Genomic DNA, 227,323 nt, shown 5'->3' on the forward strand with positions numbered 1-227,323 from the left:
TCGCCAAATAGTAATAACCGTTGTAATACTGCATCCACGGATCCGGACCACGCATCTTGATCGGGTTGGTGAACGTGGTGCGCGGCGGCCCGGTCGTCGGCGGCGCCGTGGTGGGTGGTGCCGTGGTGGGTGGCGCGGTGGTGGGCACGGACGTCGTGGGCGGCGGTGTGGTCGGGCCCGTCGAGCCGTCGCAGGCGACGCCGTTGAGCGCGAAGCTCGTGGGCGCCGGGTTGCTCGAGTTGTTCCACGAGCCGTTGAAGCCGAGGCTGACCACGGCGCCGGTGCCCAGGCCGGCGTTCCAGGTCTGGTTGCGGGCGGTGACCTGGGCACCGCTCTGGCTGAAGACGGCGCTCCAGCCCTGGGTGACCTGCTGCCCCGCGGTGAACGACCAGGTCAGGGTCCAGCCGTTGAGCGGGTCGCCGAGGTTGGTGAGGTCGACGGCACCGGTGAACCCGCCGGGCCACTGCGACCCGACGCGGTAGGTGACCGAGCAGCCGGCGGCCGCCGAGGCCGAGGTCACGGCCGTGACGGCACCGACCGCGCCGAGGGCGCAGACGGCCAAGGCGGCGATGATGGAACGCGGACGCGCGAGGCGCATGGTGGCTCCCGAGGACAGGCGATCATGACGGAGGCGGTCGCCCGGGAGCCGCTCCGGCCTCAAGATAGCCAGTCAGATACATCGATGCAACTCGCCGCAAAGGATTGAGATCAATCGCTTGACAGGCCCGCATGGCGCATCCACGATGTGTTGGCTGGGCCGCGTGCGCATCCTTTCCGGGCAGGGATCAAGGAGGCCTATCCCGTAACCCTGTCCCGACACGTTTGGATGCCAACGATGAAACCTCGGCCCACTTGGCGCCGCTGGCTGGCCGTCTTCGCCCTCGCCGTCCTCGGCACGGCGCCGCTGGTCGTGCCGCAGCTCACCCCGGCGGCGGAGGCCGCCGCGAAGACGGTCTGGATACCTGAGCGCTGGGTCAGCACCGGCGAGGTGCCCTGGGCGCAGAACCGGACCAAGGAGTCGGCCAACTTCATCCTGCTGTGGGGTGAGAAGTCCGGCACCAACCCGCTGACGGCGCCCGGCGAGTTTCGCTTCGACCCGGACAACATCCTCAGCCAGCTGGAGAGCCTCTACTCCTACTACGTGAACACGATGCGGTTCACGCCGGAGACCGGCCTGCTGGCGCAACACAAGATTATTGTGATTGTCACCCGGACCTGGAACCGGACCGCGCTGGACGCGTGGGCGACCGGCGGCTCGACCGACGGCCGGGTCGGCGTCATCAACATCGCGCCCGGCGCGGCCCAGCCCGGCTCCTGGGGCCTGGCGCACGAGCTCGGCCACGTCTTCCAGAACTACACGTTCCTGGGACGCTCCGGCATGGGCTTCACGCACGCGTCGGCCGGCACGTTCTGGGAGGCGAGCGCCGAGTTCATGGCGATGCAGGTGTACCCGCGCACCGCCGCCGGTGACCTGACCCGCTGGCTGCGCACGGAAAACCTGTACTACTCCTCGTCCCGCCACCACTACGGCGCCTGGATGCTGCCGCAGTACATCAAGGACCGCGACGGCATCGAGATGTTCAACCGGATTTGGAACGAGGCCCGCAACACCGAGCACCCGCTCGAGGTGTACCGGCGGATCACCGGCATCAACCAGGCCGAGCTCAACCGGCGGATCGGCGAGTACGCCCAGCGCAACGTCACGTGGGACTATTCCAACCGGGCCGACTTCATGCCGTTCATCAACAGCGTGTACGGCGCCGGGTTCCTCAACGCGTACAAAGGCGTGCCGGTGGAGGCGGTCAACGCGAGCGCCCGCCACTACCGCATCTCCGACGCGATGGCGCCGTCCGACTACGGGTACAACAAGATCCAGCTGGTGCCGGACAGCGACGGCGCGCTCGTCCGCCTGCACCTGAAGGGCCACGCGGAGACCGGCGCGACCGGCTGGACGTTCGGCTTCGTGGCGACCCGCAACGGCGCCAGCCCGCGGTACGGGCCGCTGACCCAGGGCACGTCCGGGCAGATCAGCTTCCAGCTCCAGCCCGGTGAGAACCAGGTCTTCCTCGTCGTCACCGGTACGCCGGCGAGCGCGGTGCCGAAGTACGCGTTCCTCGACGGGTGGCCGAAGAACCGCCGTTACCCGTACGAGTTCCGTATCTCGGGTGCGATCCCGTCCGGCCACGAGCCCGGGTACTCCAAGCCCGCGGCGACCAACGGCGGGCGCTGGCACTCCAACGGCGGCGGCTGGGTCGGCGGCGGCGCGAACGTCGCCTCGACCGCCTACGTCGGGCCGCGCGCGGCCGTCTACAGTGGATCGGTGACGGGCAACGCCCGCATCGAGGACCTCGCCTGGGTCAACGGCGGCACGGTCACCGGCAACGCGGTCGTGAAGGGCAACGCGATCGTCCAAGGTGGAGTGACGATCGGCGGCACGGCGGTCGTCGGCGGCGACGCCGAGCCACCACACGGCCCGACCGGCGGCAGCTGCAACTCCGGCACGTACCTGATGTTCAACCCGAGCCGGGGCTGCGACGGCGGCGGCCCGGAGGCGGATGTCAACCCGGCGCACGGCACGTTCACGTCCGAGGAGCTGGCGATCACCGGCACCAACCCGACCACCGCGCCGCCCACGACCGCACCGCCCACCACCGCACCGCCCACGACGGCTCCCCCGACGACGGCTCCGCCCACCACGGCGCCGCCGACCACCGGGCCGCCGACCGGTGGGCCGGCCGCGTGCCGGGTGGCGTACACGGCGAACTCGTGGAGCAACGGCTTCACCGGCGACGTGACTATCACGAACACCGGCGGCGCCGCGATCAACGGGTGGACGCTGACGTTCTCGTTCGCGAACGGCCAGCAGGTCACCAACAGCTGGAACGCGACGGTGACGCAGAGCGGGTCGGCGGTGACCGCGCGGAACGCGGGCCACAACGGCTCGATCGCCGCGGGTGGCACCGCGTCGTTCGGCTTCCAGGGCACCCACGGCGGCACCAACCAGCCGCCGTCGGCCTGGTCGCTGAACGGCTCCGCCTGCACCACCTGACCACTCAGTCAACCGGGGCGGGCTGCCGCGCGGTCCCGCCCCGGTCACCCCCTGACGTGAACGCGCCAACCTCTCCGGGCGACCAGTGACACATAGATGAACGAACGGTGTCGCCAATCCTGCCAAAACGTGGACCATGGACTGATGGCATGGCGAACGCGGGAGTCCGGGCCCATCTCGGTCCACGGGTACGTGCGCAAGGGCTTCGAGTCCGTCCGGGACGCGTTCGTGGAAAATCTGGTCCGCCGCGGCGAGCTCGGCGCGGCGTGCTGCGTCTACCAGGACGGCGAGCCGGTGGTCGACCTGTGGGGCGGCGTGCGCGACGCGACGACCGGCGCGCCCTGGTCGCGCGACACGATGGTGCTGGTCTTCTCCACCACGAAAGGGCTGGCCGCGATGACCCTCGCTCTGGCCCACTCGCGCGGCTGGCTCGACTTCGACGAGCGGGTCAGCGCGTACTGGCCGGAGTTCGCCCAGCGCGGCAAGGACCGGGTGACCGTCCGCCAGCTGCTCGCCCACCAGGCCGGGCTCTTCGCGCTCGACCGGCCGATCGGCCGCGGCACGGTCCGCGACCTCGACCGCCTCGCCGGGGTGCTCGCCGCGCAGGCACCCGCGTGGGAGCCGGGCAGCCGGCAGGCGTACCACGCGCTCACCCTCGGCTTCTACCAGGGCGAGCTGATCCGCCGCGTCGACCCGGCCGGCCGTTCGCTGGGCCGGTTCTTCCACGAGGAGATCGCCGCGCCGCTCGGCCTCGACTTCTACCTCCGCCTGCCCGGCACCGTGCCGAACGTGCGCCTGGCCCGGATCCAGCGGCCCAACCCGCTCAAGGTGATGGTCAGCGTGTCGCCGGGCCTGCTGCTCGGCGCGCTCAACCCGCGGTCGAGCATCTTCCGCTCGGTGGTGAGCGGCCCGCCATGGCTGCCGATGCACCGGCAGCGGATCTACGCCCGCGACCTCGAGGTGCCCTCGGCGCTCGGCGTGGGCACGGCCCGCGCGATCGCCAAGGCGTACGGCGTGTTCGCCACCGGCGGCCGCGAGCTGGGGATCGCCCCGTCGACGCTGGCGGAGCTGGCCGCGCCCGCGGTGCCGCCGCGCAACGGCCTCCGCGACGCGTACCTGGACGGCGAGATCCCGCACTCGCTCGGCTTCATGAAGTCGAGCGCGGCCTGGAGCTTCGGCGGGTCGGCCGCCTACGGCACGGCGGGCATCGGCGGGTCGCTCGGCTTCGCCGACCCGGAGACCGGCATCGGGTACGCCTACGTCACCAACCGCATGGGCGCGGCCCTGACCTCGGACCCCCGCGAACGCGCCCTGCGCGCCGCCGTCCCGGTCCTGAGCGTCGCCGGCGTGCCGCGCTGAGCGCTCAGGCGGCCCAGGCGCCGACCCGGCGGCCGAGCGACGGGTAGTCGACGACAAGTCCGTCCGCGTCGACGTGCAGGGCGGCCTCGAAGTCGCCGCTCACGAAGTCGATCACCGCGCCGCCGTCCGGGGCGGGGCCGCGACTTGTGTAAGTCTGTGGCGAAAGGTGCACGGCCAGGTCGGGCACGGATATCCAGGCCATCCGAAAGTCCACAGTGACCTCTTCGCCCCGCCGCCCGGCGGCGACGAGGTCGTGGCGGAGCACCGGCATGGTGTTGGTCAGCGGGCAGAGGCCGAGGTCGCAGTCGAGCGCCCCGCGCAGCGCGGCCGGGTCGGCGACGCCGGCCGGGCCCAGGTGCCCGTCGCCCTCGCCGGCGACCGAGGCGGCCCACACCCCCTCGCGCGCCGACAGGTCGAGTGCCCGCCACCACCCGGTGCCCGCGGTGTGCACCCGGACCCGCTCGGTGACCCAGCCGGGCCCGGTGGTCAGGACGAAGTTCAACGCGTACGAGCCTGTGGTGCTGGCGCCCCGCGCGCTCAGCGAGTCGCCGGACAGGGCGACCGCCGCCGTGTCCGCCCGCTCCGGGTCCTCGCCGCGCCAGATGACGAACCGCTCCACCATGATCCCCTCCTCGTAACCGCCTATTCGATTAGACGGTTACATCCTGCGCCGCGCGGGCGTAACCGGTCAAGGGTTACGATGGTGAACATGACCGAGGCGCTGGACCAGGTGCGGGACTTCCTCAACACGTGGGAGGTCCCCAACGACACGCGGGTGCCGGTCGACCACCTGGAGGCGCTTGTGTCCACACCGGAGCGCTGGGCACGCGCCTTTCCGGACCTGCCCCGAGCCGCACGCGCCGACCTGGCCGACCTGCGGGCGCTCCGGGCCGACCTGCGCGCCGTCCTCGGCCACACCCACCCGGTCGGGCTCGGCGACCGGCTGGCCCGGCACGACCTGGTGGTCACGCTGCGGGAGCCTCCGCACGAGCCGGCGGTGCTCATCCGGCCGGCACGGCCGAGCGCGGCGGGCGACCTGCTGGCGGCGGCGGTCAACGCGGTCGCGGCCGGGCGGTGGCACCGGCTGAAGGCCTGCCCCGACTGCCAGTGGGTCTTCTACGACACCAGCCGAAACGCCAGCCGGACCTGGTGCGCGATGACCCCCGGCGGGCCGGCCGGCCGGGGCTGCGGCGGCATCGCCAAGACGCGTGCCTACCGGGCCCGCTCGCGGACCCGGTAGCAGAACCGGCTGACCGGGTGGTGTGCGCGTTGACGTGCATCGCTACGGTGGCGGCGTGCTCGGACTAGAACCCTCCCGGCTGGGCGTCGACCTCGGCACGACGCACACCGTCGCCGCTCTCGCGGTGCATGGTGCGCGCGTGCAGCAGTTGCTCTTCGATTCCAGCCCACTTCTTTCCTCCGCGGTCTACGCCGAGGCCGGCCGGTCGCCGGTCGCCGGGCGGGACGCGGAGCGCGCGGCCCGCATCGACCCGACCCGCTTCGAGCCCAACCCGAAGCGTCGGATCGACGACGGCAGCGTGCTGCTCGGCGACCAGGAGTACAAGGTCGCCGACCTGTTGGCCGCGATCCTGCGCCGGGTGGCCGACGAGGCCGGCCGGGTCGGGGGCGGTTCGCCCGGCGCGACCGTCCTCACGTACCCGGCGAACTGGGCGACGACCCGCCGCGGGCTGCTCGCGGACGCCGCGCAACGCGCCGGCCTGCGGTCCTTGACCCTCGTGCCGGAGCCGATCGCGGCGGCGGCCTACTTCACGACGGTGCTCGGCCGCCCGGTGCCGCCCGGCGCCGGGCTGGTCGTCTACGACCTGGGCGCCGGCACGTTCGACACGAGCGTGCTGCGCCGCCGCCCCGACCAGGGCTGGGAGGTGCTGGCCAGCGAGGGCGTCGACGTCGGCGGCCTCGACCTCGACGCCGAGATCGTCGAGCTGGTGGGCGAGGCGATGTCCGCGCGCGACGCGGCGCAGTGGGCCCGCCTGCGCGACTCCGGCGAGGAGGGGGTACGCCGGATGCGGCGCGCCCTCTGGGACGACGCGCGGGCCGCCAAGGAGCAGCTGTCCCGGGCGCCGTCCGCGGCGGTGCAGGTGCCGCTGTTCGACACCCACGCGCACGTGACGCGGGAGCAGTTCGAGGCGCGGGCCCGGCCGTGGCTGGCCCGCACGGTCGAGCTGACCGCCGTCGCGCTGGGCCGCGCGGGGCTGGCGCCCGGGCAGATCGCCGGGCTGTTCCTGGTCGGCGGGTCGAGCCGGATCCCGCTGGTCGGCACGATGCTGCACCAGCGTCTCGGCGTGGCGCCGACGGTGATCGAGCAGCCCGAGCTGGTGGTGGCGCTCGGCAGCCTCGCGGCCGCGCCGGCGGGCCAGCGGGCGGCCGCGCCGATACCCGCCCCGCCGCCGTACGCCGTCCCGCCGCCGGTCGCGCCGGCATCCGGTGCCCCGGCCCCGACGCCGATGTCGCCGGCCGCGGCGGCCCCGGTGTCCGGCACACCGCTGGCCGGCACGCCGGTTTCGGGGGTGCCGGTGTCCGGCAGCCCGACGTCCGCGCCGCCCGGCGGCCCCTCGCCCACCTCCGGGCCGCCGATGCCGCTGTGGCCCGACCCGGTCGCCGCCGCGCAAGCCCCGGCCACCCCGCGCCCGCGCAAGCGCACCGGCCTGGTGCTGGCGGCCGCCGCCGCGGCCGTCCTGCTGGTGTCGGTGGGTGGGGTCACGAGCTACAACCTGCTGTCCGACGACTCAGGCCGCGACAGGTCCGCAGGAAACTCCAACGGCGGAAACCCCAGCGGCGGAAACCCCAGCATCGCCGTGGGCGGCAAGCCGCAGGAGGCCGCCGAGCCCGGCGCGGACCAGCAGACCGCGAAAATCGACAAGACCATCTGGTACGGCGGCCGCAAGGTCAGCTTCGGCGAGGCGACGTACGACTCCACAAAGGACCCGCCACTCACGGTCACGGCCGCGATGGAAAACCTGACCGACCGCTCGGTGTACGCCGGCATCGACATGGCCCTGAGCCTGGACGGGCAGAGCTACCAGGGCACCGTCGAGTCGTCGGGGCCCGTGCCGGCGAACGCGAAGAGCAACGTGGTCTTCGGCTTCGGGCTCGAGCAGGCGCCCTCGCGTCTGGCCGACAGCGTGCTGACGGTCGGCGGCGGGGGTGAGCTGAAGGCGGTGGTCCCGTTCCGCGAGGGCGGCGCGTTCGAGCCGCTGGAGCCCAAGGCGGTGGTGACCAACAAGCCCGTGAAGGCCGGCGCGCTGTCGATGACGGCCAAGACCTGCGAGGTCCGCGGGGACAACCTGAAGACCGGCTACCAGGTCAAGGAGGACCAGCGCTTCCTGGCCTGCGTCGTGGACATCAAGTACCACGGCGCCAGCGGACGCCCCGGCGGGCAGAACATCGACGACACGAACTTCCGGCTCCGGCTCCCCGACAAGTCGACCGTGGAGGCGCCGACCGACGCGCCGATCGACCTGCTCAACCCGAACGAGGTGGGCAAGGACCAGTACCTGGTGTTCACGCTGACCTGGCCGGCTCCCGGCGACTACGCGGTGCAGCTGCTCGACCTGGGCTGGCTCAACAACGACAGTCCGTCGCCGGCCAGGACCGGAAACATCGCCTTCACGATCCCGGAGTCCTGACCGGCGGCTCAGACCTCTACGCGCGGCGGGTGAACGTGGCGACCCAGTTGACCTCCCACGTTTCCCCGCCGTCCGTCGAGAACGCCTGCTCCCACCGCGGGTGCGCGGTGTCCACTGAGGACCAGCGGTAGCGCACGCGGATCGGTGTGCCCTCCCAGGTGTCGTCGCACTCGAAGACACCCACCCCGTCCTCGAACCGCCCGACGACCGGCACGTCGAGCTGGCCGCCGCTGCCCTTGGAGGCCCACCAGATCCGCCAGACCTTCTCGTCCGGGCTGTACAGCCGCAGGGTGAGCCCCTCGATGTCGCGCTCCGGCGCCCGGAGCACGTCGAAGACGCCGTTGCCGTCGAGCAGCACCTGGCAGTCGAGCGTCGCGTCGAACTCGTACCAGTCGTCGCTGCCGACGAGGACCTTGGTGAGCCGGCGCTGGCGGCTGTCCCAGCTGCCGGCGAGGAAGTCGAAATCCGTGTTCGTCATGGCGGGCACGCTAGGCCGCCCTACCTGACATCTGGTGTCAGGTAGGGCGGGCCCTTTCACGGCGGGTTCAGCCGGCGGTGCGGGGCAGCGTGGTCATGGAGCGCGTGTCCGCGAGGATGCGGGCCAGCGTGCGGCGGCCCATCCCGCTCATGGTCGGGTTGCTTTCGCGGTAGTACCAGACGGTGCCCATCGCCTGCTGGAAGGCCCACGCCTGCCCGCGCCGCCACTCCAGGTCGCCGCAGCCGAGGTCGGCGCGGAGCACCTCCCGCGGCCCGGCTTCGAGCAGGTGCCAGGCACCCACGAGGTCCAGCGCGGGGTCCGCCGGCCCGAAGCCGCCCGCGTCCAGTACGCCGGCCAGCCGGCCGCCGGCGACCAGGATGTTGCCGGGGATGAGGTCGCCGTGGTTCATCAGGTCGGGCGCGTCGCCGCGCGGGAGGGCGCGCAGGGCCGACCAGGTCCGCCGCAGCAGGGGCACGTCGAGCAGGCTCTCGCTGTGCCGGAAGCAGGTCTCCATCCACTCGTCGTGCGCGGTCAGGTCACCGCCGCGACCGCTGCCCCGAAACGTGCGCCCGCGCGTGCCGATCGCGCGGACGTCGCCGATGAACGCGGCCAGGTCGTGCGCGAACGGCACCGACTCCCCCGGGTCCTCGTCGGTCGCGACCACGCCGGGCAGCCAGGTCTGCACCGACCATGGCAGCGGATAGCCACGGCCGGGCTCACCCAGCGCGACCGGCTCCGGCGTCGGGAAACGCGTGCGGCCGGCCAGCTCCGCGGCCGCCTCCGCCTCGGCGGTCAGCCAGCGCCGGGTGGCCTCGACGTCGCCCGGCTGGAGCGGGAAACGGGCGGCCAGGTCGTCACCGATCCGGAAGATCGCGTTGACCGTGCCGGCCGACGCGACCTCCTGGACCGGCCGGCCGCGCCACCGCGGAAACTGCTCTTCGACCAGCTCACGCACGGTCTCCGGGGACACTCTCAGCTGATCGGCATGCATCCGCACACCCCAACCGTCGCCGGTCCCGGTCGCCCGCGGCAACCGACTTTCACCGGGGCCCGCACGGGCTTTTCCAGGCGACCTGCCCGCGGACACGGGCGAATCGGCCTCTGAACGGATCGTCAGAGCAGCGACGGGGCGCGCTCGGGGACCTCGATGTCGTCGGTCTCGCCGTGGGCGCACACGCACACGCCGAGCTCGGCGACGAGGTGGGCGCGGACCGGGGTGTACTCGTTCTTGTGCAGCGCCGGGAGCGGGCGGTCGCACTGGTCACAGCGACGGACGCCACTGGCGGTGCCGGCGCGGATGTCGGTCATTCGGAAAGCCTCCTCGTGGGACGGACGTGCCGCGCGCCTCAGGGGTCGGGCCTCGCGCGCAGACCATCCACGATTACCCTCTGCACGCCCATCATGCCAATCGGTGGATCACACGTGAGGCACTTCACGAACAAACGCCGAGGGTTCGCCCGATGAGCGGATTCTCACAAAAGCGCACATCGCTACGGGCTGGAGCGTTTGCGGCGTGCGGGTGGGCGGCCCCAGGCGACGGCCTCGGTGGGGCTGCCGGTGGCGACGTACGAGAGGGTGAGCGCCCACATCTGCTCCGGCGTGATGCGGGTCTGCGCCGGGTGGAAGGGCGTCGGGGTGCCGTCGAAGCCGAACATGATGTCGCGGTGCCACAGCCGCACGCCGCGGTGCACCGCGTACCCGGTCGTGGGTCGCCCGAACGGGAACGCGAAGCCGCGCTTCTGGTGCCCGACGCCGAGGTGGAGTCCCCGGGTGACGCGCAGGCCACGCGCGTCGACCCGGGCTTCCAGCGTGACGACCACCGGCTTGTGGCTTTCGTGGATCGACACCAGGAGCGGAACGACGTCCTCTGTGCGGTCGAGGTCGTAGCGGTGGCCGTCGGCCCAGGTGGCCAGGTACTGCACAGACATCTGCCGGACGCCCTTTCCGAACAGCACTCACATTTTGTCGAGCACAGTCAGTAAAGACGAGGACGCTCCGGGGTCACAACGGCCTGATACCACTCCGGCCCGGCGATACCGCCACCTCTGCCCTAAGGACTTACCAGGCCCCCGCGCGCGACCTGGTCGAGGCGGGCGCGCACCTCCTGGGCGGTCGCGTGCCCGAGCACCTCCAGCAGCCGGAGGGCGCGGCGCCAGGCATCGCGCGCCGCGGCGGCGTCACCCAGCTCGCGGTGGCAGTCGCCCAGGTGGACCAGCGCGTCGGCCTCGTTGTAGCGGTCGCCGAGGTCCTGGAACATCTCCACCGCGCGGGTGTACGCGGCCACCGCCTCGCGGCGCTCGCCCAGCCCGGCGTGGATGAAGCCGAGGCTGTCCCAGGTGCTGGCCACCGCGTTCGCGATGCCGAGCGCGCTGAGCGCGTCGAGCGCCTGCCGGCAGTGGGTCAGCGCCTCGCCGAAGTGGCCGAGCATCGCGTGGCACCAGCCGGTGTCGTTGAGCGCGCTGGCCACGCCGGCCGGGTCCTCGGCCGTCCGGTACAGCTCCAGCGCCCGCTGGCTGGACGCGAGCGCCAGGTCGTAGCGGCCCTGCTGGCCGTGCAGGTAGGCCAGGCCGCGGTGGCTGCGGCCCTGGTTGGCCCGGTCGCCGACCGCCTCGAAGAGGCCGAGCGCCGCGGTCAGGTGCTCCTCCGCCTCGTCGAGCTGGTTGAGCCGGGCGTACGCGCTGCCGAGGCTGCGGTGCGCGGCCGCCTTCACGCTGACGTCGCCGAGGCGGCGGCCGGCCGCCAGCGCGAGGGTCTGCATGGCGACCTGGTCGCGCCAGTGGCCGTGCCGCTGGAAGATGTCGGAGAGCGTGAGTGCGAGGCGGCACAGGTGGGTGTCGAGCGAGTAGCGGGCGGCCAGCTCGACCGCGGCCACCGCCGAGTGGTGCTCGACGGTCAGCCAGGTGCGGGCGGCCGCCGCGTCGTCGATGTCGGCCGGGGCCGCACCCTCCACAGTGGTCGGATCCGGCTCGAGCTCCCACTGCGGGTCGAGCAGCTGCACGGCGGCGCGGGCGGAACGCGTGTAGTGGTCGAGCATCCGGGCCACCGCGGCGCGGCGTTCCGGCTCGGGGTCGGTGTGCTGCGACCGCTCGGCGGCGTACGCGCGCAGGAGGTCGTGCAGCAGGTAGCGCCCCGGCGACGGCTCGCGGACCAGGCTGGCGTGCACGAGCTCGTCGAGGCCGGCACGCGCGTCGCGGGCCGGCACGCCGGCGAGGCTGGCGACCGTGGCCGCGGCGGCGTCCGGGCCGGGGTGCAGGGCGAGCAGCCGCAGCAGGCGCGCCGCGAACGGGCTGAGCCGCTCGTACGACCACGAGAGGATGGTCTTCAGGTCGATCGCCGGGTCGGTGTCCACAAAGGAGTCGAGCGTGCCGTGGTCGGCCGAGAGCTGTGCGGCGATCGCGGCGACCGTAGTGTGCGGGTTGAGCACGCCGCGCGCGGCGACGAGGCTCAGTGCGAGCGGCAGGCCGCCACAGAGCCGGACAACGTTGTCCACCTCGGCGTCGTCGTCCGCGCCGACCAGGTGGCCCAGGCGGCTGAGCAGGTACGCGCGGGCGTCGTCGTCGGGCAGCACGCACAGCTTCGTCGGCCGGGCCTGCTCGATCGCGACGAGGCTGGGCAGCTGCGGCCGGCTGGTGACGACCACGAGGCAGCCCGGCGAACCGGGCAGCAGTGGCCGCACCTGCTCGGCGTCGCGCGCGTTGTCGAGCAGCAGCAGCATCCGGCGGCCGGCCATCAGGCTGCGGTAGAGCGCCGCCTGCGCGTCGAGCCCGTCCGGCAGCTGCCGCGGGTCGACGCCGATCGCGTCGAAGACCGCCCGGAGCGCCTCCAAGGGGCCCATCACCACGCCGGACGGGTGGAACCCGCGCAGGTTGACGTAGATCTGCCCGTCCGGGAAACGGGCCGCGATCCGGTGTCCCCAGTGGACGGCCAGGGCGGTCTTGCCGGTGCCGGCCATGCCGTGGATCGTGGCGATCAGCATCACCGGTGGCGGCGCGCCGCCGGCCGGCAGCAGCCCGTCGAGCGCGACGAGCTCGGCCACCCGCCCGGTGAAGTCGGGCAGGTCGGCGGGGAGCTGCGCCGGCGTGGCCAGGGTGGTGCGCTGCTTCGGCTGGAGCGGTGACGCGGGGCGGGGCTGCGGCTCGGGCGGGTCGGCGCGGAGGATCCGCAGGTGCAGGTCCTGGAGCTCCGGGCCCGGGTCGACGCCGAGCTCCGCGGCGAGCGCGTCGCGGGCGTCCTGGTAGACGGCGAGCGCCTCGGCCTGCTGGCCGGAGCGCCACAGGGCGAGCATCAGCAGGCGGCGGAAGCGCTCGTCGAGCGGGTGCTCGGCCACCAGCGAGGCGAGCTGGTCGCCGGCCGACACGTATGCCCCGAGGTCGATCTCGGCGGCGAGCAGGGACTCCAGCGCGTTGAGCCGGAGCTTGGCCAGGTGGGCCCGGTAGCGCTCCATCGGCTGGCCGGGCAGACCGGCCAGCGGCTCACCCGCCCACAGCGCCAGCCCGCGACGCAGCAGGTCGGCCGCGCCCGCCGTGTCGGACCGCCGCCGGGCCAGCTCGGCCTCGCCGACCAGCTGCCGGAACGTGGCCAGGTCGAGCTCGTCCGGCCGGACGTCGACGAGGTATCCCGCGCCGGCCGACCTGATCACCGGCGCGGCCGCGCCGTCGGGCGTGAGCACGCGGCGCAACCGGTACACGTACGTCCGGATGGTGGCCTCCGCCGACCGGGGCGCGTCGTCGTCCCACAGGGTCTCCATCAGCTGCTGGATCGAGACCGGCACGCCGGCCTGGAGCAGCATGGCGGCGAGCACGGTCCGCTGCTGCGGCGAGCCGAGCTCCAGCTCCGTCGGTCCACGCCGGGCCCCCACCGGCCCGAGCAGGGTGAACCACAAACGGTCATCCACGCATTCCCCCCGAATGCATCCTGCCGTTGATCTCCGGGTGGGAACGACGCCCCCCGCGCGTCCAGTGCCCGGAGGCACGCCATGCTACCGGGCCACGCGCCTCCCGTGGGTACCCCGCTGCCCTCGCGACCGTCGATGGCTGCCCCGGCGCACACTGTGGACGGTCAGAGCGCTCCCGTCCGGATCGCGTACGCGACCGCGTGGGTGCGGTTGCGCAGGCCGAAACGGTTCATCACGCCGTAGATGATGTTCTTGACGGTGCGCTGCGAGTAGTTGAGCTTCAGCGCCACCTCGCCGGTGTCCAGGCCGTCCGCGAGCAGGCGCAGCACCTCCAGCTCACGCTCGGTGAACCCGCTGACGGTCAGGCCGCGCGGGCCGAGCACGTCCCGCTGTACCGTGCGCAGCTGCTCCAGGAGGCGGCGGGTGACCGCCGCGGGCAGCTCGGCCCGGCCGGACGCCGCGGCCACGACGGCGCGCGCGATCTGGTCGAAGCCGGCCTCCCGGCGCGGCAGCAGGGCGGCGAGCCCGAGCTCGACCGCGCGCAGCAGGTGGTGCTCGCGGATCTCCTGGGCGACCAGCACGACCGCGGGGTCGCGGTGCCGGGCGGCCCGGCCGAAGCGCTCGATCCCCCCGAGCACCTCCTCCGTGACCTGGTCCACGACGGCGAGCAGCACCCGCGCCGAGCGCTGGCGCTCGCCGAGGTACACCTCGACGGCGGCCTGGGTGGCCAGGCCGGCGACGACCCCGTCCCGGGTGAGCTGGTCGCCGGCGAGCACCGCGACCCCGACGACATCCACCGATCCATCAAGCACGCGGCGCGTCGACAGCCGATCGCCACCCGATAGACGAGGCCGGGTGTTCAGCGCCGGGCGCACACCGGCTCGCGGGTGAGGTCGTGCACCGCGAGGGCGGCGCGTACTCCCGACTCGATCGCGCCCTCGACGGACGACCGCTTGAGCGAGGTGTGCTCGCCGGCGAAGTGCAGCGGCCCGACCGGCGCCGCGCCGGCGAGGTGGTGCGCGGTCAGCTGGCCGGGCGCGAGCACCGCCTCGCCGGTGGCCCAGCCGCCGGTGGCGCCGTGGCCGGTGTAGAAGGCCTCGATCCGGTTGCCGTACACCTCCTGGAGGCCGCGCAACGCCCGCGCGTACCGGTCGTCGGGCTCCATCGCGTCCCACCGCACCGCGCCGCCGCCCCGCGCGTGGCTGGCCAGCACGACGCCGCCGTCGGTGCCCGGCACCGGCCCGCCGGGAAACGACGCGAGCCGGTTGGTGGCGCCCGACCTCGCCACCCGCCCGCCGCGCGCCGCCGCGTACCGGTCGTAGAGGCCCGGCGCGAGCGCGTCGAGCTCGCGCCGCCACTCGTCCTCGGTGAACTCCCACCACCGCCGGTCGAACTCCAGCCGCACCGTGGTCACCGGCTCGTACCGTAGCGCCATGACCGCGCGCCGCTTGGCGGCCGGTAGGGACGGCTCGATCCGCACCTGGCGCAGCGCCGCGAAAGGCAGCGTCACGACCGCGGCGTCGGCCGGGAACCCCTCCCGCCGGCCCCGGCTGGACAGCGTCTCCACCCACACGCGCGGGCCCTCCGTGGCCACGTGGGTGTACGGCGCGGCGGGACGGGCCGGGTCGTAGTACTCGATCCGGGTCACCCGCCGGTCGAGGCTGACCATGTCGTCGAGCACCGGGCCGAACGCGTACGGCAGCCGCCAGCTCCCGCCCTCGATCTCCCAGCGGGCCGCGCGCCGGCCGGCGTGCAGGTGGTGCAGATAGAAGTCCACAAAGGACATCGACATCCGGTACCCGACGTGCTCCAGCCGCCCGATCGCGGATACCGCCGTGGTGTCGAGGCCGGCCCACTCGGTGAGGAACCGTCCCAGCGACAGGCGGTCGAGGTCGTGCACGAGCCGCGCCCACCCGACCACGCGGCCGTCCGGGCTGTCCGCCGTGTGGTAGTCCGCCACGGCGTCCAGTACCTCGTCGAGCAGGTCGACCGCGGTGTAGCCGGCGGGCACGACCGCGGGCGCGGCCGGGCGGCGGCGCAGCCCGAGACCGTCCACGAGGGACAGGGCCAGCGTGTGGGTGTCCGGGATGGACACTCCGCCCGGTTCCGCGTACGGCAGCGGGTCCGTCGCCGCCAGGCGTCCACCGATGCGGGCCGGGTCGGCCTCCAGGATGTGCACGTCGTGGCCGGCCCGCCGCAACGCGGAGGCCGCGCAGAGCCCGGCGATGCCGGCGCCGAGCACCAGCACCCGCAGCGGGCGCTCAGACGGTGACGGACCGTCACCGAGAAGCGCCTCCCGGTGCCGGCGGCGCCGCTCCGCGCCGTCCGGTCCCATGGCGGCCAGCTCATCGCCCAACCGCAGGCAGTCCTGCCATTTGTCCTCGGCGTGGCCGTCCCCACGGCGCACACCGTCCCCCCACGAACGCATTTCCGACGCCTCCCCCTGGCCGTCCCCTGTGGACGACCGTCACCCAGCGTGTGCGGGAGGCATAAACACCGGATAGACGTCCGCTAGCCGACCCGGGTCGGGCGGTGCGGCGGGCGGCCTCGGTCGTCAGTGCAGGTCGAAGGTGTCCGGGTGCGGGCCGACCCGCCCGGCCTCGCCCTGGCTCAGGCCGTCGATCGCGGCGACCTCGTCGGCGGAGAGCGCGAAGTCGAACAGGGCGAGGTTTTCCGCCATCCGCTCGCGGTGCGTCGACTTGGGGAAGACGATGTCGCCGCGCTGGATGTGCCAGCGCAGGATGACCTGCGAGTTGGCCCGGCTCCGCGCTTCGGCGATCTTGGTGATCACCGGGTCGTCGAGGACCGCGCCCTGCCCCAGCGGGCCCCACGCCTCCACGGCGATGCCGTGCGCGTGCGACGCGGCGCGCGCGGTGTCGTTGGGGAAGTACGGGTGTGCCTCGATCTGGTTGACCGCCGGGACCACGCCGGTCTCGCCGACGACGCGGTCGAGGTGCGCCGGCTCGAAGTTCGACACGCCGACCGACGTCAGCCGCCCGCCCTCGACGAGCTCCGCCATCGCCTTCCAGGTCGAGACGTAGTCGCCGTCGTACAGCATCGGCACCGGCCAGTGGATCAGGAAGAGGTCGAGGCGCTCGACGCCGAGCTTGCGCAGGGTCTCGTCGAACGAGCGGCGCACGTCGTCCGGGCGGTGGTTGCCGTTGTCGAGCTTGCTGGTGACGTACACCTCGTCGCGGGGGATCCCGGACTCGGCGATGGCCCGCCCGACGCCCTCCTCGTTGGCGTAGCCCTGTGCGGTGTCGATGTGCCGGTAGCCGAGCCGGAGCGCCTCCCCGACCGTCTGCGCGGTCTGCTCCGGCGGGACGAGGAACGTGCCGAACCCGAGCTGTGGGATGGCCGTACCGTCGTTGAGCTGGACGTTCGGAATCATGGCACCACCCTAGTGCGGTCCGGCCGCGGCAGCCGGTCGATCGGCGGCCGCCCGGGGTGACCGGGGCTGGCAGCGAGACGGCAGCGATCCCGCGGCGCACGGCAGCGGCACCGCAGGCCGGTCTGCTCGGATGGATCGGCAGATGTCCGGCCACGGGGGCTCGGACGGAAAGGATCGATGTGCGAGCACGTATTGCCACGCTCGGGGTGCTGCTGGTCGCGGCGGTGCTGGCGCCGGCCCCGCCCGCGAGCGCGGCGCCGTCCAGCCCGCAGGCGACGGTGGTGTGCGACACCGCCACCAACACGATCACAGCGCGGATCTCCGGCGGCGGGTTCACCGGCGGCAGCCTCCCGGTCACCGTCCACTTCGACGTGATCGCCGGCAGCTACGTCACCGCGACGGCGCAGGGCACGATCCCCCAGGTCGGCACGCGGGTCACCAAGCAGGCGGCGACGTCCGACAACACCATCGACGTCGTCGGCTACCAGCGGGCCTGGCCCTCGGCCGGCTACCGGTTCTACACCGAGACGGTCCGGGTGACGGTCGTCAACGACAACACCGGCGGGACCATCGCGCAGCGCGACGGGTACTGCGCGTACGACACCCGCACGACCTACACGTTCACCTGCGACCAGGCCACCCGCACCATCCGCCTGGACGTCGCCGGACGCGGATACCCGCCCAACCTGGCGATCCGCGTCGTGTACACGCACCGGTACGTGTACCAGATCCGCCCCGATGAGCCCGGCTTCGGCACGATCTTCCCGGACCGCTACCAGCCCGTGCGGGTGGGCCCCGACGGCACCTGGACCCAGGTCGGCTTCGAGGGCGTGGCCGGCGAGACCCCGCCGGTGTACCTGTACCACCACTTCACGATCCGGGTGGAGGAGGTGCGCAACGGCTGGCCCCTGGTCGTCGGCCGCGGCGAGGCCACCTGCCTGTACAGCGACAACCGCCGCTGAGCGCCGGCGACCAGACGATCAGGATTCGAGAAGCGAAGGCGCACCCGCCGCGAATAGCGTGACTGGCGTCCACCGGAGAAGGAGAAGGATCGTGGCGGTGAAGGCCAGCGTCATCATGCTCGGCGTCAAGGACGTGGAGCGGGCCAAGAAGTTCTACGTCGAGGGCCTGGGTTGCGAGGTCGTGCAGGACTATCCCGGCTTTGTCCGGTGCCGCATGGGCGACGGGTCCTCGGACTTGGCGCTCTACGAGTGGGAGGCGGTGGCGCGGGAGGCCGGCGTCCCCGCGGAGGGATCCGGGTTTCGCGGGGTCTCGTTCCACTTCCTCACCGAGGCCCGGGACGAGGTCGACGAGACCTTGCGGGCCGCGGAGGCCGCCGGCGGCGCCGTCGTCCGGGCGGCGGCCGCCGAGCAGTGGGGCGGGTACGTCGGCTACTTCAGCGACCCGGACGGCTACCTGTGGAAGGTGGCCACCGCCACCTGACGTCAGGACCCGGCGGTGAGGTCGTCCGACCGTCCGGCCTCGATGCGCGACCACTGGGCGATGGGGCGCCCGTCGACCCGCGTATGGGTGCCCCAGTCCTGTGGCCAGCCGGGCGGCGAGTCCTCCCACGGCTCCTGGCGTCCGTACGCGGTGAGGTCCATGAGCGCGTAGTTGTAGTCCATCGCCTCCGCGCCGCGGCCGGTCGTCCAGTACGTCTCGAAGACGCGGTCGCCGTCGCGCAGGTAGCACACGAGATGGAACAGGCCGATCTGGCGCCCGACCAGGAGCGTGTCGACGGACTCCTCCGCCGAGTACCACGGCATGCGCCAGCCCATGAAGTCGCGGTAGCGGGCGCTTTCGGCGTACGGGCCCTGGCAGAGGACCGCGAACGTGATGTCACGGGAGTGCAGGTAGGACAGCTCACCGACCTGGCCGGCGACCCAGGTGCAGCCCTCGCACTGCTCGGCGGCGGGGTGCCCGTGGTGCCACATGAAGTAGTAGGCGACGAGCTGGCGGCGCCCTTCGAACGCGTCGATCAGGGTGAGCGGTCCCCGCGGCCCGGTCAGCGCGGTGCCCGGGTCCACCTCGACCATCGGTAGGCGCCGCCGGGCCGCGGCGATCGCGTCGCCTTCGCGGGTATGCGCCTTCTCGCGGACCCGCAGCGCGTCCAGCGCGGCTTGGAAGGCCGCGCGGTCGACGACCGCGGGCTGTGATCGATCCTGCATGACCGCGTCCTCCTTAAATAGCAACCACTTGGTTGCCACTCAATCTATAGCAATCAGCTGGTTGCGTCAACCGGTCGTACGCGCGCTGACGTAGGGCAAGACGGTGCCGTCGACGTACGTGCCGGCGCCGGCCGCCGCCGATACTTCGCGACATGTCGATCCGTGCCCTCGCCCGGTCCCTGACCGCGGCCGCCGCGCTCGCGGCCACGTCCCTCGTCGCCTCCCCGGCGCCGGCCGGCCCGCACCCGCCCGAACCAGGGGTGGTCCGGGTCGACTCGGGGTGGCTGCGCGGAAGCGTCGCCGTCGACCACGTGACGTACTCGGCCATCCCGTACGCCGCGCCTCCGGTCGGCCAGCGCCGGTGGCGACCGCCCGCCCGGCCGCGGCCCTGGTCCGGGGTCCGCGACGCCACGGCGCCGGGCCCGGTCTGCCCGCAGCGGAGCGTGGCCGGGCTCGTGGGCGCGGAGGACTGCCTGCACCTCGACGTCACCGTGCCGCGGGACGTCCGGCCCGGCGAGCGGCTGCCGGTGCTGGTGTGGCTGCACGGCGGCGGCTTCGTCTCCGGCGCGGCCCAGGAGTACGGCGGCGCGCGGCTGGCCACCGCCGGCCGGCTGATGGTCGTCGCGGTGAACTACCGCCTCGGCGCGCTCGGCTTCATGTCCACGCCGGCGCTCGACGGAGGCGGCGGAAACTACGGGCTGATGGACCAGGCGGCGGCGCTGGGCTGGGTGCGCCGCAACGCGGCGAGGTTCGGCGGGGATCCGGGCAACGTGACGCTGGCCGGCCAGTCCGCCGGCGCCCGCGCGGTGTGCGCCCAGCTCGCCTCGCCGCTCGCCCGCGGCCTGTTCCACCGGGCGATCGTCCAGAGCGGCGCCTGCGACAACCCGGTGCCGACGCCGGCCGCCGCCCAGGCGGTCGGTGCCCGCGCCGTCGCGGAGGTCGGCTGCGCCGCGGCCGCCGACGTCGCCGCCTGCCTGCGCGGGCGCACGCCGGGCGAGCTGCTGGCGACGTTGCGCGGCGTGGGGACGGCGGTGAACGCCCGCGCCGCGGACAAACCCTGGGGCCCGGTCGCCGGCACGGCGGTGCTGCCGCGGCAGCCGGGCGACGCGTTGCGGGACGGGACCGCCGCGCGGGTCCCCCTGCTGGTCGGTGGCACCCACGACGAGATGCGGGCGTTCGCCTCCGGTGCGGCCGCGCTGACCGCGCCGGAGTATGACGCGATGATCACGGCGACGTTCGGCGACCGGGCCGGGACCGTGCTCGCGGCGTACCCGGTGACCGGCTACGCCAGCCCGGCGCTCGCGCTGGCGACGGTGCTCGGCGACTGGGGCGGCTTCGTCGGCGCCTGCCCCGTGCTGCGCACCGCCGAGGCCGCCGCCGCCCGCCAGCCGGTCTACGCGTACGAGTTCGGCGAGGACAGCGGCCAGGTCACCGCCGACGGGTTCCCGATGGGCTCCTACCACGGGCTGGACCTGCCGTACACCTGGACGGTGAACGCCGCCTGGAACCAGTACCCGCCGCTCACGACCGGGCAGCGGCGGCTGTCGGAGACGATCATCGGCTACTGGTCGGCGTTCGCGCGCACCGGCGACCCGAACGGTCCCGGCCGGCCGCGGTGGCCCGACTTCCGCTCCGGCGGCACGGTGATCGGCCTGTCGACCGCCGGTGTCGCCCCGGTGCCGTACGCCGCCGACCACCACTGCGACCTCTGGGCAGCGCTCCCCCGGTGACCGGGGTCAGGCGAGCGGCTCGCCCGGCCGCCGCAGCGGCGTGCGCATCCGCACGGCGGTGCCGGACGGGCCGCTCTCGATCCGCATGCCGCCGGTCATCCGCTGGGCGATCCACAGGCCCATCCCGCCGTTGGGGGACGGCGCCGGGCGCTCGCGCGGCGCCAGGTAGGGGCCGACGGCGAAGCCCTGGCCCTTGTCGCGCACCTCGCACCACAGGTCGCCGTCGCGCCAGACGAGCAGCTCGCCGGCGCCGCCGCCGTGGCGGATCGCGTTGGCCATCAGCTCGTTGACCGCGATCACCCAGTCGTACGCCTCGTCGGGGGTGAGGCCGCATTCGCGGGCCACCTCTTCGAGCCGACGGCGGACGGCGGGCAGCTCACCCTCGGCGAACGTGGTCTCCAGCAGGGAGTCGGCGGGACGGGGCAACCGGTCGTCCGGATGCCGCCCGACCACCATGCTCTCTCCCATCCCCCGCGCCAACCGCGTGCAACGGGAAATGTACCCGGCTGGGACACGGCAAACCCGCAACGTGGCGGTCAGGTGTCGCGGCGCGGCGTCACGCCCGCGTCGTACGCGTGGATGATGGCGGCGGCCCGGTCGCGGACGCCGAGCTTGAGGAAGATGGCCGAGACGTGGCCCTTGACTGTGCGCTCACTCAGGTGGAGGGCGCCGGCTATCTCGGCGTTGTTGGCGCCGGACGCGATGAGGCCGAGCACGTCACGCTCACGCTCGGTGAGCGCGTCGAGCGACGCGAGTGGCCGCGTCGCGCGGCGGCGCACCGCGTCGAGGACGCGGCCGGCCACCCGCGGGTCGAGCCAGGAGCCGCCGCGTGCGGTGACCCGGATGGCGCCGACCAGGTCCGCGGCGGGTGCGTCCTTGAGCACGAACCCGGCCGCGCCAGCCTCGATCGCGCCCCAGAGCACCTCGTCGTCCTCGAACGTGGTGAGCGCCAGCACCCGCGGCGGCTCCGGGTCGGCGAGCAGCTGCCGGGTCGCCTCCACGCCGTCGAGGACGGGCATGCGGATGTCCATGAGGACGACGTCCGGGCGGTGCGCGCGGGCGGCCGCGAGGCCGGCCCGCCCGTCGGACGCCTCGCCGGCGATGGCGAGGTCGTCGTGCGGCGACAGGATCAGGCGCAGACCGGCCCGCACCAGTTCCTGGTCGTCGACGAGCACGACCCGGATCATCCGTCCACCGCCACGGTCTTCAGCGGGAGTACCGCCTCGACCACCCAGCCGTCACCGTCCGGGCCGGCCGACACGGTGCCGCCGAGCCCGGTGACCCGCTGGCGCATCCCGGCGAGGCCGGTGCCGCCGCCCGCGCCGGGGCGTCCGGGTCGGCGGGCGGGGCCGTTGCGCACCGCGACGACGAGCCGGTCCGCCTCCCGGCCCAGGCTCACCACCGTCTCCGCGCCCGGTGCGTGATGCTCCACATTGGATATCGCCTCCTGGACGACACGGTACGCGGCGAGCCCGGTATAGCTGTCCACGGTGGACAGGTCGGCGGGCAGCTCGGCGCGCACCGCCATGCCGGAGGCCGCGGCGGTCTCCAGCAGCCGGGCGATGTCCGGCGCCCCCGGTGGCGGCGGCTGCGCGGCGGGCCGGTCGCCGCCCGGGTCGCGGAGCAGCCCCACGATGCCGCGCACCGACTCCAGGCTCTCCCGCCCCACCCGCTCGGCCCGCTCCAGGGCCTCGGCGGCGGCCGCCGGGTCGCGGTCGAGGACCTGGCGCGCGCCGACCAGGTTGAGGAGCACGACGCTGAGCCCGTGCCCGATCGCGTCGTGCACGTCGAGCGCGATCCGTCGCCGCTCGGCCGCGGCCGCGGCGGCGTCGAGCCGGCCCTGCGCCTCGGTGAGCGCGGCGACGAGCTGGCGCTCGCGGCGCAGGATCCGCCCGATCAGCCAGGAGAAGCAGGCACCGGTGCCGAAGAAGATGGCCGCGGGGTAGTCCTCGCGCCACTCGCCGTACCGCCACACGTGCGCCATCGGGATCAGCACCGCCGCCGCGAACCCGGTCCCCTCCGCCGCGGGTGACTCCCCCGTCGCGGCGAGCCAGGCCACCGCCAGCAACGCCAGGAAGATGGCGCCCGGCGCCGGGTAGGCGACGCTGACGAACCCGGCGGTGCCGATGCCGGCCACCACCATCACCCACGGCCCGACCCGGACCTGGCCGGCCAGCAGCGCCCACGGGACGAGCGCGGCGACGAGCGCCGCCACCAGGCCGGCCGAGACGCCGGCGGTGGCGAAGACCAGCAGCGCCGCGGCGAGCGCCGCGAGCGGGAAGGCCAGGCCCGTGGTGAACGCGCCACCCCACGCCCGCAGCCCTCGACCGTCCACGACCGCAGGGTACCGCCGGGCGGATGCCGCCCGCCCCGTACCGTGGTACGTCCCGGACCGGACCGGGGTACGCCGTACGACCGGCCGCGGTCCGATGTGGCGGGTGGGGTCCGGGCCGCAGATTCAAGGCATGTTCGCGAGAATCGGTCACCTCACCGTCCGGCGGCGCCGCCTCGTGCTGGCGCTGACCGTCCTCTTCGTACTCGGCGCGGGCGCCGCGGGCTCCGCCCTCTTCGGCAGGTTGGGCGACGGCGGGCTCACCGACCCGGGCGCCGAGTCGTCCCGCGCGGCCGCGTTCGTCGCCGCGGCGGGCGTGCCGGCGCCCGAGCTGGTGCTGCTCGTCGAGGCCGGCGCCGGGGTCGACGACCCGGGCGTGGCCGCCGCCGGCCGCGCGCTCACCGCCGCGATCCAGGCCGAGCCCGGCGTCACGACCGCCCTGTCGTACTGGTCGGCGGGGGGCGGGCCGGCGCTGCGGTCGACCGACGGCCGCTCCGCCCTCGTGGTGGTCGACCTGCCGGAGGAGGCGGCCGAGCGGGTCGCCGACACCTACGCGGGCCGGCACGGGCCGCTCACCGTGCGGGTGGGCGGGGCGTACGCGATCGACACCGCGATCGGCGAGCAGCTCGAACGCGACCTGATCCGCGCCGAGGCCATCGCGGTGCCGGCCACGCTGCTCCTGCTGCTGCTCGTCTTCCGCGGCCTTGTCGCGGCGGCGCTGCCCTTGGCGGTGGCGGCGGTCGCGGTCGCCGGCGCGCTGCTCGCCCTCGCCGGAGTCGCCCGGCTCACCGACGTCTCGGTGTACTCGATCAACCTGATGACCGGTCTCGGCTTCGGCCTCGCGATCGACTACTCCCTGTTCATCCTGACCCGCTTCCGGGAGGAGCTGGCGGCCGGCCGGGAGACCGGCGAGGCGGTGGTGCGGACCGTGGCGACGGCCGGGCGTTCGGTGGCGTTCTCCGCGCTGACCGTGGCCGTCTCGCTCTCCGCGCTGCTGGTGTTCCCGCTGTCGTTCCTGCGGTCGTTCGCCTACGCCGGCGCGGCGGTCGTGCTGGCCGCGGCGGCCGCCTCGCTGCTCACGCTGCCCGCGCTGCTGGCGGTCCTCGGCCCGCGCGTGGGCCGCGCGCGCCGCACCGGAAACCTGTGGGGCCGCCTCGCCCGCGCGGTGATGCGCCGGCCGGTGCCGGTCGCGGTCGGCACGATCGCGGTGCTGCTCGCGCTGGCCAGCCCGTTCCTCCGGGTCGACCCGGGGCTGCCGTCGTACCGGTCGCTGCCGGCCTCCAGCGAGGCGCGCCAGGTGGCCGAGTTGCTGGACGGCCGGTTCGCCGGCGACCGGACCGGCGAGTTCGCGATCGTGCTCCCGGGCGTGCGCGACGGCGCGGCGGTGGCGGCGTTCGCGGAACGGGTGCGCGGGGTCGGCGGCGTCGCCGAGGTCACCGTGCGCGCGGCGGCGGCCGGCGCGTGGCTGAGCGTCGTGCCCTCGGTGGTGCCGCGCTCGCCGGACGGGGAACGGCTGGTCCGGGACATCCGGGCGCTCGGCGCGCCGTTCGGGTACGCGGTCGGCGGCGACGCGGCCGCGCTCGTCGACGCCAAGGCGGCCATCGCGGGCCGGCTGCCGCTCGCGCTCTCGGTCATCGCGCTCACCACGGCGGTGCTGCTGTTCGCCGCGTTCGGCAGCGTGCTCGTGCCGGTCAAGGCGATCCTGCTCAACCTGCTGTCGCTCACCGCCACGTTCGGCGCGATGGTGTGGATCTTCCAGGAGGGGCACCTGTCCGGGTTGCTCGGCTTCACGGCCACCGGGCAGCTGGACGTGACGATGCCGATCCTCATGTTCTGCGTGGCGTTCGGGCTGTCGATGGACTACGAGGTCTTCCTGCTCTCCCGGATCAAGGAGGAGTACGACCGCACCGGCGACAACACGCACGCGGTCGCGACCGGGCTCGCCCGTACCGGCGGGCTCGTCACGGCCGCCGCGCTGCTCCTGGCGATCTCGTTCGCGGCGTTCGGTGCCAGCGGGATGAGCTTCCTCAAGCTGATGGGGATCGGCCTCGCCCTCGCCGTGCTGATGGACGCGACGGTGATCCGCGGGCTGCTCGTGCCGGCGTTCATGCGGCTGGCCGGTGACGCGAACTGGTGGGCGCCGGGAGGGCTCAGGGCCCTCCCGGCGCGGATGGGGCTAAGGGCTGGTGCAGGTGAATGACGCGGGTACCGCGTTCGCGCCGGTCCAGCTGGCCAGGAAGCCGAACGTCGTGCTGCCGTTCGCGGGCAGGTTGCCGTTGTACGCGACGTTCCGGACGGTCACGTTGGCGCCGCTGGTGGTGGCCGTGCCGTTCCAGGCCTGGTTGACCCGCTGGCCGTTGGCGAACGACCAGCCGACCGTCCAGCCGGTGATCGCCCGGGTGGCGCGGACGGTGACCTCACCCTGGAAGCCGCCCGGCCACTGGCTGACGATCCGGTACGTGACGCCGCACGCGCCCGGCGGCACCGTCGTGGGCGGCGCGCTCGTGGGCGGCGTCGTCGGGGGCGTGGTGGGTGGCGTGGTCGGCGGGGTCGTCGGCGTGCCGGGCAGCCCGAACGAGTAGAACGTCGTGCTCGTCGTGCCGCCCCGCGAGTAGCCGTTGCCCCAGTACAACCGGCCGCCGACGATCGCCGGGCCGGCGTTGGACGAGCCGGCGCCCTGGAACCGCCACAGCACCTGGCCGGTGTCCGCGTTCAGCGCGTACATCCAGTTGTTCATCGAGCCGACGTAGACGACGCCGTTGGCGTACGTGACCGGGCCGATCGCGCGCCCGCCGTTGGGTTCCGGGATCTGCCAGAGGATGCGCCCGGTCGCCGCGTCCAGCGCGCCGAACGAGCTGTAGTTGATCGTCTGGCCGTCCGGCAGCGTGTGCTGCGCCCCGCCCATGTTGCTGGAGGTGAAGAAGATCCGCCGCCCGTCGTTGGCGGTGCCCCACTCGATGCCGCCCTGGGTCGAGCCGGGCCCGATCGAGGCGCTCCAGATGATCGCGCCGGTGGCCGCGTCGAGCATCCAGACCTCGCCGCTCTTCTGCCCCGCCATCACCGCGCGGCGGGTGGTGCCGTTCGGGGCGGGCAGATCGAACAGGTGGGTGCCGTCGCCGGTGTCGTGGTCCGGGCCGGGGTTCGGGCAGTTGTTCGGCGGGAAGCCGGGCAGGCAGCCGAAGTTCCACTCGTCGAAGCGGGCCGGCCCGGTGTTCCACTTGATGGCGCCGGTGGTCGCGTCGAGCGCGACGATCGAGTCCATGGCGTTCCACGACGGCAGGCACTGCTGCGGCGTGCCGCCGTTGGCCTGGCACTGCGCGGCGCTCTGCGGCACCGAGTAGTTCTGCCCGGTACCCACGAAGATCGTGTTGCTGGCCGGGTCGATCGTCGGCGTGCTGCCCCACACCGAGGCGCCGCTGAAGATGTCCGCGCCCGGCCCCTGGTCCGGCAGCATGTACGACTTCCACCGCCGCTCGCCGGTGCTCGCGTCGAACGCCACGAGGCTGCCCCGGAACGTGCAGCAGTCGTAGCCGGCCTCGCCCGCGTGGGTGAACTCCAGGGAGGAGACGCCCTGGTACAGCACGCCGTCGTAGTAGAGGGCACCGCCGGTGAGCACCGCGTCGGGGTGCGGGTCGGTCGCCACGTTCCAGCGGAGGTCGCCGTTGGCCGTGTCGACGGCCAGCAGCCGCGCGCCGGTCTGGGTGCCGATGTAGACGGTGTTCCCGACGACCACGGGGTGGGTGCGGGAGACGATCGTGTCGGTGGAGCCCACGTACGACCCGACCGAGCGGGACCAGATCACCGCGCCGGTGTTCGCGTCGACCTTGTGGAACCAGCCGCCCCAGTCCGGGATGTAGACCGCGCCGTCGACCACCGCGGGCGTCGCCGAGACCGGCCCGCGCGTGGTGTACGTCCAGGCCTGCCGCAGACCGCCCACCGTCGACGGGCTCAGGATGGTCTCCGTCGGGTTCGAGCGGGTGTTGCTGATGTCGTGCCCGCCCATCGCCCACTGTGGATCGTCCGCCGCGTCCGCGGGTGTGGCGACCACCACCGCGAGAGCCACCGCCGCGGACACCACGGCCACCGCGGACGCGGCCACCGCCCTACCGATAACAGATCTCACACCGCCCCCTAATCCTGATCGAATCGATGGAGGTAAATATACATGAGTGTCGAAAAGCTTCCGGAAATCGACCGTCGCTTCGGTCCGATGCCCGACATTCCCGCGACTTCACCGCCGCCGGGGCGCACCATCGGGCCGACACCAAGATTTTTTCACCTGGAGTGCATATGAACGGTGGCCTCGTACTGGGCGTCGCGGGTGGACTCGTCTGCCTGCTGGGCGTGGTCGTCATCGGTTGGGCGCTGGCCGCGTACAACCGGCTGATCCGGCAGCGCAACCAGGTACAGGCGTCGTGGGCGCAGATCGACGTGCAGCTCAAGCGCCGCTACGACCTGGTACCCAACCTTGTCGAGACGGTGAAGGGTTACGCCGCGCACGAGCGGAGCACGCTCGACGCGGTGGTCGCGGCCCGCAACAACGCGGTCGCGGTGGCGGCGCACGACCCGGGCGTGGGCGGACGGGCGGCGGCGGAGAACATGCTGACCCAGACCCTCGGCCGGCTGTTCGCGCTCGCCGAGGCCTACCCGGACCTCAAGGCCAACCAGAACTTCGCCGCGCTGCAAGGCGAGCTGGCCAACACCGAGGACAAGATCGCGTACGCGCGGCAGTTCTTCAACAGCGCCGTGCAGACCTACAACACGAGCGTGCAGTCGGTGCCGACCAACATCGTCGCCGGCGTCGGGGGCTTCCGCGTGTGGGAGTACTTCGAGGCCGAGGGCGGCGAGCGCGGCCCGGTCCAGGTCCGCTTCTAGGCCGCCGATGGACGACCGAGCGGCACTGGACCTGGTGGTCGGCGGCGTCGCCGTCGTCGGGTGGTTCACCGCGTACGGGCTGGCCCGGCTCTTCACCCGGCCGGCCAGCCCGCCGCCCGAGCCGGCCACGCCGGACCTCGGCCCCGAGCCTCCCGCCGTGGTGAGCCTGCTGGTCAACCGGTGGGCGGTCACCGAGGACGCGGCCGAGTCGACGCTGCTCGACCTGGCCGCGCGGCGCTTCGTCGAGCTGCGCCAGCCGGGCGGCGACCCGATGCAGACCACCGCGCACCTGCCCGCCACGGTGCCGGACGAGAGCGGGTTGCGGCCGTACGAGCGGCGCGTGCTCAGCCGAGTCCGCGGCCTCGCGGTGGGCGGCGTCGTGCCGCTGACCGCGCTCACCTTCCGCGACGAGTCACAGGCCAAGACGTGGAACAAGCGGCTGCGCGCCGAGGTCGTCGCCGACGCCCGCGCGGCCGGCCTGTCCCAGCGCCGCTTCGGGTCCGGCCTGGTCGCCGCGCTGATGGGCCTCGCCGTGCTGGCCGCGATCGTCACCGGCGCCGCGTCGTTCCACTATGGAGTGTGGAGCGGCTCCGAGGACAACGGCGGGTTCGCGACCGGGTTCGTCACGTTCCTCGTGCTCGCCGGCATCGTCACCATCTCACCCGGCGAGCGGGACACCCCGCTCGGCCGGCAGGCCGCCGCGCGCTGGCTCGGGGTACGCGACTGGCTGCGCGGGCACGAGCAGTTCGCCGACCTGCCGCCGGCCGCGGTGACGGTCTGGGACCGCTACCTCGGCTACGGCGCGGCGGTCGGCGCCACCCACCTGGCCAGCGCCGTCCTCGACCTGGGCATGGGCAACCGCGAGCTGGTGTGGTCGTCGTTCGGCGGCACGTGGCACCGAGTACGGGTCCGCTACCCGCGCCTGTCGACCCGCTACGGCCGCACCTCGGGGAAGCTGATCACCCGCGCGGTATTCGCGGTCGTCGCCGGCCTCGGCCCGCTGGTGTTCGCCGCCAACGTGCTGGAGCGGCTGCCGGAGCGCGTCGCCGACGGGGTCGTCGTAGCCTGCTTCCTGATCCTGCTCTACGGCGCCTACCGGCTCGCCCGCGCCCTCGTCGACCTCGCGACCGAGCGCACGATCACCGGCGAGGTGCTCTGGACGGAGGTGTGGCTCTCCGAGTCGCAGGGCGAGGACCGGCCGTCCCGGCCCTGGCTGCACTACCTGGCCGTGGACGACGGCACCGACGACCGCACCACCGCGTGGGGCCTGCCCAGCGAGTGGGCCGGCCGCTGCCACGACGGCGACACCGTCACCATCCGGGTACGGCCGTGGAGCCGCCGCGTCCTCGACCTCGACGTCGTCGGGCACGGCCGTTCCCGGGAGCTCTACGAGCCGCCCACCGGTGACATCGCCACCCCCACACCGGCCGCCGCGCCGCGCGCGGACGCCGGCGACCTGCTGACCGTCGAGGAGGTCGAACGGGCGCTGGGCCGGCCGGTGCGGGCCGGCGACACGACGGCACTGGGCGGGGTACACAGCGGCGCGCAGTTCCTCTCCGTCGACCGGGGCCGGCCGCTGCTGCTCGTGCAGACCCTCGGCGGCACCCCGGCCCGGTGGGCCTGGCGGGCCAACTCGCGCGGCCAGGCGCTGCCCGGCATCGGTGACGGCGCGTTCGCGGCGGGCGAGCGGGCGGCGCTCCGGGTCGGCGAGACCACCGTCGTGCTCACGCTGATCGGCGAGGCCCGCGACCGCCAGGCGTACCTGCCGTGGCTGGCCGCCCAGTGCGCGGCCCGCGTCCGCTCCTGACCGGGCCCGCCCCGGTGGCGGCGGCCAGGACGGCTGCGGCGAGACCGGTCGTGGCGGCCAGGGCGGCCGCGGCGAGGAACGTGGCGGGCGTGGAGGTGGCCGCGGCCAAGGGACCGAACGCGAGCGGGGCGGCGAACTGCCCGGCGAACCCGGCGGTCGCCAGCAGCGCGGTCGCCTGCCCGCGCCGGCCGGGTGGGGCGTGGTCCCCGGTCAGCACGGTGAGCGCGGGCACGGCCACGCCCATGCCGGCGCCGAAGAGGGCCGCCGCGGCGAGCGGCAGCAGCGGGCCGGCACCGGCGGCGAGCGCGAGCGACGCGAGGGCCCAGGCCGCGAACGCGAGCCGCAACAGTCCACTGTGGCCCAACCGGGCCCGCAGGCGCGGGTACGCGAGGCCGGCCCCGCTCATCGCCACCGACAGGCCGGCGGTGTAGCACGCGACAGCGACCGTGCTGGTGACGCCGAGCTCGGCGAGCCGCACCGGCAGGAAGACCAGGACGGCGTAGAGCAGCGCGGTGGCCACGCACTGGAGGGCGTAGGTGCCCACCAGCGCGGGGTTCCTCAGCAGCGCCCGCGCCGGCGGCTCCGCGTTCGCGGGCGGCTCCGCGTTCGCGGGCGGCTTTGGGTTCGCGGGCGGCTTTGGGTTTTCGGGGAGGTGCCAGGTGAGGGCGGCCAGCGGGAGGGCGAGGAGGTAGACGGCGAAGGGCGCGTGCCAGGAGAGCGCGCCGAGCGCGCCGCCGGCGAGCGGCCACGCCACGCCGCCGAGGCTGATCGCCGTGGAGCGCCAGCCCATCACCCGGTCGCGGCGGGCGCCGTCGTAGCGGTCGAGCAGCGCGACGGTCGTCCCGGTGAATACGAATGCGGCACCGACGCCGAACAACAGCCGGGTCGCGATCAGCACCGGGTACGCCTCGACGACCAGGCCAGCGCCGCCGGAGAGGCCGTAGAGCAGCAGTCCGGCGGCGAGCGGGCGGCGCGTACCCCACCGGTCGACGACCCGGCCCACGAAGGGCCCGGCGACCGCCAGCGACGCGCCGTGGACGGTGACGACGAGGCCCGCGGCGGTGGCGCTGATCCCCCGCTCGGCGCGGAGCAGCTCGACGACCGGCGACAGCACCGCCCCCGCCATCACGGTGAGGGTGGAGCCGAGCAGCAGTACCGCGAGCGCCCCCGAACGCCGTCCTGCCACCCGGCAAGCGTCTGACCTCAAGCGGGGTTGAGGTCAAGGCTGTTGCCGGTTCGCCCGGATTAGTCCTGAAATCGGGCTACGGTGGTCGGGACAGCGTGGGGGAAGCGCATGACCGACCTCGACACCAAGGCCGCCGCTCCACCGACCGCGAAGCTGACGTTCTGGACGATGACCGCGATGGTCGTCGGCTCGATGGTCGGCGCGGGCGTGTTCTCGCTGCCGCGACGGTTCGCGCAGGAGACCGGCGTGGCCGGCGCCCTGATCGCGTGGGTGGTGGCCGGGACCGGCATGCTGATGCTCGCGTTCGTCTTCCAGATGCTCGCGCTGCGCCGCCCGCACCTCGACGCCGGCGTGTACGCGTACGCCAAGGCCGGCTTCGGCGAGTACCCCGGCTTCTTCTCCGCCTTCGGCTACTGGGCCAGCGCCTGCGTGGGCAACGTGACGTACTGGGTGCTCATCATGTCGACCATCGGCGCGATCGCGCCGGCGCTGGGCGAAGGTGACACGGTGCTCGCGGTGGTGCTCTCCTCGGTCGGTTTGTGGGCGTTCTTCGTCCTCATCAGCCGCGGCATCAAGGAGGCCACGGCGATCAACCGGATCGTCACCGTGGCCAAGCTCGTGCCGATCGTCGTCTTCGTCCTGATCGCGGCCTTTTACCTCGACCCGGGCGTGTTCGCCGACAACTTCGCCGGCGCCGACTACGCCGGCTCGCTCTTCGACCAGGTGCGCGGCACGATGCTCGCCACCGTCTTCGTGTTCCTCGGCGTGGAAGGCGCCAGCGTGTACTCCCGGCACGCCCGGCGCCGCGCGGACGTCGGGCGCGCGACGGTGCTGGGGTTCCTCAGCGTCTTCGCCGTCTTCGCGTCGGTGACGATCGTGTCCTACGGCATCATGCCGATGTCGGAGATCGCGGAGCTGCGGCAGCCGTCGATGGCCGGCGTGCTCGAGGAGGCGGTGGGCACCTGGGGCAAGGTGTTCGTGAGCATCGGGCTGATCGTGTCCGTGCTCGGCGCGTACCTGGCGTGGACGCTGATGGCCGCCGAGGTGCTCTTCGTCGCGGCCAAGGACGAGGACATGCCGCGCTTCCTGCGCCGGCAGACCGCCACGGACGTGCCGATCGCCGCGCTGGTCCTCACCACGGTGCTCGTGCAGGTCTTCCTCGTCGTGACGCTCTTCTCCGACGACGCGTTCAACTTCGCGCTCGACATGACCAGCGCGCTCACCCTGATCCCGTTCCTGCTCGCGGCCGGCTACGCGGTGAAGGTCGCCCGGGGCCACCGCCGCGACCTTGCCGTCGCGGTGCTCGCCACCGCCTACACGGCGTTCCTGCTGTTCGCGGCCGGCCTCAAGTACGTGCTCGTGTCGTTCATCGTGTACGCGCCGGCGACCGTCCTGTTCGTGATGGCCCGGCGCGAGCAGGGCCGCCGCCTCTTCTCCCCCGGCGAGGCCGTGCTGCTCGCCGTCTCGATCGCCGGCGCGGTGCTGGGTGTCGTCGCGCTGGCCGCTGGCTGGATCAGCCTCTAGGCACAGGGGGTTTCCGATGACGGGTTCCGGCTACGGCGTCCACTCCGAGGTCGGCCGGCTGCGCAAGGTGCTGGTCTGCGCGCCCGGCCTGGCCCACCGCCGCCTTACCCCGACCAACGCCGACGACCTGCTCTTCGACGACGTGATGTGGGTCGAGAACGCCCAGCGGGACCACGCCGGCTTCGTCGACGAGCTGCGGCGGCGCGGCGTCGAGGTGGTCGAGCTGCACGACCTGCTCACCGAGACGGTCACGCTGCCGGAGGCCCGCTCGTGGCTGCTCGACCGCAAGATCGTCCCGAACGAGGTGGGCGTCGGGCTCGTCGACGACACCCGCGCCTTCCTCGACGAGCTCGCGCCGCGCCAGCTCGCCGAGTACCTCATCGGCGGGCTCGCCACCACGGACCTACCGGACGAGTTCCGCCCGGACTACGTCGCGCTGGCCCGCGAGTCGACCGGCGTCCGCCAGTACCTGATGCCGCCGCTGCCGAACACGCTCTACACCCGGGACACCACCTGCTGGCTGTACGGCGGGGTCACGCTCAACCCGCTCTACTGGCCGGCCCGCCACGACGAGACCACGCTGATGAAGGCCATCTACCAGTTCCACCCCGACTTCGTGGGTGCCACGGTGTGGTGGGGTGACCCGGACCGGGACTGGGGGCAGGCCACGTTCGAGGGCGGCGACATCATGCCGGTCGGCAACGGCGTCGTGCTGATGGGCATGAGCGAACGCACCTCCCGCCAGGCGATCGGGCAGGTCGCGCAGGCCCTCTTCGAAAACGGCGCGGCCGAGCACGTGGTCGTCGCCGGCATGCCCAAGCTCCGCTCCGCGATGCACCTGGACACGGTCTTCACGTTCGCCGACCGCGACGTGGTGACGCTCTACCCGTCCATCATGGACACCGTGCACGCCTTCTCCATCCACCCCACCGAGCGCGCGCCCGGCATCGCGGTCACCGACCACGGTGGACGGTCCTTCGTGGACGTGGTGGCGGAGGCGCTGGGCCTGCCCGGCCTTCAGGTGATCGAGACCGGCGGCGACGTCTACGCCTCGGAACGCCAGCAGTGGGACAGCGGCAACAACGCGGTCGCCTTGGAGCCCGGCGTCGTCTTCACCTACGACCGCAACACCCAGACCAACAAGCTCCTCCGCGCCGCCGGCATCGAGGTGATCACCATCGTCGGCGCGGAACTGGGCCGCGGCCGCGGCGGCGGTCACTGCATGACCTGCCCCATCATCCGCGACCCGGTCCCCTACTGACCCGCGTTCCGCGATCCAGGCGCCATAGGTGGTCCGGAGCTTCCGGAGTATGGGTCGGCCGCCGAAGCCGATTTTCCAGGAGAATTGGGCTACCGCGACGTCCGTCGTGGTCCAGACCGCCGCTCCCGCGGCCTCACCCGTCCGCCGCTGGTCGCGCTAACCCCGTCGGGTCGCGCGACGGTCGCCGTTTGTCCACAATGTCGCCCTCCGCAGCGCAAAGACTCCGGATCTAGGAGAGTTAGGCCGCCATACCCTCGACCTTCGCGGTTTGGCCGGGCTTGAGGCCCGACCAAGCAAGGCTCCGCAAGCCCCGGTGTCCCCCGCGCTCCATGATCCTTAGCCCAACACCCGGAGTCTCTCCGGCGTGTTGTCCGGTTTCCGGGCTAACGATCACCACGCCTTCCAAAAGCGTCGGGGATTTCGGCGCGCGCCAGCTCGCCGCCGACCGGAGCGGTGCCCCCGGGAGCTAGCCCGCGGGGGCGAGGGGGTCGGGGCGGGGTTGGGTGACGACGCCGAGGGGTTCGGGGCCCACCGGGATCCAGTTGACGTGGCGGCCGCGCAGGGCCTGCTGCCAGCCGGCCACTTCGAAGAACTCCAGGTGGGTGCGGATCAGCCAGATCCGGGCGCCGGGGGTGAGCAGGCGTTCGGCGCGGGCCACCGCGTCCTCCAGCGCGGGCTGTTCGCGGGCGGCGGCCACGACGACGTGGGTCCGCGGGGCGTAGTCGGCGGCCCAGCCGTTGCCGAAGTCGGGGTCGGGGACGAAGGTCGGCGGGTCCGGGCGCCAGTAGTAGGCGAAGCCGAAGTTGCCCCAGGAGTTGACCAGGACGACGTCGCCGGGGCGGCGGTTGGCTTCCACGTAGCGGATCTGGTCGCGGATGTCGTAGCGCACGTAGCCGGCGGCGAAGTGCTCGGGCTGGCGCGGGTAGATGCCGGGCGGGGCGTAGTAGCGCAGCCAGCCGGCGTTGGCCAGCGCGAACGCCGCCACCGCGGCCGTGGCCACCACGGCGGTGAGCGGCAGCCGCCACCGGCGGGCGAGGCTCGCGATCCCGACCACCCCGATGCCGGCGCTGACCGCCGTCGACACCAGGAGGAAGTGCGAGGTGCGCAGGTCGAGCACCGGGTAGGCGTGCAGGTAGCCGGCCACGATCATGCCGGCCGGCAGGGCGACCGTCGACGCCGCCGCCACCGGACGTCCGGTCTTCGCCATCGTGACCACGCCGGCCAGCGCCAGCAGCGCGAACACCGGCCACGGCAGGCCGAGCAAGTCGCCCAGGCCGTCCAGCCGCGACGACAGGTAGCCGGGCAGGCTGGGGCCCTCGGTGAGGCTGAGGAAGTAGCCGTTCCAGTAGGTCTCCAGGCTGTCGATCTGCCCGCGCCGGGAGACGGTGAGGTAGACGGCGGCCATGGCCAGCCAGCCGGCGACCGCCACCACGGCGGCCCGGCGCAGGCCGGCGCGGTCGCGGCGGAGGAACGCCACGAGCACGAAGGCGCCCAGCGCGGCGCCGCCCACCAGCAGGGCCGGATGGCTGACGAACATGGCCAGCGCCGCGCAGCCGGCGAAGACGCCCAGCCGGCGGTAGCTCCACCGGGACTCGGCCCACGCGGCCAGCGCCAGCAGCGCGACCGCGACGGCGCCGTCGGCCGTGTACTGCTTGAGGTCGTGCCGCACCTGCTGCGCCGGGAGCAGAAGGGCGCCGGCGGCGCCGGTCAGGCCGGCCAGCACCGCGTACGCGCGCCGCTCCCAGCCGAGCAGGCGGCCCAGCGCGTAGCCGGCGGGGACCGAGGCGGCCAGGAAGAGGAACGGGAGCAGGCGCAGGCGTTCCGGGTCGTCGCCGGGGATCGCCCGCATCAGCAGCGTCCACCCCACGGGGGTGGGGCCGGTCAGGTCGAGCGCCTGCCGCAACGACGCCCGCGCGGACATCGCCACCCACGACTCGTCCAGCCAGAACGGCGCGCGCAGCATCGGGCCGAGACTGTGCACGGCCGGCACGAGGGCCAGCAGCAGCAGGACCGCGCCGGCGTCGACGAGCCGCGCCGTGCGCGCGCGGACGGCGGTGACCGCGGCGCGCGCGGGGCGGTACAGCACACGGCCATGCTAGGGAGTGCTTTCGGCGATCTGGTCCGTGGGTGGCCGGGCCGCGCCGAGAATGCGGCATATGCGAGGTAAGCCGTTGGTAGTCGGCTTGGCGCTGGTCCTGGTGGTACCGGGATGCCGCGAGGGCGATCCGGAGGCCGCCGCCCCGGCGCCCTCCCCCACGCCGCCCCGGCCGATGACGCTGACCGTGGCGGCCGCGGGTGACCTCTTCGTGCAGCCGGCGCTGGTCGCCCAGGCCAAGGCCGACGCGGAGGCGGCGGGCGAGGGCGGGTACGACTTCGGCCAGATCATGGCGGCGATCGTGCCCACCGTACGGGCGGCCGACATCGCGGTGTGCCACGTCGAGCAGCCGCTCGGGCCGGAGGGCGGGCCGTTCACCGGGTTTCCGATCTTCAACGCGCCGGTGGAGCTCGCCGACGACGCGGCCGCGGCCGGGTTCGACACCTGCTCCACGGCCTCCAACCACACGCTGGACTACGGGCCCGAGGGGGTCGACCGCACCCTGGATCACCTCGACAGGGTGGGGCTGCGGCACACCGGGTCGGCCCGGTCGGCGCGGGAGGCGGCCACGCCGAACGTCTTCGACGTGCACGGGGTCGCGGTCGCCCAGCTGTCGTACACGTTCAGTTTCAACGGCATCGACCGCCCACCCGGCCGGCCCTGGATCGCCAACCTGATCGACCCGGACGCCATCCTGGCCGAGGCCCACCGCGCCCGGAAGGCGGGCGCCGAGATCGTCATCCTGTCGATGCACTGGGGCACCGAGTACCAGAACGAGGCCGACGCGGGCCAGGTCGGGCTCGCCAACCAGCTGCTCGCCAGCCCGGACGTCGACTTGATCGTCGGGATGCACGCGCACGTGGTGCAGCCGTTCGAGAAGATCGGCGACAAGTGGGTGGCCTACGGCCTGGGCAACCTGCTCGTCCGCTTCCAGGACGGCTCGCCGGAGAACACCGCCGACTCGGTCCTGCCCACCTTCACGTTCACCGAGGTGGCGCCCCGCAGGTGGGAGGTCACCGGGGTCGAGGTACGGCCGGTCTTCATGGAGTACCACCCGAAGGCCCGGCTGGTCGACCTCGCCGCGGCCAAGAGCGGCGGCGGTGCCCGCGCGGGCGACTACGCCCGGATCCACGAACGGATCGCCGGGTACGTGACCATGCGGGGCGCCGCCGCGGCCGGCCTCCAGGTCACCGACGGCCCGCCGAGGTAGACACGACCGCCTAACGTGTTCGCCGTGACGGACGGGAGCGCGTTCTCGGACTGGTTGATGTCCGACAACTGGCAGGACTACCGGCAGCAGCGGGCCATCCGCGAGCTGGGCGACGAGGTCACCTCGCTGAGCTCCTCGCTCTACACGCAGCAGCGGGAGAGCAGCCGCCTCCGCTCCGAGCTGAGCAAGCTCCAGGGCTCGGTGGAGATGCGGCTCGACCGGCTGACGCGGGCGTTCGACGCGTTCGTGGAGCTGAGCGACCTGCGGATGACGCTGGCCATGTTCGACCCGCCGGCGCTGGTGCGGCACCGGGCCCGCCAGGTTGTCGCCGCGGCGAGCCAGGGCCAGGCGCCGCCGGCCGCGGACGTCGCGGACGTGCCCGGCTACTGGCTCGCGCCGGCGACGGTCGCGCTGGTGGCGCTGCTGCGCGGGGAGGACGCCGCCGCGCCACTCGCCCTCGCCGCCGAGCGGGACGCGGAGCGGACCGCGCTGCTCGTCACGCTGACCGGCGCCGTCACCGGCCGCGCCGAGCTGTACGCGAAGTGGCTGCCCGAGGCGTTCGGCCCGCTGCCCGCCACCGGGCCGGTCAGCCGCGCCGTCCGGACACTGTGGACCGAGGCGGCGGCGGGGCGGTTCGGCCCGGAGGGGCGGGCGCTGCTGGGCGAGCGGCTGGTCGCGCTCGTCGAGGGGCTCGACCCGGAGCCGGAGCAGGTGGCGGCGCGGGCGTGGCGCGCGCGGGTCGACGCGCTGCCGGCGATCGTCCACCGGCCACAGTCCATCGTGGAACCCGTCGCGGACGCCGAGGAGGCGTTGGCCGCCGGCGCCCGGCTCGCCGCGCTGCGCGAGCTGTGTACGAGCACCGCCGGCGGGACGGACGCGCCGACCTCGCTGCCCGGCGTGCTGCGTGCGCTCGTCGACGAGGGTTCGGCCGAGGAGGTGCCGCTGCTGCGCCGGTCGGCCGAGCTGCGCGCGGTCATCGAGGGCGAGGAGCACGCGCCGGACGAGCCGTGGAACGCCCCGGCCGGCACCGCCCTGGAGCTGTTGCTCGCCGACGCGTTCGCGCCGGACGGCACGCCGCTGGCCCGCGCCGCCCGCGCGGCCGGTGCCCGGTGGCTGCTGGCGGACGCGGAGCGGCTGGCCGCCGACGCCGCCACCGACCCGCCGCGCGAGGCGACCACCGCGGTCGAGCACCTGCCGGTACGCGTGCGCACCGGCGCGCCGCCGGACGGGCTCGACGCGGTGCGGGCGAAGATCGACTCCCGGTACCCCGAGGAAGCCGTGCCCACCAAGGCGACCATCGCCACGCTCGCCGGCGGCGCGCTGCTCTGCCTGTCGCTCGTCGCCTGGCCCGACGGCCTGGCCGTGTTCGGCACGCTCGCCGGCGCGGTCCTGCTGGTCGCCGCCGGCGTCCGGTGGCGGCAGGAGCGGCGGCGGCGCGCCGACCGCCACGAGCGGCACGCCACCGACCTCGCGAACGCGCGGCAGCGGGCCGAACGCGCCACCACCGAGCTCGGCGAGCTCCGCGACCGCCTCGCCGTTACGGCACAGCGCGCCGCCGACGACCTCGCGGCGGTGAAGGCTAGCGTCGCGGCATGACGACCTTGCACGGCGAGCGGGTGACGCTCCGGCCGGCCGCGGAGGGCGACGTGGACGCGCTCGTCGCGATCCGCGCGACGCCCGAGGTGCGCCGGTGGTGGGACATGGCGGCCGAGGAGGACTACGCGGCCGCCGTCGTGGAGGAGCTGGACCACACCTACGCGATCCTCGCCGAGGGCGAGATCGTCGGCGCCATCCAGTGGTACGAGGAGGAGGATCCGCAGTACCGCCACGCGGGCCTGGACATCTACCTGGACCCGGGCCGGTCCGGGCGGGGGCTCGGCACCGACGCGGTGCGCACGCTCGCCCGGCACCTCGTCGACGACCTCGGCCACCACCGGCTCGTCATCGACCCGGCGGCGGACAACGTCGCGGCCATCCGGGCGTACGAGAAGGCGGGCTTCAAGCCGGTCGGTGTGATGCGGCGGTACGAGCAGGGCCAGGACGGCACCTTCCACGACGGACTCCTGATGGACCTCCTCGCCGGCGAGCTCACCTGATCGGTCACCGCGATCCAGGCGGCGACGGCCGCGGCGAGCACGATCACGCCGGGTACCAGGAAAGGGGTCTGATGGGTCATGGGGCTCAGGGTGTGCGCGGCGCGCCCCCACCCGGTAGCCGGCGGTCCCGAGTCCTGGAGTAGGGCTGGCCGGGTAGTGCGGCCGCCGGCCGGGAGGCACGCTGTGGTGCATGTTGCGGCGTGCGTGGCGGGCCACCTTCGGCCCCGAGACCTGGCGGCGCCTGCTGTACGCGACGATCTCGGCGCTGCTGGCGGTGCCCGGCGGTGTGTACGCGCTGTTCGTGCTCGGCGAGGCGTTCTCGGTCATCGGGGTGCTGCTGCTCGCCGCCGGCCTGCGTGGCGCGCGGGCGTGGGGCCGGCTGCACCGCGCGCTGATCGCCCGCCTCCTGGACACGCGGATACCGGAGCCGCCGCCACGGTCCTGGCCGACGGGCGTGTTCGACTGGGTGCGGAGCAGCCTCACCGACACGACCGCCTGGCGGGCGCTGCTCTTCCTCGGGCTCAAGCTGCCGCTCGGCATGGTCCAGCTGGGCATCGTGCTCGGCGTGTGGGCGACCGGCGCCTTCTCCCTGCTCTATCCACTGTGGTGGTGGATGGCTCCGGGCGGCGCCCTCACCGGGTTCGACACCTGGCCGCGGGCGCTGGCGCTGGCCGCGGGCGGCGCCGCGCTGCTGGCGGCCGCGCCGTGGGTCACCCGCGGTCTGGTCGGGGTGGACGCCGCGCTCGCCCGCGCCCTGCTCGGCCCGACCGAGAAGAGCCTGCTCCGGGAGGGGCGGGCGGCCGCCGTCGACCAGTCCGCGGCCCGGCTGCGGCGGATCGAGCGCGACCTGCACGACGGCGCCCAGGCCCAGCTGGTGGCCCTGGCCATGCAGCTCGGGCTGGCCCGGGAGGAGCTGCGCGACGGCGAGGTCACCGCCGCGCTCGCGCTCGTCGACACGGCGCACGCCCGCGCCAAGCAGGCCATCGTCGACCTGCGCGACCTTGCCCGCGGCATCCACCCGCCGGTGCTCGACGGCGGGCTGCCGGCCGCGTTCCAGAGCCTGCGCACCCGCAGCGTGATCCCGGTCGACGTGATCGTGGAGCTGCCGGAGCGGCCCTCGCCGGCGGTCGAGGCGATCGTCTACTTCACCGCGGCGGAGCTGCTCACCAACGCCGGCAAGCACAGCGGCGCGCAGCGCGTGACGCTCGGGGTGGCGCCCGCCGGGCCGGGCTGGCTGCGGCTGACCGTGACCGACGACGGCGTGGGCGGAGCCCGGCCGCACCCGGACGGCACCGGCGGCCTCACCGGGCTCGGCGAGCGGCTCAAGGCGGTCGGCGGCCGCCTCGACCTGGCCAGCCCGCTGGCCGGGCCTACGGTGGTGACCGTCGAGCTGCCGCTGCGCGCGTGAGGAGGTGACATTGTCGTGCGGGTCGCCATCGCCGAAGACTCCGCGCTCCTGCGGGACGGCCTGCTGCACCTGCTGCACCGCCGGGGGCACCAGGTCACCGCCGCGGTCGGTGACGCCACCGGCCTGCTCGCCGCCGTCGCCGCGGAGCCACCCGACGTGGTGGTCGTCGACGTGCGCATGCCACCGACGTTCACCACCGAGGGGCTGCGCGCCGCGCTCGCCCTGCGCGCCACCCACCCGTCGGTCGGCGTGCTCGTGCTCTCCCAGTACGTGGAGACGCGGTACGCGGCCGAGCTGCTCGCCGGCCGCTGCGACGGGCTCGGCTACCTGCTCAAGGACCGGGTCGCGGACGTCGGCGACTTTCTCGAGGCGGTGCACCGGATCGCCGGTGGCGGCACCGTCCTGGACCCCGAGGTGGTCAGCCAGATCATGGCGGCCAGCCGCCGCACCGCGACGCTCGACACGCTCTCCGCCCGGGAACGTGAGGTCCTCGCGCTGATGGCCGAGGGGCGCACCAACAGCGCGATCGCCGAGGCGCTGTTTCTCAGCACGGCCTCGGTCGAGAAGTACGTGACCGCCATCTTCCTCAAGCTCGACCTGTCCCCTTCGGACACCGACCACCGGCGGGTGCTCGCCGTGCTGCGGTTCCTCAACGCCTGACCCGCCGCCCCGCCTCCGCGACGAGCTGGACGCGTGGGGCATCACCGCCGCGATCGGCGAGGACCGGATCTTCCCCACCCTCCCGACAGCGCGTCCGCCGCTGGTAACGGTCGAACAAACGCGGCGATGTGGCTCGCGGCCCACGCCGACCCGCGCCAATGGGAAACACCCGGGGACCGCGCACAACATCAACCACGACGTCGGTCAGCCGGTCATCTGCTTGCGGTGGACGCCCTGCGGAATGCCGCCCAGATATGACGTGAATTCGCGACGGCTAAAAACGAAGGGAGCGGCGCCCGATTGACAGTGGCACCGGTAGAGCGAACCAGGCCCAGTCACACAGCCGTGGTCCCTTCGCGCCACGGCCCGCTCGCCGCCGCCACGCCGCGAAGACCCAGGTCGCGACGAAGCGGGGCGGGTCTACCGCACGTGCTGCCCGGGCATGGCCCATCCTGACGTCATGAACGGACCAGACAAGCCAGGCCGGCCCTGGACGCCTTCGGACCGGACCGGTGGCCCACTCGATGGCGTGTTCGACCAGGTACCACCGTTCCTGGCATGACTCCCGAGGTGGAGCAGCTTCGGGCCACGCTCGACGGGCTGCGTGCCGGCGTCCTCAAGAAGCTGGCCGGCCTGAGCGACGACGACGCGCGGCGCAGCACGGTCGGCTCGGGCACAAACATCGCCGGCCTGGTGCAGCACCTGACGTTCGTCGAGTCGATGTGGTTCGAGGAGATCGTCGCCGGCCGGAAGCCCACCAGAGGCGATCGGTCGATGCGGGTCGACCCTTCGGTTCCGCTCCGGACGCTGCGGGCCGAGTACCGCGCCGCGTGCGCGGCGAGCAACGAGATCATCGCCGCGGTGGGCGAGGGTGACGCGCCGGTGGTCCGCAACGGGAAGACCCGCGATCTTCGGTGGGTGCTGCTCGCCGTCATCGAGGAGACGGCCCGGCACGCCGGCCACGCCGACATCATCCGCGAGCAGATCGACGGCCAGACCGGCCGCTGACTTCCGTATCCGATTCAGGCCCGCGACCGGGAGGTGGCGTGCCCCGTGGGACACCGGCGCCGCCGCCCGCGCGATCGTCGGATTGCTGACCGTCCTGGGCGCCACGACGCGGGTACGAGATGCGAGGCTGTCCCCCATGAGACCCGCCGCCGACGCCCGGGCCCGATGGGCGCCGGTGTGGATCGTCACGGTGGTGGCCGCGGGTTACGGGTTGGGCTCGGGATGCGCGTGGCTGCTGTTCCGCGCGTCCGACGTGGGCGCGGTGTTCTTCCCGCCGGCGGGCGTGACGCTCGGCGCGTTGCTGCTCGCGCGGCGGCGGCACTGGGTGTGGGTGCTCGGCGCGGCCGGCGCGGTCGAGCTGGCGGTCAACCTCTGGCAGAGGCTGCCGCCCGGAGCGGCCTGCGGTTTCGTGCTCACCAACACCCTCGAACCGCTGGTCGGCGCGGCGCTCGTGCGGCGCTTCCGGCCCGGACCGATCGACCTCACCCGGGTGCGCGACGCCGCGGTGTTCCTGGTCTGCGCGGTGGGTTTGGGGCCGCTGGCCGGCGCGCTCGTCGGGGCGACCACCAGCGCGTGGACGTCCGGTGCGGGGTGGTGGACGGCGCTGGGCCAGTTCTGGGCCGGCGACGGGCTCGCGGTGCTCACGCTGGGGTCGGCGGTCGTCGGGCTGGCCACGCTGCGCGCGCGGCCGCGGCTGCGCCGGCTGTGGCGGGCCGCGCTGATGCTGGCCGCCACCGCGGCGCTCACCGCGATCGGGTTCTGGCCGCGGGACGTGCCGCTGATCTACCTGCCGGTGCCGCTGCTGCTGGCGGCAGCGTTCGGCGGGCGGGTCGCGACGGTCGGCGCGGCCGGCTTCGTGATGGCGTTCGTGGCCAACCTACAGAGCGCGGCCGGGCGCGGGCCGTGGGCTGTGCTCGCCGACCAGCCCGACCTCGAGGCGGCCACGCTCCAGGTGTACCTGGCGTTCGTGGTGGTGGGCGCGTGGGTCCTCGCCATCGCGGTGGCCGAGCGCGACCGGGCGCGGGCCCAGTCGCGCCGCGAGGAGCAGGCCCGCCGCCGGCTGGAGACGCTCCAGGCGGTGACCGCGGGGCTGGCCGGCGCGGCGACCGGCGAGCAGGTGGTCCGCGTGCTCGTCGAGAAGGGCGTGGCGGTGGTCGCCGACCACGGCTACGTGACGCTGCTCGACCGCGACGGCGTCCACCTGCGGATCTGGCCGACCAGCACGGTGCCGCGCACGGTCGTGGCGCGGTTCGCCGAGGTGCGGCTCGGTGACATCCGCCGCCTGCCGGTGGTCGACGTCGTGCGGGAGGGGCGGCCGGTGGTGCTCGCCTCGCAGGCCGAGATCGCCGAGCGGTACCCGGCGATCATGGAGGTGAACGCGGAGGTCGCCACCCGCAGCCTGCTCGTGGTGCCGGTCCGGGTGGCCGAGCGCACGCTCGGCGCGCTGGCGTTCGCGTTCCACCGGGACGCCGCGGTGGGCCCGGAGGTCGCCGCGCTCGCGCAGAGCATCGCCGACCTGGCCGGGCAGGCGGTCGACCGGGCCGAGCGGTACGAGGCCGAGTACAGCGCCGCCCACGAGCTCCAGCGCTCGCTGCTGCCGCGGATCTCCGGCCACCTGCCGGGGGTGCGGGCGTGGGCCGCGTACCACCCGGCCGAGCGAGGCAACGACGTCGGCGGCGACTGGTACGACGTCTTCGAGCTGCCGGGCAGCAAGGTGGCGATCGCGGTCGGCGACGTCGTCGGCCACGGGCTGGGCGCCGCGGCCGCGATGGGCCGGCTCCAGCAGGTGCTGCGCTCGACCGCGCTCGCCGGCGCGTCGCCCGCCGAGGTGCTGGAGAGCCTCGACGCCGCCTCGCTCGCGATCGACGGCGCCGCGTACACCACCGTCGGCTACGCCGAGTACGACCCGATCGACCAGACCCTCACGTACGCCACGGCCGGCCACCTGCCGCCGCTGCTGGCCACCGGCGACGGCGCGCGCTACCTCGACGGCGGCCGCTCGCAGCCGCTCCAGCTCGCCAACCGGCCGCGCGCCGAGGCGACGATCGCGGTGCCGGAGGGCGCGATGCTCGTCTGGTACTCGGACGGGCTCCTCGAACGCCGCCACGAGATCATCGACGTGGGCCTCGACCGGCTCGCCAGGACCGCCGAGACGCTGCGCGACGCCGACCCGCAGGCCTGGTGCGACCGCGTGGTGACCGCGATGACCGAGGGGTCGGCGACCACCGACGACGTGGTCGTGATGTGCCTGCTGCTGGGCGGGATCACCGCGCCGGCGGACGTGGCCGGCGTCCTGCGACTCACGCTGCACTCGGTCCGGGACCTGCCGACGACCCGCCGCGCGCTGCGGACCTGGTCGGCGGCGCACGACCTCTCCGCCGACCAGACCGACGCGCTGCTCATGACCGCCAACGAGGCGCTGATCAACTCGCTGGAGCACGCCTACCACGGGCGCCCGGTCGGCCCGGTGACGCTGACCGCGGCGCGGGGCGAGCGGCGGGAGATCCGCGTTGAGGTCGACGACCGCGGCCGGTGGCGGCCCAGCTCCACGGATGGCGAACGCGGCCGCGGGCTCGACCTGATCAACCAGATGGCCCGCCGCGTGGTGGTCAACCTCAGCCGCCACGGCACCCGGGTGACCATCACCGTCCCTGAGTCGTGAACCAGTCGTGCGGCAGGTCGAGAGACGGGTAGCGGCCGACCAGCGCCCGCCAGGTCCGCCATTCGTCGCCGCCGACCGACTTCCGCAGCGAGGCCCGGTCCGTCACGCCCACCTCGCGGGCAAGCTCGGCCACGACCGCCGGATCCGGGCGCCCCGCGGCGTACACGAGAAGCAGCCCCAACGAGAGGAAGGGCCGCGCCTCGGCGTCGTAGCGCCAGGTGCCCGGCACCTGCTGCCGGCACCAGGCGAGGAAGCGGACGGCGGCGTCGGTCGCGTCCGGACCCAGCGCCAGTGCCGACTCCACGAGCGCGGCCAGCTGGTCGGCCGGCGCGGGCGTGTCGTCGGCCCGGACCAGCACCATGCAGGCGAACAGCCGCGCGATGTGCCCGCGCGGCTCGTCCGGGCGCCAGGAGCTGGTCAACGCGAGGACCTCGCGGGGGTTCCAGTCCAGCTCGGCCGGCAGGTGGCGGACGACGAGCAGCTCCTCGATCTCCCGCCGGTACTCCTCGACCCGCATGCCGTAGTCCATCTTGGCGATCTCGCACACGATCGCCGCGTCCATCCAGGGCCGCAGCCAGTCCCGCAACGCCATCTCGTCCGGCCGCGGCTCGGGCGTCCACTGTGTCGCCACGCCTCAGACCGTACCTACCGCGGCACAGGGGTGACGGTGACGCAGCACCTGCCGGGCGCGGGCGCGAGCCTGGCGCGGAGGTCGGCGGCGGGCAGGGCGTCGAGCACGCCGGCGATCAGGTGCAGGTTGATGCCGCAGACAAGCGCGGTGTAGCTCTCCGCGAGCTGGTGGAACGGGCAGTTGCTCAGCGTCACGCCGTCGCCTTCGACGCGCGGCTCGTAGCCGGTGCCGGCCAGCACCTGGCTGACCGCGGCGAGGTGGTCGCCCGGCGGCGCGCCGTCCCTGGCCCGCCGCGCCAGCTCCGCGCCGGTGGCCCGGGCCGCGTCGGCCAGTGCCTCGTCGAGCGGGACGCCGGTCTCCTGCGCGGTGGTGATCGCCCGCGCCATGACGTGGCCGGCCAGGTCGTACCGCCGCTCGGGCACGCTGACCGCGATGCTGCCGGCGGCCCGGCGGTAGAGCTTGGCGGGGCGTCCGGCGCCCGGCCCGCCACGGCCCGGCGGCCGGCTGTACTCCGCCTCCAGCAGGCCGTCGTCGACGAGCTTGTCGAGGTGGAACTTGGCCAGGTGGTGGGCCACTCCGACGCCGGCCGCGGCCTGCTCGCGGCCGACCGGCTCGGGCTGGCCGGCGACGTACTGGTAGAGCGCGCGGCGGACCGGCTCGGCGAGGGCCGCGAGCTTGGTCACGCTGGCGTCGAAGTCATCCGGCACGTTCCATATTCTAACGGACACTCTCCTTGACGAAAGAGATTCCGGCGTTCTAACGTCAACTTTGATGTCCGTTACAGGAGGGGCCTGTCGCATGACCGTCGACGTGACCATCGCGCGCGAGGATCGGAGGCCGTCCGTCGACCTCGTGGCGGCGGAGCTGGCGGCCGAGCGGTTCCTCGCCGCGCTGGGCGTCGACCTCGACGGCGACGGGCTCGGTGAGACACCGGCCCGGATGGCCCGCGCCTACGCCGAGCTGTTCGAGCCCCGGCCGTTCCGGATGACGACATTTCCCAACGACGAGGGCTACGACGAGCTCGTGGTGGCGCGGGAGATCCCGTTTCGCACCGTCTGCGAGCACCACCTGCTGCCCTTCGCGGGCGTGGCCCACGTCGGATACCTGCCCGGCGAGCGGATCGTCGGGCTGTCCAAGCTGGCCCGCGTGGTGGAGCACTTCGCGGCCCGGCCGCAGGTGCAGGAGCGGCTGACCAAGCAGGTCGCCGACCACCTCGCCGCCGAACTCCAGCCGCGCGGCGTGGGCGTGGTGCTCCAGGCCGAGCACGCCTGCATGACGCTGCGCGGCGTCCGGGCCGCCGGTGCCACCACGGTGACCTCCACCCTGCTGGGCACGCTTCGCACGGACCCGCGCTCGCGCGCCGAGTTCTTCGCGCTGGCCGGCGTCTCCGGCTGATCGAGCGCCGCGGCGACGCGGCGGGAAACGAGGATCGCCATGACGAGTCCACTGGACGCGCTCACCGGCGCCGGTGTGTCGATCTGGCTCGACGACCTGAGCCGCGAGCGGCTGACGTCGGGCAGCCTGGCCGGCCTGGTCGCCAGCCACCACGTGGTGGGCGTGACCACCAACCCCACCATCTTCGCGAAGGCGATCGGCGACGGTGCGGCGTACGAGCCGCAGCTGCGCGACCTGGCCGCGCGCGGCGCCGGCGTCGAGGAGGCGTTGCGCGAGCTGACCACCCTCGACGTGCGGTGGGCGTGCGACGTGCTCCGGCCGGTGCACGAGGCCACCGGCGGCGTCGACGGCCGGGTGTCGATCGAGGTCGACCCGCGCCTGTCCGGCGACACCGAGGCCACCGTCGCCGAGGCGCGTTCGCTGTGGTGGGCGGTCGACCGGCCCAACCTGTTCATCAAGATCCCCGCGACCCGGCCGGGGCTGGCGGCGATCTCCACCTGCCTCGCCGAGGGGATCAGCGTCAACGTCACGCTGATCTTCTCCCGGTCGCGCTACGCCGAGGTGGTGGAGGCGTTCCTCGACGGCATGCGGCGGGCCCAGCTGGCCGGCCTCGACCTGTCCCGGATCGCGTCGGTGGCCTCGTTCTTCGTGTCCAGAGTGGACACCGAGGTCGACGCCAGGCTCGACAAGATGGCGACACCCGAGGCGGCCGCGCTGCGGGGCCGGGCCGCCGTGGCGAACGCCCGCCTCGCCTTCCAGCACCACGAGGCGTTGCTCTCCTCGGCCCGGTGGGCCACGCTCGCCGCGGCCGGCGCCCGCCCGCAGCGTCCACTGTGGGCGTCGACGTCCACGAAGGACCCGGCGTACCCGGACACCCGGTACGTGGTCGAGCTGGTCACCTCCGGCGTCGTCAACACCATGCCGGAGAACACGCTGCGGGCCGTCGCCGACCACGGGCGGGTGCCGGCCGACTCGGTCCGCGCGCACTACACCGAGGCGCGGCGGGTCATCGAGGACCTGGCCCGCGCCGGCGTCGACTACGACGACGTGATGGAGCACCTGGAGCGCGAGGGGGTCGCGACGTTCCAGGCCAGTTGGGACAAGGTGGGCGAGCGGCTCGCCGCCGTCCTGAGCGACCACGAGGACCGCCGGGAAGGGAGTCGGGCATGACCGCCGACGAGACGTTCGTGATCGTGGGTGCCGGCCAGGCCGGCGCGATGGCCGCGCAGACCCTGCGCGAGGAGGGGTTCGACGGCCGCGTCGTGCTGATCGGGCAGGAGCACGACCGGCCGTACGAACGGCCGCCGCTGTCCAAGGACTACCTGATGGACAAGGCCGAGCGGGAGAAGATCTACGTACACCCCGAGAGCTGGTACGCCGAGCACGACGTCGACCTGCGCCTCGCCACGACCGTGACGGAGATCCATCCCGCCACGCACCGGGTCACGCTCGCCACCGGCGAGGCCATCGGGTACACCAAGCTGCTGCTGACCACCGGCTCCACGCCGCGCCGCCTGCCGGTGCCCGGCGCCAACCGCGACGGGGTCCTCTACCTGCGCCGCGTCGGCGACAGCGACCGCGTCAAGGAGACGCTTCGGTCCGCGTCGCACGTCGCGGTCGTCGGCGGCGGATGGATCGGACTGGAGGTCGCGGCGGCCGCCCGCACCGCCGGCGTGGCGGTTACCCTGCTGGAGGCGGCCGACCTGCCGCTGCTCCAGGTGCTCGGCCCCGAGGCCGCCGCGGTCTTCGCCGGCCTCCACCGCGGCAACGGCGTGGAGCTGCGCTGCGGCGTCCAGGTCGCCGAGGTGACCGGGTCCGGCGTCCGCCTCACCGGCGGCGACCAGATCGACGTCGACGCGGTGGTCGTCGGCGTGGGCATCACCCCCAACACCCAGCTCGCCGAGGAGGCCGGCCTCACCGTCGACAACGGCGTGCGGGTCGACGCGCGGCTGCGGACCTCGGACCCGGACGTGTACGCGGCCGGCGACGTCGCCAACGCCATGCATCCCCACCTGGGCAAGCACATCCGCGTCGAGCACTGGGCCAACGCGCGGCACCAGCCGCGGACCGCCGCCCGGGCCATGCTCGGCCAGGACGTGGCGTACGACCGGCTGCCGTACTTCTACACCGACCAGTACGACCTCGGGATGGAGTACACCGGCTACGCCGAGCCGGGCGGCTACGACCAGGTGGTCTTCCGGGGCGACCTGGAGCGCCGCGAGTTCATCGCCTTCTGGCTGTCCGGCGGGCGGGTGCTGGCCGGCATGAACGTCAACGTCTGGGACGTCACCGAGCCCATCCAGGCCCTCATCCGGTCCGGAAAGCCGGTCGACGTCGAGCGGCTCGCCAACCCGGGCGAGCCGCTCGAAAACCTCGTCGAGGGTTGACCTCAGTCGTTGCGCTCGACGTGCAACGACCAGCTGTCCAGCGTGCCGGTCAGCATGTTGTTGGCCCCGACGTCGACCAGCCGCCACTCCACCTCCACGGTGTGCGGACCCGGTCCGGTCACGATCGCGCACACCTCGAGGGCGTCGGACTGGCCGGCGTCGGTGGTGAAGTTGACGGCGCCCGGTGGCTGCACCGCACCGTCGACCAGGACGCGCACCTGCATGGCGTCGACCGCGGCGGCCAGGAGGTTGGGCTGGCCGGTCAGGTCGGCCTCGCCGGTGAACGTCACGACCAGCTGGTCGGTGTCGGCCGCCCCCGCCGGGCCGTCGACGTCGACGGTCGCGAACGTCAGCGGGTTCCACATGACGCCGGTCTCGCCGATGGTGGTGACCCCGGTCTCGGTCAGGACGACGGCGCTCAGCTGCGCCTTGCCCTCGCACACCAGGGGCGGCACGGGATCGAGCTGTGCCTGGTTGACCGCGGTCGCCACCGGCTCGGCGGCGGCGGTCGCGTGGCCCGTGGCGATGGCGCCGAACACCACCGCGGCCACCGCCGGGATCACGAACAGTTTGCGTTTTGCCCATACACCCATGACGTCCTACTCCCTCTCCCCCGTGCCGCGGTCTGCGGCACCCGGCGACCGTCGCACCCGGGGGTCAGCGTGGCGTCAGCGCCGGGTCAGCGCGGGATACCCCAGCGGAGGTACCCGGACCGTCCCCGGCGGGGTGACGATCGCGGCGCCGGGCGGACCTAACGTCCCGGAGCATGAACGCGCTTCTCCGGCAGGCATGGCTGGCGGTCCGTCCACTGACGGCGCAGCAACGGTTTCTGGCCCGGTGTGGCACGCTGCTGCTGGCCTCCGGCGTGCTGCACGTGGCGGTGGCCATTGTGGACTGGTCGCCGTGGTGGGGCCCGGTGACGTGGCGCAAGCCGGTGGTGTTCGCGCTCTCGTTCGGCATCCTGGCCTGGTCGGCGGTGTGGGTGCTGCGCCAGCTCCCGGCGAGCCGCTTCGGCTGGGTGCCAGCCGGCCTGCTCGGCGGCGGCGCGGTCGCGGAGATCGCGATGATCACGACGCAGCGGTGGCGGGGCGAGCCGTCGCACTTCAACCCGGAGCCCGGCCTCGACTCGGCGATCTGGTCCGCGATGGCTCAGGTGGTGATCCTCGTGGCGGTCGCCCTCGCGATCCTGCTCGGCTGGGCGCTGCTGCGCTTCGAGGGCACGCCGGCCGCCCGCGTCGCGGTGATCGTCGGCCTGGCCGGCATCCAGGTGGCCGGGTACATCGGCTTCGACATGGCGGCCACCGGCGAGGCGGTCGTCGACGCCACCGGGCGGGTGCCGGAGTCGGTGCGGTTCGGCGCGGAGGGCAGCGCCAAGCTCGCGCACGCGCTCGGGCTGCACGGGCTACAGACCCTCGGTGTGCTGGCGGTCGTTTTCGGGCTGCGTCCACTTCCCGGGCGTACCCAGGTGTGGTTGATGGTCGTGGCCTCCGCCGGCTACGCGGGCGTCTTCGCCTCGGTGGCCCTCACCGCCTACGCCGGGCGGCCCTGGACCTCGCCCACGGCGGCGATGGCGCTGCTCGGGCTGGCCGGCGCGGCCGCGGTGGCGGCGGTGTACGCGTTCGCGGCGCGACGCCTGCTGCCGGTGCTTGGGCGGCGGCCGGCCGGCGTGGTGAGGTAAGGCGTGCACCGGCTGGCCGCGCTCGTCTCGTGGATCAACGGCCTGCCCCCGCGGGCCGTCGACACCGCCCTGGCCGCCCTCGCGGTGGCGCTGCTGGCCGGCGAGCGGCTCACCAGCACGCCGCCGCTGGGCGCGCGGCTGCCGGCGGCGCTCGCGCTCGCGCTGGTGATGGGCGGCAGCCTCGCCTTCCGGCGGGTGGCGCCGGTGGCGTCGTTCGCGGTCGGCACGGCCGCGCTCGCCGGCGACGCCCTCTGGCTGGAGCCGGCGGCGCTCTCCCCGGCGGTCAACCTGGTGGGCCTCTACTCCGTCGGCCGCGAGGCCAGCCCGCGCCGGTCGCCGTGGGGGCCGGTGATCATGCTGCCCGGCATCGCGGCGTACTTCTACAGCGAGCCCGCATCGCAGGCGATCGTGCCGCCCACCACGGTGTTCGTGTGGCTGCTCGTCTGGGCGGCCGGCTACGCCGGGGCCCGCCGCCGGGAGCGCCAGGAGAGCGACCGGCGGCTGATGCGCCGGGCGGCGGTCACCGACGAGCGCGCCCGCATCGCCCGCGAGCTGCACGACCTGCTCGGCCACACGATGAGCGTGATGCTGGTCCGGACCGGCGCCGCCCGCGTGGTCCTCGACGGCGACCCGGCGAAGGCCCGCGAGATCCTCGCCGGCGTCGAGCGCACCGGGCGGGAGGCGCTCGACGAGCTCGACCGCGTGCTCGGCGTGCTGCGCCGCGACGAGGGCGCCGACCTGCGCCCCGGCCTCGACGCGCTGCCCCGGCTGGTGCGGCGCACCGAGGAGGCGGGCATGCGGGTGCGTGTCCGGGTCGAGCCGGAGCGGCCCGAGCTGCCCGGCAGCCTCGACCTGTCGGCGTACCGGATCGTGCAGGAGGCGCTGACCAACGCGTTCCGCCACGGCCGCGCCGCCTCGGCCACCGTCACGGTGCGGTGCGACGGGCGGCGCGTCGAGGTGGAGGTCGAAGACGACGGGCGCGGCCCGCGCCCCGGCTACGAGCCGGGCCGCGGGTTGCTCGGCATCGGGGAACGGGTGGCGGTCTTCGGCGGCACCGTCGAGCATGGCCGCGGCGAGGCGGGCGGCTTCCGGGTGCGGGCGGTGCTCCCGGTGCCCACCGCGACCGCGGAGGTGGCGTGAGCGGGGCGAGTTGGCGCCCCGCCGACGAAGTCGGGGTTTCGGGGCGGCGGAGGAAGACGTCGCCGCCAGTGCCGCACGAGCGAGCGAACCGGGAGGCGGCGTGACCATCCGGGTGGTGCTGGCCGACGACGACGCGCTCATGCGTGCCGGCCTCACGGTCGTGCTCGACAACGCGACCGGCGTCGAGGTGGTCGGCGAGGCCGGCGACGGGCTCCAGGCCGTCGAGGTGTGCCGCGCCCGGACGCCCGACGTGGTGCTCATGGACGTGCGCATGCCCGGCATCGACGGCATCGAGGCCACCCGGCGCGTCGTCGCGGCCGGGCTGCCGTGCCGGGTGCTGGTCCTGACCACGTTCCGCCACGACGAGTACGTGTGGGGAGCGCTCCGGGCCGGCGCCAGCGGCTTCCTGCTCAAGCGGGCCTCGCCGGAGCGCCTCGTCGACGCGGTGCGGACCGTGGCGGAGGGCGACACGCTCCTCGACCCGGCGGTCACCCGCGAGCTCGTCGAGCACTTCGTGCTCTCGTCAGGAGCCTCGGGTGTGCCCAGCGGTGACGACGCGCGCCGGGTCGCGATGCTCACCCAGCGGGAGATCCAGGTGCTGCGCCTGGTCGCCGAAGGGCTGTCCAACGCGGAGATCGCCGACCTGCTGGTCATCGCCGAGTCCACCGCCAAGACCCACGTCAAACGCATCCTCGCGAAGATCGACGCCCGCGACCGCGCCCAGGCGGTGGTGCTCGCCTACCGCGCCGGCCTGATGCTCCCCGGCGCCACCCGGACCCGGGAGTAGCGCGCCGCTCAGGTGGCCGTCCGCCGCGGGGCGTGGCCGGTCTCGTAGGCGTAGATGACGAGGTGGACGCGGGTGGTCGCGTCGAGCTTCGTCAGCAGCCGGCTGATGTAGGTCTTCACGGTCGCCGGGCCGATACCCAGCCGGGCGGAGATGTCCGCATTGGACAGTCCCTGGGCGACGAGGGTGAGCACATCGCTTTCGCGGTCGGTGAGCTCGGCCGCGGCGGCGCGGTCGGCGGGTGCCGGGGTGTGCGGCGTGGTGGCGAAGACCTCGACGAGCTTGCGGGTGATGGACGGGGACAGCAGCGACTCGCCGGCCGCGGCGACCCGTACCGCGCGCAGCAGCTCTTCCGGCGGCGTGTCCTTGAGGAGGAAGCCGACCGCGCCGGCGCGGAGGGCGCCGAAGACGTACTCGTCGAGGCCGAAGGTAGTGAGCATGACGACGCTGGTGCCGGCGCAGGCCGGGTCGGTGGTGATGCGGCGGGTGGCCTCGATGCCGTCGAGGACCGGCATGCGCACGTCCATCAGGATGACGTCGGGGCGGGTGGCGCGGGCCAGCCGGACCCCTTCTTCGCCCTGGCCGGCCTGGCCGGTGACGGTGATCCCCGGCGCGCCGGACAGCAGGGCGACAAAGCCGGCGCGGACCAGCTCCTGGTCGTCGACCACCACGACGCGCAACCCGGTCACGTCGCCACCCTACGGTCGGCGTTCAGGCGCAGTGCCGCCTCCACCCGAAATCCCCCGCCGGGCAAGGGGCCGGTCTCCAGGCGGCCGTCGAAGAGCGCGACCCGCTCGCGCATGCCGGTCAGGCCGTAGCCGGCGCCCGGCGACGCGGCCGGGCCGGGGCCGTCGTCGTCGACGCGGACGACCACCTCGTCGCCGGCGAGGTCCAGCACCACGGTGGCGGTCGCGCGGGGCGCGTGCTTGCGGATGTTGGTCAACGCCTCCTGCACCAGCCGGTACGCGGTGATCTGGACGCTCGCCGGCGTGCCGCGCACGGCGTCGGCCACGGTCAGCGACACCGGCCCGTGCGCGGCACGGTGGGCGGAGGCGAGCAGCGGCAGCTCGTCGATGCCCGGACTCGGCGACAGCGGCGCGTCGGCGTGCAGGACGCCGAGCATCCGGCGCAGGTCGTCCAGGGCGCTACGGCTTGCCTGTTCGATCGCGGCCAGCGCGGGCGCGGCCGGGTCGCCGTCGCCGGTCTGGTGCCGGGCGACCGCCGACTGCACGGCGATCCCGGAAAGGGTGTGCGCGACAACGTCCTGGAGTTCGGCGGCCAGCCGGAGCCGCTCGGCCAGGACCGCGCGTTCGGCGTCGACGGCGGCCCGGCGCAGCGCCTCGGCGGCCCGCGCGGCGGCGGCGTCACGGTCCCGCCGCCAGCGCCGCACGATCAGGCCAAGGCCCCACGGGACCAGCGCGGCCGGGGCGGTCGAGTCCTGCAAACCGCCGCCGGTGGCGGGCAGGTCGAGCAGGACGACCAGGAGGTCGAGGGCGGCTATCACGCCCAGGCAGGCGGCCGAGACCGCGAACGGGCGCCACGCGGCGACGGTGTAGAGGGCGACGAACATAGCCAGACCGGGTATGTCGGTACGGGCGTCGACGAGCGTCAGCAGCAGGGCGGCGCCGGCCGAGACGGCGAAGACCCGCACCGGCGCGGTGCGGCGCAAGGCCACCGACAGGCAGCCGAGCAGCACCAGCCCCACCACCGCGACCGACGGATCGGCGTAGTCGTGCGCGACGGACGGATCGGCCACGAACACGTTCGTCAGCCCCAGGACGGCCAGCGCGGCCGCGAGCGCCGCGTCGACGACCCGATCGTCGACCTGCTTGCGGGCCGGCTCCGGCGGCGGTGTGACCGGCTCGGCCACCGCGGCGTCCGCGCGCAGCAGGCCCAGCATCCGGCGCAGGTCGTCCAGGGCCGCCCGGCTCGCCCGCTCGATCGTGGACAGCGGCCCGTCGCCGGCGCGCAGCAGGTACCGCGCCGAACCGGCCTGTACCGCGATCACGGTCAGCGTGTGCGACACGACGTCGTGCAGCTCCCGTGCGATGCGCAGGCGGTCGGCGAAGACCGCCCGCTCCGCGGCGACGGCCCGCGACCGCTCCGCCGCCAGCGCCCGGGCCCGGGCCGCGTCGCGGTCGGCCCGCCACCGGCGGGTGAACCGCCCGATCGTCCACGCCGTCGTCACCGCGAGGAAGTCGAAGACGGCCAGCGGATGCTCGAAGTACGGGACGCGCAGCACGACCAGCAGGCCGAACCCGGTGTACGCGGCGGCGAGCGCGACCGACGCCGGCCGCCGGCCGCGGTGCGCGGCGACCGCGTACAGGCCGAGCATCAGGCAGAAGGCCGCCTCGCCGACCCGGTACGACAGTGCGCCGAGCGCCGTTATGGCGACGGTGACGGTCAGCGAGACGGCCAGCGGCCACCGGCGCCGCACCACGAGTGGCAGCCCGGCCGCTACCGCGAGCAGCACGCTGACGGCGCCGGGATCGCGGAACTCGTACGCCACCGCCGGGTCGTCGGTCACCACGCTCGCCACGGCCACCGCGGTGACGGCCAGGCCGAAGGCCGCGTCGAGCAGCTGCTCGCGACGGCTCAAGCCTCGCGCGGCGTCCATACCCGGCAGCGTAGGCGTGCCGCGGCGGCACCGGTTCCACCGTGCGGCGCCCCCCGCGTTCCGCCCTGAGGGGGAACCGCGGGCGCCGATCCGACCGCGAGCGGAGCCGGCCGGCCCGCCCGGTGGCGGCTGCGCCGGGGCGGGTGTGTGGGCGAGGGTTCGAGGCGCCAACGTCCGGGTTGGCCGTCCGCACCCTATGGAGGAACCGATGTCCACATCCACCCTGGCACCCGACACCGGGACCGCCGGTGCCACCAACCGCACCGCCGTCATCGCCGCCGCCCTCGTGGGCGCGGTCGCGTCCGCCGGGTACGTCTCCGGTGTCGTGTTCTCCAGCGGCATGAGTGACGCGGAGGCCCAACGTGCCCCGCTGACCGTGGTGGAGTCCCTGCTGACCGGCGGCGCGTACGTGGTGCTCGCCATCACCCTGACGGGCCTGGCCGCCGGCAGCCGCCTGCCCCGCTGGCCGCTGGCGCTGTCGGCGGCGGCGTGCGCGTTCGTCGCCATCCAAGCCTGGACCGTCGGCACCGTCTTCGCCTGGCTCGCGACCGAACTGCCCGAAGCCCAGCTGGACGCGGTCGGCCAGGACACGTTCCTGTTCGGCCTCTTCATCTACCCCATGGGCGTGCTCTGCCTGGCCGGTTACACCGCGCTGGCGATCGTCGGCTGGCGCCGCGGCGCGTTCTCCCGGGGCGCGAGCGTCGTGCTGGTCCTGGCCGGCCTCGCCGCCCTGCTCGGCCCCTTCCCACCCACCGGTCTGCTCGGCGCGATCGGCATCGCCTGGCTCGCCCGCACCCTGAAGAGTCGGTGACTCAGGCGATGCCGGTCAGGGTGGCGAAGACGATGACGTTGTCGGGGTACTCGCCGCGGACCGGGTCCCAGCGCCCGCCGCAGGTGACCAGCCGCAGCTGCGGAGTGTCCGGGTCGGCGTAGACCCGGGCGGTCGGAAACGCGGTCTTGGCGAACTCCTCGATCGACGTGACCGTGAACAGCGCGGTGCGCCGGTCCTCCCGCGTCACCTGGATCTCGTCGCCGGGCGCGATCCTGGTCAGGTACCAGAAGACGGCGACAGCCTTCTTGGAGTCGACGTGGCCGACGAGGACGGACGCGCCCCGTTCGCCCGGCGCGGGACCGAGGCGGTACCAGGCGGCGCGGTGGGCGCGCTCGTACGGCGGTGTCTCGATCGTGCCGTCCGGCCGCAGGCCGACGGTGTCCAGCGCGGCGCGCAGGTTGATCGACGGGATGACGATCTTCGTGGGGGCCGACCGGTCGAGGGCGGGTGACCGCCGTGCCAGCACCGCGCGCAGCGGCTGGCCGGTCGGCGACGGCGACGGCGGCGCGACGACGAGTGGCGGCGGGCCGTCGGGCACGAGGCTCGCGGACCGGATCTGCCAGATGCCGGCGGCGGCCACCAGGACGGTGGCGGCGCACCCCGCCCACCAGGCGATCCGGTGGGCGGGGTGCGGTGCGGGCCGGTCAGGCGCCACGGCGGCGCCGGCGGGCCAAGACGAGGCCGAGAGCGCCCGCCCCGGCGAGGGTCAGGGCACCGATGCCGAGGGCCATGCCGCCGGTGGTCGCGACGCCGCCACCGCCGCCGGTCTCCGGCGCGCCGCTCGGTACGACCACCGGGCCGGTCGTCGTGTCCGCGCTCGGCACCGGGCCGGGCGTGGTCGGCGTCGGCCCGGGTGACTCGGACTCGCTCGGCGACGGGCTGGGCGACTTGCTCGGCGACGGGCTGGGGCTGCTGGACGCCGGGCAGGTGTGCGTCAGGTTGAAGGACTTGCCTTCGCCGGTGATCTCCGCCGTCGCGGCGGTCAGCGTCCAGCCGGCGGGCGTGGTGATCCACGCCTTGCTGGTGCCCTTGTCGTCCACGATCGCGCCGCCGTCGGTCGGGATCGTCAGCGAGCCGTTCGCGCCGAACGTGGCCGTCACCGAGACGAACTCGCCCTTGTTTCCGGGCAGGACGAAGACCCACACGTCCTTGTCCGGGAACGGGCCGCCGCCGAAGTCACAGCCGTGGTCTTCGTGGTCCTCGGCGGTGGTGGGCACGTTGCCCGGGTTGATGCTGATGGTGGCGGCCCACGCGGCGGTCGACGGCCCGAGGGCCAGGAGTCCGGCGGCAGCCAGTACGGCCAACCGCGCCACCCAGAAGCGAAACACAATAATACCCCCGTATACGGACAAGCTCGACAGAGCTTACGTCTACGGGGCCGGAGTCCCAGGTCAGCGGGCGGCGTGTCGCATGTGGAAGGTCACCCGACAGCGCCACCGGCCTTCGCGGGTGCGGAAGGCCGGTGGCGCCCGAGCCCTACACCTCGGAGTCGAAGACGTGCGCCTCCTTGCGCCGGCGCAGCGCGAGCAGTGCCGCGCCACCGGCCACCAGCGCGACACCCAGCACCGCCGTCGCCAGCACCGCGCCGCCGGTGACCGGGAGGCTGCCGCCGCCGGCACCGGCGCCGGGCGTGCCGGACACCGAGCCGCCCGGCGTCGCCGGCGACGTCGTGCTCGGCGACTCCGACTGGGACGGCGTGGGCGTCGGCGTTTCGCCGCCGTTGCCGCCGCCGGCCGGGCAGGTGTGGGTGAGGTTGAACTTGTCCGCGGTGCCGCTGATGACGGCCGTCGCACCGGTCAGCGTCCAGCCGGCGGGCGTGGTGATCCACGCCTTGCTGGTGCCCTTGTCGTCCACGATCGCGCCGCCGTCGGTCGGGATCGTCAGCGAGCCGTTCGCGCCGAACACGGCCGTCACCGAGACGAACTCGCCCTTGTTTCCGGGCAGGACGAAGACCCACACGTCCTTGTCCGCGAACGGGCCGCCGCCGAAGTCACAGCCGTGGTCTTCGTGGTCCTCGGCGGTGGCGGGCACGTTGCCCGGGTTGATGTCGACCGTCGTGTCGGCCCAGGCGGGTGACGCCGCCGCCAGTCCGACCACCGCCGCCGTCCCGGCCACCGCAGCCAGCCGCCCCCACCAACGTGTACCCATCGCGAGATCCCCTCCGAGCATGAATGTCGCGACGATGTCAGCAGACCGGCGACAGCCGGCGCGACCCGCGATCGGACCGACACCGCGGCGCGATGGGACGCCCGCCGCCGACGTCCGGACAGACTTCGCGGGAACGCCCGATTTCCGGTAACGCGGCTCCGCCGTTCTTGCGTCGACCAGGCTCAAGTACGGCCGTGTCTGCCCTGCTCAGGGACGTTGTAGCCTGCTCCGTCGGCACTTCCGATGATGCGACGGGACCGGGCTTTTGCAAGACCAGGACGACGAACTCGCCGTGGCGCTCGACGCCGCGCTGCGCGGAGACCCCGCCGCGTTCGCCGTCCTGTGGCGGGCGCACCAGCCGCCCCTGCTGCGGTACCTGCGCGTGATCGTCGGCGAGAGCGCGGAGGACGTGGCCTCGGAGACCTGGCTACAGGCCGCCCGCGGCCTGCGCGGCTTCACCGGCTCGCCGGCCGGGTTCCGGGTGTGGCTTTTCACGGTCGCGCGCAACCGCGCGATCGACGAGCGCCGGCGCGCCCGCCGGCGTCCGGAGGAACCCCGCGACCTGGCCGAGCGGGACCTGCCCGGCAGCCGGCCGGACGTCGCCGACGAGGTGCTCGAACGGTCCGATGTCGACTGGGCGCTGCGGGTGATCGCCACGCTGCCCAAGGACCAGGCCGAGGCCGTGATGCTGCGGGTCGTGGCCGGGCTCGACGTGGCGCAGACCGCGCAGGTGCTGGGCAAGCGGCCGGGCGCGGTGCGGATCGCCGCGATGCGCGGGCTGCGCCGCCTCGCCCAGCACGACGAGGTACGCCGGCGCCGGGGCGATCCGGGTCACACGGACGGGGTGTAACGCGATGCGAGGCCGGGACGCATTTTCCAACGCCATGGGTACACCACGCGGGCCCCGGATCGGGCCGGACGACGCCGAGCGCCTGCTCACCACCGGGCGCGATGCGGCGCACCCGGGCCTGAGCCGGCTGCTCACGGCCGCTGCCGCCGCGCCGCGGCCGGGCGAGCTGGCCGGGCTCCGCGCCGCCGTCGCCGCGTTCGAGCAGGCCGGTCCGGCGGCCCGGCCGACGGTCGTGCCCCGCCGGCGCCGCGCGGTGCGCCCGCTCGCGGCCGCGGCCGCGCTGGCCGCGATGCTCGCCGGTGGCGTCGCCGTGGCCGCCGAGACGGGAAACCTGCCGGGAGGTCCCGTCACGGAACGCAGCACCCCGGCGACCGGCGCGCCGCCGGAGAGCACCCGCCCGGCACCCGAGCGCGGCCCGAGCGGCACCCCCACCGCCCCGTCGCCGCCGGCCGAGCGCGGCAGGACGGTCAGTCCGACCCGGCCGGCGCCGACCGTCCACGGGCTCTGCCAGGCGTGGGAAGCCCAGCGCCGCAACCCGAACGGCGCGCCGATGGCGGCCGAGGCGATGCGCGACCTGGCCGCGGCGGCCGGCGGCGAGAACCGGATCCCGGCGTTCTGCGCCACGGTGCTCGCGAGGCCGGGCACGCACCCGCCGACGCCGAGCCACCCCGGCGGGAAGGCACCGGGCAAGCCGACACCGAGCCCGGCCAAGAAGGGGTAGGCCGGTGAAGCCGGTCTTCGTGGACCGCACCGGACAGCGCCGCCGCCTCGTCCGGGTCGCCGGGGCGGCCGCCGGTCTGCTGCTGGCGCTCGCCTCGCTGTTGCTGGTCGCGGGCTTCACCGGCGCCGGGCCGGGCCACCTGCCGCTGTTGCCGCAGCCGGCGGGTGGCGCGCCGACGGCCCCGCGCTCCCCCGCCGCGACGAGGCCGGCACCCGCGCCCGCGCGGGCCACCGTCCCGGCGCCGGCCGACCGGCCGTCCACCGTGCCACCGCCGACCGCCACCGCGCGGGTCACGCCCACGCCGACGCCGAGCCGGACCAACCACCGCCGGGTGCCGACGCACACGCCCGGCAACAACAGACCGTCGAAGCCGAGCTGAGATGTCCCGGCACGTACGGCGGCGCGAGCCGCGCGCCCACTGGGTGCTGCTGGCGCTCTTCATGGTGGTGCTGCTGGCCGGCCTGTCCTTCAACGGGTACGTCTCGCACGCCGGCGCCGAGGGCAGCGGCCCCGACCTGACCGGCGACGCCAGCGGCCCGGCACCGGCGGAGGTGACCGGAGCCGGCCCGGTCCTGCGCGTCGCACCGGACGGCACCGTCACCAGCCGCACGATGCCGCGCCGGACGATCGCGCTGACCTTCGACGACGGCCCCGATCCACAGTGGACGCCGAAGATCCTGGACGTGCTCGCCGAGCACCGCGCGCACGCCACGTTCTTCCAGATCGGCTCCCAGGTCAACGCCCACCCCGAGCTGGCCCGCCGGGTGGTCGCCGAGGGGCACGAGATCGGGGCGCACACGTTCAGCCACCCGTGGCTCGCGGACACCCCGGCGTGGCGCCGGGGGCTGGAGCTGACCCTCACCCGCAACGCCATCGCCGCCGCGACCGGCCGCGCGCCGGTGCTGGTCCGGCCGCCGTACTCGTCCGAACCGGCCGCGGTGACGGCGGCCGACTTCGCCGCGATGCGGCAGGCCGGCGGCGCCGGCTACCTCACCGTGCTCACCGACCTGGACACCGAGGACTGGCGCCGCCCCGGCGTCGCGGAGATCGTGGCGAAGGCCCAGCCGGCCAAGGACCGCGGCGCGGTGGTGATGATGCACGACTCCGGCGGCGACCGCACGCAGACCGTCGCCGCGCTCGACGCGCTGATCCCGAAGCTCCAGGCGCGCGGGTACCGCTTCACCACCGTCTCGGAAGCGCTCGCCCTCCCGCCGGCCGCCGAGGCCTCCACCGGGCAGCGGATGCGCGGGCACGCCCTGGGCTGGGCGCAGACCGGCGGCGCGTGGCTGAGCCGCGCGCTGACCGTGCTGATGGTCGCCGCGGTGGTGCTCGCGGCGGTACGCCTCGCCGTCCAGTTGGTCTGCGCCCGCGTCCACGTGCGCCGGGTACGCCGCCGGGCCCGCGAGCCGCTGCGCTACCTGGGTCCGGTGTCGGTGGTCGTCCCGGCGTACAACGAGTCGGCCAACATCGCCGCCACCGTCAAGTCGCTCGTGGCCAGCGACTACCCGTGGGTGGAGGTGATCGTCGTCGACGACGGCTCGACCGACGGCACCGCGGACATCGTCGAGCGGCTGCGCCTGCGCGGCGTCCGGGTGGTCCGCCAGGCCAACGCCGGCAAGCCGGCCGCGCTCAACACCGGCATCGCGCACGCGCGCGGCGACATCCTGGTGCTCGTCGACGGCGACACGGTCTTCGCGCCGGACGCCGTCGGCCGCCTCGTGCGGCCGCTGTCCCACCCGGACGTCGGCGCCGTCTCCGGCAACACCAAGGTGGCCAACCGCCGCGGCCTGCTCGGCCGGTGGCAGCACCTGGAGTACGTGATCGGCTTCAACCTCGACCGCCGGATGTTCGAGGTGCTGCGCTGCATGCCGACCGTGCCCGGCGCGATCGGGGCGTTCCGCCGCGCGGCCGTGGTGGACGTCGGCGGCGTGTCCGGGCAGACCCTCGCCGAGGACACCGACTTCACGATGGCGCTCATCCGGGCCGGCTGGCGCGTGGTGTACGCCCCGGACGCGATCGCCTGGACCGAGGCGCCCGCCTCCCTCAAGCAGCTGTGGCGCCAGCGGTACCGCTGGTGCTACGGCACGATGCAGGCGATGTGGAAGCACCGCCGGGCGCTCGTCGAGCGGGGCGCGGCCGGGCGGCTGGGCCGGCGCGGCCTGGGCTACCTGCTGCTCTTCCAGGTCGCGCTGCCGCTGTGCGCCTGCATGGTCGACGTGTACGGCGTCTACGGCCTGCTCTTCCTCCCCCCGGCCAAGGTGGCCGCCGTGTGGGCCGGGTTCACGCTGCTCCAGGTGGCCACCGCCGCGTACGCGCTGCGCCTGGACCGGGAACGCTACGGACCACTGTGGACGCTGCCGTTCCAGCAGGTGGTGTACCGCCAGCTGATGTACCTGGTCGTCATCCAGTCGACGGTCATGGCACTGGTCGGCGACCGCCTGCGGTGGCACCGCATGGTCCGGATCGGAGCGGTCGCGCAGCCGGATGCCGTGCGGATACGATCACGCTCATGACCGACACGCCCACCGATCCCGTCGCCCACAACCGCCGCGCCTGGGATCGCGAGGTGGAGCAGGACAACGAATGGTCGCGGCCCGTGTCACCCGAGGTCGTCGCGAAGGCGCGGGCCGGCCAGTGGTCCATCGTCATCATCGGGTACGAGCCGGTGGACCCCACCTGGTTCCCACCGGACATCGCCGTGTGTGACGTGCTCTGCCTCGCTTCGGGCGGCGGGCAGCAGGGCCCGGTGCTCGCCGCGGCCGGCGCCCGGGTGACCGTCTTCGACAACTCGCCCCGCCAGCTCGCCCAGGACGAGATGGTCGCCGAGCGCGAGGGGCTCGACCTGCGCACGGTGGTCGGCGACGCCCGCGACCTCGGCGCGTTCCCGGACGCCTCGTTCGACCTTGTCGTCCACCCGGTCTCCAACCTCTTCATCCCCGAGCTGGCGCCGGTGTGGCGCGAGTGCCACCGCGTGCTGCGCCCCGGCGGCACGCTGCTGTCCGGCTTCCTCAACCCGGACGTCTACCTATTCGACGCGCACGCGCTGGACACCCGCGGCGAGCTCGTCGTCCGCCACCGCCTGCCGTACAGCGACCTCACCCACCTGGAGCCCGGCGAGCGCGAGCGGCTGTGGGGCGCGGAGGCTCCGCTGGAGTACAGCCACACGCTCACCGAGCAGATCGGCGGCCAGATCGCCGCCGGCTTCACCATCACCGGCTTCGCCGAAGCCCCGCACCACTCGGACGCGACGGCCGGCTGGCTGTCCGGCTACTTCGCGACGAAGGCGGTAAAGCCCGCCGCCTAGACATCACCCATCTGCCAACCGATCGTGGTATCTAACTGTCCCTCCAGCGACGGATACGTACCACGATCTGCTGGCGTGACAGGCTGTGCGCGAGCTTGGCCCGCTTGCCGCGGCCGTCGTCGCCGGCCGCGCGCGGTGCGATTTTGAAACCGCGGCTTCGACGCGGCGGCGACCCTGGTCCGAAGCGTTCCCGGTCACGTCGGGAGTGGGCCGCCGGCGAGGGCGACCACGACACCGACCGCCGCCGCGCAGAGCAGGGTGGTCACCACGCCGCGGCGGGCGGCGAGGAGCAGGACGGCGGCGCCAACCGTGACCGCGTACTGCCAGGGCTCGGTGAGGGCCAGGGTGAGCGGGATCGCCGAGCCGAGGATCGAGCCGATCGCGGCCGGGCCGGCACCGTCCAGGAAGGCGCGTACCCCCGGGTTGCCGCGCAGCCGGTCGAAGCGGTGCGCGCCCAGCAGGATGAACGCGAACGACGGGCTGAACGCGACCGCCGCCGCGAGCAGGCCGCCGCCGACGCCGGCGGCGGCGTAGCCGACCGCGGCGACCGTGTGCACGACCGGGCCGGGCGTGATCTGGCCGAGCGCGACGGCGTTGAGAAACTGGCCGTCGGTCATCCAGCCGTAGCGGTGCACGGCGTCCGACTGCATGAGCGGGATGATGACGAAGCCGCCGCCGTACGACAGGGCGCCGACCTTGAGCGCCACCCAGGCCAGCGGCAGCAGCGCCCCGCCGCCGATCACGGCCGCGGCCAGCAGCGGGGTCAGGTGTGCGCCGGCGGTCGTGCCGGTGCGCCGGCTGGCCTGCCGCACGCCGACCTCGGCCGCGCCGCAGGCCAGCAGCAGGAGCACCAGCCACGGGCCGAGCAGGGCCGCGCCGGCCAGCCCGAGCGCCGCGTAGGCGACCCAGCGCGCGCGGCCGTCGGCGCGTCGCCAGCTCGGTGGGATCAGGCCGATGCCCGCGTGGACGGCCACGGCCGCGACCGCCGCACCCGCGCCGGCTCCAGCGCCGGCCACCCACAGTGGTGGCTTGCCGGCCAGGAACAGCGCCGACAGGGCGAGGATCGCCGCCAGGCCCGGCCCGATGAACGCGATCCCGCCCACCACCGCGCCGAGCCGGCCGCGCACGTGCCAGGCGCAGAAGATGGCCAGCTGGGTCGAGGCCGGGCCGGGCAGCAGGTTGCAGGCGGCCACCGCGTCCTCGAACGCCTTGTCGTCCAGCCACTTCCGCCGCTCGACGCAGAGCTGCCGCAGGAGCGCGATGTGCGCCGGCGGCCCGCCGAACCCGATGCACCCGATCCGCCCCCACTCCTTGAGGACGGTGGCCAGCCCCACGGCCTTGCTCAACGTGCCTCCACGCGGTGCAGCAGGTAGTGGATGCGGACGGTCAGCTCGTCCGCCGTGCGGGCGAAGCCCGGGAGGCCCTCGCGGGCCGGGTCGGGGATGCTCCAGTGCACGACCTCCGGCTCGCCCGGGAAGTCGGGCGCCACCAGACGGACCTTGTCGCACAGCGTGACCACGTGCCCGAAGCGCTTGCCGGCGAACTCGTCCAGATGCTTGCTCCGCCGCCCCGACATGTCGATCCCCCGCTCGGCCATCACCCGTACCGCGTCCGGGTGGACCGGCTTGGGGTGGCTGCCGGCGCTGAACACGGGCACCCCCGGCCGGGCCCGCTGGAGCAGCGCCTCGGCCATCTGCGAGCGCGCGCTGTTGCCGGTACACAGGAAAAGGACCGCCCCCGGCGGCGCGCCGTGGCCGGGTGGCGGCGGGACCAGCGCGAGCGCCGGGTGCAGCGCGGCGCCCGCCGCGGAGAGCAACGCGCCGCACCGGGCCAGGTCGGCGGTGTAGAACGCGACGCGGGCGTCGGCGGCGCTGCGCCGCGCGGACACCAGGCCCGCGGCCCGCAGGCGCCCCAGATGGTAGGAGACGAGGCTCTGCGGCTCGCCCACCAGCACGGTCAGCTCGTCGACCCGCCGGTCGCCGCGGGCCAGGGCGGACAGCAGCCGCCACCGCACCGGGTGCCCCGCCAACGCGAGGAAGATCGGCGGCTCACCCATGGGCCAGACGATACGTCAAGCTGGTTTTATAGATCTTGCTAGGTCATGCGGGCGATGGCGCCGCGCAGGCGGCGGAGGTCGCGCAGGCGCCGCTCGTAGGTCATCGCGACCGCGATCAGCACGAGGCCGCCGACCGCCAGGTAGGCCCAGCGGGGCAGCAGGTCCCACACGAGGACCTCGTGCAGCGCGACCGCGACAAGCGTGCCCCCGCCGACCACGAGCGGCGCCTGCCGCTTCTCGTAAGCGCCGGCCAGCACGGCGAGCAGCGCGCCGAGCCCCAGCAGCAGGCGGCGCACGCCCTGGCCGTCCGCGACGAGGATCGAGGCGAGGCTGGGCAGCAGCGCCACGGCGAGCCCCGGCGCGTAGCCGACCCAGCTGCCGATCGCCGGCCGGGCGCGGAGCGCGACGTGCCCGGCGACGAGCGCGAAGGCGGCGGCCGGCAGCGTGTACGCCTCGGTGAGCGCGACCGACTCCGCGGTCAGCAGCAGCCACCATGCCAGCAGCACGCTCCCGCCGGAGACCAGGGCCAGCGCGCGGCGGGCGGTCTCCCCGGGCGCGACGGCCCGCGCCGCGACGGCGGCCGCCCACAGCGTGCAGACGGCGGCCGCGTGCCGCGCCTCCCCGATCGTCAACACCAGCGCCACGGCGGCCGACGCGTGCGCCGCAGCGTCCAGCGCGACACGTTCCATCCTTCGGCCCCGCAACCGCGGCAGCACGACGAGGCCCAGCGCCAGCGCGGCCACCCCGAGCAACGGGTACGCGCCGCGCGCCAAGGGCTGCCCGCCCGCCAGCGTCGCCGCGATCGCGAACGCGCCACCCGCGGTCACGGCCGCGAGCCAGCCCCCGGTCCGCACCGCCTCGGTCGCGCCGGCCGCTCCCACGACCGCCGCGGCCACCACCACGAAGCCCAGGCCGGAGAGCGTCGCGGCCTCCGTCGGCAGCAGGCCAGCCAGTCCGGGCGCGGCCATCAGGCATCCGATGGGTACGCCGTACGACCGGCCGCCACGCCGGAGCGTGAACGCCAGGACGACGGCCGTGCCCAGCGCGAGCGACGCGCCAGGCACCACGGGCCACGGTGCTTCGGCGGCGGCGACGACCGCGACGACCCCGACCAGTCCGGCGAGCACGGCCGCCGCACGCCACCCGACCAGCGCCAGCGCGGCGGCGAGGAGCAGCACGGCGGCCGGCCCGCCCGACGGCAGCCCTGGATCGGCATCGGCCGGCGCACCGTTCCAGATGTCGCCGAGCCACCGGAACGGCTCCAGGAAGAGCACATAGGACAGTGGAACGAGGACGGCCAGCAGCACGAGGCCATGCGGGACGGCCGCGGCGACCAGCGACTCCCGGCCGTTCGTCGGGCCGCGACCCGCGCCACGGCCGCCGGCCCGGGACCCGCCGTCCGCGGGCCGGACCGCACGGTAAGCGGTGGCCAGCACCAGCAGCCCGAGCGCCGGGTAGAGCCCGGTCGGGTCGCCCGCGCCGGCCAGGTCCGGCCAGAGCGCGGCTCCCGTGACGGCGACCGCCAGGGCGGCGACCGCGTAGGGCCGGGCCGCCCGGCCACCCAGCACCGCGACCGGCAGCAGCAGGAGCGTGGCGGCGACAAGACCGGCCCGCGCGGGCCAGGGCTCCGCCGCACCGCCCGCGAAGACGCCGCACGCCGCGGCCGCCGGCCACGCCACGAGCCCGACCCCGAAGGCCACCCGCCGCACGATGTCCACCCCGTTCGCCCGGCCGCGCGCGCCGGGCGCCGGCGGGATCACGCCGGCCCGGTCGCCGAACGCCGGCGGGATCACGCCGGTCGGGTTGCCGAGCGACGGCACGCGCGCGCCGGTCCGTTCGGCGAGCGCCAGCGCGGCGACGCCGATCGCGACGAGTGTGCCCAGCGCGGCGGTGGCCGACCACGGCCGGATGAGGCTGACCAGGATCGCGTGGCCGGCAAGGACCGCGGCCACCGGACCGGCGACGGCGGCCACCCGCCAGTCCGTGCGCCGCGCCGCGGCTCTCGCCGCCGGCGCCACATCGGGCCGCCCCACTGGGGCCACGTCGGGCCGGGCCGCCGGCGCCACATCAGGCCGCGCCGCCGGGACCACATCAGGCCGCCCCGCGGGGGCCACGTCGGGCCTTGCCGCCAGCGCCGCCTCGGGGGTCGCCGCCGGGGAGGCGGGCCTCGCCGGCAGCAGCCCGAGCGCGAGCACCGCGGCGGCTGCCAGCTCCAATGGCACCAGGGCCCACCACGGCACCGGCAGCGCGAGCAGCGCCACGGCCGCACCCGCCACCGCGATCCCCCGGCGCCAGCCGGCCGGCGCGGCGAGCGCGAGCGCCGCCGTGGCGAGCGCGACCGCGGCCGGCACCTGCCAGTCGAACGGCGGGCCCGTGCCGGAGCCGCCCTCCCAGGCCGGCAGCGACGCCGCCACGGTGCCGAGCGCGTTGGCCGCGGCCATGCCGGCGGCCACCGGCGCCAGCAGGGCGACCGCGACCACCGCACCGATCCGGGCACCGAGCGCGTCCGGGTAGGTCAGCGGGCGCCGCGCGAGATGGGCGGCCAGCGCGAGCCCCAGCACCGTCGCCGCGGCGGCCACCAGGAGCACCGACGGGGCCAGCTGCGCGAGCGGCCGGACGACCGCGCCGCCCAGCGCGAGCACGGCCACCGCCGCCGCGACCGTCCGCAGTGGAGCGGAGCGGGCCAGCCGGCCGGCGGCGACCAGCGCGGCGGCGGACAGCAGCGCCGCCCCGCCGACCAGTGCCGGCACGGCTACCGGGCCCGGCTGGAGGAGCGCGACGAGGGCGGACACCCCTGAGAGCACCTGTCCGCACCCGTACAGCGCCCATGCCACCACCCGCAGCTCGCGGCCGGCCAGGCGGGCTACCGCGAGGCTCGCGACCGCCGTCACGGTGAAGGCGAGGGACCAGCCGCGCACACCCGCCTCCCACTCGGCGGCGAGCAGCGGCGCCACCGGCTGGATCGCCGCGAGCGCGGCGAACCGGGGCGCGGCCAGGCAGGTCGCCAGCCCGTACCCGACGCCGACCGCGGCGGTGACCGCGCACACGCCGGCCGCGTAGCCGGCGCCGGGCACCCCGCCGAGCCCGAACAGGTCGACGTACCAGGCGCCGTACCCGTCGAGCACGACCAGCAGCATCGCGATCGCCGCGAACGTCTCCCCCGTGCCGCGCAGCCCGCGCCGCGCGGCGAGCGGCGGCACGGCGAGCGCCAGGAGCGTGACCACGCCGAGCGCGACCGAGCGGCCGACCGCCCCGTACGTCGCCCACGCCACGCCGGTGAACACCACGGCCGCCGCGCCGACGAGCAGGCCGCCGAGCACGAAGAGCAGGTTCTGCACGGTGACCGGCCGCGTCTCGGGCCGCACGGCCGGCGCGGGAGCGTGGACCGGAGTCGGCGCCGTAGCGGAGACCGCGGCCGGCGCGGGAGAGAGGACCGCGGCCGGCGCCGCCGTCCCGGCCCGCACGTCGACCCTCGACTGCCGTACCCCGATCGCCAGGCCGTCCCGGCGCTCCCGGAGCGCGCGGAACTCCCCCGCGAGCGCCGTGTACGCGTCCAGCGCCTCCTGGACCCGGGGCGCGAGCGCGGCGAGCTCCGCGTTGAGCCGCACCACCTCGGCGGCCCGCGGGTCGGGCGCGCGGCCGCAGCCACCGCACCCCGCGGTGAGGTCCGCGGGCGCTCCGCACACCGGACATGGGTACGTCGTCATAGCCGCATCCTGCCAACCCGCCCCCACTCGGCACAGAGTGCGCGTACTCAAGCCCTACGGATTGACAGCCATCTAATCCCGAGGGAAGATCGGCCCTGGTCGCCTCGCGTCACCGGGCGGGACGTGACGGCACTCTGCCGTGCCGGCGGGCATCCGCCGGCCATTCCCCCCGGAGGACACATGCACCGACGACCAGCCCGCACCAGGCTGTTCACCGCCGCCCTCGCCGCCCTCGTCGTCGGATCGGCCGGCGCCGCGGTCGCCACCGCGACCACCGCGTTCGCCGCCACCGGCTGCCGGGTCGCCTACACGGTCGCCTCGCAGTGGGCGGGCGGCTTCACCGCCAACGTCAGCGTCACGAACCTCGGCGACCCGCTCTCCGGCTGGACGCTGCGGTGGTCGTACGCGGCCGGTCAGACCGTGACCCAGGCCTGGAACGCCACCGTGACGCAGAGCGGCAGCGCGGTCACCGCCGTCAACGCCAGCTACAACGGGAGCCTGGCCACCAACGGCAGCACCTCGTTCGGTTTCAACGGCGGGTGGAACAACTCGACCAACCCGGTGCCCACCAGCTTCACGCTGAACGGCACCACCTGCACCGGCAGCACCACGCCGACCACCGGCCCCACCACCGGCGGGCCGACGACGAGGCCGCCGACCACCGCGCCCACGACCCGGCCGCCGGGCAGCACACCGCCGGAGAAGACGATCCGGGTGTACTGGCTCAAGCCCACCGACGTCGCGTACGACCAGCGCTACCCGGACGGCATCGCCAACGTGATGCGCGAGGCGCAGCGCTACTACCGGCAGGAGCTGGGCAAGACGTTCACGCTCAACAACCCGGTCGTCGAGGTCGTCGACGGCGACCACCCGCGCTCCTGGTACGAGAACACCCCCAACGGCAACGAGTGCTACTGGTGGGTGGTCTTCAACATGCAGCAGGAGCTGATGCGCAAGCTCAACCTGCGCGCGCCGGACAGCCGCTGGATCAACGTCGGCGAGATCAGCGCCGAGGCCTCGTGCTCCGGCGGCGGTGGCGGCAGCGGCTGGGTGATCCTCAGCGGTCACGACGCCGACGGCGCGGCCGGCATCGGCGGCAACATGAACCGCTGGTACGGCGGCATGGTGCACGAGCTGGGCCACGCGTTCGGCCTGCCCGACTCCACGTCGACCGACGGCACGCCGATGTCCGCGTCGTTCTACAACTACCCCAACACCCATTTCAGCCAGGCGCAGAAGAACAACATCCTGAACGGCCCGTACGGCAGCTTCCTGTCCTAAATGGTCCTTGGTTATTCCGGTGCCCGCGTGCCGGGCACCGGAGTAGCCTGGCGCGGTGCGGTTGAACCATCTCGGGCTGCCGGTCCGCGACGCCGAGCGCAGCGTGCGCTTCTACGCGGCCTACTTCGGGTTCGATCCCGCGACCGCCCAGGTGTACGACGACGGCACCGTCATCGTCCGCGACGCCGCCGGCTTCGACCTCGCGCTGCACACCGTCGACGAGGTCGAGCCCTCGCCCGCGTTCCTCCACTTTGGATTCCGCTGGCCCGCTCCGGACGGGGTGCGCGCCCTGCTCGTCCACCTCGAGGCCGGCGGCGTCGAGATCCTCGAGCGCTACGACGAGCCGGCGTACGTGGCCGTCAAGGTCCTCGACCCGGACGGCCACCGCGTGGAGGCCTACTGGGAGCCGCCCGGGTAGGTGGCGGCGGCGGAATACGGCGCCGCCGCCGGGGCGTTGTCCCACTTCGTGAACATGTTCGACGAGTATCGGCGGGGCCTGCTGTTCATGCGGATGGGAGAGCCGGCCAGCGCCGCGCGCATCCTCGCACCCATCGTGTCGGCCGAGCCCGCGAACGCCGAGGCGCGCCTCCAGCTCGCGCTCGCCTACTTCGCCACCGCCCAGCTCAACCGGGCCCGCGACGAGCTGAGCGTGCTGGTCGAGCGCGACCCCAGCGACCACTACAGCCACCACGTGCTCGGGCGCACCCTGGAGCGGCTGGGCCGGCCGGCCGAGGCGCTGCCGCACCTGCGCCTGGCCGCCGCGATGTCACCGGTCCCCGAGTACCGGGACGCGGTGGACCGGGTGTCCCGTCAGCGCGGGTAGAGCAGGTAGGGGCGGCGGCGCGCGGTGAACGCGGACAGCTCCGCGCGCCACGCGCCGACCGCCTCGTCGACGCTCGCTCCGGCGTCGAGCATCGTGCGGAGCCGGGGCGAGCCGGTGAGCTTGTCGATCCAGTACGGCCGCTGCGGATCCCACGCGTCCGCCCGCCACGCGAACGACGGGTATCGCCTCGCCTCGGCGAGCATCGCCACGCCGGTGCGGACCGGGTCGTACGCGCGCCGGTCGGTGACCTTCACCTCGACGCCGGCGCAGAGCACACCGGTGAACTTGTTGAACGTGGGCGTGAAGTACGCCTCGCGGAACTCCACGCCGGGCAGCCGCAGCGCGTTGAGCCGGTCGCCCCAGTGGTGGTCGAGCTCGGGGCCGCCGACCAGCTCGAACGGGCGGGTGGTGCCGCGACCCTCCGAAATGGACGCCACCCCCTCGAACATGCACGTGCCCGGGTAGACCAGCGCGGTGTCCGGGGTGGGCATGTTGGGGCTGGGCAGCACCCACGGCAGGTCGGTGTCGGCGGCCATGAGGCGGCCGTGCCAGCCCCGGCAGGCGACCACCTCCAGCTCGACCCGGGCGCCGGCCTCCGCGGGCAGGAACTCGCCGTTGTAGAAGCGGGCCAGCTCACCCACCGTCATGCCGTGCTGCTGGACGATCTCCTTCTTGCCGACTCCCGACGTGTACCCGGCGGTCATCATCGGCCCGTACGCCGTACCCCCGGCGGGGTTGGGCCGGTCGAGCACCACGAAGCGGAGCCCGGCGCGGGCGGCGGCGACCATGGCGTCGTAGAGGGTCCAGATGTACGTGTAGAAGCGGGCGCCCACGTCCTGGATGTCGAAGACCACGGTGTCGACGCCGGCGGTGGCGTAGAGCTGCTCCCACTTGGCCTGGCTCGCCCCGTACGCGTCGTAGACGGTCAGGCCGGTGCGCGCGTCGACGCCGGTGCCCTCGCTGCCGCCGGCCTGCGCCGAGCCGCGAAAGCCGTGCTCCGGCCCGAACACGCCGGCGATGTCGACCCGCCCGCTGGCGTGCATGAGGTCGACGAGGTGCCGGTAGCGCCGGTCGACGCCGGTGGGATTGGAGATCACGCCGACCCGCTGCCCGGCGAGCGTGGCCCAGCGGCTCTCGACGAGGCGGTCGAGCCCGGTGCGCACCGGGTGGCGATCACCGGCCGCCGCGGGTGAACTGGTGACGAGCACGCCGGCCGCGCCGACCGAGCCCGCGAGAACGTGACGGCGTCGCATCCTCGTAACGTAGTCCCATCGCTCGATAGGTGGCAAGAATCTCCTGAATACTTGAATCGTCCGAAAATTAGTTCCATCCTGGGGCGCATGTGGAAAGAGCTGCTGCTCGCGTCCGTCACCACCCTGGCTCCGAGCGTGACCCCCGGCGACGTCCACTTCGCGCACGACACGCTGCGCCGGGGCACGCCGGCCCAGGTCGGCCTCGACGCGGCGCCGATCGCCCGGATGGTCACCGACGCCGCCGCCTACCTCGTGCCGACGCCCGACCATCCGAACTGGCCCACGTACGCCGGGGCGGTCGTGCTCGCCGCGAAGGACGGCGTGATCGTGCAGCACGCCGCGGTTGGCGACGCGGTGCGGTACACGGCGGTGGGCCCGCCGCCCGGCCGGGTCGGCGAGGAGCTGCCGCCCGCGGAGCGCATCCCCATGCGCAAGGACACGATCTTCGACCTCGCGTCGATCTCCAAGCTCTTCACGACCGTCGTGGTGCTGCGCCAGGTCGAGGCCGGCCGGGTCGACCTCGACGCGCCGGTGGCCCGCTACCTGCCGGAGTTCGCGGCCGGCGGCAAGGCCGATGTGACCGTTCGCATGCTGCTCACCCACACCTCGGGGCTGCCCGCGTTCCTTCCACTGTGGAGCAGCCACCCCACGCCCGAGGCCCGCCTGGCCGCCGCCGTCGCCACGCCGCTCGCCACCGGCGCCCGGCCCGGCGGCCAGTACGTCTACTCCGACCTCGGCCTCATCGCGCTCGGCGAGCTGGCGCACCGGGTGACCGGTCACACCCTCGACGTGCTGGTCCGCGACCAGATCACCCGGCCGCTCAGCATGGTCGACACCGCCTACAACCCGCCCGCGTCGCTGCGCTCCCGCATCGCCGCGACCGAGTACCAGCCGTACGCCGGCCGGGGCATGGTGTGGGGCGAGGTGCACGACGAGAACGCCTGGAGCCTCGGCGGCGTCGCGGGCCACGCCGGCCTCTTCTCCACCGCGGCCGACCTCGCCGTCTTCTGCCAGATGCTGCTCAACGGCGGCCAGTACAAGGGCCGGCGCGTCCTGCGCGGCTCGACTGTGCGGGCCATGCTGGTCAACTACAACGCCGCCCTCGAGCCGTCCTACCCGGAGAGCGACCGCGGCCTCGGCCTGGAGCTCAACAAGCACTGGTACATGGGCCCGCTCGCGTCGCCGGTCTCCTTCGGCCACACCGGCTTCACCGGAACGTCCATCGTGGTCGACCCGCTCTCGCACTCGTTCGTGATCCTGCTCAGCAACCGCGTGCACCCGGACCGCGGCTGGGGCGGCAACAACCCGGCCCGGCGCGCGGTCGTCCGCGACTTCGGCGAGGCGACGCCGGTGCGCCCCCCGTCCCGCGCCGCCTGGCGCGCCACCCCCGGCGACGCGGCCACCGCGACGATGACCGCGCCGCTGCGCCGGCCGGCCACGTCGGGCACCCTCTCCTTCGACCTGTGGTACGACACGGAACCCCGCGTCGACACCGTCCGCGTCGAGTCGACAGTGGACGGTACACAGTGGTCCCCGCTCCCGCTCACCCTGCGCCGCGGCGGTGACCGCTGGTCGGCCGACGGCATGGTCACCGGCTACGGCGGCCGCACCTGGTGGCGCGCGACGGCCGCCATCCCCGACGGCACGACCGCGGTCCGCTGGACCTACACGACGGACGTCAACTCCCAGGGCCGCGGCGTGTACGTCGACCGCGTCCTAGCCCTCGGCCGCGGCGCCCCGCTCTTCACCGGCGAGGGCGCCGACGCCAGCCGCCTCGTCCTCGACCGCTGGGTCGAGGCCCGCCGCTGACCGACGCGATCAGTCCGGTCCGACGCTGGGGTCCGGCGGCCCGGTGGGGATCACGCTGCCGTCCTCGCCGGCACGCGCGCCGCTCGGGTTGCCGGATCCGGCCACTCCGGGCAGCGGCCCGATCGGCTCGCGGTCGGCACTCTCGTCCGGCTGATCGGTGTCCTGCCCGCGATCCGCCGGCGCGTCGGGAAACCTGTCCCGCTCGTCCTCCGCCGCCACCACGACCACCTCCGCTCCGCGCTCTGGTACCCCGCGGCAGCGGACGGAAACGACCAAGCCTCCTGGACGCGTTGACGTGCTCGACGTCCTCGATCGAGCCGGTGCGGCTGTGCGCCGGGATGGCGAGCGCCTTGTCGAGGCCGGCCGGCAGCGCCGCGTCGACCGCGGGTGCCCCGACCATCTTCAGAAACTGACGGCGATCCAGCGCGTCCATACCGCGGCCCTCCCCCACCTGTGGAACCCAGTTCCCGGAAGCTAACCGCGCGGGGTGGACGGCACGTGTCCGGTTTGCGGCCTCTTCGTGTCCTGTGACACACGTCCGTCCCCATTGCATACCCCTACCCCGTACCGGTATCTTGACAGTGACAAGGGAGGTGCTGGGAGATGCCGACCGCGACATACACCGTCGAGGGCATGGTCTGTCCTCACTGCGCCGCCGCCGTCGGCGCCGAGCTCGAGCGGGTTCCGGGCGTGACGGAGGTACACGTCGACCTGGCCGCCGGCACCGCGACGGTGACCAGCGAACAGCCCCTGGACCGCGACGCTGTCCGCGCCGCCGTCGCGGAGGCCGGGTTCCGGCTGAGGCCGTGACCAGCGGCGAAGCGCCCGTGAAACAGGGATGAAGTCGCGTCCTGGTTACGTCGTGGCCAGGCGCTCCGGAAAGCCAACGCAGGCAGAGGAGCCAGGGGGACGACATGCGTGCCACGGGGGTACGGGGACCCGCCGACGTGAGCGTCACGCTGCACGTCGGTGTGCTGGGCCCATTGGATGTTCGACTCGACGGGCGGCTGGTGCGGGTGGCGACCGGCCGCCTCCAGGCGCTGCTCGCGGTGCTGGCGATGTCGGCCGGGCGGGCGGTCCCGCCGGACCGGCTGGCCACCGCGGTGTGGGGTGAGGAGCAGCCCGACCACGCCCGCCGGAGCGTGCAGCTGTACGTCACCCGGCTCCGCCGCACGCTCGGCACCGCCGCGATCCGCACCCGCGCCGACGGCTACGTGCTGGTCGCCGACCAGGTGGACGCCCTGCGGTTCCAGGGACTGCTGGACGCCGCGGCCGCCGCGCCGGACGACGCCGGGGAGCGGGCCAGCCTGGTGGCGGCGCTGGCGCTGTGGCGGGGCGCGCCGTTCGACGGCATCCGCGCCGCCTGGCTCGACCGGGTGGAGGGGCCCCGGCTGCTCGACCGCTACCTGGCCGCCGTGGAGCGCCGCATCGACCTCGACCTCGCCGCCGGCGCGGAGGGCGAGGTGGTCGGCCAGCTGTGGGAGCTGACCGCGCGGCACCCGCTGCGCGAGCGGTTCTGGGAGCAGCTCATGACCGCCCTGTACCGCGCCGGGCGGCAGGCCGACGCGCTGGAGGCGTACCGGCGGCTGTACCGCGCCCTCGCCGACGAGCTGGGCGTCGCGCCCGGCGCCGGCGTGCGCGACCTGCACCGGCGGATCCTGGCCGGCGACCCCGGGCTGCGCGGGCCGGCCGGTCGGGGCGTCGCGAGCGCACCTGTGCCGCGCCAGCTGCCCGCCGCGATCCGGGGCTTCTCCGGCCGCGCCACCAGCCTCGCCGGCCTCGACGCGGTCGCGCGCCGCGCCGACGAGGCGACGGCGATCGCGGTCATCTCCGGCGGCGGTGGCGTCGGCAAGACCACGCTCGCGGTGCACTGGGCACATCGGACGGCCGGCCAGTTCCCGGACGGGCAGCTGTACGTCGACCTGTGCGGGTTCGGGCCGTCGGGGCACGCGCTGCGGCCGGTCGAGGCGGTCCGCGGGTTCCTGGAGGCGCTCGGCACCCCGCCGACCGCGGTGCCCACCGACCTGCCGGCCCAGGTCGGCCTCTACCGCAGCCTGGTCGCCGGCAAGCGGGTGCTCGTGCTGCTGGACAACGCCGCCGACGCCGAGCAGGTGCGCCCGCTGCTGCCCGGCGCGCCCGGCAGCGTCGCCGTAGTCACCACCCGCCACCAGCTGCCCGGCCTCGTCGCCGAGGGGGCGTACCCGGTAACGCTCGACGTGCTCACCGACGGCGAGGCCCGCGAGTTGCTCGCCGGCCGGCTGGGCCGGGACCGGGTGGCCGCCGAGCCGGAGGCGACCGAGCGGATCCTCGCGATCTGCGCCGGCCTCCCGCTCGCCCTCGCGATCGTGGCGGCCCGCGCCACCACCTCGCCGCGGCACGGCCTCGCCGCGCTCGCCGCCGAGCTGGGCGAGTTTCGCACCTGCCTGGACGCGCTGGCCAGCGCCGACGCGGCCACCGACCCGCGGGCCGTGTTCTCCTGGTCGTACTGCCGGCTCGGCCCCGCCGCGCAGCGGCTCTTCCGGCTGCTCAGCATCCATCCCGGGCGGGAGGTCGGCGCGCTCGCCGCGGCCAGCCTCGCCGGCGTCCCCGGCGCGAGCGTGCGGCCGGTCCTGGCCGAGCTGTGCCGGGCCCACCTGCTCACCGAGCACGCGCCCGGCCGCTACTCCTTCCACGACCTGCTCCGCGCGTACGCGGCCGAGCTCCTCGACGACCACGACACCGCGGCCGACCGGCGGGCCGCGCTGCGCCGCCTCCTCGACCACTTCCTGGGTACCGCCGCCGCGGCCGCCCTGCTCATCGAACCGCTGCGCGACCCGATCGCGGTCGTGCCGCCGGCGCCCGGGGTCACGGCCGAGCCGTTCGGCAAGCGCGAGGACGCGCTCGCGTGGCTGGACGCCGAGCGGCCCGCGCTGCTCGGCGCGGTGCGGCTGGCCGGCGAGGGCGGCTTCGACGCGCACGCCTGGCAGCTGGCCTGGTCGCTGGCCGACTTCCTGCACTGGCAGGGCCGCTGGCACGACCGGGTCGCCACGCTGCGCACCGCGCTCGCGGCGGCGGGCCGGCTGGGCGACCACGCCGAGGAGGCGCGGGCCCACCGCTGCCTGGGGCTGACCTACACCCGCCTGGAACGCTACGACGAGGCGCACGCCCACCTCCGGCAAGCCCTCAAGCTCTACCTCAGGTTGAACGACCAGGTCGGCCAGGTGCGCACCCACCAGAGCCTCTCCACCGTGCTGGAACGGCAGGGCGACCACCACTCCGCCCTGCGGCACGCCGAGCGGGCCATGGAGCTGTACGCGCCGGCCGGTTCGAAGGCCGGGCTGGGCCGGCTGCTCAACTCCGCCGGCTGGTGCCACGCCCAGGTCGGCGACCTGCGGCAGGCCCTGGCGCACTGCGAGCGGGCGGCCGCGCTGGCCCGCGAGGCCGGCGACTGGGTGGCGGAGGCGGCCACCTGGGACAGCCTCGGCTACATCCGGCACCGGCTCGGCGAGCACGGGCCGGCCCTGGCCGCGTACCGGCACGCCCTCGACCTGCGCCGCATGATCGGCCACCGGTGCGGCGAGGCCAACACGCTCGCCCGGATCGGCGACACCCAGGACGCGATCGGCGACCGCGCGGGCGCCCGCGCCTCGTGGCGGGACGCGCTCGCGATCCTCGACGACATGGGCGAGCCGGCCGCGAACGCGGTACGCGCCAAGCTGGGCGTCGGCTGATACTTGCCGCATGCCCCTGCCCCACGAGCTCGCGATCGCCCACGTCACGTCGCTCGCGACCGGTGCGGCGACCGACCCGTCCCACCGGGTGACCCTGCACTTCCACCCGGACCGGCTCGTGGGCGGCCCCGACGGCGTGCCGATCCTGGAGGCGATGGCGCGTGACGGGCGCTACCGGTCGCAGTTCGAGACCGGCACCAGCAACGGCGGTCTGACCGCGTACGAGGGCGGCGACCGGTGGCTGTGGGAGAGCCGCATCTTCGCCCGGGTCTACAACACCGGTCCGGCCGCCGACCGCCCGAAGTACGGCTCGCTCAACTTCCGCCGCCGCGCGGTGGGCGGCTCACCCCGCTTCGGCTCGGCGCACCTGCGCCTGGCCGCCGCCACGCTGGCCCGCACCACCTTCTGCTACCCGGACAGCCACCTCCAGCCGGCGCACTTCGGCGTCGCGTCGCGGGTGTCGACGCTGGTCGCCATGGCCGAGGCGGACGACCGGGAGCCGCTGGACGACTACGTCGAGGCGCACGTGCACGGCCCGCTCGACCTCGCCCGCGACGTGGAGGCGCTGGTGCTCGACCCCTGCTACCGGGGCACCCGGGTCGAGGAGCTCGCCGGCAAGCTGGGCTGCCCGGTCGAGTGGCACGGCGGATTCGCGCTCACCGTCGACGAGCTGCGCAGGCATCCGGACTACCGAGGTCCGGAATTCGTGCGGCTGGGCGAGCGGATCGCCCGCGACGGCCGCCTCGACCCGGCCGCGGTCGGCGACGCCTCGCGCACCGGCCGGTACGACGAGCAGGCCCTGAAACGCGTCTGGCACTACGTGGCGAGGTTCGGCAGCCCGGAGATGAGCCCTACAGCGCGCCCTTGACCGCGAACGTCATCGCCGACCGGGCCGCGCCGCTCGCCCTGGCGATGTAGAGCCGTGAGCGCTCGTGGTACAGGTACCGGTCCGGGTAGTTGTACGACCGCAGTGACATGTCCCGGCCGGCCAGCCCCGCCCCGGCGCAGAAGGTCGCGTCCGCGGCGAAGATCGCGCTGCTGTCGCGCCGGTGCAGGTGGATCGCGAAGTCCTGGTGCCGCAGGTAGAACCCCGGATAGTTGACCGCCTCCAGCGACACGCACCGCGCGTCGGCCAGGCCGGCCCGCACGGCGAACGTCGAGTCGGCCCGGTCCAGCGACGGGCTGCCCGCGCCGATGCGGTCGATCCGGCCGACGAAGTCGCGGTGCCGCACCCGGAAGCCGGGGGCGGTGACCGGCTCCAGCCCGACCCGGGTACCCGGGCTCAGCGCCGGCGCGCTCGGGGTGGTGGTGGGCGGCACCGGCGTCACCCGCGCCGGCACGCTCACCGGCGGCCGGGCCGGCGCGGTCCGCCCGCCGTCCGGGCTCGTGGACGGCGCGGTCGGCGGCGACGGACGGGGAGTCAGCGGCGCGGGTGCCGTGGGCCAGTAGCCGGCGTCCTCCGATACCGGCGGCGTCTGCGCCAGCGCGGCCGGAGGGAGGTCGTCGCCGCTGGTCATGCTGGCGCCCAACACGACGAGCCCGACCATCGCCAGGGCCACCAGCGCGGCGCGACCCTGCCACGGAAGCGTGCGGGCGTGCCGGCGCACTGCCGTCCTCATGGGTGTAGACCTCCCCAACACTCGGCATACTCTGTCATTACCGACGCTTTGTGACCAGTATTTGTTACACGCAAGCTCAAGTCGCCTTGAGATCAAGCTGGTAGCGTCGGTTCACGTGTCGAAGGAGCCGGATGACGCGCTCGCCATCGGCGAGGTGGTGCGGCGCACCGGGGTCGCCGCCTCCGCGCTGCACTACTACGAGCAGATGGGCCTGATCGCCGCCCACCGCACGTCCGGCAACCAGCGCCGCTACGCCCGCCACATGATCCGGCGGATCTCACTGATCCTGGTCGCCAAGCGGCTCGGCATCGGCCTGGCCGACGTGCGCGAGGTCTTCGCCACCCTGCCGATGGAGACGGTCCCGACCGTCCGCGACTGGCAGCGCGTCTCCCGCCGCTGGCGCACCCAGCTGGAGGAGCGCAAGCGCGAGATCGAGCAGCTGGAGCGGGAGCTGACCGGTTGCATCGGCTGCGGCTGCCTGTCGATGACCGTCTGCCAGCTCCTCAACCCCGAAGACGAGCTCGGCGCGCGCGGTCCGGGACCGCACCGGCTGGGGCCGTCCGCCGACCCGCCGGCACACCCGCGACGCGAGCTGAAGGTGATCCAGTGACCCGCGTCCTGGCCGCGCTCCGCTCGTGGACGACCTCGGTGCCGCTGGCCGCCGCCGTGCTGCTCGCCGCCGTGTGGGGGCGCCACCCGGGCGTGTTCCTCGCCGTGGTGATCGCCATCGCGCTGGCCGGCGCGGTGCTCGCGGCCGTGCACCACGCGGAGGTGGTCGCGCACCGGGTCGGCGAGCCGTTCGGTTCGCTGGTGCTCGCGGTCGCGGTCACCGTCATCGAGGTCGGGCTGATCGTGACCCTGATGGTCTCCGGCGGACCGGAGACCGCGTCGCTGGCCCGCGACACCGTGTTCGCCGCCGCGATGATCACGATGAACGGCATCCTCGGCCTCTGCCTTTTCGTCGGCGCGGTACGCACCGGGCTCGCGGTGTTCAACGCCGAGGGCACCGGCGCGGCCCTGGCCACCGTGGCGACGCTCGCCACGATGTGCCTGGTGCTGCCGACGTTCACGACGAGCAAGCCGGGCCCGGAGTTCTCCTCGGCGCAGCTGACCTTCGCGGCGGTGGTCTCGCTGCTGCTGTACGGCCTCTTCGTCGTGACACAGACCGTGCGGCACCGCGACTTCTTCCTGCCGGTGGAGACCGACGAGCCGCGACCCGACGCGCACGCCGCGCCGCCGTCCACGCGCAAGGCCGGGGCGAGCCTGGCGCTGCTGCTCGTCGCGCTGGTCGGCGTGGTCGGCCTGGCCAAGGTCGAGTCCAAGTCGATCGAGGACGGGCTCGCGGCCATCGGTCTGCCGCACGCGTTCGTCGGCGTGGTGATCGCGCTGCTGGTGCTGCTGCCGGAGACCATCGCCGCGGTACGCGCCGCGCTGCGCAACCAGGTCCAGATCAGCATCAACCTCGCGCTCGGCTCGGCGATGGCCAGCATCGGCCTGACCATCCCGACGATCGCGGTGGCGTCGATCTGGCTGGACGGCCCGCTGCTGCTCGGCCTCGGCCCGACCCAGATGGTGCTGCTGGCCCTGACGGTGGTGGTCGGCGTGCTCACGGTCGTGCCCGGCCGCGCCACCCGCCTCCAAGGCGGCGTACACCTGGTGCTGCTCGCCGCCTTCATCTTCCTGGCGATCAACCCCTAGCGAGACGACGCGCCGCCGCGACGCGCGAGCAACCGCGGACGCGGGCAGACAGAGGATCAGCGCGCGAAGCGCCAGCGGGTCGCGCCGTGGGGTTCGGCACCGGCGACGCCGACGACCGTGTGGAAGGTGAAGCGGTAGACGTGCCACGGGGGCGGGCCGGCGCTGGGCGCGCTGAACGGCGCGGTCAGCGCGTCGCCCTCGACCTGGCACGGCCAGCCGCCCGCGCGGTAGCCGGCGGCGACCCGTTCGAGCGTCTCCGGGTCGGTGACCCGGGCGGCGCTGCCGTCCAGGACGAGGTCGATCCCGGGCAGGCGGGCGGAGATCGTGCAGAGCGGGTTGACGGCGAGGTCGCGGGCCTTGCGGGCGGCCGGGCTACTGGTGAAGTAGAGGTCGCCGTCGAGCCACTGCGCGCCCACGCCGGCGGCGTGCGGGGTGCCGTCGGGGCGGCACGTGCCGAGGAAGTGGGTGACATCGGCGGTGGGGTCGCCGGCGAGCGCGTCGCGGGCGCGGCTCCACTCCAGCGGGGCGTTGCCGTAGCGGTCGAGGTTGGTGGTCTCGGTGGGCTCGATGTCGGTCATGGTTGTCAGACTGCCCGAGGCCGGCCGACTCATCGGTCGTACGCGGCGAAAAGTGCCTGCCGGAGCCGCTCGTACTCGGCCGGCGTGCCGATCGCCGCGCGGTGCTCCGGGTGGAGCAGGTAGTGGTTGACCGCGTCGGCGAGGAACACCGGGTTGACCGCCACCAGCTGCGGCACCGGCGCGCTCTCCACCTTCCGCCACAGGCGGGCCACGCCGCGCCTGCGCACCAGGCCGGGCCGGGAGAGGCGGATCCGGTTGGGAGTCCAGCGTGACACCCGTGGCGTCGGCCCCACCGCGACCGCCTCCCAGGGCACCACGTACCCGCTGTTGACGTCGAACAGTCCCAACCCGTCCGGCCGCAGCTCGACGCGGGAAAGGTCGAGGAACGACGCCAGCACCCACGGCACGGAGAGCAGGAGCAAGAAGGTCACGAGCACGACTATCAGCACGGCGAGCCCGGTGAGGACCGAGTCCTCGCCGTCCGTGAAGTCGCGCAGCTGCGAACCGAGGAGGAACAGCGGAAGGGCGATCCCCGCCGAGGTCTGCGCGGCGACCTGGAGGTGTGCGGGCGGTGCGACGAACGCGCCGTCGCGGACGTCGAAGACCGCGGGGAACGTGGCCCGGCGCGTCCACAACATCACCGCGATCGTCCCGAACAGCACCACGATCGGCAGGGCCACGCCGACGACGAACGTCCGCACCGTCCCGCCGCGGTCGAACCGCCACCCGCCGGCGACCAGCCAGGACACCGCCACGAGTACGGTGGCCGCGATCAGCAGCCGGGCGCGCGTCCTCATGGCGTGCATTGTGGAGCCCGCGCGCCACTCCGGGCAAGATCGCACCTCAGGCCTTCGCGGCCCAGACCTCCGCCTCGAACTCCTTGCCCTGTTGGCGGGTCGCCTCGGGAAAGACCGTCCGATATGGATGCTCGTCGGACGGTATGACCCGTACCATCGTGTCGATCATCTCCTGTGGATCGTACTGATTGTCCAGATAGGAGCTGAAGTCCGGGCTGTCGAGCAGCGCGGTCTCCGGCCGCCACCACTCGTACATCGCCTCCACGCCGGTGTCGTTGAAGCCGGTGTGGAACGGGCCGGGGTTGATGGTCGCGACGCGGATGCCGCGCGGGCCCAGCTCGCCCCGCATCGCCCAGGCCAGCGCCTCGATGGCGTGCTTGGTCGCGGCGTAGACGCCGATCCACGGCCGGGTGCGGATACCCGCCACCGACGACACCCACACCACCTTGCCGCTGCCCCGCTCGACCATCCGCGGGGCGACCGCCCGGACCAGCTCCAGATGACCGAACACGTTCACCTCGAACGAGCGGCGGATCCGCGCCATCGGGATCTCGACGACCGCGCCCGCCTCCTGTACACCGGCGTTGAGCACGAGGATGTCGACGTCGCGGCGGGCGGCGTGCGCGCGGTCGGTCGGGTCGGTGACGTCGAGCTTGACGACCTCGAGCCGGGCCCGTCGCCGCCACGCGTCGGCGCGCAGGTCGCGTACCTGTGGCCACACCTCGGCGCCGGCGACCACGTCGTGGCCGGCGCGGGCCAGGCCGAGCGCGGCGCCCCGGCCGAGGCCGCTGCCCGCGCCGGTGATGAGGATCCGGCTCATGCGGGCGTCACCTCGACGACGAGGTGCTTGGTCACCGGCTGGCCGCTGTCCGGGCTGACGTCGGCGAGTCCACACAGGACGTTCAGCTCGGGCATGTAGCCGGCGGCGCAGCCGCGCGCGATCTCGTACCGGACGGCGCGGTACCCGTACGCGTGGCGGCGGGTGCCGTCCTTGGAGAAGCTCGTGACGTCGACGAGGTCGAACTCGCCGATCCCCCGCTCGCGCATGTCCTCCTCGTTCATGAAGACGACCGTGCGCAGTCCCTTGAGGCCGCGGTACCGGTCGTCGTTGGAGTAGATGCTGGTGTTGAACTGGTCGTGCGACCGCACGGTCGCGAGCACGAGCCGCCCCGCGCCGGGGTCGACGCCATCCGGCAGCGGCGCATGGGAGAACTCGGCCCGCCCCGACGGGGTCAGGAAGACGCGCTCGCGGGCGGGCTGGCGGATGCGGAAGCCGTGCGGGTGGCGGGCGCGCCGGTTGAAGTCCTCGAAGCCGTCGAGCACGCGCGCCATCGTGTCGCGGACGCGGTCGTAGTCGTCCACGTAGGACAGCCACGGCGTGCGGCTGTCCGGCAGCGTGGCCCGCGCCATGCCGGCGAGGATCGCGCACTCCGAGCGCTGGTGCGGCGAGCCGGGCTCCTTCATCCCGTACGAGATGTGCACCATCGACATCGCGTCCTCGACCGTGACGCCCTGCGGGCCGCCGGCCTGGACGTCCCGGTCGCTGCGGGCCAGGCACGGCAGGATCAGCGCGCGCTTGCCGTGTACCAGGTGGCTGCGGTTGAGCTTGGTGCTCACCTGCACGGTCAGGTCGCAGCCGCGCAGCGCCTCGGCGGTGGCGACGAGGTCGGGCGCGGCGAGCGCGAAGTTGCCGCCCAGCGAGACGAAGACTTTGACGTCGCCGCGGCGCATCGCGTCGACCGTCTCCACCACGCCGAAGCCGGGCTCGCGCGGCGGGTCGATGCCGCAGACCTCGGCGAGCCGGTCGAGAAACGCCTTCTCCGGGCGGTGGTTGACCCCGCAGGTGCGGTTGCCCTGCACGTTGCTGTGCCCGCGCACCGGGCAGGGGCCGGCTCCCTCGCGGCCGATGTTGCCGCGCAGCAGCAGCACGTTGACGATCTCGCGCACGGTGTCCATGCCGTGCTCGTGCTGGGTGATCCCGAGGCACCACGCGATGATCACGCGGTCCGACCGCCGGTACGAGTCGGCGAGCGCGCGGATCCCGGCCTCGTCGATCCCGCTGTCGTGCGTGAGCCGCGACCAGGGCGTGGCCGCCACGAGCTCGCGGTACCCGTCGAAACCGTGCGTGTAGCGGTCGATGAAGTCCCGGTCGAGCGCTTCCGGCGTCTCCAGGAGCGCCTTCGCCACGCCGCGTAGCAGCGCGAGGTCGCCGCCGATCCGCACCTGCACGTTCATCGTGCCGATCCGCGTGGTGCGGAACCTTGCCATGTCGGCGTACTCGTGCGGCACGATCGTGCGCCGCGACGCCGCCTCGATCAGCGGGTTGATGTGCACCAGCCGCGCGCCGCGGCGGTCGGCCTCGGCGAGCCAGGTGAGCATCCGCGGCGCGTTCGAGGCGGCATTGTCGCCCATCAGCCAGATCGCGTCGGCCTGCTCCCAGTCGTCGAGGTCGACCGTGCCCTTACCGGTGCCGATCGCCGGCGTCAGCGCCCGCCCGCTCGCCTCGTGGCACATGTTCGAGCAGTCCGGCAGGTTGTTCGTGCCGAACTCGCGGACCCACAGCTGGTACAGGAAGGTGGCCTCGTTGCTCAGCCGCCCGGACGTGTAGAACGCCGCCTGGTTGGGGCTGTCCAACCCGCGCAGCGTCTCCCCCACCAGCGCGAACGCGTCGTCCCACGAGATCGGCCGGTACGAGTCGGTGGCCGGGTCGTAGCTCATCGGCTCGAACAGCCGACCCACCGCCTCGAGGTCGTGGTCGTTCCATCCGGCCAGCTCGCCGACCGTGTGCGAGCCGAAGAACTCGGCGTCGGCACCGGCCGGCTCCAGCTCCCAGGCGGCGTGCTTGACGCCGTTTTCGCAGACGTCCAGCTTCAGCCCGTTCGGGTCGTCCGGCCACGCGCAGCCCGGGCAGTCGAAGCCGCCGTCCTCGTGGTTCATCACCAGCAGCGCGCGGAACCCTTCGACCGGCTCACCCGCGCGGGCCAGCACGCTCCCGACGCTGCGCGCCGCGCCCCAGCCGGCGGCCGGATGATGGTACTCGTGGCGCGAGTGGTGCCCGGTCGGCGCCGGGCCGCGGCCCAGCGCCGGCGTGCCGGGTGCGGCGGCGAGCATCCGGTCTTCCGTTGACGTCATCGTCCCCCCTCGTGTGGCCCGACCGTAGCCCCGGCGCGGGCGAGCCCGGGCGGTTTCCACGCCAGGCCGGGCCGGCCTCACCCACAGCGGGCGCCGAGGGGCTCACCTGGATGGCGCGGCTGCTCGTCGCGCTCGGCTTCCCGGTGAACGAGCGGCGCGGCTAGGCCCTCCACGAGGCCGCCGCTTTGCACGATCCTCCCGCGCGTGGGAATGTCGGAGCATGTACCTCGACGCGCTCCGCACCCTGCTGGCCCGGCACGTGCGGCCCGACTCGACCACCGCCGTCGAGGGCGTGCTCATCTCCAAAGTGGAGCGGCCCGCCCCGCCCTCGGCGTCGATGACCGGCACGGTGTTCGCGCTCATCGTCCAGGGTGCCAAGCGCCTCGCCCTGGGCGACCGCGTCTACGAGTACCGCGCCGGCCAGTACCTCGTCGCCTCCGTCGACCTGCCGGTCACCGGCCACTTCACCGAGGCGCCGGCGCTCGGCTTCGGGCTGACGCTGCGGCCGGAGACCATCGCCGAGCTGCTGCTGCGAGCCGGCCCGGCAGACCTCCCCCGCGCCGGCGGCCCCCCATCCGGCATCGCGGTGAGCGACGCGCCGGACGAGCTGCTCGACGCCGTCATCCGGCTGGTGCGCCTGCTCGACCAGCCACGCGACCGCGCCGTGCTCGCCCCGCTCGCCATCCGCGAGATCCTGTGGCGCCTGGTCACCGGCCCGCAGGGCGCGGTAGTCCGCCAGCTCGGCCTCGCCGACAGCAGCCTCACCCACGTCGCCCGCGCGGTGCGGTGGATCCGCGACAACTACCGCGAGCCGTTCCGCGTGGAGGACGTGGCGCAGCTGTCCGGCATGAGCGTGTCCGCCTTCTACCGCAACTTCCAGGCGGTGACCGCGATGAGCCCGATCCAGTTCCAGAAGCAGATCCGCCTCCAGGAGGCCCGGCTGCTGCTGGCCACCAACCCCAACGACGTCGCCCGGGTCGGCCACCACGTCGGCTACGACAGCGCGTCCCAGTTCAGCCGCGAGTACCGCCGCCAGTTCGGCGTACCACCCAGCCAGGACGCCGCCCGCCTCCGCGCCCCCGCGGCGCTCACCCTCCCCTAGACGATCTACCCCTGAGCTACCGCGACGTCCGCCGTGGTCCAGACCGCTGCTCCCGCGGCCTCACCCGTCCGCCGCTGCCCGCGGGAGCAAACGGTCCGCGACTGGCGCGGACGGGGGCAAATCTGCTTGAAGGCGTTGGCGCACCCTGGACTGGCGATCACGGTTCAGGCGCGGCGTCCCTGACCGTGAACCGCTCTAGGACGCGAAGGCGAAGGTGGCGTCGTCGATCTCGCGCAGTGTGCCCTCCGCGACCAGGTCGCCGCAGGTGGCCGCGATCTCGTCCAGGGAGACGTCGGTGTCCTCAAGGTAGGAGCGGATGTCCCAGGTCTTGAAGCACGAGGAGTCGCCGCCACAGCCGTCGAGGTGCACCGGCGCGCCCGCGCGTGTGGTGACCGTGTAGCCGATGCCGTGCACGAAGTACTCCTCGCCGCCGGGCAGGGTGCCGCGGCGTGGGGCCGCTCCGCGGATCACGCGGCTGACGAGCTCCTTTGTGGACGTGACGCCCAGGTGGTGCTCGACGGCGGCCTTGAGCTCGTGGAAGACGGCGACCGCGGCGCGGACCTCGGCTGCCGCGTCGGCCATCGCTCGCGCTGCCTGTCGCTCCTCCACGGCACCCCCAACGACCACGCGAAGCATAGCCGTTTCACCGATAGGCGGCCCAGGGCGCGACGCCCACCTTGACGGTATTGCCCAGGTCGACGCCGCCGTCCAGCGCGATCACCTGGGGCCGGTCGCCACCGGAGACGGTGACTTCCAGAAACTCGCCGAGCGTGGCCCGCACCGACGGGTCGGTGACGAGGTTGCGCCACAGCAGCGCGGTCGTCGCGCGTTCCCCCGGCTTGAGCGTGACCGTGGCCGGCGCCGCGTCGAAGCGGGGCACCGTGGCGATCCCCGACGAGCCTTCGCTCACCAGCACGTCGAGCGGGCGCCGGTCGCCGTCCAGGAGGCGCACCGCCGGGTGGCCGCGCACGGTACGCGTCGCGGCGCCGCAGTTGACCACCACGATCTGGAGCACCCGCAGCCCCATCGCGGCTTCCTGCTCGCCCTGCCGCACCGAGAGCCCGGACTCCGGGCAGGCCGCCGGGGTGGGCGAAGGCGGCGGCGCGGACGGCGGGGCCGTGCCAACCCCGGGCAGCGCCCCGCTGCCGCTCCACGAGACGGGTGACCTCGCGCCGTCACCCCGGGCCGCGTCCACCGCGACGATGGCGGCGACGACCAGGGCCGGCACGACGAGTGTCACCAGCGGCGCGAGCCGCCGGATCCGCGGCGAAAACCTCACGCGCAGAGCATAGAGTTCGATCATGCGTGCCGCGCCCGGCCCCACCCGCGCCGATGCCGCGACCACCGGCCTTGGGCTTGCACCGCGGGGCTGGCAGCGGAGGCCGGGGGTTTCGGCGAGCGCTGCGAGCCGCCGGCCGCCGCGGTCTCCGGCCGGAAATGCACCCCAAAAAACGCTCCGCTGCGCTCCACGTTTCCCCGGGGGCCCCGCGCGGCGGTCCGCAGGTGACGCGGGCCCGGGCAATCCGGCCTGTGAACGTCACGGTCCCGGCGTCGGGGACGTCCTGGTGAGCAGGCCGCGGGCGGCCGTCGTCACGGAGGGGCCGCCGGCCAGGCACCACAGGGCGATGACCGGGTCGCAGATCGCGCAGCCGAGCGACGAGTCGTGGGCGAACGGCAGGATGGGCTCGCCGCGCAGGTGGTGGACCACGTCCCAGGCGGTGTGCAGCAGCCAGCCGATCCCGATGAACGTCCACGACCCGAGGCCGCGGAAGGCGACGTAGACCATCACCGCCGTGAAGGCGATCTCGGCCACGCCCAGGCCGCCGCCGCTGAGGTAGGCGGCACCGGCGCCGGCGACCATCAGCGCGTTGAACGTGCGGCGGTGCGGCTCCCTGATCAGCGACATCAGGGTGACGTACAGGACACCGACGAAGAGTGGGACGACCACGGTCATGCCGCGAATCTACGAAGCCCGCGCGCCGCCGGGCAGTGGCCGAAGTGACAAGCACCAACGGGTACTGGCCAACATCGTGTTTGACTTCGGGGGTGGATCGACAACGACTCAGCAGCATCGCGCACGCGCACCACCCGATCGCGGCACCGGTCTCCGGGGTGAACGCGAACCGGCTCCTGCGCCGGGCCGACCGGCGGGCGGCCGCGCGGATCCTCGACCTGGGGTGCGGTGCGGGCGCGTGGGCGTTGCAGGCGCTCGCCCACTACCCCGACGGGCACGCCGACGGGGTCGACACAAGCCCCTACGCGCTGGAGCGGGCCGCCGAGGCCGCCGCCGCGCGGGGGCTGGCCGAGCGGCTGGCGCTGCACGAGCGGGACGCCCGCGCGTACGTGCCGGACGGTGACTACGACCTGGTGCTGTGCGTGGGCGCGACGCATGTGTTCGGCGGGTTCGGCGGCACGCTGCGGGAGGCCGGGCGGCACGTCAACGCGGACGGCATCCTGCTGGTCGGCGAGGGTTTCTGGCAGGTGCCGCCGACCGCCGCGGCGCTGGCCGCGCTCTCCGCCAAGCCGGAGGACTACAGCGACCTGGCCGGCCTGCTCGACCGGGCGGAGGAGGCCGGCTGGACGGCGCTGTACGCGCACGTGAGCGACGCCGCCGAGTGGGACGACTACGAGTGGTCCTGGATCGGGTCGCTGACCGAGTGGGCGCTCGACAACCCCGGCCACCCCGACTCCGCGGCCGCCCTCGCCCTCGCCCGCGAGCACCGCGAACAGTGGTTGCGGGGCTACCGCGACGTGCTGGGTTTCGTCACGCTCGTGCTGCGCCGCGCCTGATCACGGCCGGGTGCGGGGCCGGCGGCGGTGGCGCAGCCGCAGGCGGTGCGCGGTCCGGGCGGCCGCCGCCGGCCCGGCCACCGCCAGGTCGTGTACGAGCACGGCGCGGTGGGCGGCCCGCAGCTCCGGTCCGGGTATGACGCCGAGCTGCTCGGCCAGCAGCTCGCGCACGCACCGGAACGCGTCCAGCGCCTCCGCCTGCCGCCCGGACCGGTAGAGCGCCACCATCAGCCGGCACCACAGCGACTCGCGCAGCGGCTGCCGGGCGGTCAGGTCGCGCAGTTGCGGCACGAGGTCCGCGTGCACGCCGGCGGCCAGCAGCAGGTCGATGCGTCGCTCGGTCGCGGCGTACCACTCCTCGGCCAGCGCCGGCGCGTGCTCGGCGACGAGCGCGTCCGAGCCGACGTCCTGAAGCGGCTCGCCGTGCGCGCGCCAGCAGTCCAGGGCGCGTTCGAGCAGATCCAGCTCGGCCCCGCCCTCGGCGGTGCGGGCGGCGCGCAGGAGAGCGCGGAACCGGTACACGTCGACCGCGTCGGCCGGGACGGCGAGGGCATACCCGCCGGCGGTGCCGCTGATCACGTCCATGCCGAGGTCCTGCCGGAGCCGGGTCACCACAGTGGACAGTGCGCGGCGGGCCGGCGACGGGACGCCCTCGCCCCAGAGGTAGCGGGCCAGCGCGGCGGTGCCGACCGTGCGGCCGGGCGCGAGCGCGAGCGCGGTGAGGATCACCTGCCGGCGCGGGGCGGCGAGCGCGACCGGCCGCCCGTACGCGAGCACCCGCACCGGGCCGAGCAGGCCGACCTCCAGGGCACCATTCACTGCGGCGCGCATACCTACCAGCACCCGCCGCACGCCGGGCTGCTCTCCACACCCGGGTTGTAGCTCAACCTGACGTCCACCAGGGGGTCGTCGGTGGGGAGGGGCCGCACCGCGACGGCCGCGTTCGACACCGGGTCGCGCTCCACCTTCACGCAGACGACCCGCACCTTGTAGTCGGTGACCGCGCAGATGGCCGCGACGTCGGTGGGCAGGTAGGCCGCGCCGGCGTACAGCGTCGGCGCGGTCGGCGCGTACTCCTGGAGGCTCCGTACCTCGCCGCCGAGCTTCTCGACGTAGCGGCCGTACCCGTACGTCGGCCGCGAGTCCGCGGGGGCGGCGCAGTCGAGGTGCCAATCCAGCGTGAGGAACTGGTCCCCCGCCCTCAGCTCCGCCCGGTCGATGCCGCCGGTCGTACACGTCATGGGCGTCCAGCCGCCGAAGAGCCCTCCGCCACCGGCGGGGCCGCCGGCCCGCGCCGGGCCGGCGGTGGCCACCACCGCCACGGCGGCGGCCAGGAATGCCACTACTCGTCTCAACGCTCACTCCCTTCCGCCATCTCCCCGCCGGCCGGGCCGGGCGGCATGATCGCCCGCATCGCGCCGAGGGCCAGACCCAGCTGGAACCGGTTTTCCACACCGAACCGATCCATCAACCCCCGCAGCGTGTACGTCAGCGTGCGGGTGGACATCCCGAGATGCTTCGCCGCGGTGGCGTCCGTGTGCCCGTCGGCAAGCAACGCGACCACCGCCTTCTCCCGTTGGGTGAGCACGACCGTTGGTACTCCGTTTCGCCGTGGATCTGTCGCGCCACTCCATTGGCGGACAAACAAGGTGAGCAGGGACTCGACGGCGGCCGGGTCGGTGAACTCCCACGTGCCGCGGTCGAGGGCGAGCGGGTCGACGGCCACGAGGGCCACCCGCCGGTCGAAGATCATCATCTTGTACGGCAGCCGTTCGGCCAGTCGGTGTTCGCCGCCGAGCCGGACGAACTCCGCCGTGTACGCCGACGACCGGTCGCCGTCGGCGGGTGGCCGGCCGAGCGAGCGCACGCGCACCCGCCGGCGCAGCAGGTCGGCGTCGATGGCCGAGCCGATCGTCAGGGCGTCGGTGGTGAAGACCTGCTCCGGGTTCATCGCGAGGTGCTCGCCGCGCTCGACCGCCACGAGCTGGGCGATGCGCCGGCGGGTCGCACCAAGGTCCGGCAGCAGCCGCCCCTTCGCCGGCCCGGGCCGCGGTCCGCCCGGCTCGGCGCCGGCCATCGGGGCCAGCCGGCGCAGCGCGCGCCGCCGGACCGCCTCGACCGCCGCGTCCGGGGCGACCGCGCGCCAGCTGCCGGCGTCGACGCCGTGCGACGGCCCCGGACCGCCGCCTTGGACGAGGCCCGCGTCGACGAGCTCGTCGAGCGCGACCCGCACCCGGCGCGCGGCCAGGCCCAGGTCCGCCGCGACCTCGGCCGCGCGCTGGTCACCGAAGCTGACCAGGCACCGGTACACAAGGTCGGCGTCCGCGCTGAGACCCCAGCGGACCAGCGACGGAACGGCCTGGCCGAGCGTCAGCACCCCCGTGTTGCTGCCAGCCACCTACACCCTCCCCGTTGGATGGCGGTACGGACGCATACAAACACAGGGCGGCGGGGTTGTCTTTAATCACAAGATCGACTAAGGAGATCCGTTGCCAAATTCCGCAACGCGCGGGCCGGTAGGGTGAGGTGAGGTACTCAGGCTCTTCTCAGAGCCCGCGGGGGAGCATGGGGGGCATGGCGGCAACGCGATCACGGTGGCGCCGGTGGCGGCTGCCACTCGTCGCGGCGGTGGCCGTGGTGGCCCTCGCGGTCGTGGGGCTGCACGGGCGCCTGCCCGACCCGGGCGAGGTCCTCCGCGACATGGCCGGCGCCGACTACGGCTGGCTCGCGCTCGCCGCGTTCCTCCAGGCGGTGTCGCTCGTCGCGTTCGCGTACCAACAGCGGCGCATCCTCTCCGCCATGGGCGTGCGGCTGGGCCGCCGCGACGCGGTGGGGATCACCCTGGCCAGCACCGCCATCTCCATCGCGCTGCCCGCGGGCGCCGTCGCCTCCACCGGCTACACCATCCGGGAGTACGAGCGGGCCGGCGCCACCCGCCAGCTCAGCACCGCCGCCGCGGTCGTGTCCGGGCTCACCGCGATCGGCGGCCTCGGCCTGCTCTACGTCACCTGGGCGGCCGCGATCGTGGCGCAGAAGTCGACGGCGTTCGAAGACTGGCGGCCGCTCGCGGTCGTGGCCGTGCTCGCCGCGCTGACCGCCGTGGCCGTCACGGCCGGGCGCCGGCTGGCCCGCCCCGGCCGGGCCCGCCGCGGCCGCGACGTCGAGGGCCGCGTGTTCCGCGCGGTGCGGCGGCTGATGGTGCTCGCGCGGGACGCCTGGCGGGCCGGCGCCGACCTGCGCGCCCGCGACTGGGCGGCCGGGCTGGCCTACGCCACCGTCAACTGGCTGGCCGACATCGCCTGCTTCGCCGCCACCGCCCGCGCGTTCGACCTGCGGATCAGCATCGGCACGCTGGCCGCTATCTACCTCGCCGTGCAGATCGTGCGGCAGGTGCCGCTCACGCCCGGTGGCGCCGGCATCGTCGACACCGCGTTCATCGCCGGGCTCACCGCCGCGGGGGCGACGGCGGTGAGCGCGACCGCGGCGGTCCTGGCCTACCGCCTGCTCTCCACCTGGCTCGTCATCCCCGCGGGCGGCGTAGCGGCACTCCTGCGCCGCTACGCGATCGCCCGCGCGGCCGCCTCAGCTGAACGAGACCGAGTAGCTGTTGGTGGTGAAGTCGAGGCCACCGGCGGACGAGGTGATCTCGTACCCCAGCTGCACGTCACCGACGGTGATGTCGCCGAACCAGCCACGGCTCCGGATCCAGTTCATGACGGCGAGAACGTCCACGCTGCCCGCGTTGGTGTTACCGCTCCGGATGAACGAGAAGACCTGGTTCGCACCGTTCGATCCCGAGTAGACCTGCCACGTGTGGCCACCGACGGTGGCGGTGGTCTGAAGTGAGCCGAGCGGGCCGACCGGGCCCACCTTGTTCAGCCACAGCATGATCTCGTAGGCGTGGTTGTTGTCCCAGATGTCGTACGCCGTGGCGTACGCGCCACTGTTGGGCACCGTGACGTTGAAGCTGCTGGTGAGCGTGCGCAGCGAGCTCAGCGTGCGGTTCACGTTGCGGGTCGCGTTGGGGTAGGACTTGACGCCGCCCGTGTTCGGGTGGTTGGCCGTCACGCCCCAGTTGCTGAACGAGTTGGCCCAGATCGTCTGCGTGCCCGCCCCGCTGCCCCAGATGTTGTTGTAAAGCGTGTAACCGCCGTTGGTCCACGTCCCCCACTGCTCGGACGAGGTCCACGCCACCCCACCCGGCGGCCGCGTCGTGGGCGGCGCGGCGGTCGTGGGGTTGGGGCTGCCCGGCGTGGTCGCGCCCGTGCAGGTCACCCCGTTCAGCGTGAACGACGTGGGCGTGGAGTTCGTGCCGTTCCAGGTGCCGTTGAAGCCGGGCGTGACCGTCGCGTTGGTGGCGAGGCTCGCGTTGTAGGTCTGGTTGCTGACCGTGACGTGCGCGCCGCTCTGGCTGAACACGCCGTTCCACCCCTGGGTGACGGTCTGCCCGTTGGCGAAGTTCCACTCCAGCCGCCAGCCGTTCAGCGGGTCGCCCAGGTTGGTGACGGCGGCGTTGGCGGTGAAGCCGCCCGGCCACTGGTTCACCGTGTACGCGACCCGGCAGCCGGTGGCCGCGCTCGCCTGGGCGGCGGCCACGACCGCCAGCCCGGTCGCCAACGTCAGCACGGCCGCCAGGGCCATGCCGGTACGTGGTCTCATGCCGATACCCTTCTATATAGTTGGACGTCCATACAAACTGTGCCAGCCCACAAGGACGACGACAACCATCAATATTGTGGAATCGTCGGCGTGCCCTTCACCGGAAGCCACCCCGCCGCCGTACTCCCCCTGATCCGGTGGGGCCTGCCACCCTCCGCCCTGGTGATCGGCAGCATGGCGCCCGACCTGCCCTACTACCTACCGGCGCCGGTGGACGGCGCCACCACGCACAGCCTCGCCGGCGTCTTCGGCGCCGACCTGGTGCTCGGCCTCGTCATGCTGGGCGTGTGGCAGGCCCTGCTCGCCCCGTTCGCGGCAGCGATCGGCCCGGCGGCGCTGCGCGACCGCCTCCACCCACCGGCACCCGGCCGCCCGCGCCCCGCCGCCCGCGCCGTGCTGGTGGTGGTCGCGCTGACGCTGGGCGCGGCCACGCACGTGGTGTGGGACTCGTTCACCCACGTAGGACGGTGGGGCCCGGCGCACATCGACTGGCTCGCCGAGTCGCACGCCGGCCTGCCCGGCTACCGGTGGGCCCAGTACGCCAGCGGCGTCGCGGGCGCGGCCGCGATCGCGCTCTGGCTGGCCCGCTGGTGGCGCGCGACTTCCCCGACCGCTCGCCGCCCGGCGGCACCGCGCGCGGTCGCCGCGGCGAGCTGGACGCTCATCGCGCTGGCCACCGCGACCGGCGCCCTTTTCGCCGCACTCCCCGCCCTACGCGACGCCGACCACCGCGACGCCGCCTTCCTGGCCATCACCCGCGGCGGCGGCGCCGGCCTGCTGACCGCCGCCCTCTGCGCGACACTCGTCCTGCCCGCCCGCGTCCGCGGCACCTTCTAGCGCGCTCTCCATCTCCGATCCCGCGGCCTCACCCTTCGCTGTTGGTCTCGGTCACCCCTCTGGACGGGTGAGGCCGCGGGAGCAGCGGTCCGGACCACGACGGACATCGCGGTAGCTCAAATCTCTTTCTGGATGAACGCCACCCGACTCCGGCGCTAGAGCGCGGGCTTGACGAGGATCTTGCCGGTGGCGCGGCGTTCGTCAAGCTCGGCCACCGCCTCCGCGGCCCGCTCCAAGGGGTAGGTGCGGCCCAGCGGCGGGTCGAGGCGACCCGCCTCCAGCAGGGGCAGCAGGTCGGCCCACTGCTCACGCAGGTAGCCCGGCCGGGACTGCCAGAAGGCGCCCCAGCCGACGCCGACGACGGAGATGTTGTTGAGCAGCAGGCGGTTGACCTTCACGGTCGGGATCTCGCCGCCGGTGAAGCCGACGACCAGCAGCCGGCCCTCGGGCGCGAGGCTGCGCATCGAGTCGGTGAAGCGGTCGCCGCCGACCGGGTCGACGACGAGGTCGACGCCGCGGCCGCCGGTGCGTTCCTTCACCGCGGCGCGGAAGCCGTCCGCCAGCACCGCGTCGTCGGCGCCCGCGGCGCGGGCCACCGCCGCCTTGTCCTCAGTGGACACCACGGCGATCACCGTGGCGCCCGAGGCCTTGGCGAGCTGGATCGCGGCCGTGCCGACGCCGCCCGCCGCGCCGTGCACGAGGACCGTCTCGCCGGCGCGGAGGGCACCGCGGCGAAGCAGTCCGAAGTGGACGGTGAGGTAGTTCATCGGGAGCGCCGCGCCCACCTCGAACGGCACGGTGCCGGGCAGCGGGAAGACCATGTCGGGCTCGACCGCCACCACCTCGGCGAAGCCGCCGAAGCCGGGGAACGCGGCCACCCGGTCGCCCGCCGCCAGGCCCGACCCCTCGGGCGCCGCGCGGACCACGCCGGCCACCTCGCAGCCGAGGATGAACGGGGGCGGCGGCTTGATCTGGTACTGCCCGCGGGTGAGCAGCGTGTCGGGGAAGGTGACCCCCGCCGCGACCACGTCCACCAACACCCGGCCGTCGCCGGAGGGCTCCGGGACGTCACCGACCTCGATCGACCCCGGCCCGTCGAGCCTCGTCACCCGTGCCGCACGCATCCCCGCACTCTAGCCGCGCGCGGGCGGCTCGGGGCGCGACTGGACCTCAAGGATGCTTGAGGTCATAAGGTCATGGTCATGGGCGACATCCGCGGGGACCGTAAGACCTTCTTCAACCTGCTGGTCAGCACGCTGCTGGTCTCGGTGATCAACTTCACGGTCTGGTTCGCGATCACCTTCTACGTGTACCTCCAGACCCGCTCGGTGTTCGCCACCGGCCTGATCTCCGGCATCTTCCTGGCGCTGACCGCGTCGACCGGCATCTGGTTCGGCAGCCTCGTCGACCACCACCGCAAGAAGACGATGATGCAGGTGTCGACGGTCGCGTCGCTGGCGCTGTACACGGTGGCGTTCGCGGTCTACCAGCTCACCCCGAAGCAGTCCTTCACCGACCCGGCCAGCGTCGCGCTGTGGGTGGTGGTGCTGCTGCTGATGTTCGGCGTGATCGCCGGCAACATCCGCACGATCGCGCTGCCGACCCTGGTCACCGTGCTCATCGAGGAGGAGAGCCGGGGCCGGGCGAACGGCTTGGTCGGCACCACCACCGGCGTGACGTTCCTGGTCACGTCCGTCATCAGCGGCGTCCTCGTGGCGGTCGGCGACATGTTCTGGGTGCTCGTCCTCGCCCTCGCGGTGCTCACCCTCGCGGTCGGCCACCTCTCGCTCGTGGCGGTGCGGGAGCCGGCGCCCGCTGACTCCTCGGTCAGGCGTACGGTCGACCTGCGCGGCACCGTCGGGGTGGTGCGCGGCGTACCGGGGCTGATGGCGCTGATCATCTTCTCCGCGTTCAACAACCTGCTCGGTGGCGTCTTCATGGCGCTGATGGACGCGTACGGCCTGTCGCTGGTCTCCGTGCAGGCGTGGGGGCTGCTCTGGGGCGTCCTGAGCACCGGCTTCATCGTGGGCGGCCTGCTCGTCTCCCGCACCGGCGTGGGCGCCAACCCGGTGCGCCTGCTGCTGGGCGTCAACCTTCTGCTGTGGACGGTCACCCTCCTCTTCCCGGTGCGCTCGTCGATCGTGCTGCTCTCCGCCGGCATGTACCTGTACATGCTGTTCGTTCCGTACGCCGAGGCGGCCGAGCAGACGATCCTCCAGAAGGTGGTGCCGTACGAGCGGCAGGGCCGGGTGTTCGGCTTCGCGCAGAGCGTCGAGCAGGCGGCCTCCCCACTGACCGCCTTCCTCATCTCGCCGGTGGCCCAGTTCGTGTTCATCCCGTTCATGACGGACGGTGCCGGCGCCGACGCGATCGGCGGCTGGTTCGGCACGGGCCCTGAGCGGGGGCTGGCGCTCGTCTTCATGCTGACCGGCGCGATCGGCATCGTGGCGACGGCGGTCGCGTTGGGCAGCAGCCCGTACCGCCGGCTGGCCGACCGCTACGCGGAAGCTCCAGCCCCCGTACCCGTGTCAGGGCTGTAGCCACCAGGGGCTGGTGTACGCCACGCCGAAGTCGTTGCACGGGTGGCCGGCCGGACCGGGCGTGCCGTTGGCCGCCGCCGGGTCGGAGACCCGCAGCACGACCCAGTTGCCGTCCGCGGCGTTCAGCGGCACGGTGAAGTCGGCGACCGTGCCGTTGACGGTGTCGACGACGTCGACCACGGTCGGCGCCGACGTGCCGGGCCGCAACACCTGGATCCGCAGCGGCTTGCCGTCCCACGCCGCGCCCCGGTCCACGTCCACCAGGAAGCGCACGTCGGCCGACGCGGTGCCGAGCACGCCGCCCATCCGCACCCCGTTGGCGGTGGCGTCCACCCGCAGGCCGGAGACCCGGGTGGCGAACACGCGCCGGGCGGTCATCGCCGCGAACACCGCGTCGCGGGTGTTCTCGGTGACCCACATGCCGCTGCGGCCCAGGCCCTCGTGGAAGCCCCACGAGGTGCCGTGCTCGTCGGTGACGCCGGTCAAACCCGGCCGCCACCCCGCGTTGAGGCAGGCGACCAGCGGCGAGGTCATCCCGGACGACCAGCCCTCGAAGAGGTAATCGTCGCCACGGTTGAACATCTCCAGCCCCACAAGCTGGGCGCGGGCCGAGGCATTCAAAGAGAAGTTGTCGAACCGGCCCACCTCGCGCCCCGGGTGGTTGAAGCTCGCCAGCCCGCCTGAGCGACCGGTCAGCCAGCTGTACAGGTTGCCGGGACTGCTCGCCCGCAGCAGGTCCGCGAACTCGCTGGTGTTCCAGACGTTGATGTGCCCCTGCAACGGGTGCGACCACTCGAAGCCGCGGATCGCCGTGAACTGCCCCGGGTCGTTGGCGGCGTTGGCCAGCTCGCCCGTGGTCCGCCACTCGCCCGAGCTGAGCCCCTCGATGGCGAAAAGCGTGGCGTGGTCGGTCAGCGCGGCGACGTCGAGGCCCGCCTCCCGCATCGAGGCGAAGGCCGCGGCGGCGCTGCCGTCGCCGTCGGACATGACCGTGTGGTTGTGCATGTCGGCGTGTACCAGCGTTGTGCCTTGGGTGATGGCCGACGCCCGCGCGGCGCCGGCGGCCGCCGCGGCGGCCATCTTCGTGTTCGCGCGGGCCGCGCCCGGCAGGGCGGCCAGCATCAGCGCGCCGCCGGCGCCGGCCAGCAGCGCGCGGCGGCCCAGGGCCGTGATGTCGACGTGGCCGTACGGCACGCCCTCGCGGGGTGCGTGATCGTGGTGGCAGTGATGGGGGTCGCGTCCACTCATAGAGAAACATCAGCAAATCGCGATACGACGGCGCCACCGCGCCGAGTCGTCCGCAAAGCGAACATTGCGGTACCGGTAAGGTCGCGTCGTGCAGCAGACACCCGCTGACCTGGACACCGTCCGGCGGCTCGCCGCCCAGGTCGACACCACCGCGTTGTGCGACGTCACCCCGGACATCCGGGTGATGTCGCCCGCCCTGCGCTGCCGCTCGGCCAACCCGGCGCTGTGCGGGCCCGCGATCACGGTGCGCTGCCGCCACGACTTCCTCGGCGTCATCCAGGCCATCGAGCGGGCCGCGCCCGGCGACGTCGTCGTGGTCGACGGCGGCGGCCACGAGACCGCCCTGGCCGGCGAGCTGTTCGCCCGCGCCGCGCTCGCCAAGGGGCTGGCCGGCATCGTCGTGGACGGCGGATACCGCGACCTCCGCTTCGTCGCCGCGTGCCCGCTGCCGGTCTACAGCCGGCACGTCACGCCGGCCGCCGGCACGACCGTCCGCCCGGCCACCGTCGGCGGCCCGGTCAGCTGCGGCGGCGTCCGCGTCGGCGCTGGCGACATCGTGATCGCCGACCACGACGGCATCGTGGTGCTCGACCCGGCCACCGCGGTCGCGTCACTGACCGCCGCGGCCGCCGTCATGGAGACCGAGGCCCGCGTGGCGGCGCGGCTGTCGGACGGCGCCACCCTCACCGACTGCCTCGACGTGGCGGCACACCTCGAGCGGCTCACCCGGGGCGAGCCGTCGAAGCTCCGCTTCACCGTCTGACCAGCCGCCGGCAGAGTCGCCTTCACCGTCTGACCGACCGCTCCGGCACGTACCAGCTGCCGGCCTCGCCGGGCCGGGCGCCGGGCGCGTCGCCGAAGTAGACCGGCCCGCGGATCCGCACCGCGACGGCGATCATGTAGACGTCACCAATCGCGGCGACGGCGTTGACGAACAGGCCCAGCAAGGCGAACATCGACAGCCCCACCGAGCCGAACGCGACCAGCGGCAGGGCGAGCGCCGGCAGCGCCACGAGCGGCGCCGCGAGCACCACCACCATCGACGCCCGCGGCAGGAACCAACCGGGCGCGTCGGCGTAGGCGTACCAGCCCTTGAACCCGAACACCGGGCGCGTCCCGGTGAAGGCCCACAGCAGCACTCCATGTATCGCCTCGTGCGCGACGAGGGTGAGCACGGGCGTGGCGACGAGGCCGCCGACCAGAACGGCGAGGAACACGGCGGGCGCGGTGTCACGGGCGTCGACCGTCCACCCCTCCGGGCGCACCAGCCCCGCGGCGAACCCGAGCGCGACGACCGATGCCAGGCCCCACGGCAGGGACAGCCACGACAGCGTGCGCCGCAGGCGCGGGTTGCCGTGCAGGCGCAGCGTCCCGCCCAGCACGAACCCATCCGGCAACGACCGACGCGCGCGCATACGGCACGGTACCCGCGCGCCATCCACCGCGGTGGGCCCGTCGCCGGGTGCGCGCGCGTCGCCGTCGACCGGCTTCGCCGGCCCGGGTGGCGTTGGTGTGGCTACCGCATCAGCCGCTGGTGGATGCGGCGACCGCCGGCGGTGGCACGCCGGCGGGCTGGGCCGCCTCGGCGGCGAGCCGCCGGATCCCGCGTTCGGCGAAGATCAGGGGAACCAGGCCGAAGACGCCGAACGATATGTCGACGATCTGCCATCCCCACGGGATCCCGCGGATCGGACCGGCGATCAGGGCGAGCGGCACGACCGCCACGCAGGCGATCATCCCGAAGTGCACCACCCAGATGTTTCGCACGGGATCCCGCAACGGCCCCCAGAACGCGACCGCGATGACGAGATGCGCGAACGCCAGCCAGTCCGTGCCGTACGCCATGAACGGGTAGTCCCGGTTGGTCGCGACGATGCCCTCGTGCGCGCGGTCGACCCAGTCGACGAGCCCGGGCAGGTGGTCGGGCGCGGGCGACCAGTCGGCGTGGATCAGCCGCACCAGCAGACGGGTCTCGGTCTCGAGCGGAAACGCGGTGACGCCGCTGACGACGAGGCCGACCACGAACACCACGAGCCACACACGGACGCGGGTCAGGGTGCGCATGGGCGGAGCGTAACCCGACCGCCGGTGCCACCCGCCGCGCCGCGGTCGATCTCCACAAAGTCTTCACGGTTCGGCCCCGCCCGCGGCTCAGCGCGCCAGGAACTCGCGTGCCCCCCGGAGCCGGCCGGCCAGCCGCGACTGAGTCATGGCACAGTCCAGCCGCACGTCGAGGCCGCCCGCCAAGCCGCTCCCGGCCCGCAACCCGGTCGGCAGCGCGGCCTCGTCGAGCCCGTCGCGGCGGGCGATGAGCACCCCCAGCTCGTGCCGGCTGACCGCGTCGGCGCCGGCCACGTGGTGGATTCCCGGGTACGGCGAGGCGGCCAGCTCCAGCAACGCCGACGCCAGATCCTCGACGTGGATCGGGCACCGCACGTCGTCGGTGAACAGCACACCGCCCGAGGCGCCCGACGCCAGCGCCCGCACGTGCGCCTCGTGCGGCGAGTCGCCGTTTCCGACGATGAGCGAGGTGCGGGCGACGACGGCGCCGGGATCGAGGCCCATGACCGCGGTCTCGGCCGCCGCCTTGGCGGCACCGTAGGGTGTGGTCGGATCGGGTGGGCACGCCTCGTCGTAGCGGTCCGCGAGCCCGGAAAACACCGCGTCGCTGGAGACGTGCACAAGCCGCGCCCCCACCGCCACGGCCGCCGCCGCGACATGCGTGGCACCGTCCGCCGTGGTCGCCCAGTCGGCCTGCCGGTAGGCCGCGTTGACGACGGCGGCGGGCCGGAGCCGCTCGACAAGAGCGGTCACGTCGTCGCGACGCCTGATGTCCAGCGCCCGCCAGCCGACGCCCGCGAGGTCCGGTCGGTGGCGGTGAAACGTCGCCGCGACCCGCGCACCCGCACCCAGCGCCTGCCGCACGACCTCCCGCCCGAGCAACCCGCTGCCACCGACCACGAGAAGATCCATCGCCGCCACGGTAGCGGGCCGCCTATCCGGCCAACTAGATCCTCTCCTGGAGCCTCCGGCCCCAGACCCCCTCAGAGACGGGGAAGAGCTCGCGGGGATGACCCTTGACCGGCGGGCCGCCTCGTAAATCGTGACCCCAAGCGAAGCGCTCCGTGGCGAATTTTGGCCCCTATAGGGGCCATTTCTCGCCACGGACGCGCTCGGGCTGGCTTGTCGCGCGGAGGTCGGGGGATCTCGGCGAGCCGCCGGGCGCCGCGGGAGCGGCGGTCCGCGGTCTAGACGCGGCGGGCGTCGGCGAGGAGGGCGCTGTCGGCCGCAGGGGCTGAAGCCAAGCTCGACCGCTTCGCCGACCGGGAGTGGCTCGCTCTCGCGGCCGAGCAGGTGGACGCAGCCGGCCAGGTGGTAGCGCGGGCGGCCGTCGATCACCAGGACGTCGGCCGTCGTGCGGGCGATACGGGCGGCGTCGGCGGGCGAGACGTACTGCGCGGCGGGCTCGGCCGGCGGGTAGTCGAGCGGCTGGCGCGTGTCGAGCGGCTGGTGGGCCTGGTACTCGACGTCGGGCTCGGCCACCGCGACCCACATCCAGAGCCATTTCGAAATAGGTGAGAGGTGGGTGGTCGCGACGGCCACTCCGCACGAATGGTCGGCGATCTCGGCGCGTTACCCGTTAGCGGATAACGCAGGGGTGACCGGGACCAACGGCGGACGGGTGCGGCCGCGGGAGCAGCGGTCCGGACCACGACGGACATCGCGGTAGCTCAAGTCTCTGTCTTATATAGGGGTTTCAGGGCCTCCGGTACGTGAACAAGACGCCAGCCCCCGACGAATAGGCGAAAAGCGCGGTGTCACTGAAGAACGGGTCGCCGCCGATGCTGCCGCACGTATGTCCATACCGATGTCGCGACCAGCAGCAGGGTGGTGGTGACGGTGACCCATCCGACCCGGATCGGTCCGTGGTGGAACGTGCCCAACAGGCCGATCGCCCAGCCGCCGGCCGCGACCATGAGCAGGCCGTTCGCGCCCGAGATGCTGGCGGTGCGCCCGGCCGAGCGGACCGCCGGCAGGACGGGAAGGCGACATAGCGCAATCCATGTGACGTGCAGGGCCGCGGCGGTCAGTGCCCCCGCGCCGAGGAGCGCGAACAATCCCGGCAGGGATCCTTCGGTCAGATAGGTCGTCGTGTTCCGCGCGAATTGCAGGGCGCCCCAGCCGGCCGTCGCGAGCGCGGCCACGGGCACCAGCACCACGCGCGTGGCGAGGAGGGTCGCGGCCAGGGTCGCGCGGGCGGCGCCGGCCACGATGACGGTCATCGCACGCGCCCAGCACCACGTCCAGTTCACCGCCCAGACGAAGCCCACCTTGCACCAGTACCAGGCGCGCAGCAGCGCGTTGCCGGCCATGACCGTGGCGGCGTGGGCCGCGAACGCGACCGTCTCGGCGAGGGCCAACACCGCCCGACCGATCCGATCAGGCAGCTGCTGGGCACCGGTCAGTCGCCGTGGTGGGCGGCGCCGCGGCGTCGCGATCCTTCTCGGCGGATCGGGGCGCGAGAAAGGCCCTTCACGGTACGGCAGCGTCCAGTCGGCCGTACGCGCGATGGCACCGCAGGTGGCGATCAGCAGCGCCAGCGCGGCGGCGGCGCAGGCGAGGACGAGCACCGCGTTCGACACCCCGGTGGGCAGGTCGACCAGGTGGCGAGCACCGGGTACCACGGCCGCGGCCGACACCGCGAGCGCGGCGGGCGCGACGGCGAAGACGCTGGCGACGAGCGCGGCCGCGGACCCGACGTCCGCGCGTTCGAGCGCGTCCTGCGCGAACTGGAGCAGCCAGGCGACGGCGGTCGCCACGACGAGCGCGGTCCAGATGAGCTGAAGCCGGCCGCGGTCGGACGCTTGAAGGAGCAGCGCGCCGCCGCCGGCGAGGACCCAGCCGGCCAGGGCGTACGCGGCGAGGGCGCCGAAGCGGCGCAGCGGAAGTGCCACGACCGCACCGCCCAGCGCGACCGCGGCGAGAAACACCGGCAACGCGTCGTCGACTGCGGCGGTGAGCAGGAAGGCGAGGCAGACGGCGGCCCGCCACGCGAAGGCCAGCACCGGCCTGAGCCGCCTCGGCTCCGCTCCGGCGAGGGGAAGGAACCGGTCGTGGCTGTGGCAGTAGACGTCGACGTCGTCGATCAGCTCGGCGTCACAGCCTTCTTCGCCACAGCCGGCGGCGGAACGGAAATCACGAGCGCTCGTGATCGGAGCGGTGAGGGTGGTCATGATGGGCCTCCGGACGGGACGTCTCGGGCCTGTCTCGGCTCGTGCCGAACATGGTTCTCCGCCATTTCCGCCCCCGGAACATCTGTGTGCGTGGACCTCGATAACGAAACGCAACGCCGCGTCAGCCGGGTGGAATACACGAATGCCATATCGGTTCGGGTCGCACCGCCAAATGGGTTACCGCAATCAAGCACCTCACGATTTCCCGCTGTCGATCTGTCGGTGTTCAGACAATGCAGCCCGACAGAGATCAATGATCGTGGGGCCGTCGGAATTTCACATGGCGAAGTGGCGCGTGACGACGGCGCCCTCCATCCACGTCTCAGGCCGAGAGGGGCACCCACGTCCCGTGTTCGACGGACCGGAGGGTCGATGACAGGCCGGCCTCTTCGAAGGCTTGCTCCAGGTCGGCGCGGCCCTCCGAAAAATGCGCCCAGCCGTCGTAGTGCGCCGGAACCACGATTGCCGCGTCGAGGACCGCCGCCGCCGCGGCGGCTCGGCGGCTGTCCAGCGTGAGGGGGCGGCCGGCGAACCTCGCCGGCACTCTGGCCGCCCCGGCGAAGAGCACGGCCACGTCGATCCGCGGCGCGCGGCGGGCGATCTCGGCCACCGTCCGGATCGAGGCGTTGTCGCCGCTGACGTACACCGTGGGCAGGTCCTGTCCGGACAGGACGAAGCCGGTGACCTCGCAGATGACGTTGCCGTCGCTGTCTCGCTCGGCGTCCTCCGGGCCGTGGACGGCGGGCACCGCGAGCACCGTCAGCTCGCCGCCACCGTCCGGGCGGGGCAGGGCGTGGGTGGCCCAGGGGGCCAGACCGACCGCCGGCGGGCCCAGCCGGCCGGCGGTCACCGGACCGGTGAGCAGCGCCGGCGCGGCCAGCGCGAAGGCGCGGCCGCGCTCGTCGAGGTTGTCGAGGTGGACGTCGTGGCTGACCAGCACGAGATCGACCGGTCCGAGCCCGCCCTCGGCCACGACCGGCCCGGCGGTCTTGGTCAGGTAGCCGCGCGGTCCGGCGTCGTCGAAGGTCGGGTCGGCGACGATCCGCAGACCGCCGAGGTCTACGACCGTGGTCGGTCCGCCCAGGACCACCGCGGCGCACTCCTGCCGTGCCAGCTGCGTGTCCGTCACAGGCCCTAACCTATCGGCATGAGTGACGCGGACGACGTGCGACGGCTGGCGCTCGCGCTGCCGCACGTGGTCGAGATCGACAGCGACGGCTTCGACTTCCGGGTAGGCGACAAAGGGTTCGTCTGGTCCTACCCGGAGCGCAAGCCCGGCCAGCCGCGCGTCATCCGCACCGACATCGCCGTGCTGTACGTGGGCGACGAGGCGGAGAAGCAGGCCCTGCTGCTCGGCGAGCCGGACCTCTTCTTCACCACGCCCGGCTACGACGGCCTGCCCCTGGTCATGCTGTGGCTGGAGCGGGTCGGCGTCGACCGCCTCACCGAGCTGGTCACCGACGCCTGGCGGATGCGCGCGCCGCGGGAGCTGGCCGGCGACCTGGACGGCGGCCCGCATGTCTCTGCGTGACCGGCTCACGCACCCGGACGACGAGGTGCGCCTCGACGCCGCCCACCTGGCCGGCGCCTCCGGCGACCTGGGGCTGGTGGACACGCTGCTCGACATGGCCTTGCACGACAGCGCCGAGGTCCGCACGGTCGGCGGGCTCGCCGAGGTGTACGAGCACGTGGGCGACGCGGCCGCCGGGGCGCTGGGCGGCATACTCGGGCGGCGGTCGGAGCACGACCCGCGGATCCGCGCGGCCGCCGTCGACCTCGCCCACGACGACGAGCGGGTGGCCACCCTCCTCTACTACCTCGGGCGCCGCTACGAGCCGCTGCGGCGGGAGCTGGAGACGCATCCGGAGGATCGCGTGCGGCTGCGGGCGGTCAACGCCGTGCTGTCGACGCACCGCACGCGGGAGTTCAGCGCGCGTTTCCTCGCCGACAGCTCGCCGGCGGTCCGGATCGAGGCGCTCAACGTGCCGAAGAACGTCCTCGACCGGGACGCCTGCCTGCGCCTCATGCGCCACGACCCCGAGCCGCGGGTACGGGCGGCGGCGGCCGAGACGCTGAGCTACACCTCGGTCCCCGCCGCGCCGTTCGTCGAGGCGGCGAAGGTGGAGACAGCCCCAGGACCGCGGGCCGCGCTGCTGTCCTGCTTCGCCTACCGCCTCGGCGAGCCGGGCGTCGTGCGGGCCGTCGTCGGCTTCCTCGCCGAGGACGCGCCGCCCGTCCGGCGCAGGGCGGCCGAGCTGCTGCGCGGCGTCGCGGACCCGGTGGTGGCCGCCGCGATCGCATTGCGCGTGCTTGTCGAGCCGGACGGCTGGGTGCTGAGCAACCTGCTGGCGTACAAGCACCTGCTCGCCCTCGCGCCGGAGCTGCGCGGCCTGCTCGAGCGCATGCTCGCCGAGGCACGCGGCGACGGGGACCGGTGGCGGCTGTCCACCGCCCTCGCGGCGCCGTCCGCGCCTTCCCCGCCCGGCCCGGCCGGCGAGCTGGACGAGCGGCAGCGGGCCGCCGTCGAGGCGGAGCGGCGGGGTCCACGGTGGACGGCCGATCTGGCGGGGCTCTTCGCCGCGCGCATGGCCGGTGCGGGCGCCGACCCGCTCTCCGTGCTCAAACCCTAGGCGTGCGGGCGCAGCACGCCCGAGACGCCGCGCGGATGGCCGGTGCGGGCGCCGACCCGCTCTCCGTGCTCAAACCCTAGGCGTGCAGGCGCAGCACACCCATGACGCCGTGCGCACCGACCACAATGGAACCGTCGCCGGCCAGCGCGACCGCGTAGACCGGGTGTTCGACGGGGATCCGGTGCAGCTCCCGCCCGGCCGCCAGGTCCCACACCCGCACGGTGCCGTCCCAGCCGCCGGAGACCGCGATCGCCCGGCCGTCCGGGTGCCGTCCACACGCGACGGTGCGGGCGTCGCGGTGGTGACCGGGCAGCGGCTCACCCACCGGCGCCCCGTGGGCCAGCCGGTAGCGGTGCAGCCGCCCGGCGTCGTCGAGTGCCACGACGAGGTCGCCGGCGACGTCGAGCGTCGACAGTGGATCCGGGCCGGCCCGGGGAAAGACGGCCACCGCACGGGCGGACGCCAGGTCGTACACCCGCAGGTCGTCGCCGGTCGTGGCGACGACGACCCGGCGGTCGCCGGTGACGGCCCGCCCCCAGTGGCTCAGGCGCGCGGCGCCGAGCGCCTCCCCGCTGGACAGGCACCACCAGCGCAACCAACCGAGGTTGCCGACCGACACGGCGACCGGGCGCCCGTCCGGCAGGACCGCCGCGGTCACGTCCCGCACGGGCTCCGGTCCGGGTGGCTCGTCGGGTACGCCGGTCGGCCGGTAGCGCCCCGCGCCGGCAAGCTCGCCGCCGGGCGGCACGACGATCGTGCGCAGCAGGGCGCCGGAGTCCACGTCGAACACGCACACCCGCCCGTCGAGGCCACCCGTGACCGCGAGCGGCGGCCCGCCCGGTGCGCGCACGCACGCCACCGCCGCCGCGTCGTGGGAGTCGTGCAGCACCGACTCGGGCGGTGCCCCCTCGGCCAGGTCCCAGGCGCCGATCCGTCCATTGTGGTGGGCGGTGACCGCCACCCACCGCCCGTCCGAGCGGGCGGCGCAGGCGACCGCCGCCGGCGACGCGAGCGGCACGGGCGGCTCCCCCTCCCCGGCGTCGAGCGGCCACGCGCGGACGATCCCGTCGCGGCCGCCGGTCAGCAGGCATTCGCGGCCCCGGACCGCCACCGAGACCTTCGGGTACAGCGGGTCGACCGGCACCGGGTCGGCCGGCGGCGGCGAGGGATGCGGGCGCAGGCGGGGTGGGTCGCCGGCGACCGCCCAGCCGCGCACCGCGCCGCCGGTCGTCGCCGTGTCGAGCATGCTCCAGTCGCCGGACGGCACGGTCACCTCGACGCCGACGAGCACCGGGACCCCGTCGGGCGGCTGGACCGCGGCCAGCGAGCGGAGCGGGATGGGCAGCGTGACCCGGTCGAGCTCCACCGGCGCTCCCCCGGCCGCCTCCCACAGGCACAGCAGCGCGCCTTCGGCGCCGGCCAGCACGTGCCGGCCCGCCGCGGTCGTGGCACCCACCACCGGCCCGGTGCCGCGCCCGCGGACGAGCGGCCCGCCGCCGGTGGACCACACGCCGTACTCGCCGGACCCGGCCACCGCGCCCACCACCTCGCGCACCGTCCACAGTGCCACGATCGGCCCGCGCAGCGCGGCGACCGTGCGGTGCGGCACCTCCTCCACGGGCAGCAGCCACCGGGCCGACCAGGCCAGGCCGCCCTCGTACACGAGCCGGTCGGCGAGCTGGTCCGCGCCGGTCCGGCGGGCGGCGAGCTGGAGGTGGGCGCGCTCGTCCGCGTCGCCGAGGTACGCGCCGGCGCGGTCGCGAGCGGCCAGCTCCACGGCCGGCCGCTCGCGGTCCCGCGGCTCAGCCGAGCCAGGCGCCATCGCGGTCCTGGGCGGGGCTTGCCGCCGTGCGGGCGGCCGCGGCCCGCAGCGGGATGGTGGAGGTGTCGTACGCGAACGTGGCCACCGCCGTCGCGACCGCGTCCGCGTTGGTGTCGAATGCGAACAGGTTCACGTTGCCGAACAGCCGGTACTCGCGGCGCAGCTGCCGGTAGAGCTCGGCGTCGGCGCCGTTCCGCTCGGGGGTGAGGCTGTCGCACGGCGCGTGGTAGCACGGGTCGTACGGCGCGCCCGCGACACCGCCCCACAGCGCGACCTCCGCCGCCGTCTTCGACAGCTCGGCACCGGTGAACAGGCCGCCGGCCGGGATGCCGACGCCGGCCGCGATGAACGGGCCGTAGTCGGAGCGGCCGGTGAAGTCGGACGCGGCCGTGGGTTCGCCGCGGGACGCGAAGAAAGCCTCGAAGACGTCCTCGATCTGCGCGGAGCCGGGCGGGCCGGCGGGTGAGCCGGCGGCGGCCGAGTCGTCGCCGTCGTACACGCCGAACGTGTAGTTGGGCGACCCGATCATGTCGAAGTTGAGGTAGAGCGCGACCCTGTCCCGCTCCGCCTGCGGCAGGTTGGCGACGTAGAACGTGGAACCGGCGAGGTTCGACTCCTCGGCGCCCCACCACGCGAAGCGCACCTTGTTCTTCGTCTTGAACTTCGCCATCCGCAGTGCCACCTCGAGGATGCCGGCGCTGCCGGTGCCGTTGTCGTTGATGCCGGCCGTGTCCGGCTCGGAGTCGAGGTGGGCGCCGACCATCACGACCTCGTCCGGGTCGCCCCACCGGGACTCGGCGAACACGTTGACCGTTTCCCGGACCTCGGAGGTGGCGTCGACCGAGATCCGCACGTTCAGCGTGCCGGCCAGCGCCGCCGCGACGAGGGCCGCGCCGAGGTCGTACGAGATGGAGACGGCGGGGATGCCGACCGGGACGCCGAGCGTGCCGGTGAAGAGCCCGAACCGGTCCGGGTTGGCCTCCGGCGTGCCGTTGCCCTGGTTGAAGATGATCGCGCCGATCGCGCCGGCGGCCTGCGCGTTCCGCACCTTGAGGCCGAACCCGCAGGAGGTGCCGGGCGCGGCGCCGCGCTGCATGATGGCGATCTTCCCGGCGACCTCGGGGCCGAAGTCGCCGGGCTCGCAGCCGGAGGTGCTGGCCCGCGGCGGCGTCAGGTTGACGTCCACGGGTACGACCGCGCCGCTCGCGCTGCCACCACCCGAGCAGTCCAGCACGTCGTAGTCGGTCCCGGCGACGTAGGTCGTGGGTGTGGGTGCGAGCTGCGCGAACGACGAGCCGGTGTCCTCGCAGAACGTGAACGAGAACGGCTGGCGCGTCACCTTGTAGCCGGCGTGCCCGGCGAGCGCCGCAACATAGTCGGCACTGCGGTCGTAGCCTGGCATACCGGACGCCCGGTTGCCGCCGCTGACCGCCGCGATCCCCTGGAACGCCACGAGGTGGCGCAGGAGGCCGGAAAGCGTGACGTCCTTCGTAAGCTTTCGGACGGGATCGTCGGTGGAGTGCGCCCGCGCCGGTGCGGCGACGGTGAAGGCGCCCAGCAGCACGGCGGCGGCGGCCGCACCACACAGGCGTCTGAGCGATCGAGACACCACGGTGTGTTCTCCCTTTCGCGAACACGGAACGGTAGCTCCGATATCCAGCAATCTAGATTCGGCACCGAACGTGTGGAAGGGGTCACTCCCACCCGCGTCTGTCGTGGGTCCCGCGAAAGCCAGGTCAGGGAGGGCACCCCTGCCACGGAGTGCCCTCCCTGAGCGCTGGGTCAGGCGGCCTTGACGCTGAAGGTCGCCATCATGGCCATGTCCTCGTGCTCCAGCATGTGGCAGTGGAGCATGTACGGACCGACGTGGTCGGTGAACGTGGTGACGACCGAGAACCCCGTGTTGGCCGGGACGAAGAAGGTCTCCTTCAGCGCGGCCTCGTGCGCCGCGACCGGCAGGTCCGCCCCCGGTATCGGGTTTCCGCCGGCGTCGAAGGCGAGCTGGAACCGGCGCACCAGCCGCCAGTCGACGTCGTGGAGATGGATGGCGTGTGGCTGCGGTGAGTCGTTGAAGAACGTCCACCGCTCCGTGGTGTTCAACACCGGGTCGGCGTCGATCCGGCCGGCCTGGAACGGCTGGTTGTTGATCGTCCACTGTGTTGGGACGCCGGCGGCGTCGAGGGTCGCCCGGAGCACGAACGACCGGTCCTCCACCGGCTCGGGGAAGGCCGGCACCGGGCGCAGCGCGGCCGGCACCGAGCTCGTCTCGGTGAGGTCGCGGTTGACCCGGAACTGCATGAGCTCCCTCGGCGGGTTGCCCGGCGTCGCCGGTGTGTTGGTGTCCAGCAGTACGAGGTTCTGCCCCAGCAGGCCGGCGAAGTCGAGCACGATCTCCACGCGTTCCGCCGGTTGCAGGATGATCGACGTGCGCTGGACCGGGGCCGGCAGCAGGCCGGCGTCGGTGCCGATCTGCGTCATCGGGGCACCGTTGCTGAGTCCCAGCACGAGCGGGCGCCGGTTGGCCGCGTTGAGGATGCGGACCCGGTACTTGCGGTCACCGACGTCGAAGTACGGCTGCGGCCGGCCGTTGACCAGCCACGTGTCGCCCAGCGTGCCGACGATGCTGAAGTTGTAGGGAATCTGGTTGTTGGCGTCGAAGGTGCGGTCGGTGATGACCAGGGGTACGTCGAACTCGCCCCGGGGCAGCGGCAGGGCGCTGTCGAACCTGTCGTCGAGGATGAACATGCCGGCCAGGCCGTTCCACACGTTGCGGCCGGTCACGTCCATCCGGTGGTCGTGGTACCACTGCGTGACGGCCCACTCGGGCTCGCCGCGCTCCATGTGCTCGTACACGTACGTGCGCTGGCGCCCCCGGGGGATGAGGAAGTCGTTCGGCTGACCGTCCTCACTGGGCCGCGAGTGGCTGCCGTGGTGGTGGATGGTCGCCTGGCCGAAGTTCGCCGGCAGGTCGTTGCGGAAGGTGATCCGGCTGGTCTGGCCGCTGGGCCGCCGGATCGTCGGGCCGGGGAATATCCCGTTGTACGTCCACATGCGCGTTGGTGGGCCGGTCGGCATGACCTGCACGTCGGCCTCGCGCATCTGGATGGTGACCTCGGAGCCCCGGAGGACGGGTGGGATGCGCAGCGGCACGCTGTACGGCACGACGGCCGCCTGCGCGGTGGTGGAGGAGAGGACGAAGTTGCCGACGACTGCCATCAGGACGGTGGCGCCGGCGGCCGCCCAGCGCGAGCGCACCCGCGACAGGCCGGTTCGACGACGTCGCGCCGGCACCACGGCGGAGGGTGCCATGCGGACGGTGAGGCGCAGCCCGCCGGCGGCGAGCGGCAGTGCCGCCAGGGCCACCACGAAGGCGTCCTGGACGGCGTAGGCGGCCGTGTCCGGGCCGAGTCCGGCCTTCTCCGTGCCGTCGAAGGGTGCGGTCATGGCCGCGTGCTCCGCGGGCGAGTGGCCGGTCTCCCGCATCATCGCGTGGTGCACCCGGGCCAGGCCCGCCGCGTCGAGGTTGCCGTAGTCCGCCGCGTACTCGCGGCACTCGGCGGCGGTGAACATCGCCGGGCACGAGGTGTCGTACCCGACGGCGGCGAGGTTCGGCGCGATGGCCGGCGGCGCCAGCCGTGCCGAGACCACCGACTGGAGCGGCGCGGTGGCCAGCAGGAGCGCCGTGAATACGCCGGCGGCGGCGCCGGCCTGTACCAGCAGCCCGCGCGGGCCGCGGTCGTGCCAGCCGCGCCGGCGGGCCAGCCAGGCCATCGCGCCCGCGGCCAGCAGCGCCAGCGGCAGGACCAAGAGCGCGGCGGCGCCGATCTCCCGTGGACCCGACGGGTCACCGCCTCCGAGCACGGTTGGTGGCATGGCCAGCCACGCGGCGACCGTACCCCCGGTCAGCAGGAGTGCGACCAGCAGCACACGTCTGCCGCCGACCGCGGGTCTCTGCCCGACCGTCCTTTGTGGTGGTTGCATCTTCCGCCCGCCTTTCTCGGCTCCCTAGGCGGAGCCTCTCGTCCATCTTGGACCCACCAGTTCACAGATCCAGCCGTGGCGAAACGGACTGCTTCCCCTTGGGGGTAGGCGCTGTGTCCAAACTGGAGACATGGTGGACTGCCCGGCGATTTCGCCAGGCAGTCCACAATGGTCGGACGGGCTTATCGCTACCGGACGAACACCTCCCGCTGGAAGTAGTCCTGCCGGCCGCTGTCGTCGAGGAACTCGTTGAACATCACGAAAGGCAGGATCCCGATGTTGAACCGGGCCTGCATGTGCACCCGCATGAACCCGTGGTCGAACGTGGCGTACAGCGCCGGCCCGCCGTCGGTGGCGGACACGTCGGCGAAGTGCGGCGTGGTCCGCCCGTCGACCACCGGCTCGGCGGCGGCGCGCCCGCCGCCGGTCACGCTGATGTCGGTGTAGAGGCTCACCGGCACGTCGCCCCAGTCGATCGGACCGTCCGGCCCGGCCGCGGTGACGCGCAGGTACGTGCGCCCGTCCCGCGCCGACAGGCTCACCTCCGATACCCCTTTGGTGCCCGCGTCGGTGTTGCGCCACCGGGTGTGCAGCCGGTCCGGGACGATCGGCGCGCGGAGCATCGGCAGCCGGTCCTCACCGCGGGCGTACCCCCGCTCCGGAACGGCGCCCAGCGGGTCGGCGGCCTCCGTCAGGGCCTGCGGCCCGCACCGGTGCAGAAACTCGCGCGAGAAGTAGTCCGTGCGGCCGCTGCCGTCGGTGAAGGTGGTGAACGCGCCGCACACCATCACGTTGTGCAGCATGTTCGCCTGGATCTGCGTGCGGGCGTGGCCCAGCTCGAACGTGGCCCGGTACGCGCACACGTCGCCCGACGCCGGCGAGAGCGCGTACACGCCGTCGACCGGCACCTCGCCCCAGTCGCGCAGCCGGTCGGCGTGCGGGTCGGTGGCCCAGGCGTGCGCCCACACCTGGCCGTCGCGGTCGGTCAGCTCCACGGCGGTGATCCCCCACGTCTGGTGGTTGGCGTTGCGCCACAACCCGACCAGCGGTCCGGTGTCGATCGGCGCGGCCCGCGCCGGCCCACCGTCGGGGAGGCGGTCGATCTCGCGGAGATACTGGGCGGTCGTGGGCATGGTGGCCATGCGGCACCCCCGGATAAATTGTTTGGTTTCGATGCCAATGCTATGTGGACGGGCGCGGCGACCCGACGGGTGAGAACCCCCCGGGGCCCTGCCCGGAGAGTGCGTGCGGCGCCCGGCGATACCAGATCACCGGCTCGATGTCCGGGTCACCGGCGTGCCACCGCGGCGACCCGAGGACCAGCACGTGGTCGGCGACGGCGATCGTCTCCCGCACCACGCAGACCGCGCCCGCGGCCGTGCCGTGCAGGAGCGGCACGCCGAGCGTCCACCGGTACGGCACGCCGGCGAACCGGGCGGTCGGGTCGCCGGCGGCGAAGGCGCGGGCCAGGTGCCGCTGCGCCGCCGACAGCACGCAGAGCCCGAACCGCCCGGCCCGCTCGGCCGCGGCCAGCGTGCGGCTGTGCGCGGCCAGCGAGACCAGCAGCAGCGGCGGGTCGGCCGACACGGAGGCGAGGGCGGTGACCGTGCAGCCGAGCGGGCGCGCGCCGTCCGCGCCGGTCACCACCGCCACGCCCGTGGGCCAGCCGGCCATCAGGTCCCGGAACCTGTCGGCCGGCGGGGCGTCCACCTCAGGGCTTGAAGAACGAGGCGTCATGTTCGCGTCCCAGGACGGCGCGGCCGATGGTGGCGAGGAGGTGGTCGTCGTTGTCGTGCCGCACGTAGAAGGTCAGGTCGCGCAGGATCCGCTCGACCGGGCTGGGCCGCACCAGCGAACGCGCACCGCAGGCCCGGATGCAGTGGTCCACAGTGGACAACGCGAGGTGCTCGACGACGTGCCGGGCGCGGCTGCCGGCGATCCGCGCCTCGTCGACGCGGCCGCCGTCCCACAGCCGGGCCACGTGCGCCAGCCAGAGCCGGGCGGTGTCCAGGTCGACCGCCATGCCGCCGACCCGCTGCTGCACGTACGGGTCGCCGCCCTTGTCCTGCTTCTCGATGTAGGTGATCGCGTAGTCGTAGGCGCCCTCGGCCGCGCCGAGGAAGCTCGCCGCGTAGTGCGGGATGAACGTCGACTGCCACCCCTGGCGCACGTAGTCGCCCGGCTCGCCGAGCTGCCAGGCCGCCCGCACCGGCGTCCGGTCGAAGTGGACGAGGTGGCTGGCGGTGGCCCGCATGCCCACCGGGTCCCACCACGAGGTGTCCACGGTGATCGACGGGTGCCGCAGGTCGCAGCCGAGCAGCAGCACGCTCTCCGGCGCGGCCGCGTGCCGCGCGCCGCCCGGCCCGGCGAGGCTCACCAGCAGGATCGCCCAGTCCGCGCCGGTCGCGCTGGTCGCGAACGCCTTGGTGCCGTCGACGGTCCAGCCGTCCGCGGTACGCGTCACCGTGGTCCCGAAGCGGCGCGTCTCGCCGGGCTTGGGCGCCTGCGGCTCCCCGCTCCAGGCGACCCACTTCTCGCCCCGGCGCACCACGCCCTCGAACCACCGCTCGCGCTGGTCGCCGGTGGCGAAGGCGTCGAGGAGCACCAGCGCGTTCGCGTGCCCCTCCCAGCAGCGGGCCAGCGACAGGTCGACCCGGGCCAGCTCGCGGGTCATCTCCCACAGCGTGTGGGTGTCGCGGCGCAGCGGCCCGAGGCCGAGCCCGCCGTGCTCGGTCGGCACGGTCGGCGCGAGCAGCCCGGCGGCGAATAGGTCGTCCAGGTCGGCGGCGGGAAACTCCGCCCCGCGGTCGTATCCGGCGGCCCGGGCGGCGAACCGGTCGCGGGCCAGGTCGGCGACGCGCCGTACGGCGGCGGCGCCGGTCGCGCGTGTCTCGATTTCGACGCTCATGGTCCCCTCAGCTCGGATAGAAGTGTTCGCGGACATAGAAGGGATAGCGGTGGCCGCCGTCCCCGAACGTGCTCGCGGTCTCGATCGTGAGCAGCCGCCGGTCGAGGTAGCCGACCATCTCCACCCGCCCGGCGGCGAGCTCGAAGAAGGCGGTGAACGCGACCGCCGCGGCGCTGCGCACGTCGCCGGCGTAGGCGCTGCCGACGGTCTCGTGCCAGTCGTGGCGGCGCGGCGTCCACACACCGTGCGGGCGCACGGCCAGGTAGCCGTCGCGCTCCCGGATCCGCACCCAGGCGAGCCGGGTCGCGGCCGGGTCGACGTTGCGCCACAGCCCGACCAGCGCGGTGGGATCGAGCTGCCACGGCCCGAGCGGCGCCGACGTGGGCGCCGGGTGGCCGTACCGGCCGGCCGGTTCGCCCACGGCGGGACCGGCCGGGCCGTCGCGGTGGAAGAACTCCCGGGTCCAGTACGGCGCCGGCCAGCCCGGCCCGCTGAAGGCCTGGTAGGTGTTGACGACCAGCAGCCCGCCCCGGGTGTATGCGGCCAGCCGCAGTCCGCGCAGCTCGGTGTCGTGCACCGCCGTGAACGCCACGGCGACCGGTGAGTTGGGTGTCGCCGCGTACGCCCACGCCTGGATCTCGCCCCAGTCGTACGGCTCCCGCCGCCCCGCGCCGAGCAGGCGCAGCCGCGGCCCGCCGGCGCTCTCGGTCAGCACCAGTCGGCGCACTCCCCCGGCGGCACCGTCGGTGTTGCGCCAGGCGCCGAGCAGCGCGGCGTGGTCGAGCACCGACCATCCATCATGGAGGACCGAGGACCGCATGCGTCATCACCTCCCGGATCGTCGGCTCCGGCGGCATCGGCCGGCCGGTCATCAGCCGGAACTGGTGCGCCGCCTCCACCGCCAGCACCCGCCGCCCGTCGATCGCGCGCAGCCCCCGGCTCCGGACCTCCTCGACGAGCGCGCTCGACCCGCCCGGCGGACACACCATGTCGAGCACGGCCGCACCGGCGGTCAGCCCGTCCACCGGAAACGGCAGTCCGGTGTGTACGGAGGTGGCGTGCACCACGACCATCGGTCCGCTGGGCCGGAACGCGCGCAGCGGCGTGTACGGCAGCCCCAGCAGGTCGGCGGCGAGGCGGCCGCGAGTCCCGCCGCGGTTGACCATCGTCACGGCGGCGCCGGCGTCGCGCAGTGCCACGGCCGCCGCCCGGCCGGCACCGCCGCAGCCGACGACCGCGGCCGAGCGGCCGGCGAGCGGCACCCCGGCCCACCGCAGGGCCACCGCGACCGCGGACACGTCGGTGGTCGTCGCCCGCCAGCGTCCGCCGCGCCGGGTCAGCGCGTTCGCCGCGCCGGCCGCCTGGGCGACCGGGCTGACCACGTCCGCGACGTGCAGGGCCACCTCCTTCAACGGGCCGCTGACCGTGAGGCCGCGCAACGGCAGGCCGAGCGCGCGCAGCCCGTCCGGCACCTGCGGCCAGAACCCGGTCAGGAAGTCGCCCAGCCCGGCAAGGTGGAACGGCAGGTACAGGGCGCAGATGCCGCGTTCCCGGTACGCGCGGTTGTGCAGGCCCGGGAAGCCGGAGGTCAGCGCGAGCGGACCGGCCAGGCCGTACAGGTCGCGCACCGGTGGCAGGTCCGGAAACGGGTAGTCGGCGCAGATCCGCGCCACGTCGAGCGGGTCGCCCTCCAGCGGGCCGGCGACCGCGGGCGCCCCGAGGTACGGCGCGAGCAGCCGGCTCCAGGCGCCGAGCGGTCCGCTCCCGTACGCGGTGACGTCGCGGCGGCCCAGCTCGGCCAGCAGCCGCAGCGGGGTCAGCGCGGCCGCGGCCGACGGCGCCCGCGGCGCGAGCAGGTAGCCGGCCGCCGGTACGGCCGCCATCGCCGCGAACCGCTCGCGCAGCGCGGGCAGCGGCACGGCCGGCCCGTGCCAGGAGATCCGGCGCCGCGCCGGGGGCACCGCCGCCAGCACCGCCGGGGTGAGGTCGCGGTCGGCGTCGAGGTCCACGACGTCGTACCCGGTAGCCGCCGACGCGACCCTCGCCCGCCGGACGGACGGCGGGTCGGCGCGGCCACCCAGCGTGTAGAGCAGCCGCCGGCCGGGGAGCGCCCGGCGCAACGCGGCCGGGTCGAGGTCGCCCACCAGGTCGGCGCGGACCTCCAGCAGCGTGACGGCGTCGGGCACTGTGGACAGATCCGCCGGCCAGCGGGTCAGCGTCGCGGTCACCTGCGTCATGCCGTCACCCACCCGGGGGTATTTGCCGTCTGTACGGCCGGCCGGCGGGAGCGCAGACTTGTCGCCCTGTGGAGGAGAACTGGCCCGGGTTCGCCGCGATAGCCACCGCGCGGCACTGCAAACGCGCCTTCCTCGACCGGCCGGTGCCGCGCGAGGTGCTCGAACGGGTCCTCACCGCCGCCGCGCACGCACCGTCCACCCGCAACATCCAGCCGTGGCGGGTCGCCGTGGTGAGCGGCGCGGCCCGTCTGGCGCTGGGCCGGCGGCTGCGCGCCGAGTTCGACCGGGACGTCCCGCCGCACCCCGACTACCCCAACCTGCCGGCCGCGCTCGACGAGGCGACCCGCGAGCGCGCGCGGGCCTTCGGCGCCGGCCTGCTGGGCGCGATGGGGATCGCCCGCGACGACGCGCGGGGCCGTCGCGCGCACCTGCGGGCCAACCTCGACTTTCACGGCGCGCCGGCGACGCTCGTCTTCCACCTGCCCGCGGACGCCGCGCCGGGCACGTTTCTGGAGCTCGGCTTCTTCCTCCAGAACACGATGCTCGGGCTGGTCGCCTGCGGCCTGGGCAGCTGTCCGCAGTACAGCGTCGCCGGCTACCCGGACGTGCTGCGCGACGCGCTCGGCCTGCCCGACCGGCTGATCGTGTGCGGCCTCGCCACGGGCTATCCGGACCCGGACGCGAGCGTCAACGGCTTCGTGCCCGAGCGGGCCCCGCTGGGTCGGTACGTGACCTGGCATGATCAGCCACCCGCCTGCGGCTGAAGCACCGGCAGGTGCTCGCGCAGCCGCGTGCGCACGTTCTCGCGCAGGGCCTGGGCCGTGCGCAGGTACGCCACCGCGGGGTCGGGCGCGCCGGCCGGATCGGCGATGTCGCGCGCCGGGTCGAGGCAGAACGTGCGCCCCCGGGCCTCCGGCGCGAGCTGCTCGACGGCCGTGCGCTGGGCCCGCGTCATGCAGAACACCGCGTCGGCGTCCCGGCACATCTGGCGGGTGAGCTGGCGGGTGCGGTGCCTCCGGGGCGGTACCCCGATCCCGCGGAGCGCGGCGACCGCGGGCTCGGCCATCGGCGCCCCGGCCACCCGCGGCGCCAGCCCGGCGCTCCGCGGGCTCCAGGTGCCGTCGCCGTCGGCGCGGGCGATCGCCTCGGCCATCGCGGACCGGGCGGTGTTTCCCCCGCAGACGAAGAGCACCCGCCGCCGCCGCGCCCACGTCCACCGCCGGGCGGCGGACGCGCGCAGCGCCGGATAGCCGAGCGCCAGCAGGGCCAGCCCGATGAGCGCGGTGCCGAGGAGCTGGCCGGTGCCGGGCACCGCGATGCCGGTCAGCCAGGCGAGGCCGAACGAGGCGACGAACCCGGAGAGCAGGCTGGCGCAGCGGTTGGCCGGCACGCACCAGGTGTACTCGCGCGGGTCGAGGTAGATGAGCGTGCCGTAGATGAACAGCGCCTCGTACAGCAGGCCGACCGCGAACGCGGGAAGCACGGCCGGCGTCAGCAGGAACGAGGTGAACCCCTCGCGCAGCGCGCCGAGGATCGGACCGATGCCGACCAGCGCCAGCACGGCGCAGAGGCCGACCTGCCACAGCGCCGCCGAGATCTGCTCCTCCACCAGGTATCCCCGGTCGATCGCCTGGTCGCCAGTCTTCGCCACCCGGCTCATGATCTGGAACCGTCCGATGTAGCCGAACAGGTAGACGCCCAGGCTCGCCACCGCGCCGGCGGTCAGCAGGTAGCTGTCCACATCGGCCAGTGCGGCGAAGACCGCGAGCAGGCTGAGCCCGAGGGCCAGCCACGAGTACACCCGCACCGGGCGGCGGCGCGCGGCGTCGACGAGGGGCGAGAGGATCAGCACGCCGCCGCGCATCATCAGCAGCATGAACAGGATCGAGACCCCGGCGAAGGTGTAGTTCAGCGTGGTGGTCGCGATGATCAGGGCCATGAAGAAGCCGGCGGTCACGCCGGTCCGGCCCGGCCAGGCCACCTCCCGCCCGGCCACCCGCCGCCGGCCGGCGTACCGCCACCAGCCGGAGACGGTCAGGAAGACGAGCGAGCCGGCGAGCGTGCCGAGCGCGGCCGCCGGCAGCAACACCAGGCCGCCGACGTGGGCGTCCATGCCGGGCAGCAACCCGCTGGAGAGCGCCTTGGTCAGCGCCGCGTACGGCGTGTACCAGACGAAGTAGCCGATCGCCAGCCCCAGCATCCCGAAGCCGACGGTGCCTCTGCGGGTCGTCACCACGACCGTTCCTCCCTCGCATTAATAGGCGGAAGTAATTGCACGACTGGGCGCTCGACGCGCGCCGCCGCGATGGTCCACCCTGTCTGAAATACCGGAGTATCACGCCCGACAATTGGTCGCAAGTTGAGCACCGAATATTTCTCCCTGGCACCACAGCAATGCGCTCGACTAACCACCCCCGGGGGGTTCTGTACAGGGTATGACCCCCGGGGGATTGGCAAACAAAGGCGACCTCATCTAGGCTCCGACCGCCCCATTTTCCATTTCCGCGAGCCCGTGGAATTGGCGACAGCCGATACGTGTTTGGGCCACCCGTATCTGTACGTGTGCCATTGGAGGACTCATCGTGACGAGCGTCGAACAGCTCTGGAAGTTCTACCTCTGCGACGAGGAGCTGAGTCTCTTCGACATCTGGGAGGGCGGTGCGCCCAACGGCGACTCGGTCACCCCGTCCACGTACAGCGCGCCGTACCGCGCCTGGATGATCGATTTCCTGCGCGGCGTGCTCGACCGCACCAGCCCGCCGACGCTGCTCAGCATCGGCTGCGGCAACGCCTCGGTGGAGGCCGAGGTGGCCCGCGCCGGATACGACGTGCTCGCGGTCGACGTGCTGGAGCGCGCGGTGCGGATCGCCCGGCGCAAGGGCCTGGCCGCCGAGGTGGCGGACATCAGCTCCTGGTCGCCGCCGGAGGGCCGCTGGGGCGTCGTGTACGCGGACGGCCTCATGGCCCACCTGTACGACCCGGACGACGGGCTCTTCACGATCCTCAAGCACCTGCACGGGTGGCTGGTCCCGGGCCCCGGCGTGCTGGTCATCTCCAACGACGGCACCCGTGAGGGGCAGGACGCGCAGCCGGCGCCGGGCGTGCCCGCGCACTGGCTCTCCGCCGGCTACCTCGTCGAGCAGTGCCGCGAGGCGGGCTTCGACGAGGTCTCGTGCACCACGTTCACGTACACGCGCCCGCTCTCCGGGCCGCGCGACCGGGTCGTGGTGACCGCGCGCACCGCCGGCTGACCGCTACCTGACCAGCTGGACGCTCCCGTCGGCGGGCTGGAGCAGACCGAGCGTGTACGCCTTGGCGAGCGCCGCCGCGCGGTTGTGCACGCCCAGCTTGCTGAACAGGTGGCCCTGCGCGTTCTCCACCGTCTTCATGGCGATGCCGAGCGCGCGGGCGGTCTGCCGCACCGTCTGGTTGCGTCCGATCGAGCGCAGGATGTCGTGCTCCCGCGCGGTCAGCCGCGGCACCACCGGCGGGAGGTCGGCCGACCAGTTCCACATCGAGTCGGTGAACAGGCCGGACGAGGCCGGATCCATCACCATGTAGCCGCCGGCCGCCAGGTGCATCGCCGGCATGAGTCGGGCCTCGACGTGGTCGCCGTGCACCAGCGCGAGCACGCCGTTGGTGAGGGCCTCCCCCATCGTGCGCCGGTCGACCCGGCCGTCGTGCACCATGACGGCGGCCCAGCCGAGCGTCGCGCCGACCCGCCACTGATCGGCCGCCGGGTCGACCAGCACGCGCACCACCGGCCCGCGGTGCGAACGGTGCCAGTGGATCTGGGGCGTCGCCTGTGGACAGTGCTCGCGCACGACCGCGACCCGGTGCCCGATCAGCGTGGTGACGACCCGATCGAGCACCGGCCCGGCGAAGCCGACCACGACGGCCAGCGGCGTCTGCCCGCCGTCGCCGCGCGGCCCGTCCGCCGGCGGTGCGGGCTGGGCGGCCGGCGTGCTGCCGATGATCCCGAGCGTCGCGGCCCGGGCCACGGCGTGCGCCGCGCTCGTCGCGTTCAGCTTCGCGTACACCCGGCGCTTGTGGTTCTCCACCGTGCCCGGACTGATGTCGAGCATCTCGGCGATCTCGCTGACCTGGTGGCCGGAGGCGACCAGCAGCAGGATCTCGCGCTGGCGGCCGGTCAGCCCGACACCGTTGGCGTCCGGGTCGACGCCGCTGGCGAGGCCGCGCAGCACCGACACCAGCCCGCCGAGGCCGTGCGCGTACGGCACGACAGCCGCGACACCCGCCTCCCGCGCGGCGGCGAAGTCCTCCGCGGACAGCCGCTCGTACGCCAGCACGAGGCGGGCCGACGGGTGCCGCCCGTGCAGCAGCTGGAGGGTCGGCACGGTGTCGCCCGGCCGCTGCCCGCCGTCGATCAGCACGATGTGCGGCCGCTCAAGCTCGACGAGCGGGACGAGGTGGGTGCCGTCGACGACCCGGCCGACGACGGTGAAGTCGGGCAGGCCGCTCAGATAGGCCGCGAGCGCGTCGCGCCGCAGCTGGTCACCGGAGCACACGGCGATCCGGCTCGTACCTTGCCCGCTTCCCCTGCCCATGAGGGCCCCCAACCGAGGATGCATACGCAACAATCTAAATACATGAATTTATTGCGCGTAGGCCTTACCCCCGGTTGGAAATTCCTAAACCTGTCCCCCTGGGTCTTTTCACGCGAACCTGTCTGAGTCGTCAGCCAGCCCGGCCGAGGCGCGTCGAGCTCGGTGGCGCGTCAGTAGCCGTACCCGGGTCCGGTCTCCTCGCCGCCCGGCATCGAGTCGCCCTCGCCGACGACCACGCTGGTAGAGGCCTCCACGCCGGCCGCCGAGTGGTTGGCGTGGCGCAGCGAGACGTGCATGACGTGCGCGCCGGTCGGCGCCGCGGAGATCCGCGCGGTGTCCGACTCGACCATCACGTAGTTGTCCTCGTCGCCGTCGAACCAGACGTGTACGTGGTGCCGCCCCGACTCGGTCGGGCCGAGCGGCACGCTCGAGTCCACCTTCAGGGTGAACGGCACCGTGACGTCGGCCCCGGCGGCCGGCTCGAGCACGGTCAGGGCGAGGCCGCCGCCGGAACCGCCGCCGTAGCCGCCCGCGCCGTCGTCGCCGCCGCAGGCCACGAGGCCGCCTGCGACCAGCGACAGCACGGCCGCGGCGACGGCGTTCCTGGTAAGCATCATTATCGATCCCATACCGGTACTACCGCCCCGCCGGCGCCCCCGGATTCATCGGCGCCCGATGGATCCCGTGGCGGCCGTTCCCGCGTAGTACCTGATGTGGGGGTCAGTGACGAGGCGCTGGTGGCCGGCATGGCCGCCGGTGACGCGCAGGCCGCGGCCGGCTTCGTGCGCCGCTTCCAGGCCCGCGTGTACGGCCTCGCGCTCGGCGTCGTCGGCGTGCCGGCGACCGCGGAAGACGTGGCCCAGGAGGCGTTCGTGCGGGCGTGGCGGTTCGCCGGCGGTTACGACCCGCGGCGCGGCGGGGTGGTGCCGTGGCTGCTGACCATCGCCCGCAACGCGGCCATCGACGTCGTGCGGATGCGGCGCGACCAGCCGTACCAGCCGGATGTGCTGGTGGCGCTGCTCGGCGCGGGCGAGGCGGCGGCCGGCGAGGAGTGGGCGGCCGACGAGGTCGCCGAGGCGGACCGCATCCGGGTGGCGCTGGCCGAGCTTTCCCGCGAGCAGGCCACCGCCGTGGTGCTGGCCGTCTTCTACGGCCTGACCGCCAAGGAGATCGCCGAACGGGAACGGGTGCCGCTGGGCACCGCCAAGACCAGGATCAGGCTCGGGATGGCCCGGCTGCGCGAACACTTCGAGGTGCGTGATGAGTGAGCCACCCGGCTGCCCCGAAGCGCGCGAGCTGCTGCCCGAGCTGGCCACCGGCGCGCTCGCCGGCGACGAGCGCGCGTCCGCCCTGGCGCACGTGGAGGGTTGCGCGGCCTGCCGGCGGGAGCTGGCCGCGCTGTCCCGTGCCGCCGACGCGCTGCTGCTGCTGGCGCCCCCGGTGGAACCGCCGCCCGGTTTCGAGGGCGGCGTACTGGCCCGGCTGGACGCGGACGCCGGGCGTGCCCTCGGGCCGCCGGCGAGCGACGCGAACCCGGCCGGGCCAGCCCCGGCCAGGAGGCAACGGCGGAGCCTCCTGGCCGGGGTGCCACGGCCACGCCCCCGGCCGGCGATCGCGTTCGCGGTGGCGGTCGTGCTGGCGGCGGGCGCGGGTGCGCAGGCGGTGCGGTGGCGGTCGGCGGCCGACCTCGAGCTGGCCCGCCAGTACCGGCAGACGCTCGACGTGGCGGACGGCCGCTACCTCAAGGCGATCCGGATGACCACAATGGACGGCCAGCCGGCCGGCACCGCCTTCCTGTACCAGGGCAACCCGTCCTGGCTGCTCGTCACCGTCCGCGCGGCCCCGGTCGACGGCGCCTACGACGCGCTCGCGATCGACCGCGACGGCGCCGCACACCCGGCCGGCACCTGCGAGATCGCCGGCCGCGGCGGCACCGCCGGCTACCGGCTGGACATCCCGGTCTCGGCGGTCGCCCAGATCCAGCTCCGCTCCCGCACGGTCCCCGGCGCGGTGCTCACCGGGCCGGCACGCTGACCGCGGTGACCGCGAGGTGCCACGGCACGACGCGGCCGTCGCCGGCGTCCGGGCGCCACGGCCGCAGGCCCGTGTCCAGCTCCTCCACCGAGGAGAGCCGCAGCCTTTCCTCGGCCAGGAACGCGCCGAGGAACGTGGCCAGCGTCAGGTTGCGCGAACCCACCCGGCCGCGCGTCGGGAAGCGGCCGGTCGGGTCGTGCTGGAGCCGCTCGTCGCCGTACCCCGGCACGAGCTGGAGGCGGCGGTCACCGGCCTCGGCGCTCCGGTCGGCGAACGCGCCCACGTACGCCGGGTGCGTGCCGAGGTAGACCAGGCGGCCGCCGGGGCGCAGCACCCGCGCGGCCTCGGCGACGGCGGCCGGGAAGTCGTCGATGTCGGTGTGCGTGAACGTCATGACCACCGCCGGCACCGAGCCGCTGGCCAGCGGGAGCCGCCGCGCGTCGCCGCGCACCACCCGCGGCTCGCGGGCGGCGGCCCGGCGCAGCTGGTCGCCGGAGAAGTCGACGCCGACGACCGTGTAGCCGCTGGCCCGCACGGCCGCGAAGTGCAGCCCGGTGCCGCAGCCGACGTCGACGCAGACCGGCCCGCCGGGCCCGGCCGGGCCGAGCAGCCGGGCGAGCACGCCGCCCGAGCCGTCCGCCGAGCCGTAGCCGCGGAACTTCTCGTCGTACCAGTCGGCGTGCCCGTCGTACCGCGCGGTCTCCACGGTCGCCATCCTCAGGGTTTGTCGGTCACGGGAAGCGCTCCCTCTCCGGTCCGGGCGGGTGGGCACGCGAAGGCTAGCGGACCGGCCCGCCCCGGCGCGCCCCCAGCAGCGCCTCGACCAGCGGCCGGGCCACCTCGCCCGCGCCCCGCCCCGGATGCCAGGTGCAGGCGACCGTCAACGCCGCCACCCGCCCGGTGGCGAGCAGGCGCAGCGCCGCCACCCGGACCGCGTCGACGGCCGGCCCCGGCGTGACCGGGAAACGCAGGCCCGGCAGGGCCGCCGCGTCCACGACGTCGAGGTCGATGTGCAGGTAGATCGGTCCGTCCACATCGGGCACCGCGTCCACCGCCACCCGCCGCACCGCGCTCCCGCCGAGAAACTCCGCCTCCGCGGGATCCAGGTCGCGCCCGTCCACGAGGACCACCTTCTCCGCGGGTACGGGCCGCAGGCCGGTCCGGTCGGCGACGGCGGGGTCGCCGTCGCCCAGGAGCATCCGCAGCGGCATGCCGCCCGGGTACCCCGAAGTGCTGGTCCGCGGCGTGTGCAGGTCGCCGTGCGCGTCGAACCACACGACGGCCGGCTCGATCCCCCGCCGCTGGAGGCCGGCGACGACGCCGAGCGCGATCCCGCAATCGCCGGTCACGACCGCGGGCGCCCCGTCATCGGCCGCGACCGCGTCCGCCACCGCGGCGTGGAGCCCGGCCGTGCGCGCCCAGAAGCCGTCACCCGACAGCTCCGCGGTCACCACGACATCCGCCGTCACCGGCATGTCCACTTCGGACAACCGCTCGTCGAGGTGGTACGGCACGAGGATGGTACGCATAGGTTGATCTTAACGGCTCCCAGGTGAGCGCCACCGCCGCGAAGTCGCGCCGGCCGGGGCGTGGCTGGCCTACGCTCAGGTCGCCGGCCCGTTGCCGGTCACGGCGGGGCACGGCGGCTACGCCGAAACCGACCCACCGGAGGTGGAGACATGGGTACCTACGTCCAGCTGGGCGACGTCCGGACCTGGTACGACGAACGCGGCACCGGCGACCCGCTCGTGCTGATGCACGGCGGCCTCGTCGACGCGCGCTGGTTCGCGCCGAATATCGACGTGCTCGCCGAACGGTTCCACGTGTACACGCCGGAGCGCCGCGGCCACGGCCACACGCCGGACGTCGAGGGGCCGATCACGTACCAGCTGATGGCCGACGACACGATCGCGTTCCTCGAGACGGTGGTGGGCGAGCCGGCCGACCTGGTCGGGCACAGCAACGGCGCGTTCACGGCGCTGCTCGTCGCGATGCGGCGGCCCGAGCTGGTCAAGCGGCTGGTACTGATGAGCTGCGGCTTCAGCAAGAAGGGCGAGGTGGTGCAGGACGCCGAGTGGGACGTGGACACGATCGCCGCGTTCCTCGGCCCGGCGTACGGTGAGGTCTCGCCGGACGGCATCGACCACTTCAAGGTGGTGGCGACGAAGATCGGCGAGATGTCCGCGGTCGAGCCGCACCTGGAGGCCGCCGAGCTGGCCGCGGTGCCGCACCGCACGCTGCTGCTGGTCGCCGACGACGACCTGATCACGATGTCGCACGTCGTGGAGATGTACGAGGCGCTGCCGCGGGCCGAGCTTGCGGTCGTACCCGGGACGTCACACTTCGTGACCCAGGAGAAGCCGGCGCTCGTCAACGCGCTGCTCGTGGATTTCCTTGCCACCGAACCGGTTCAGCTCGTCGCGCCCATCCGCCGCGCCCCGTCGACGCGGGACACCTAGGGCACGAGCCGTTACACATCAGCAACCTCTGATCGCCTTGACGGAGGTGTGACGCGCGCCATACGTTTCCCCTCGCGCAATTTGGTCGCAACATTCTCGATAGTTCAACGTTTGTCGATTTGTCCCCAGGGCACGGGAAGGGTCGACCGTTCTATGCGTCGCCGCGCGAAGGTGTTCCACACGGGCGTGTCACTGCTCGCCATGGCCGCACTGGTCCTGGCGGGCGGCTGCGGCACCGCCGGTCCCGGCGCGTCCCGCGACCGGATCCAGGTCTGGGCGCTCCAGGATCCGCAGAACGAGCCGGTGATCGAGGCCGGGCTCGGCGAGTTCAACCGGGGCTCCCCGGTGCGGGCCGAGCTCGTCACGTACGTCAACGACGCGTACAAGCAGAAACTGCACGTGTCGATGGGGTCACCGAACGCGCCGGACATCTTCTTCAACTGGGGCGGCGGCAACCTCGCCGAGTTCGTCAACGCCAACCAGGTCGTCGACCTCTCCCACGCGCTCGCCGCACGGCCCGACGTGCGGGACGCCTTCCTGCCGAGCGTGCTGGCGGTCGGGCGCATCTCCAACGGGCAGTACGGCCTGCCGATGAACGGCATCCAGCCGGTCGTGCTCTTCTACCACAAGGGAGTGTTCCAGAAGGCCGGCCTGGAGCCGCCGAAGACGTGGACCGACCTTCTGTCCCTTGTGGACGCGTTCAAGTCGCGCAAGATAACGCCGATCGCGCTGCCCGGCTCGCAGGGCTGGACCGAGCTGATGTACCTGGAGTACCTGCTCGACCGGATCGGCGGGCCGGACCGCTTCTCCGCCATCGCCGCGCGGCGCGCCGGCGCCTGGCGCGACCCGTCTGTGCTGCGCGCGCTCCAGATGTGCCAGGAGCTGGCCGAACGGGGCGGGTTCGGCTCCAACTTCGCGTCCATCAACTACGACAACACCGGCGCGTCGAAGCTCTTCGCCACCGGCAAGGCCGCGATGTTCCTGATGGGCAGCTGGGAGTACACCAGCCAGCTGAGCAACAACCCCGACTTCGTCAAGCGCGGCGACCTCGGCTGGACCACGTTCCCCACAGTGGACGGCGGCCTCGGCGACCCGGCCAACGTGGTCGGCAACCCGGCCAACTACTTCTCGGTCGCGGCCAGCAGCCCGCACGTGCGCGACGCCACCACGCTGCTGATCGAGACGCTCTCCTCCGACGCGTACGTGCGCGACCTGGTCAACTCCGGCCAGGTGCCCGCGGTCGCCGGCGTGGAGGCGAAGCTGGCCGGCACGCCGAACGCCGAGTTCGCCACCTTCACCTACGAGATGGTGGCGAAGGCGCCCAGCTTCACCCAGTCGTGGGACCAGGCGCTGAGCCCGGCGGTCGGCACCGAGATGCTCACCAACCTCCAGAAGCTCTTCCTCTCCAAGATCACACCCGACGAGTTCGTGGCCGCGATGGAGAAGCTGTCGTGAGCGATCGCGGCATCCTGGCCCCGCGGCGCGAGGTGCGCACCGTCGTGCTGGTGCAGGCGTCCCAGCTCCGCCCCGCCCGCCGCGAGCGGCCCGGCTTCCTGTGGGCCGCGCCCGCCGCCGTCTTCTTCACCATCTTCGGCATCGTGCCGATCGCCGTCGTGCTCTACCTGAGCTTCACCACCTGGAACGGCCTCGGCACGCCGGAGTGGGCCGGGCTCACCAACTGGAAGGCCCTGCCGGGCGACACGGACGCGCTGCACTCGATCCGGATCACCGCACAGCTCATGGTCTTCTGCTGGCTCATCCAGACGCCGACCTCGCTGCTGCTCGGCGTGTGGGCGGCCGGGCCGCAGCGCAACCGCGCCATACTGTCCACGTTGTTCTTCCTGCCGCTGCTGCTGTCCACGGCGGCGATCGCGCTCACCTGGCTCTCCCTTCTGGACCCCAACTTCGGCCTCGCCGCCAGCCTCGGCTCCTACGTGGGCGTGTCCGACGGAAACTTCCTGGGCGACGACAGCCGCGCGCTGTACGCGGTGGCCGCCGTGATCTCCTGGCAGTTCGTGCCCTTCCACACGCTGCTCTACCAGGCGGCCGCGCGGCAGATCCCGGCCGCGATGTACGAGGTGGCCGAGATCGACGGCGCCCGCACCATGCGGCAGTTCTTCTCCATCACGCTGCCCCAGCTGCGCAACACCGTCATCGCCTCGTCGGTGCTGGTCGTGGTGGGCTCGTTGACCTACTTCGAGTCGATCCTGTTGCTCACCAACGGGGGGCCGGGCACGGCCACGCGCGTGCTGCCGCTGCACATGTACGTCAAGGGTTTCGTCGGCTTCGACATGGGCTACGCCAGCGTGCTCGCGGTGCTGCTGGTCGCGGTGGGCACCGCGCTGTCGGTGCTGATCGTGCGGTCGACCGGATACCACCGCATGAGCAGCGACCGGGAGGGGATGTAGGCGTGACCATCTACACGGCAGCGCGCCACCGCGCGGCGGAGACCCGGCCGCGCGTCACGTACACGCGGGTGCGCCCGCCGCGCGGCACCGCCGGCCGCCGCCGACCGGTCAACGTGGCCGCGGGCATCGCCGCCGGCGTCTGGCTGGTCATCGTCGCCGTGCCGCTCTACTACATCGCGCTGACCAGCCTGCGCACGTCCGACTCGTACCTCACCGACGGCGCGCTGCGCCCACCCTCCGGGCTGACGCTGGAAAACTACCGCCAGGTGCTCGACCTCGGCTTCGACAAGTTCATCGTCAACAGCACGATCGTCACGGTCATCACGATGGCGCTCGTGCTGGTGATGGCGCTGCCCGCCGCGTACGCCATGGTCTTCGGCGGCACCCGCGCGGTGCGGGCCACGTTCAACACGTTCCTGCTGGGCCTCGCCATCCCCGCCCAGGCCGTGATCATCCCGATCTACCTGCTGATCACCCGCCTGCACCTGTACGACTCGCTCACCGCGATCATCCTGCCCACCGCGGCGTTCTCGCTGCCGATGGCGATCGTCGTGCTCACCAGCACGCTCCGCGACATCCCGCGCGACCTCTTCGACGCGATGACCGTCGACGGCGCCGGCACGGTCGAGCTCTTCCGCCGGCTCGTGCTGCCGCTCTCCCGCCCCGGCCTGGTCAGCGTCGGCATCTTCAGCGGCCTCAACGCCTGGAACGGCTTCATCTTCCCGCTCGTGCTGACCCAGAGCGAGGCGCGCCGGGTGATCCCGCTCGGCCTCTGGAACTTCCAGAGCCGCTTCGGCACCGACGTGCCCGGCCTGCTGGCCGCGGTCGTGCTCTCGACCGTGCCGGTGCTCGCCCTGTACCTCTTCGGCCGGCGCCAACTGCTGCGCAGCCTGTCGGCCGGCTACAGCCGCTAGCGGCGGCTAGTGTCGTCCGCGTGGACGACCCCACCGAGATCGTGCGGCGCGGCTACGACCCTGACCACGAGCGGCCTCACATCGATATATTGCGATGCATGAAGTGCTACCCCACGCTCGCGTGCGCCGCCACCGCCGTCGCGGCCGCCGCCACCGCACTCGCCGCGCTCGCCGCCCCAGCGACCGCCGCCGGCCCGATCGGGACGCAGAAGTTCTACGCCGACTCCGGTGACCGCTGCACGTACGGCCACACCGAGGGCATCCTCGACTGGCGCGTACTCAACCCTTCCATCTACCCCGCCGTGCTCGTCGACGGCGCCGTCACCGACCTGCCGGCCCGCAACTCGCCCGGCGTCTGCGCCGACGACGGGATGTACACGGTGGCCAGCTACATCGCCTACGCCGGCCGGACCGTCGTCGACTCCAGCCAGGCCCGCGCCGACAACGGCACCACCGCCGTGCGCGACGTGCTCGGCGGCCCGAGCGCCCCGGCCGTGTTCGACCGGGTCGTGGTCCAGGTGTGCCGGTTCTCGAGCACACCGATCGGCATCTCGTACTGCGGCGCGGCACAGACCTACCCGGTACCGCGCGCGTAGTCACCCTCGCGGGGGCCAGCACCTATCGTTCTCGTCATGCACACCGTGGCCGTGCTGGCCCTCGACGGGGTGATCCCGTTCGACCTGGCCACCCCCATCGAGGTCTTCTCCCGCACCCGCCTGCCCACCGGCGGCGCCCCCTACCGGGTGCGGATCTGCGGCACCGGCGAGACGGTCCACGCGGGCGGCTTCACGCTGAGCCCGCCGTGGGGACTGGACGCGCTCGCCACCGCCGACACGATCGTCCTGCCCGGCCGGGACGAGCTCCGGCCGATACCCGACGAGGTCCTGGAGGCCCTGCGGCGGGCCGCGGCCGCCGGCACCCGGATCGCGTCGATCTGCTCGGGCGCGTTCGTCCTCGCGGCGACCGGCCTGCTCGACGGCATGCGCGCCACCACACACTGGGCCGCCGCCGCCGAGCTCGCCGCCCGCCACCCCCGCGTCCAGGTCGACCCCGACGTGCTCTACGTGGACAACGGCCAGCTGCTCACCTCGGCGGGCGCCGCGGCCGGCCTCGACCTGTGCCTGCACCTGATCCGCCGCGACCACGGCTCGGCCGTCGCCGCGCACGCCGCCCGCCTGTCGGTGATGCCGCTGGAGCGGGAGGGCGGGCAGGCCCAGTTCATCGTGCACGACCAGCCGCCGGCCCCGCGCGGGTCCATATTGGAGCCGTTGCTGTCCTGGATGGAGGAGCACTGCGCGGACGACCTCACCCTCCGCGACATCGCCGCGCGCGCCGGCATGAGCACGCGCACGCTCAACCGGCGCTTCCGCGAGCAGACCGGCACCACGCCGCTCCAGTGGCTGCTGCGCACCCGCGTCCGCCGTGCCCAGCACCTGCTGGAGGCGACCAGCCACCCGGTCGACCGGATCGCGCGCCAGGTGGGCTTCGGCTCACCCACCGCGTTTCGGGAGCGCTTCCGCCGTGTGGTCGGCACCAGCCCGCACGGATACCGCACGGCGTTCCGCACGCCGTGAGGCCGGGCCCCGTACGGGCCGCTGGGCCGGAGTCCTCCCGGGTGCGACCCGCCGGGGCACCACCCGCGCCGTCGTGCGGCGCTGCCGCACCCTGGGCGAAACCCCTGGCGGCCGGGCCGCACACTGGGTGTCCACGCGGGACGGGAGGACGGCCATGGTGGAGTACGCGGCGGGCGACACCTGGGGCATCGGCAGCGCCACGTTCGCGGTGGCGTACGCGCTGCTCGCGGCCGCGGCGGTGGCCGGCGCCCTGCTGCACCGGCATCGCGCCTTGGCCGGCTCGGACCGGATGCCGGCGGCCGACCCGCACCCGCAACAGGTCGCCTACCTCCAGGGCGGCCCCGAGCTGGCGACCTACTCGGCCCTCGCCGCCCTGCGCTGCGCCGGCGCGGTGGGCGTCGCCACCGACCCGGCCGAAACGGGCGAGCGGCCGCGGCGGCGCCTCGTGGCGACCGGGCCACCGCCGGACGGCGCGACCGCCCTGGAGCGTGCGGTCCACGACGCCGCGGCCCGGTCCGCCGATCCCGGCGCCGTCGCGGCCGACCCGGCCGTGGCGACCGAGCTGGCCCGCGTCGAACGCGAGATGGAGAGCGCCGGCCTCGTGCCCGACGCGGACACCCACGGCGCGCTCACCACGGCCCGGCATCTGCTCACCGCCGTGCTGGTCCTCGGCGTGGCCCGGCTCCTCGCCGGCATCGCCAACGAGAAGTCGATCATCTTCCTGATGCTGGTCCTGCTGGCGCTCGGCGCGACGATCGCCGTGCTGTGGCGCAAGCGGCCGCGGCGGACCCGCGCCGGCGACCGCGTCCTCGCGGCGCTGCGCGAAGACCACTCGCACCTCGCGCCCCCCAACAACCCCGCCTGGCAGGTGTACGGGCCGGCGGCGGCCGCGCTCGCGGTCGGGCTCTACGGGAGCAACGCGCTGTGGGTGGCCGACCCGGGGTTCGCCGCGGAGGCCGCCGTCCGGAAGGACCTGGCGACCGCGTACGCCAACTCCACCTCGTCCACCGGCTCAGGCACCGCGCAGACCTGCTCCGGGTCGAGCTGCGGCTGCGGCAGCGGCAGCGGCGGCGGGAGCGACAGCGGCGGCGGCACGGGCGGCAGCGGCGGCGGTGGGGGCGGCGGCTGCGGCGGCTGACCCGAGCGGTACATCATGGACGGTGTGAGCCACCTTTCCTCGATCGTCATCCACTGCCGCGACCCGTACGTGGCGGCCCCATTCTGGTCGCTGGCGTTCGGGCTACCGCCCGTGGAAGAAGACCGCGCCGCGCTGGCCGCGCACACGCTGGAGCCGGACGAGTCGGTGCTGCTGCGCGACCCGAGCGGCCGGGCACCCGACGTGTGGGTCAGCCCCACCGAAGACGACACCGACGCGCGCGGCCGCGGCCTCGTCCACATCGACCTCCAGCTCGACGACCTGAGCGAGCTCGACGCGCTCGTCGCCGCCGGCGCGGTCAGGCGGTGGGAGGTCACCGAGCCACACCGCTGGACCGTCCTGGCCGCCCCCGACGGCGTTCTCTTCTGCGCCATCCACCCGCGCGGCGCGACCGCCTAGAGACCTGAGCTACCGCGACGTCCGTCGTGGTAGCCCTATCGGGTCAGAAACGCCGCGAGGGTGTCCACCAGCCACTGTGGATCGTCGAGCCACGGGAAGTGTCCGGCGCCGGGCGCCACCACGAGCTCCGCGGCCGGAATCAGGGCGGCGAACTCGGCCGCGCGCTTCGGCGGCAGGCCCACGTCGTACTCGCCGGCGACGAGCAGCACCGGCGCGGGCAGGTCGGCGACCGCGGTGCGCACGGCGTCCGGGTCGATGGCGCCGGCCGAGTAGTAGAGGGCGGCCGCGTCGCCGTTGGTCTGTGCCGGCATGCGGGCGGCGGCGGCCCGGCTGGCGGCGTCCCACCGGCCGTAGCTGAACGGTGTGATCGCGCCCCACTCGGTGGCGGTGGCCTGGCCGGCCCAGATCCGCTCGAACGCGGCGAACGCTTCCGGGAACCAGTCTTCGCCGCGGCGGAGCTCGGCCACCTCGCGGCGGTCGGCGTCGGCGATGTCCAGGCCGACGACGCGGGGGCTGGGGTTGAGCAGGGCCAGGCGGCCGACGCGCCGCGGATGGCGGGCGGCGTAGAGCACCGCGAGCGTGCCGCCGGCCGAGTGTCCCAACAGGTCGATCCGCTCCAGCCCGAGGTGGGCGCGGAGCGCCTCGACATCCTCGACCTGCCGGTCGCACCGGTATGTCGCCTGGTCCGCGGGCGCGGCCGAGTCGCCGGTGCCGCGCAGGTCGAGCCGCACCAGCGTGCGGTGCGCGGAGAGCCCGCCGAGGTCGTCGAGGTAGACCGACGCCTGCATCGGGCCGCCGGGCAGGCAGATCAGCGGATCGCCCTCCCCCGCCTCGTGGTACGCGAGCTGTGTGCCGTCAGGAGCGGTGAAGGTAGCCACCCCCGGATCCTAGACTCAGCGCGCGAGACCCAGTAGGAACTCGGCGTTGCTGCCCGTCTCCGTCAGGCGCTCCAACAGGTGCTGGAGCGCCTGCGGTGGAGACTGGCCGTGCAGGGCGCGGCGGAGGCGGCCGAGGATCGCGGCCTCGTCGGCGCCGAGCAGGAGGTCCTCCTTGCGGGTGCCGGAGCCGAGCACGTCGACGGCCGGGTAGAGACGCCGCTCGGCGCTGGCGCGGTCGAGCCGCAGCTCGGCGTTGCCGGTCCCCTTGTACTCCTCGTAGATGACCGTGTCGCCGACCGAGCCGGTCTCGACGAGCGTGCTCGCCAAGATGGTGAGCGAGCCGCCGTCCTCGATGTTGCGGGCGGCGCCGAGGAGCCGCTTGGGCGGGTGGAGGGCGTTCACGCTGATGCCGCCGGACAGGACGCGGGCGGACGAGGGCGCCGTGTGGTTGTACGCGCGGCCCAGCCGGGTCAGCGAGTCGAGCAGCAGCACCACGTCGTGGCCGAGCTCGACGAGGCGCTTGGCGCGTTCGACGGCGAGCTCGGCGGTGGCGGCGTGCTCGTGCGGCGGCCGGTCGAACGGCGATGCGATGACCTCACCCTTGACCTCACGCCGCATGTCGGTGACCTCCTCAGGGCGCTCGTCGACGAGCAGGACCATCAGGTGGCACTCGGGATGGTTGCGGGTGACGGCCGCGGCGATCGCCTGGAGCACCATGGTCTTGCCGGCCTTCGGCGGGGAGACGACCAGCGCCCGCTGGCCCTTGCCGATCGGCATCACCAGGTCGATGACGCGCGTAGTGAGGATGTGTGGCTCGGTCTCGAGCCGCAGCCGCTCGCGCGGGTGCAGCGGCGTGAGGTCGTAGAAGTCCGGCCGCGACCGGGCCTCGCCGGGCGGCATGCCGTTGACGGTGTCCAGCCGCACGAGCGGCGCGGTCCGGCGTCCCCGCTGCTCGGTGCCGCCCGCGCCGGTGACCAGGTCGCCGGGGCGCAGCCCGTGCTGACGGATCAGCGCGCCGGGCAGGTACAGGTCGGCGGGCCCGGCCGTGTAGCCGCCGGTACGCAGGAAGCCGTGGTCACCGGCGATGTCGACGATGCCGGTGACGGGAGTCGGCGGGCGTGCGCCAGCCGCGTTTTTGTTGTCGTTCAACGGGTTTCTCCTGAGCGTGAGGGAGCGACGCGTGGGTGCGTGCAAACGGCCCGTATGTCGCGTGAATCCCCTTAGGACGATGGCGTCCCGTTTGGGGTGATAGAACCCGAGGGGCGGCGTATGCGCCGGCGTCCACTGCGGGTGCTGCCAACCAAGCTAGCCGCTCGCGCGCCGAAAAGCAACGATTCCGCGGCGCTGTCCACATCGGACGCCTGCCGCACCACCTCTAGGGCGTCCTAGGAGGCTGGGCTGTTGGGTGGACGCCCTCGCGTATTGCGGATGCGCACAGGGGTGCCGTTCCCGCACCATGGTCGTCGTGCATTCCGCCATCACCGTGACGCCGGGCCAGCTGCCGGACGTGCTCCTGCACGTCGCGGTGGTGCGGCCGGTGTTCGTGTGGGGCGCGCCCGGCATCGGCAAGAGCTCGCTCGTCCGCGACTTCGCCGCCTCGCTCGGTCTCGAATGCGTCACGCTCGTCGGCACCCAGCTCGCCGCCGAAGACCTCATCGGCGTGCCGGAGCTGCGCGACGGCCGGAGCCGCTTCGCGCCGCCCGAGTCGATCGCGCGCGACGAGCCGTACTGCCTCTTCCTCGACGAGCTCAACGCCTCCACGCCCGAGGTGCAGAAGGCGTTCTACTCGCTGATCCTGGACCGGCGGATCGGCGCGTACGAGCTGCCGCCCGGCTCGATCGTGATCGGCGCCGGCAACCGTTCCACCGACAACGCGCTCGCCCGGCCCATGGCCTCGGCGCTCGTCAACCGCCTCGTCCACGTGCACCTGCGGGCCAGCGTCGACGACTGGCTGGCCTGGGCCGGCGGCGCCGGCATCCACCGGTGGATCGTCGACTACCTCACCGAGCGCCCCGACCAGCTCTGGTCCGCACCGCCCAAAGTGGAGGAAGTGTTCTCCACCCCGCGCAGCTGGCACATGCTCTCCGACGCCCTCCGCTCGTACGGGGAGGACATCCCCGAGCAGACGCTGCGGTTGCTCACCGCCGGCACGCTCACCCCCGCGCACGCGTCGGCGTTCTGCGGGTACGTGAAGATCGTGCGCCACCGCTACGGGCTCGACGCCGTCGTGCGGGGCGACGTGGCGTGGCCCGCCGCGCCGGCCGACCGCGACCTGCTCTACTTCCTGGCCGAGTCGTTCCGGGCGCGGCTCGTCAAGGACCTGCCGGCGGGCAAGCAGCACGCCTCGCCGGCGCTGCGCCAGTTCGCCCACCGGGCCAAGGCGCTGCTGGTCGAGCTGGCCGAGATCTCGCTCGAGTGCGCCCAGCTGGTCATCGCCACGGACGAGGACGGCACCCCGGCGCTGCCGGCCTGGTTTCTCGTCGAGGTGAGCCGCGACCTGCCCCGCCTCGTCGCCGCACGGGCCTAGGACCGGGCGATGCCGAAGAAGCGCAAGGCACCGGTCGACCCGAACGTGGCGGCGTTCCAGGCAGCGTGGCGGGCGCTCGGCGTCCACCCGATGTTCGCGCCGATGCTCGACATCCCGATGGTGGGGTGGCGGCGGCGGGGAGCCGAGGCGATTCTCGTCGACGACCCGCGGCTGCGCGACGCGAAGACGATCGCCCGCGTCGACCGGAGCGGACGGATCACGGCCGGCAAGGCGCACCGGCTCGACGAGGGCGGGTGGACCTGGGTGCTCGCGCACTGCCTGCTGCACCTCGGGTTCGGGCATCTGGCGCCGGACCGCTACGCCGCCGACCCGACCTACGCCGACGTGGCCTGCCTCGCGGTCACCCGGTTCCAGCGGGCGGTGAAGCTCGGCACCGAGCCGCTCCCCCTCCCCGCCGAGCTGCCCACCGCCGACGAGACCGTCCTGTTGCGACAGTGGCGGGAGGCCGGGGTGCCGCCGCACCTCGCCGGCTGCGGGCCCGGCGGCACCGGATCCGACCTCGTGCCCGAGGTGCCGCCGGACACGAGCCGGGAGCTGTCCACAGTGGACTGGCCGGAGCACTTCGCGCTCGGGCTCGCGGCGGCGGCCACCGCCGCCGTCGAGGTGGCCGGCGGGGTGCGGTCGACGCTGACCGGCGAGGCCGCCCGGCGCAAGCCGTGGGACCTGGCCCGGTCGTGGTTCCTGTCGTCGTTCCCGCTGCTGGGCGCGCTCGCGTCCCGGTTCACGCTGGTGGCGGACGCCGACCTGGCCCGCCGCTGGGACATCGCGGTCGCGGCGGTCTCGCCCGCCGCGGGCGAGATCTACCTCAACCCGCTGCGCCAGCTGAGCGGTCCGGAGTGGAGGTTCGTGCTCGCCCACGAGATGCTGCACGCCGCGCTCCGCCACGGCGACCGCGCCGGCCCCCGCGACCCCTATCTGTGGAACGTCGCCGCCGACTACGTCATCAACGGCTGGCTCGTCGAGATGGGCGTCGGCGAGCCGCCGGACGGGCTGCTCCACGACCCCGACCTCGCCGGCCTGTCCGCCGAGGCGGTCTACGACCGGATCGCCACCGACCTGCGCCGGCTGCGCAAGCTCGGCACGCTGCGCGGCACCGGCCTCGGCGACGTGCTCGGCGAGCCGCTCCCCTGGTCCGGTTGCGCCGGCCGCGGCGTAGACCTTGACGACTTCTACCGACGGGCGCTGCTCGACGGGTACACGTACCACCAGCGGGCCGGGCGCGGACTGCTGCCGGCCGGGCTGGAGGAGGAGATCCGGGTCCTCGACCACCCGCCGCTGCCCTGGGACGCGCGGCTGGCCCGCTGGTTCGACGAGTACGTGCCGTCGCCGCTGCGGGTCCGCTCGTACGCCCGGCCGTCGCGGCGGCAGGCGAGCACACCCGGCATCCCGCGCCCCGGCTGGCGGTGGCCGGACGAGGCGGTCCCGCGGTGCACGTTCGGCGTCGTGCTGGACACCTCCGGCTCGATGGACCGCGAGCTGCTCGGCAAGGCGCTCGGCGCGATCGCCTCGTACGCCACCGCGCGCGACGTGCCCGCCGCCCGCGTGGTCTTCTGCGACGCGTACCCGTACGACGCCGGCTACCTGCCGCCGGAGCAGATCGCCGGCCGCGTCCGGGTCCGCGGCCGCGGCGGCACCGTGCTCCAGCCGGGCGTGCACCTGCTCGAACGGGCCGCCGACTTCCCACCCACCGCGCCGATCCTGCTCATCACCGACGGGTACTGCGACGCGGTGCGGATCCGGCGCGAGCACGCGTTTCTCGTGCCGGAAGCCGCCCGCCTCCCGTTCACCCCGCGCGGCCCGGTCTTCCGGCTCCGCTAGTTCTCGTACCCCCACTGGGGCAGTGACTTGTCGAGGGCGCGCTCGACGGCGGCGACCTGGGCGGCGGTGAGCTCGTGCCGGTAGGCCGCGTCGCGCTCGGTGTGGAAGTGGTGCCGCGCGAAGCCGGCCTCGAACCGCGGTGTCCACTCCAGACCGAGGAAGCGGAGCATCCGCGCGGTCTGCTCGTTGGGCGCGCGCACCAGGTCTTCGTATCGCACGTCGAGCCACTGTGCCGCCGGGTGGACGGTGCGGGCCTGCGCGTACGCGTCCATCAGCATCCGCCAGCCGAGCGCGGCGAGCACCGGGAACGACCGGCCGGAGTCCTCCCACTCCTGGCGCAGCGGGGCGGGCAGCGGGCCGTACAGCCAGTTGTCCGGGCCGCGCCAGCCGTCCCACCAGCCCATCTGTAGCCACGAGTTGGCCACCGCGCGGCCGTCCCGGACGACGTGGATGACCCGCAGCTCCGGGTACGCGGCGTGCAGGAACCCGGTGCGCGGCCAGCCGGTCAGGTGCTGGAGCAGCACCTCGCAGCCCTGCCGCTCGATCCGCCGGTCGAAGAACGCGCGCAGCCGGGCCGACATGCGCGGCGTCAGGTCTTCGGCGAGCAGGTCGCGGCAGGGGCGGGAGAAGCCGCCGAAGACGTGCCGGTCGATCAGCCGGTACGCCTCCGAGGGCGCGACCCGCATCCGGCCCCGCTCCAGCAGCCGGGTGCTGTGCCTGAGCGACGTCATGCCGGGCGGGCGGGGCGCCATCCGCCGGTAGAGCCGGCCGTTGAACCGCCCGTCGAGGTTGAGCCGGGAGAGCTTGTCGTCGACGCCGGAGATGAACCCGACCGCCGGATGGCGGGCGAGCAGCTCCTGCACCAGAGTCGACCCGCACCGCCCGGTGCCCACGACGACGGCTAACACGGGCCTCATCCTCCCTTGGCGGCGAAACGGTGCGGCGGGCGGCGCAGGGGGTAGCGCCAGCGCCACAATAAGGGCGCGGTGATGGCCGTGACCAGAGCGTAGGCCGGCCGGGAGAGGCCGCCGACCCATTCGTCGTCGGCGACCACGGCCACGTCGCCGGTCCGGTGGCGGGAGGGATTGCCCGCCACCGCGTGTGTGGGTGCCAAGTGGACGGTGCTCTCGTCGATGTGCGGCGCGGGCACGCCGGCGAAGGACGCGATCCGGCGGGTCACGTCCCCCGGGTCGGCGACGAAGTCCTCGTACCGCACCCGCAGGTAGCGCCCGGAGCGGCGCCACAGCAGTGCCGTCGTGGCGTTCCACACCAGCCAGAGCAGCGCGGCCTTGGCGACCGGCGGGCGGCTCATCAGAGCCGGGTCGCCCGGCCCGTCCAGCCCCTTGCGCCGGCGCCAGGAGAAGGCGGTGGCCCGGGGATCGCGTACCAGGTGCAGCACGCGCGTCTCGACGCCGGGCAGGCCGTCCACGAGCAGCCCGTACGGCGGGAGCTTGGACGAGTCGACCACGAGACCGTCGCCGCCGAGCGCGGCGTAGAGCGCGGGGATCGCCGGGTGGGCCTCGACGCGGCGCCGCCACAGCAGGGCCGGCAGCCGCCGCATCCGCAGCCGCGCGCGCAGGAACCCGGCCACGGCCGCCGGGTCGGCGTCGACCTCCTTCATCACCCGCGTCCACACCGGACACTCCGCGAAGGACTGTCCACAGCCGCACGGCCGGCCGTCGATCGCCCCGCGCTGCCACAGGTAGCGCAGCTCGCCGGCCGCGAAGACGCCGCCGGCCTGCCCCAGCACGTTGGTGACCAGCGTGGAGCCGCTGCGGCCGCTGCCGGCCACGAAGAGCACGCGGGTCACCCGGGCGCTCCACTGTAGACGTCCTTCAGCAGGGCGAGGTGGACGTCCGGTGCGAAGTCGCGCTCCACCTTCGCGCGGCCCGCCGCGCCCATGGCGAAGGCCCGTGACGGGTCGGCCAGCAGGTCGGCCAGCGCGGCGGCCAGCGCCGGCGGGTCGTCGGCCGGCACGATCGCGCCGTCGACGCCCGGCTCGACCAGCTCGGGCAGGCCGCCCAGCCCGGTGGTGACGACGGGCAGCCCGCACGCGAACGCCTCCAGCACCGCCATCGGCTGGTTTTCGTGCCACCGGGACGGCACCGCCGCCACCCGGGCCCGCCGCATCAGGTCGTGCAGGTCGTCCCTGGCGAGCCGGCCGTGGAACGTGACCAGCCCGGGTGCCGACTGCGCGGCCAGCCGCTCCAGCTCCGGCCGGGCCGGCCCCTCCCCCGCGACGTCGACCCGGAAACCACCGAGCCCGGCGGCGGTGACGAGCGTGTCGACGCCCTTCTCCGGCACCAGCCGCCCGGCGAACACCACACCCTCGCCCGGCTCCCGCTTGCGGTCGATCGTCGAGCCGTCGACGAAGTGGCTGACCACGCGGAGCCGCTCGGGGTAGACGCCCGCCTTCGCCATCACGCCGGCCAGAAACCGGCTCGGGCTGACGAACGTGCTCACCGGTCCGTACGCGCCGGTGACCCGATGTAGCCACGTCTCGGCGGCCAGCACCGCGCTCCGCCCGAGCGAGCCGTCTTTGCAGCGCGTGCGCACCGCCTGCCATGGACCGCCGGTGACGCAGGCGTCACAGACCGCACGCCCGGCGAGCAGCTGGTAGCTGGGGCAGGCGAGCTTGTAGTCGTGCATCGTCAGCACGCACGGCACGCCCGCGTCGGCCGCCGCGCGCAGCACGGCCGGTGACAGCTGGTGGTACACGTTGTGCGCGTGCACCACGTCGGGGCGGAAGTCGGCTATCACCTTCGCCAGCCCGCGCCGGCTGACCGGCGAATGGAGCATCCGGCCGACCGCGGCGGCCCGCTTGGCGAGACCGGGCGGCGGTGGCTCCAACTGCACGTACGGCGGGAAGAAATGACCGTATCGCTGAGGCGCTTCGTTGTCCGGATGCGCCATGCCGAAATACGCCACCTCGTCGCCCCGGGCACGCTGAAGCGCGGCGAGGTCGAAGAGGTAACCCTCGGCGCCACCCCGCCGGTAGAGGAACTTGTTGACGTGCAACACGCGCATCGACGGTCAGGCTACAGCCATGCGAAGATGCTGTGCGTGCCAGCAGCCGACCAATCGTCCGCGGTCGCCTACACCGCCCGCCGCATCGCGCGGCACGTGCGGTGGGCGCGCACCGAGGGGCTGCGCCGGCTCGTCGAGGAAGACCGCCTCAACCCGGTCGAGCGCGCCACCACCGCGTGGGCCAAGCGCCGCTGGCGACGCGCGCACGGCGTCATGCCCGGCCAGGCCACGCCGGTGTACGTGGTGGGTCTGCAACGCTCCGGCACCAACATGCTGATGCGCGGCCTCGACGCGGCACCACAATTCCAGGTGCACAACGAAAACGACCGCCGGGTCTTCCACCGCTTCCAGCTGCGCTCCGACGCGGTGCTCGGCGAGGCGATCCGGTCCAGCCGCCACGCGTACGTCATCGTGAAGCCGCTCTGCGAGACACACCGGGTCGACGAGCTGCTCGCGCTGCCCGGCCTGCCACCCGGCCGGGCGGTGTGGGTGTGGCGCGACGTCGACGACCGGGCCCGCTCGGAGGTGGCGAAGTTCGGCACCGCCAACCTCGACGCGCTGCGCGCGATCGCCGGCGACACGATCGGCACGCGGTGGCAGGGGCAGCGCCTCGACGCGGAGAGCCGGGCCCTCGTCCGGAGCTTCGACTACGCGGCGATGAGCCCGCACGCGGCGGCCGCGCTCTTCTGGTACATACGCAACGATCTTTTCTTTCGGCTCGGCCTGCACCGCCGCGACGACGTGCTGTTGTGCTCCTACGACGCGCTGGTCGCCGACCCGGAGGCGGCCACGAGACGGCTCTGCGCCTTCCTCGGCCTGCCGTTCGACCCGCGCCTGTGCGCGCACGTCGAGCGGCGTACGCCGGAGCGCCGGCCGCTCGACCTCGACCCGCGCGTGCGGGCGCTCTGCGACGAGCTGACCGAGCGGCTGGCCGCGCATGGCTGACGCGCCCATCTTCCTGCTCGGCTGCCAGCGTTCCGGCACCACGATGCTGCGCCTGGTGCTCGACTCGCACTCGCGGATCAGCTGCGGCCCGGAGACCCGTTTCCTCACCGACATGGAGCGCATCGTCGGGCGCGACTGGGAGCGGCTGGCCCGGTTCGGCTTCCCCCGCGAAGACTGGCTGCGCCGCATCCGCGAGTTCTTCGGCGGCGTACACACCGACTACGCGGCCGGCCGCGGCAAGGCCCGCTGGGCCGACAAGACCCCGCTGTACGCGCTCGCCATCCCGTTCCTCACCGAGGTCTTCCCCGACGCGCAGATCGTGCACGTCATCCGCGACGGCCGCGACGTGGTCGTCTCGCACCGCAAGCGGTTCGGCTACTGGTCCGCGGTCAAGTGCGTGGTGAAATGGCCGCGCTACATCCGGGTCGCCCGCGCCGCCGGCCGCGCGCTCCCGCCCGAGCGCTACCACGAGCTGCGGTACGAGGACGCGGTGCGCGAGCCGGAGAAGGCGCTGCGGTCGCTCTTCGAGTTTCTCGGCGAGCCGTGGGAGCCGGGCGTGCTCGACTACGGCGACAAGGAGCACGACGTCGCCGACAAGTACACCACCGAGGCCGACCGGCGCCGCGCCGCCGCCCGCACCGACGCGCAGATCTACGGCTCCCGCGTCGGCACGTACAAGCGCGAGCTCGACCCGTTCCTGCGCCTGCTGGTCCGGGTCTTCTCCGGCCGCACGCTGCGCGAGCTGGGCTACCGATGAGGCGCTGGCTCGTCGCGGTCGTGGCGGTCCTCGGGGTGGCCGCCTGCACCTCCGACCCCCGGCCGGCGCCGACGACACCGCCGCCCGCCACCGCCACCCCGGCCGGCACGACGCCCTTCGGCGCGCACTGGGACTGGAACAGGTACGAGCAGTTCACCCCGTACCTGCGGAAGATCACCGGCTCGTCGACCTACCACGAGCTGAGCTGGTGCGACGTCGAGCGCGAGGAGGGCAAGCCGGACTGGAGCGCGGTCGACCAGGTGGCCGAGCGCACCCGTTCGCTGGGCATCACGCTCCACCTGAAGATCCGCACGGGGGTCTGCTGGGCCACCGGCGGCACCCCCCAGCACGTGCGCGGGCAGGCGAACAAGACCGAGTCGGCGATGCCCCGCGACATCGCGAAATACAAGTCCTTTGTAGATAGTCTGGTGCGCCGCTACGCGCCGTACGGCGTGCGCGAGTACGCGGTGGAAAACGAGGTCAACGCGCCGCAGTACTGGGCCGGCAGCGCCACCGACTACGCCACGCTCGTCACCGCCGCCGGCGAGGCGATCCGGGCCGCCGACCCGCGGGCGCGCGTGGTCGACTCGGGGATCAGCAGCGTCGCCTACGGCTGGGGTGTCGCCGACCGGCTGCTGAAATCCGGGCAGGACGCCGAGGCGGTGCGCGCGTACAACGCGTACTTCCAGCGGCGGATCGGCACCCGCGGCAAGCAGATCCCGGCCGTCTCCACGCCGGACGACCTGCGTGCCGCCCTCGCCGTGCCGCAGAACGCGCGCAACCTCGAGTACCTCGCGGCCACCGAGAAACTGCTCGACGGCAAGGCGGTCGACGTCCGGCAGGTGCACTTCTACGAGCACTGGAGCGCCGTCCCGGACCTGCTGGCCTACCTGTCCGCGGAGACCCCGGCCGGCACGCCGGTCGAGGCGTGGGAGGTGGGCCAGTTCTGGCGCGACGGCGACGCCGGCGACGAGGCCCGCTCCGCCGAGATGGTCAAGGTCGCCACCCAGCTCGCGGCCGGCGGGCTACGCGAGGTGATCTGGCTGCCGCTGGCCTACAACCCGGGCAACCGCCAGGGCAGCGAGGTCCGCTACGGCCTGCTCGACCCGGACGGCAAGGAGCGCGTGGCGGGCCAGATGCTGGCCGGCCTGGCCGCGCTCGCCCAGGGCGCCACCGCCGAGCCGGTCCGCGACAAGGGCCTGGCCGGTGCCGCCTTCCGCCGCGGCGCCGAGACCGCGCTGGTGGTGTGGGCCACGGACGGCCTCGTCACGGTGCCGCCCGCGGCCGGTCTGTCCAGAGGGCCGGTCGGCGCGCCACAGACCCGCGAGGGCGAGGCCCTGGTGACCGCCGACGAGCCGGTGGTGCTGCGCGGTCGGGGCGCCCCGGCCGACATTCTCAAGAAACTTGGATAAGCCGCTCGAAGAAGAACTCGTGCTTGAGGTACGACGTGTCGTACTCGTGGCCCGGGTAGGGCGGGATGAGCTGCGCGGCCTGGAAGAGGCGCCAGCCGTCCAGCAGCGCGGCCAGGCCGGTCGGGTAGGGCGGCTCGTCGCTGTCGCCCGTGGTCGGGCTGGTGCGGCCGGTGCCGTCGTAGCGGGCCCAACCCACCACCGCCGAGTCGAGCGCCGACGTGCTCAGGTAGAGCACCAGCACCTGCTGCCTCATGCGGCGCTCCGCACGGTCGGGCGGTTGCTGACCCGGGTCACCCAGTGCTCGATGTCGAAGCCGCCGTCGCCGGTCAGCGCCCGCCACAGCCGGACCCGGTTGTAGATCTCCAGGCGCGCGGTCGCGTGCTCGTACCAGGGGAACGTCCGGCTCAGCTCGGCGACCACGCGCGGGTCGGCGAGGTCGGCGGTGTCCCACAGCCGCACCTGGGGCACCGTCGGGTTGAACCGGATCTTGAACATGTACCGCCGGGTGCCGCTGTCGTTGCGCCGCCCGCCGTGCCAGAGGCCGTGGTGCAGCAGCATGACCGTGCCGGCGGGGCAGGTCAGGCGGATCTGGCCGAGCAGGTTCTGGTAGCGGCCGGTGTCGCTCTCGTTGGTGCGCCGCAGGTGGCTGCCGGGCACGGCGAGCGTGCCGCCCATGTCCGCGGTCACCTCCCGCGGGTAGTACATGAGCTGGACGTCGAAGGCGTCCTCGCGCACGTCGATGATGGCGTCGCCGTGCAGCGGCTGCGCGTTGCCCTCGCGCGGCTCGCGGACGTGCACCGCGTGATGGTCCACAGTGGGCTCCGGCCCCACCAGGCTGCGCAGCGCGCCGGCGACCGCCGGCACCTCCACCAGGCGGCGGGCGAACGAGCCGGCGGGAAAGGCCTCGGACAGCGGCGTGCCGTACGGCACGGCCGGAACGCCGGCGGAGAGCACGTCGACGGCCTGGCGGTTGAGCTCGTCCGGGACGGCGGCGTCCATGCGCAGGTAGCCCTGCGCCACGAAGCGCGCCGTCTGCACCGAGGTGAGCAGATGGCTACTGGTCAACATGCGTCGACCCTACGAACGGTCGGCGGCCACGTCGTGGGTCTCAGTCAACCACCGCTGGTACATTTTCACCATCGATCGCGTGCTGCTCCAGCTCGACGACCCGCCCACGGTGGCGGCCGTCGGCGTCGGCGTGCACGGCACGACGGGCCCGCGCGACGTGTTCGAGCTGCCCGACCTGTGGCAGCTGCACGTCTACGGCTACACCGCCGAGCTGACCGTCGGGGGCACCACGCACGCGATCCGGCCGGGCCGGGTGAGCTTGATCCCGCCCGGCGCCCGCGTCGAGTACCGCTACCGCGGGCGGTCCGAGCACCTCTACGCGCACTTCGCGACCCGCCGGCGGGGCGTGCGGCACGGCGTGCCCGCGATGCAGGACGCCGGCGCGGAGGCGCGGCCGATCTCCGCCCTGCTGCGCCAGGCCATCGCGGCCAGGCCCGGCTCACCGGCCCGGGTGGTGGCCTCGGTGTGGACCGTGCTGTGGCAGGTGGCCCAGCTCGCACCGCACGACGGGCAGCCGCGCGGGCACGCCACGGTGTCGGCTGCCGTCGCGCACATCGAGTCCCACCTGGCCGCCCCGCTCACGGTGCCCGCCGTCGCGCGCGCCGTCGGCGTCTCGCACAACCACCTCACCCGCCTGTTTCGCGCCGAGACCGGTCACACCGTGGTCGGCTACATCCGGCGGCGCCGCCTGGAGCACGCCCGGCACATGCTGCGCGAGTCCACGCTCTCCATCCCGGCGATCGCGGCGTCCGTCGGCATCCCCGACCTCCAGGCGTTCAACAAGGCGTGCCGCCGCGAGCTCGGCGCCTCCCCCCGCGCGGTCCGCGCGTAGGAACCCCGGCTAGTGCGGTGGCCACAAACCTTCACCGGGTGAGCGGCGGCCTTCGGCCGCGGATCACCCGGGCCGGCGAAGCCGGCCCACGTTTGTGGCCACCGCACTAGGCGGGCCAGGTCTCGGACCAGCCGAGCAGGTCGGCGAGCGCGGCGTTGTGTGGAGCGAAGTGCTCGCGCAGCCCGCGCGCCACCTCCGCCGGTGGGCCGGAACGGTCGGCGCGCCTGGTGTGCACCGCGAACTCGGCCGGCGTGAACGGCTCCAGGCCGAGAAACTCCAGGACCCCCGCGTAGACCGCGGCCGGGTCGGCGTAGAGGTCTTCGCTGCGCACGACGTGCAGCCGTTCCCGGGGCACGTGGGCCAGCCACCGCGAGAGCTGTTCCGCGTAGCGGCCGCGGGCGGCGTACGAGTAGCGGCGCCACCCGTCCGGCGACGACAGCCGCGACTGCTCCGCCGCGAGCGCCGACGCGAAGTCGAGCGGCTCGTGGCCGTACGAGCGGGTGTGCAGGTAGTGCGACCAGGCGCGCTCGACCGGGTCGCGGAGCAGCGCGACGAACCGGCCGGAGGGCAGCGTCGCCGCGACCCGCGACGGGGCGTCGGGGTGGAAGAGGTAGAGCGGGCTGGCCTCGAAGGACACGGCGCCCGGCGCGGCAGGCGGGAAGTGGCCCCGGTACCAGCGCTCGCCACGTCCATAGTGGAGGCTGAAGTACTGGAGCTCCTTGCCCGTCGCGGCCCGCACCTGGGGATGGGCGGCGAGGTAGCTGTGCAGGGAGGTGGTGCCGCAGCGCTGGGCGCCGATGACGAGGAAGTCGGGCAGCGCGCCGGGGGTCGAGGCCCAGGCCCGCGCGCCCCGGACGGCGCGGCGCAGCGCGTCGACGGCGGGACGTCGGCTCACGGATCACCCGCCCGAGCGGCGGCATCGCCGGCACCGCCGGCCGCGCCCGCACGCCGCCGGCGGGCGAGGGCACGCAGCACCATGGTGTCCTCTTTGGAGAGTCCTAATAGGAGCACCGCGCCGAGGTAGACGAGCGCGGTCACGAAGAGACCGAGGAGCACGCGGGCGGGGTCGTCGGGCACCAACCACCGGACGCCGAGCGCGGCGGCGAGGGCGGCACCGCCGGCGGCGAGGCCCTTCGCCAGGCCGGCCGTCAGTGGCACCACGCGGACCAGCCACCACACCTGGACGACGCGAGCCAGGTTGACCGCGACCAGCGAGGCGCTCCAGGCGACCGCGGCGCCGACGATGCCGTGGGCGGGGATGAGCCACAGGTTGAGGCCGACGTTGAGCACGAGCGCGCCGATGTTGTCGAACATGTTCAACGACACCCGGCCGGACATGTTGAGCAGCGTGCCGCACGGGCCGGTGGCGGCGTTGACGAGCTGACCCACCGCGAGCACCACGGTGACCGTGGCACCCGAGGCGAAGTCGGAACCGAAGAGCGGCAGCAGCGACGACGGGAATACGAGCAGCGCCACGAACGCGGGCAGCGACAGCCGCACCACCCAGCCGGTCGCCGCCTTGTACACCCGACGGACCTCGGGCAGCGCGTCGCGGTGGTAGAGGTAGGCGATGTACGGGCCGAACGCCGCGTTGATCGGTGCCAGCACGAAGATGGCGACGGTGACCAGACGGGTGGCGACCGTGTAGACGCCGATGTCGTCGTTGGCGAACGCGCCGAGCAGCAGCGTGTCGATCCAGATCAGGCCGGTCGACGCCAGCGACGAGGCCCAGCTGACCGTGGAGAAGCCGAAGAGCTGCCGCGGCCGGTACTCCGCCGGGGCGGGCGCCACCGTGCGCATCAACCGCACCAGCGCGCCGAGCGCCAGGAGGGCCGCCGTCCACGCGGCGACCACCACCGCCCACAGGGCGGCGGTGACCCCCATGCCGGCCAGCAGCACCGCGCCGGTGAGCGCGAGCCGCGCGAAGGGCTCGTAGATCTGACCCACCAGCGTGAACGGCCGCTGCGTGCGCCACCCCCGGGTCGCCGCCAGCGCCGCCTCGCACACCACGGACGCCGGCAGCGCCAGCGCGACGAGGCGGAGGCCACCGGTCAGCTCCGGGTCGTGCAAGGCGTCGGCCAAAGCGGGGGCGACCACCACCAGAACAAGACCGATCAGCACCGCCCCCGCCCCGGAGATCGCCAGCCCGAGGCGTACCGTGCCGCGGATGCTCGCCGGGTCGTCGTCGGCCAGGTGCACCGCCACGAAGCGGGTCAGCCCGGCCCGGAAGCCGGACAGCGACAGCAGCCCGAGGAGCGCCAGCAGCGCGTAGCACTGCGCGTACCGGCCGACCTCCTCGATGCCCAGCGAGCGGGCCAGCAGCAGCATCACCAGGAAGAGCGCACCCTGGCTGCACAGCGCGCCGAGCAGGTTGAGGCCGCCGCCGCGCGCCATGCCGCGCACCTGGCGGTCGCCGTAGTCCGAAGTGGACTCCGGCGTGGCCGACGTGGTGCTCGTGCTCACGCGGCCCGGGAAAGGACCGGTGCCTGCGAAGGGGCGGCCGCCGGCGCGGCACGCCGGGCCAGCAGCTCCAGCACCACGACGAGCAGCACCGCCAGCAGCAGCCCGCCGGCGGCCGCGGGCAGGACGGTGGTGGCCAGCGCCCGTACCCGGGAAACCGCGCGGACGTCGCCAACGCTCGCCACCTGGGCCGGGTCGGCGGCCTGGGCCTGTGCCCTGGCCCCCTGGAGGCCCTGCCGCGCCTGGGAGAGCGCGCCGGTCGCGGCGTCGCGCTGGGCCAGCAGCGACTGGTAGTCGGGCAGCTTGGGGCCGAGCGCGTCGAGGCGCTTCTGGGCGGCGTCGAGCGCGGCGGTGGCGGCGGCGACGGCCCGGCTGTTGCCGACCGCCTCCATGGAGAGCTTCTGCTGCCGCAGGGCGGCGATCTCGGTGAGCGTGGCCTGGTAGAGCTTGTCCGGCTGGGAGACCTTGTTGGTCTTCTCCCAGTCGGCGATCGCGGCGGTGGCCGAGGTGACGTCGGCGCTAGCCGCGTCGACCTGCTCGGTCGCGATGTTGACCTGGGAGGAGAAGAGGAAGTCGAGCGCGCGGCGGGCGGTCGCGGTGAGCACCGGCTCGACGGTGGTCCGCTTCGCCGCCTCGTAGGTGAGCGTGAGCTGGCTGCTCGCACCGACCTGCGCCACGGCGAGCCCGTCGCGCAGCGTGCCGGCCGCGACGCCGGTGTCGGCGGCGACCTGGTCGAGCACCTTCGGCGAGGTGGCCGCCGCCTTGAACGCGGCCACGAACTGGCTCGCCGCCTGGGTGCCGGTGTACTGCTGGGCGGCGGCGCCACCGACGAGGGCGGGCGCGGCGACGTAGCAGGTGGCGGTGTAACGCTGCGGCGACAGGCCGACGAACAGCCCGACCGCGAGCGCCGCCGCCAGCGGCACGCCCAGCAGCACCCAGAGCCGCCGCCGGGCGACCCGCAGGTAGTCGACGATCTCCACGCTAGAGCTCCTCCGAAGGGGGCCGGGCGGCCACCAGGCCGGCCATCGCCGCGAACGCGACGAAGTACCACAGCGTAACGACATTGGATATCACGTTGGAGGCCGCACTCACCGCCACGAACGCGACGGCGCAGCCGGCGAAGCCGACCGCGATCCCCCGTTCGAGCGTGCCCGGCGGCGCGCGGCGGACCGCGAGCGCCGCCGTGTGCAGGCACAGCAGGATCATGCCCAGGTACGCGAGCAGGCCGAGCACGCCGGTCTCCACGTACGCGCGGAGGAAGTCGTTGTGCGGCTTCTTGGCCTCGTCGGTCTCGCGCTGGGTCATGTTGGGGCCGATGCCGGTGACCGGGTTGCGGTTGGCGAGCGTGACCACCTGCGACCAGTAGCCGGCGCGCCAGGCGAGCGTGTTGCCGGTCGGGCCGCCGCCGACCTCGCGGGCCTCACCGAGCTGGGCGAACCGGTCGGCCACCCCGGGCGCCACCGCCACGGCGGCGACCGCGGCCAGGCAGAGCGCGACGGCGAGGCGGGCGCTGCGGTGCAGCACGGCCACGACGACCAGCCCGATGGCGGCGCCGAGGATCGCGCTGCGCGTGTTGGTCAGCGCGAGGAAACCCAGCGACAGCGTCAGCAGCACGCCGAGCGCCACCTTGGCCCGCCGGTCCAGGAACCGGTAGACGCCACACCCGAAGATCACCATGAACATCAGGTAGCGACCGAACGTCGTGGACTGGCTGAACGGCCCGCTGATCCGGGTGAAGCTGCCCTTGACCTCCGACGGCGGCGACCCGAGCAGCGACATCACCAGCGTGTAGCCGAGCGCGAGGGCGAGCGAGACGTACACCGCGACGAGCACCCGGCGCACCATGCCCTGGCGCGGCAGCAGCTGCTCCAGCACCAGGAACATCGCCACGACCGTGAGGATCCGCAGCACCTCGAGCGCGCTCGACGACGGCCGCGCGGAGCCGAGCGTGCTGACCGCGCCGGTCGCGGCGACGAGTACCAGCGCCACGCCGAGCGGTGAGGTGCGCCGCGCCCGCTTCGCGTGGAACTGCGCGGCCAGCCACAGCCCGGCGGCGAGCAGGAACAGCACGCCGACGAGCGTGGACGGGTCGAGGGCCCGCGCCGCGCCGCCGTCGCCGCCGGTGCCCGCCGTCGGCCCGCTCAGCTTGAACAGGTCGACGCAGGAGCGGACGGCGAGCATCAGCAGCACGTACGCGGCGAAACGGGTCAACGCCAGCACCGCGACCAGCACGCCGGCGGCGACCGCGAGCGGGAGGACGGCGAGGGTGCGGCTGCCGCCGTCGACCGCGAAGGCGGACACCACCGCCGTCGCGGCGGCCGCCAACGCCGCGGCGACGGTCAGCGCTCTGCCGGCCGGCCTTGCTACGAGTACGGTCACGCTGCTCCCAGGTCGGCTAGACCTTAGCGCTTCGTGGCCAGATCGAGGTAGAGGCGTTCGAGCTGGCGGGCGGCCGAGTCCCAGCTGTAATGGGACATCACCCGCTCGTGCAGCCCCGCCGCGCCGGCCCGCTCGAGCCGCCGGTCGGCCAGCGCGGCGGTGAGCGCGCGCACCAGGTCGTCTTCGTCGCCGTCGCGGAACAGGCGGTGGCCCGCCCCGTCGCGCTCCAGCACCTCCACGTGCGGGGAGATGTCGCTGGCCACCATCGGCAGCCCGTAGGAGGCGGCCTCCAGCAGGGTCAGCGGCAGGCCCTCCACGTGGGACGGCTGCACGAAGACGGCCGCGTGGGAGTAGAGCTCGGCGAGCAGGTCGCCGTAGGCGAAGCCGGTGAAGACCACCCGTGGGTCGCCCTCCGCGGTCGCCTTCAGATACGTTACGAAATCATCCGTGTACGAAGAGCCACCGACCACGGCGAGCTTGACGTCACCGGGGATCCGGCGGAACGCGCGGATGAGCAGATCGCCGGCCTTCTCCGGCACCAGCCGGCCGACCAGCAGCACGTACCGCCCCGGCGTGAGGCGGAACCGGGCGGTGATCTGGTCGGGCGGCACGTGCTGGGCCCGGTTGACGCCGTTGGGGTGGTAGCGGGTCAGCCGGCCGAACTCCGCGTCGTAGTGTGCGGCGAGCCCGCGGGAGACGGCGATCCGGGCGTCGGGCACGTGGCCGCTGAACCAGTACGCCGTGTTGAGCACCGTGCGCGCCGCCCGCCCCCACTTGGCGCGGGTGTGGTCGAGGCCGTGCACGGTGAGCACGACCTTCGCACCGGACAGGTAGCGCGGCAGCGGCGCCACCAGGCCCGGCCCGAGCCCGTGGTAGTGCACGACGTCCGGCTTTCGCCGCATCGCCGCCACCGTCGACGCAGCACTGTGGACGATCGCGTCGAGGTGCTTGCTCGCCACCGTGCGCACCCGGTGCAGCCGGACACCGCGGTGCGTATCCGTGGTGAGGTCGCCGTAACTGTCGCGGCAGAAGACGGTCACCGAGTGCCCGTACGCCGCGAGGCGGCTGCCGATCTCCTCGACGTGACGCTCCACACCCCCGTACGTGGCGGGCATCCCCTTCTGCCCGATCATCGCGATCGACAGCGGCCGCCAGTCGGGCGCGGGCGCGGCGGTGCGCTGCCGCGGGATGGAATGTGCGGTTTCTCGGCCGAGCTGCTGCACATTCGGTGCGGCGTGCTCGCTGGTCGTCATCGGTCCCCCTCGACGGATCGGCGGAGCAACCGCCGCGCCGACGACGGTGTGGAGGTGCAAGATCGTGTGTCGCTGGGTGGGACGCTAGGCCATCGAGCGGCGTCGCGCCACCCCCTCCGGACACGCGCCGATGTCCACAGTGGTGCTGTCGGGCGGTGGGCACGCCGGACCGACGCCGAACGGTCCGGTGAGCCGGAAACAACCGAGAAACCACGGGCGACGACACGCGTGCCACAGCATGGACGCCGGTGGAAGTTGTTGACATTAAACGCCGTAGATCGCCCGGAGGCAACACCCCCGCCGGGCATCATGGGAGCGTGACGATCAAGGAAAGCTACGTCGACTTCGCCACCCGGGAGGCGCGCGGCGTCTCCCCCGCCTACGAGCGGCTGGCGCTGGCCGTCGCCGAGGACGAGGAGCTCTTGGCGCTGGTCGCCTCGCTCCCGCCCGGCAAGCGGCAGCCCAACCTGCTCTTCGGCGTGGTGCGGCTGCTGGGCGGGCCGGTGGAGGATCCGGCCGCGTTCCGCGCCCACGTCATCGCGCACTGGCCCACCATCGCGGCCGAGGCCGCCACCCGCATCGTTCAGACGAACGAGGCCGGCCGCTGCGCCCTGCTGCTGCCGGTGCTCGCCGCCCTGCCGCGGCCCCTCGCCCTGCTGGAGGTGGGCGCGTCGGCGGGGCTGTGCCTCTACCCCGACCGGTACGGCTACCGCTACGGCGACCGGGTGCTGGGCACGGGTGAGCCGGTGCTGGAGTGCTCGTTGGTGGGGGCACCCGCCCCCTCGTCGGTACCAGATGTGGTGTGGCGGGCCGGATTGGACCTGAACCCGCTCGACGTGGGTGATCCCGCGGACATCGCGTGGCTCGACGCTTTGATCTGGCCGGAGCACGCGCACCGCCGCGCCCGGCTGCGGGCCGCGGCGGCCGTGGCCGCGGCCGACCCGCCCCTGCTGGTCCCGGGTGACCTGGTGGACGACCTGCCGGCGCTGGCTGCGGCCGCCCCGGCCGGCGCCACGCTGGTGGTCTTCCACTCGTCGGTGCTGTACCACCTGTCCGCGGCGCGGCGGGCCGAGTTCGTCGCGCTGGTGCGCGGGCTGCCCGGCCACTGGGTGTCGGTCGAGGGGCCTGACATCGTGCCCTTCGCCGGCCTGCCGGAGCCGCCGGACGGCGCCCACCACAACGTGCTCGCGCTGGACGGCGAGCCGCTCGCCTGGACGCGCGGGCACGGTCAGGCGATGGCCTGGTTCGGCTGAAGCCCCGTCGAGTCCCGCGTACGTCGGCTCGTGCGAGGGCTGGTCAGATGCGCGTGAGGATCCGGAGGACGTCGCAGATCGTCAGGACGCGCCGGACCACGCCGTGCACGTTGGCCAGCGTCAGGTCGATGCCGGCCGACCGGGCCTTGGCCCGCGCCTCCAGCAGGGCTGACACGCCGGTCGCGTCGCAGAAGCGCAGGTCGGTGCAGTCGAGGGTGACGGCGGTGGCGTCGCGGACCTTCTCCACGGCCGCGAGCAGGTCGGTGCACGTGGACATGTCGAGATCGCCGGCGAGGGTGAGAGCGACCGTGCCGTTTCGCGCGGTTTCGGTGATCGTCAGCATCAGTCACCCTGCCGAGGGCACGGGCGCAGGCGTACCCACACCTGCTTGCCGCCGTGAAGGTCCTCCACACCCCAGGCTTCGCCGCACGACTCGATCACGCGCAGGCCGTATCCGCCGCTGCCGTCGGCGTGCGGGCCACGGTCCCGGGGCATCACCGACGAGCCGTCGGCGGCCTTGATGAGCACCTGGCCCTCGTGCGCCTGGAGGCTCAGCTCGATGCAACCGCCGCCGTGCCGGACCGCGTTGGTCACCAGCTCACTGACCACGAGCTCGGCGTCGTCGAGCCAGTCGGGCTCGCTCAGCTCCCACGCGATGAGCATGTGCCGCACGGCCTTGCGGGCCCCGGCCGGCGCGATGACGCCCAGCGGCAGATCCAACGTCGCGTTCAGCTCGCTCACGGTACTCACCTCCTCACGTCCGCGCCGCCGGTTCTACCCAGGCGGGCCGGCGCGGAAACGGGCTCCGTGACCGGACGCGACACCGCCGACAAAGTCGTGGCGGGCGTGCAAAGCTGCGGGTACCTCGGGCGTCTTCACGGGTGGATATCCAAGGAGAGCGGGGACGGGCATGGGGGAAGCGGAGGCGTTCAGCGAGTTCGTGGCGGGCAGCAGTGCCCGGCTGTTCCGCGTCGCGATGGCGCTCACCGGCGGCCACCACGCCGCCGAGGATCTGCTCCAGGGCGCGCTGGCCCGCACGTTCGCCCGGTGGCGGCACGTGCGCGGCGACCCGGAGGCGTACGTGCGCCGCGCGATGTACCGCGCCCAGGTCTCCGTCTGGAAACGGCGCGGCCGGCACGCCGAGGTGCCGCTCGACAGCGTGGGCGAGCGGGCCGACCAGCGCGACGAGTTCCGGGCCACCGACCACCGGCTCGTGCTGCGGGCGGCGCTGCTGCGGCTGGGTCCGCGGCAGCGGGCGGTGCTCGTCGCGCGGGTGATGGAGGACCTGTCCGTGGAGGAGACCGCCGCCCTGCTCGGCTGCTCCCCCGGCACGGTCAGGAGCCAGCTGCACCGCGCGCTGGCCCGGCTCCGGGAGATCGCGCCGGAGCTCGACGAAAAGCACCTGACCGAGGAGAGCCTGACATGACGCGCCTGACCGAGCTGGTCCGCGAGGACCTCAGCGACCTGGCGGACTCGCACCCCGTTCCCGATGGACTGGCCGAGCGGGCGGTGGCCGCGGGCCGGCGCCGGCGCCGGCGGCGGACGGCGCTGGTCGGTGCGGCGGCGGTGGCGGTGGCGGCCGCCGTCGTGGTGCCCGTCGCCGTCCGGCTGGGCGGGGACGTGGCACCGGGGCAGGCGGCGACCGGCCGCAACGTCATCTTCGCCAAGAAGGTCGCGACCCGCCCGAAGGCGGCGTCCGAAGACCCTGGGTGGCAGGTGCTCGACCCGCGGACCGGGCGCTACCGGACCGCCGCCGTCGGAGACGTGTCGGAGCCCTCCGCCGACCGGCGCTACGCCGCGGTCCTGCCGCCCTACCTGGACACGGACCAGGCGCGGATCGGGCGCTACGAGACGCGGACCGGCGAGATCCGCTGGTACGACGCCCCGGCCCCGTCGGTCGACCAGCCACAGATCTCCCCCGACGGGCGGCTCGCGGCCTACTGGGTCGACAAACCGACGCCGGGCGCGGCGATGACGCTCGTCGACTTCGGCAGCGGGAAGGTCACACCGATCGACGCGGCGGCGTTCGCAGGCCTGCGGGCGGAGATCGCGTACGTCGAGGACCCGGAGCTCGGCCCGTCGAGCGCCGGGCGGCCGCGGACCACCTACCTGCTCTACCCGCCGGGCGACCCGATCGGCTGGCGGCTGGAGAACGACCGCCTCACCGTGGGCGCCGCCATCCTCGACCTGAACGGCCGCCGCACCGGCACCCTGCCGCTGCCGGAGAAGGCCGCGCCGGTCAGCATCCTTCCCGGCGGCGCCGGCGCGCTGGTGCGGCCCGAGGGGATGCTCGGCGTGTACGCGCTGACCGACGCCACCGGCGCCGTCACCCATCGGGTCACGCTGCGGATCTGCTCACACCCCGAGACGCCGCACGACCGCACGCGAGGCTCGCTGTGCACCGACGCGGTGATGCGCTTCCACGCCTGGCGCACCCCGGACCAGATCCTGATCAAGGAGGTCGGCTACGGGCCGAACGGCGAGTGGACCAACTCCCTCGAAGCGCTCGACCTGGTCACCGGCGAGCGGCGAGCGGTCTACCGGGACACCGGCGTGCCACCCATCGGCGGCTTGGTGCTGATCTCCGCGGACGGCCTCCCCCGGAAGGTCCAGCGGGAGCTCAGCTTCTGAGCCGACGCGCGGCCGCGCGGCCCGCGAGTGTCCGCCTTCGGCCGGCAGTAACGTGGTCCACTATGGACCCGGTCGTGGTGGTGGTGGCCTACGACCCGGCGTGGCCCGCGCTCTTCGCCGCGGAGGCGCGCCTGCTGGCGGCCGCGCTGCCCGGCACGCTGAGCATCGAGCACGTCGGCTCGACGAGCGTCCCCGGCCTGGCCGCCAAGCCCGTCGTCGACATCGTGGTCGTGGTCGCCGGCGCCGCGGCGGTGGACGTGGCGGCGCTCGTCCCGCTGGGATACACCTTCCGCCCGCACGCCTTTCCCGACGACCCCGACCACCTCTTCCTGGTCAAGGACACCGGCGGGGTACGCAGCCACCACCTGCACGTCTTCGGCGAAGGCTCGCCGTGGCCGGCGCGAAACCGGGCCTTCCGCGACTACCTGGCCGCGCACCCGGACGCCGCCCGCCGGTACGAGGCGGCCAAACACGCCGCCGCCGCCCTCCACCCCGACAGCCGCGGCCGCTACGGCGAGGCCAAGGAGGAGGTCATGCTGCGCCTGGTGGCCGAGGCCGACGCCTGGTCCGCGCGCCGTCGCGCCGACTAGCCCGCCGCCACGGTGGGCGATGTCCCCGACACTGCCCACTCACGCGGCCCGCAACGGGCGTAATGTCCCCGACACCGCCCACCGCCTGGCGGGCTTGCGGCGCGGAGCCGGCAGTGGAGGCCGGGGATGTCGGCGAGCGCCGCGAGCCGCCGGCCGGAGCGGGGCCCGCGGGAGCGGGCGGTCCGCAGGTGACGCGGACGGGGGAAATGTGCGGGACGGCCCTCCGCGGCGGTGCGCGGAAGGCCGTCCGGAGGTGTAGCCCGTGCTTAGTGGATCATCGTGGGTGTCGCCGGCTGGCCGTCGGCGGCGGCGATCGTGTCGTCCAGCGGGCGCGGGGTCTCGCGCTTGCGGGGCAGGAACGCGATCGGGACGAACGTCAGCAGCACCAGCGCGAAGCCGACCCAGAAGGTCGTGGAGAACGAGTCGGCCACGAACTCAAGGCCGCGCTGCAACGTGGCCGGGTCGAGCGGCATCGGCGCCCCGGCCTGGTGGGCGATCGCGGCGCCGGCCTCGGTGACCGGCTCGCCGGTGCGCGGGTCGGTCGCGCCGGGGATCGGGGTCGAGCCGTTGAGCTGGCTGGTGAGGATCACCGACATGGTGGCGGCGCCGACGGAGCTGCCGATCTGCTGGAGGATGTTGACCAGCGTGGAGCCGCGCGCCGTGTCGTGGTGGCTCAGCGTGCGCAGCGCGGAGGTCATGATCGGCATCATCGTGCCGCCCATGCCGAGGCCCATCACGAACAGCGAGCCGCACAGCAGCAGGTAGGACGTGTCGGTGCCGACCTGGGTGAAGGCGAAGAAGCCGGCGGCGATCAGCGCCATCGCGAACGGCACGGTGCGGCCGACCGGGATCTTGTCGGCCAGCATGCCGGCGACCGGCATCGTGAGCATCGCGCCGATGCCCTGCGGCGCCATCAGCAGGCCGGCGTTGAGCGTGGACTCGCCGCGCACCTGGAGGAAGTAGCTCGGAAAGAGCAGGCCGGCGCCCATGAACGCGACGATGAACACGAACAGCGAGACCGTCGCGATCGTCAGGTTGCGGTTGCGGAAGAGCCGGAGGTCGAGCAGCGGGTGGCGCGGCCTGAACGAGTAGAAGACGAAGCCGATCACCAGGAGCGCGCCGACCAGCATGGTGGTCCAGACCTTCGTGGCGGTGATCGTGCCGGTCTCCGGCAGTGACGAGACGCCGTAGAGGAACAGGGCGAGACCGGGCGAAAGCATCAGCATGCCCACGAAGTCGAACGACTCGGAAGGCTCGGCGGAGTCCTTCGGCAGGGCGAAGAACGCGTACACGAGCGCGATCGCGCCGATCGGCAGGTTGATCAGGAAGATCCAGTGCCAGCTCGCGGTGTCGATCAGCCAGCCGCCGAGGATCGGGCCGCCGATCGGGCCGAGCAGCATCGGGATGCCGAGCACCGCCATCAGCCGGCCGATCCGGTGCGGGCCGGCGGCGCGCGTCATGATCGTCATGCCGAGCGGCATCAGCATGCCACCGCCCAGGCCCTGTAGCACCCGGAACGCGATCAGCTGCCCGATCGTGTCGGCGGTCGCGCACAGCACCGAGCCGAGCGTGAAGAGCAGCACGGCAAGCATGTACAGCCGCTTGGTGCCGAACCGGTCGGCCGCCCAGCCGCTGAGCGGGATCACCGTGGCGAGGGCCAGCGTGTAGCCGGTCATCGTCCAGGCGACCTCGGCGTACGTGGCGTCGAACTCGCTCTGGAACGTCGGCAGCGCGACGCTCACGACGGTGATGTCGAGGATGGACATGATCGCGCCGAGCACGACCACCCCGGCGATCTTGAGGACGGTAGCGTCAAGCTTGTCGGATGACGCTGCGGCTTGTTGTGTCACACGACTCTCCAGATCCAGCTCGCCGCGGTGTCGACGGAGCAGCACATCAGGCTACAAGGCACGGAGTCGGGGCCGAAATCGGTTATCCGCCACTCCCCCGCGCGCGCATATGGTCACATTGACATACAGGCGGTGCGCGCGGGACCCAAACGGGCGTGCGCTGGGTCACGCCGCCACCCGCGCGAAACGTCACGCCGCCGCCCGCGCGAATGCCACGCCGCCGCCGGCGATGGGTCGCACGAACGTCACCCCCCGCCCGGCGGCGGGTTGCGCGAACGACCAAGCTAATTGATACTTTTCAATACTTCTGGAGCCGGCGTTGGGGCCCGGGGCAAGCCTCGACGATGTGCCAGCGCGCGGCGTTTCGAAGGACCTGTGCGGATGTCGCCGGCATGCGGTTCCGCATCCCACTGTCCTTCGTCAGGAGGCCCCACAAAATGCACTTCCATCGTTATCGGTCGAGGCTGTGGACGGTCGCGGCCGTCACGGTCGTGGCCGCCGGGAGCGGCGTGGTCACCGCTCTCACCGCACACGCCGCAGCGCCCGGCTGCGGCGTGGCGTACACCGTCGGATCGCAGTGGCAGGGCGGGTTCACGGCCAGCGTGACCGTCACCAACCTCGGCGACCCGCTCAGCTCGTGGACGCTCACCTGGAGCTACGCCGGCGGCCAGCAGGTCACCCAGGCGTGGAACGCGACCGTGTCGCAGAGCGGCGACCAGGTCACGGTGCGCAACGCCAGCTACAACGGCGCCATCGGCACCAACGGGACCGCTTCGTTCGGGTTCAACGGCTCGTGGAACGGCGGCAACCCGGCGCCGACGAGCTTCGCGCTCAACGGCACCACGTGCACCGGCGCGCCGGTGACCACACCACCCGGCGGCGACCCCACGACGCCGCCGCCCACCACGGCGCCGCCCGGCAACCCCGCCTGGGGTCAGGGCCTGCCGCCGGCCGGCGCGGTGCACAGCCGCGCGTACCACATCGTCACGGCCGCCGACGGCACCGGCTACACGCCGCGGGCGGGCGAGTGCTCCCGCGAGATCCACGCGCGGTACTGGACGTACGGGCCGGACGGCAAGGTCTACCCGACGTGGCACCCGGCGCGCGACCCGAGCGGCTGCGCGTTCGGCCACGAGCACGGCGACGACCCGCGCACCTCCGACCTGTTCGGCACCGCCAGCTGGCCGCCCTTCGGGTACACCAGCGAGGTGATGCTGGACAACCTGGCCGAGTCGAGCCACCGGCACGAGGACCACGTCGGGCACAAGGTGCTCGCCGTGAACAACTCCAACGTGATCCAGGGCGACAACGGCACCAGCCTCTTCCCGCCGCAGGGTGCCACGATCGCCACCTGCGACATCCTGCTCAAGTTCCACCAGGGCACCCACTCGCCGGACGCGTTCAGCAACAACGTCCACGAGCTGCTACTCAACCAGCGCTGCACCGCGAGCAACGGCGGCCAGGTCACCGAGGCCCGGTACAACGCGATGATCCCGCTCGGCCGGGCCGGTGGCTTCAGCCCGAGCGAGTGCCCCGGCTTCGGGCGCCCGTTCATCAACGTCAAGCCCGCGGTGCCGGCGGACTCGCCGTCGGACACCCGGTCGCTGGGCCGGCTGATCACCGAACCGGGCTGCGTGCAGGCGATCCGGGAGGGTCGCACCCACCAGGACCCGCTCTTCCCCAACCCGGTGCCGTTCACGGTCTCCGACATGGACGACTTCTGGTTCTCCGACATCTCGGTGACGGGCTCCGGGCTGAGCTTCCGCATCGCGCCGCTGTTCTACGTGGTCAACCCGTCGCGCTACTACGACCCGACCAAGCCGAACAGCAACGGCCGGATCGTGGACCTGTGCTACACGGACCTCGCGGGCGGCAGCAACTGCGACGTGGTCAAGCGGATCACCCAGCAGACCGGGCAGCAGGTGGCGTGGGACGACCCGCGCTCGCCGTTCAAGGGCACGCTGCGGGAGTTCCGGCCGGGCACCTTCACCGTCCAGAACAGCGGACCGACCACGGTCTACACCGACGTGTACGGCCGCAACGCCGCCACCACTCCGTTCGCCGGCTCGATCCGGCAGTACTTCGCCGGCGGCGGCGGCACCGCGCTGTACGTCCGCGGCTCCATCAAGGACTACAGCGGGACCGCGGCGGACGGGATCCACGCGCCTAACTAGCGCATAACGGCTCAAAAGAGGCCCGCGGTGGGTTCCCGCCGCGGGCCTCCGCGTGTTTTCTTTGGAACCCCATGCAACCCATCCGGTACGCCGGGCGCACCTACCCGGTGAGAGGAGCGGGATGCGAAGCGAGCGCCACTTCAGTGAGTACTTCGCCGCGCGGCACGAGGTCGTGCGGCGCGCGGCGTACCTCATGTGCGGTGACTGGCACTGGGCCGACGACCTGACGCAGGCCGCGTTCATCCGGCTGGCCGCGGGGTGGCACCGGATCCGCGACCCGCGGGCCGTGGACGCGTTCCTGCGCACCTGTCTGGTCCGGGCGTACCTGTCGGAGACCCGCCGCCTGTGGCGCCGCCGGGAGCGCCCGATGGCCGACCCGCCCGACGTGGCCGGCGCGGACGACGACGCCGAGACCGCCACGCGGCGGGTGGTCTTCGCGCGGGCGCTGCGCCAGGTGCCGCCGCGGCAGCGGGTGACCCTGATCTGCCGGTTCTACCAGGGGATGGACGTGGCCGAGACGGCCGCCGCACTCGGGTGCTCGGAGGGCACCGTCAAGAGCCAGACCGCCCGCGGCCTCGCCACCCTGCGCACGGCGCTGGGCGACGCGGTCGCCGTCACCGCACCGGCCTGGGCCACGGAGGGAAGCGCATGACCGAGCTGCGGGAGCTCTTCGAAGAGGCGGTCGGGGCGCCGCCGCCGAGCCACCTGACCGCCGGCGACGTGTACAAGACCGGGCGCCGCCGCCACCGGGTGCGTACCGCCCTGGCGGCCGCCTGCGCGGCGGCCGTGGCCGGTGTGCTGCTGGCGGGCGGCGGGCTGCTGCTGCCCGGCCGGTCGGGTCAGGACCTGCCGGCCGGCGACCCGCCGACTCCTCCGGCGGTCAGCGGGACGCCGGTCCAGTGGGCCGGTGCCGCCGACGCCACCCACCTCTACCTGGCGCGGATGGGCTGCGCCACGCCGTCCACGTCCTGCCCGAAGACGATCTCCCAGCTGTACGGCTCCGGCGACGGCGGCCGGACCTGGACCAGGCGGGGCGCGCCGCTCCAGGCACCCCGGCTGGCGGTCGTGGGGCCGCAGACGCTGCTCGCGAGCGTGTTCACCGGCCGCGCACAGACGCTCACCGCGAGCACGGACGGCGCCCGCACCTGGCACCGGCTCCGCGAAGGCGCGGCGGTCGACGCGGTGCCCGGCGGGAGCCTCGCGGTCTGCTGGGCGCCGTCCGGTGAGTCGTGCACGCTGTGGTCGGTGGATCCCGCGGGCGGGCGGTTCGCCCCGCTGCGGGTCCAGCCGGCGCTCGTCGCCGACCCCGCCGACCTCGTGCCGGCCGGCGCGGGCGACCGGATCTGGGTCCGCGGCACCGACCCCGCCACCGGGCGACCGGCGGTCGCGGTCAGCGCCGACGCCGGGCACAGCTGGTCCGTCCAGGTCTTCGCGGACGCGCCCGCCTGCCGGTCCGAGGGCTGCCGGCCGCCGTACCTGGCGACCGACGGTGCCACGGCGTACGCGGTCGTGGCCGGCGCGTCCGCCCGAGCCGTCTACCGCCACACGACCGAGGACGGCCGCTGGACGCGAATGTCCGCTGTGGACGCCGTGCCGGCCGGGCGCCTCGACGCGGGCGACCGCTCGTTCGTCGCGGCGGACGGCACGCATGTGCTCTGCGAGACGGTGACGCTGCCGGACGGCCGCGACGGGTGCCGCTTCTGGGCCGGCCGCGACGGCGCGTACCAGACCGTCGAGCCCACCGGCCTGCCGGCCACCGTCTACCCGTTCCACCGGGCCGCCGACGGCTCGCTCTACACGTTCAGCTACACCACCGACCGGATCTACCTGTCCGCCGACGGCTGGACCTGGTCGGCCCGCTAGCACTTTCGTCCACAAGGGAGAGACGATGAACCGTGCCCTCGGCGCGGGGGCGACCCTCGCGCTGGTCCTCATGCTCGCCACCGCCTGCGGCGGCGAGGCCGAGACCCCTCCGGTGGCCACCGCCGGCGGAGCGTCCACATCGGCCTCGCCGGGCACCGACGCGGTCGCCGCGTACGTGGAGAACCAGCGCCAGCTCGCCAAATGCCTGCGTGAGCAGGGTTTCGACGTGCCCGACCCGGACGCCAAGGGCCACCTCGACGTGGGGCCGGCGATGGGCGGCCGGAAGAAGACCGACCCGAAGGTGCAGGCCGCGTGGAACGCGTGCGAGGCGTTCAGGGTGCCGGTGCCGGACGAGCTACAGGAGAAGCCGGAGCCGGTGACGCCGGAGCAGCTCGCCAACCGCCGCGAGTACGCGAAGTGCATGCGCGCCAACGGCATGCCGGCGTGGCCCGACCCGCTCCCGGACGGCAACTGGCCCCCGGACATGCTGGGCGGCGAACTGACCCCGCAGGAGCAGGCGGCCAACCAGGCGGCGCTCCAGATCTGCGACCCGGTGCTGGACGGCCGCCCGCCGACCACGCCCAACCCGAACGACCTGCCCAAGGGATGAGCGCCCGTTCTGTCGCGCTGGGCTGCGGCGCGCTGCTGCTGGCCGGGGTGGCCGGCGCCGCGACGCTCGGCCTGGGCGGGCGCGGCTCCCCCGGGCCGGCGCCGGACCGCACCGGACCCGCGGCCACCGGGGTGGTCACCCGCCAGACGCTGGTGCGGTCCGTGACACTCACCGGCGAGCTCGGGTACGGCGAGGCGGTGCCGCTCGCCTCCACCGCGCCCGGCACGGTCACCTGGCTGCCGGAGGTGGGCGCCACGGTCCGGCGCGGCGAGGCGGTGCTGCGGGCCGACGAGCTGCCGGTGGTGCTGCTGTACGGCTTCCTGCCCATGTACCGCCCGCTCGCCCCGGGCGCGAAGGGCTCGGACGTGCGGCAGTTCGAACGCAACCTCGCCGCGCTCGGCTACGAGGGTTTCACGGTGGACGAGGAGTTCTCCGCGGCCACGGCCACGGCCGTCAAGCGGTGGCAGAAGGACCTGACGCTCCCCGAGACAGGCACGGTCGAGCGCGCGCGGGTCACCTACGCGCCAGGCCCGATCCGGGTCGCCGAGCGACTTGTCCGCCCGGGCGCACCGGCGGCCGCGGACGTGCTCTCCGTCACCGGCACGACGCGGGTGGTGACCGTCTCGGCCGGGCCCGGTGAGGCGGCCTGGGCCACGCGCGGCGCCGCGGTCACCGTCACGCTGCCGACCGGCGGCTCGGTCGCGGGCGTGGTCGGCTCGGTGGGTGCGGTCACGGCCGCGCCCGCGGAAGGCGGCACCGGTGACGCGGCCGCCGCCGTGGAGGTGACCGTCACGGTCGCCAACCAGAAGGCACTCGGCGCGCTGGCCGGTGCCCCGGTCGAGGTGCGCTACGTGGCCGAGCGGGCGAAGGACGTGCTGACCGTGCCGGTGGACGCGTTGCTGGCGCTCGCCGAAGGCGGGTACGGCGTCGAGGTGGCCGACGCCGCCGGCACCCGGGTCGTGGCGGTGAAGGTGGGGCTCTTCGCGGACGGGCGGGTCGAGGTGACCGGCGCCGGCCTCGCCGAAGGCGCGCGGGTGGGGGTGCCGGAGTGACCGCCGCCGGCCTCGCCTGGGACGCGCCGGTTGGGGTGTCCGAGTGACCGCCGCCGTCGTCGAGCTGGCGGGCGTCACCCGCACGTACCCGGGCGGCGTGACCGCCCTCCGTGACGTACACCTTTCCGTCCACTATGGAGAGCTGGCCGCGGTGGTCGGCCCGTCCGGTTCTGGCAAGTCCACATTGCTCCATCTCGTCGGCACGCTCGACCGCCCGTCGTCCGGCACGGTGCGCGTCGACGGCCATGACGTCTCCGCCCTCTCCGACCGGGCGCTGTCCGGGCTGCGGGCGCGGCGGATCGGGTTCGTGTTCCAGCAGTTCCACCTCGCGGCCGGCGTCCCCGTGCTGGACAACGTGGCCGACGGCCTGCTCTACGCCGGCGTACCCCTTCGCCAGCGGCGCCGGCGCGCCGCCGAGGCCCTGGACCGGGTGGGCCTGGCGCATCGGCTCGGCCACCGCCCGCACCAGCTCTCCGGCGGGGAGCGGCAGCGGGCCGCGATCGCCCGCGCGGTGGTGGGCGAGCCGGCGCTGCTGCTGGCCGACGAACCGACCGGCAACCTCGACACGGCCTCCGGCGCCGCGGTGCTGGAGCTGCTGCGCGACCTGCACGGCCGCGGCACGACGGTGCTCGTCATCACCCACGACCGGGAGGTCGCCGCCGGCCTCCCCCGCCAGATCGCCCTCCGCGACGGCGCGGTGGTCCGCGCATGACCGCCACGCCCCGGCCGGCGCGAGTCGGACCCGCCGACGTCGCACGACTCAGCGCGGTGGTCCGCGCATGACGGCCACGCCCCGGCCGGCCCGGGTCGGGCCCGCGGATGTCGCGCGGCTCGGCGCGGCCGGCCTCCGCGCCCGGCCACTGCGGGTCTTCCTTTCCGCGCTCGGCGTGGCGATCGGCATCGCGGCGATGCTCGCGGTGGTCGGCATCTCCACCTCCAGCCGGGCCGAGCTCGACCGCACCCTCGACCGCCTCGGCACCAACCTGCTGACCGTCGCGCCCGGCGAGACCCGCGGCGGCCAGCCGGCCACGTTGCCGATCGGGTCGACCGCGATGGTCGGGCGGATCGGCCCGGTGGAGTCGGTCAGCGCGACCGGCTCGGTCGACAAGGCGGTGTATCGCAACGACCGCGTGCCGCGGGGCCAGACCGGCAGCATCGCCGTCCTCGCCGCCGGCCCGGACCTGCTCGCCACCCTCCGCGCCACCACCCGGCACGGCACCTGGCTCAACCCGGCCACCGCCGCGTACCCCGCGGTCGTCCTCGGCGCGACCGCCGCCCGCCGCCTCGACCTGCCCGGCGTGGGCACCCGCGTGTGGTTGGGCGGCGAGTGGTTCGCGGTCGTCGGGATCCTCGCGCCGGTGCCGCTCGCCGCCGAGCTGGACAGCGCCGCGCTCGTCGGGTGGGAGGCGGCGCGGCGGTTCCTGGCCTTCGACGGCCATCCCACCCGCCTGTACGTCCGCGCCGCACCCACCCAGGTCAGGGCCGTCCAGGCGGTGCTCGGCCGCACCGCCAACCCGGAGTCGCCGGACGAGGTCGCCGTCTCCCGCCCGTCGGACGCCCTCGCCGCCCGCCAGGCCACCGACCGCGCGCTCAACGGGCTGCTGCTCGGCCTCGGCGCGGTGGCGCTCGTCGTCGGCGGCATCGGCATCGCCAACACGATGGTCATCTCGGTGCTCGAACGCCGCGGCGAGATCGGCCTGCGCCGCGCGCTCGGCGCCACCCGCCGCCACATCCGCACCCAGTTCCTCACCGAGTCGCTGCTGCTGTCCGCGCTCGGCTGGGCCGGCGGCGCGGTACTGGGCATCGCGGCGACGGCCGCCTACGCGCACACCCAGCACTGGCCGGTCGTGGTGCCGGCCTGGGCCACCGCCGGCGGCCTCGCCGCGACCCTGCTGATCGGCGCGGTGGCCGGCCTCGTGCCGGCCGTCCGCGCCAGCCGCCTCGCCCCCACGGAGGCGCTGGCGACGCCCTGACCACATTGACGATCCTGGATTGAATCGTTACGATCCCGGCGGAAAGCGCTTTCCCTGCCACCGGGACAGCACCCGCGACAGCCAGGAGGACATCGTGAGCAAGCGGCACTGGCGGCTGTCACTGGCCGTCCTCGGCGCGGCGGCGCTCGCCGCCACCGCCAGCCTCGTCGTGACCCGCACCGCGGACGCGGCGACCGTCGACACCAACGCCAACTACGTCTTCGTCAACCGCAACAGCGGCAAGGCGATGGACCTGTGGGGCTGGTCCACGGCGGACGGTGCGCCGGTCAACCAGTTCACCCGCAACGACCTCGCCGTGCAGCAGTGGCGTTTCGTCGACGCGGGCGGCGGCTGGTACCAGATCCGGTCCGTCCACAGTGGCAAGGTGCTCGAGGTGCCCAACGCCAACGACGGCGTCCAGCTCGTGCAGATGCCCAGTGTCAGCGGCAACACCCGCCAGCACTTCGGGCTCGCCGACTCGGCCGGCGGGTACGTGCGGTTCGTCAACCGCCACAGCGGCAAGGCGCTCGACGTGTGGGAGTGGTCCACAGCGGACGGTGCGATGATCTCGCAGTTCCAGGACCTGGGCGGGGCCAACCAGCAGTGGCAGCTCGTCAACGTCGGCAGCGGCGGCGGGGGCACCGGGTGCGGCAGCGGGTCGTTCAACGCCGAGGCGGTGCTGAGCGGCGGTACGTGGACCGCCCGCAACGGCGGCAGCACCGTCTACACCGGCACCGACATGCGCGCGGCCGTGCAGGCGGCGGTCAACAGCCTCACCGCCGGCCGCACCGCCAAGCAGCGCGTCGTCGTCCGCGGCTCCGGCTCGATCAGCGCCGGCTCGCGCATCTCGCTGCCCAGCTACACGACGATCGACGTCTGCGGCACGGTCAACGTGACCGGGTCCGGCTCGGGCGACCAGGCGCCGATCTACTCGCGCGGCACCACGCAGGTCGAGGTGCAGCACCTCAACGTCACCGGCAGCCCGCTGTACGGCATCTTCATGCGCAACGTGACCAACGTGATCCTGGGCCAGATCGACATGCGGCTCTCGGCCGGGCTGGGCGTACGCATCGACAACCGCGGCGACACGTCACAGTGGACCCGCAACGTGCGGATCGACAACGTGTTCGTCTCGGGCGCCAGCTCGCACGCCGTGGAGACGTACGGCGTGGACGGCATCACGATCGGCACCGTGACCGCCCGCGACGTCGGCGAGTCCGGCCTGCTGCTCAACGAGACCGTCAACGCCACGGTGACCACTGTGGACGCGGAGAACGCGGGCGCGGGCACCGGCTACGCCGCGTTCCGGATGGCCAACCGCAACGGCCGGATCGGCTCGGCCTACGGCACCAACATCCGGGTCGGCACGGTGCGGGCGCGCGGCGGCGGCCGGGGCATCTTCTGCGTCTCGGAGAGCGGCGGCGCCGCGATCGACCGGGTCGACATCGCCAACACCGGCAACAACGCCATCCTGATCGAAAACTGCTACAACGTGAACATCGCCGCTAACGGCGGCACGATCAGCGGCGGCGGCGAGGTGCGGCTGGCCGAGCGCACCGAGTTCGCCGGCAACCGCGACATCACGCTGCGCAACTTCACCCTCGTCAACAGCCGCATCGTGGAGAACCCCTGCGCCGACAACCTCACCATCTCCGGCGTGACGCTCGACAACTCCTCGGTGGTCCGCTGCTGAGCCATACTCGTGACCGGGGCCACGCTCGCCGCGGTAGCCACAGCTGGCTCACAGCCGGGCCACAACGGGTTCACGGGCGCCGCACCGAATGTTGGTGCGGCGCCGGGTGGCGCCACGATGTGATCGGAGGAGCCATGCCGCACCAGCAGTACGAGGGACGACCGCTGCCCCGCCCCGACGAGGAGCTCGTCGACCAGGGGCTCGGCTTCGACCTCGGCACCCTGATGGGCCGCCGGCGGATGCTGAAGGCGCTCGGGCTCGGCATCACCGGCCTCGGGCTCGCCGCCTGCGGCGCCAACGGCGGCGGCTCGTCCACGCCGTCGTCGACCTCGGCCGCCGCGTCCACCACGACGGCCACTGCCGCCGCCGCCACCGGGGAGATCCCCGACGAGACCGCCGGGCCGTACCCGGGCGACGGCTCCAACGGCCCCAACGTGCTCGACGACAGCGGCATCGTCCGCTCCGACATCCGGTCCGGCTTCGGCGACTCGAGCGGCACCGCCGAGGGCGTTCCGATGACGCTGGAGCTGGTGATCCAAGACCTGGCCAACGGCGGCAAGCCCTTCGCCGGCGTGGCCGTGTACGTGTGGCACTGCGACCGCGAGGGCCGCTACTCGCTCTACTCCGACGGCGTCACCGACCAGAACTACCTGCGCGGCGTGCAGATCGCGGACGCCGCCGGGAGGGTGCGCTTCACCAGCGTCTTCCCGGGCTGCTACTCCGGGCGGTGGCCGCACGTCCACTTCGAGGTCTACCCCGACCAGGGCGGCATCACCGACGCCGGCAACGCGATCTCCACGTCGCAGGTCGCGCTGCCGGAGGACGCGAGCAAGCAGGTGTACGCCCAGTCCGGGTACGAGTCCTCCGTGCAGAACCTCTCCCGCGTCACCCTCCAGAGCGACAACGTCTTCGGCGACGACGGCGGCGCCAGCCAGCTCGGCACCGTGACCGGCGACGTGACCAGCGGATACACGGTCTCCCTCACCGTCGGTGTCGACACGACCACGACGCCGAGCGGCGGGGGCGGTCGGCCGTCCCGCTGAGCTTGCGGCGCTGAGTAGGATCTCGTCCATGGTGGACCCCGACGGCGAGCTCGCCGCGAAGCTCCAGACCGACGTGCCCCACGCGGCCCGCATCTGGAACTACTGGATGGGCGGCAAGGACAACTTCCAGGCCGACCGCTTCGCCGGCGACGCCGTCGCCGAGGTGTACCCGGAGATCGTCGTGATGGCCCGCGAGTCGCGGCGCTTCCTCATCCGCGTGGTGCGCCATCTCGCGGCGGAGGCGGGCATCCGGCAGTTCATCGACGTCGGCACCGGCCTCCCCACCATGCAGAACACGCACGAGGTCGCGCAGACCGCGGCGCCGAAGTCCCGCATCGTGTACGTCGACAACGACCCGATGGTGCTCGTGCACGCCCGCGCGCTGCTGGCCAACACCACGTCGGAGGGTCTGACCACCTACGTGCCGGCCGACTACCACGACCCGGACCTCATCGTGGCCGAGGCCCGAAAGTCGCTCGACTTCGACGAGCCGATCGCCGTGATGTTCATGGGCGTGATGGGCTACGAGCCCGACATGGACAAGGTCCGCGAGATCGTCGGCCGGGTCAGCGGCGCCACCCCGTCCGGCAGCTACCTCGTGCTGTGGGACGGCACCGACACCAGCCAGGCCGTGGTCGACGGCGCCGAACGCCTGGCCCAGAGCGGCGGCGTGCCCTACATCCTGCGCTCCCCGGACGACCTCGCCACCTGCTTCGAGGGGCTCACGCTGGTCGAGCCCGGCCTCGTGCCCATCCCGCTGTGGCGCCCCGACGAGCCCGACCCGGTGGCGATCGACGCCTACGGCGCCGTCGCCCGAAAGCCGTAACCCACGCCGTCCACAGTGTCGACGCCGCGACGTGGGGTGTCTCGCCCTTCGCGAGCGTCGAAAGAGATATTTGCCCACGTCCGCGTCACTTGTAGACCGTTTGCTCCCGCGGGCACCGCTCCCGGCCGGCGGCTCGTAGACCGAGCCGAAACCCCCGGCCGTCCGCTGCCGGGCCCGCGGTGCAAGCCCACAGGCCGCCAGCAGATCTTGGTATTTATCGGCCCCTATGGGGGCCTCTCCGTACCAAGATCTGCCCGCGTTCCGACAGCGGTCCGGACCGCGCACGGCGTGGTCAGCCTGACGGCGCGCGGGCGGGTTACGAGGCGCTCTGGGTGAGGGCGTCTCCGGTGGGGGTGCGGCGGTAGTAGACCTCCTTGCCGACCCGCTTGCCGACGGCCAGGCCGCCGCCGCGCAGGACCGACAGGTGTTGGCTGACCGCGCCGGTGGTGAGCGACAGGCGGCGGGCGAGCGCTGTGGTGGTGGCGGGCTCGGCGAGGGCCACCAGCATGCGGGCGCGGCTGCGGCCGATCAGCGCGGCCAGGCCGTCGGGGGCGGGTGGGGGCGTGTCGTCCCAGAGGGTGCCGACGCCGGCGACCGGGTAGGCGAGCATCGCCTGGTAGGGCGCGGACATCACCGCGACCGCCGGCCAGTGGAACGCGCTGGGCACCAGCACCAGGCCGTCGCCGTGCGGGCCTTCGATCAGGCAATGTGGACGGTCGATGTGGAGGCGGTCGCCGGTCCAGGTGACCGCGGGGTTGAGCGAGTCGAAGAGGGCGCGGGCGCCGCCGGCGGCGAGGGTGCGGGTGCGGCGGATGACGTCGGCCTCGAGGAGGCCGTGCACCCGCGGCCAGTGCTCGCGCAGGCAGGCGTCCCAGTAACGGGCGAGCGTGCCGGCGACCCGCTCGATGCCGGCGGCCGGGTCGTCGAGGAACCCGCGGATCGCCGGCGAGCGGCCCAGGGCCGAGCCCTTCGGCACCTGCGCGGCGAGGCGGCTGACCTCGGCGTGCGCGGTCTGCGGCGGGGTGCGCCTGATGCGGTCCAGCTCGGACGGGAACGACGGCGCCGGCGCCTCCGGCGGCGGGGTGAGGAAGTCGGGCATGTAGCCCTCCGGCGGGACCAGCGCGAAGAGCTCGGCCAGGCCGGCGCCGAACGTCGCGAGGCGCGGGCGCACGGCCGTCACCCAGGGGCGGTGGATGGCCTGGCGGGTGGGGTCGCTGAGCGTGCGGAGGCTGGCGATCAGCTCCCACATCGGCGAGTACGCGAACCGGATGCGGGCCACGTCGTCGGGCCCGAGCAGCCAGGTCACCGTCATTCGTCTTAGCTTACGCTAAGACGTTCGCCAGGAGGGGGCGCCGGAACCCACGCTGTGCCGGTGACGATCACCGCAGAGCGGGCCACCCTCCCGCGTCCCTTCTGGGCGCTCTGGGCGGGCACGCTCGTCAACCGCCTCGGCACGATGGTCATGCCGTTCACCGGCGTGTACCTGACCCAGGCGCGCGGCTTCTCGGTCGCGGTCGCCGGCCTCGCGATGACGCTCTTCGGGGTCGGCTCGCTGATCTCACAGCTCGTCGCCGGCCTGCTGACCGACCGGATCGGCCGCCGCGCCACGCTCTCCGGCAGCATGGTCGCGACCGCGGTGGTGATGCTCGCGCTCGGGTACAGCACCAGCCTTCCCGCGATCCTCGCCGGCATGTTCGTGCTGGGCCTGCTGATCGACGCCTACCGGCCGGCCTCCAGCGCGCTCGTCGCCGACCTCGTCGCACCGGCCCTGCGCCCGAAGGCGTTCGGCCTCCTCTTCTGGGCCATCAACCTCGGGTACTCGGTGGCGATGGTCGCCGGCGGCTGGCTGGCCCGGCTCGGTTTCTCCTGGCTCTTCTGGGCCGACGCGGTGACCTGCGCGGTGTTCGCGGTGCTGGTGTGGCGGGCCGTGCCCGAGACGCGGCCGGTACACGGCGGCACCGAGGCCGGCGGTTTCGGTGCCGTGCTGCGCGACCGCACGATGGTGGCGTTCACGGTGATCACGTTCGGCCAGGCGCTGGTGTACCTCCAGACGGTCACCATGCTGCCGGTGGCGATGACCGACGTGGCCGGGCTGGGCACGAGCGAGTTCGGCATGGCGATGGCGCTCAACGGCATCCTCATCGTCGCGTTCCAGCCGCTGGTCTCCGGCCGGCTGGGTCGCTACGACCCGCCCCGCGTGATGGCGCTCGGCCTCGCGGTGATGGCGGTCGGCTTCGCGGCGACCGCGTTCGCGACGACGGCCGCGCACCTCGCGCTGACCGTGGTGCTGTGGACCACCGGCGAGATCGTCACCGCCGGCATCGGCGGCACGATCGTGGCGACGCTCGCCCCGGCCCACCTGCGCGGGCGGTACTCCGGCCTGTTCGGCTTCGCCTGGGCGGTGGCCTCGGTCGTCGCGCCGCTGGCCGGCAGCCGGCTGCTGACCGTGGGCATGGGTGCGCTGTGGTTCACGGTCGGCGCGGTCGGGCTGCTCACCGCCGCCGGCATGCTCGCGCTGGGCCCGGCCATCCGCCACCGCACCGCCGTCTAGAGACCTTTCGGAGTCGGGCTTTTGAATTCCTTTAGGACGGAGATTTGAGCTACCGCGATGTCCGTCGTGGTCCGGACCGTTGCTCCCGCGGCCTCACCCGTCCGCCGCTGGTCGCGCTCACCCCGTTGGGCCGCGCGACGGTCGCTGTTTGCCCACAATGCCTGTTCCCGGGTCGGCGCTCTGGGAAAGCTGCGGGTTTCGTCGCCGCCGGTAACCGCCGCGGCGGTGTGAGCGGCGCGAGATTCCAGATGGCGGAGCTAGGCCCCGCGAAGTCACCCTTCGGGGCTTGCCCCGCGGACCTGGCAGTGGACGGCCGGGGATTTCGGCTCGCCCCGCGAGCCGCCGGCCGGGAGCGGTCCCCGCGGGAGCATACGGTCTCCAACTGACGCGGACGGGGGAAATCTGCCGGAGCGCCACCACACGCGTAACCGCTGGTCGCGCTCACCCCGGCGGCTGCGCCGGGCCTCACGGCCCCGGGCCTGGTAGGTACGCGCGAGAAGCCTTTGCTCTGCTTCCCTAGAGTGGCCACCCCCATCGGCCCACCGCCCTACGCACAACGGCGTGAACGCAGCGGTGCGCTCAGCCCGACAGACCAGCCGCAACCAGCCCGCGAAGGCCCTCATCGGTGGATCGTGGACCGCGGGCCTGGCAGCGGAGGCCGGGGGTTTCGGCGAGCGTTGGTCGGCTTCGCCGGCCCGGGTTTGTGGCCGCCGCGCCGCGGTCCTCCACACTGGACGGAGGGTCGGCCGACCGGACGCGTGCGGCGCGCCGCTACCATCGACAGCCGTGGTTGGCGTCAACGGGGGTACGCACCGACCCAGCTGTTCCACGTCGAGCCGCGCACCCGAAGGGAGTCTCGTGACAGTCGCAGCGAACAGGGTCGGACGGTCGACGTGGGTGGCGATCGCGCTGGTGCCCGTGCTGGCGCTCGGCCAGCCGGCGTCCGCCGCGCCGGCGCCGGGAGCGGGCTTCGATCCCGGCGCCACGGCCGCGGCGTGGGCCGCCGGCCGCGCCGCGTTCGGCCCCACGGCCACCGAGCACCAGGCGATCGTGGCGTACTGGACGCCGGCGCGGATGCGGGCCGCGAAGCCCGCCGAGGAGCTGCCGGCGTACCGGGAGGCGGTGCGGCGGTACGTCGACAGTGGACCGGCGCACCGGCCCGCCGAGGCCGGCGCACCGGCGACGTTCCCACCGGCCGCGGGGAGCGACCCCGACCTCGCGCCGCACCACCCGACCGCCCGCACCAGCGGCAAGGTCTTCGGCAGCAACCCGGAGGGCCTCGACTTCATCTGCTCCGGCACGGTGGTCAACTCGGAGGGCAAGGACACCGTGTGGACCGCCGGGCACTGCGCCGACGGGCAGGCGGGCAACTGGGCGTTCGTGCCCGGCTTCGACGACGACCTGGCCGACCCGCGGCCGTTCGGCACGTGGACGGCGTCCCGCCTGTTCGCGGCGCCGGGCTGGTTGGCGTCCGGCGACCTCACCGAGGACATGGGCGTGGCCGTCATGAACACACTGGACGGCGCGCACATCGTGACCCGGCTCGGCGGGCAGGGCTTCACCGTCAACCGGGGCCGGTTCGTGCGCGTCGACGCGTTCGGCTACCCCGCCGAGCCACCGTTCGACGGCGGCGACCTGAGGCGCTGCCACGGGATCTCGTCGCCGGACTCGTCGGGCGAGACGCCGCCCGGCCAGCGCATCGAGATCCCGTGCGACATGACGCGCGGCTCCAGCGGCGGCGGCTGGCTGATGGACTGGGACGGCCGCTTCGGCCTGCTGTACGGCGTCAACAGCCGCATCGACCGGCTCGTCGACCCGACCATCATGATCACGCCGTACTTCGACGGCACCGCCCTGCGCCTCTACAACCGGACCAGGCGCCTGTAGCCGGGTCAGCGGCGGGGGCGGCGGTCGTGGCAGATTAGGCGGCATGCGAAGGGTCCTGGCTCTCCTGCCGTTCGTGGCCGCGGCCGCGCTCGCCGCCTGCTCCGCGCCGGCCGCGGCTCCGCCGCCACCCCGGCCGGCCGTCGCGGCGCAGCCGGTGCAGGTCGTCGTGCTCCTCCGCCAGGACGCCACCGCCGAGCAAAAGCAGGCGATCGAGGCGGCGCTGCGCGACGAGCCGGGCGCGTCCGGGCTGCGGTTCATGAGCGCGGCGCAGGCGTTCGCCGAGCTCAAGCGGGTCTACCACGGGCGGCCCGACACCCCTCGGCCCGAGACCGTGCCCGCGTCCTACCGCCTGACGCTGGCCAACCAGGCCGCCGCCGAGGTCGCGGCGAGCCGCCTGCGCGGGCTGCCCGGCGTCGAGGACGTGGAGATCGCGCCTACGCCGACGCCGTCCCCCGGCTGAGCGCGGCGGCGCGCTCAGGTCGGCAGCTCCTCTCACGTGGGCGAGTATCCGGTTCGGCCGAACGCGAGCGGTGCCAGGCGGCGGACCCGGTGCAGGCGCGCCGACAGCCGCTCGCGGACCTCGGGCCCGGCGCGGCGGCGTACCGCCGGCGGGTGGTCGAGGTAGCCGAACGCGGCCATCTCCGGGCCGGCGATGTCCTCGATCGCGGCCGCGTCCTCGTCCGGCAGCACCTCCCGCCAGGCCGCGGTGCGGTCGGTGGTCACCGCGTCCAGGGCGCTCGACTTCCACCACTCCCACTCGTGGACGATGCCCTCGGGCGCGGCCGCCGGGCCGCCCGGTCGCACGGCGAGCAGGGCGCCGATCTGGCGGCGGGCCGCGTCCGGGTCGGCGGCCACGTCCTCGTACCGCAGCAGCAGGCACCGCCCGGGCCCGAGATGGCGGGCGGCGGCGCGGAGCTGGCGCTGGTCGAGGGCCCACTCCTCGGCGAGTACCGCGGCGTCCTCGACGCCCCACGGCACCGAGCGGTGCGAGGCGGCGACCGCGCGCGGGTCGCGGACCACGCCGACGAGCCGCAGCCCCGGGTCGGCGTCCGCGAGTGGCCGCCACCAGAGCAGGTGCTCGGGCGTCTTCTCGCCGTACCGGGCCGCGGGCGGGCACAGCGCCACCACCACGGCGGCGAAGAAGTCCAGCAGGGTGTCGCAGCGCCGCCCGACCAGGTCGAGCACCTCCCCGGTGTCCAGCCGCAGGCCGTCGCTCGTGGGCAGGTGGCGGAAGTCGTCCAGCTCCCGCGCCACCTCGCGCCGGGTCAGCGGGAAGCGGCGGCGGGCGAGCAGCCGCGGCGCGTACCGGTGCAGGAAATGGGTCTCCGGGGGCATCGCCACGCCGGGCAGCTCGCAGCAGAGGCGCTGGGTGAGCGTGGTCCCCGAGCGCGGCGTACCGACGACGAGAAAGGAGAGCGCGCTCACCGGCCGGGCATACCCGGGCAATTCAGGGGCAAACGTCGCCGGTGACGATCCGGACCGCGATGATCACCGGGCCCGCGCCGGCCCACCTCGACGGGGTGAGCGACTACGCCGAGCGGCTGGCCGGCGCGCTCGGCGGGGCCGGCGTGGAGGTCGACGCCGTGCCGCTCCGCCCGCCCGCGCCCGGCCGCTGGCTCGCCGCCACGGTCGCCGCGGCCGAGGAGGTGCGGCGGACCCGGCCCGACCTGGTACACGTCCAGTTCGCGCCGTCGGCGTACCGCTTCTCCGCCTTCCCCGGTCTCCTGCCGCGCCTGCTGCCGCCGGGCACGCCGCTGGTCACCACCATCCACGAGTACGGGTGGTGGACCGCGCCGCGCTGGATACCCGGGCCGGCGTGGCGACCCCTCGAAAAGCTGCGGCTGTGGGACCGGGAGACCGCCCTGCTCGTGCCGGCCAGCCGCGCCGTCGTCGTCACCAACCCGGACCACGGCGCCGAGGTGCTGCGACGGACCGGGCGGCGGGCGGTGCTGATCCCCATCGCGCCCAACGTGGACCCGGTCCCGCAAGCCGACCGGGCGGAGACGCGCGGCCGGTACGGCGGGGACTTCCTGCTCGTGTTCTTCGGCTTCGTACACCCGGTCAAGGGCGTGCGCTACCTGCTCGACGCGCTCCCCGCCCTGCGGTCCATCCGGCCCGGCCTGCGCCTGGTGGTCGCCGGCGGGTTCACCTCGCAGGCGCTGCCCGAGGGTGAGGCGCGCGCGTTCCGCCGCGAGCTGGAGGCACTCGCGGCGCGGCGCGGGGTGGAAGGCGCGGTCACGTTCACCGGCTATCTGCCCGCGCCGGAAGTGTCGGCGCTGCTGGCGGCCGCCGACGGCGCGGTGCTGCCGTTCACCTCGGGCGTGTCGGTCAAGAGCGGCGCGCTGCTGGCGGCGCTCGCGCACGGCGTGCCCACGGCCGTGACCGTCCCGGACGAGCCGGACCCGCGGCTGCGCGACGGCGAGAACGTGGTCGCCATCCCGATCCGGCGGGACGCGGCCGCCGTCGCGTTCGCGGTCCGCCGGCTGCTGGTCGACCCGGCGCTGCGCGCCCGGCTCGCCGCCGGTGGGCGGGCGCTCGCCGCCGGGCACACCTGGCCCGCGGTGGTGCGGGCGCACGTCGCGCTGTACGAGCGGGTGCTGGCCGATGCGGTTCGGTGAGATCCTGTTCGTCGACCTGCTCGGCGGCATCGGCGACCTGGTGATCGCGCTGCCGGCCATCCACGCGCTCGCCGCCAGCCACCCCGGCGCGCGGCTGCGCGTGGTCACCCACGAGCCGGGCGCCGGCCTGCTCCGCGGCGATCCGGCGGTCGGCGCGGTGCGGGTCGCCGCGGCCGGCGCCGAGCGGGAGGCCGTGATCGCGGCGCTGGCCGAGCGGCCGCCGGACCTGGCGGTCACCACCACGCGGTACGGCGGCATCCCCGACCTGCTCCGCGCCTCCGGGGCCCGCTGCGTCACCGACCTGTGGCGCGGCCCGCCGCCCGACGAGCGGGTCGGCGCCCGCTACCTGCGGATCCTGTGCGCGGAGGGCGTCCTGGATCCGTCCACAGTGGATCCCGTGCCCCAGCTGCGGCTCGCGACGGGCGAGCGGGCCGACGGCGCCCGCGTGCTGGCGGCGCGGCTCGGCCCGGTCCGCCGACGGCCGGTCGTGCTGATCCCGGACGCCGGGATGGCGGTCAAACGCTGGCCCGGACGCCGCTGGAAAGAACTGGCCGCCCTCCTCGACGGCCTGGGCGTCCCGCTGGTGCCGATGCCGCACGGCGACCTGCGCGCGCTCGCCGCCTTCTTCGCCGAGGTGGGGCGGCGGGGCGGCGCCGTCGTGGGCGGCGACACCGGCCCGCTGCGGGTGGCGGCGGCGAGCGGGGCCCGGACGGTGGCGCTGTTCGGCCCGACGCTCGCCAGCCGGTACGGCTTCGGCGCGCACCTGCAAGGGCTGCCCGGCTGCCCGCACCGCCGCCCGACCGCGATCACCGCCCAGGTCTGCTGGTGGCACGGCGACTGCCCGCTCTCCCCCACCGAACCGGCGTGCATGGCGGACATCCCGGCGGCGGCCGTCGCCCAGGCCGTCGTCCGGAGCCTGGCGTGATGGAACACCCCGCCGCCCTCGCCGGCCCGCCGGTCGACTGGGCGGCGCTGCGCCGCGTCCTGGTCGTGCGCCCGGACAACCTCGGCGACGTGGTGATGGCCGGCCCGGCGGTACGCGCGCTGCACCACGCCGCCCCGCACGCCCGGCTCGACCTGCTCGCGGCACCCGCCGGCGCGGCCGTGGCACCGCTGCTCCCCCACGTCGACGCGGTGCTCACCGCCTCGGTGTCGTGGCAGCAGCTCGACGCCGGCGCGGTACCCCCGGACGCCGACCTCGCCCTGGTCCGCCGCATCGCCGGCGGCCGCTACGACGCGGCCGTGGTGCTCACGTCGTTCTCCCAGTCGCCGTGGCCGGCCGCGTACCTGTGCCGGCTGGCCGGGGTGCCGGTGCGGGTGGGCGCGTCGAAGGAGTTCGGCGGGGCGGGCCTCACCCACTGGGTGCCCGCGCCACCCGACGCCATCCACCAGGTCGACCGCATGCTGCACGTGCTGGAACGGGTGGGCGTACCCCCGGCCGGCACCGACCTGCGGCTGAACCTCGCGGCGAGCACACGCCCGGAAGAGCCCTACGCGCTGCTCCTACCCGGCGCCTCCTGCGCCTCGCGCCGCTACCCGCCCGGACGCTTCGCTCGCGTCGCCGAGCTGCTGTCCGAGGCCGGCCTGCGGGTCGTGGTGGCCGGCTCGCCGCGGGAGGCCGACCTGGGCGTCACCGCCACACCCGACGTGCCCGGCCTCGCCGCGCTGGTCGCCGGCAGCGCCGTGGTCGTGTGCAACAACAGCGGCGGCGCCCACCTGGCGAGCGCGCTGCGGCGGCCGGTGGTCGTGCTCTTCGCCGGCACGGAACAGGCCTCCCAGTACGCCCCGCGCGACACACCCGCCACGATCCTCACGGTGCCGACGGAGTGCGCGCCGTGCCGGCAGCTGCGGTGCCCGTACGCCCTGGAGTGCCTGGCCATCCCACCCGACGACGTCGCGCGGGCCGCGTTACGGCTCGCCGCGTCCGGGTAACCGCCGTGACGTGACCGATCAACTCACCGACCACGTACGCCCACACCTCGAACCCGGCGGCGAACGCGCGGGCGCCGACCACATCGTGCACGCCGTCCTCCGCGCGCTGGGCGACCGCCTCCCGGCCGGCGAGGCGGCCTACCTGGCCGACGGGCTGCCCGCGGCACTGCGGCCCTTCGTCCGCCACCCCGGCGAACCGTCCACATGGGACGACGGCCCGCGCAACCGGGAGGACCCGGTGGCGCGGATCGCGCTCGCCTGCGAAACCGACGAGGCGCAGGCCCGCCGCTACGCCCGCGCCGTCCTGGCCGAGCTCACCGAGGCGGTGTCACCGGGCGCGGTGTACGAGGCCCAGGTCCAACTGCCGGACGACGTGCGCGAGCTCTTCCCCGACCCGGTCCACGCCGTGGGCCACGAACACGACTAGCTTCGCCGCTCGGCGTCGGGTGGCTGGGCCTCTGAATTCCTGTTAGGACGATTTGAGCTCGGGATAACGATCATGACGCAGCCCACATGCCGAGCCACATCTCCCAAACAGTGGAAGGTGGGGCCGGCGATCCGCCGGTCGGGCCGGTCAGCCCCTACGCCACAGCCAGCGCGTGAAGCCCGAGCCGTGGCGGGCCCGGCGCTGGTCTGCTCGGCACAGCCTGGACGATGGCATACGGCGCGGCTCCCACGGCAACCACCCACCGACCAAGAAGACCAGCCCCGTCCGGAGCCCGACGCCGGAAAGTCGAGGAGCCGAGGGGCTTGCACCGCGGACCCGGCAGTGGACGGCCGGGGGGTTTCGGCGAGCGCTGCGAGCCGCCGGCCGGGAACGGTGCCCGCGGGAGCAAACGGTCCGCAGGTGACGCGGACGGGGGCGGATGGGTCATGAGGTCCGCAGGGTGACCTCCCACGCTTCCAGGCCGCGGTCGACGACGGTCGTGGGGACCTCCAGGTGGAAGGCGCCGCTCGGGACGATGCCGGCGCCGCCGTGGCGTTCCAGGACCGCGAGTTGGGCTGCCGCGTCCTCGCCCTGGTGGTCGGGCGGGAGCCGGCGCCAGAAGTCGAAGCCGCCGGAGTCGACGAGCTTGGCGCGGTCGAAGAGTACGCAGCCGCCGATCCAGGAGACCTTGTACGGGCGCCATTCGCCCGGTGCCAGCCGGAGCTTTTCGGTGACGTGCAGCAGGTTGGCGGCGGCGTGCAGGCCGGCGCGCCACCACTCGGGGCTGCCGGGGCGTACGCGTTCGGGGTGGGGGCGGCCCGTCCAGGGCTCGAACTGCCGGTGTGAATCAGGGCGCACGTCGTCCCGATAGGACAGTCCGTGCACGGCGTTGCCGACGAAGCCGCACCGTAGCTCGGCGATCGCGGCCACCAGGCGGGCCAGGGTGGCGGGCTCCAGCCAGACGTCGTCGTCCAGACAGAGTACGTAGCGGGCGGACGAGCGGGCGAGCAGGTGGGCGCGGTGTTCGGCCAGGCCGCGGCGGGGTTGGTGGCGGCCCAGCAGCACGGGGTGGCCGCGGTGGCGCAGGACGCGCACCATGCCGGCCGCCGCGGGGTCGGTCCAGCCGGGTGGGCCGTCGGACTGGTCGCTGACCGCCACGCCGAAGGGGACGCCCTCCTGGGCGGCCACGCCGGCAAGCGTGGTGGCCAGCGCGGCGGGGCGGTTGCGGGTGGGGACGAGGACGTCCACCTCGCGGGGTGCGCGGAAGGCGGCCGGGTCACCGGTGTCGAGCGGTCGGTCCACGGCGGATCCGGTCGATGATCACGGAGGTGGAGCGGTCCGGGACGTAGCCGAGTGTGCGTACCTCGCCGCCCAGCCGGCGGACCAGGGCGGCCTCGGGGACCAGCTCGGGCGGGTAGTCGCCGCCTTTGACGTAGAGGTCGGGCCGCACGCGTTCGATCAGCGCGGCCGGTGAGTCCTCGTCGAAGACCACGACGTGGTCCACGCACGACAGGGCGGCCAGCACCGCGACGCGGTCCTCGACCGGCACGACCGGGCGGTCCGGGCCCTTGAGGCGGCGTACGCCGGCGTCCGAGTTGACCGCCACCACCAGCACGTCTCCCAGCTCGCGGGCCTGGCACAGGTAGCTCACATGGCCGCGGTGCAGCACGTCGAAGCAGCCGTTGGTGAACACGACGCGGGCGCCCTCGGCCCGCTTGCGGCGCACGATGCGGTCCAGGCCGTCCGCCTCGACCAGGGTGGCCTGGCCGGTGAGGGCGGCGCGGAGCTGTTCGGCGTGACAGACGCAGGTGCCCTCGCAGGCGACACCGACGGCCGCGGCCGCCCGGGCCACCTCGGCCGCGGTCTCCACCGGGGCGCCGGTCGCGAGGGCGAGGGTCATGGCCGCCAGGTAGGCGTCGCCGGCGCCGACCGTGTGCGACTCGGGCGCGGCTTCGGCGCGGGTGGCGTGCGTGCTGTTCGGGCCGGCCACCACCGCGCCGTCGCCGCCCAGGGTCACGGCGACCACCTGCGCCCCGAACTCCTCGCGCAACCTCCGCGCCACCCTCCCGGCCGAACCCGCGCCGGACTCCGAGAGCCGCCGCGCCGCGCTCCCGGCCGATCCCGGGCCGCCCGCTTCCGCCAGGCTCGGGGTCATCACCGTGGGCGCGAGGTCGCGCCAGGGGCGCAGGTCGTGCGCGTCCAGCGCGACCAGCGCGAAGCGCTCGCGGTGCCGCACCAGCCACCGGCGCACCGGCTCGGGCAGGCCACCGAGGCCGTAGTCGGCCACGACGAGCACCCGCTCGGGCGCGCGCTCCAGCGTGGCGATCAGGTCGTCGACCGCGGCGGGTGGCAGCGGGCCGCCGCCGGCCTCGTCCTCGCGTGCCACGATCTGTCCGCCGGCGAGCAGGCGGCGCTTGACCGGGGTCGCGCGGCCGGGTACCCGAACCATGCGGTCCTCGACCCGGTCGGCGGCGAGGCGGGCGGCCAGGCGTTCACCCGCGGGGTCCACGCCGGCCACGGCGGCGAGCGCGGGGCGGGCACCGAGCGCGGCAAGGTTCACGGCCGCGTTGCCGGCGCCGCCGGCGGAGAGCTGGCGGCGGCGGAGGGTGAGCACCGGTGCGGGCGCCTCGCGGGAGATCCGGTCGGCGTCCGCGAACCGCCACTCGTCCACCAGCACGTCGCCGACCACGAGCACGGGGAGGCCGCCCCACGCCTCGATTGAGTCTTCCACGCGCGCCGGTTTCCACGTTGATAGGCGGATAAACACGGACATTCCCGGGTAGCCGAACCGGTATGGGTGGCCTCGTCGACGGCGTGGGGCGCATGGCGGTCCTGCGCGCCAACGCCCTCGGCGACCTCGTGTTCGCGCTGCCCGCCCTCGACGCGCTGCGGGCCGCGTACCCGGCGGCCGAGATCGTGCTGCTCGGCGGCCCGCTCCACGCGGAGCTGCTCACCGGCCGGCCGGGTCCGGTCGACGGCGTGGCGATCCTCCCGCCGGTCGAGGGGCTGCGTCCGCCGGCGCCCGGGGAGACGCCGGTGCCCGTGGAGGACTTCCGCGCGGCGGCCCGCACCGCTCCCTACGACCTCGCCGTGCAGATCCACGGCGGCGGCCGCACCAGCAACCGTGTCGCCGCCGCGCTCGGCGCGCGGGTCACCGCCGGACTGCGGGCCCCGGGCAGCCCGCCCCTGGACCGCTGGGTCCCGTACGTCTACTACCAGCCGGAGATCGCCCGCTACCTGGAGGTGGTCGGGCTGGTCGGCGCCGCGCCGGTCACCCTGCGGCCGTCACTCGCGGTCACCGCCGCCGACGTGGCCGAGGCCCGCCGGGTCGCCGGGCCGCCGTCGCGGCGCCGGGTCGTCATCCACCCCGGCGCGACCGACCCGCGGCGGCGCTGGTCCGCGGCGCGGTTCGGCCTCGTCGCGCGCGAGCTTCTTTCCCAGGGGTACGAGCTGGTGGTGACCGGCACACCGGACGAGCTCCCGGTCGCGGCGGAAGTGGCCTCGGTGGACAGTCGCATCAGGACACTCGTCGGCGAGCTGTCGCTCGGCGGACTGGTGGGGCTGCTCGCCGGCGCGGCCGCGGTGGTCGCGAACGACACCGGCCCGCTGCACCTGGCGGCGGCGGTCGGCACGCCCACGGTGGGCGTCTACTGGGCCGGCAACGTCATCAACAGCGCGCCGCCCTTTCGCGCCCGCCACCGCCCGGTGCCCTCGTGGCGCGTGCACTGCCCGGTGTGCGGTGCGGACTGCACGCGCGACCTGTATCCCGCGCGCCCCGGCGGCGGCTGCCTCCACAGTGAGTCCTTTGTGGATGACGTGCCGGTGGAGGAGGTGCTCCAGGCGGTGTACGACCTCACCGACCCGCGGCACGCGGCTACCGGCCCGCTGGCCGGTAGCCGCTCGGGTGTCGGCTACTGACCGCCCGTCAGCCGGAACCTTGGATGCCGGCCTGCGCCGCCGTCGCGATCAGCACCGCGGTGCCGGTGGCGGCGGCGGTCAGGACGGCGAGCAGCCAGGTACGTGCGCGCCTACTCATATCGACCTCCCTCCCTCGGAGGCCGCCAGTATGGGTGGCGCGCGGCCTGCGCGCCAGAGCAATCAGTCGTCACTGGTCAGGATCAGCACCTTGCCCACCGCACCGGCCTCGACGGCCGCGTGCGCGTCGGCGGCCTCGGCGAGCGGGTAGTAGTGCAGCGGCAGCCCCGCGTCGGGACCGACCCGCAGCACCCGGTCGGCGGCCGCGGCGGCGACGTCGTAGACCGCCTTGGCCTTGGCCGCCTCGGTCAGCGTGTAGACGAGCACGAACTGCCAGCGCGCGTTCGGCGCCATCAGCGGGCGGACCGGCAGCGCCAGCGAGCCGGTGCCGTCGTCGGCGTACACGGCGACGCAGGCGTGCGGTGCGGCCACCGCGACGTCGATCTCGGCGTTGGCCACCGGCGCGACCTCGACGATCGTGTCGACGCCGCGCGGGGAGATCCGCTTGACCTCGGCGACCACGTCCCGCTCGCGGTAGTCGACGAGGTGGTCGGCGCCCGCGGCGGCGGCGAGCTGCGCCTTCTCCGGGCCGCTGACGGTCGCGATCACCGTGGCGTCGGCCCACTTGGCGAGCTGGATCGCCGCGTTGCCGACCGCACCCGCGCCGCCCTGCACCAGCACCACCCGCCCCTCCATCGCGCCCGCGTTGATCCGGTCGGGCATGCTCTCGCCGGCGGTGAGGCAGCGGTGCGCGGTCAGGAACGGGATGCCGAGGCTCGCGCCCAGGTCGAACGAGGCCGGGCCGAGCCGCACCACCTGGCGGGACGGCACCAGCGTGTACTCCGCGGCCGTGCCCCACGGGCGCCGCCAGGCGGCCTCCCACACCCACACGCGCTCGCCGACGAGGCCCGCGTCGACGCCCTCGCCGACCGCCTCGACCACCCCGGCGCCGTCCTGGTTGGGGATCTGCCAGCCGCCGGGCGGGACGGCGGACCGCCGCGACTTCCAGTCGGTCGGGTTGACGCCCGACACCGCCACCCGCACCAGCACCTCGCCCGCCCCCGGCTCGGGGACCGGGCGCTCGACGACCTCCAGGACGGACGGATCCCCGGTACGGGTGTACACAACCGCTCTCATCGGCGCTCCTCCAGACGTGGGCCCTCGGTCAGTTAACCGAAGTTCCCCGTCCGGTGGTACGCAATCCGGCGCGGAGCGGCGACTCAGGCCGGCTTGGTCGCCACCAGGACGTCGCGGACGATGGCCTGGTCGACCCGGTGGCGCAGGCTCGCCCACGGGCCCTCGTCGCGCACGTCCAGGCCGGCCTTCGCGAGCACCTCGGCGGCGTCCTCGCGGCGGGCCACATACGTATTCCACGAGATGCCGAGCGCGCCGCCCGGCCGCAGCAGCCCGGCCCACACCGGCGCGGCCGCCGCCAGCAGCGCGAGCGGGTCGCGGGCCAGGCCCTTGGCGGGGGTACGGCTGCCGTGCTGCACGCCGTACGGCGCGTCGGCCACCACGACGTCCACAGTGGCCGGCCGGAAGAACTCGCCGGCCCGCGTGGTGTCCGCGTTCACCACGTCGAGGAGCTGGCTCTCGCCGGCCTTGCGCTCCTCTTTGGACGGTGCCAGCTCCACCCGCAGCCGCCGCCCGACGACCTGCCGCTCGCGCCGCACCGGACCGGACTCCAGCACCCGGTGCTTGACCCGCTTGCGCTTGAGCCAGGTGGTGATGAACGCCTGGTAGGCCTCGAAGTCCTTCTGGTCCAGGTCGACGCCGGCCGCGTCGTAGCCGTACATCAGCGCCTGGTTGAGGGTCGTGCCCCGCCCGCACAGCGGGTCGAGCACCTTGAAGCGGCGCTCCAGCAGCTCACCGGCCCACGCGCTGGCCAGCAGCGTGGCGTTGAGCAGCAGCTTGGTGAACTGCTCGTTGGTCTTGCCGGCGTACTTCTGGATGGTGACCAGGTCGTCGTCGTAGCGGTCCAGCCGGTGCAGCTCGACCGGGCGGAGCAGGTCGTGGTCGACCCGCTCGAAGAGGGCGAAGGCCGACGACATGTTGCTGAGCAGGGCGAGGTCGCGCCCGGTCAGCCCGGAGGCCTCGAACGTCACGTACCGCACGCCGCCGATCGTCGCGACCTCCGACCCGCCGATCCGCCCGCCGAGCACCGACTCGGCGAAGATGTCGAGCTCGGTGCGGGTCAGGTCGACGGCCGAGTCGGCGTAGACGCGGTTGGTGCCGGGCGAGATCAGCAGGGCGTACACGGTCATAGTCGGGCGAGTATCGCACAGCGCGTGATCGCTCAGGGAGGAGGATGCCCGTTCGAGCGGATCGACAAACGCCTTGACGATAGATTGATCACTTAGCTATCGTGCCGGCGTGACCGCGATGCGCGAGCCGACGTTCCTCATCCTCACCGCCTTGGCCGACGGCCCCCGCCACGGCTACGGCATCCTCCAGGAGGTCGAGACCGTCTCCAAAGGACGGGTGCGGCTGCTGCCCGGCACCCTCTACACCGCGCTCGACCGGCTCGCCGCCGAGGGGCTCGTCGCCCACGAGCGCGACGAGCGGGTCGACGGCCGGCTGCGCCGCTACTACCGGCTCACCGCGGACGGGTTGGCGGCGCTCGACGCCGAGGCCGCCCGCCTCCAGCAGCTCGCCACCGCCGCCCGCACCCGGCTCCGCGCCCACCGGCCGGCCAGCGCGTGAGCGGGGCACTCGAGCGCCGCTACCGGCGCCTGCTGCGCGCCTACCCGCCCGCCTACCGCCGGACGCGCGGCGAGGTGCTGGTGGGCGTGCTGATGGACGCCGCACCGCCCGGCCGCACCCGCCCCACCCTCCGCGAGGCGGCCAACCTTGTGCGGCACGGCCTGCGCGCCCGGCTCGGCCGCCCGGCCAGCCGCACCGTCGCCGTGTGGGCCACGCTCACCGCCGCCATCTGCGGGCTCTTCACCGCCGCCGTCGCCACCCGGCTCGCCTGGGAGACCGGGCGCCCGATGCCCGACCGCGCGGAGACGGCCGCGATCCTCGCCGAGGTGGCGCCGGAGCACCGGTTCACCGACGTCCAGATCGCGCCGGCGCTGTTCACCTGGTACAGCCAGCGGGTCCGGCTGCGCCACCTCGACAAGATCCTGCTCTTCGACGGCGGCGAGTACGAGCAGGGCTCCGGCACCGCCAGCGCCGCCGGCACACCCCCGATGCCCGGCGGGGCGGCGGTCGCGGCCGCCGAGGCACACCTGCGCGACGCCGGGTGGCGCGTCCACCAGCGGACCACCGAGGCGTACGACAGCTGCACCGACATGACCACGATCACCATGACCACCGTCGAGGCCCGGCGCGGCGACACGCTCCTCCGGGTCACCGTCACCGACCCGCGCGTCGAGCCCGACCTGCCGTACCTGACGGTCGCCCTCCAGCGCACCACCCCGCCGGCCGTGCTCCCCGCGGGCGTCGCCGGTGTGCTGCTCGGCGCCGCGCTCGGGTGGCTCGTCTTCGGCTGGGCCAGCCGGCGGACCGAGGGGCGCGTGGCGCCGACCCTCTGCCTGGCCGCCGCGCTCCTGCTCTGGTGGTCGCCGGCGGCGCTGGCCGTGCCGTCGATGCTCGGCCACCACCTCGACCAGCCACACGCGGTCTGGCACCCACTCTGGGAGTGGCTCGGCCAGCCGACCCTCAGCGTCTTCTTCGTCGCCGGCACCTGCGCCGCGCTGCTCGGCCTCGCGCTCGCCGCCACCCGGTCCGGCGCGGGCGCGGCGACCACCCGGAAGGTCGGCTGACCCGGCCGCGCGGCACCGGCGGCGGTAGCGTGCCCAGCATGAACGGCGGACGTCACAGCCTCGACGAGCGCTTCGCCGGCGAGGCCCTCGATCCGGACGTGTGGTTGCCCTACTACCTGCCGCACTGGAGCTCCCGCGCGGCCAGCCGCGCCGCGCACTCGGTACGCCGCGGCGAGCTGCGCCTGACCATCCCGCCCGACCAGCCGCTGTGGTGCCCCGACCGCCACCCCGAGCCGCTGCGCGTGTCGTGCGTGCAGAGCGGCGGCCGCACCGGGCAACAGCCGTTCCGCGAAGGGCTGACGGTGCGCGAGGAGCAGCCCGAGTTCTGGGGCTACACGCCCCGATACGGCCACATCGAGATCCGCATGCGCGGTATCGTCACGAAGCGCTCGATGTTCGCGTTCTGGCTTTCCGGCGTCGAAGACCGCCCCGAGCACTCCGGCGAGATCTGCGTGGCCGAGATCTTCGGCGACGCGGTCGGAGACGGCACGGCCGCCGTCGGCATGGGCCTGCACCGCTTCCGCGACCCGTCGCTCACCGAAGACTTCTCCGCCGACCCGCTGGCCCTCGACGTGGCCGACTTCCACACGTACGCGGTCGACTGGCGGCCCGGCTCGCTGGTGTTCACAGTGGACGGTGAGGTCGTGCGCGAGGTCGGGCAGGCGCCGGACTACCCGGTGCAGCTGATGCTCGGCGTCTTCGACTTCCCCGCGAAGGGCGACCCCGCCCACGCCACCCCGCCGGTCCCCGAGATGGTCGTCTCCCACGTGACCGGCCACCCCCTCGACTGACCGAATCCGTTTGTCGGGATCCTCGCCGGGTAGCCCGACCTGGTAGGGACGCGACGGCAGCGGGGGGTGGCCGACATGACGAGCCCGTTCGGGCAGGATCCTTTCGAGGAGTTTCTCGCGCAGTTCTTCGGGTCGCAGCAGGGCCAGCAGGGCCGGCGCATCGACCTGGCGCGCCTGATGAGCCAGGACGCGCGGGAGCTGATCCAGAGCGCGGCGCAGAAGGCCGGCGAGTGGGGCAGCCGCGACCTGGACACCGAGCACCTGCTGTGGGCGATCTGCCAGCGCGAGCCGCTGCGCCAGCTGCTCGCCCGCGCGGGGGCCGAGCCGGGCGCGCTGGCCGCGGAGATCGAGCGCGGCGTACGGCCGGGTGAGCCGCGGCGGGAGCCGCCCACGCTCACCCCGGCGGCCAAGCGGGCGCTGCTCCAGGCGCACCAGATCTCGCGTACCCTCGGCGCCTCCTACCTCGGGCCCGAGCACATCCTGCTCGCGCTGGTGGTCAACCGGGAGTCCGAGGCGGGCCGCATGCTGTCCGCGCACGGCGTCACTCCGGACTCGCTGCGGCAGGCGGCGCAGAGCCAGGTCCAGGGTCCGAACGGCGCGCCCGCCGCCACGCCGACACCGACGCCGACCGTCGACCGGTACGGGCGAGACCTCACCGCGCTCGCCCGCGACGGGCGGATCGACCCGGTGGTGGGGCGGGCGCGGGCGATCGAGCAGTGCGTGGAGGTGCTCGCCCGGCGTACCAAGAACAACCCGGTCCTGATCGGCGAGGCCGGCGTCGGGAAGACGGCGATCGTGGAGGGGCTGGCGCAGCGGATGGTGGACGGCGACGTGCCGCGGACGCTGGCCGGCAAGCGCCTCGTCCAGCTCGACCTGACCGGGCTGGTGGCCGGCACCCGCTACCGCGGCGACTTCGAGGAGCGGCTCAAGAACCTCGTCGACGAGGTACGCGCCAACACCGACGACCTCGTCGTCTTCATCGACGAGATCCACTCGGTGGTCGGCGCGGGTTCGGCCGAGGGCGCCACCGACGCGGCCAACATGCTCAAGCCCTCCCTCGCCCGCGGCGAGCTGCACGTCGTGGGCGCGACCACGCTCGACGAGTACCGCCGGTACGTGGAGAAGGACGCCGCGCTGGAGCGGCGCTTCCAGCCGATCCTGGTGCCCGAGCCGAGCGTCGAGGACACCGTGGAGATCCTGCGCGGGCTGCGCGACCGTTACGAGGCGCACCACGGCGTACGCTTCGGCGACGAGGCGCTGGTCGCGGCCGCCGAGCTGTCCGACCGCTACCTCACCGACCGGTTCCTGCCGGACAAGGCGATCGACCTGATCGACCAGGCCGGCGCGCGCGTGCAGCTGCGTAGCCGGGCGCCGGCCACCGACGTCCGCGAGCTGGAACGCCAAATCGAGCACCTCTGCCGCGACAAGGACCAGGCGGTGGCGGACGAGCAGTACGAGCGGGCCAGCGAGCTCCGCGACGAGGTGAGCGACCTGCGCCGCCAGATGGCCGAGGCCGAGGGCGGTCCGGGTGGCGTGCCCGAGGTGACCGCCGACGACATCGCCGAGGTGGTCTCCCGCGCCACCGGCATCCCGGCCCAGCAGCTCAGCGAGGAGGAACGCCACCGCCTCGCCAACCTCGAGCAGCGCCTGCACGAGCGGCTGGTCGGCCAGCAGGACGCGGTGCGCGTGGTGGCGCAGGCGATCCGCCGCTCCCGCACCGGCCTCGGCGACCCCAACCGCCCGATCGGCAGCTTCCTCTTCCTCGGCCCCACCGGCGTCGGCAAGACCGAGCTGGCCCGCGCGCTGGCCGAGTCGATGTTCGGCGACCAGGACCGCATGGTGCGGCTGGACATGAGCGAGTTCCAGGAACGCCACACGGTCAGCCGCCTGGTCGGCGCCCCGCCCGGCTACGTCGGCTACGAGGAGGCCGGCCAGCTGACCGAGGCGGTGCGGCGGCGCCCGTACTCGGTGGTGCTGCTCGACGAGATCGAGAAGGCCCACCCGGACGTCTTCAACCTGCTGCTCCAGGTGCTCGACGACGGCCGCCTGACGGACAGTCAGGGCCGCACGGTCAGCTTCAAGAACACCGTGCTCATCATGACCAGCAACCTCGGCTCGGAGGCCATCGGCCAGGACCAGGCGTTCGGCTTCGGCAGCGAGACCCGTGGCGCCGACCAGGACGCCCGCGACCGCGTACTGCGCCGGCTCCGCGACGAGCTGCGCCCCGAGTTCCTCAACCGGATCGACGAGATCGTGGTATTCCAACGCCTCGACGCCGAGCAGCTCGCCGAGATCACCGACCTGATGCTGGAGCAGACCCGCCGCCGCATGCACGCCCAGGACATCACCACGCACTTCACCCGCGGCGCGATCGGCTGGCTGGTCGACCAGGGCTACGAGCCGCGATACGGGGCCCGCCCCATGCGCCGCACCATCCAGCGCGAGGTCGACAACCGCCTGTCCGAGATGCTGCTCGACGGGCGCCTCTCGCCCGGCCAGGAGATCCAGGTGGACGCCGGGGACGAGGGAAAGCTCACCTTCGAGGTCACCCCGCGCCTGGAGACCGCCCCCACCGCATAGCTCGGCTACCGCCCGTGAGGGTCGGGGTAGGCAGGGGCCGGAAGCTACGCGGGCGATGGGCATTGGCCCCGACTCGCAGGCGCGCGTCACCTCCCTGCTCAACGCCGCGGAATTCACGTCCGCAATGAGCCATTCCGCGTAACGACGGGTAACGCTGCGTAGTAGGCCGTCGCCCAGGGGTGTGACACTCAGGGATGCGTGGTGGTGCAACGGTGTCTCGCCACGTTGGGGTGGTTTCGGCGGTGAGGCCGTTGGGCGAGGTTGTCGATCGTTGCGATGTCTGGACACCGGATGACTTCTGGCAGGTGGCTGCGGCCGTTGATCCCTGCCAACGCGTCGCGGGAATGATTGACGACGCGGTGGTCTCGCAGGGCAATCACGAGGCAATCACCCCATCCCGTCCGCGCCTCAGATCGATTCGTGGGGTGGACGCGATGTTGATCTCAGGGTGGGTGCAACCATGCTGGGTGGTGGTGCGCCTGTGTGATGTGACGGTGCTTTCCGGGTCAGCCGTACGGGATGACTTCGACGCGGTGTATTCGGAGCATTTCGCCCCGATGGTCCGGCTCGCCTATGTGACTACCGGCAGCTTGCCCGCCGCGGAGGACATCGTCCAAGAGGTGTTCGTTGCCCTGCTCGCCCGCGCCGACGTGCGCGAGCCGGGCGCCTGGCTGCGCCGGGCCGTGATCTCCCGGTGCACGTCCTGGGTGCGGCGGCTGCGTTTGGAACGCAGGCACTCAGTCCACGGCCGCCCAGAGCCGGTCACCCCGCTCGGGCCGGACGGGGTGGCGGTCCGCGCTGCGCTGGGCCGGCTGCGGCCACGGCACCGGGCCGCGGTCTTCCTGCGCTATTACCTCGACCTGACCGAGGCCGAGATCGCCCACGCGCTTGGCTGCCGGCCCGGCACGGTCAAGTCCCTGCTGCACCGCGCACACGCCGCCCTGAGGGAGTACCTGGATGAGCACTGATCGGAGCGAGCTGATGCGCCGCGGGATCCGCGAACTAGCTGACGCGGTTCCCGTCCCGGAACGCGGGCCGGCCGAGTTGCGCGTCGCGGCAGGTTGGCGGCGCCCGCGGTCGGCCCGCGGCGCTCTGCCGGCGCTCGTCGGCGCTGTGGTGGTGCTCGTGGTCGCCGGGGTTGGAGTGTTGCCGGCCGTCCTGCCCGGCCCAGACGTGCGGACCGGCGCTGGCGCGAACGCCGCAGTGCTGCCACGGACGTTCGCCACGCACTCGCACCGCACCGCGGACGTCTCTGCCGCACCCCCGGGATCGGTGGTTGCCCTTTACAGCTATGCCGTCGGCGGCTCCGTGCGTAACCGCCGGGTGCTCGTGGTCGGCGCGGATGGGCGCCGGTACCGCGAGCTCGACGCCACCACCGGCCGTGGGACATCGACGCTGCTGGCTCCGGACGGCACCCGGGTGGCGGTCCGAGGGGTCGATGACATTGCCGTGGTGGACCTGGTGACCGGCGCGGCCCGGCGTTACCCCGTTGACACCGGCGCCGCCCCGCAGCTGCTCGCCTGGTCATCGGACACCGACACGCTGCTCTACCTAACCATGCCGGAGCAGCCCGACACGTTCGACGAACCGAGCAATGGCGTGCCCGTGCTGCTCGACCTCACCAGCGGTGCCCGTACCACGATCCCCGGCCAGCGCGGCACGGTCGACGCGGCGTTCGCCCCGGACGGGCGGCTGGCCGTGCAGCTGGCGGGGCAGCTGCGGATCGTCCGCCTTGACGGCACCGTGGACAGGACCGTGCCGGTGCCGGCCCGGCACCGGTTGGCCGGCGCTGCGGCCTGGTCACCGGACGGTACCCGGCTGGCCCTCTACCGGATGGGCGAGTCGGGGAATCCGGGTACCCCTGCCCCGGTCTACGGCCTGCGCGGTGCGGGGTTCCCGGACGGGCTCGCCATTGTCGATCTGGCCGGCGGCGGCACGGCAACCACGAGTGCCCCGGACGATCTGACGACGCTGCTCGGCTGGCGGGGCGATCGGCTGCTGGTGCACCGTGCGGATCCCGCGAACACCATCGTGGCGGTGCCCGCCACTGGCGCGCCGACCGAACCGCTGTCGCGGCTGCGGCCGGGCAACGATCATGTCCACGACGTGCAACTGGCCACCGGGCTGCTGCCTCGGCTGGAGGTGCGCGACGCCGGTGTGGATCGGGGTCCCTTGCCGGCGTCGTTGCGAGTGCTTGCCGCAGTGGGCGTACTCGTCGCCGGCGGCCTGGTCTTCCTCGTGGCGCGACGAATTCAATCGCGCCGCAGATCGACCGGTCCGTCCCGAGGCTCCGTCCACGTCTTGTCCTGAGGTTCCGCAGGTGGTCGTAAGACCGAACATGTCCTTAAGGGCCTGCCTCGGCTATGAGTATCACTTACACCGCGCAGCTGCCGGTACGCGACCAGACGGTGGACGTTCTGGCCAAGCTGCTGGCCCACGAACGAGCACGCCGGGGCACCCGCGCCGGTACCCGCGCGTTGTCCTGTCATAACCAGGCGGTGCTCGTCTTGCGGTGGTTCCTGGACGGTACCCGGATGAGCCAACTGGCCCAGGACAACGCGATCGGCAAATCGACCGGCTACGACTACCTGCACGAAGGCATCGACGTACTCGCTGCGAGGGCACCGGGCCTGCACGGGGCACTACTGGCCGCGAAGGCCGCCGGGTACAGCCACGTCAACATCGACGGCATGCTGGTGGAGACCGACCGCTGCCGCACCCCAGGCCCCACACCGGGTGTCGACCTGTGGTGGTCGGGTAAGCATGACAACCACGGCGGCAACATTCAGGTGATCACCGTCCCGGACGGCTGGCCGATCTGGACCTCGGATGTACGCCCAGGCCGGGAACACGACACCACCGCACTACGCACCCACACCGAAATCCTGCCCACCTCGCCGTGGCGGCCGATGCACTACGCACGCTGGGTGATCTGGGCTACGAGGGCGAGTCCGACACGATCACCGTGGCGTTCAAGAAACCCAAAGGCGGTCGCCTCACCAAACTGCAGCAGCAGCTGAACAAGGCCCACAACAGCATCCGGGCAATCGGCGAGCGCGGCAACTCGCTGCTGAAGATGACGTTCAAGGCGCTACGCAACGTCAGCCTGGATCCATGGCAGATCGGGAAGATCGTCGCTGCGGCCCTCGTCATCCTCCACATTGACCATGCCCGCACCACATGACCTTCAGTAGTCAACGCGTTGCCCGGAATGGCTCGATAAGCTGTGCGACTGGGTACAGACCGCTGCTACTACGGGCGGACTGCGCGTCCGGGCTAACGTCGCACGTTCAGTCGAACGCCGCCTGAACGAAATGTCTGGACAATGAATAGCAAATCTCGACGCGACAGCAACTGCAAAGCCGGTCGGCCGGCAATGTTGGCGCGGCACGAAATGCGGCCCAGGTCGACGGGCAGAAGCAGTTCGGCCGGATACGGACGATGATGAGTGGAGCGGCGATCTCGCCGGTGAGTGTTCACCCGGCGCGGGTATCGGCCGCTGGGACGGCTCGGTATGGCCGCGACCATCGCCCTGCCCGGCGGCGTGGGCAGGCTGACCCCGCTCGGCCGCGTGTGCCGGGTGTCGCTGCGGGGCAGCCGCTGAAGCCGAGGCCACGGGCCGAGTTGGCTCCGGTGGACGGCTCTCGTGCGGGCCTGCCGCCGGGGTCGCACGAGAGCTGTTGCGCAGGCGACGCATGCGCTCACCATGGCGCTGGGCCAGTCCCCAGTCGCGGTGGCGTTTGTGCTCGCGACGAAACTCCTCACACGCCGGAGAATAGTTACGCGACTTGGTACGGTCACGCATTTCGGCGAGCGCGGCCGACGTGAATAGTTGAAGCTGCCGCATGCACCAATTATCTCGCGGCCGCCCGGGGAGTTGCTGCCCCGACCGACGATCGATCATGCCAAATTTGTTTGGCGACTGCGGTGTCCGACATGCCAATAGTTGGGATACGCACAATAACGTGAATTCAGGACGGCGAAAGGGCCAACAAGGTCGACGGCGAACACATCATCCCCGCAGGCCGCCGGAGGCGCCATGGGCGCCGTGACCAACGGCGGAGGGTGAGGCCGCGGGAGCGACGGTCCGGACCACCGCGGACGTCGTGGTAGCTCGATGGAATGTGATCGTGGTCAACCCGCACCGCCGACCGGCGGTGGATTGTCGTCCGGCGGGGGTTCGGTCTCGTCGGGGTCGACGATGACCGGGCGGAGCCAGGCCCACAGGACGAACAGGACGCCGAAGATCAGCATGGCCAGGCCGGCCCACAGGTTGGCGTTCACGTCGCCGGTCTTGGCGCGGTCTTCGGCGGACTCGGCGACGATGCCCATGATGACCAGGACGACGCCGTAGAAGCCGACCAGCAGCCCGATCACGGTGCGCACGTCGGAGATGCCCGCGCGGTGCGGGGCCGCGGGGCGGCCGCCGGTGCCGGAGGTGTTGGACATGACGGGACTCCTAGCGGAAGACGACGTTCAGGGCGATCACGAGCACGAGTGAGATGCCGGCGAGCTTGACCGGCGAGCGGTACCAGGGCAGCCGGCTTGCCATCGGGTCGGTGCGCTGCTCCTTGGGCGTCTCGGAGTAGACCAGGCCCTTGAGCTCGGACGCGGGCTTCGGCGCGGTGGCCCGGCTGACTAGCACGCTGACCACCACGTCGACCACGAAGGCGGCGCCCGCCGCCACGAACGCGGCGCCCTGGCCGGGCAGGTTGTAGACGCCGCCTTCGTTGAGGCCCCACACGGTGACCGCGGCGGCGGTGCCCGACACCAGGCCGACCCAGCCGGCGGTCGGGGTCATCCGCTTCCAGAACATGCCGAGGATGAACGTGGCGAACAGCGGCGCGTTGAAGAACCCGAAGAGCGTCTGAAGGTAGTTCATCAGGTTCTCGTAGCCGGACGCGATGAACGCGGTGCCGATCGCCAGGACCGTCGCGCCCACCGTGGCCAGGCGGCCCACCCGCAGGTAGTAGTCGTCGGGGCGGTCCTTCTTCACGTACCGCTGCCACAGGTCGTAGCTGAAGACGGTGTTGAAGGCGGAGACGTTGGCCGCCATGCCGGCCATGAACGCGGCGAGCAGGCCGGCCAGCGCGACGCCGAGCAGGCCGTTGGGCAGCACGTCGCGGATGAGCAACAGGATCGCGTCGTTGTACGTGGTGCCGCCGCCGTCGCCGCCGGCCTTGAGCGCGGCGGTCTCGGCGACCAGCACGCCGGCGATCATGCCGGGGATGACCACCACGAATGGGATGAACATCTTCGGGAACGACCCGATGATCGGCGTGCTGCGGGCGGCGGACATGCTGTGGGTGGCCATCGCGCGCTGCACCTCGACGAAGTTGGTGGTCCAGTAGCCGAAGGAGAGCACGAAGCCGAGGCCGAAGACGATGCCGAGCACCGACAGGAACGAGTTGCTGAAGCCGGCCAGGTCGTTGCCGGGCCACGAGCTGAGCTGCTCGGCGCCGCCGCCCGGCGCGTCGGTGATCTTGTCGATCAGGCCGTTGACGCCGCCGACGCGGTGCAGGCCGATGAGGGTGAGCGGGAGCAGCGCGGCCACGATCACGAAGAACTGGAGGACCTCGTTGTAGATGGCCGCGGAGAGCCCGCCGAGCGTGATGTAGCTGAGCACGATCACCGCGGCGATGATCAGCGCCACCCACAGCGGCCACCCGAGCAGGCTGTTGACGACGCTGGCCAGCAGGAAGAGGTTGATGCCCGCGATCAGCACCTGGGCGAGCGCGAAGCTGAGCGCGTTGACCAGGTGGGCGCCGGTGCCGAAGCGCCGCAGCATGAACTCGGGCACGCTGCGCACCTTCGACCCGTAGTAGAAGGGCATCATCACGACGCCCAGGAAGAGCATCGCGGGCACCGCGCCGATCCAGTAGTAGTGCATGGTCGGCATGCCGTACTGGGCGCCGTTCGCGGACATGCCGATGATCTCGACCGCGCCGAGGTTGGCGGAGATGAACGCCAGGCCGGTGATCCAGGCCGGCAGCGAGCGGCCGGCGAGGAAGAAGTCGAGGCTGTCCGAGATCCGGCGGCGGGCGGCGAGGCCGATCATCAACACCACGGCGAAGTAGACGGCCACCAGCACGTAGTCGATCCAGCTGGCGTCGATCCGCAAGGCGTCTTCCACGGGCCCGTCTCCTCCGCTCGTGACCGGTGGCAACGACCGCCACGTACCCACGAAACAGGAAAAAAAATCATCGCGGGGCGGAAATGGGCGAGTCAGGCGGGCGGAGGGGCGTGCGTGTCGCGGAGTACCACGTCGGGGTGGAGGACGACCGACTCGGCCGCCGCGGTGTCCGGAGTGGAGTCGAGCTGGGCGAGCAGCAGCCGCACCGCCTCGGCGGCCATCCGGGCGGCGTCGTGGCGGACGGTGGTCAGCGCGTACGGCTCCCACCCCGCCATCGGCACGTCGCCGAAGCCGGTGACGGTCAGCTCGCCCGGCACGTCCACGCCGCGTGACCGGGCCTCGTGCAGCACGCCCAGCGCGATCGTGTCGCTGGCGCAGAGGATCGCGGTGGGGCGGCGGGCCGCCTTGAGCAGGGTGCGCGCGGCGGCGACGCCGGTGGCGTGGTCGTGGTCGTACCCGCCGCGCAGCACCCGGGTGCGCACCGCCGGCTCGGCCGCGAGCACGCCGCGAAAGCCGGTCTCCCGGTCGAGGCTCGTGCTCAGCCGGCGCGGGCCGAGCACCAGCGCGACCTCGGTGTGGCCCAGCCCGGCCACGAGGGCGGCGATGTCGGCCGCGCCCTGCCTGTTGTCGGCCACGCAGGTCGCGTGCCCGGCCTCGGGCGCGAGCCGGTCGACCAGCACGTGCGGGACGCCGCTCGCGGCCAGGTGGCGGGCGACGGCCGGGCCGATGTGGGTCGCGGCGAGCAACACGCCGTCCACCGAGCCGTCGGCCACCTGGGCGAGCACCTCGGCGTCCTCGGTCTCGGCCAGGAGCGTGGTGCGGTAGCCAGCTGCGGCGAGCGCGTCGTACAGCGGCACGATCAGCTGGGGGTGAAGCGGGTTGAGCAGATCGTCCGGGCTGGAGACGACCGCGACCCGCCGGGTGCGGCGGCTGCGCAGGACGCGGCCGGACTCCTGCGGCACGTACCCGAGCTCCTCGGCCGCCTTGCGCACCCGGTCGCGGGTGGCCGCCGAGACGTGCGGGTGGCCGGCCAGCGCCCGGGAGACGGTGGGCTGGGAGACGCCGGCGACCCTGGCGACGTCTTTGCTGGTCGGTGCCCGGGTCATCGGCGGCCCCTCGCGTTCTACATACGTATGCGGACAGTGTCGCGTACCCACTGGCGATTTCTGAGGTGCAGCCTAGCCGCCGGCGAGCCCCGCCCAGGGATGCCCCGGATGTACGAGCGCGAGCGTGTCCGCCAGCCACCGCCGCCGCTCGCCGCCGAGCCGCGGCAGCACCCGCTCCAGGTCGGCCACGTCCTTGTCGCGGGCGCCCTTGGCCTTGAAGAGCAGCACGATCTCCGGCGCCAGGTACGGGATGCCGTCCGGGTCGTGCCGGATCACCTCGGCGTACGGCAGGCGGATGCGCGCGTCGCGGCGGCAGACCCACCCGTCGCCGTCGCGCTCCTCGCGGAAGACGTCGAACCGCCACACGCCCGCCGCCCGCTCCCACGCCCACGTCTGGTGGCCGCGCCGCAGCTCCTCATCGGACAGTGGCCACACCGCCCCGTCGCGCGGCACGGCGAAACCGCACTCGGGGAAGCGCTCCGCCACGGCTGTGAAGTCGCCCGCCGGCACCGCGATCTCCAGGTCTTCGTGGGGGCGGGTTTGCTCGCCGAGGAAGAGGTCGACCGCCCAGCCGCCGGCCACGTACCAGGGTGCGGCGAAGCCGTCCATCCGCGCCGCCAGCACCCGCGGGTGCCAGCCCGCCCACGCGTCGATGTCCGGCGTCATCCGCCAATGATGCGCCACTAACGGCGTATCAGCTCGTGGCGTCGGCGGGCGTGCGGCCGTACCGTTCCTCGGGTGCGAGCCATCCGAATCCACCGCTACGGCGGCGCGCCCAACATCCGCGTCGAGGACATCCCGCGCCCCTCGCCCGGCGCGGGTGAGGTGCTCGTCGAGGTCGCCGCGACCTCGTTCAACCCCTCCGACATCGGGTGGCGGCGCGGCCTGATGCGGCCGCTGATGGAGCTCGACCTGCCGTGGACGCTCGGCGGCGAGGTCTCCGGCACGGTGGTGGCGGCCGGCGAGGGGGTAAGCGCGCCCGCGCCCGGCGACCGGGTCGTCGGGCGGGTCGACCGGGGCGGTGCGGCCGCCGAGTACATGACGGCCCGCGCCCGCGAGCTCGTCGCCGCGCCCACCACCATCCCGCTCGCGCACGCCGCCGCGCTCCCGATCGCCGGGGTCACCGCGTGGCAGGCGGTGCGCGAGCACGCGCGCGTCGAGCCGGGGCAGCGCGTGCTGGTCAACGGCGCGGGCGGCGGGGTGGGCGGGTTCGCGGTGCAGCTCGCCAAGCACGCCGGGGCGTTCGTGATCGCCACCGCCAGCCCGCGCAGCGCCGACGTGGTCCGGCGGCAGGGCGCCGACCAGATCGTCGACTACACCGCCACACCCCTCGCCGCCGCGCTCGACGAGCCGGTCGACGTGCTGCTCCACCTGGTGGCCGCCCCGGCCGAGGAGGCGGCGGCGCTGGTGCGGCCCGGCGGCGTGGTGGTCTCGGTGACCGGCCCGGTGGCCGCGCCGGCCGGCGTGCGCGCCGGATACTTCGTCGCGCGCAACGACACCGCCGACCTCGCCGCTCTCGTCGCGCTCGTCGACGCCGGCACCGTGCGGGTCGACATCGCCGACACCCGCCCGCTCACCGAGCTGCGCCAGGTGCACTACGACGCCGAGGCCGGGCTGCTGCACGGCAAGACCATCCTCGTGCCGTAGATGGCGGCTCGCGTCTGGTGGCCGCCCGCCGCCCTGGCGGTGGCCCAGCTCGCCTGGTGGCCGGTGGTCCCCGCGCTCCTCGACGAGCCGGTGCGCCCGGCCGCCGTGGTGCTGGCGCTGCTCGGCACCACGGTCGCCTGCGGCGCGCTCGCGTGGCGGCACACCGCGCCCGGCCCGGCGCTCGCCGCCACCCTCGCCGCCGCCGTGCCGCTGGGCGCGGGGCTGGGCTGGTCGGCACCCTTCGGGTTCGTCGCGGCGGGCGTCGCGCTCTTCACCCTCGCCGCCGTGCGCACGGCCGGCATCGCCGCCGCCGGCGCCGCCGCCACCCTCCTCGCCCTCACCGCCACCGTCGCCCTCCGCGACACATCGGTCCGCGTCGTCATCGGGTACGGGCTGATCGTCCTCGCCGCCCTGACCGTGATCTGGGTCGCGGGCAGATCGCGGCGCCGCCGCCACGCGGGCCGCGCGGCCGTCGCCGTGTTCGAGGCCGAATCGGCGGGCATGGCCCGCCACGCCGCGGCGGCCGAGCGGCGGCGGCTCGCGGCCGAGCTGCACGACGTGGCCGCCCACCGGCTGACCGCCATCGTGGTCTCGACGGCCGCCGCCGCCCGCCTCGACGATCCCGCCCTGGCCGCCGAGGCCACCCGCCACGCCGTCGACGCCGGCCGCCAGGCCCTCACGGAGCTCGACCGCCTGGCCGACATCTCCACGGACGGCATCGACCCGGCCGCCGCCGAGGGCCAGATCGAGGAGGAGGGCGCCGCGCGCGACAAACGGCGGCCAGGTGCGGCCCCGGGAGCAGCGGACCGGACCACCGCGGACGCCGGCGCCGGCCTGGAGGGCATCGCCGGGGCCGGGCTGGAAGGCATCGCCGGGGCCGGCGGGCTGGAGGGCATCGAGCGGCTGGTCGCCGAGCGCCCCGAGGTGACCTACACGCGCCCGGACAGACCTGTGCCCCCCGAGGCGGCGGCGGTCGCCTACCGCGTGGTCCGCGAGGCCCTGACCAACACCGCCCGCTACGCCGCCGGCGCCCCGGTCACCGTAGCCCTGGAGGCAGCCGCCGGCGAGCTCGTGGTGTCCGTTGTGGACGGTGGTGGCACGGCCACCGCGCCCGACCTCGGCAGCGGCTCAGGCCTCGCCGGCCTCCGCACGCTCGTCGAGGCCGCCGGCGGCACGTTGTGGGCCGGCCCCGATGACACGCCCTCGCTCACGAAGCCGGCGGCCGGCACGCAATCGGCCGGCCCGGACGGCGCGCCTCCGCTTACAGAATCGGCGGCCGGCACGCGGTCGGGCGGCACGCTTTCGGCCGGCCCGCTGTCAGGCGGCCCACTGTCAGGCGGCCCGGTGTCAGGCGGCCCACTGTCAGGCGGCCCGGTGTCAGGCGGCCCACTGTCAGGCGGCCCGCTGTCGGCCGGTCCCGATGGTGCGCGCGGGTGGCGGGTGCGGGCCGTGCTGCCGATCGGCGCTCCGCCCGGCGGGCGGCGGCCGGAGTGGCGCGGCCCGGCGGCGCTCGACTGGGCGCTGACCGTGCTGGCGGTGGCACTGCCGGTCGGCGCCGGCTTCCTGCCCGGCAACCAGCCCGACCCGCTCGGCCGCGCCACCCCGGGCACCGCGCTGCTGCTGCTCTTCCTCGTGCTCTTCGCCGCTCCCCTGCGCTGGCGGCGGGTGGCGCCGATGCGCGCCGTCCTGGCCAACCTCGCCGCACTCCTCGCCTGGCTCGGCGCCGAACGCGCCGGCTGGACCCCGACCGAGGGCACCGACCTGCTCGGCTACACGCTGTGGGCGCAGTTCGTGCTCGCCTACTCGGTCGGCGCCTACCGGCAGCCAGCCGGCCGCGGCCGCGCGCAACGCCCCGACCGCGCCCGGCGGAAGGCGGCGCGGGGCGCGCGGCGAATCGACCGCGCCCGGCGGGAGGCGGCGCCGGCTGCGGGGCGAGGACGTGGCTGGCCGGCCCCGCTCGCCATCGCCGCCGTAGACGCCTTCGTGATGGTCAGCGGCCTGACCGGCGACGTCGTCGCCGGCTGGGCCATCTTCACGGTCCTGCTGGCCGGCCCCGTAACGCTGGCCTGGGCGGCCGGCGTGTGGACGCGCGCCCGCCGACGCCGGCGCGGACGCAGACGCGAGGCGGTGGAGGGCGACGCCGCGGCGGCCGCGCGAGCCGAGCGTTCCCGGATCGCCGCCGGCCTACGCGCCACCGCCCGCCGGCACACGGCGGCCACCGTGGTCGCCGCGGAGGCCGGCCACCTCCCGGAGGTGCTGGCCGAAGCCCGAGCCGGCCTCGCCGCGATGCGCGACCTGCTGACCGACCTCCACGCCGACGGCGACGGCGGCGACGAGCCCCCACCCACCCTGGCCGGCGCCGCGGTGCTCGCCGCCCGGCGCCGGGCCATGGTGCGCTACACCGGCACCCGCCGCGCATTGCCCGCCGAGATCGAGGTCGCCGGCTACCGGCTGGCCGATGCCCTGGTCCGGGCCGAGGGCACCCTCGCGGTCACCTACCTGCCCGACGGCGTGCGCCTGGCCGCGACCTGGCCCATCCAGGCGGACCCCATCCCGCCCTCTCGCGCGGACGGCCTGCCCGAGACGACCCGGGGGCTGGCAGCGGAGGACGAGCCGGTGGACGAGCGGCGGGTCCGCGACTTGGCCGACGCGGCCGGTGGCGCGGTCACCGGGGCGACGCCGGGCGCGGCGACCGTGTGGCTGCCGGGATGATGGGGCCATGATCCGTGTGATGGTGGCCGACGACCAGGCCATGGTGCGCGCCGGCATCGCGGCCGTGCTCGCGGCCGAGCCGGACATCGAGGTGGTCGGGCAGAGCGCCGACGGGGAGGCCGCCGTGGCCCAGGCGGTCGCGCTCCGGCCGGACGTCGCCGTGCTCGACATCCGCATGCCCGGCATCGACGGCCTCACCGCCACCGCGCGCATCACCGCCGAGGTGCCACAGACGCGGGTGGTGGTGCTGACCACGTTCGGCCTCGACGAGTACGTCTTCGCGGCGTTACGTGCCGGCGCCGCCGGTTTCGTGCTCAAGGACGCCGACCCCGAGCGCGTCGTCGACGCGGTTCGCGTGGTGGCCGGCGGCGACGCGCTGCTCGACCCGGGCGTGACGCGGCGGCTGATCGACCAGTTCGCGGCGGGCCCCGGCCCGGGTGACGCGGACCGGCTCGCCTCGCTCACCCCGCGCGAGACCGACGTGCTCCGCCAGGTCGCGCGTGGACTGTCCAACGTGGAGGCGGCGGCCGCCCTCGGCATCAGCCCCGCCACGGTGAAGGACCACGTCGCGGTCATCCTCGGCAAGCTGGGCGTCCGCGACCGGGTGCAGGCCACGATCGCCGCCTACGAGACCGGGCTGATCCGCCCCGGCATGCGGTAGCCCGCGTGTCGCGACCCTCGAAAAGATCGTGGTACTTGAGACCCCCTATGGGGGGCCTGAAGTACCACGATCTCTTTCGGCGCGAGCGATGACCATGGGCCGCGCGGTGCTCGCGCTGTCGACGAGCCCGGCTGGCCCCCGCCGTGAGGCGGGGGTCGCACCCCGCGCGACGGGTGCCGGCGGGGGTCGCACAACCGTTCTGCGGCACGACGGAAAGTCCACTTTGTCCGCATAGCGTTTGAGGCATGGTTCGCACCTTCCTCCGCCGCACCGCCGGCGTCACGCTGCTGCTCCTCGCGCCCCCGCTCGCCCTCGGTGCCGGCGCCCTCGCCTTCCTCGGCACCGCGCTCGCCACCTCCGCGATCCCGCTCCTCGCCGCGGCCGGCCTGGTCGCGCTGACCGGGATCGCGTTCCTGGTCGCGTGGCCGGCCTTCGCCCTCCTGGCCGGACGGCGCGCGACCGTCCCGACCACCCCGACCACGACGACGGCCGGACGACGCGCGACCACCCCGACCACGACGACGGCCGCTCGGCGCGCGGCCGCGACGACCGCCGCGACCGTCCCGAGCACAACGACCGGCCCGACCACGACGACCGGCCCGACCGGGATGACCGCCGCGACCGTCCGGACCTGGGCGGCGGGCGGCCCGACCACCGTGTCGGGCGGCGCGGACCGCGGGAGCACCGCGCGGCGGCGAGCGCGAGCGGCCCGGGCGGCGGCCGTGCTCGCGGGGGTCCTCGCTCTCGCCACCGCCGGCCTCGCCACCGTGACCGTCTTTCGGCCGCTGCCCACCGGCACCGCCGCACCCGCGCCGGCCGGCACCCGCTACTGGGACCTGCCGACCGGCTCCCGCCTCGCGTACGCGATGGAGCCCGCCCGCGGCACCCGCCGCCCCACGCCGGTCATCGTCCTCCACGGTGGACCGGGCACGCCGGGCGACGGCATCGACGGCATGGACCGGGCGCTGGCGGCGGACGGGTTCGACGTGTACGAGTACGACCAGCTCGGCGCCGGCCGCTCCACCCGGCTCGCGGACCCCGAGGGGTACACCGTCGCCCGCCACGTCGCCGACCTCGATGCGGTGCGCCAGGCGATCGGCGCGGAGCGGGTGATCCTGATGGGCGCGTCGTGGGGTGCCACGCTGGCCGCGTACTACCTCGCCGCCCATCCCGACCGGGTGGCCCGCGTGGTGTTCACGTCGCCGGGCGCGCTGTGGGAGGGCGCGTTTCCGGACGGGAAGACCGGTGACATCTGGGACAAGCTGACGCCGGCGCAGGAGGACGAGATCGACGCGCTGGCCTACCGGCCCCGGTTCCTCGCCGCCACCCTGCTCCAGGGCCTGAATCCGCGCGCCGCGCACGCGCTGCTCACCGACGCCGAGGCGGACCAGATGCTGCGCCAGATCCTGGAGACCGCCGCGCCGGCCGCGCAGTACCCCGGCGCTCCCCCGCTGACCCCGCCGGCCAACGCGCCCGGCTTCTGGGTCAACCAGTTCACCAGCACGGACGCCGAGACGGTCGCGGACCCGCGGCCGGCCCTGCGCGCGGTACACGTGCCCGCGCTGGTGGTGCGCGCGGAGGGCGACTACAAGAAGTGGGCCGTGACCTACGACTACAAGCGCACGCTCCCCGAGTCCACGCTGGTGTACGTGAAGGGCGCCGGCCACGCGGTCGCCAGCGACAAGCCCGTGTTGTACGAAGGCCTGGTGCGCGCGTTCCTGCTCGACCGGCCGCTCCCCCTGCCGGCGTGGAAGTCGGCCGACCCGCCCCGGTGACTTGACAGCGGCCGCCTCCCTTATCGACTATCGATAAGGGAGGTGTCCCGTATGACCATCCAGCAACGCGTGGCCCGGCTGCACTGGCTGGGCCTGCTGTGGATCGGCCTGGTGGCCGGGCTGCTCTTCGTCGGCGTGGCGGCGGTGGTCCAGGTCGTCACGGCACCCAGCGCCCAGTTCACCGTGTGGGTGCCGCTCGACCAGGCCGGCCGGCTCGCGGGGCCCGACCGCCTGCCCGACGGGATGAGCGTCGACGCGTCCGCCCACGTGCGGGCGCTGGTCGAGGAGCCCACCGCGACCCAGTCCCTGTTGCACGTGGGCACGTCGCTGCCCACCAAGTGCGTGGTCGCCGCGATGCTGCTCCTGCTGGTGCGGATCGTCCGCCAGGCCCGCCGGGGCGACCCCTTCACCGCCGGCAACGTGCGGCTGCTGCGCCAGCTCGGCGCCACCGTCATCATCGGCGGCATCGCCGCGGACGTGGTGGAGGCGCTGGCGTTCAAGGCCCTCGTCGGCCCGATCGTCGACGGAGCGGCCGGCGGTTTCGTGTGGAGCGGCTGGTGGCTGGTCGGCGTCGCGTTCCTGGCGATCGCCGAGGTGGTCAGCCGCGGCCTGCGCATGCGGGTCGAGCTCGACGGCGTGATCTGATGCCGCCCGAGGAGGACCACCGCGTCGAGGTACATCTCGACAAGCTGCTCGCCGACCGCGGCATGAGCCTGACCGAGCTCTCCGCCCAGGTCGGCATCACGCTCGCCAACCTGTCGATCCTCAAGAACGGCCGGGCCCGCGCGATCCGCTTCAGCACGCTGACCGCGCTCTGCGAGGCGCTCGACTGCCAGCCCGGCGACCTGCTCAAGATCCGCCCGGCGCCCCGCCGCTGAGTAGAGGTTCGCGCGCCGGGCCGGGCTGACCCGACCACCGCCTCCGACGACGGCGGCGTCGTGCGGCAGGAGCGCAACGCGGGGCCGCGTCTACGCGGACTGCCGCACCCGGGTGCGGCGACGACGTCGGCCACCGTCCATGTTGGAGGCGTCCGCACGGTGCCGTGACAGGCACACGCCTCAGGCGGTGACCACGCACCCGGTGCCGTTGAGGGTGAACGCGCCCGGCGCGGCGTTGCTACCCGTCCACGTCCCCTGCATGCCGAACGTGACACTGCCGCCGACCGGGATGTTCCCGTTCCAGTCCTGATGCTGCGCGGTGACGAGCGCGCCGGTCTGCGTCGCCCGGGTGCTCCACGCGGACGTGATCCGCTGGTCGCCGGGGAACGTGAACGTCAGCGTCCACCCGTTGATCGCCAGCGACGTGCTGGCGTTGCGGATCGTCACCGAGGCCACGAAGCCGCCGGTCCACTGTGACTGGTTGGTGTACGTGACCGTGCACGCCCCCGGAGTCACCGGCGGGCTCGTCGAGGTGTTCGGGAAGCCCGCCACGTTGACGCTGTTGGACGCGGCCGACAGGTTGCCCGCCGCGTCCCGCGCCCGCACGTAGAAGACGTTGCGCCCCACCGAGAGCGGCACCGTGTGCGTGGTGCCCGTGACGGTGGCGACGAGCCGCGAGTTGAAGAGCCCGTCGAAGCTGTACACGTCGTACCCGGTCACGCCCACGTTGTCGGTCGACGCGGTCCAGTTGAGCTGGGCGGTCGAGCCGGTGGGCGCGCTGACGGCGGTCAGGCCACCCGGCGCGGACGGCGGGACGGTGTCGCCGGTGTCGGTGTTGGGCGTGACGACGGTGACCGTGTTCGACGTCGCCGAGCGGCGGCCCATGTCGTCCCGCGCCAGCACCGAGAACGTGTACTGCTTCGTGCGCGTGATGCTCGCGGTGACCGTCGCTGTCGTCACGTTGCCGACCTGCTGAATCCAGACGATGTCGTTGAACGCCTGGTAGTACGTGATCTCGTAGCCGGCGATAGGGCAGCAGCCGCGCGTCGAGGCGGTCCAGCTCAGCGTCACCGACCCGGTCGTCACCGCGGTGGCCGTCAGGTTGGACGGCGGGCCCGGTGGAAACGGCGAGATCGGCGGCAGGCTCGGCGTGGGCGACGAGGCCGTCGGCGAGACCGGCGGCAGGATGCTGCCGCTGGGCAGCCAGGTGTCCATGGCGGCCGCCGCCCGCGACGTCGCGCTCGCCCCCGGCATCGCGACGACCAGCGCCGCGAACGCCGCCGCCGGCAGCAGGGTCGCGGCCAGCAGAGCCGGCAGCAGACGACGGGTGACCACAGTGGAGCGCAGGCCTCGCATCCTCCGACAATGCGTCACCCATCGACACCCGTCAAGGTCGCCCCTTGAGCTTCACTAGAACGCTCTGGTCGGAGGAGACGGAGCGCTGCCGACCGGGTGCGCCACCCCGGTGCCGCCGAGCCCGGTGACCACGTCACCGCGCCAGTCTGGCAGCCGGGTCCGACACTTCGGCCTCGGTTTAAACGTCTTGTCCTCCGTATTCACGGATCGCGATGCTGTCCGCGCTGAGGTAACCACCAGGCGTATCGGAGGGAATCATGGTCCTGACCGGGGTAAGACGGCGGGCCGTCGCGTACCTGGCGATGGTCGTGATGATCGGCGCCGTGGCGCCGGTCGTGGCCGCGCCGCCCGCGCTCGCGCAGTGCTACGGGTGCGACGGGGTCAACCCCCAGACTAACGGGTGCACGGGGGCGGAGCCGGTGCGCGAGTTCACCGCGGCCAAGACGGGCATCCGCGTCGAGCTGCGCTTCTCCGGCGCCTGCGGCGGGGCCTGGACCCGCCACACGCAGCCGGGCAACGCGCGGTACGGCACGACGACGTTCCTCCAGTCCAACGACGGCCAGATTTTCTACACGCACCCGATCGGCCACAGCTCCCAGGAGTGGACCCCGATGGCGCGCTGGACCCGCACGCTGCGGGCCTGCTACGGGTACGGGTACGAAGGTCCGGATTGGAACGACTACGACGTGTTCGAGTGCACTTCCTGGTGGTGATGGCCTTTCGGACGACTGCCGGGTCTGGGCGCCGTACACATACACTCACGTCAGTGCGCGCGAGATAGCTGGGCGTCGACGGGGGGCCGACGTGATCCGCATCTACTTCACGCCGGACGACATTGGCCGGGTCCGGGTCGCCGGCAGTCCGGATCCCTTGTGGGAGACGGTGTTCAGCCTGTTTCGCCTGCGCCGCCCGGGACCCGCGCCGGTGTTCGGGCGGTGGCGGGCACACGCGCTGCGGGCCAGCCGGCGGGCCGACCTCGAGCTGCTGCTCCCGCTCGTGCAGTTCGGCTACTATCCCGACTTCCTGACCCCGGCCGAGGGCCGGCACGGGCTCCCGGCCGGGCTCGACGCGGTGCTCTCCACGCCGGTGTCCCGGCTGCGCACCGACATGTCCGCGCTGGCCCGGCTCGGCCGCCCGACGCCGGCCTGGATGCGCCGGCTCGCCGAGGGCGACCGGGAGACGCTGGAGCGCCTCGCCGGGGCGATCCGCTCGCACCATGCGGCGGTGGTCGAGCCGATCTGGCCGGAGGCACGGGCCGCCGTGGAGGCCGACCGGTCCCGGCGCGCGCGGATCCTGCTGGAGGAGGGCTGCGAGGGCCTGCTGCACAGCTACCGGCCGATGATGCGCTGGCGGCCCCCGGTGCTGGAGATCGACGTGCGGTACGAGCAGTCGCTGCACCTGGCCGGCCGCGGCCTGCTGCTCGTGCCGTCGTACTTGTCGTGGGACTCACCCGACGTCCTGCGCGATCCCACGCTGCCGCCGGTGCTGGTCTACCCGGTGGAAAACGAGGTCCGGCTCGGCCTGGGCCGGCGCGCCGCGGACACCGACCTGACCGCCCTGATCGGGCAGACCCGCACGTCGGTGCTGGAGTCGATCGGCGAGGGGCGCACCACGTCGGAGCTGGCCCGCCACGTTGGCGTGAGCGTGGCCTCGATCAGCCAGCACACCGCGGTGCTGCGCGAGGCCCGGCTGATCCACAGCAGCCGGGCCGGCAAGGCGGTGTTGCACACGATCACCCCGCTGGGCGCGGCGCTGCTGGGCGCCGCGCCCGCTCCCCCGTCAGCGCGGGCGGGGTAGCTTCCGGGCCTTCTCCCGGCGCTCGGGCGTCGCCGGGTCGGCCACGTTGCCCGCCGTCTGGGCGGTGAACACGGCCTGGCTGCTGGTGTCGAGCCGCCCGGCGACACGCGCCAGCGTCCGGTCCCCGGGGCGGGCGGCGATCTGGAAGTGCGACGCCTTCGCCGGCGTCAGGTCACCGCCCCACACCACCGTGCCCTCGCAGTCGACGAGGATGTCCCGCACGATCACCTCGTGGTACGGCCACAGCCCCTCGCTGCCGCCCACCGGGTACGCGGTGGGGTGCAGCGCGACGGCCGTGCCGGAGAAGTAGTTGGACTCGTAGGTCGCCCGCACGGCGCGCTTCGCGGTGTAGCCGGCGACCCCGCCGCCCTCCCCCGTGTCCAGCGGCGCGATCTCGTAGTGCCAGCGGCGCGCGACGTGCAACAGCACCGCCGCCACGACGCCCTTGCGCAGGGCCACCGAGGCCATGGAACCTTCGATCCGGTACCTGGCGATGGCGGCCGGGTCGATCCGCCAGCCGTTGGCGGAGGTGCTTCCGGCCGGGGCGGCGTGGGCCGCCGCGGCGGGCACGAGAGCGAGTGCGCCGGCACCGGCGGTGGCGCTGAGAAGAGTGCGTCGGCTGATCATTCATGACCTCACTAAGCGGTGACGAGGGTGGACACGCCGGGGTCGGCGCCCTGCCGCCAGACGTCGTGGTCAAGGCCCCAGCCGGGCTGGAACTCGAACTCCCGGATCTGGTTGAACGCCCAGTTCTCCGGCATCGGGAAGCCGAGGTTGCCGGAGAAGCCCCATGACATGCCGGAGACCAGCGACCAGCGGGCGCCGACCTCCTCCGCGATGCGGCTGCACACGTTGCGGGAGCCGTACGTGCCGAAGGTGTACCGGTTGCCCAGCTCGGCGAGCGCGGCCTTGACGCCCTGGAAGTACGGCTTGACGTTGCTGTCGATCTCGGCGTCCATCGCGTCGTAGTCGACACCGAAGTAGATGCAGGTGCCCGGCGGGATGCGGTGCTCGACGGCCTTCTGGTGCGCCTTCGTGCCCTGGTCGTACCCCTTGTCGAAGGTGAAGTTGGCGAGCTGCCGGCCGTTGTACTGGAAGAGCGGGAAGAAGCGCAGGCCGGCGTTGAGGATGGTCTGCGGTTCGCCGGGCTTCAGCGCCTTGCCGAGGTAGTACGGGTCGGTCGGCGGGAGGTGCTCGTCGAGGTACCGGCCCACGATCCGGTAGCCGGCGGCGTACAGCTGGGCGCCGCGCGTGGCGGTGATCTCGGTGATGCAGTCGCAGCCGGTGGCGGGCCGGGTCGTGTCGCCGGAGGAGACCAGCAGCTGCGCCCAGGTGGTGTAGTCGTTGGTGCCCGTGATCGGAATCTGCGAGAAGTCCTGGAAGGCGCGCACCCAGCCGATGTGGGTGCCGGTGCCGACGTCGGTGCCGATGTCGCTGGCCAGGTAGCTCAGCGGCGTGTAGATGTTGCCCTCGCGCACGTACGTCGGCGAGTTGAAGTAGCACGCCGACCGGAAGATGTAGCGCAGGTCGCCGGTGAGCGTGCCGGAGCCCCGCCCCCGCAGCCCGGCCTGGGTGCCCGGCCCGAAGTTGCCGTTGATGGCGTTGACGTCCAGGCCCAGCTCGTACTGGAGCCCCATCATCAGGCCTTGCTGGACGTCGCGGGAGTAGATGCCGTCGCAGGGCACCAGGCTCATCGCGGGGATGCCGACGCTGGCGACGTAGCGGACGTTCAGGCGGCGTTGGATCTTCTGGATCTCCGGGTCGGCGCCGGGCACGAGGCGGAACTGGTCCATCCGCATCAGCGCCTTGACGATGTGCGGCCACATCTTCTGCCGCATCGTCGCGTCCGCGTAGGAGAGGCCGGCGTGGCCGTACAACGTCTCCAAGGACTCCTGCGAGTCGCCGGTCCACTGGCCCTGGTCGACCGACGCCCAGTAGCCCTTGGCGAACAGCGCGCCGTTGTACAGCCGGATCAGGTTGCCGTTGGTCTCCTGGTTGGGCAGCTTGTTGCGGGCCTTGACCGCGTTGAACGTGCCCGGCCCGAAGTTCTGCACGGTCGGCGAGATGCCCAGCTCGTGCTGGAGCCCCTGGGTGAAGGAGAGCACCGTGGACCAGCCGGTGCGCCCGTTCTCCGGGCACCAGACGTATCCCGGCGCGACGCCGGCGTAGGTGGAGTTCACCCAGCGCTGCGCCTTGTAGACGTGCAGGTCGCCGACCCCGATCCAGGGCGCGGCGGGGTCGATCGTCGAGCCCTCCTTGGCGTACATCAGCATGTTTCCCGGGCACACCGTCGCGGGGTTCTCGAAGGAGTGCGGCAGGATCCGCAGCCCGGTCGGGCGCGGCGCCTCGGTCCGCAGGTGCTGGATGAGCGCCCGGAACGTGCGCAGCAGCGGCTCGTTGGCGGTGTGGTTGGTCTGCATCAGCGCGCAGATGGAGTAGAACCCGGTGTTGCGGCCGACCTCACCGACGTAGCCCGGTGAGTTCGCCTCGCCCCGCTCGTAGCCCCGGCCCTCGTAGATGTTGCCGTGCTGGCAGACGAAGAAGTTGTAGGCGACGTCGCCGTTGAACTCGTCGTCGGACACGTGGTCCATGTAGACGTTGGCGATGTCCTCCAGGCAGTCCTCCTCCGTGACGTAGTCGCCGCCGCCGAGCGGTGCCGGGCCACGGTGGTGGATGAACACGCCGACGGTCGGGTTCCAGGGGTTGGCGCTGGGCACGGGGTCCGAGGCGGCGTGCACCCGGTGCATCGGGTCGACGTACTCCGACCAGGTGACACGCTTGTGGATCGTCACGGGCATGGTGCCGAGGATCCGGCGCGCGGGAGCGGCCCGGCAATAGGTTTCAGGCGAGGCTGAAACGTGCCCGTCCGCACGATCGGGGTCAGCACCAGCGCGGCGGTTGGACGCCGCTCCGCGACGCCTGGGAGAAGTACAGCCGAGCTACCCGACCGGTGACTTCTGGCTGAAGGCGCAGCGCCACCGCGCCGCCACCCGCACGTAGACCTCGCTGATCCACTCGTCGGCCGTGTACGCCACGCCGTCCCAGGTGCCCGAGCTGGCCTTGCGCGCCGAGACGACGACGGTGTCGTCACCGACCCGCGCCACCCGCTCGGCGCCCACCGCGCCCATGCTGTGGTGTGCCAGCCGCCCCGACGCGATCCAGCCGATGATGTCCGCCTTCGGCGTGACGCCATCCGGTCCGACGTAGACCCAGTCGTCGGTCAGGTAGCCGGCGATCCGCGCCGCGTCGTTGCCCACCAGCGCCTCGTCGCGCACGGCGGAGAAGGCGCGCACCTCGTCTTCGATCGTCATCACGCCTCCGCGGCCGCACGCATGGAGGGCGACGCCTGCACGAACGTCCAGCGGTGCCCCTCGACGTCCGCCGCGACGTACGACCGGAACCCGTGCTGTGTCACGCCGGTGACGATCGTCGCGCCGCGCGCGGTCGCGTGGGCGAGGTGCGCGTCGAGGTCGTCCACGTACACCCAGACGGTGTGCGAGACCGGCTCGGGCGCCGGCTTGCCGTCCGCGGGGAAGAGCAGCACCGCCCCGTCGCCCACGTGCAGCTCGATCCACGATGGACGCTCGCCCTCGCCCGGCACGCGGTCCCACGACCGCAGCCCGAAGGCGTCCGCCAACCAGCGCGCGGCGGCCGGCGGATCCTGGTAGTACAGGCCGACAGCGAGCCGGCCGAGCCGCCGCGGCGGCGGATCGGTGTGGCGGACGCGGCACCACGACACCAGCCAGTGCAGGACGTTGGGCCAGAAGAGCGCCGCCTCGTCGACGTCGCCGCCAGGCAGCACCGAATGCTCGACCCGCACCCGCGTGCCGCCACCGTCCGCCTCGAAGCGCACATCCACCTCGGTGGCGTCGACGCTGCTGCGGTAGACCAGCCGCCGCCCCGGCTCCCACACGGTGACGCGGCCGAGCTCCAGCACGCTGGCGTCGTCGTAGACCTCCAGCACGCGGCCGCCGACGCCGGGCTCGATCCGCCGGCTCAGCGCCCGCCCGAAGTCCCAGGCGTTGATCGGCCCGGGCACCCACCATCGGTCGATCTCCCCGGTGAACGCCTCGAACGCCACCGCCGGATCCACATCCACGTGCACCGACGCCGTAGCGGACCTCGCCGTCATCCCCGCTCCCCCTCGCCTCCGGCGGCCTCGCGGTGCCGCGTGCCCCGACCTTCGACGTGCCGCCTGCCCTGGCCGTCGACGTGCCGCCTGCCCTGACCTTCGACGTGCCGCTTGAACGAGCCGAGCTGCTCCGTCCAGTGCGCCTGCACCTGGTCGAGCCAGGCCCGCAGCGCCACCAACGACTCCGGCCGCAGCCGGAACACCCGCAGCCGGGCGTCGTCGGCCACCCGCTCGTCGGACACCACACCGGCGGCCAGCAGGATCCGCAGGTGCCGGCTGACCACGGGCGCCGAAACGCCCGCCGCCTGCGCCAGCTCCCCCGCCCGCCGCGGCCGCTCCCCGAGCAGCTGCACCACACGCCGCCGCGTCGGATCGGCCAACACCGCGAACAGCTCGTCCACCTGCTCGCCACTCACCCTCTAATAGTTCACGCCAGCGCTAACTATTGTCAACGGTCGCGCCCAGATCGGTCAGGGGGCGGGGCGGAGGTGGAGGAAGTCCTTGACGCCGATCGCGGCCAGGATGGGGCGGACGGGCAGCGGGACCGCCTTGCGGGTCGGGTCGTGGACCAGGCGGGGGTCGGTCAGGCGCACCGGGTGGCGGCGGATGTCGATCTGGCAGCCGCCCGCCGCGAGCACGTTGCGGGTCCAGTCGCCGACGCCGTAGGTCAGCGCCACCACGTACCCGTCGGGGGTCTTGAAGACGTTGACCGGGGTGCGGTATTCGCGGCCGCTGCGGCGGCCGTGATGGACCACGATGCCGAAGCCGGGCAGCACCTGGGCGAGCGGGCCGAGGACCCGGTTGCTCACCACCCTGTTGATCCTGGCCAACCGCCGAGGTAGAACCACCCGCCCACCATACGCGCGGTAGCCGCCGTCGTGGTTGGGTAAAAAGGATCCATGGGTACGCTCGCCGAGTACCGGCGCAAGCGCGACTTCGCCCGGACGCCCGAGCCCTCCGGCGACGGTGGCGGGCCTGAGCCGGGCGCGCCGCGGTTCGTCGTGCAGCGGCACCGGGCGCGGCGCCTGCACTACGACTTCCGCCTGGAGGTCGACGGCGTGCTGGCGAGCTGGGCGGTGCCCAAGGGCCCGACGCTCGACCCGAAAGCCCGGCGCGCCGCCTTCCACGTCGAGGACCATCCCATCGAGTACATCGACTTCGAGGGCATCATCCCGTCGGGTGAGTACGGCGGCGGCGACGTCATCGTGTGGGACGCCGGCACCTGGCGCCCGGCCGAGGGTGTCGAGGATCCGGGGCGGGCGCTGGCCGGCGGCGAGCTGCACCTGGACATGTTCGGCGAAAAGCTGCGCGGCCGCTTCGTGCTGGTGCGCACCGGCAAGGACGGCGACCGGGAGCGGTGGCTGCTGCTGCACAAGAAGGACGAGTTCGCGCGGGGTGGCTGGGATCCGGAGGACCACCCGCGGTCGGTGCTGAGCGGCCGCACCAACGACGAGGTCAAGGCCGATCCGGAGCTCATGTGGCGCTCCGACCAGCCGGCCGCCCGCGCCGCCGTGCCGCTCAAGGCTTCCGCCGACCCGGCCGGCGACGAGGCGCTGCGCGAGCTGGACGAGCTGCGGCCCGCCGGCGGCGTGTGGCACGTCTTCGGCCGCCAGCTCAAGGTGACCAACCTCGACAAGGTGCTGTTTCCGGGCGAGCCGCCGGTCACCAAGCGGGAGCTGCTCGCGTACACCGCCCGGATCGCGCCCACCGTGCTGCCGTACCTGAGGCGGCGGGCGCTCAACATGCACCGCTTCCCGAACGGCGCGCAGACGAAGGGTTTCTGGCACAAGGAGCTGCCCCACCACGCGCCGGAGTGGCTGCCCCGCTGGGACAACCCGGACGCCGACCCGGGCGAGACGCGGACCTACCTCGTCGTCGACGAGCCGGCCGCGCTGGTGTGGGCGGCCAACTTCGGGGCGCTGGAGTGGCACGCCTGGACCTCCACGGTGGACCGTCCGGACCGTCCCTCGTGGGCGCTGATCGACCTCGACCCCGGCGAGGACACCGGTTGGGACGACATCCTGACGCTGGCCCGCCTGCACCGCACCGCCCTGGAACACGTGGGTGTGCGCGCCGGGCCGAAGGTGACCGGGCGGCGGGGTATCCAGATCTGGGTGCCGATCGCCCAGGGCCCGGACTTCACGGCCACCCGCGCCTGGGTGGAGAAGCTGTCGCGCGCCGTCGGCGCCGTGGTGCCGGACCTGGTGAGCTGGAAGTGGGAGAAGAGGGACCGGGAGGGCAGGGCGCGGCTCGACTACACGCAGAACGCGGTCAACAAGACGCTCGTCGCGCCGTACAGCCCGCGGCCGGCGCCGGGCGCGCCGGCGTCGGCGCCCATCGACTGGGATGAGCTCGACGACCCCGCGCTGCGCCCGGACGCCTTCACGATCCGCTCCATAGTGGATCGGGTCGCGGAGAGGGGTGACCTCTTCCGCGACCTGCTCGACCACCCGCAGAAGCTGCCGCGGCTCGACTGACGGCTCAGGCCAGCGTCACGTCGACGAACCGTCCACGGTAGATGGTGACGTCCCGGTACAGGTCGTCGCCGTTGAAACTGTTCACGTTGTACGACACGAGCAGGCGCCGGTCGGTGCTCAGCTCCGGGTGCACGTGCGGGTTGTACGTGTACACGTTGGCGTTGCCGTACGTGCCAAGCGCGCCCGTCTCCGGCGTGGTGTAGAGCAGCGTCTTGCCGGTGAACGGACCGGTGGGGCTGTCCGCCACGTACCCGACGATCTTCGCGCTGAACAGCTCGGTGGTGTCCTGCGTGACGAGCAGCCACTTGCCGCGCCACGGGGTGACGCTGTACTCGTTGCTGACGCCCTCGATGACCCGCGCCGAGTCGGCCTCGGCGGTGGACCAGCCGGAGCCGGTCCAGAACTGCCACGGGCCGCGCAGGTCCCGCCCGGCCACCCGGGCCACGTGCATGTACTTGCTGGCGCCCCGGTCCTCGACGCCGTACACGTACAGGTGGTTGCCGATCGGCTGGAGCCACGCGGCCCAGGTGATCTCGGCGCCGGAGGGCAGCGGCCGCAGGTCGATGACGCGGTTGAGCCGGCCCGTGGACATCCGCGCGACGTGGGTGCCCATCCAGGCGAAGTCCCACGGCCCGGTGCCGGTACGGCCGAACTCGACGACAGTCTGGTGGAGCACCCCGCCGACCGCGATGCCGGCGCCGATCCAGTACCAGTTGTCCCCGCTTGCCGGGGCGAGCAGCGTGGTCGGCTCGTCGCGGGTGCCGCCGTGCACGGTGGTGAGCCGCTGTCCATCCTGGACGATCATCGAGTTGCGCAGGAACGGCGTGTCCAGCGGCCGGCTGAGGTCCGGGTTGACCGGGCCGAGGAATGTGTCCGAGTACATCCACAGTCGACGGCCGCCGGGCAGCGGTGTGGAGTAAGTGCTGTCCGCGCCGGTCCAGCCGACACCGGAGTTGCCGTAGGTGTTGAAGAGGGTGTTGAGCGCGGTGTTCGGGGTGCCGGTGGCGGCGGATGGCGCCGCGGAGGCGGGGCGGGCGGACAGCACGGTGAGCGCGGCCGCGCCCGCCGCACCACCGAGGATGGTGCGACGTCGCATGGTTCTCCTATCCGAAACCTAGGAAGGGGGGAGCGATGCGGGGTTGACGGCGAGGAGGCCGCCGTCGACCCGGTACTCGGCGCCGGTGACGAACGACGCCCGGTCGCTGGCGAGGAAGGCGACCACCTCGGCGACCTCTTCGGGCCGGGCCACCCGGCCGAGCGGGTGGCTGCGCCCCCACTGCGCGACGGTCTCGTCCACGGTGGACTCACCGCGGAAGAGGTCGGCCGCCCAGCGGAGCATGGGAGTGTCGACGGAACCCGGGCAGACGGCGTTGACCCGGATCCGGTCGGCGGCGTGGTCGAGCGCCATCGACCGGACGAGCGCGTTGATGCCGGCCTTGCTGGCGGCGTAGGCGGCGACGCTCCGCTGGGAGACGAACGCCTGCACCGACGAGACCGCCACGATCGCGCCTCCGCCCCGGGCGCGCAGGTGCGGGACGGCCGCGCGGCCGGCGAGGTAGACGCCCTTGAGGTTGACGTCGAGCACCTCGTCCCACAGTGCCTCGGAGGTCTCCTCGACGGTGCCGTACCGCTGGACGCCGGCGCTGGTGACGAGGATGTCGAGCCCGCCGAAGCGCTCGACCGCGGTGGCGACGAGCCGCTCCATGTCGGCGGCGACGGTCACGTCCGCGCGGACGCCGTCACCGTCGACGTCGCCGTAGACGACGGAGGCGCCGGCTTTCGAAAGGCGGGCGACCACCGCCGCGCCGATGCCCTTCGCGCCGCCGGTGACCACGGCCACCTTGCCGTCGAACTCGCTCATGGCAACACCTCCACGGACCAGTCGAGGGACAGCGACGACAGCGGCGCCAGCGTGAGCGCCGAACCGTTCGCGACCGCGGTCGGCAGCCCGTCGGTCGGGTAGCTGGAGAAGGGTTCGACCCCGACGACGTACGCCTGGCCCCACCACGGGTAGTCGGTGGTGTCGCCGAGCTCGTGCCAGAGCCACAGGTACGGCAGCACGGTCGCGTCCCACTCGACCCGGACGCCCGGGCCCGAAGGCCGGCGCAGCGAGAACCATCCGTCGTCGAACCCGGTGAGGTAGACGACGTCGCTGGGCGCGCCCGGCTCGGGTATCACCGACAGGTCGACGGTGCCGCCGCCGGGGGTGGGTACCACCGGCCACGGATAGGGGCCGCCGGGCGCGACGGCGCGCCGGGGCGGGTTGATGGTGGACTCGTGCGGGATCACCCGCACACCGTCGGGCAGCGTGAGCCGCGCGCCCGGCACGAGGAACGGCTCCCCGAAGGCGAGGTGCTGACCCCACATCGCGTGCACCTCGACCGGGGCCTCGTTCTCCAGGGTCTCCGACACGACGAGGCGCGCGCCGTCGAGGCGCAGCACCTTCGAGACCCGGAACGGCGTGCGCTTCGCCGCCACGGACAGGCGCACGCCGTCGTCGAGCGGCACGCACTCCCACGGCAGCGCCGCCACCTCGCCGTGCTGGTCGAGCACCGCACCCCGGTACGTCGCCGGCGCGCCCCCGTTGGGCAGGACCTCCTGCCAGCCGCCCGGATACGTGTCGAAGAAGTCCGCCGACGGCGGCTCCGGCCAGCCACGCCGCGGCGAGCGCCAGGTGAGGTCGAGGTCGAGCGGCTTGTGCCGGAACTCGACCACGTGTCCACCGTGGAGCAGCACGGTGACGCGCAGCACGTCGTTCTCCAGCCGCACGGCCGGCACGTCGCGGACGATCACCTCGGTGGCCCGGGTCACGAGGGGTCCGCCCACCGGTCGTTCGGCACGAGGGGGTACCAGCCGGGCCGGGCCGGGTCGCGGTCGTACGGGTAGCCGCCGAGCTCCTTGTACAGCTCGGCGTAGCGGGCCACCCGCTCGCGGTCGAGCCGCACGCCCAGCCCCGGCCCGTCCGGCACGGCGATGGTGCCGTCCACATAGGGCAGCTTGCCGCCGGCGACCACGTCGTCGCGCAGGTGGTGGTAGTGCGCGTCGGCGGCGTGCGTGAGGTTGGGCAGGACGGCACCGAGGTGCAGCATGGTGGCGAGCTGGATGCCCAGCTCTCCGGAGGAGTGCACGGCGACGCCGAGCTGGAACGTCTCGCACACCGCGGCCGCCTTGACGCACGGGCGGATGCCGCCCCAGAACGTCGTGTCGAGCAGGATCACGTCGACGGCGGGATCGCGCACGTTGGTGGCGAGCTGCTCGAAGTTGACGACGACGGTGTTGGTGGCGAGCGGGATGCCGAGGTCGCGCAGCTGCCGCATCCCGTTCAGGCCCCAGGTCGGGTCCTCGAAGTACTCGTTGGGCAGGTCACGGATCGCCTCCCCGAAGCGCCGCGCCTCGGCCACCGAGAGCGAGCCGTTGGGGTCGTACCGGAGCCGGTCGCCGGGCGGCAGGGCGGCGGCGAGCGCGCGGTAGCACGCCAGCTCGTACTCCGGCGGGAAGACCCCGCCCTTGAGCTTGTGGACGGTGAAGCCGTGCTCCTCCTTCAGCGCCAGGGCGTGCGCGACGAGCTGCTCCGGGGTGCGCACGTCACCCTCGCCGGACTGGTTGGTGAGGCGGAAGAACAGGTACGACGCGAACGGCACCCGGTCCCGCAGCTTGCCGCCGAGCAGGTCGTACACGGGCACGTCGAGGTGCTGGCCGATCAGGTCGAGGCAGGCGAACTCGATGGCGGCGAGCAGCTGGGTGCGGTTGTTGTAGAGGCTCGCGGTCGGGTTGGCGATCGCGAACCGGAGCGCCTCCAGGGCGAACGGGTCGTGCCCGACCAGGTACTCGCGGAGGCCGCGGATCGCCTGCTCGGCGCTCTCTCCCCCGCCGCCCAGCTCGCCGAGCCCGACGAGGCCGTTGTCCGCCTCGACCTCCACGATGGTGCGCACGAAGCGGCCCCAGTGCGCCCCGTTGGAGTGCCGCAGCGGCGCTTCGAGCGGCACGGTCACGGTGGTGGCCCGGATGTCGACGATCTTCACGACCGCGCCCTGTCGATGGCGACGGCGACGAAGCCCCCGGCCGGCACGGTCACGGTCGCGGTACCGTCCGAGACGGACAGTGGGGCGAGGGAACGCTCCAGGCTCGTGCCCACGAAGGCCGCGCGCATCCCCGGAACGGTCAGCGACACGGCCGCCGGATCGCCAGCCGCCGACGCCAGGTACACCACCAGGTCGTGGCCGCGCCGGGACGGGCCGATCGCGGCCACCCGCACCAGTGGATGGTCCACTGTGGCCCAGCGCCCGTCCGGTGGTGCCGCCGCGCCGGTCCCGGTCGACGGCACGGCCACGAACGCGTCGGTGAACCCGGCGGCGACCGCCTGCCCCAGCTCGCGGGGTGAGGCCCCGGCCGCCGACCCGATCGCGTACCGGAAGGTGGTCTCCCCCTGCTGCTGTGCGGGGAAGTTGGTGTCCCAGATGTTGTTCATCGCCCAGGAGTAGACGGTGCCCGGCTCGGCCGGCTCGGGCGCGATGGTCGGCGGAAACGGCGCGTACGGCAGGTAGATGTCGCCGAACATGACCAGCGGCGCGTGCAGCGTGGCCCAGGCGGCGGTCACCTCCCCGTCGTCGAACGCGACCCAGTGCCGGATCGGCGTCATGTGGTGGGCCGCGCCGGGCACGGTGGGCGCGTCGCCGCCGCCGACGCCGCCGGTCAGCTCCCAGGCGACCGGTGCCGGCATCGCGAACGGGAACGCGAAGAAGACGCTCTCCTTGGCCGGCGCGCCTTCCTTGTAGAGCCGGTTGGTGACGTCGACGCGCGCGACGCCGGCGGTGAGCGTGACCGTGGTGCGCAGCCACCGGGCGCCGTCCGCGTCCAGCTCGACCTCGAGGGTTTCCCCCACCGCCGTGCGGGTGGCGCGGACCAGCGAGGCCCGGCGCCCGATCGACCGCCCGGCCAGCAGGGCCAGGTCGCCGTGGGGTGCCTCGACGTGGCCGGAGAGGTGGTTGACGTGCGGGGCGGTCGAGTACCGCTCGTGCACGTACTGGTTCATGCCCGCGTACGCGGCGGCGTTGACCAGCTCGCGCCCGGCCCGCTTGTCGAACACGGACGTGAGCGTGCCCTCGCGCGGGTCGACGCTCACCCGGTAGTACTCGTTTTCGATCTGCCAGCCGTCCAGCTCCTCGGCGACCGCGGGGCCGGTGCCGGCGACCACGTCGACGCGGGCGTGACCGACCGCCGGCACGCCGGCGAGCACGAACGACAGGCGCCGCCCGGCCGGCCGGGTCGGCCAGTCCTCGGAGCGCACGGCCTCCTCGTGGTGCGGCACCGCCGAGCCGGTGCGGGCGTCCACGATGGACACCTGCTGGTCGAGCGGGACGACGCTGGCCGGCAGGAAGACCTCCGCGAGGTCGGTGCGGTCCGCGGGACCGAGGTTGGCGACGAGGTACGAGGCGAGCGCGCCGCCGGCCGCCGCGAACCGGGCGCCGAGCCGGTGGGCCCCGGCGTGCCGCAGGTCTTCGGCGTCGTCCGCGCCGGAGTACGCCATCTCGCACTTGCGCGCCCACTGGAGGCCACCGGAGTCGAAACCATCCTCGTGGTCGTGCCACGGGTTGGCCGCGCCCCAGGTGTGCTCGTCGAAGAGGCCGAGCTTGTCGTAGACCGCGTCCACTTCGGACGTCGCGGGCGTGCCGGCGAGCGTGTGGAGCGTCTCGGCGTGGCGGACGGCGTGCTGGGCCCGCCGGGCGTACCCGAGCGGCCGGGCGCCGGAGCCGAGTCCGTCCGCCCACCAGTCGGTCCAGTCTCCACTGTGCTCGGGGATGGCGTCGCCGATCCGCTCCTCGGCGTCCTCGAAGAACGCGCTGTTGGTCGACATCCGCAGCTTGGGCCAGGCGTAGGTGGCGTTCCACTCGCGGACCACCGACGGCGGCACGATCGACGGGCCGGCGTTGTCCGCGTTGCCGCCCTGTACGCGCAGGTGCAGCACGTCGTGCGGGTACGGCGGCTTGTGCAGCTCGACACCGTCGAGTCCGCTCCAGCCGAACGCCTCCTTGCGGTACGGCACCGGGCGGTGGGCCAGGGACCACAGGTAGCCGGGCAGCAGCGACGACGCGGCGGCGAAGCTCTCCGCGAGGCCGACGACGTTGCCCTCCATGTACGCCATGCCGTGCGCGGTGTCGGTGAACCAGACCAGCACCCGCTCGCCGGCCGGCGACCGCCACCAGAAGGGCCGGCCCAGGTCCTGCCCGCCGGTGAGGAACGGCACCGAGCGGCCGGCCCAGTTGTGCGCCGCGGACAGGTACCGCACGCCGCCGGCGGCGAGCGCGTCGACGAAGCCGACCACGGCGCCGGGCACGTCGGTGTGCATCGCCGACGTGACGGGGATGCCGTGCCGCTCCCGCAGGTCGTCGGTGAACCGCAGCATCCGGTGCAGCTCCTCCACCGAGCAGGCCTCGGTGTGCAGCTGGAACGGCATCGCGGTCACCTCGACGCGCCCGGCGCGGGCCAGCCCCACGAACCGGTCGACGGCGGCGGCGTCGCGGGAGTCGAGCCAGCGGCGCACCGGCAGCGCCGACTCGACCGTCCACCGGAAGCGCGCCTCGTCCGGCCAGTCGTCGGTGGCGGCGGCGAGGTCGAGCGCGGAGTCCAGGTACTCCAGGTGGTTGCGGAGCACCACGCCCTGCCGGTCGGTGTAGCCGATGTCGAGGTGCGAGTGGTGTACGACGTGGACCGTCCACTTGCGCTGCGGCGTGACGACGAGCTCCGCCTCGCCGATCCCCTCGACCGCGACGGTGAACGTGCGCGGCGCGTCCACTTCGGGCACCCACAGGTCGGTGCCGGCGGCGGCCCGGTCGACGAGCGTGTCGCCGTCGCGGACGCTCACCGTGGCGCCCTCGGGAGCGCCGGTCACCCGCACAGCCTGCCGCGACGGGTCCGCCCGGAAGAGGGGCAGGCAGGCGACCCGCACGTCGCCCGCCACGGCGGTGGCGCCGGCGGCACGCAAGGTGGCGCGCATGTCGTCGTAGCCCGGCGAGCCGAGGCTCGCCCGCAGCAGCCGACTTGTCAAGGTGGGACTCCTTCGTCAGTACTGGCCCAGGGTCAGGCCCCGGGCGAAGATGCGCTGGGCGCCGAGGAACACGAGCACGGTGGGCAGCGACATGACCAGGCCGGCGGCGAGCACGACCGGCACCGTCGACCCGGAGTAGGCGCTGGAGAGCGAGGAGAGCGCCGTCATCACCGGCCGCACGGTCTCGTTCTGCGACAGGGTGAGGCCGAAGAGCAGGTCGTTCCAGACGAACGCGAACTCCAGGATCGCCACCGCGCTCAGCGCCGGCACGGCGAGCGGCAGGTACACCCGCCAGAAGATGCGCCACACCGACGCGCCGTCGACGCGGGCCGCCTCGTAGATGGTGTACGCGACGCCGGTGAAGAAGCTGCGCATGACGAGCGCGGCGAGCGGCACGCAGACCGCCGTGTAGACGAGCACCAGGCCGAGCCGCCGGTCGTACAGGTCGGCGCTGCTGTAGCTGATGAACAGCGGGATCACCAGCATCTGGATGGGGAAGATGGTGCCGCCGAACAGCAGCATGAACCACCAGAAGCCGGCCTTCAGGCGCAGCACCACGATGGCGAAGCCGGCCATCGCACCGACGACCACCGCGGCGAGCGGCGAGACCGCGCTGTAGAGCAGCGTGCTGAGGATGCTGGGGCCGAGCCCGGCGGCGTCCCAGGCGAGCTTGACGTTGTCGAAGAAGCCGAAGTCCGCGTCCGGCACCCAGATCCGGTCCGCGTCGTACTGGGTGCTGGGCCGGAAGGCGTTGACCAGCAGCAGGTACACCGGGATCAGCCACACCAGACCCATGGCGCCGAGGACGAGTCTGCGGATCATCCGAGGGCCTCCCGTGACTTGACCTGGCGGCGCAGGTAGGCCAGCGTGACCGCGCCCGTGGTGAGCGTCAGCACGAGCGCGACCGCGGAGCCGTAGCCGTACTCGCCGGAGACGAACGCGTCCCGGTACATCGTCACGGCGAGGGTCTCCGAGTTGCGGCCCGGGCCGCCCTGGGTCATCACCCACACGATGTCGAACGTCTTGAGGCTGGCCACCAGCGCCAGCCCGACCACGACCGTCGTGAGTGGAGCGAGCAGCGGCCAGGTGACGTGCCGGAAGAGCGACCAGCCGTTGGCGCCGTCGAGCCGGGCCGCCTCGAGCGGCTCCTTCGGGATCGACTGGAGGCCGACGAGGAAGAGCAGCGCGTTGACGCCGGTCTGCTGCCACGTCCAGGCGACGATCATGCCGAGGGTGTTCCACGGCTCCTCCTGGAGGAACGACGTCTCCGCCCCGGGCAGGTGCAGGAAGCCGAGGATGTCGTTGGCCGCGCCTCCACTCTGGAGGATGAAGCCCCAGATGACCGCGAGGCCGGCGCCGGACAGCGCGTACGGCAGCATGAACGGCAGCCGCAGCCAGGTGCCGCCCTTGATGCCGAAGCTGAGCACGGCCACCAGCAGGCCGAGGGCCACCGGCACGACCGTCGTGCCGACCACCCACATGAGCGTGTTGCGCAGCGAGGTGGTCAGGGCCGGGTCGTCGAAGAAGCGGGTGAAGTTGTCGATCCCGATCCACTGTGGCGAGTTGAGCCCGTCGTAGTCGGTGAAGCTCAGCACCACCGTGTAGAGGAAGGGCGCGTAGAGCAGCACGGCGACGAGGAGGACCGCCGGCGAGACGAAGCCCAGCGCACCCCACCGGGCCCCGCGATCACCGCGCTTGGCCCGCCCCCCGGCGGCCGGAGCCGCCGGGGAGTTGACCGGGGTCGCCGTGGCGACCGACATCAGCGGCCCTTCCAGTACTCGTCGGCCGCCTTCTGGATGTTCTCCAGCTGTTTCATGTAGCTGTCCGGCTTGACCATGAACGCGCCGAACGCGTCCAGCGCGGCGGTCAGCACCGGCGCGGGCGCGGCCTCGAAGTACCGGTTGGCGAGCGTGTACTCGCCGGCGCCGGCCGACTTCGCGATCGCGCTGAGCCCTGGGTCAGGGATGCTCACCTTGGGGTTGGCGGAGACGTCGCCGCGGCTGTTGGCCCACTTCTCCTGCGCCGGCTGCCGCACCCACCACTTCATGTAGTCGTCGCTGGCCTTGGTGTCCGGCGCCTTGGCGAGCGAGCACAGTGGACCGCTCTCGAACGCCATCGTCACCTTGCTCTGCGCCGGGTCGACGTTGGGGATCGTGAACATGCCGTAGTCGGTGCCGGGCTTGAGCCCCTGCTGGGTCATGCTCGTGTTGAACCAGGTGCCGAAGATGCCCATCGCGGTCTTGCCGGACTTGAGCTGGACGGCCGGGTCCTCCTTGCTACCCGCGTCGGAGAAGTAGCCGCCGTCGATCATCTGCTTCCACCGCTCCATGACGGCCACCACGCCGGGGTCGGTGTACTTGGCCTCGCCGGTCGCGAGCTTGTTGTACAGGTCCGGGTTGGTGCCGATCAGCAGCTGCTGGAACCACACGAAGCTGAACAGCACGGAGGTCTGGTAGAACGGCGTGACGCCCTTGGCCTTGAGCTTGTCCGCGTTGGACATCAGCTCCGCCCAGGTCGTCGGCGGCTTGAGGCCGGCCTCGTCGTAGACCTTCTTGTTGTAGAACATCACCCAGTAGGAGATGTTCAGCGGCACGCAGTACTGCTTGCCGCCGTACGTGTAGGTCTCCTCCAGCTCCTTGGAGAGGTCGCCGGCGGCGATCGCCTCCTTCCACAGGTCGGTCGTCTCGGCCACCTGCCCGGCCTCGACGATCTCCTGGAGCCGCCCGCCGGTCGACCAGGTGAACAGGTCCGGCTTCTCGTTGGTGCGGAAGGACGCCTTGATGAACGCCGAGTACGTCGGCTCGTCGGTGTAGCCGACCGGCGTCATGCCGATGCCGATCTGCTGCTTGCTCAGCTTGCCCAGTTCTTCGAAGAACGGGCTCCAGGCGCCCTTGTCGTTGTACAGCTTCAGCTCGGTCTTGCCGCCACCGCCGCCGCCGTTGTCGTCGCCGGAGTCGCCGCCACATGCGGTCAGCGCCAGCGACGCGGCGGCGACCAGAGCGGTGAGTACGCGTGCCCGCACGGACATCACCTTTCGTGAGATTCGTCGAGAGTGGACAGGCGGCGCGCGACCACGTCCGCCACGTCCTCCAGGTGTCGCCGCATCAGTCGAGTGGCCCGCTCCTCGGAGCCGGCCTCGATAGCGGCCAGGACGGACCGGTGCTCCTCGTGGTCACGGGACCGGTCGTCGAATATGTGCAGGATCTCGCGCTGCTCGCCGGCGTGCACCGAGAGCAGCGAGTCGAGCACTTCGTGCAGGATGCGGTGGCCGCTCGCGGTGGCGACGGCGCGGTGGAAGGCCATGTTGGCCTCGTGCAGCCGCGTGTCGTCCCCGGCCAGGTGCTGCTCCGCCGCATCGAGGGAACGGCGCAGCGCCGCCGTGGTGGCCGGGCTGCGGTGGCGCGCCGCCAGGCCGGCCAGGTACGGCTCGACCAGCAGCCGGGCGTCGAGCAGCTCGACGAGCCGCTCGGCGTCCAGGGTGGGCAGGTTGGGGTTGGCGATGACGACCCGGTCCAGCGCGGCGTTCACGTACATGCCGGAGCCGTGCCGGATGTCGATCGCGCCGGTGGCCTGGAGCTGGCGCAGCGCCTCCCGGATGGTCGGCGTCGCCACCGCGAAGCGCTCGGCCAGCACCCGCGCCGAGGGGAGCCGGTCGCCCGGCCCGAGCCCTTCCGTGCGGATGAGGTCGACGACGCGACCGATGAGCGCGTCGGAAAGGCTCCGGCGCAGCAACTCGTCGTCCGCTACCGTCACGACCCCTCCTCGCGGTATGTTTCCCACCTGTTAAAAGTGAGCAAGAGATTAGATGACTTGCTCACCTGGTGTCTAGACCTTGATCTCGAACCAGCGAGAGAATGAGCCCGTGTCCACCCCCATGTCCGTTTCGCGCGGCGCCGCGGCGCCCGTGGCCAGGCGAAAGCTCCTCGACGAGGTGACCGACCGGATCCTGGCCCACATCCGCGACGAGGGGCTGCGCCCCGGCGATCGCCTGCCGTCCAACCGGGCGCTCTCCGAGCGCTTCCTCGTCGCCACACCGACCCTGCGCGAGGCGCTGCGCCGCCTCGAGGCCACCGGCGCCGTCGAGATGCGGCACGGTTCCGGCGTGTACGTGCGCGCCGACCTGTCCCGGCTGATCATGGCGAACCCCAACCGGCTGCGCCTCGACGCCACCGCGATCCTCGACCTGCTGGAGGCGCGCGAGCTGATCGAGCCGCACCTGGCCGAGGCGGCCGCCCGGCGCGCCACCGACGCCCAGCTCGACGAGCTCGCCGCGAGCCTCGACCGGGCCGGGCGCTCACTTGGTCAGGACGCGGCGCTGCACGCCGCCAACATGGCCTTCCACCGCACGCTCGGCCGGCTGGCCGGCAACCCCGCGCTGGCCCAGGTGCTCGACTCGCTCATCGACCTGCACGACGAGGAGCAGCGGCACATCCAGGCGCTGTACGGCGACCGCGACCACGACCACCACGTCCACCTGGCGATCCTGGCGGCGGTGCGCGGGCGCACCCCGGTGAAGGCCCGCCGGCTGATGGTCGAGCACCTGCGCGACGTGCGGCGCGTGGTCACCCGGGCCCTGGAGGGGTAGGCGCGTGGGGTGGACCGACCTCCTGAACGCCGGACCGGGCGCCATCCGCCTCGGCCCGGTGGACGTCGACGTCTACCACTGGGCGGAGATGGCCGACACGGTCGTCAACCCGCCGCACCGCCACACGTACTACGAGGTGTGCTGGGTCGAGGACGGCACCGGCGAGTTCACCGTGGACGGCCGCACCCACGCGATCGGGCCGGGCTCGCTGCTGTTCGCGCGGCCGGGCGTACCGCACCGGATCGTCAGTCGCCGCGCGCCGGGCA

Annotated in this window: 207 protein-coding genes and 3 pseudogenes (1 of these 210 cut by a window edge); 107 read left to right on the forward strand and 103 right to left on the reverse strand. The window is 73.8% G+C overall.

All coding sequences use genetic code 11. From position 1 onward, the window contains the following. Positions 1–598 (reverse strand): cellulose-binding domain-containing protein (locus AC5L36_RS21380; protein ID WP_441218253.1); only part of this gene is annotated, 598 nt, incomplete at its 3' end. 237 nt (positions 599–835) lie between these two features. Between AC5L36_RS21380 and AC5L36_RS21385 the strand changes: the two genes are divergently transcribed. After that, positions 836–3,049 (forward strand): DUF6055 domain-containing protein, encoded by a 2,214-nt coding sequence (locus AC5L36_RS21385; RefSeq protein ID WP_441218255.1) that lies wholly within the window; start codon positions 836–838, stop codon positions 3,047–3,049. A 144-nt stretch (positions 3,050–3,193) separates the two neighbouring features. Next, a complete protein-coding gene (locus tag AC5L36_RS21390; protein WP_441218257.1) occupies positions 3,194–4,408 on the forward strand; it encodes a serine hydrolase domain-containing protein in 1,215 nt (404 codons plus the stop codon). A 4-nt stretch (positions 4,409–4,412) separates the two neighbouring features. Here the strand turns inward: AC5L36_RS21390 and AC5L36_RS21395 are convergent, their stop codons facing one another. Further along, a complete protein-coding gene (locus AC5L36_RS21395; protein ID WP_441218259.1) occupies positions 4,413–5,030 on the reverse strand; it encodes a putative glycolipid-binding domain-containing protein in 618 nt (205 codons plus the stop codon). Between the two features lie 87 nt (positions 5,031–5,117). On the opposite strand from AC5L36_RS21395, the gene AC5L36_RS21400 reads away from it, so the two are divergent. Both AC5L36_RS21400 and AC5L36_RS21405 read left to right on the forward strand, forming a co-directional pair. Then, positions 5,118–5,648, forward strand: a complete 531-nt coding sequence (locus AC5L36_RS21400; protein ID WP_441218261.1) for a CGNR zinc finger domain-containing protein — start codon at positions 5,118–5,120, stop codon at positions 5,646–5,648. A 55-nt stretch (positions 5,649–5,703) separates the two neighbouring features. Beyond that, complete coding sequence (locus tag AC5L36_RS21405; RefSeq protein WP_441218263.1) at positions 5,704–8,055, forward strand: Hsp70 family protein; 2,352 nt, start codon at positions 5,704–5,706, stop codon at positions 8,053–8,055. 16 nt (positions 8,056–8,071) lie between these two features. Here the strand turns inward: AC5L36_RS21405 and AC5L36_RS21410 are convergent, their stop codons facing one another. The 8 genes from AC5L36_RS21410 to AC5L36_RS21445 all read right to left on the reverse strand — a co-directional run bounded on the left by AC5L36_RS21410 (position 8,072) and on the right by AC5L36_RS21445 (position 16,818). Then, complete coding sequence (locus AC5L36_RS21410) at positions 8,072–8,533, reverse strand: hypothetical protein (protein ID WP_441218265.1); 462 nt, start codon at positions 8,531–8,533, stop codon at positions 8,072–8,074. Between the two features lie 67 nt (positions 8,534–8,600). After that, complete coding sequence (locus AC5L36_RS21415; RefSeq protein WP_441218267.1) at positions 8,601–9,524, reverse strand: aminoglycoside phosphotransferase family protein; 924 nt, start codon at positions 9,522–9,524, stop codon at positions 8,601–8,603. Between the two features lie 122 nt (positions 9,525–9,646). Further along, complete coding sequence (locus tag AC5L36_RS21420; RefSeq protein ID WP_441218269.1) at positions 9,647–9,841, reverse strand: hypothetical protein; 195 nt, start codon at positions 9,839–9,841, stop codon at positions 9,647–9,649. A gap of 182 nt (positions 9,842–10,023) precedes the next feature. Continuing rightward, positions 10,024–10,461, reverse strand: a complete 438-nt coding sequence (locus AC5L36_RS21425; protein ID WP_441218270.1) for a hypothetical protein — start codon at positions 10,459–10,461, stop codon at positions 10,024–10,026. Positions 10,462–10,583: 122 nt separating this feature from the next. Next, a complete protein-coding gene (locus AC5L36_RS21430) occupies positions 10,584–13,427 on the reverse strand; it encodes an AfsR/SARP family transcriptional regulator (RefSeq protein ID WP_441218272.1) in 2,844 nt (947 codons plus the stop codon). A gap of 164 nt (positions 13,428–13,591) precedes the next feature. Beyond that, on the reverse strand, positions 13,592–14,224 hold the full coding sequence (locus tag AC5L36_RS21435) for a response regulator transcription factor (RefSeq protein ID WP_441218274.1): 633 nt from the start codon (positions 14,222–14,224) through the stop codon (positions 13,592–13,594). 62 nt (positions 14,225–14,286) lie between these two features. Continuing rightward, a complete protein-coding gene (locus AC5L36_RS21440) occupies positions 14,287–15,855 on the reverse strand; it encodes a flavin monoamine oxidase family protein (RefSeq protein ID WP_441218276.1) in 1,569 nt (522 codons plus the stop codon). Between the two features lie 126 nt (positions 15,856–15,981). Next, positions 15,982–16,818, reverse strand: coding sequence for an aldo/keto reductase (locus tag AC5L36_RS21445; RefSeq protein WP_441218278.1), 837 nt, complete (start codon positions 16,816–16,818; stop codon positions 15,982–15,984). 179 nt (positions 16,819–16,997) lie between these two features. Here AC5L36_RS21445 and AC5L36_RS21450 point away from each other — a divergent pair, with 179 nt between their 5' ends. Both AC5L36_RS21450 and AC5L36_RS21455 read left to right on the forward strand, forming a co-directional pair. Further along, entirely contained in the window at positions 16,998–17,780 is a 783-nt protein-coding gene (locus AC5L36_RS21450; RefSeq protein WP_441218279.1) for a hypothetical protein, read from the forward strand. A 91-nt stretch (positions 17,781–17,871) separates the two neighbouring features. Continuing rightward, entirely contained in the window at positions 17,872–18,261 is a 390-nt protein-coding gene (locus AC5L36_RS21455) for a VOC family protein (protein WP_441218281.1), read from the forward strand. A gap of 2 nt (positions 18,262–18,263) precedes the next feature. On the opposite strand, the gene AC5L36_RS21460 is transcribed toward AC5L36_RS21455, so the two are convergent. Beyond that, complete coding sequence (locus tag AC5L36_RS21460; RefSeq protein ID WP_441218282.1) at positions 18,264–18,986, reverse strand: DUF899 family protein; 723 nt, start codon at positions 18,984–18,986, stop codon at positions 18,264–18,266. 152 nt (positions 18,987–19,138) lie between these two features. Between AC5L36_RS21460 and AC5L36_RS21465 the strand changes: the two genes are divergently transcribed. Then, positions 19,139–20,716 (forward strand): carboxylesterase/lipase family protein, encoded by a 1,578-nt coding sequence (locus AC5L36_RS21465; RefSeq protein WP_441218284.1) that lies wholly within the window; start codon positions 19,139–19,141, stop codon positions 20,714–20,716. A gap of 6 nt (positions 20,717–20,722) precedes the next feature. Here AC5L36_RS21465 and AC5L36_RS21470 read toward each other — a convergent pair whose 3' ends face one another. The 3 genes from AC5L36_RS21470 to AC5L36_RS21480 form a co-directional block, all read right to left on the reverse strand. Beyond that, on the reverse strand, positions 20,723–21,172 hold the full coding sequence (locus tag AC5L36_RS21470; RefSeq protein ID WP_441218286.1) for an ATP-binding protein: 450 nt from the start codon (positions 21,170–21,172) through the stop codon (positions 20,723–20,725). An 80-nt stretch (positions 21,173–21,252) separates the two neighbouring features. After that, the gene (locus AC5L36_RS21475; RefSeq protein WP_441218288.1) at positions 21,253–21,903 is read right to left on the reverse strand and encodes a response regulator transcription factor; all 651 of its coding nucleotides are present in this window, start codon (positions 21,901–21,903) and stop codon (positions 21,253–21,255) included. Then, entirely contained in the window at positions 21,900–23,051 is a 1,152-nt protein-coding gene (locus tag AC5L36_RS21480; RefSeq protein ID WP_441218290.1) for a sensor histidine kinase, read from the reverse strand. The genes AC5L36_RS21475 and AC5L36_RS21480 overlap by 4 nt, the downstream gene beginning before the upstream one ends. 130 nt (positions 23,052–23,181) lie before the next feature. Between AC5L36_RS21480 and AC5L36_RS21485 the strand changes: the two genes are divergently transcribed. After that, positions 23,182–25,248, forward strand: coding sequence for an MMPL family transporter (locus AC5L36_RS21485; protein WP_441218292.1), 2,067 nt, complete (start codon positions 23,182–23,184; stop codon positions 25,246–25,248). Here AC5L36_RS21485 and AC5L36_RS21490 read toward each other — a convergent pair. Next, positions 25,225–27,147, reverse strand: coding sequence for an outer membrane protein assembly factor BamB family protein (locus tag AC5L36_RS21490; RefSeq protein ID WP_494908727.1), 1,923 nt, complete (start codon positions 27,145–27,147; stop codon positions 25,225–25,227). The genes AC5L36_RS21485 and AC5L36_RS21490 overlap by 24 nt on opposite strands. A gap of 191 nt (positions 27,148–27,338) precedes the next feature. Between AC5L36_RS21490 and AC5L36_RS21495 the strand changes: the two genes are divergently transcribed. Both AC5L36_RS21495 and AC5L36_RS21500 read left to right on the forward strand, forming a co-directional pair. Beyond that, on the forward strand, positions 27,339–27,923 hold the full coding sequence (locus tag AC5L36_RS21495) for a LemA family protein (RefSeq protein WP_441218296.1): 585 nt from the start codon (positions 27,339–27,341) through the stop codon (positions 27,921–27,923). Between the two features lie 7 nt (positions 27,924–27,930). Then, positions 27,931–29,730 carry a DUF2207 family protein gene (locus tag AC5L36_RS21500; RefSeq protein ID WP_441218298.1) on the forward strand — a complete coding sequence of 600 codons (1,800 nt, stop codon included), beginning with the start codon at positions 27,931–27,933 and terminating at the stop codon, positions 29,728–29,730. Here AC5L36_RS21500 and AC5L36_RS21505 read toward each other — a convergent pair. Continuing rightward, the gene (locus AC5L36_RS21505) at positions 29,648–30,916 is read right to left on the reverse strand and encodes an MFS transporter (protein ID WP_441218300.1); all 1,269 of its coding nucleotides are present in this window, start codon (positions 30,914–30,916) and stop codon (positions 29,648–29,650) included. The genes AC5L36_RS21500 and AC5L36_RS21505 overlap by 83 nt on opposite strands. A 108-nt stretch (positions 30,917–31,024) precedes the next feature. Between AC5L36_RS21505 and AC5L36_RS21510 the strand changes: the two genes are divergently transcribed. Together AC5L36_RS21510 and AC5L36_RS21515 are read left to right on the forward strand one after the other, a co-directional pair. Further along, complete coding sequence (locus AC5L36_RS21510) at positions 31,025–32,440, forward strand: basic amino acid/polyamine antiporter (RefSeq protein ID WP_441218302.1); 1,416 nt, start codon at positions 31,025–31,027, stop codon at positions 32,438–32,440. A gap of 16 nt (positions 32,441–32,456) precedes the next feature. After that, positions 32,457–33,701, forward strand: coding sequence for an arginine deiminase (locus AC5L36_RS21515; RefSeq protein WP_441218304.1), 1,245 nt, complete (start codon positions 32,457–32,459; stop codon positions 33,699–33,701). 466 nt (positions 33,702–34,167) lie between these two features. Here AC5L36_RS21515 and AC5L36_RS21520 read toward each other — a convergent pair whose 3' ends face one another. Further along, positions 34,168–35,787, reverse strand: a complete 1,620-nt coding sequence (locus tag AC5L36_RS21520; RefSeq protein ID WP_441218306.1) for a hypothetical protein — start codon at positions 35,785–35,787, stop codon at positions 34,168–34,170. Between the two features lie 70 nt (positions 35,788–35,857). Here AC5L36_RS21520 and AC5L36_RS21525 point away from each other — a divergent pair, with 70 nt between their 5' ends. From AC5L36_RS21525 to AC5L36_RS21555, 7 genes are all read left to right on the forward strand, one after another. Continuing rightward, positions 35,858–37,006 carry a CapA family protein gene (locus AC5L36_RS21525; protein WP_441218308.1) on the forward strand — a complete coding sequence of 383 codons (1,149 nt, stop codon included), beginning with the start codon at positions 35,858–35,860 and terminating at the stop codon, positions 37,004–37,006. A 24-nt stretch (positions 37,007–37,030) separates the two neighbouring features. Next, a complete protein-coding gene (locus tag AC5L36_RS21530) occupies positions 37,031–38,602 on the forward strand; it encodes a hypothetical protein (RefSeq protein ID WP_441218310.1) in 1,572 nt (523 codons plus the stop codon). Then, positions 38,599–39,102, forward strand: a complete 504-nt coding sequence (locus tag AC5L36_RS21535; protein ID WP_441218312.1) for a GNAT family N-acetyltransferase — start codon at positions 38,599–38,601, stop codon at positions 39,100–39,102. The genes AC5L36_RS21530 and AC5L36_RS21535 overlap by 4 nt, the downstream gene beginning before the upstream one ends. 190 nt (positions 39,103–39,292) lie before the next feature. After that, the gene (locus AC5L36_RS21540) at positions 39,293–40,510 is read left to right on the forward strand and encodes a sensor histidine kinase (RefSeq protein ID WP_441218314.1); all 1,218 of its coding nucleotides are present in this window, start codon (positions 39,293–39,295) and stop codon (positions 40,508–40,510) included. 15 nt (positions 40,511–40,525) lie between these two features. Then, positions 40,526–41,170, forward strand: coding sequence for a response regulator transcription factor (locus AC5L36_RS21545; RefSeq protein ID WP_441218316.1), 645 nt, complete (start codon positions 40,526–40,528; stop codon positions 41,168–41,170). 558 nt (positions 41,171–41,728) lie between these two features. Continuing rightward, positions 41,729–42,178: a DinB family protein gene (locus tag AC5L36_RS21550; protein ID WP_441218318.1), complete on the forward strand. Its 450-nt coding sequence runs from the start codon at positions 41,729–41,731 to the stop codon at positions 42,176–42,178. Positions 42,179–42,314: 136 nt separating this feature from the next. Beyond that, the gene (locus AC5L36_RS21555; RefSeq protein ID WP_441218320.1) at positions 42,315–44,840 is read left to right on the forward strand and encodes a SpoIIE family protein phosphatase; all 2,526 of its coding nucleotides are present in this window, start codon (positions 42,315–42,317) and stop codon (positions 44,838–44,840) included. Here AC5L36_RS21555 and AC5L36_RS21560 read toward each other — a convergent pair. Both AC5L36_RS21560 and AC5L36_RS21565 read right to left on the reverse strand, forming a co-directional pair. Then, entirely contained in the window at positions 44,821–45,471 is a 651-nt protein-coding gene (locus AC5L36_RS21560; protein WP_441218322.1) for a hypothetical protein, read from the reverse strand. The genes AC5L36_RS21555 and AC5L36_RS21560 overlap by 20 nt on opposite strands. A 14-nt stretch (positions 45,472–45,485) precedes the next feature. Next, positions 45,486–46,178 (reverse strand): helix-turn-helix transcriptional regulator, encoded by a 693-nt coding sequence (locus AC5L36_RS21565; protein WP_441218324.1) that lies wholly within the window; start codon positions 46,176–46,178, stop codon positions 45,486–45,488. 91 nt (positions 46,179–46,269) lie between these two features. On the opposite strand from AC5L36_RS21565, the gene folE reads away from it, so the two are divergent. The 3 genes from folE to AC5L36_RS21580 are packed head-to-tail and all read left to right on the forward strand — an operon-like array spanning position 46,270 to position 49,253. Further along, complete coding sequence (gene folE / locus AC5L36_RS21570; RefSeq protein WP_441218326.1) at positions 46,270–46,866, forward strand: GTP cyclohydrolase I FolE; 597 nt, start codon at positions 46,270–46,272, stop codon at positions 46,864–46,866. Between the two features lie 39 nt (positions 46,867–46,905). Continuing rightward, the gene (tal, locus tag AC5L36_RS21575) at positions 46,906–48,036 is read left to right on the forward strand and encodes a transaldolase (RefSeq protein WP_441218328.1); all 1,131 of its coding nucleotides are present in this window, start codon (positions 46,906–46,908) and stop codon (positions 48,034–48,036) included. Next, a complete protein-coding gene (locus tag AC5L36_RS21580; protein ID WP_441218330.1) occupies positions 48,033–49,253 on the forward strand; it encodes an NAD(P)/FAD-dependent oxidoreductase in 1,221 nt (406 codons plus the stop codon). The genes tal and AC5L36_RS21580 overlap by 4 nt, the downstream gene beginning before the upstream one ends. Positions 49,254–49,255: 2 nt before the next feature. Here AC5L36_RS21580 and AC5L36_RS21585 read toward each other — a convergent pair whose 3' ends face one another. Continuing rightward, positions 49,256–49,846, reverse strand: a complete 591-nt coding sequence (locus AC5L36_RS21585) for a hypothetical protein (protein ID WP_441218332.1) — start codon at positions 49,844–49,846, stop codon at positions 49,256–49,258. A 173-nt stretch (positions 49,847–50,019) separates the two neighbouring features. Between AC5L36_RS21585 and AC5L36_RS21590 the strand changes: the two genes are divergently transcribed. The 3 genes from AC5L36_RS21590 (at position 50,020) to AC5L36_RS21600 (ending at position 52,858) form a co-directional block, all read left to right on the forward strand. Then, a complete protein-coding gene (locus tag AC5L36_RS21590; RefSeq protein ID WP_441218334.1) occupies positions 50,020–50,931 on the forward strand; it encodes a hypothetical protein in 912 nt (303 codons plus the stop codon). Positions 50,932–50,934: 3 nt separating this feature from the next. Continuing rightward, positions 50,935–52,071, forward strand: coding sequence for a sensor histidine kinase (locus tag AC5L36_RS21595; protein ID WP_441218335.1), 1,137 nt, complete (start codon positions 50,935–50,937; stop codon positions 52,069–52,071). Between the two features lie 100 nt (positions 52,072–52,171). After that, on the forward strand, positions 52,172–52,858 hold the full coding sequence (locus tag AC5L36_RS21600; RefSeq protein ID WP_441218337.1) for a response regulator: 687 nt from the start codon (positions 52,172–52,174) through the stop codon (positions 52,856–52,858). Between the two features lie 8 nt (positions 52,859–52,866). Here AC5L36_RS21600 and AC5L36_RS21605 read toward each other — a convergent pair whose 3' ends face one another. Continuing rightward, the gene (locus AC5L36_RS21605; RefSeq protein ID WP_441218339.1) at positions 52,867–53,544 is read right to left on the reverse strand and encodes a response regulator; all 678 of its coding nucleotides are present in this window, start codon (positions 53,542–53,544) and stop codon (positions 52,867–52,869) included. After that, positions 53,541–55,472 carry an ATP-binding protein gene (locus tag AC5L36_RS21610; protein ID WP_441218341.1) on the reverse strand — a complete coding sequence of 644 codons (1,932 nt, stop codon included), beginning with the start codon at positions 55,470–55,472 and terminating at the stop codon, positions 53,541–53,543. The genes AC5L36_RS21605 and AC5L36_RS21610 overlap by 4 nt, the downstream gene beginning before the upstream one ends. Positions 55,473–55,680: 208 nt before the next feature. On the opposite strand from AC5L36_RS21610, the gene AC5L36_RS21615 reads away from it, so the two are divergent. Further along, positions 55,681–56,283: a hypothetical protein gene (locus AC5L36_RS21615; protein WP_441218342.1), complete on the forward strand. Its 603-nt coding sequence runs from the start codon at positions 55,681–55,683 to the stop codon at positions 56,281–56,283. Between the two features lies 1 nt (position 56,284). Here the strand turns inward: AC5L36_RS21615 and AC5L36_RS21620 are convergent, their stop codons facing one another. From AC5L36_RS21620 to AC5L36_RS21630, 3 genes are all read right to left on the reverse strand, one after another. Then, on the reverse strand, positions 56,285–56,959 hold the full coding sequence (locus AC5L36_RS21620) for a class F sortase (protein WP_441218344.1): 675 nt from the start codon (positions 56,957–56,959) through the stop codon (positions 56,285–56,287). Next, positions 56,949–57,608, reverse strand: coding sequence for a hypothetical protein (locus AC5L36_RS21625; protein WP_441218346.1), 660 nt, complete (start codon positions 57,606–57,608; stop codon positions 56,949–56,951). Before AC5L36_RS21625 ends, AC5L36_RS21620 begins: the two co-directional genes overlap by 11 nt. A gap of 172 nt (positions 57,609–57,780) precedes the next feature. Next, on the reverse strand, positions 57,781–58,452 hold the full coding sequence (locus AC5L36_RS21630) for an LPXTG cell wall anchor domain-containing protein (RefSeq protein ID WP_441218348.1): 672 nt from the start codon (positions 58,450–58,452) through the stop codon (positions 57,781–57,783). 265 nt (positions 58,453–58,717) lie between these two features. Here AC5L36_RS21630 and AC5L36_RS21635 point away from each other — a divergent pair, with 265 nt between their 5' ends. Genes AC5L36_RS21635 through AC5L36_RS21655 form a run of 5 tightly spaced genes read left to right on the forward strand, consistent with a single transcriptional unit; the run spans position 58,718 to position 63,327 of the window. After that, positions 58,718–59,302 (forward strand): RNA polymerase sigma factor, encoded by a 585-nt coding sequence (locus AC5L36_RS21635; RefSeq protein WP_441218350.1) that lies wholly within the window; start codon positions 58,718–58,720, stop codon positions 59,300–59,302. A gap of 34 nt (positions 59,303–59,336) precedes the next feature. After that, positions 59,337–60,023 (forward strand): hypothetical protein, encoded by a 687-nt coding sequence (locus tag AC5L36_RS21640; protein WP_441218352.1) that lies wholly within the window; start codon positions 59,337–59,339, stop codon positions 60,021–60,023. A 4-nt stretch (positions 60,024–60,027) separates the two neighbouring features. Continuing rightward, a complete protein-coding gene (locus AC5L36_RS21645) occupies positions 60,028–60,402 on the forward strand; it encodes a hypothetical protein (RefSeq protein ID WP_441218354.1) in 375 nt (124 codons plus the stop codon). Position 60,403: 1 nt separating this feature from the next. Then, positions 60,404–62,536 carry a bifunctional polysaccharide deacetylase/glycosyltransferase family 2 protein gene (locus tag AC5L36_RS21650; RefSeq protein WP_441218356.1) on the forward strand — a complete coding sequence of 711 codons (2,133 nt, stop codon included), beginning with the start codon at positions 60,404–60,406 and terminating at the stop codon, positions 62,534–62,536. Beyond that, on the forward strand, positions 62,533–63,327 hold the full coding sequence (locus tag AC5L36_RS21655) for a class I SAM-dependent methyltransferase (RefSeq protein ID WP_441218358.1): 795 nt from the start codon (positions 62,533–62,535) through the stop codon (positions 63,325–63,327). The genes AC5L36_RS21650 and AC5L36_RS21655 overlap by 4 nt, the downstream gene beginning before the upstream one ends. A gap of 194 nt (positions 63,328–63,521) precedes the next feature. Here the strand turns inward: AC5L36_RS21655 and chrA are convergent, their stop codons facing one another. Genes chrA through AC5L36_RS21670 form a run of 3 tightly spaced genes read right to left on the reverse strand, consistent with a single transcriptional unit; the run spans position 63,522 to position 69,090 of the window. Then, entirely contained in the window at positions 63,522–64,673 is a 1,152-nt protein-coding gene (gene chrA / locus AC5L36_RS21660; RefSeq protein WP_441218360.1) for a chromate efflux transporter, read from the reverse strand. Next, positions 64,670–65,383 (reverse strand): arsenate reductase/protein-tyrosine-phosphatase family protein, encoded by a 714-nt coding sequence (locus AC5L36_RS21665; protein WP_441218362.1) that lies wholly within the window; start codon positions 65,381–65,383, stop codon positions 64,670–64,672. The genes chrA and AC5L36_RS21665 overlap by 4 nt, the downstream gene beginning before the upstream one ends. A 38-nt stretch (positions 65,384–65,421) precedes the next feature. After that, the gene (locus AC5L36_RS21670; RefSeq protein WP_441218363.1) at positions 65,422–69,090 is read right to left on the reverse strand and encodes an SCO7613 C-terminal domain-containing membrane protein; all 3,669 of its coding nucleotides are present in this window, start codon (positions 69,088–69,090) and stop codon (positions 65,422–65,424) included. A gap of 180 nt (positions 69,091–69,270) precedes the next feature. On the opposite strand from AC5L36_RS21670, the gene AC5L36_RS21675 reads away from it, so the two are divergent. The 3 genes from AC5L36_RS21675 to AC5L36_RS21685 are packed head-to-tail and all read left to right on the forward strand — an operon-like array spanning position 69,271 to position 71,194. Then, on the forward strand, positions 69,271–70,371 hold the full coding sequence (locus tag AC5L36_RS21675; RefSeq protein WP_441218365.1) for a cellulose-binding domain-containing protein: 1,101 nt from the start codon (positions 69,271–69,273) through the stop codon (positions 70,369–70,371). A gap of 55 nt (positions 70,372–70,426) precedes the next feature. Continuing rightward, positions 70,427–70,789, forward strand: coding sequence for a VOC family protein (locus AC5L36_RS21680; RefSeq protein WP_441218367.1), 363 nt, complete (start codon positions 70,427–70,429; stop codon positions 70,787–70,789). Positions 70,790–70,837: 48 nt separating this feature from the next. After that, a complete protein-coding gene (locus tag AC5L36_RS21685) occupies positions 70,838–71,194 on the forward strand; it encodes a tetratricopeptide repeat protein (RefSeq protein WP_441218769.1) in 357 nt (118 codons plus the stop codon). On the opposite strand, the gene AC5L36_RS21690 is transcribed toward AC5L36_RS21685, so the two are convergent. Further along, on the reverse strand, positions 71,182–72,447 hold the full coding sequence (locus AC5L36_RS21690; RefSeq protein ID WP_441218369.1) for an exo-beta-N-acetylmuramidase NamZ family protein: 1,266 nt from the start codon (positions 72,445–72,447) through the stop codon (positions 71,182–71,184). The genes AC5L36_RS21685 and AC5L36_RS21690 overlap by 13 nt on opposite strands. Before the next feature lie 87 nt (positions 72,448–72,534). Here AC5L36_RS21690 and AC5L36_RS21695 point away from each other — a divergent pair, with 87 nt between their 5' ends. After that, positions 72,535–74,256, forward strand: coding sequence for a serine hydrolase domain-containing protein (locus AC5L36_RS21695; RefSeq protein ID WP_441218371.1), 1,722 nt, complete (start codon positions 72,535–72,537; stop codon positions 74,254–74,256). 9 nt (positions 74,257–74,265) lie between these two features. On the opposite strand, the gene AC5L36_RS21700 is transcribed toward AC5L36_RS21695, so the two are convergent. After that, positions 74,266–74,475 carry a hypothetical protein gene (locus AC5L36_RS21700; protein ID WP_441218373.1) on the reverse strand — a complete coding sequence of 70 codons (210 nt, stop codon included), beginning with the start codon at positions 74,473–74,475 and terminating at the stop codon, positions 74,266–74,268. 384 nt (positions 74,476–74,859) lie between these two features. Between AC5L36_RS21700 and AC5L36_RS21705 the strand changes: the two genes are divergently transcribed. The 3 genes from AC5L36_RS21705 to AC5L36_RS21715 all read left to right on the forward strand — a co-directional run bounded on the left by AC5L36_RS21705 (position 74,860) and on the right by AC5L36_RS21715 (position 78,834). Continuing rightward, positions 74,860–75,066, forward strand: a complete 207-nt coding sequence (locus AC5L36_RS21705; protein WP_441218375.1) for a heavy-metal-associated domain-containing protein — start codon at positions 74,860–74,862, stop codon at positions 75,064–75,066. A 104-nt stretch (positions 75,067–75,170) separates the two neighbouring features. Next, entirely contained in the window at positions 75,171–77,966 is a 2,796-nt protein-coding gene (locus AC5L36_RS21710) for an AfsR/SARP family transcriptional regulator (protein WP_441218376.1), read from the forward strand. 10 nt (positions 77,967–77,976) lie between these two features. After that, entirely contained in the window at positions 77,977–78,834 is an 858-nt protein-coding gene (locus AC5L36_RS21715; RefSeq protein WP_441218378.1) for a DUF3626 domain-containing protein, read from the forward strand. On the opposite strand, the gene AC5L36_RS21720 is transcribed toward AC5L36_RS21715, so the two are convergent. Continuing rightward, positions 78,818–79,585: an AbfB domain-containing protein gene (locus tag AC5L36_RS21720; protein ID WP_441218380.1), complete on the reverse strand. Its 768-nt coding sequence runs from the start codon at positions 79,583–79,585 to the stop codon at positions 78,818–78,820. The genes AC5L36_RS21715 and AC5L36_RS21720 overlap by 17 nt on opposite strands. A gap of 115 nt (positions 79,586–79,700) precedes the next feature. Here AC5L36_RS21720 and soxR point away from each other — a divergent pair, with 115 nt between their 5' ends. Both soxR and AC5L36_RS21730 read left to right on the forward strand, forming a co-directional pair. Further along, positions 79,701–80,195 carry a redox-sensitive transcriptional activator SoxR gene (soxR, locus tag AC5L36_RS21725; RefSeq protein ID WP_441218382.1) on the forward strand — a complete coding sequence of 165 codons (495 nt, stop codon included), beginning with the start codon at positions 79,701–79,703 and terminating at the stop codon, positions 80,193–80,195. Then, positions 80,192–81,283, forward strand: a complete 1,092-nt coding sequence (locus AC5L36_RS21730) for a calcium:cation antiporter (protein WP_441218384.1) — start codon at positions 80,192–80,194, stop codon at positions 81,281–81,283. The genes soxR and AC5L36_RS21730 overlap by 4 nt, the downstream gene beginning before the upstream one ends. 56 nt (positions 81,284–81,339) lie before the next feature. Here the strand turns inward: AC5L36_RS21730 and AC5L36_RS21735 are convergent, their stop codons facing one another. From AC5L36_RS21735 to AC5L36_RS21750, 4 genes are read right to left on the reverse strand one after another with little or no spacing between them, the layout of a single operon-like run. Continuing rightward, positions 81,340–81,861, reverse strand: coding sequence for a pyridoxamine 5'-phosphate oxidase family protein (locus AC5L36_RS21735; RefSeq protein ID WP_441218386.1), 522 nt, complete (start codon positions 81,859–81,861; stop codon positions 81,340–81,342). Between the two features lie 29 nt (positions 81,862–81,890). Further along, the gene (locus AC5L36_RS21740) at positions 81,891–82,658 is read right to left on the reverse strand and encodes a hypothetical protein (protein ID WP_441218388.1); all 768 of its coding nucleotides are present in this window, start codon (positions 82,656–82,658) and stop codon (positions 81,891–81,893) included. A gap of 46 nt (positions 82,659–82,704) precedes the next feature. Continuing rightward, positions 82,705–83,478 carry an SDR family oxidoreductase gene (locus AC5L36_RS21745; protein ID WP_441218390.1) on the reverse strand — a complete coding sequence of 258 codons (774 nt, stop codon included), beginning with the start codon at positions 83,476–83,478 and terminating at the stop codon, positions 82,705–82,707. Beyond that, positions 83,475–85,790: an FdhF/YdeP family oxidoreductase gene (locus AC5L36_RS21750; protein ID WP_441218392.1), complete on the reverse strand. Its 2,316-nt coding sequence runs from the start codon at positions 85,788–85,790 to the stop codon at positions 83,475–83,477. The genes AC5L36_RS21745 and AC5L36_RS21750 overlap by 4 nt, the downstream gene beginning before the upstream one ends. A gap of 11 nt (positions 85,791–85,801) precedes the next feature. Between AC5L36_RS21750 and AC5L36_RS21755 the strand changes: the two genes are divergently transcribed. Both AC5L36_RS21755 and AC5L36_RS21760 read left to right on the forward strand, forming a co-directional pair. After that, positions 85,802–85,954: a hypothetical protein gene (locus tag AC5L36_RS21755; protein ID WP_441218394.1), complete on the forward strand. Its 153-nt coding sequence runs from the start codon at positions 85,802–85,804 to the stop codon at positions 85,952–85,954. 56 nt (positions 85,955–86,010) lie between these two features. After that, on the forward strand, positions 86,011–86,892 hold the full coding sequence (locus tag AC5L36_RS21760) for an AraC family transcriptional regulator (RefSeq protein WP_441218396.1): 882 nt from the start codon (positions 86,011–86,013) through the stop codon (positions 86,890–86,892). A gap of 195 nt (positions 86,893–87,087) precedes the next feature. On the opposite strand, the gene AC5L36_RS21765 is transcribed toward AC5L36_RS21760, so the two are convergent. From AC5L36_RS21765 to AC5L36_RS21775, 3 genes are all read right to left on the reverse strand, one after another. Beyond that, complete coding sequence (locus AC5L36_RS21765; RefSeq protein ID WP_441218398.1) at positions 87,088–87,474, reverse strand: DUF6896 domain-containing protein; 387 nt, start codon at positions 87,472–87,474, stop codon at positions 87,088–87,090. Positions 87,475–87,535: 61 nt separating this feature from the next. Beyond that, positions 87,536–88,171, reverse strand: coding sequence for a DUF4232 domain-containing protein (locus AC5L36_RS21770; RefSeq protein ID WP_441218400.1), 636 nt, complete (start codon positions 88,169–88,171; stop codon positions 87,536–87,538). 258 nt (positions 88,172–88,429) lie between these two features. Next, on the reverse strand, positions 88,430–88,846 hold the full coding sequence (locus AC5L36_RS21775; protein WP_441218402.1) for a DUF6010 family protein: 417 nt from the start codon (positions 88,844–88,846) through the stop codon (positions 88,430–88,432). 92 nt (positions 88,847–88,938) lie between these two features. Between AC5L36_RS21775 and AC5L36_RS21780 the strand changes: the two genes are divergently transcribed. After that, positions 88,939–89,682 (forward strand): SAM-dependent methyltransferase, encoded by a 744-nt coding sequence (locus AC5L36_RS21780; RefSeq protein WP_441218403.1) that lies wholly within the window; start codon positions 88,939–88,941, stop codon positions 89,680–89,682. Here AC5L36_RS21780 and AC5L36_RS21785 read toward each other — a convergent pair whose 3' ends face one another. The 3 genes from AC5L36_RS21785 to AC5L36_RS21795 are packed head-to-tail and all read right to left on the reverse strand — an operon-like array spanning position 89,683 to position 92,080. Then, positions 89,683–90,513 (reverse strand): AfsR/SARP family transcriptional regulator, encoded by an 831-nt coding sequence (locus tag AC5L36_RS21785; protein ID WP_441218405.1) that lies wholly within the window; start codon positions 90,511–90,513, stop codon positions 89,683–89,685. It lies immediately after the preceding gene. A gap of 2 nt (positions 90,514–90,515) precedes the next feature. Beyond that, complete coding sequence (locus AC5L36_RS21790) at positions 90,516–91,037, reverse strand: hypothetical protein (protein ID WP_441218407.1); 522 nt, start codon at positions 91,035–91,037, stop codon at positions 90,516–90,518. Continuing rightward, positions 91,034–92,080: a LuxR C-terminal-related transcriptional regulator gene (locus tag AC5L36_RS21795; protein WP_441218409.1), complete on the reverse strand. Its 1,047-nt coding sequence runs from the start codon at positions 92,078–92,080 to the stop codon at positions 91,034–91,036. Before AC5L36_RS21795 ends, AC5L36_RS21790 begins: the two co-directional genes overlap by 4 nt. A 176-nt stretch (positions 92,081–92,256) precedes the next feature. Between AC5L36_RS21795 and AC5L36_RS21800 the strand changes: the two are divergent. Next, a pseudogene (locus tag AC5L36_RS21800) lies at positions 92,257–93,222 on the forward strand (lysylphosphatidylglycerol synthase transmembrane domain-containing protein); the annotation flags it as partial. 42 nt (positions 93,223–93,264) lie between these two features. Here the strand turns inward: AC5L36_RS21800 and AC5L36_RS21805 are convergent. Continuing rightward, on the reverse strand, positions 93,265–94,341 hold the full coding sequence (locus AC5L36_RS21805) for a cellulose binding domain-containing protein (protein ID WP_441218410.1): 1,077 nt from the start codon (positions 94,339–94,341) through the stop codon (positions 93,265–93,267). A 39-nt stretch (positions 94,342–94,380) separates the two neighbouring features. Between AC5L36_RS21805 and AC5L36_RS21810 the strand changes: the two genes are divergently transcribed. Next, complete coding sequence (locus AC5L36_RS21810; protein WP_494908765.1) at positions 94,381–95,178, forward strand: DUF4184 family protein; 798 nt, start codon at positions 94,381–94,383, stop codon at positions 95,176–95,178. A gap of 155 nt (positions 95,179–95,333) precedes the next feature. Here the strand turns inward: AC5L36_RS21810 and AC5L36_RS21815 are convergent, their stop codons facing one another. Beyond that, positions 95,334–96,302: an NADPH:quinone oxidoreductase family protein gene (locus AC5L36_RS21815; RefSeq protein WP_441218414.1), complete on the reverse strand. Its 969-nt coding sequence runs from the start codon at positions 96,300–96,302 to the stop codon at positions 95,334–95,336. A gap of 78 nt (positions 96,303–96,380) precedes the next feature. Between AC5L36_RS21815 and AC5L36_RS21820 the strand changes: the two genes are divergently transcribed. Beyond that, positions 96,381–97,718 (forward strand): MFS transporter, encoded by a 1,338-nt coding sequence (locus tag AC5L36_RS21820; RefSeq protein WP_441218416.1) that lies wholly within the window; start codon positions 96,381–96,383, stop codon positions 97,716–97,718. Here the strand turns inward: AC5L36_RS21820 and AC5L36_RS21825 are convergent. After that, entirely contained in the window at positions 97,707–98,966 is a 1,260-nt protein-coding gene (locus AC5L36_RS21825) for a CehA/McbA family metallohydrolase (protein WP_441218418.1), read from the reverse strand. The two genes, AC5L36_RS21820 and AC5L36_RS21825, sit on opposite strands and share 12 nt — an antisense overlap. Before the next feature lie 88 nt (positions 98,967–99,054). Between AC5L36_RS21825 and AC5L36_RS21830 the strand changes: the two genes are divergently transcribed. After that, entirely contained in the window at positions 99,055–99,729 is a 675-nt protein-coding gene (locus AC5L36_RS21830) for an RraA family protein (protein ID WP_441218420.1), read from the forward strand. A 22-nt stretch (positions 99,730–99,751) separates the two neighbouring features. Here AC5L36_RS21830 and AC5L36_RS21835 read toward each other — a convergent pair whose 3' ends face one another. The 5 genes from AC5L36_RS21835 to AC5L36_RS21855 form a co-directional block, all read right to left on the reverse strand. Next, positions 99,752–100,381 carry a DUF3267 domain-containing protein gene (locus AC5L36_RS21835; RefSeq protein WP_441218422.1) on the reverse strand — a complete coding sequence of 210 codons (630 nt, stop codon included), beginning with the start codon at positions 100,379–100,381 and terminating at the stop codon, positions 99,752–99,754. A 109-nt stretch (positions 100,382–100,490) separates the two neighbouring features. After that, entirely contained in the window at positions 100,491–101,030 is a 540-nt protein-coding gene (locus tag AC5L36_RS21840; protein WP_441218424.1) for a hypothetical protein, read from the reverse strand. 87 nt (positions 101,031–101,117) lie between these two features. After that, positions 101,118–101,939, reverse strand: a complete 822-nt coding sequence (locus tag AC5L36_RS21845) for a sugar nucleotide-binding protein (protein ID WP_441218426.1) — start codon at positions 101,937–101,939, stop codon at positions 101,118–101,120. 845 nt (positions 101,940–102,784) lie between these two features. Beyond that, positions 102,785–104,200: a hypothetical protein gene (locus AC5L36_RS21850; RefSeq protein WP_441218428.1), complete on the reverse strand. Its 1,416-nt coding sequence runs from the start codon at positions 104,198–104,200 to the stop codon at positions 102,785–102,787. 322 nt (positions 104,201–104,522) lie between these two features. Beyond that, complete coding sequence (locus AC5L36_RS21855) at positions 104,523–105,329, reverse strand: MBL fold metallo-hydrolase (protein ID WP_441218430.1); 807 nt, start codon at positions 105,327–105,329, stop codon at positions 104,523–104,525. A gap of 18 nt (positions 105,330–105,347) precedes the next feature. Between AC5L36_RS21855 and AC5L36_RS21860 the strand changes: the two genes are divergently transcribed. Both AC5L36_RS21860 and AC5L36_RS21865 read left to right on the forward strand, forming a co-directional pair. Next, positions 105,348–105,731, forward strand: coding sequence for an MmcQ/YjbR family DNA-binding protein (locus AC5L36_RS21860; protein WP_441218432.1), 384 nt, complete (start codon positions 105,348–105,350; stop codon positions 105,729–105,731). Beyond that, positions 105,718–106,830 (forward strand): hypothetical protein, encoded by a 1,113-nt coding sequence (locus AC5L36_RS21865; RefSeq protein ID WP_441218434.1) that lies wholly within the window; start codon positions 105,718–105,720, stop codon positions 106,828–106,830. The genes AC5L36_RS21860 and AC5L36_RS21865 overlap by 14 nt, the downstream gene beginning before the upstream one ends. Positions 106,831–106,906: 76 nt before the next feature. Here AC5L36_RS21865 and AC5L36_RS21870 read toward each other — a convergent pair whose 3' ends face one another. The 8 genes from AC5L36_RS21870 to AC5L36_RS21905 all read right to left on the reverse strand — a co-directional run bounded on the left by AC5L36_RS21870 (position 106,907) and on the right by AC5L36_RS21905 (position 117,778). Beyond that, entirely contained in the window at positions 106,907–108,607 is a 1,701-nt protein-coding gene (locus AC5L36_RS21870; protein ID WP_494908771.1) for a WD40 repeat domain-containing protein, read from the reverse strand. Between the two features lie 25 nt (positions 108,608–108,632). Further along, the gene (locus AC5L36_RS21875; RefSeq protein ID WP_441218438.1) at positions 108,633–110,264 is read right to left on the reverse strand and encodes a M28 family peptidase; all 1,632 of its coding nucleotides are present in this window, start codon (positions 110,262–110,264) and stop codon (positions 108,633–108,635) included. Between the two features lie 170 nt (positions 110,265–110,434). Beyond that, positions 110,435–112,579 carry a multicopper oxidase family protein gene (locus AC5L36_RS21880; RefSeq protein WP_441218440.1) on the reverse strand — a complete coding sequence of 715 codons (2,145 nt, stop codon included), beginning with the start codon at positions 112,577–112,579 and terminating at the stop codon, positions 110,435–110,437. A 242-nt stretch (positions 112,580–112,821) separates the two neighbouring features. After that, positions 112,822–113,775 (reverse strand): hypothetical protein, encoded by a 954-nt coding sequence (locus AC5L36_RS21885; RefSeq protein ID WP_441218442.1) that lies wholly within the window; start codon positions 113,773–113,775, stop codon positions 112,822–112,824. 40 nt (positions 113,776–113,815) lie between these two features. Further along, complete coding sequence (locus AC5L36_RS21890) at positions 113,816–114,370, reverse strand: flavin reductase family protein (RefSeq protein ID WP_441218444.1); 555 nt, start codon at positions 114,368–114,370, stop codon at positions 113,816–113,818. After that, positions 114,345–115,541, reverse strand: a complete 1,197-nt coding sequence (locus AC5L36_RS21895; RefSeq protein WP_441218446.1) for an acyl-CoA dehydrogenase family protein — start codon at positions 115,539–115,541, stop codon at positions 114,345–114,347. The genes AC5L36_RS21890 and AC5L36_RS21895 overlap by 26 nt, the downstream gene beginning before the upstream one ends. A 7-nt stretch (positions 115,542–115,548) precedes the next feature. Beyond that, on the reverse strand, positions 115,549–116,361 hold the full coding sequence (locus tag AC5L36_RS21900) for a hypothetical protein (RefSeq protein WP_441218448.1): 813 nt from the start codon (positions 116,359–116,361) through the stop codon (positions 115,549–115,551). Beyond that, entirely contained in the window at positions 116,339–117,778 is a 1,440-nt protein-coding gene (locus tag AC5L36_RS21905; RefSeq protein WP_441218450.1) for a hypothetical protein, read from the reverse strand. Before AC5L36_RS21905 ends, AC5L36_RS21900 begins: the two co-directional genes overlap by 23 nt. Before the next feature lie 68 nt (positions 117,779–117,846). Between AC5L36_RS21905 and AC5L36_RS21910 the strand changes: the two genes are divergently transcribed. Then, positions 117,847–118,542: a nitroreductase gene (locus tag AC5L36_RS21910; protein ID WP_441218451.1), complete on the forward strand. Its 696-nt coding sequence runs from the start codon at positions 117,847–117,849 to the stop codon at positions 118,540–118,542. On the opposite strand, the gene AC5L36_RS21915 is transcribed toward AC5L36_RS21910, so the two are convergent. Next, entirely contained in the window at positions 118,521–120,011 is a 1,491-nt protein-coding gene (locus AC5L36_RS21915) for an arsenate reductase/protein-tyrosine-phosphatase family protein (RefSeq protein ID WP_441218453.1), read from the reverse strand. The two genes, AC5L36_RS21910 and AC5L36_RS21915, sit on opposite strands and share 22 nt — an antisense overlap. Positions 120,012–120,360: 349 nt before the next feature. Here AC5L36_RS21915 and AC5L36_RS21920 point away from each other — a divergent pair, with 349 nt between their 5' ends. Beyond that, a complete protein-coding gene (locus tag AC5L36_RS21920) occupies positions 120,361–121,029 on the forward strand; it encodes a class I SAM-dependent methyltransferase (RefSeq protein WP_441218455.1) in 669 nt (222 codons plus the stop codon). Between the two features lie 3 nt (positions 121,030–121,032). On the opposite strand, the gene AC5L36_RS21925 is transcribed toward AC5L36_RS21920, so the two are convergent. Further along, complete coding sequence (locus tag AC5L36_RS21925; protein ID WP_441218457.1) at positions 121,033–122,346, reverse strand: LuxR C-terminal-related transcriptional regulator; 1,314 nt, start codon at positions 122,344–122,346, stop codon at positions 121,033–121,035. 170 nt (positions 122,347–122,516) lie between these two features. Then, positions 122,517–122,963: a hypothetical protein gene (locus tag AC5L36_RS21930; RefSeq protein WP_441218459.1), complete on the reverse strand. Its 447-nt coding sequence runs from the start codon at positions 122,961–122,963 to the stop codon at positions 122,517–122,519. Between the two features lie 96 nt (positions 122,964–123,059). Between AC5L36_RS21930 and AC5L36_RS21935 the strand changes: the two genes are divergently transcribed. Further along, positions 123,060–123,614, forward strand: coding sequence for an RNA polymerase sigma factor (locus tag AC5L36_RS21935; RefSeq protein WP_441218461.1), 555 nt, complete (start codon positions 123,060–123,062; stop codon positions 123,612–123,614). After that, complete coding sequence (locus tag AC5L36_RS21940; protein ID WP_441218463.1) at positions 123,607–124,380, forward strand: zf-HC2 domain-containing protein; 774 nt, start codon at positions 123,607–123,609, stop codon at positions 124,378–124,380. Before AC5L36_RS21935 ends, AC5L36_RS21940 begins: the two co-directional genes overlap by 8 nt. Here the strand turns inward: AC5L36_RS21940 and AC5L36_RS21945 are convergent. Together AC5L36_RS21945 and AC5L36_RS21950 are read right to left on the reverse strand one after the other, a co-directional pair. Next, entirely contained in the window at positions 124,361–125,086 is a 726-nt protein-coding gene (locus AC5L36_RS21945; RefSeq protein WP_441218465.1) for a class I SAM-dependent methyltransferase, read from the reverse strand. The two genes, AC5L36_RS21940 and AC5L36_RS21945, sit on opposite strands and share 20 nt — an antisense overlap. Positions 125,087–125,159: 73 nt before the next feature. Continuing rightward, complete coding sequence (locus AC5L36_RS21950; RefSeq protein ID WP_441218467.1) at positions 125,160–125,909, reverse strand: arginase family protein; 750 nt, start codon at positions 125,907–125,909, stop codon at positions 125,160–125,162. 150 nt (positions 125,910–126,059) lie between these two features. Between AC5L36_RS21950 and AC5L36_RS21955 the strand changes: the two genes are divergently transcribed. From AC5L36_RS21955 to AC5L36_RS21990, 8 genes are all read left to right on the forward strand, one after another. Beyond that, complete coding sequence (locus tag AC5L36_RS21955; protein WP_441218469.1) at positions 126,060–126,839, forward strand: alpha/beta fold hydrolase; 780 nt, start codon at positions 126,060–126,062, stop codon at positions 126,837–126,839. Between the two features lie 153 nt (positions 126,840–126,992). After that, complete coding sequence (locus tag AC5L36_RS21960; protein ID WP_441218471.1) at positions 126,993–128,294, forward strand: ABC transporter substrate-binding protein; 1,302 nt, start codon at positions 126,993–126,995, stop codon at positions 128,292–128,294. Beyond that, positions 128,291–129,247, forward strand: a complete 957-nt coding sequence (locus AC5L36_RS21965; protein ID WP_441218473.1) for a carbohydrate ABC transporter permease — start codon at positions 128,291–128,293, stop codon at positions 129,245–129,247. Before AC5L36_RS21960 ends, AC5L36_RS21965 begins: the two co-directional genes overlap by 4 nt. A 2-nt stretch (positions 129,248–129,249) precedes the next feature. After that, on the forward strand, positions 129,250–130,161 hold the full coding sequence (locus AC5L36_RS21970) for a carbohydrate ABC transporter permease (RefSeq protein ID WP_441218474.1): 912 nt from the start codon (positions 129,250–129,252) through the stop codon (positions 130,159–130,161). A 98-nt stretch (positions 130,162–130,259) separates the two neighbouring features. After that, a complete protein-coding gene (locus AC5L36_RS21975; protein WP_441218476.1) occupies positions 130,260–130,757 on the forward strand; it encodes a hypothetical protein in 498 nt (165 codons plus the stop codon). 36 nt (positions 130,758–130,793) lie between these two features. Next, the gene (locus tag AC5L36_RS21980) at positions 130,794–131,735 is read left to right on the forward strand and encodes a GlxA family transcriptional regulator (protein WP_441218478.1); all 942 of its coding nucleotides are present in this window, start codon (positions 130,794–130,796) and stop codon (positions 131,733–131,735) included. Between the two features lie 154 nt (positions 131,736–131,889). Beyond that, complete coding sequence (locus AC5L36_RS21985) at positions 131,890–132,873, forward strand: TIGR04222 domain-containing membrane protein (RefSeq protein WP_441218480.1); 984 nt, start codon at positions 131,890–131,892, stop codon at positions 132,871–132,873. A 24-nt stretch (positions 132,874–132,897) separates the two neighbouring features. After that, positions 132,898–133,290: a VOC family protein gene (locus AC5L36_RS21990; RefSeq protein WP_441218482.1), complete on the forward strand. Its 393-nt coding sequence runs from the start codon at positions 132,898–132,900 to the stop codon at positions 133,288–133,290. A gap of 35 nt (positions 133,291–133,325) precedes the next feature. Here the strand turns inward: AC5L36_RS21990 and AC5L36_RS21995 are convergent, their stop codons facing one another. Together AC5L36_RS21995 and rho are read right to left on the reverse strand one after the other, a co-directional pair. Beyond that, a complete protein-coding gene (locus AC5L36_RS21995; protein ID WP_441218484.1) occupies positions 133,326–134,168 on the reverse strand; it encodes an alpha/beta fold hydrolase in 843 nt (280 codons plus the stop codon). A 15-nt stretch (positions 134,169–134,183) separates the two neighbouring features. Continuing rightward, positions 134,184–135,347 (reverse strand): annotated as a pseudogene (gene rho / locus AC5L36_RS22000) (transcription termination factor Rho); the annotation flags it as partial. Positions 135,348–135,651: 304 nt separating this feature from the next. Between rho and AC5L36_RS22005 the strand changes: the two are divergent. Next, complete coding sequence (locus tag AC5L36_RS22005; RefSeq protein WP_441218771.1) at positions 135,652–136,695, forward strand: AAA family ATPase; 1,044 nt, start codon at positions 135,652–135,654, stop codon at positions 136,693–136,695. Positions 136,696–136,704: 9 nt separating this feature from the next. Next, positions 136,705–138,534 carry a vWA domain-containing protein gene (locus AC5L36_RS22010; protein ID WP_441218486.1) on the forward strand — a complete coding sequence of 610 codons (1,830 nt, stop codon included), beginning with the start codon at positions 136,705–136,707 and terminating at the stop codon, positions 138,532–138,534. Here AC5L36_RS22010 and AC5L36_RS22015 read toward each other — a convergent pair. From AC5L36_RS22015 to AC5L36_RS22025, 3 genes are read right to left on the reverse strand one after another with little or no spacing between them, the layout of a single operon-like run. Then, the gene (locus tag AC5L36_RS22015) at positions 138,531–139,442 is read right to left on the reverse strand and encodes a sulfotransferase family protein (protein WP_441218488.1); all 912 of its coding nucleotides are present in this window, start codon (positions 139,440–139,442) and stop codon (positions 138,531–138,533) included. The genes AC5L36_RS22010 and AC5L36_RS22015 overlap by 4 nt on opposite strands. Before the next feature lie 5 nt (positions 139,443–139,447). Continuing rightward, positions 139,448–140,344: a sulfotransferase family protein gene (locus tag AC5L36_RS22020; RefSeq protein WP_441218490.1), complete on the reverse strand. Its 897-nt coding sequence runs from the start codon at positions 140,342–140,344 to the stop codon at positions 139,448–139,450. Then, positions 140,341–141,561 (reverse strand): glycosyltransferase, encoded by a 1,221-nt coding sequence (locus AC5L36_RS22025; RefSeq protein ID WP_441218492.1) that lies wholly within the window; start codon positions 141,559–141,561, stop codon positions 140,341–140,343. Before AC5L36_RS22025 ends, AC5L36_RS22020 begins: the two co-directional genes overlap by 4 nt. Before the next feature lie 36 nt (positions 141,562–141,597). On the opposite strand from AC5L36_RS22025, the gene AC5L36_RS22030 reads away from it, so the two are divergent. The 3 genes from AC5L36_RS22030 to AC5L36_RS22040 are packed head-to-tail and all read left to right on the forward strand — an operon-like array spanning position 141,598 to position 144,675. After that, the gene (locus AC5L36_RS22030) at positions 141,598–142,506 is read left to right on the forward strand and encodes a sulfotransferase family protein (protein ID WP_441218494.1); all 909 of its coding nucleotides are present in this window, start codon (positions 141,598–141,600) and stop codon (positions 142,504–142,506) included. After that, the gene (locus AC5L36_RS22035; protein WP_441218496.1) at positions 142,499–143,263 is read left to right on the forward strand and encodes a sulfotransferase family protein; all 765 of its coding nucleotides are present in this window, start codon (positions 142,499–142,501) and stop codon (positions 143,261–143,263) included. The genes AC5L36_RS22030 and AC5L36_RS22035 overlap by 8 nt, the downstream gene beginning before the upstream one ends. Then, positions 143,260–144,675, forward strand: a complete 1,416-nt coding sequence (locus AC5L36_RS22040) for a hypothetical protein (RefSeq protein WP_441218498.1) — start codon at positions 143,260–143,262, stop codon at positions 144,673–144,675. Before AC5L36_RS22035 ends, AC5L36_RS22040 begins: the two co-directional genes overlap by 4 nt. On the opposite strand, the gene AC5L36_RS22045 is transcribed toward AC5L36_RS22040, so the two are convergent. After that, positions 144,659–144,928 (reverse strand): hypothetical protein, encoded by a 270-nt coding sequence (locus AC5L36_RS22045; protein WP_441218500.1) that lies wholly within the window; start codon positions 144,926–144,928, stop codon positions 144,659–144,661. The genes AC5L36_RS22040 and AC5L36_RS22045 overlap by 17 nt on opposite strands. Next, the gene (locus AC5L36_RS22050; RefSeq protein ID WP_441218502.1) at positions 144,925–145,743 is read right to left on the reverse strand and encodes a phytanoyl-CoA dioxygenase family protein; all 819 of its coding nucleotides are present in this window, start codon (positions 145,741–145,743) and stop codon (positions 144,925–144,927) included. Before AC5L36_RS22050 ends, AC5L36_RS22045 begins: the two co-directional genes overlap by 4 nt. 79 nt (positions 145,744–145,822) lie before the next feature. On the opposite strand from AC5L36_RS22050, the gene AC5L36_RS22055 reads away from it, so the two are divergent. Further along, complete coding sequence (locus AC5L36_RS22055; protein WP_441218504.1) at positions 145,823–146,575, forward strand: helix-turn-helix domain-containing protein; 753 nt, start codon at positions 145,823–145,825, stop codon at positions 146,573–146,575. A 106-nt stretch (positions 146,576–146,681) separates the two neighbouring features. Here AC5L36_RS22055 and AC5L36_RS22060 read toward each other — a convergent pair whose 3' ends face one another. Genes AC5L36_RS22060 through AC5L36_RS22080 form a run of 5 tightly spaced genes read right to left on the reverse strand, consistent with a single transcriptional unit; the run spans position 146,682 to position 152,667 of the window. Next, entirely contained in the window at positions 146,682–147,470 is a 789-nt protein-coding gene (locus tag AC5L36_RS22060) for a sulfotransferase family protein (protein WP_441218506.1), read from the reverse strand. Continuing rightward, positions 147,467–149,038: a flippase gene (locus AC5L36_RS22065; protein ID WP_441218508.1), complete on the reverse strand. Its 1,572-nt coding sequence runs from the start codon at positions 149,036–149,038 to the stop codon at positions 147,467–147,469. The genes AC5L36_RS22060 and AC5L36_RS22065 overlap by 4 nt, the downstream gene beginning before the upstream one ends. Then, positions 149,035–150,015, reverse strand: a complete 981-nt coding sequence (locus AC5L36_RS22070; RefSeq protein ID WP_441218510.1) for a Wzz/FepE/Etk N-terminal domain-containing protein — start codon at positions 150,013–150,015, stop codon at positions 149,035–149,037. The genes AC5L36_RS22065 and AC5L36_RS22070 overlap by 4 nt, the downstream gene beginning before the upstream one ends. Position 150,016: 1 nt before the next feature. Continuing rightward, complete coding sequence (locus AC5L36_RS22075) at positions 150,017–151,414, reverse strand: O-antigen ligase family protein (protein ID WP_441218512.1); 1,398 nt, start codon at positions 151,412–151,414, stop codon at positions 150,017–150,019. Positions 151,415–151,437: 23 nt separating this feature from the next. After that, entirely contained in the window at positions 151,438–152,667 is a 1,230-nt protein-coding gene (locus AC5L36_RS22080) for a glycosyltransferase family 4 protein (protein ID WP_441218514.1), read from the reverse strand. Between the two features lie 317 nt (positions 152,668–152,984). Here AC5L36_RS22080 and AC5L36_RS22085 point away from each other — a divergent pair, with 317 nt between their 5' ends. Then, positions 152,985–153,920 carry a DUF2332 domain-containing protein gene (locus tag AC5L36_RS22085; protein ID WP_441218516.1) on the forward strand — a complete coding sequence of 312 codons (936 nt, stop codon included), beginning with the start codon at positions 152,985–152,987 and terminating at the stop codon, positions 153,918–153,920. Between the two features lie 43 nt (positions 153,921–153,963). Here AC5L36_RS22085 and AC5L36_RS22090 read toward each other — a convergent pair whose 3' ends face one another. Beyond that, complete coding sequence (locus tag AC5L36_RS22090) at positions 153,964–154,263, reverse strand: STAS domain-containing protein (RefSeq protein WP_441218518.1); 300 nt, start codon at positions 154,261–154,263, stop codon at positions 153,964–153,966. After that, positions 154,263–154,661, reverse strand: coding sequence for an ATP-binding protein (locus AC5L36_RS22095; RefSeq protein WP_441218520.1), 399 nt, complete (start codon positions 154,659–154,661; stop codon positions 154,263–154,265). The genes AC5L36_RS22090 and AC5L36_RS22095 overlap by 1 nt, the downstream gene beginning before the upstream one ends. 169 nt (positions 154,662–154,830) lie before the next feature. Between AC5L36_RS22095 and AC5L36_RS22100 the strand changes: the two genes are divergently transcribed. The 3 genes from AC5L36_RS22100 to AC5L36_RS22110 all read left to right on the forward strand — a co-directional run bounded on the left by AC5L36_RS22100 (position 154,831) and on the right by AC5L36_RS22110 (position 157,141). After that, entirely contained in the window at positions 154,831–155,346 is a 516-nt protein-coding gene (locus AC5L36_RS22100; RefSeq protein ID WP_441218522.1) for a SigE family RNA polymerase sigma factor, read from the forward strand. Next, entirely contained in the window at positions 155,343–156,551 is a 1,209-nt protein-coding gene (locus AC5L36_RS22105; protein ID WP_441218524.1) for a hypothetical protein, read from the forward strand. The genes AC5L36_RS22100 and AC5L36_RS22105 overlap by 4 nt, the downstream gene beginning before the upstream one ends. 62 nt (positions 156,552–156,613) lie before the next feature. Continuing rightward, on the forward strand, positions 156,614–157,141 hold the full coding sequence (locus tag AC5L36_RS22110; RefSeq protein WP_441218526.1) for a GrpB family protein: 528 nt from the start codon (positions 156,614–156,616) through the stop codon (positions 157,139–157,141). Positions 157,142–157,407: 266 nt separating this feature from the next. Here the strand turns inward: AC5L36_RS22110 and AC5L36_RS22115 are convergent, their stop codons facing one another. Further along, entirely contained in the window at positions 157,408–158,991 is a 1,584-nt protein-coding gene (locus tag AC5L36_RS22115; protein ID WP_441218528.1) for a DHA2 family efflux MFS transporter permease subunit, read from the reverse strand. Between the two features lie 437 nt (positions 158,992–159,428). Here AC5L36_RS22115 and AC5L36_RS22120 point away from each other — a divergent pair, with 437 nt between their 5' ends. The 10 genes from AC5L36_RS22120 to AC5L36_RS22165 all read left to right on the forward strand — a co-directional run bounded on the left by AC5L36_RS22120 (position 159,429) and on the right by AC5L36_RS22165 (position 170,225). Continuing rightward, entirely contained in the window at positions 159,429–161,165 is a 1,737-nt protein-coding gene (locus tag AC5L36_RS22120) for a cellulose-binding domain-containing protein (RefSeq protein WP_441218530.1), read from the forward strand. A gap of 121 nt (positions 161,166–161,286) precedes the next feature. Further along, positions 161,287–161,817 carry a SigE family RNA polymerase sigma factor gene (locus AC5L36_RS22125; RefSeq protein WP_441218532.1) on the forward strand — a complete coding sequence of 177 codons (531 nt, stop codon included), beginning with the start codon at positions 161,287–161,289 and terminating at the stop codon, positions 161,815–161,817. Continuing rightward, the gene (locus AC5L36_RS22130) at positions 161,814–163,028 is read left to right on the forward strand and encodes a beta propeller repeat protein (protein ID WP_441218534.1); all 1,215 of its coding nucleotides are present in this window, start codon (positions 161,814–161,816) and stop codon (positions 163,026–163,028) included. Before AC5L36_RS22125 ends, AC5L36_RS22130 begins: the two co-directional genes overlap by 4 nt. 25 nt (positions 163,029–163,053) lie before the next feature. After that, a complete protein-coding gene (locus AC5L36_RS22135; protein WP_441218536.1) occupies positions 163,054–163,638 on the forward strand; it encodes a hypothetical protein in 585 nt (194 codons plus the stop codon). Beyond that, positions 163,635–164,690: a peptidoglycan-binding protein gene (locus AC5L36_RS22140; RefSeq protein ID WP_441218538.1), complete on the forward strand. Its 1,056-nt coding sequence runs from the start codon at positions 163,635–163,637 to the stop codon at positions 164,688–164,690. Before AC5L36_RS22135 ends, AC5L36_RS22140 begins: the two co-directional genes overlap by 4 nt. A 43-nt stretch (positions 164,691–164,733) precedes the next feature. Continuing rightward, complete coding sequence (locus AC5L36_RS22145) at positions 164,734–165,402, forward strand: ABC transporter ATP-binding protein (RefSeq protein ID WP_441218540.1); 669 nt, start codon at positions 164,734–164,736, stop codon at positions 165,400–165,402. Positions 165,403–165,469: 67 nt separating this feature from the next. Continuing rightward, positions 165,470–166,663: an ABC transporter permease gene (locus AC5L36_RS22150; protein ID WP_441218542.1), complete on the forward strand. Its 1,194-nt coding sequence runs from the start codon at positions 165,470–165,472 to the stop codon at positions 166,661–166,663. A 19-nt stretch (positions 166,664–166,682) separates the two neighbouring features. Continuing rightward, the gene (locus AC5L36_RS22155; protein WP_441218544.1) at positions 166,683–168,356 is read left to right on the forward strand and encodes an RICIN domain-containing protein; all 1,674 of its coding nucleotides are present in this window, start codon (positions 166,683–166,685) and stop codon (positions 168,354–168,356) included. A gap of 134 nt (positions 168,357–168,490) precedes the next feature. Beyond that, entirely contained in the window at positions 168,491–169,399 is a 909-nt protein-coding gene (locus AC5L36_RS22160; protein ID WP_441218546.1) for an intradiol ring-cleavage dioxygenase, read from the forward strand. A gap of 28 nt (positions 169,400–169,427) precedes the next feature. Further along, on the forward strand, positions 169,428–170,225 hold the full coding sequence (locus tag AC5L36_RS22165) for an SAM-dependent methyltransferase (RefSeq protein WP_441218548.1): 798 nt from the start codon (positions 169,428–169,430) through the stop codon (positions 170,223–170,225). Between the two features lie 316 nt (positions 170,226–170,541). Here AC5L36_RS22165 and AC5L36_RS22170 read toward each other — a convergent pair whose 3' ends face one another. After that, positions 170,542–171,537 (reverse strand): ArsR/SmtB family transcription factor, encoded by a 996-nt coding sequence (locus AC5L36_RS22170; RefSeq protein WP_441218550.1) that lies wholly within the window; start codon positions 171,535–171,537, stop codon positions 170,542–170,544. 60 nt (positions 171,538–171,597) lie between these two features. Here AC5L36_RS22170 and AC5L36_RS22175 point away from each other — a divergent pair, with 60 nt between their 5' ends. From AC5L36_RS22175 to AC5L36_RS22185, 3 genes are all read left to right on the forward strand, one after another. Further along, positions 171,598–172,776, forward strand: a complete 1,179-nt coding sequence (locus AC5L36_RS22175; protein ID WP_441218552.1) for an MDR family MFS transporter — start codon at positions 171,598–171,600, stop codon at positions 172,774–172,776. Positions 172,777–173,634: 858 nt separating this feature from the next. Then, positions 173,635–174,663 (forward strand): trypsin-like serine peptidase, encoded by a 1,029-nt coding sequence (locus AC5L36_RS22180; protein ID WP_441218554.1) that lies wholly within the window; start codon positions 173,635–173,637, stop codon positions 174,661–174,663. Positions 174,664–174,706: 43 nt separating this feature from the next. Next, positions 174,707–175,123, forward strand: a complete 417-nt coding sequence (locus AC5L36_RS22185; protein ID WP_441218556.1) for a permease-like cell division protein FtsX — start codon at positions 174,707–174,709, stop codon at positions 175,121–175,123. 32 nt (positions 175,124–175,155) lie between these two features. On the opposite strand, the gene AC5L36_RS22190 is transcribed toward AC5L36_RS22185, so the two are convergent. Next, positions 175,156–176,088 carry a sulfotransferase family protein gene (locus AC5L36_RS22190; RefSeq protein ID WP_441218557.1) on the reverse strand — a complete coding sequence of 311 codons (933 nt, stop codon included), beginning with the start codon at positions 176,086–176,088 and terminating at the stop codon, positions 175,156–175,158. Between the two features lie 41 nt (positions 176,089–176,129). On the opposite strand from AC5L36_RS22190, the gene AC5L36_RS22195 reads away from it, so the two are divergent. From AC5L36_RS22195 to AC5L36_RS22210, 4 genes are read left to right on the forward strand one after another with little or no spacing between them, the layout of a single operon-like run. Further along, positions 176,130–177,281, forward strand: a complete 1,152-nt coding sequence (locus tag AC5L36_RS22195; protein WP_441218559.1) for a glycosyltransferase family 4 protein — start codon at positions 176,130–176,132, stop codon at positions 177,279–177,281. Next, positions 177,268–178,206: a glycosyltransferase family 9 protein gene (locus AC5L36_RS22200; RefSeq protein WP_441218561.1), complete on the forward strand. Its 939-nt coding sequence runs from the start codon at positions 177,268–177,270 to the stop codon at positions 178,204–178,206. The genes AC5L36_RS22195 and AC5L36_RS22200 overlap by 14 nt, the downstream gene beginning before the upstream one ends. Next, a complete protein-coding gene (locus tag AC5L36_RS22205; protein ID WP_441218563.1) occupies positions 178,206–179,213 on the forward strand; it encodes a glycosyltransferase family 9 protein in 1,008 nt (335 codons plus the stop codon). Before AC5L36_RS22200 ends, AC5L36_RS22205 begins: the two co-directional genes overlap by 1 nt. Positions 179,214–179,223: 10 nt before the next feature. Further along, positions 179,224–179,640, forward strand: coding sequence for a DUF2267 domain-containing protein (locus tag AC5L36_RS22210; RefSeq protein WP_441218565.1), 417 nt, complete (start codon positions 179,224–179,226; stop codon positions 179,638–179,640). Between the two features lie 444 nt (positions 179,641–180,084). On the opposite strand, the gene AC5L36_RS22215 is transcribed toward AC5L36_RS22210, so the two are convergent. Then, complete coding sequence (locus AC5L36_RS22215; protein WP_441218567.1) at positions 180,085–180,942, reverse strand: glycosyltransferase family 2 protein; 858 nt, start codon at positions 180,940–180,942, stop codon at positions 180,085–180,087. Then, on the reverse strand, positions 180,917–182,413 hold the full coding sequence (rfaE2, locus tag AC5L36_RS22220; RefSeq protein ID WP_441218569.1) for a D-glycero-beta-D-manno-heptose 1-phosphate adenylyltransferase: 1,497 nt from the start codon (positions 182,411–182,413) through the stop codon (positions 180,917–180,919). The genes AC5L36_RS22215 and rfaE2 overlap by 26 nt, the downstream gene beginning before the upstream one ends. A 20-nt stretch (positions 182,414–182,433) precedes the next feature. Between rfaE2 and AC5L36_RS22225 the strand changes: the two genes are divergently transcribed. After that, positions 182,434–183,558 (forward strand): glycosyltransferase family 9 protein, encoded by a 1,125-nt coding sequence (locus tag AC5L36_RS22225; RefSeq protein WP_441218571.1) that lies wholly within the window; start codon positions 182,434–182,436, stop codon positions 183,556–183,558. Between the two features lie 180 nt (positions 183,559–183,738). Here AC5L36_RS22225 and AC5L36_RS22230 read toward each other — a convergent pair whose 3' ends face one another. Together AC5L36_RS22230 and AC5L36_RS22235 are read right to left on the reverse strand one after the other, a co-directional pair. After that, positions 183,739–184,752, reverse strand: coding sequence for an NADPH:quinone reductase (locus AC5L36_RS22230; protein WP_441218573.1), 1,014 nt, complete (start codon positions 184,750–184,752; stop codon positions 183,739–183,741). A gap of 83 nt (positions 184,753–184,835) precedes the next feature. Beyond that, entirely contained in the window at positions 184,836–185,879 is a 1,044-nt protein-coding gene (locus AC5L36_RS22235; RefSeq protein ID WP_441218575.1) for a TRM11 family SAM-dependent methyltransferase, read from the reverse strand. 118 nt (positions 185,880–185,997) lie between these two features. Between AC5L36_RS22235 and AC5L36_RS22240 the strand changes: the two genes are divergently transcribed. From AC5L36_RS22240 to AC5L36_RS22270, 7 genes and pseudogenes are all read left to right on the forward strand, one after another. Further along, positions 185,998–186,318 carry a PadR family transcriptional regulator gene (locus AC5L36_RS22240; protein ID WP_441218773.1) on the forward strand — a complete coding sequence of 107 codons (321 nt, stop codon included), beginning with the start codon at positions 185,998–186,000 and terminating at the stop codon, positions 186,316–186,318. After that, on the forward strand, positions 186,315–187,382 hold the full coding sequence (locus AC5L36_RS22245; protein WP_441218577.1) for a hypothetical protein: 1,068 nt from the start codon (positions 186,315–186,317) through the stop codon (positions 187,380–187,382). Before AC5L36_RS22240 ends, AC5L36_RS22245 begins: the two co-directional genes overlap by 4 nt. Before the next feature lie 38 nt (positions 187,383–187,420). Next, positions 187,421–188,173 carry a glycoside hydrolase family 16 protein gene (locus AC5L36_RS22250; RefSeq protein ID WP_441218578.1) on the forward strand — a complete coding sequence of 251 codons (753 nt, stop codon included), beginning with the start codon at positions 187,421–187,423 and terminating at the stop codon, positions 188,171–188,173. Positions 188,174–188,248: 75 nt separating this feature from the next. Next, complete coding sequence (locus AC5L36_RS22255; RefSeq protein WP_441218580.1) at positions 188,249–190,753, forward strand: ATP-dependent Clp protease ATP-binding subunit; 2,505 nt, start codon at positions 188,249–188,251, stop codon at positions 190,751–190,753. A 251-nt stretch (positions 190,754–191,004) separates the two neighbouring features. Next, on the forward strand, positions 191,005–191,721 hold the full coding sequence (locus AC5L36_RS22260) for a SigE family RNA polymerase sigma factor (RefSeq protein WP_441218582.1): 717 nt from the start codon (positions 191,005–191,007) through the stop codon (positions 191,719–191,721). Continuing rightward, positions 191,711–193,063 (forward strand): WD40 repeat domain-containing protein, encoded by a 1,353-nt coding sequence (locus AC5L36_RS22265; protein WP_441218584.1) that lies wholly within the window; start codon positions 191,711–191,713, stop codon positions 193,061–193,063. Before AC5L36_RS22260 ends, AC5L36_RS22265 begins: the two co-directional genes overlap by 11 nt. 53 nt (positions 193,064–193,116) lie before the next feature. Then, positions 193,117–193,937: pseudogene (locus tag AC5L36_RS22270) on the forward strand (transposase family protein). A 950-nt stretch (positions 193,938–194,887) separates the two neighbouring features. Here the strand turns inward: AC5L36_RS22270 and AC5L36_RS22275 are convergent. From AC5L36_RS22275 to AC5L36_RS22290, 4 genes are all read right to left on the reverse strand, one after another. After that, positions 194,888–195,202 carry a hypothetical protein gene (locus AC5L36_RS22275; protein WP_441218586.1) on the reverse strand — a complete coding sequence of 105 codons (315 nt, stop codon included), beginning with the start codon at positions 195,200–195,202 and terminating at the stop codon, positions 194,888–194,890. Positions 195,203–195,212: 10 nt separating this feature from the next. Continuing rightward, entirely contained in the window at positions 195,213–196,886 is a 1,674-nt protein-coding gene (locus tag AC5L36_RS22280) for a sodium:solute symporter family protein (protein WP_441218588.1), read from the reverse strand. Positions 196,887–196,978: 92 nt separating this feature from the next. Further along, complete coding sequence (locus AC5L36_RS22285) at positions 196,979–197,992, reverse strand: LacI family DNA-binding transcriptional regulator (protein WP_441218590.1); 1,014 nt, start codon at positions 197,990–197,992, stop codon at positions 196,979–196,981. Between the two features lie 72 nt (positions 197,993–198,064). Then, positions 198,065–198,658, reverse strand: coding sequence for a nucleotidyltransferase domain-containing protein (locus AC5L36_RS22290; protein WP_441218591.1), 594 nt, complete (start codon positions 198,656–198,658; stop codon positions 198,065–198,067). Positions 198,659–198,730: 72 nt separating this feature from the next. Here AC5L36_RS22290 and AC5L36_RS22295 point away from each other — a divergent pair, with 72 nt between their 5' ends. The 6 genes from AC5L36_RS22295 (at position 198,731) to AC5L36_RS22320 (ending at position 205,665) form a co-directional block, all read left to right on the forward strand. Further along, on the forward strand, positions 198,731–199,639 hold the full coding sequence (locus tag AC5L36_RS22295; protein WP_441218593.1) for an NADP-dependent oxidoreductase: 909 nt from the start codon (positions 198,731–198,733) through the stop codon (positions 199,637–199,639). Beyond that, positions 199,640–202,351, forward strand: a complete 2,712-nt coding sequence (locus tag AC5L36_RS22300; protein ID WP_441218595.1) for a sensor histidine kinase — start codon at positions 199,640–199,642, stop codon at positions 202,349–202,351. Between the two features lie 7 nt (positions 202,352–202,358). Further along, positions 202,359–203,012: a response regulator gene (locus AC5L36_RS22305; RefSeq protein WP_441218597.1), complete on the forward strand. Its 654-nt coding sequence runs from the start codon at positions 202,359–202,361 to the stop codon at positions 203,010–203,012. A gap of 245 nt (positions 203,013–203,257) precedes the next feature. Next, complete coding sequence (locus AC5L36_RS22310; protein WP_441218599.1) at positions 203,258–204,787, forward strand: alpha/beta hydrolase; 1,530 nt, start codon at positions 203,258–203,260, stop codon at positions 204,785–204,787. Positions 204,788–204,838: 51 nt separating this feature from the next. Next, entirely contained in the window at positions 204,839–205,432 is a 594-nt protein-coding gene (locus tag AC5L36_RS22315) for a DUF2975 domain-containing protein (protein WP_441218601.1), read from the forward strand. After that, positions 205,432–205,665 (forward strand): helix-turn-helix domain-containing protein, encoded by a 234-nt coding sequence (locus AC5L36_RS22320; protein WP_441218603.1) that lies wholly within the window; start codon positions 205,432–205,434, stop codon positions 205,663–205,665. Before AC5L36_RS22315 ends, AC5L36_RS22320 begins: the two co-directional genes overlap by 1 nt. Positions 205,666–205,845: 180 nt before the next feature. Here the strand turns inward: AC5L36_RS22320 and AC5L36_RS22325 are convergent, their stop codons facing one another. Further along, entirely contained in the window at positions 205,846–207,021 is a 1,176-nt protein-coding gene (locus tag AC5L36_RS22325) for a cellulose binding domain-containing protein (protein ID WP_441218605.1), read from the reverse strand. Between the two features lie 257 nt (positions 207,022–207,278). Here AC5L36_RS22325 and AC5L36_RS22330 point away from each other — a divergent pair, with 257 nt between their 5' ends. After that, complete coding sequence (locus AC5L36_RS22330; protein ID WP_441218607.1) at positions 207,279–207,734, forward strand: DUF2690 domain-containing protein; 456 nt, start codon at positions 207,279–207,281, stop codon at positions 207,732–207,734. A gap of 91 nt (positions 207,735–207,825) precedes the next feature. After that, on the forward strand, positions 207,826–208,818 hold the full coding sequence (locus AC5L36_RS22335) for an ArsR/SmtB family transcription factor (protein WP_441218609.1): 993 nt from the start codon (positions 207,826–207,828) through the stop codon (positions 208,816–208,818). Here the strand turns inward: AC5L36_RS22335 and AC5L36_RS22340 are convergent. The 6 genes from AC5L36_RS22340 to AC5L36_RS22365 all read right to left on the reverse strand — a co-directional run bounded on the left by AC5L36_RS22340 (position 208,801) and on the right by AC5L36_RS22365 (position 213,798). After that, complete coding sequence (locus AC5L36_RS22340; RefSeq protein WP_441218611.1) at positions 208,801–209,445, reverse strand: hypothetical protein; 645 nt, start codon at positions 209,443–209,445, stop codon at positions 208,801–208,803. The genes AC5L36_RS22335 and AC5L36_RS22340 overlap by 18 nt on opposite strands. Before the next feature lie 11 nt (positions 209,446–209,456). Continuing rightward, positions 209,457–211,616, reverse strand: a complete 2,160-nt coding sequence (locus AC5L36_RS22345; RefSeq protein ID WP_441218613.1) for a glycoside hydrolase domain-containing protein — start codon at positions 211,614–211,616, stop codon at positions 209,457–209,459. Positions 211,617–211,757: 141 nt separating this feature from the next. Next, positions 211,758–212,129 (reverse strand): nuclear transport factor 2 family protein, encoded by a 372-nt coding sequence (locus AC5L36_RS22350; RefSeq protein WP_441218615.1) that lies wholly within the window; start codon positions 212,127–212,129, stop codon positions 211,758–211,760. Then, complete coding sequence (locus AC5L36_RS22355) at positions 212,129–212,950, reverse strand: VOC family protein (RefSeq protein ID WP_441218617.1); 822 nt, start codon at positions 212,948–212,950, stop codon at positions 212,129–212,131. The genes AC5L36_RS22350 and AC5L36_RS22355 overlap by 1 nt, the downstream gene beginning before the upstream one ends. Beyond that, on the reverse strand, positions 212,947–213,366 hold the full coding sequence (locus AC5L36_RS22360; protein WP_441218618.1) for an ArsR/SmtB family transcription factor: 420 nt from the start codon (positions 213,364–213,366) through the stop codon (positions 212,947–212,949). Before AC5L36_RS22360 ends, AC5L36_RS22355 begins: the two co-directional genes overlap by 4 nt. 54 nt (positions 213,367–213,420) lie before the next feature. Next, entirely contained in the window at positions 213,421–213,798 is a 378-nt protein-coding gene (locus tag AC5L36_RS22365; protein ID WP_441218620.1) for a nitroreductase family deazaflavin-dependent oxidoreductase, read from the reverse strand. A gap of 51 nt (positions 213,799–213,849) precedes the next feature. Between AC5L36_RS22365 and AC5L36_RS22370 the strand changes: the two genes are divergently transcribed. Continuing rightward, entirely contained in the window at positions 213,850–215,427 is a 1,578-nt protein-coding gene (locus AC5L36_RS22370) for a DNA polymerase domain-containing protein (RefSeq protein ID WP_441218622.1), read from the forward strand. A 4-nt stretch (positions 215,428–215,431) separates the two neighbouring features. On the opposite strand, the gene AC5L36_RS22375 is transcribed toward AC5L36_RS22370, so the two are convergent. From AC5L36_RS22375 to AC5L36_RS22415, 9 genes are read right to left on the reverse strand one after another with little or no spacing between them, the layout of a single operon-like run. Next, the gene (locus tag AC5L36_RS22375) at positions 215,432–216,523 is read right to left on the reverse strand and encodes a DUF5005 domain-containing protein (RefSeq protein WP_441218624.1); all 1,092 of its coding nucleotides are present in this window, start codon (positions 216,521–216,523) and stop codon (positions 215,432–215,434) included. 18 nt (positions 216,524–216,541) lie between these two features. Beyond that, positions 216,542–217,288, reverse strand: a complete 747-nt coding sequence (locus AC5L36_RS22380; RefSeq protein WP_441218626.1) for an SDR family NAD(P)-dependent oxidoreductase — start codon at positions 217,286–217,288, stop codon at positions 216,542–216,544. Next, the gene (locus AC5L36_RS22385; protein WP_441218628.1) at positions 217,285–218,238 is read right to left on the reverse strand and encodes an aldose epimerase family protein; all 954 of its coding nucleotides are present in this window, start codon (positions 218,236–218,238) and stop codon (positions 217,285–217,287) included. The genes AC5L36_RS22380 and AC5L36_RS22385 overlap by 4 nt, the downstream gene beginning before the upstream one ends. Continuing rightward, entirely contained in the window at positions 218,235–219,449 is a 1,215-nt protein-coding gene (locus tag AC5L36_RS22390) for an enolase C-terminal domain-like protein (protein ID WP_441218629.1), read from the reverse strand. Before AC5L36_RS22390 ends, AC5L36_RS22385 begins: the two co-directional genes overlap by 4 nt. After that, complete coding sequence (locus tag AC5L36_RS22395; protein WP_441218631.1) at positions 219,446–222,472, reverse strand: glycoside hydrolase family 38 N-terminal domain-containing protein; 3,027 nt, start codon at positions 222,470–222,472, stop codon at positions 219,446–219,448. Before AC5L36_RS22395 ends, AC5L36_RS22390 begins: the two co-directional genes overlap by 4 nt. A 15-nt stretch (positions 222,473–222,487) precedes the next feature. Beyond that, positions 222,488–223,294, reverse strand: coding sequence for a carbohydrate ABC transporter permease (locus AC5L36_RS22400; protein WP_441218633.1), 807 nt, complete (start codon positions 223,292–223,294; stop codon positions 222,488–222,490). Further along, positions 223,291–224,232, reverse strand: a complete 942-nt coding sequence (locus tag AC5L36_RS22405) for a carbohydrate ABC transporter permease (protein ID WP_441218635.1) — start codon at positions 224,230–224,232, stop codon at positions 223,291–223,293. The genes AC5L36_RS22400 and AC5L36_RS22405 overlap by 4 nt, the downstream gene beginning before the upstream one ends. Further along, positions 224,232–225,500, reverse strand: coding sequence for an ABC transporter substrate-binding protein (locus AC5L36_RS22410; protein ID WP_441218637.1), 1,269 nt, complete (start codon positions 225,498–225,500; stop codon positions 224,232–224,234). Before AC5L36_RS22410 ends, AC5L36_RS22405 begins: the two co-directional genes overlap by 1 nt. Further along, positions 225,500–226,225: a FadR/GntR family transcriptional regulator gene (locus tag AC5L36_RS22415; RefSeq protein WP_441218639.1), complete on the reverse strand. Its 726-nt coding sequence runs from the start codon at positions 226,223–226,225 to the stop codon at positions 225,500–225,502. The genes AC5L36_RS22410 and AC5L36_RS22415 overlap by 1 nt, the downstream gene beginning before the upstream one ends. Before the next feature lie 109 nt (positions 226,226–226,334). On the opposite strand from AC5L36_RS22415, the gene AC5L36_RS22420 reads away from it, so the two are divergent. Beyond that, the gene (locus AC5L36_RS22420; RefSeq protein WP_441218641.1) at positions 226,335–227,057 is read left to right on the forward strand and encodes a FadR/GntR family transcriptional regulator; all 723 of its coding nucleotides are present in this window, start codon (positions 226,335–226,337) and stop codon (positions 227,055–227,057) included. Between the two features lie 4 nt (positions 227,058–227,061). Continuing rightward, on the forward strand, positions 227,062–227,323 hold the beginning of the coding sequence (locus AC5L36_RS22425) for a helix-turn-helix domain-containing protein (protein WP_441218643.1). It continues 623 nt past the right edge of the window; only the first 262 of its 885 coding nucleotides appear in the window; its start codon is at positions 227,062–227,064; the stop codon falls past the right edge of the window.

Source organism: Phytohabitans sp. LZ39 (assembly GCF_059359075.1).

Excerpts from the sequence above, each read along its gene's own strand:
- AC5L36_RS22235 (WP_441218575.1), bottom strand. The coding sequence starts at position 185,879 with ATGACCGTGTACGCCCTGCTGATCTCGCCCGGCACCAACCGCGTCTAC.
- AC5L36_RS21515 (WP_441218304.1), top strand. The coding sequence starts at position 32,457 with ATGACGGGTTCCGGCTACGGCGTCCACTCCGAGGTCGGCCGGCTGCGC.
- AC5L36_RS22150 (WP_441218542.1), top strand. The coding sequence starts at position 165,470 with ATGACGGCCACGCCCCGGCCGGCCCGGGTCGGGCCCGCGGATGTCGCG.
- AC5L36_RS22405 (WP_441218635.1), bottom strand. The coding sequence starts at position 224,232 with ATGTCGGTCGCCACGGCGACCCCGGTCAACTCCCCGGCGGCTCCGGCC.
- rfaE2 (WP_441218569.1), bottom strand. The coding sequence starts at position 182,413 with ATGTCCGTGTTTATCCGCCTATCAACGTGGAAACCGGCGCGCGTGGAA.
- AC5L36_RS21585 (WP_441218332.1), bottom strand. The coding sequence starts at position 49,846 with ATGGGTGTATGGGCAAAACGCAAACTGTTCGTGATCCCGGCGGTGGCC.
- AC5L36_RS21890 (WP_441218444.1), bottom strand. The coding sequence starts at position 114,370 with ATGACGCCTCGTTCTTCAAGCCCTGAGGTGGACGCCCCGCCGGCCGAC.
- AC5L36_RS22010 (WP_441218486.1), top strand. The coding sequence starts at position 136,705 with ATGCCGAAGAAGCGCAAGGCACCGGTCGACCCGAACGTGGCGGCGTTC.
- AC5L36_RS21820 (WP_441218416.1), top strand. The coding sequence starts at position 96,381 with ATGGGCGACATCCGCGGGGACCGTAAGACCTTCTTCAACCTGCTGGTC.
- AC5L36_RS21525 (WP_441218308.1), top strand. The coding sequence starts at position 35,858 with ATGCGAGGTAAGCCGTTGGTAGTCGGCTTGGCGCTGGTCCTGGTGGTA.
- AC5L36_RS22265 (WP_441218584.1), top strand. The coding sequence starts at position 191,711 with ATGAGCACTGATCGGAGCGAGCTGATGCGCCGCGGGATCCGCGAACTA.
- AC5L36_RS22205 (WP_441218563.1), top strand. The coding sequence starts at position 178,206 with ATGGAACACCCCGCCGCCCTCGCCGGCCCGCCGGTCGACTGGGCGGCG.
- AC5L36_RS22040 (WP_441218498.1), top strand. The coding sequence starts at position 143,260 with ATGAGGCGCTGGCTCGTCGCGGTCGTGGCGGTCCTCGGGGTGGCCGCC.
- AC5L36_RS21395 (WP_441218259.1), bottom strand. The coding sequence starts at position 5,030 with ATGGTGGAGCGGTTCGTCATCTGGCGCGGCGAGGACCCGGAGCGGGCG.
- AC5L36_RS21425 (WP_441218270.1), bottom strand. The coding sequence starts at position 10,461 with ATGTCTGTGCAGTACCTGGCCACCTGGGCCGACGGCCACCGCTACGAC.
- AC5L36_RS21985 (WP_441218480.1), top strand. The coding sequence starts at position 131,890 with ATGGTGGAGTACGCGGCGGGCGACACCTGGGGCATCGGCAGCGCCACG.
- AC5L36_RS21845 (WP_441218426.1), bottom strand. The coding sequence starts at position 101,939 with ATGGATCTTCTCGTGGTCGGTGGCAGCGGGTTGCTCGGGCGGGAGGTC.
- AC5L36_RS22350 (WP_441218615.1), bottom strand. The coding sequence starts at position 212,129 with ATGACGATCGAAGACGAGGTGCGCGCCTTCTCCGCCGTGCGCGACGAG.
- AC5L36_RS21535 (WP_441218312.1), top strand. The coding sequence starts at position 38,599 with ATGACGACCTTGCACGGCGAGCGGGTGACGCTCCGGCCGGCCGCGGAG.
- AC5L36_RS21415 (WP_441218267.1), bottom strand. The coding sequence starts at position 9,524 with ATGCATGCCGATCAGCTGAGAGTGTCCCCGGAGACCGTGCGTGAGCTG.
- AC5L36_RS21835 (WP_441218422.1), bottom strand. The coding sequence starts at position 100,381 with ATGCGCGCGCGTCGGTCGTTGCCGGATGGGTTCGTGCTGGGCGGGACG.
- AC5L36_RS21640 (WP_441218352.1), top strand. The coding sequence starts at position 59,337 with ATGGGTACACCACGCGGGCCCCGGATCGGGCCGGACGACGCCGAGCGC.
- AC5L36_RS21590 (WP_441218334.1), top strand. The coding sequence starts at position 50,020 with ATGAACGCGCTTCTCCGGCAGGCATGGCTGGCGGTCCGTCCACTGACG.
- AC5L36_RS22050 (WP_441218502.1), bottom strand. The coding sequence starts at position 145,743 with ATGTTGACCAGTAGCCATCTGCTCACCTCGGTGCAGACGGCGCGCTTC.
- AC5L36_RS21390 (WP_441218257.1), top strand. The coding sequence starts at position 3,194 with ATGGCATGGCGAACGCGGGAGTCCGGGCCCATCTCGGTCCACGGGTAC.
- AC5L36_RS22310 (WP_441218599.1), top strand. The coding sequence starts at position 203,258 with ATGGTTCGCACCTTCCTCCGCCGCACCGCCGGCGTCACGCTGCTGCTC.
- AC5L36_RS21775 (WP_441218402.1), bottom strand. The coding sequence starts at position 88,846 with ATGACCGTGGTCGTCCCACTCTTCGTCGGTGTCCTGTACGTCACCCTG.
- AC5L36_RS22240 (WP_441218773.1), top strand. The coding sequence starts at position 185,998 with ATGCGCGAGCCGACGTTCCTCATCCTCACCGCCTTGGCCGACGGCCCC.
- AC5L36_RS21865 (WP_441218434.1), top strand. The coding sequence starts at position 105,718 with ATGTCTCTGCGTGACCGGCTCACGCACCCGGACGACGAGGTGCGCCTC.
- AC5L36_RS21675 (WP_441218365.1), top strand. The coding sequence starts at position 69,271 with ATGCACCGACGACCAGCCCGCACCAGGCTGTTCACCGCCGCCCTCGCC.
- AC5L36_RS22090 (WP_441218518.1), bottom strand. The coding sequence starts at position 154,263 with ATGCTGACGATCACCGAAACCGCGCGAAACGGCACGGTCGCTCTCACC.
- AC5L36_RS21495 (WP_441218296.1), top strand. The coding sequence starts at position 27,339 with ATGAACGGTGGCCTCGTACTGGGCGTCGCGGGTGGACTCGTCTGCCTG.
- AC5L36_RS21420 (WP_441218269.1), bottom strand. The coding sequence starts at position 9,841 with ATGACCGACATCCGCGCCGGCACCGCCAGTGGCGTCCGTCGCTGTGAC.
- AC5L36_RS21400 (WP_441218261.1), top strand. The coding sequence starts at position 5,118 with ATGACCGAGGCGCTGGACCAGGTGCGGGACTTCCTCAACACGTGGGAG.
- AC5L36_RS22340 (WP_441218611.1), bottom strand. The coding sequence starts at position 209,445 with ATGATCAGCCGACGCACTCTTCTCAGCGCCACCGCCGGTGCCGGCGCA.
- AC5L36_RS21885 (WP_441218442.1), bottom strand. The coding sequence starts at position 113,775 with ATGGCCACCATGCCCACGACCGCCCAGTATCTCCGCGAGATCGACCGC.
- AC5L36_RS22160 (WP_441218546.1), top strand. The coding sequence starts at position 168,491 with ATGCCGCACCAGCAGTACGAGGGACGACCGCTGCCCCGCCCCGACGAG.
- AC5L36_RS22165 (WP_441218548.1), top strand. The coding sequence starts at position 169,428 with ATGGTGGACCCCGACGGCGAGCTCGCCGCGAAGCTCCAGACCGACGTG.
- AC5L36_RS22110 (WP_441218526.1), top strand. The coding sequence starts at position 156,614 with ATGGACCCGGTCGTGGTGGTGGTGGCCTACGACCCGGCGTGGCCCGCG.
- AC5L36_RS21895 (WP_441218446.1), bottom strand. The coding sequence starts at position 115,541 with ATGAGCGTCGAAATCGAGACACGCGCGACCGGCGCCGCCGCCGTACGG.
- AC5L36_RS22320 (WP_441218603.1), top strand. The coding sequence starts at position 205,432 with ATGCCGCCCGAGGAGGACCACCGCGTCGAGGTACATCTCGACAAGCTG.
- AC5L36_RS21485 (WP_441218292.1), top strand. The coding sequence starts at position 23,182 with ATGTTCGCGAGAATCGGTCACCTCACCGTCCGGCGGCGCCGCCTCGTG.
- AC5L36_RS21655 (WP_441218358.1), top strand. The coding sequence starts at position 62,533 with ATGACCGACACGCCCACCGATCCCGTCGCCCACAACCGCCGCGCCTGG.
- folE (WP_441218326.1), top strand. The coding sequence starts at position 46,270 with ATGACCGTCGACGTGACCATCGCGCGCGAGGATCGGAGGCCGTCCGTC.
- AC5L36_RS21615 (WP_441218342.1), top strand. The coding sequence starts at position 55,681 with ATGTCCACATCCACCCTGGCACCCGACACCGGGACCGCCGGTGCCACC.
- AC5L36_RS22045 (WP_441218500.1), bottom strand. The coding sequence starts at position 144,928 with ATGAGGCAGCAGGTGCTGGTGCTCTACCTGAGCACGTCGGCGCTCGAC.
- AC5L36_RS21445 (WP_441218278.1), bottom strand. The coding sequence starts at position 16,818 with ATGATTCCGAACGTCCAGCTCAACGACGGTACGGCCATCCCACAGCTC.
- AC5L36_RS21900 (WP_441218448.1), bottom strand. The coding sequence starts at position 116,361 with ATGCGGTCCTCGGTCCTCCATGATGGATGGTCGGTGCTCGACCACGCC.
- AC5L36_RS22370 (WP_441218622.1), top strand. The coding sequence starts at position 213,850 with ATGGGTACGCTCGCCGAGTACCGGCGCAAGCGCGACTTCGCCCGGACG.
- AC5L36_RS21550 (WP_441218318.1), top strand. The coding sequence starts at position 41,729 with ATGACTCCCGAGGTGGAGCAGCTTCGGGCCACGCTCGACGGGCTGCGT.
- AC5L36_RS21465 (WP_441218284.1), top strand. The coding sequence starts at position 19,139 with ATGTCGATCCGTGCCCTCGCCCGGTCCCTGACCGCGGCCGCCGCGCTC.
- AC5L36_RS22140 (WP_441218538.1), top strand. The coding sequence starts at position 163,635 with ATGAGCGCCCGTTCTGTCGCGCTGGGCTGCGGCGCGCTGCTGCTGGCC.
- AC5L36_RS22380 (WP_441218626.1), bottom strand. The coding sequence starts at position 217,288 with ATGAGCGAGTTCGACGGCAAGGTGGCCGTGGTCACCGGCGGCGCGAAG.
- AC5L36_RS21710 (WP_441218376.1), top strand. The coding sequence starts at position 75,171 with ATGCGTGCCACGGGGGTACGGGGACCCGCCGACGTGAGCGTCACGCTG.
- AC5L36_RS22035 (WP_441218496.1), top strand. The coding sequence starts at position 142,499 with ATGGCTGACGCGCCCATCTTCCTGCTCGGCTGCCAGCGTTCCGGCACC.
- AC5L36_RS22305 (WP_441218597.1), top strand. The coding sequence starts at position 202,359 with ATGATCCGTGTGATGGTGGCCGACGACCAGGCCATGGTGCGCGCCGGC.
- AC5L36_RS21460 (WP_441218282.1), bottom strand. The coding sequence starts at position 18,986 with ATGCAGGATCGATCACAGCCCGCGGTCGTCGACCGCGCGGCCTTCCAA.
- AC5L36_RS21735 (WP_441218386.1), bottom strand. The coding sequence starts at position 81,861 with ATGACCGACATCGAGCCCACCGAGACCACCAACCTCGACCGCTACGGC.
- AC5L36_RS21650 (WP_441218356.1), top strand. The coding sequence starts at position 60,404 with ATGTCCCGGCACGTACGGCGGCGCGAGCCGCGCGCCCACTGGGTGCTG.
- AC5L36_RS22120 (WP_441218530.1), top strand. The coding sequence starts at position 159,429 with ATGCACTTCCATCGTTATCGGTCGAGGCTGTGGACGGTCGCGGCCGTC.
- AC5L36_RS22025 (WP_441218492.1), bottom strand. The coding sequence starts at position 141,561 with ATGCGCGTGTTGCACGTCAACAAGTTCCTCTACCGGCGGGGTGGCGCC.
- AC5L36_RS21470 (WP_441218286.1), bottom strand. The coding sequence starts at position 21,172 with ATGGTGGTCGGGCGGCATCCGGACGACCGGTTGCCCCGTCCCGCCGAC.
- AC5L36_RS21745 (WP_441218390.1), bottom strand. The coding sequence starts at position 83,478 with ATGAGCCGGATCCTCATCACCGGCGCGGGCAGCGGCCTCGGCCGGGGC.
- AC5L36_RS21555 (WP_441218320.1), top strand. The coding sequence starts at position 42,315 with ATGAGACCCGCCGCCGACGCCCGGGCCCGATGGGCGCCGGTGTGGATC.
- AC5L36_RS22255 (WP_441218580.1), top strand. The coding sequence starts at position 188,249 with ATGACGAGCCCGTTCGGGCAGGATCCTTTCGAGGAGTTTCTCGCGCAG.
- AC5L36_RS22225 (WP_441218571.1), top strand. The coding sequence starts at position 182,434 with ATGGGTGGCCTCGTCGACGGCGTGGGGCGCATGGCGGTCCTGCGCGCC.
- AC5L36_RS21975 (WP_441218476.1), top strand. The coding sequence starts at position 130,260 with ATGAAGTGCTACCCCACGCTCGCGTGCGCCGCCACCGCCGTCGCGGCC.
- AC5L36_RS21815 (WP_441218414.1), bottom strand. The coding sequence starts at position 96,302 with ATGCGTGCGGCACGGGTGACGAGGCTCGACGGGCCGGGGTCGATCGAG.
- AC5L36_RS22400 (WP_441218633.1), bottom strand. The coding sequence starts at position 223,294 with ATGATCCGCAGACTCGTCCTCGGCGCCATGGGTCTGGTGTGGCTGATC.
- AC5L36_RS22355 (WP_441218617.1), bottom strand. The coding sequence starts at position 212,950 with ATGACGGCGAGGTCCGCTACGGCGTCGGTGCACGTGGATGTGGATCCG.
- AC5L36_RS22290 (WP_441218591.1), bottom strand. The coding sequence starts at position 198,658 with ATGACGCCGGACATCGACGCGTGGGCGGGCTGGCACCCGCGGGTGCTG.
- AC5L36_RS21510 (WP_441218302.1), top strand. The coding sequence starts at position 31,025 with ATGACCGACCTCGACACCAAGGCCGCCGCTCCACCGACCGCGAAGCTG.
- AC5L36_RS21760 (WP_441218396.1), top strand. The coding sequence starts at position 86,011 with ATGTACCTCGACGCGCTCCGCACCCTGCTGGCCCGGCACGTGCGGCCC.
- AC5L36_RS21665 (WP_441218362.1), bottom strand. The coding sequence starts at position 65,383 with ATGGGTGAGCCGCCGATCTTCCTCGCGTTGGCGGGGCACCCGGTGCGG.
- AC5L36_RS21705 (WP_441218375.1), top strand. The coding sequence starts at position 74,860 with ATGCCGACCGCGACATACACCGTCGAGGGCATGGTCTGTCCTCACTGC.
- AC5L36_RS21610 (WP_441218341.1), bottom strand. The coding sequence starts at position 55,472 with ATGGACGCCGCGCGAGGCTTGAGCCGTCGCGAGCAGCTGCTCGACGCG.
- AC5L36_RS22410 (WP_441218637.1), bottom strand. The coding sequence starts at position 225,500 with ATGTCCGTGCGGGCACGCGTACTCACCGCTCTGGTCGCCGCCGCGTCG.
- AC5L36_RS21840 (WP_441218424.1), bottom strand. The coding sequence starts at position 101,030 with ATGCGCACCCTGACCCGCGTCCGTGTGTGGCTCGTGGTGTTCGTGGTC.
- AC5L36_RS21785 (WP_441218405.1), bottom strand. The coding sequence starts at position 90,513 with ATGCGCGCCGCAGTGAATGGTGCCCTGGAGGTCGGCCTGCTCGGCCCG.
- AC5L36_RS22135 (WP_441218536.1), top strand. The coding sequence starts at position 163,054 with ATGAACCGTGCCCTCGGCGCGGGGGCGACCCTCGCGCTGGTCCTCATG.
- AC5L36_RS21475 (WP_441218288.1), bottom strand. The coding sequence starts at position 21,903 with ATGATCCGGGTCGTGCTCGTCGACGACCAGGAACTGGTGCGGGCCGGT.
- AC5L36_RS21850 (WP_441218428.1), bottom strand. The coding sequence starts at position 104,200 with ATGACCACCCTCACCGCTCCGATCACGAGCGCTCGTGATTTCCGTTCC.
- AC5L36_RS21750 (WP_441218392.1), bottom strand. The coding sequence starts at position 85,790 with ATGACGTCAACGGAAGACCGGATGCTCGCCGCCGCACCCGGCACGCCG.
- AC5L36_RS21630 (WP_441218348.1), bottom strand. The coding sequence starts at position 58,452 with ATGGGTACACGTTGGTGGGGGCGGCTGGCTGCGGTGGCCGGGACGGCG.
- AC5L36_RS21980 (WP_441218478.1), top strand. The coding sequence starts at position 130,794 with ATGCACACCGTGGCCGTGCTGGCCCTCGACGGGGTGATCCCGTTCGAC.
- AC5L36_RS21925 (WP_441218457.1), bottom strand. The coding sequence starts at position 122,346 with ATGGGCAGGGGAAGCGGGCAAGGTACGAGCCGGATCGCCGTGTGCTCC.
- AC5L36_RS21500 (WP_441218298.1), top strand. The coding sequence starts at position 27,931 with ATGGACGACCGAGCGGCACTGGACCTGGTGGTCGGCGGCGTCGCCGTC.
- AC5L36_RS21720 (WP_441218380.1), bottom strand. The coding sequence starts at position 79,585 with ATGAGGACGGCAGTGCGCCGGCACGCCCGCACGCTTCCGTGGCAGGGT.
- AC5L36_RS22185 (WP_441218556.1), top strand. The coding sequence starts at position 174,707 with ATGCGAAGGGTCCTGGCTCTCCTGCCGTTCGTGGCCGCGGCCGCGCTC.
- AC5L36_RS22250 (WP_441218578.1), top strand. The coding sequence starts at position 187,421 with ATGAACGGCGGACGTCACAGCCTCGACGAGCGCTTCGCCGGCGAGGCC.
- AC5L36_RS21410 (WP_441218265.1), bottom strand. The coding sequence starts at position 8,533 with ATGACGAACACGGATTTCGACTTCCTCGCCGGCAGCTGGGACAGCCGC.
- AC5L36_RS21930 (WP_441218459.1), bottom strand. The coding sequence starts at position 122,963 with ATGATGCTTACCAGGAACGCCGTCGCCGCGGCCGTGCTGTCGCTGGTC.
- AC5L36_RS22200 (WP_441218561.1), top strand. The coding sequence starts at position 177,268 with ATGCGGTTCGGTGAGATCCTGTTCGTCGACCTGCTCGGCGGCATCGGC.
- AC5L36_RS22230 (WP_441218573.1), bottom strand. The coding sequence starts at position 184,752 with ATGAGAGCGGTTGTGTACACCCGTACCGGGGATCCGTCCGTCCTGGAG.
- AC5L36_RS21940 (WP_441218463.1), top strand. The coding sequence starts at position 123,607 with ATGAGTGAGCCACCCGGCTGCCCCGAAGCGCGCGAGCTGCTGCCCGAG.
- AC5L36_RS21950 (WP_441218467.1), bottom strand. The coding sequence starts at position 125,909 with ATGCGTACCATCCTCGTGCCGTACCACCTCGACGAGCGGTTGTCCGAA.
- AC5L36_RS22130 (WP_441218534.1), top strand. The coding sequence starts at position 161,814 with ATGACCGAGCTGCGGGAGCTCTTCGAAGAGGCGGTCGGGGCGCCGCCG.
- AC5L36_RS22105 (WP_441218524.1), top strand. The coding sequence starts at position 155,343 with ATGACGCGCCTGACCGAGCTGGTCCGCGAGGACCTCAGCGACCTGGCG.
- AC5L36_RS21670 (WP_441218363.1), bottom strand. The coding sequence starts at position 69,090 with ATGACGACGTACCCATGTCCGGTGTGCGGAGCGCCCGCGGACCTCACC.
- AC5L36_RS21695 (WP_441218371.1), top strand. The coding sequence starts at position 72,535 with ATGTGGAAAGAGCTGCTGCTCGCGTCCGTCACCACCCTGGCTCCGAGC.
- AC5L36_RS22315 (WP_441218601.1), top strand. The coding sequence starts at position 204,839 with ATGACCATCCAGCAACGCGTGGCCCGGCTGCACTGGCTGGGCCTGCTG.
- AC5L36_RS22300 (WP_441218595.1), top strand. The coding sequence starts at position 199,640 with ATGGCGGCTCGCGTCTGGTGGCCGCCCGCCGCCCTGGCGGTGGCCCAG.
- tal (WP_441218328.1), top strand. The coding sequence starts at position 46,906 with ATGACGAGTCCACTGGACGCGCTCACCGGCGCCGGTGTGTCGATCTGG.
- AC5L36_RS21825 (WP_441218418.1), bottom strand. The coding sequence starts at position 98,966 with ATGAGTGGACGCGACCCCCATCACTGCCACCACGATCACGCACCCCGC.
- AC5L36_RS21905 (WP_441218450.1), bottom strand. The coding sequence starts at position 117,778 with ATGACGCAGGTGACCGCGACGCTGACCCGCTGGCCGGCGGATCTGTCC.
- AC5L36_RS21715 (WP_441218378.1), top strand. The coding sequence starts at position 77,977 with ATGCCCCTGCCCCACGAGCTCGCGATCGCCCACGTCACGTCGCTCGCG.
- AC5L36_RS22375 (WP_441218624.1), bottom strand. The coding sequence starts at position 216,523 with ATGCGACGTCGCACCATCCTCGGTGGTGCGGCGGGCGCGGCCGCGCTC.
- AC5L36_RS21385 (WP_441218255.1), top strand. The coding sequence starts at position 836 with ATGAAACCTCGGCCCACTTGGCGCCGCTGGCTGGCCGTCTTCGCCCTC.
- AC5L36_RS22080 (WP_441218514.1), bottom strand. The coding sequence starts at position 152,667 with ATGACGACCAGCGAGCACGCCGCACCGAATGTGCAGCAGCTCGGCCGA.
- AC5L36_RS22345 (WP_441218613.1), bottom strand. The coding sequence starts at position 211,616 with ATGCCCGTGACGATCCACAAGCGTGTCACCTGGTCGGAGTACGTCGAC.
- AC5L36_RS22330 (WP_441218607.1), top strand. The coding sequence starts at position 207,279 with ATGGTCCTGACCGGGGTAAGACGGCGGGCCGTCGCGTACCTGGCGATG.
- AC5L36_RS21690 (WP_441218369.1), bottom strand. The coding sequence starts at position 72,447 with ATGCGACGCCGTCACGTTCTCGCGGGCTCGGTCGGCGCGGCCGGCGTG.
- AC5L36_RS21860 (WP_441218432.1), top strand. The coding sequence starts at position 105,348 with ATGAGTGACGCGGACGACGTGCGACGGCTGGCGCTCGCGCTGCCGCAC.
- AC5L36_RS21540 (WP_441218314.1), top strand. The coding sequence starts at position 39,293 with ATGTTGCGGCGTGCGTGGCGGGCCACCTTCGGCCCCGAGACCTGGCGG.
- AC5L36_RS21765 (WP_441218398.1), bottom strand. The coding sequence starts at position 87,474 with ATGGCCGACGCGGCAGCCGAGGTCCGCGCCGCGGTCGCCGTCTTCCAC.
- AC5L36_RS21740 (WP_441218388.1), bottom strand. The coding sequence starts at position 82,658 with ATGAGGACGCGCGCCCGGCTGCTGATCGCGGCCACCGTACTCGTGGCG.
- AC5L36_RS22325 (WP_441218605.1), bottom strand. The coding sequence starts at position 207,021 with ATGCGAGGCCTGCGCTCCACTGTGGTCACCCGTCGTCTGCTGCCGGCT.
- AC5L36_RS21440 (WP_441218276.1), bottom strand. The coding sequence starts at position 15,855 with ATGCGTTCGTGGGGGGACGGTGTGCGCCGTGGGGACGGCCACGCCGAG.
- AC5L36_RS21960 (WP_441218471.1), top strand. The coding sequence starts at position 126,993 with ATGCGTCGCCGCGCGAAGGTGTTCCACACGGGCGTGTCACTGCTCGCC.
- AC5L36_RS22100 (WP_441218522.1), top strand. The coding sequence starts at position 154,831 with ATGGGGGAAGCGGAGGCGTTCAGCGAGTTCGTGGCGGGCAGCAGTGCC.
- AC5L36_RS22170 (WP_441218550.1), bottom strand. The coding sequence starts at position 171,537 with ATGACGGTGACCTGGCTGCTCGGGCCCGACGACGTGGCCCGCATCCGG.
- AC5L36_RS21580 (WP_441218330.1), top strand. The coding sequence starts at position 48,033 with ATGACCGCCGACGAGACGTTCGTGATCGTGGGTGCCGGCCAGGCCGGC.
- AC5L36_RS22285 (WP_441218590.1), bottom strand. The coding sequence starts at position 197,992 with ATGACCCGGGCACCGACCAGCAAAGACGTCGCCAGGGTCGCCGGCGTC.
- AC5L36_RS21805 (WP_441218410.1), bottom strand. The coding sequence starts at position 94,341 with ATGAGACCACGTACCGGCATGGCCCTGGCGGCCGTGCTGACGTTGGCG.
- AC5L36_RS22275 (WP_441218586.1), bottom strand. The coding sequence starts at position 195,202 with ATGTCCAACACCTCCGGCACCGGCGGCCGCCCCGCGGCCCCGCACCGC.
- AC5L36_RS22125 (WP_441218532.1), top strand. The coding sequence starts at position 161,287 with ATGCGAAGCGAGCGCCACTTCAGTGAGTACTTCGCCGCGCGGCACGAG.
- AC5L36_RS21955 (WP_441218469.1), top strand. The coding sequence starts at position 126,060 with ATGGGTACCTACGTCCAGCTGGGCGACGTCCGGACCTGGTACGACGAA.